Genomic DNA, 171574 nt, shown 5'->3' on the forward strand with positions numbered 1-171574 from the left:
AGATAAAGCTATGTTGAAATATGAAGAGAAGAGCATGATTAAGAAAAAGCCAGTGGTGACCCCTAAAATAAAATTCAACGTCTTCTTATAGCCTACTCGACTTGCATTTGCCATGGACATAATATTGTTGGGACCGGGAGTAAACGTAACCACGATTACATAGGATAAAAAAGCACTTAAATTGAACATGATAAACCTCCTTTATAAAATGATGGATGCACAACTGATGAATACAAATCAATTAAAGTATGTGAGAAAAATTATAAATAATTTGAAAGCGTGCTATGAATTTGATAGTATTATATAATAAGACTACCCCTGTAAAAAGGGGTGATTTCTCGTTTTTTATAGGGGGAGATTTATGGAAATATACATAGAGTTACAGAGAAATAGCCGAGTGCCTCTTTATATTCAGATCTATGAAGCTTTTCGAAAGGCAATACTCAGTGGTGAGATGGAACCTTATTCAAAGCTGATGTCTGTTATGCAACTCAAACGGTTACTCTGCGTCAGCCGAAATACGGTAGAGATTGCCTATCTACAATTGTTATCGGAGGGGTTTATCTTCAGTAAAAAGGGCAGTGGTTATTTTGTATGTGCACTTGATAATATGATGTCGTTTGATGACTTGTCAGATATAGCTTGTGAGGATAAGGCTGAGGTCCCCCCAATTAAAAGTTTACATTTAATTAGAAACGATGTAGCATATGACTTTAAACCCGGCTCAGTTGATCAAAGCCAATTTCCCTTTAAAAAATGGCATGAGATTGCGCGCAATATCATGAATTCAGACAACCCAGAAATTCTAATGTATTCTGATCCTCGTGGAGAGCGCGCGCTTCGAATGGAAATTGCAAAGTATTTAAAACATTCAAGGGGGGTACTCTGTGACCCGGACCAGATTATTATAGGTGCGGGGACTCAAACTCTGATCAGCTTGCTCTGTCTCTTGTTAAAAGAGGGGCCTGATTTAACCGTTGCTGTTGAGAATCCAGGATTTACAGCGGTCAGAAAGGCTTTTGAGTGGCATGGATGTGAGATTATACCCGTGAGCTTGAATAACAATGCACTGGATATATCAGCGGTAAAAGGCGTTGAGGCGAACTTATCGGCAATCTACTTAACGCCTTCAAACCAACACCCTATGGGTGGCCTTTTAAATGTTTCAGAAAGGCTTAGTCTTCTGAACTGGGCAAAAGATAAGGCGACTTATATCATTGAAGATGATTATGACAGTGAGTTTCGATATGATATCCACCCTGTACCGACGCTGTTTGGTTTAGATCAATATGATCAAGTCATTTATATGGGAACCTTTTCAAAGACATTATTTCCTGGGATGCATGTGGGCTACACGGTTTTGCCTTTAAATTTAGCAACCCGATTTTCTGAGATCGGACAATATTATAATCAAACGGCGTCAAAAATTCACCAGCTCACCATAGCAGAATTTATGAAACAGGGACTTTTTGAAAAACATATTAGGAAGATGAGAACTGTATATGGCAAAAAACATCAAAAAATGGTCACGACAATCCAAGAAACTTTTGGAGACCGTGTATGTGTCATTGGAGATCACGCAGGTGTAAACTTGGCACTTCGTGTGAAATTGCCTTACTCGGAAAAGGCACTTATCAAACGAGCAGAGCATGTAGGCATAGCGGTATATCCCATTTCCTTTTACTATTCAGCCTCAATTCAGCCGGTAGAATATAATGATGTCTTTTTAGGTTATGGACACATGACTCTTGATGAAATTGGAGAAGCCATCGCACTTTTAGGTGAAGTATGGACGGCAGTCTTTTAAATACGTTTTCTATTCTAGAGATCGATTCATAGAAGCGGTAGGAGCCACCTTCAAACACTGTAAACAGAATGATGCAGGGGCTATAAATTATAGTTTATGGCTAAACATAAGTAATATATATTACAAATTCGGATGAGATGGGCATATGCTAAATGTATAGAGAAATCGAGCAAATAATTTTATCGAGGAGGATAATATGACTAAATTTAGTGAAAAAGCAGAGGCGATTCAAGAAAAAATAGTTGCTCATAGGAGGCATCTACATCAAAATCCAGAGATCGGAATGGATTTACCGCTGACGGTGGCGTATGTACAAGATACTTTGAAGGCCCTTGGATACGAACCTGAATTATGTGGTGGTGGTATTGTTGCAACTTGTGGCACTGGAGAAACGGGTAAAACATTTTTGGTGAGAGCAGATATGGATGCGCTGCCTATAAGAGAAGAATCCGGTGAATCCTTTGGCTCAGTTAATGGGAATATGCATGCATGTGGCCACGACTTGCACACTTCGATGCTGCTGGGGTGTGCAGAACTTTTAAAGATGCATGAAAACCAGATCAAAGGGACTGTTAAATTAATGTTTCAGCCTGCAGAAGAACTTGCAATAGGCGCTAAATCGATGCTTGAAGCGGGTGTTTTAAAGAATCCCGATGTAGATGCGGCTATGATGATCCATGTTTTTTCTGGCTTGCCAAGTGATAAAGATGGGCAATTCGTGGTTTTATCCGATGGTCCTGCAAGTGCGAATATCGATGTTTTTAGGATCAATGTAAAAGGGGTGGGCGGCCACGGTGCAAGACCACATGAGACGGTGGACCCAATAAATGTATGTGCTCACATCCACTCAGCGCTTCAAGTGTTAAATGCAAGAGAGGTTGAGGCAAGCGAAACGTTTATTCTCACAATAGGTGAACTGAAATGTGGCGATACATTTAATGTTATCCCAGACAGTGGTTATATGCGAGGGACCATTAGAAGTTACGGCAAAGAGGTTCGCAGCTTTTTAAGAAAACGTCTAGTGGAAATTTCAGAATCTGTTGCAAAGACATATCGTGCTGAGGCTGAGGTTATATTTGAATTCGAAGCACCAAGTGTTATCAATGACCTTAAACTAAGAAATGATTTCATGAAATATATAGATGAAATAATGACCGATAATGTTGAAGATGCAAAAGAAGCGTATGGTGGCAAATTCGCAAGACTTACTGGGTCTGAAGACTTCGGATTTTTAAGCGATGATGTACCGACACTTATGGTGGGATTATTGGCGGGAACAGTAGCAGATGGCTATCATTATCCACTGCATCACCCTAAAGTGAAATTTAATGAGAAAGTGCTCTGGAAAGGGGCAGCTGCATATGCCTATGTTGCAATGACATGGCTCAATGAAAATTAGAATATCTTTACCTCAAATGGCTTATAATCTGATTGGTGATTATAAGCCATTTTTTATTAAAACAACGAAAAGCGTTTTGAGGCATCGAGAGATAGCTCAAATGTTGCTCGATGTTTTGAGCCGAAAGATTTGAGCCGAAGCATCCGTCGGGAAAATCGTCAGCAAAATGAGGCAAAGTCGTGCTATAATGACATATGGGAACAACTGAGGATAAATATATTTTGAGATAAGTATATTTAGATGAGGGGATTAATTTTATGAAAAAGATGAATCGAGTTGCTAGGCTTTATTATCTATACATAATTATAGTAATCGCAATGGTTTTTCTCCTCACGGATTTTTTATTTCAGTACTATTTAGACGCGCATTATAAAGCGCATTTGGAAGAGCTTGATAGTCATGCTCAGAAGAGTGCTCAACTCATACAAGAGAGTATTATGCGCAAAATATATGTTGTGGACACATTGAGAATCATTTTAGAATTAACGGATTATGATGTATCTAAATTTCAAGAATGGGCGCCGTATATCTTTGAATCTGAACAGGGCATTGCATGCATACAACTTGCACCTTCGGGCATCATCAGTAATATCTATCCATTAGAGGGCAATGAAGAAGCCATCGGATACCATTTGATTGAGGATGAAAATCCAAGCGATGCAAAATGGGCGATTGAACCACAGGCATTAACTTTTAGGGGGCCTACTACTTTGGTTCAGCATGACAAGAAATCCATCGTCAGCACAGGGCCTATTTTTATTGAGAAAAACCTCGAAAAGGCATTTTGGGGATTTTCCATAGTTGTCTTCGATATGGAAGACGTTGGTTTTAGTCATTTTATCGATGATGAAGTGTACAATTATAGAATTTTAAACCAGAGTCAAGACCAAGAAAATACATCTGTTATTTATGAAAGCGACAACTATTCGGATGAGCTCCAAGCTGAAAGCAATATATTAGTACCTGGTGGTCAATGGACGATTCAAATGTCATTTAAAAAAATGGATAATTTTAAGCTGATTCGTGCTACTTTTTACTCACTTGGTTTATTGAGCGCAGGATTGTTTATTGTTATAAGCATTAAAAAGCGCAACCAAGCATTGGAAATTCAAAAGCTGAATGAAGAACTTAAGAGAATTAGTTTGGAGGATGAATTGACGGGTTGTCACAATCGAAGGTATTTTGAATCTATAGCAATGAGAGAACAAAAAAGAGTAACGCGCTATAATGCACGAACATCGGCAATTATGCTAGATATTGATTTTTTTAAAGATGTAAATGATCAATACGGGCATCATGTTGGTGATTTGGTTTTAAAGGAACTTGCAAAAATAATGATGGAGAACATTAGGACCTCAGATGATTTAGCCCGTTGGGGTGGAGAAGAGTTCATTATTTTATTGCCGAATACAGGTGGGGAAGAGGCTGTGAAAGTTGCGGAGAAGTTGAGAGAGAAAATAGAAAAAAAGTTGTTTGAACGTGAATTGAAAATAACGGCAAGTTTTGGGGTTACAGAATACATCCCCTCTGAAAGCTATGACAGTCTTTTTAAGAGAGTTGACAGTGCCGTCTACATGGCTAAAGAAAGAGGCAGAAATCAAGTGGTTTTAAAGTAAAATAGAGTGCATGAAGTATGTGATGCATTGCAACATTTTGGGTTAAAACTTTGTTGCTTAAAATAAAATGCCCTCAGTTTATTGAACTGAGGGCATTTAGTTTAATTATGTTTAATGAAGCATTTCTAGTAAATGCTTTGAATAAATCTTTTTAAGTTTTCATCTTGTGGATTTTCAAAGATTTCTTCCGGTGTACCCATCTCTGCAATTTGACCTTCGTTCACAAAGATCACGCGGTCGGACACTTCACGTGCAAATCCCATCTCATGAGTTACAATGAGCATGGTCATCCCCTCTTTGGCAAGGGTTTGAATAACTTGTAAAACTTCGCCGACCAATTCTGGATCAAGTGCAGACGTAGGTTCGTCAAATAACATAATATCAGGTTTCATCGCCAGTGCACGTGCAATGGCAACACGTTGTTTCTGCCCACCAGACAGCATGGCTGGATAGACTTCTGCTTTATCTTCAAGGCCCACTTTTTCAAGCAGTTTGAGAGCTTGTTCATTGGATTCAACTTTAGAAACATTTTGAACAACTCGAGGGCCTAATGTAATATTATCAATAATTTTTTTATGAGGGAATAAATAAAAATGTTGAAACACCATTCCAATGCGTTCACGGAGTTTTATAAATTCCTTCTGACCATGTTTAACGTTTTTACCATTAAAGATAATATCTCCTTTGTTACGTTTTTCAAGGCCGTTAATACAGCGTAACATGGTACTTTTTCCGGAGCCACTGCCACCGATAATGCTAATGACTTCACCTTCATAAACTTCAAGATCGATGCCTTTTAGAACTTCAAGGTCACCAAAATACTTGTGAAGATTTTTGATTTCTAAAATGACTTTATCTCTCATTGACACTTAACCTCCTTTCAACAACTTTAAGAATAGAACTGAGGAGTGTAATGATTGCATAATAGTAACAACCTGCTACAAATAAAATTGGAAAAGGATCATAGGTTGCTGCAACAAATTGTCTTGCAATGAGCATAGTTTCTGTAATGGTAATGACGCTGGCAAGTGAAGAATCTTTAACCGCTATGATAAATTGGTTACCCAGTGCAGGGATAGCTTGCTTGACGGCCTGGGGTAAAGTAATATAATAAAAGACTTGCAGTCTATTCATGCCGATTGCCTTGCCCGCTTCTACTTGACCATAATGAACGCCGTTGATCGCACCTCTAAAAATTTCGCTGATATAAGCGCCACTGTGAAAGGCGAGACCTATACAAGCAGAAGTGAAACCGCTAAATTTTAGGCCCATCATAGGCAGACCATAAAAGATGAAGTAAAGTTGCAAGAGCAAAGGTGTCCCTCTCACAATGGAGATATAAAGATTGGTTATTTTCTCTAATATTTTAAGACGTGTGAGCTTTAACAGCATCACAAGTAATCCGAAAATTGTACCTAAAAATATCGAAAAAACAGAGAGCTCCAACGTTAACCCAACTGCAGGTAAAAATTTAGGTGCAAATTTTAAAGCGACTTCAAAAAATGAAACCACATTTAAGTAAAAGAGATTTAAATGTTCTAAAAGTGTTGTCATTGGAATCACCTATTGCTCTAAGATGTTGACGCCAAACCATTTTTCACTGATTTCTTGGTAGGTGCCATTTTCAACGATTGTACCAAGCGCTTCATTGAGTTTTTCAAGCAACATTTCATCTTCTTTTCTAACTGCAATCCCAATCTTTTCTGAATAGAGCAGGTTGCCAGCAGGTTTAATGTCAACACCATATTTTTCAGGTGCTTGCAAGCCGACAAATTTACCAGTTACTAATCCATCCATACGTTCCTGTCCAAGAGCCATGAAGTTGTCGACATCACTCTCGAATTGCATAATATCAGATATATTATCCTTTTCTTTTAGCATATCGTGAAAAGTTGTGCCAGTGACAACGCCAACAGTACCGTCTTGTAATGCATCTAAGTTTTCAATATCAGAGTTGCCCGGTACGAAAAATTGTGCACCGTCATAGTAGTACGGATCTGTGAAATTCACTTTTTTTAAACGTTCTTCTGTAATTGCCATACTGCCGATGATGGTATCGAATCGTTTACTGGTTAATCCACCGATAATGCCATCCCAAGCGGTTGTAATCGGCACAGCTTTAACACCTAATTGCTCAGCGAGAGCATTGGCAATATCGATGTCAAAACCCGTTAGATTGCCGTCATCATCAATAAAGTTAAAAGGGGGATAAGCACCCGTCATGGCAAAAGTCATCTCTTTTGAAGATAAGATTTTGTCATAGGTAGTTTCCTCTTTAGATTGACATCCGAAAAGTGTCAGGATAAGCATACTCATAAGCAACCCCAAAGTCACTCTTTTTAAAATGTGTTTTCTGTGTAATTCTGTTTTCATTGCTTTCATTTTTTCCTCCTTGAAATATCAATATTATTGCTTTTAGAAAACTGGAAATTAAATTGTAAAAAAAAACACTCTAACCCTATTTTTCAATAGAGTTAGAGTGTCTAAATTTCGCGATAAGCTCATTTTATGCCACATAAGTGTAGCAAAGGTCATGACGTTGCCGTCCTAACCAGACCCCAGTTCTAATAATTGTTTTTCTGCTAAAATTTCATTTACCGAAAAGCTTACATCAATCCACTCAAGGCGTATTCATGCTCGAAATTCAATTACTCAATTAGCTTACTTCACATTACTTTGATTGTACTATTCCTTAAAACTCTATCATAATAATCTATTGCTGTCAAATTTGATGTAGCTGTGCGCTCTATTTATAGACCTTTAGAGCTTGGTTGCTTAGAATAGATATTGAAGTTAAAATAGAAGTAATAAAACCATGTTATGATAGCAAATACAATAATGGCGCATATCATTTTGGATAAAAATGTAATATTAAAAAGGGGGGCATATGGATAAAGAATATTTTGAGCGTTTACTCATTCAATTTATGAAAAAGTTCACAGATATGGATGAGGCTTCTTTAAAAGAATTGGCCAAAGATGTTCCTATAGTTGTTGCTGAAAAGGGCACAGTGTTACTTGAACAAGGAGAGGCGCCACATCATTGTATTTTTGTACTAAAGGGCTGTATTCGTCAATACAGAGTGGATGAACAGGGGAATGAGCTGACGAGCGATTTTTATACGGAAGAACAATGGGTTACTATTTTTTATGAGCGTGATCGGGATCATGTTTCAAAGTTTTCTTTGAGTTGTGTTGAAGAATGTACTTTAGTGATGGGGCCTGCGGATCTTAAAGAGGCTATGTTTGACCAATACAGCGCTCTTAAAGATATGACCTATAAAATGTTAGAGGAAAAAATTGGCGAGATCAAAGGCAATCTTTCAGGATTTATGTCGTCAACACCTGAGGCGAGGGTCAAAGCACTCCAACAAAATAGACCTGACCTGTTCCAAAGAGTCCCCCAACATCAATTGGCAAGTTATCTTGGTCTGACGCCAGAATCACTGAGTCGAATAAAGAAAAGAATCGAGAAGGGAGACAAATAAATATAGAGGGGTCCTTTGTAAAGTGGATTTTTCAAATTTTGACTCTTGGTACGCTCATTAAGCATTTCGCAATTATAGTCTCTTGCTTCTGCTTAACGGGTAGATTTATAGTGATCGCAAGGGTATAATAGTGACTTATAAAGAGGACATGATTGCATGTCATTTGAAAGAGGAGAAAATTAATGCAGAATTATAAAATGTGCATTGCATATGACGGTAGAAAATATAAAGGTTTTAACACGATAAAAGGTGATACAGAAAAGAGTATTCAAGGTAAACTTGAGGCCATTCTATTAAAGCTCTACGAAAGGGAAGTTGAAGTTGTCGGTGCTGTTAATACAGATGCCGGCGTGCATGCGACAGGTCAAGTTGTCAATTTTAAAGCGGTTGATGAACGCCTCAGTGACAGCGAAATTTTAACTTATTTTGAGAAATATTTAACAGACGATATCATTGTGTTATCCATAGAAGCAGTGGACGAAAGATTTCATAGCCGATATCTCTCTAAAAAAGTGACCTATGAGTATCACTTATGGAAGAAAGATGCACCGAATAGACCTTTATTCGAGAGATACTATGTAAATCTTATGAATCAATTATTAGATGTCTCTAAGATTGAGAAGGCTTCAAAGGCCTTTTTAGGCACGCATGATTTTTCGGCATTTACCACGAACAAGAAGGTAAAGCACCCTTTGAAGGAAGTCTTTGAGCTCGATGTAGAAGACACGGCACATGAAATTATTATCACGATTACGGCGAATGGATTCTTACTCAATATGGAAAGATTGATGGTGGGGACACTTGTTCAAGTGGGACTTGGTCAATTGCCCATAAATGCAGTAGAACAAGCTTTAAAAAGCCAAGACACCAAATTTGTTGGCCACAAAGCGAGCTCGGATGCTTTAACTCTAGTAGATGTGGAGTATTAGATCAAAGCTTTTTCTGAGGTGGTTGTCGAAAAAAATACCATCAAAATGGGTTTGAAACATCTAAGAAAATTTCAATTGTTATGGAGGATGTATGAAGTATTCCATTGGAGAGTTTTCGGACTTATTGGGGATTACAATTGACACAATAAGACTGTATGAAACTTATGGCATTATAAGCCCAAATAAGGATCAAAAGAGTCACTATAGGTACTTCGATGATTTAGATGCACGTAATCTTTTAATGAGCAGATGGTACAGGAGTCTTAATTTTTCACTTAAAGTCTCTGCAAAGTTCACCTTGGAGTCAGACTATGAAGAGATTTATCAACAGATTGTGAAGAAACAAAAAGCGCTTGAATCCGAATTAGAAGAAAAGCAATATTTACTGAATCGAATGAACGCAATTGAAGCAGAACTTAAAAATTTAAAATGTGATTTGGGTCAATATAAAATTGTCAAAAAGTCGAAAATATATAGAGTTAAGCAGACAATTCAAGACGAACTCATCGATGAAGGTCAATCTAAAAAGCTGATTAAATCACTCATGGCGGCATTACCGCATACATTTTACTCTGTGACCGTCGATACAAAAATATTTTCTAATAGAAATGGAATGGTTGAGCCTAATGAAGAAGTGGATGAATACAATTGGGGGCTTGCAATATACGAACCAGATTTGGATCGCTTAGGTTTTAAAGACAAATCTGACTTTGACAGCTTTGAAGCAAATGAGTACTTAGCGAGCACTATTTGTATAGAATATGATCACAAGTTCCAAAGATGCTTATTTGAGCCGCTTTATAACGAATGTATTAAGTTGGGATTTCGCGTTGCAGGGAATCTCATTGGCAGGTTAATTGTGATTGAAAAAGTGGGTGAAAAACGATTTTCTTATATTGAAATAGCCATACCCATTGAGAGATAGAATCGTACAGACTTTAGAGAACCTTTGAAATCGTGTATTTTCAAATTAAAAAGAGCATCTTCTTAGATATATTTATTGACTCTGGTGTTGCACAAGACTTTAAAATAAGATTGATAAATAATTGTCTAGGAGATGAAAATATGAAATTTAGAGTTAAACAGTATTTTGCTTTAAGCTTAATTTTGACGTTATTGTTGACGACATTGGCTGGGTGTTCAGATCAGTCTCAAAGTACACCTAAAGCAGAGGTAGAGCCTTCTGAACCAGTAGCTGAGAGCACGGCTACCTCAGAAAATAAGCTGTATACGCCAGGCACTTACAAAGGTGAAGCTAAGGGCAAAGAGGGCACAATTGAAGTAGAGGTTACTTTCGATGAAACGTCTATAAAAAAGATTGAGGTCATCAATCAAAGTGAAACAGAGGGAATTGGTGCAGAAGCATTAGAAACTTTACAAGAGCAGATTGTGAAGACGCAATCGCTTGGGCTTGACGCTATATCGGGTGCGTCTGAGACGAGCTATGGGATGCTTGAAGCAGTTGCATCAGCTGTAGAAAAGGCTGGTGGTAATGTAGAGGCCTTAAAAGCCGTTAAAGTTGAAAAGGAAAATAAGGATGTCACTCAAAACCTTTCGGCAGATGTTGTGGTGATCGGTGCAGGGGCATCGGGCACTTCTGCAGCTGTTTCTGCTGCTGATGCAGGTGCAAAAGTTATCCTTATTGAGAAGACGGCAACAATTGGCGGTGCCAGCAATTTATCTTGGGCAGGTAAATTTTATAATTCCAGTGTATCCGTAGAAAATGGATTGAACATTGCCATTGAAGATGAGATTGCCAATTGGATTGTGAATAATCACTGGCGTGTGGATGCAAGTGCTATAAGACAATACGTTACAAAATCTGGCGAGACATACGATTGGCTCGCAGAAAAAGGTTACCAAACTAAATTTCTCAACTTTGCCGGAGAACCTCTTCATATGTTACCGGCTTATGAAGAGAGACAAGGGCTCCTCAGAAAAATGCTTGCAGATTCCGTTGAAGCCAATGGCGGACAAGTATTGACTGAAACCACTGGGAAGTCATTGATGACAGATGAAAGTGGCAATGTTGTAGGCGTTGTTGCAGAAAAGGCTGATGGCACAGTTTTAGAGATTAGTGCTCAGTCCGTGGTCATTGCAACTGGCGGTTATGCAGCAAATTCAAAAATGGTGAAAGAACTCTTTGGTTTTGAAGGTATCAACGGTGGACTTGGCCAAAATATAGGTGAAGGTCTCGAAATGGCATGGTCAGTAGGCGCAAAAGTACCTGATAATGTCGGTGGACAAATGCTTCATCAAACTCTTGCAAAATCTACAAAGGCATTAAAAGAGACTTATGAACCGTTTAAAGCAAGCTATCCATTGATGTTGACATATTTGCCTTCATTTATGAACGTGGCACCAGCGGGTAACCGATTTAGAGATGAGACCGCAACTTTGACAGCTGTGGCTGCTGCAAATACCAGTGCATTCAATGGTGCGTACCATTTGGTAATCGTATCTGAATCACAACTTGAAGCCCTTGAATCCAATGGTATGGCTGGTGTAGGTGCAAAGAAACTACCAGGGATGCCACCAGAATTCTATATACCCTATAAAGATCAATACAAATTGGATACACCTTGGGTTGACGTAAAAGAGGTCTTTGAAAAAATGGTTGCAAACGGTGATGGTTTTAAAGGCAATTCCCCTGAAGAGCTTGCACAAAATGCAGGCATGGATGTGGATTATTTTATGGAAGCCTTTAACAACTACCAGAAAGCAATTGAGACAGGTGTGGATAACGACTTTGGAAAATCTTCTGAATACCTTGTACCCATGGGAGAATCCGGCCCATATTATGCAATTATCGCAGAGATCAATAATTTGGGATCAGTAGGCGGCCTTTTAGTCAACAAGGACTTCCAGGTTTTAAATGATAAAAGAGTGCCAATTAAAGGCCTATATGCAGTTGGACTGGAATCAGAAGGGGTTCTCTTTAATGACACTTATGTTGGCAACGGTGTTGGCATTGGTTATTCATTTACTTCTGGTCGCATTGGTGGCAATAACGCCGCATTGGATGCATTAGAGCAGTAAAAAAGAAAACGTTAAAACTGAAAAATCAGGAAAGTGGTGACGAACAGAGTCGCCACTTTTTCTTTTTAAAACAACAAGATTTGAGCCGAAAGCTGTGCTGAGGCATGTTCACCCTCAAACAGCGTCAGCGAAAATCGTTTTGAGTCATCGGAGATGACACAAATGTTGTTGTATGCAAGATTTGAGCCGAAAGCTGTGCTGAGGCATGTTCACCCTCAAGCAGCGTCAGCGAAAATCGTTTTGGGGCATCGGAGATGACACAAATGTTGTTGTATACATTGCATTACTGAATCCACACGACGAAGCTGCTATAAGCTAAAAAAATTGGGTATATTAAGGGTGTAGAACCTATTCTAAAAAAGGGGGATGTGCTATGTTTAAGGAAGAAAGAGACGAATCCATATTTGAATGGGGCATGCTTGGTGATGTTAAGCTGGGGAGACCTCACCTTGGGGAGCATGTACCTGTGGATGTATATCGATTAATGCAGTTTACGTTAAGAGATGAAATGATTCGCATACTAGGTGTGGAACAGACAAACCAAATTTTTTTCGCTGCGGGGAAAAAAGCGGGTGTGGAATTCGTAAGAAACGTCGTTGGAAAACAAGCTGACATGAATGTGTTCATAGAAAAACTACAGATGTTTTTAAAAAAACTGCAAATAGGTATTTTGCGTGTTGAAAAGGCAGACTTAGAACATGGACTTTTGACGTTGACAGTGGCAGAAGATTTGGATTGTTCTGGACTCCCTGTGACAGGTGAAGAGATTTGCGTCTATGATGAAGGCTTTATAGCAGGATTGCTTTTGGAGCAGACGGGGAAGGATTTTAACGTCAAGGAAATCGATTGTTGGTGCTCTGGTGATCGCGTTTGCCGATTTGCAATTGAACCCAACGGGATAGAGGTGAAAGGCTGATGTTGACCATTGAAGAGCAGTATATTGATCAATTGACAGAAGCCATTTATCTACTGGTGAGTGGGAAGCAGACGCAGACCATTGCCATACCAGAAGATTTGCCGGACAATGAGATCCGGCAGCTCTACGAATATTTTAATAAAATGATTGTAGAACTGGATAAGGCATCCGATTTCAGCTATTCTCTTTCACGAGGAGAACTGGATTATGAGGCTCCTAAAGGCAAAATGGTTTTGCTTCAATCATATAAAAATCTACAAGCCAGTCTGAAACATCTAACTTGGGTTACACAGCAGATTGCAGGTGGGGATTTCAGTCATAAAGTAGATTTTATGGGTGATTTCTCAAACGCATTTAATGAAATGACAAGGCAATTGAAAGAAGCCTTTGAGACAATCCAGCAACAAAACAAAAAACTTGAAGATGCCAACGCCACCATACGAGCAGATAAAGAACGCATTCAGACGCTTTTAAATAGTATTTTACCGGTTAAGGTGATTGATGAACTCAATGAACACGGCTACAGTGCGCCGCGCTATTTTGAGAATGTTACTGTATTCTTTTCAGATTTTGTCGGATTTACCAAGCAGTCTTCAGATATAGATCCTGTGACGCTCATCGATGAGCTCAACAGTATTTTTAAAGAGTTTGATCACATTGTCACCGAAATGGATGGCGAGAGGATTAAGACCATCGGAGATGCATTTCTAGCAGTTTGGGGGATGCATTTGCCACTTGAAGATCATGCGGAAAGGGCAATTGAAGCGGCACTGCGCATGAGGCAATTTCTCCATAAACGCAACGAAAATTGGATGTTGAAATGGGAAGTGCGCATAGGTTTACACACAGGGAATCTTGTGGGTGGCATCGTTGGTGAGACGAAATTTATTTATGATGTCTTCGGGGACACGGTCAATATTGCTTCGAGAATGGAGAGCAATTCAGAGCCTATGAAAATTAATATTTCGGATGAGGTTTATGCACTGGTTAAAGACAAGTTTATGACCACTCAAAGAGGGTCTATTTTCGTCAAAGGAAAGGGTGAATGTGGTATGCACTTTGTTGAAGGCAGACTTTAGGGGTCGTAACTTATAAGTGATACAATTTAGTGGGCATGAGACTCATATTTGAAGGAGCTGTGGTTCGTCTAATCACTTAGATTTGACCAGCTCCTTTTTTAGTGTTTGTCTAAAGAGATCAGAACGCTGAAGTGTTTTGACTTATAAAAGTACAGATTTATAGCTCGCTTGTGCTATCGCGATTTATAATTTGAAATCCGAGTATATACTTTCTTATGATGGAGGGCTCTTGGATGTTTTCAATAACAAATTGAGCGGCAACTTCACCAGAATGAAAGTAATCGAATTTAATGGAAGTGATCGAAGGATTGAAAAAGACGGAGATTTCGAGATCGTCAAACCCTGCAACAGAGACATCTTCTGGTATGGATAACCCCTGACTTTGGAGATAATTGATTGCGCCAATGGCCAAGTAGTCTGTCGCTGCAAAAACAGCAGTAGGTTTTATTACAGACTTTGAAAAGACATGTTTTGCACCTTCAAATCCCGATTGAAGCTCAAAAGAGCCCTCGTAAATATAATCGATGTTCAATGGCAAATCATGTGTTCTGAGTGCATCTGTGTAACCCAGTTTACGTTCTTGTCCTACTGGGGAACGTTCCTTGTCAATGCCAATAAAGGCAATTTGTTTATGACCTTGACGAATAAAGTGCTCCACAATTGCTTTGGAAGACTTATACTCATCGTATGAGACCACACTTCTCTTAATCAAAGGATCGTCTAAACCAAGAATGATCAACGGTGTGGGTAGTGTATTGATAAGCTTTCTGAGAGCAAGAGTCATGTTGCCCGGAAAGAAGATGATACCATCTACTTGTTTTTTTTGTAAGAATTCAAAATGACTGATTTCTATAGCTTCATCTGCTTTTGAACAGAGTAAAATCACGTTATAGCCATTTTCTGATAAGCGCAGTGTGATGCCTTCTACAATATCGGCAAAAACATTTGTATTAATACGTGGAACGATGACGCCGATCAACCGCGTCTCTTTTATAACCAGTTCTTTTGCCAGAGCATTAGGTCGGTAACCGGTTTCTCTAACCACTTCTAATACGCGTTGACGCATTTCAGCATTTACACGCTCTGGATTATTTAGAACTCTTGAAACAGTGGATTTAGAAACCTTAGCGAGCTTTGCAACATCTTTGATGTTCATAAATGCCTCCTGATGATTAATCTTTAAATAGAGTTAGAGTGTCAAAGGTCATTTTCTCACAAACCCGATGCCCATGTTGCATGGTGTACTCTTCGTAAACGACGTTATAGGAAAGAGCGTCGATTAACTTTTGACTTTTAATACTTTGACTAAATATGACTTTACGGAAATATATTGAGATGCTATAATCATATCATAGAAACCGTTCCCTCAAAAAGAAGAAAAATGTTGTTTCTTGAAGAACATGAGTTAAAACAGAGTGTAACCATTGTAAAATAATGATTTATATACAAAATTACAAATTCAGATATTTGAATTCAGAAATAAAACACGAACTATTAGGGACCGTTTTCTCAAAAATAAGGAGTTTTATAATGAAAGAATTGCTAGTGAGCACCATTGAAAAACATAAAGCAGAGATTATTGATATAGGCAATACTATTTTTAAAAATCCAGAGCTGGGTTTTAAAGAATTTAGAACCGCTGAAAAAATGACGACCTATTTGGAGCGTTTGGGGATAGAGGTAGAAAACAATATAGCGATAACGGGGTTAAGAGGCATGCTTGGAAAAGAGGGCATCAATATATGCTTAATTGCAGAGATGGATGCCATTCCAACTTTTGGTCATCCCTTTGCATCAGAAGATCAACATGCGGCCCATGCTTGTGCGCATTCCAATCAAGTTGCGATTATGCTTGGTGTGATGCAGGCAATTTATGAAACGGGTATGCTTGAAAAAACAGGTGGGAGAGTTACGCTTGTGGGAACACCTGCTGAGGAATTTACAGATTTGGAATATCGAAAAGAGCTTGTTAAGGCAGGGCAAGTTTCATACTATTCAGGTAAACAGGATATGATTTCAAAAGGTATATTTGATGATGTAGATCTTGTGATCTCTTGCCATAGCATGGGTGGTGTAGCAGGACAGAAAGCAGATGTGAATGCCACTTTAAACGGTTTCATTTCAAAACAAATTATTTATCATGGGCAAACAGCACATGCAGGTGCTGAACCTCACCTTGGGGTAAATGCTTTAAATGCGGCGACCATTGGACTCAGTGCAGTGAATGCACAGCGAGAGACTTTTCATGAATCTTATAAAATCAGGGTCCATGCGATTATTAAAGAAGGCGGAGAAACAGTAAACAGTGTCCCAGGTAAAGTGGTTTTAGAAGCCATGGTAAGAGGGAATTCATTAGATGCTCTGGTGGAGGCAAATAAGAAGGTGAATCGTGCTTTTGATGCTGGGGCCTATGCCGTAGGTGCCACATGTGAAATCATTGATGCGGTTGGTTTTTTACCCTTCCATCAATGTGCAGACTTGTCTGCAGTTGTGAAGCAAAATCTGGGCACTTTAATTGGAGATGAAAACATTATCGATGGGTTTGAATCCACAGCATCTGGAGATATTGGCGATTTAAGTGCGATCTTACCTACGATTCAATTTGGTTTTAGTGGTTTTAGCGGCAATATTCATGGGCCGAACTTTTGCATTGTAGATGAGGAAATGGCTTATATCACACCGGCAAAAGCCATTGCAATGACACTTTATGATTTGCTTTGTGACGATGCGGTACTGGCAAAAAAAATTATTAAAGAGAATCCACCTTCTGATACAAAGGCAGGCTATGTGGAGCGATGGTTAAAAAATGGATTGCTCGACGTGCAATTGAAGTCGAGCTCAAAATAGAAGAAAGCTTACAAATAGAAAAATGATTATATTGGTGTCCTAGACTAAGGATACTTTATAATATTAGAGAATGTATAAAATGTAGGAGGGAAACAAGACAATGAAAAAGATTTTAAGTATGATACTTGTGCTTGCACTGGCAACGGTTATGGTTGCCTGTGGCTCTAAATCAGCTGCACCAGCACCAGAGGCAACACCTGCAGAAACCTCTTCAGAGGCAACAGCACCAGAAACGGCTCCAGCAGAAGTGACTAAAATAGTACTTTTGGTTTCGGGTTCACTTGGTGATAAATCGTTTCACGATTCATCACAAGCAGGCATGGACATGATTAAAGAAAAATATGGCGACAAAGTAGAGCTTAAGACGATTGAAATGGGTTCTGATAAAACAAAATTCATTCCAACGCTAGAAGACGTTTCAGATGAAGATTGGGATATCATTGTAACAGGGACTTTTCACATGAAAGAACCTGTGGAAGAAGTTGCACCGCTTTATCCAGACAAGACGTATGTGTTATTTGATACTGCAGTGGACTATGAAGGTATCGAAGGGCTCGACAATGTTTATTCAATTACGTATAAACAAAATGAAGCTGGGTTTTTAGCAGGTGCTTTTGCAGCACAAATGACAACGATGACTGATATTGATAATATCAATCCAGATAAGAAAATTGGCTTTTTAGGTGCAATGGATATCCCTGTTGTCAACGACTTCTTAGTGGGGTATATCGAAGGCGCGAAGTATATTGATGAAGACATGAAAGTGGATATCTCATATATTGACTCTTATAGTGATGCGGCAAAGGGCAAAGAGCTTGCACTGATTCAATATCAAAATCAAGGCGTGGATATTGGCTTCAATGTTGCTGGTAGAGCAGGTCTAGGTCAAATTGAAGCAGCTAATGAAGCAAATTGCTATGCAATTGGCGTCGATTCAGATCAAGCCGCACTTTTCGCAGATAGTCCGGAAAAAGCAGCTAGAATTTTCACATCAGCACTTAAGCGTGTAGATAACTCACTTTTAAGAACGGCAGATATGTATTTTGAAGGCACACTTCCACTTGGCAAGGCTGAAGAAATTGGTCTTGAGAATAATGGGGTTGGTCTTGCGCCTTATGATCCATCCACAAGCGTTGTACCTCAGGCGGTTGTAGACAAAGTAGAAGATCTAAAGCAACAAGTTATTGACGGTACAATTGTCGTACCATCTGCAATTGGCATGGACTCTGATACACTTAGTGCCATTAAAGCATCAGTACAATAACAATTCGTATATCCTCTTCATAAAGAAGCTTGCAACTTTGCAAGCTTCTTTATTGAATAGAGCGTCAGAAGTTAGTTTTAAACAAAATCCGATGATAAATTGAGAATCGGGTAATTGTTCTTAGTGAGTTTAAAGGGGTATAGGTAATGATAATATTGATTCGAAAGGGTGTGAATGCAAGGTGACTGAAATCATTAAAATGGATAAAATCACTAAAATTTACCCAGGTGGGGTAGTTGCAAATTACCAAGTCGATTTTTCACTCAAAGAAGGAGAAATACACGCACTTGTGGGCGAAAATGGTGCGGGTAAATCAACTTTGATGAAAATGCTCTTTGGGATGCAAAGACCAACTGAAGGCGCAATATATTTAAAGGGAAATCCCATCGTGATGAAATCCTCTCAAGATGCCTTGAATTATGGTATTGGCATGGTGCATCAACATTTTATGTTAGTGCCAAGTTTAACTGTGGCTGAAAACATTGTTCTTGGCAGTGAAATAAAAGGCAAATTTTTCTTAGATCAGAAAAAAGCGATTGAAGCAACCAAAGCACTTGCTAAAAAGTATAAATTGTCAATTGACGCAAATGTAAAAGTGCGAGACATCTCTGTATCCCAAAAGCAAAAAGTCGAAATTTTAAAAGCGCTCTATCGAGGGGCTAAAATTATTATCTTGGATGAACCCACGGCAGTTTTGACGCCACAAGAAATTGTGGAACTCTTTGAACAGCTTAAATTATTAAAGCAATCAGGACATACGATTGTCTTTATCTCTCATAAATTGCATGAAATCAAAAAACTTTGTGATCGCATGACGATTATGAGGGATGGGCGTTCTGTAGGCGTCTATGAGGTGGATAAAGTAACCGAACAGGAAATTTCAAGGCTCATGGTGGGGCGTGATGTGAAGCTAGATATTGATAAGCCTGAAAAGCATGTGGGTGAGACCTTCTTAGATGTCAAGGACGTCACTTATGTGGACGAACTTGGCAAAACAGCAGTCAACAAAGTTTCCTTTAGTATCAGAAAAGGTGAAATATTAGGGATTGCAGGCATTGAAGGCAATGGACAGTCTGAATTGATTGAACTGGTCACTGGGATGAAGAAACCTACAATGGGTGAGATCTACGTAAATCAACACCCCATCACTCAATTGGGGATTAAAAAAATTCGTCAACTGGGTGTTGCACATATTCCTGAAGATCGTATGGAAACGGGTATTGCGCCTAAAATGGATGTTGCATCCAATTTTATTGCAGATAAATATGATAATGCACCGTTTGTCAAAAATAAATTCTTACTTGATTATAAGAAAATCGCAGTGTTTGCTAAGGATTTAATTGCATCGTTTAATGTTAAGACAGAAGGTGAAAAGACTTTGGTGAGCGGTCTATCCGGTGGTAATATTCAAAAAGTCGTCGTTGGCCGTGAGTTCAGCTCGGACAGTGAACTCTTGGTGATCAATCAGCCGACACGAGGCATTGACGTCGGGGCGATTGAATTTATTCGTAAAAAAATAATAGAGAGAAGAAGCAATGGCAATGCTGTTTTGCTCGCTTCTGCGGATTTAAATGAGATTTTATCTCTAAGTGATGCGTTGATTGTTATGAATTCAGGTCATATTGTAGGGTACTTTCCAGAGGCCAGTGAGATTACAGAGGAGGAGATGGGACTCTATATGTTAGGTGTGAAAACACAAACTGCCGAAGAGATAAGGAGGGCATGTCATGCGTAAGTGGAAGCATAGTGTCGATTTATTTGAACTTTTGCGAATTTTGCTCGCGCTTGTTATTGCAATTGGCGTTTCGGCATTACTCATTTTAATCACAAGTGAAACACCACTTTACAGTTTGAGTGTTTTCCTATTCGCACCCTTTGAAAAGTTAAAATACTTTTCAAATGTACTGGAAATGATGATTCCCTTAACCTTCACAGGGCTTTCACTTTGTATCGTGTATCAGTCTAAAAACTTTAGTTTGATTGCAGATGGTTGTTTTTATATGGGTGCCGTAGTGGCTTCATTTGTTGCGATTAAATTTGTATTGCCTGTGGGTTTACACCCTTTTGTGGCAATGGTGATTGCAGGTATAGTAGGGGGTATCATCGGTGTTTTGCCGGGGATTATCAAAATCAAATGGCAGGCCAATGAACTGGTTTCATCGCTGATGATGAACTATATTTTTTACTTTTTAGGTCTTTATATTATCAATTATTTTTTAAGGGATCCGCAGGCGAGCGTATTTGCATCTTATAAATTCAACCCTACATTTGCGTTGCCGAGAATTCTTGAGGGCACAAGATTGCATGTGGGATTCTTAATTGCAATGGCTTCGGTGGTGTTAGTCTACTTCTATATTTATAAGACCAAATGGGGTTATGAGCTACGAGTCGTGGGCGATAATCTGAATTTTGCCAAGTATTCAGGCATCAATACAGCTAAAGTCCTAATCGTATCACAATTTATCGCAGGGACACTTGCAGGTGTCGGTGGTGCCATTGAAATGTCGGGTATGTACAAGCGCTTTATTTGGGATTCGCCAGCGTCGTATGCATGGGATGGTGTGATCATCGCGCTTTTGACTAAAAATAATCCTAAATATGTACCGTTTGCAGCGTTTTTCCTTTCCTATCTTAGGATCGGAGCAGATTTAATGTCCAGAAGAAGTGATGTGGACAATCAGATCATAGCCATCATTCAAGCAGTGATCATATTACTCATTGCAGCAGAGCATTTCTTGGCGAAGTGGCGCTTAAAATCAGAGAATAAAACAGCAAAAGATAAATATATTACAGCAAACTTGGAGGGGTAGAGAAGATGGATATGATTATGCATATGATTTGGAATGATGCCTTTTGGTTCGCTGTGATTCGTGTGACCACACCGATTTTATACGCGACTCTAGGGGCTGTAATTGCCAGTAGGGCAGGTGCAATCAATATTGGTATTGAAGGGACGATGTTGACAGGTGCTTTGATGGGTGTGCTTTTTAGTGCACTTACTCAAAACGCTTGGATGGGTCTATTGGCCGCCATGTTATCGGGTGCTTTACTGGGGGCAATGCTTGCTTATTTTGCACTGAAAATGAAGAGCAACATCGTTTTAACTGGGATTGCGATTAATATCTTAAGTGCTGGTGGAACGATCTTTTTACTCACCACAATCACAGGGGATAAAGGCATTTCGACCTCTTTAAACAGTAAGGTGCTTCCGAATATCGATATGCCTTTTATCGCGGATTTGCCAGTGATTGGTCCGATTTTATCAGGGCATAACGTATTGACGTATTTAGTACTTGTTTGTATTGTGATGGTCCACATTCTATTTAACCATACAGCACTGGGGTTGAGAATTCGCGCAGTGGGAGAAGCACCTGAATCGGCCGATTCTGTAGGCATTAATGTATTCAAAATAAAAATTATTGCACTTGTCTTAAGTGGCATCTTGGCGGGCATGGGCGGCGCCTTTTTATCCATGGGTTATATGTCATGGTTCTCAGCTGGTATGACAGCTGGACGTGGCTATATTGCACTTGCGGCAAGAGCGATTGCAGGGAATTCTTCTGTGGGTGCGCTCTTTGCATCGCTATTATTTGGATTTGCAGATACGTTATCAAATTACCTTCAATCGGTCCAAATTCCCGTTGAATTTATACACATGATTCCCTATGTCATTACGATTTTAGGTTTTATTGTGATTTCAGTTGTCAATAATAAAAGAGAAGTCATGCGAAAAAAAAGACAGCTTGGATAATTCGATTTCCTAGGGGTTAGAACTGTAATTATAGGAAGGCGGTAATCAGAATTGAGTTACAAATGTATTTATAATGGTGTGATTTTAACTATGAACGCATCAGACGAAATTATAGAAAAGGGTGTAGTTGTGATAGAAGGCGCTCGCATTGTGGCTGTGGGTCATGATGCTTTAATGAGTGATTATGAATTCGAAGAAATGATAGATGCGCATGGCGGCATCATCATGCCTGGGTTTATAAACGGTCATGGGCATGTATCCATGTCTATTTTTAGAACGCTTGGAGAGGATATTCCCAATCGGTTGCAGCGGTTTCTCTTTCCGCTTGAAGACCGTTTGATCTGTGAAGAATATGTTCGAAAGGGTGCTATGCTTGGCATTGCTGAGATGATTTTGGGTGGTGTAACCACTTTTGTGGATATGTATTATTTTGAGGACGAAGTGGCCAAAGCGGCTAAGGAAATGGGTATACGCGCGATTGTAGGAGAAACAATTATAGATCGAATTGCACCGGATGCACAGTTGCCTTACGAAGGAATGATACATGCCAAAAGACTCATCGAAAAATGGCGTGGAGACGAATGGATTACGCCGGCGCTTGCACCTCATGCGACCTATTCTAATGATGAAGCACATCTAAAAGAAATCTGTGAAATTTCAAAAGAACTGGATGTGCCCGTACTGATGCATGTTTCTGAAATGACTTATGAAATTTCTAAATTTAGAGAGGCGTATCAAATGTCGCCAGTGCAATACTTGGATCATATTGGCGTGTTAAATGATAAACTGATTGCAGCACATGTGGTCTATGCTGATGAGGCTGATCTTGAGCTTTTGGCGAAACATGATGTAGGCGTGGTTCACTGTGTGGCTGCAAATGCCAAGAGTGGGCGCCCTGTGTCACCAGTGGATGAAATGCTTAAGCACGGTGTGATGACTGGTATTGGCACAGACGGTCCCATGAGTGGGAACACCCTTGATGTCATTGGCCTTTTGGATCAAGTCACTAAGGTTCAAAAGATTAATGCTCAGGATAATACGGTTCTTACAGCACGGGAAGTGGTGGAGATGGGTACGATCTTAGGGGCAAAAGCAATTCACATGGCGGATCAAATAGGTTCGCTGGAAGTGGGAAAAATGGCAGATGTCATTATTATAGATACGAGCAGACCGCACTTACAACCCATCTATGATTATTACTCAGCACTTGTCTATGGCGCATATCCTCAGGATGTGGTCTTTTCCATGATTCACGGACAGATAGTGATGAAGGATCGAAAACTCTTAACGGGTGATCTCGCGCAAATCATCAAAGCGGTTCAAAAGATTTCAGGGAAGATTAAAGCTGAAATGGTAGAAATGTAATGATAGAGAAGTAATAACAGAGCTGAAATATGATCACAGAAATGAAGTGTGGCGAAAGAGCTGATATGTACAAAAGTGAATAGGCTTATTACATGAGTGACGCGCTATCCGATAAACCTTTGGATAGCGCGTTTTGAGTGTAGTAGGTTTGAATTTTACTCTTCGGATGGGAAATGTGTACTTCCAGAGTATAAAAACAATCTAACCTCCTTGTACCAATCGATTGAATCGCTTTTTTCAAGTAAAGTAGAGAGTTCATTATCGAGTTTGGTGTAATATCTTCTTAGAATTTCATCCGTAGCGTCTTTATATCTGTTCTTTTCATACTCAAAATCATAGTAGCGATCATTCATCTCACTACTTTGAAGACTTCTTTTAAAGCCATTATATTGTTCATTGAGTTTTGGCATTAATTGATCCAAAGACTCCATGTTTTGAAATATCACGATGGTAAAAGATTGGTTGTCTATCATGGTGAGATAATCTTTTTCGGATAAATAACCCTCTTTATCAAATTTATCAAGATAGCTTAAGTTGCTATTAACTAAAACTTTAGCAGCTTCAAGATACAATTTTAAACTTTGATTAAAAGCGATTTTGAATTGATTTATTTCCTGATGTTGATATAGGATGATTATCAAAAAAATAAAGGGTGCTAAGTATTTTAGATATTTTTTCATTATAAGACCTCATTTTTATATTTGGGTTCTTGGTATTCTTACTCACAACAACTAAGTGCTTAGAATCGAAAGACCACTCTTTTGGCGGTACTAATTTATTTCCACTAGTCTATTTCCAGAATCTAAAAATACTTTAACCTCTTCATCCCACTTGGAAGATGTTTTTTTCTCAATCAATAGTGAAAGCGTATCTTTAAGTTGAGTGTAATAGCTTCTCAAATATTCATCTGAATCATCTTCCGAATTGCTATTTTCATATACAAATCTCTGCAAATAATCCTTCATATAAAAGCATTGATCGCTTCTTTTAGTGGGTCTAGATTCTTTTGAGTCATCCAAAAATAAATCAAAGGCTTCAATCGTTTGAAATGCAACAAAAATCTGTGTATGATTGTATCTGATCTTTTGATAGTCATCAAGTGATAATAATTCTTCGCGCTTATATTGATCAAGATAATTTAAATTTGCATCTGCTAATTTTATAACATATTCAAAATGCATAATTAGACTTTGATTTAATGAAGCTTTATAGGTTTCCAATGCCATCCCCTTCATGTAACCGTATATTGAAAGTCCCAAAATGATGAATATCACTAAGAATTTTAAATGTTTATGCATTATTTGATTTTTTTTCATGATGTCACTCCTTTGTGATGTTTTTCCTTTGTGATGGCTTTAATGTGAATATATGTCATGGGGGGGTTATGGTTCGTCTCAACCTCGTTTGCTTAAATATAAAGTGCTTCCAGAAAAGAGTAATAAACTCAACATAAAGTACTCTGGAAACCAGAAGTATATAGGGATGTCAATGATTCTAAAAGATAAAAGACCATAAATTAAAAGTGCAATAATGATTGTGGACACAAGTGTAAAAAATGCACCTAAAGAGATGTCCGAAAACTGTTTCTCATCATACCAATCCGAAGGATTTTCTTTTCTCTTTGTAAAGAGCCAGTAACCAGCAGCCAAACCATAAGGCAGTAGAAAAACGACGCATAGCAGGAAATACAAGCCGCTTAAATACTTCTGAGGAAGACCTGACAAATTGAGTAGTAATAAACTGTTTAATCCCAAGATAGAAGATACGATGCCCATTTGATTAACGGTTAAGAAAAGTGCTTCATCCTTAATGATGGTTGTCCGTACTGGATTTTTTGAAATGAGTTTGTTTGCTGTAATGCCTTGAAAAAGCAGAAGCACAGCAAAGGCCGCATGAATAGCGTGTCCTGCAAATACGATGCGCCACTCATCTGAAGTATCATAGCCGGCTATATATTCGTGTCCAATGTCGCTCAACATCATGATATCCACAGCCAGAAGAAATAGTGAGAAAAAGCATACAACGAAAGTGGTGGCTCTTAATAGACTGTCATTTCTTAAATGCCAAAAGAGTTTGATAGAATTCAGTATCGCAAATAGATGTGACAATCCAATTACAATTAGAAAAATAGCAAGGGTTTTGCCCATCCAATCTTGGACATCTGAACCCGTAAATATTGCAGTTTTAAGGTTTGACAGCAATAGAATATTGCCTGCAATTAGACAGAGCATTATAATGCTCAGTAGGATTGAAAGTCGATTTATAAATTTCATATCGCGATACCTCCTAATCTTCATCTTCAATAATATAAAAAATTTCTTCAACGCTTTTTCCGAAAAACTTAGCGAGTTTAATAGCAAGGAGTGTTGATGGCATGAATTTGCCAGTCTCTATGGAGTGTATGGTTAGCCTTGTGACGTTTACTTCATTGGCGAGTTCCTGCTGAGTTAATTCACCTTGCTCAAAGCGATATTTTCGGACGTTATTGCCAAGTTTCATAGTTTTAACCACCTCCAATATAGGATTTAAGATATTTATGCAAATTATGTATAGCGCTTTAGGATGCGCAAAGGTGAATCACTTTGTTTAGTGAAGTATATTAAACTATACTTAGTGTATATAAAACTATATATTTTGTCAATCCCATTTTTTATAGATGCCACTTCGTTGCAATTCGACCATATGAGAAATAACAATTATCATAGATGGCCTATTTGGAACAAAAACTGTCTTAATTGGAGTCTAAATGAATACACGATAAAACAAAAATTAACAATGCCCTCAAAACACGCGGTGGTGAGCCGATTGTGTTTGAGGGCATTGTGCTTCATAGATTAAAGGAGATGTAATTTATAATTCGCCGCATTTTTTAAGGAGTTGATCCCATTTGCGATCTACTTCTTCTTGGATATCTTTGATCATATATTCATTACCAGGTTTGAAAATGTGTTTGAAACGACCTTGAGGTCTTAAGAAATCTTCAATAGGTAATTTGTTTTTTGGTTTGTAAGAAAGTTTCCACTCGCCATTGATAACTTCAAAAAGTGGCCAGTAGCAAGTTTCTACTGCTAATCGACAAATTTCCATGAGTTCTGATTCGTCATATCTCCAGCCACGTGGACATGGAGCGAGTACGTTTAAAAATGCTGCACCTTCTGTATAGATGGCTTTTTCAGATTTTTCATGAAGATCCTTGAAGTTCTTTAAGAAAGTTGTCTGTCCCACATATGGGATATTGTGCGCTGCCATAATATCTGCTAAATCTTTTCTATTTTGTGATTTACCAGGAATCTCAGTACCAGCTGGACTTGTTGTTGTATCTGCGAACTTAGGTGTTGCAGAAGAACGTTGAATCCCTGTATTCATATAGGCACCATTATCATAGCAGACATAAACCATGTCATGGCCTCTTTCCATAGCACCAGAAAGAGATTGGAAACCAATATCATAAGTACCGCCATCTCCACCAAATGCGATGAATTTATAAGTGTCGTCTAATTTGCCTCTTTTTTTCTTTGCATTATAAGCCGCTTCAACACCGCTTATAGTTGCGCCGGCATTTTCGAAAGCACTGTGAATATATGAATCCTTCCAAGCTGTGTAAGGATACATAAAAGTTGAAACTTCAAGGCAACCTGTAGCATTGCCAATAACAGCTTGGTCTCCCTCTTTAAGTGCTCTTAAAACACCTCTGACTGCCACTGGCGCACCACAGCCAGCACACATTCTGTGTCCACCTGTCAAACGCTCGGGTTTACACATTTCATTTTTAAAATTATAAGCCATAAGCTTGACCTCCTATTCTCTGACACCAAGGTATCTGTATGTGTCGCCTGCTTTACCTGATTCTACAATTACATCTAAATCTGAATAAACACTTTCGATATCAGTTGTTTTTACATCACGACCACCTAGACCATAGATGTAATTTACTGTCATTGGTTTTTCATTTAAATCATAAAGAGCAGAGCGTACTTCTGCGAAGAGTGGACCGCCTGCAGCTGAAAAACCTTCGCATTTATCCATAACAGCAATTGCTTTAACATGTTTTAGTGCTTCAGCAATTTCTTCTTTTGGGAAAGGTCTAAACAGTCTAATTTTAAGCAGACCAACTTTTTTACCTTCTGCTCGGAGTGTGTCGATGGCATCTTTAGCTGTACCTGCAGATGAATTGATAATAACAAGAGCTGTATCGGCATCTTCCAATTTATACGTTTCGAATAGACCGTACTTTCTGCCTGTCATTTTTTCAAATTCAGCAGCAACTTCAAGTGCAACAGCTTTAACGTTGACCATAGCTTCAGCTTGTTGTTTTTTGTGCTCAATATAAAAATTAGCTGTGTCGTAAGGACCAATGGCAATTGAACTATCTGATTTTAATAAAAACTCTTCTGGTTCATATTCACCTACGAATGCCTTTACTTTTTCGTCTTCAATCAGTTCTATATTTTCAACAGCGTGGCTTGTGATGAAACCATCTTGGCAAACCATCGCAGGTAACATAACATCTTTGTGTTCTGCAATTCTAACTGCTTGGATAAAGTTATCATATGCTTCTTGATTATTTTCACTATAGATTTGAATCCAACCCGCATCTCTTGATCCCATGGAGTCACTGTGGTCATTGTTGATATTGATTGGACCTGTAAGTGCTCTGTTAACACATGCTAGTGTAATTGGAAGTCTAGACGATGAAGCCACATAAAGCATCTCGTGCATTAAAGCAAGACCACATGATGATGTTGCTGTAAAAGTACGCGCACCAGCACCTTCTGATCCAATACATGCTGACATTGCACTGTGCTCAGATTCCACAGGAATGAACACAGTATCCACTTCGCCATTCGCAACGTACTGTGAGAAGTATTGTGGAATTTCTGTTGAAGGTGTGATTGGAAATGCAGGCATTACATCGGGATTGATTTGCTTCATAGCAATTGCAACTGCTTCATTTCCAGATAATCTATCTCTTATAGTCATGATTTTCCTCCTATTTTTCTTCTTTTGCGAAATCTATGGCACCAAAAGGACAAACTTTGAAACAGATACCACAGCCTTTGCAGTGATCAAAGTCAAAATCAAGGCGTTTGCCATCTTGTACTGGGATGGAACTATCAGGACAAACGGGTGCGCAGAGTAGACATTGCTTACAGTTTTCAGGTTTATAAGTAGGGACCATTGTTCTCCAGTCGCCAGTTTTAAAATGATGAGCAGACCCGCCTTCGTAAACCGTACCACCAGGCGTGATTTCTTTCCATGAAATTTCAGGTGTAATTAATTGACCTGCTTTATTTTTCATATGCCTTTTACCTCCTGCATTGCCATTTTTAATGCTGCAACGTTACCTTCAATAACTTGGGGTTTTGTTGCAAATTTGTGTGCAAACGACGCTTTCATATCTTCTATAAATTGTACTTCATCCATAACGCCACTCACTTTAACAACAGCACCTAACATTGGTGTGTTGGGGAAATTTTTGCCAAGTGTTTTTTCAGAAACAGTGGCAGCATCAATCGTACAGACAGATCCTTTATATCCCTTGAGGTATTTGCGTACTTCATCTGGTGATTTTGGCGTGTTAATGATGATGGCACCAGATTCTTTTAATCCTGCAGTGACGTCAATAGAAGCGAGAAGTGTCTCGTCTACAACAACTACAAAATCGGGTTCGTAGATATTTGAGTGAACTCTAATTTTGGTATCACTAATACGATTATATGCTGTAATAGGTGCGCCCATTCTCTCTGGACCGTACTCCGGAAATCCTTGAACATACTGGCCTGTATTGAATGCAGCATCTGCTAAAAGTAATGATGCTGTTTTGGCACCTTGCCCACCACGACCGTGCCATCTTATCTCAGTTAGTTTTGACATGTTTCAGCCTCCTTCATTTGGAAAGGTTTTTGTGTGTTATAGCATACAATAGAGCAATTACTGTGCCAAATTTGAAAAACGGCTATTTTCAACAAAATTCTTTTTTATAGAACCAGAAAGTGTTATAATAACTGTTAGACTAACGTTATAATTTGTTAAAAAGGAGTGTGGAAGATGCCAATTTCAAGAAAAGATCTATTTCAAAATGAATTGATTGTTGAAGTGATGGATAGTGCAAACGATGGCATCAATATTGTCGACTTAAAAGGTCATATTCTCTATACGAATAAAGTATCTGCTGATTATGCCAACTCCACAAAAGAGTATATGGTGGGCAAGCATATTTCAGAATTTTATAAAGAGGCTGTTTTGTTGCAAGTGCTTAAGAGTCAAAAGCCGGTTTTGGATCAGAAAATTCATTATGTTAGTAACAAGAAATATGTTGTCAATTCCTATCCCCTTTTCAAATCCGGTGAGTTTGTAGGAGCATACTCTATTTTTAAGGATATTCATGATATTGAAGAGCTCAATAAACGCATTTCCTTTTTAGAGCTTCATCTGGAACTCAATAGAACCAGTGAAAACAACTTAGAAATCATAGGGAATAAAGGGAGTCTTGAAAGCGTATTAACGAAGGCAAAGCGGACCGTGGGATCTCTTGGTGGACCAAGACATTCTATTATAACGGGCCAATCTGGAACGGGAAAGACGATGCTTGCGAATCTCATTTTTGATTATGCAAAACAGATTGGCGTCATTGATGTGAATGCCCCTCTTATAGAGGTTAACTGTGCCCAGTTTACAAATCCAGATATCGCGGCTGTTGAAATCTTTGGAAGTGAAGTGGGTGCTTATACGGGGTCTAAGGAAAAACGTGGTCTCTTTGAACAAGCGAATGGTGGGATTCTCTTCTTAGATGAGGCACACGCGCTGGATCACTATCAAAATTTATTGCTCAAAGTCATTGAGTCGGGCAAGATCCGACGAATCGGTGGCGTTAAAGAATTCAGAGTGGATGTCATCATTATTGCAGCTTCAACACGTGATCTTAAAACTGAGCTTTTACCAGAACTTTATCAGAGATTGGCCCAATACGAAATATATGTGCCTTCTTTGGACGAGCGAAGTTATGAGGAAAAGCGTCTTTTACTGAAACATTTTATAGGAAATTACGAGAAGGCAGTTGAGAAGGTTCACAAGATCAAATATTGTGTGTACTTTTCAAATGAAGCTGTGGATCTTTTGCTAAAGGCGAAATACCCACGCAACATCAGACAATTTAGAGATATTATCAACTTCAGCATTGATGCTGCAGCGCCTCTGATTGATGATATCAAAGGGAGGGCTCAAATTGATACGTACGTTGAAGTGAAGCACATTCCCTTTGAAATCTTAGATGAAAATGAACCTTATAAAGAAGGCGAAAGCAATGAAGTGAAGGATGCCATAGAAGGGGATTTGAAGATTTATATTGAACAATTGCATTTGGAAGGCCTTGGCCCTAGGAAAATTTCAAGAATACTAAAAGAAAAGGGCTATATGATTGAATATTATCAAGTTGCCTATTTTTTAAAAAAGAATCAAACTTCAAATTAGAGAAAAATCAAACTTTAAAACCCTAGCATAGTTCTAGAGTTTTTGAAAGCGATTTACTGTAAAATTGCAAAAAAATGAAAAAGCCATCGGATCGTATTTGAAAGTGATGATGGCTTTAAATCTGTTTTAAGGGGTGAGTTTAAACGATGAATTTAAACGATGCGCTTACATACGTCATACCTGTTTGGATGGATAAAAAAGCTGAAGTTCATAGATTGCGTTATAGTATTCGTGAAGATGATCTTCGTATTCCATGGCAAGAACAATAGAAGGTCTTTGCTCTTTTTTTCTGTTGACATATGCCATAAGAGGAGCAATGTCAAAGTCCTCATTGAGAATATGCGTGCAGAAGCAGACATAGTCCCCTTCAGGTAAGACAATGAGATCCTCTGGATTGACCTTGTTCGGGTTGTTGAGTAAAACGCTTGTACAGAGCGGCTTAAAGGTATTTTGCATTAAGGCGTCAAAGTCCAATATATAGCTGAACTGTCGCATGAAACTGATCTCTTTGTTCTTTTCGGCAAACAACTTGCGGTGTAAACTGATATCCATGTTTTCAATGGAGGTTTGATTTCGATCAGAGATAAATAAATAGCGCTGAGGGAACGTTTTTTTGTAAATGAGATTAAGCGTGTCATCTACTTCGTTAAAAGAGTAGTAGTCTGTTATAAAGTCAATTTTTGCGAAGAGTTCTTGAATAGCAAGAAGTTCTTTTTGTTTTTGCGCTTTAATCTCAGCTAATATCTGCTTTAAATCTTCAGATTTTCCCGTGTCAAAAACATGCTTAATCTGTTCCAATGAGAGCCCAATAGATCTCAAATATTTGAAGCGACTGATAAACTGGAACTGATCAAAAGTATAGTATCTGTAACCCGTTTCTTCATTGATAAGACTCGGTACAATGAGTCCAATTTTATGATAGTGACGCAGTGAATGAACAGAGATATTAAAAATTCTAGAGACTTCACCAATTGAAAACTGATCTTTCATACGAGAGCCCTTTCTAAACGGATTCTGACGATATAACTCTATTATAATGTTTTCTGATAACTCAATCAAATGTAAAAAAAGGATATTGACTTTCATATAGTTCTAGGCTTTATGATTAAATTGACAACAGGAAACGGGAGGGTGAAAATTTATGGAAGAAAAATTTATGACACAATTGACCCATTTGGGTGCATACAAAAGAATTCCAATGACATCAAAACCGAAAGTGATGCCCATATATATGAGTTCTGCTTATAGTTTTGAGGATTCAGATATCTGTAATGATATTTGCTATCATAGAGAAGATGGTTATCTATATGGCAGCTATGGCAACCCAACAGCAGATGCTTTGAAAGAAATATTGGTAAATATTGAAGGTGCTGAGGCATGTGATGTTTATGCATCGGGTATGGCAGCTATCACTTTGGCGATTCTTTCGCAAGTTAAATCGGGAGATCATATTATAGCCAACAATGTGATTTATGGTAATGTCTTTAAATTCTTAAAGACTGAGCTTGGAGAAAATCTTGGTGTTGAGGTTACTTTTGTTGATTTCAAGAAAGAAGATCTAGCGCCATATTTTAAACCTAATACGAAAATGGTATACATGGAGACGATTAGCAACCCCATGATCGAAGTTATAGATATTGCCAAAGTTGCAGAAATAACACATCAACATGGTGCAAGATTGATGATAGATAATACTTTTGCCACACCTATTGTCTGCCAACCTATAAAATATGGTGCAGATATTGTGGTCTATAGTGCCACTAAATTTATGAATGGTCATAGCGATATCATGGCAGGCATTGTTTTAGGTAGTAAAGAAGTTCTTGACAGAGTGGTTGATTTATCACATACTTTTGGGCCTACCATAAGCCCATTTGATGTATGGTTACTCATGAGAAGTATGAGAACGCTGGACATTCGTGTGGAACGTCACAGCCATAATGCCATGAAACTTGCAGAATTTTTAGACCAACATCCGAAGACGGGCAAAGTGTACTATCCAGGATTGCCTTCGTTTCCAGACCATGAAGCGGCGAAAAAGTATTTTAATAAAGGTCTTTACGGTGGCATGTTGGCAGTGGACATGGGCAGCTATGAAAATATAGCAAAGTTTGTTGAAAAGGCTCAACTCTCAGAAATTGTTGCAAGTCTTGGGACTTATACCACAAGTCTTTGTGATACAACAATTACACATAGTGGTATGACAGCTGCTGAGCGTAAGGAAGCGGGACTTCCAGAAGGACTTTTGAGAATTTCGACCGGGCTTGAAAATATAGATGATATCATTGGTGAATTTGAACGCATTCTTGAAGAATTATAAGTATCGTTTCAAGGGGAGAGATCCTGAGATACTTTAATTATAAAAAAAGGGGAAAAAACAAGAATTGGAGGTATCAAGTGGAAGGTAAGAAGATGGAAAAAGTGAAAAAAGAGAAGAAGGAAGCGACGCTATTGATCGCAATGATTCCTGTCTTATTTCTGGCAGTAAGTCTTATACTCACATTGGTGGTTTATAAGTTAGGGGAACCGCATATTCCTTTAATTACTTCGGCAATGGTTGCAGCTGCGGTTGCAATGTACTTTCTGAATTACTCGTGGGAAGAGATAGAAGAAGGGATTGTCGAAACGATCAAAATGTCCATGGGGGCAATCATTATCATTCTGATTATCGGTATTCTTGTGGGTATTTGGATCAAGGCGGGGATCATACCAACAATGGTTTATTATGGTCTTCAAGTGTTATCACCTCAATATTTCTTAGTTGCAGCATTTATTATCTGTGCAGTTGTCTCTGTTGCAACGGGAAGTTCTTGGTCAACAGTTGCAACGGTAGGGATTGCACTTATGAGTATTGGAACAGCCCTTGGCATTTCGGTTCCGATCATTGGCGGGGCAATTATTTCAGGGTCATATCTTGGAGATAAAATCTCTCCGTTATCGGATACCACTAACTTAGCACCGGCAATGGCAGGTGCAAATCTATTCGATCACATAAGACACATGCTCTATACAACGCTTCCGAGTGCAGTTATTTCTATCATTTTATTTTGGATTATCGGTATGCGTTATGCTGGTGGGGAATTAGATACAGTTGCAATTAATAATCTTTTAGATACAATGAAAGACATGTTCTACATCAGTCCAATTCTACTTTTAGTACCATGTATGGTTATCGGTATGGTTATTTTCCGTATACCAGCAATTCCGGGTCTCTTTTTTGCCAGTGTGGTGGGGTTATTTTTCGCAGTGATCTTCCAAGGTGCTGGTTTAAAAGATCTGATTGATATTGCAAACAATGGTTTTACAAGTTTTACTGGCGACCCTGCAATTGATGAATTGCTAACGGGTGGTGGCATGCAAAGTATGATGTGGACGACGTCGTTGACACTCTGTGCCATGATCTTCGGTGGCGTTATGGAGAAAACTGGAATGCTCAATGTGATTGCATGTCGCATATTAGAACGTGCAAAAACAGATGGTCAGTTGATTCTCGCAACGTTGATTTCATGTTATGGCATTGTCTTTATTGCAGGGGACCAATATTTATCTATCGTAATTCCTGGTAGAATGTATAAAGATGCCTATGCACAAAGACGACTACATCCTAAAAATCTCTCAAGGGCTTTAGAGGATGCGGGTACTTTAGCTTCGCCTTTGGTACCGTGGAGTTCTTGTGGTGCGTACATGATGATTACGCTTGGGTTAGCACCTTGGGCTTACGTGCCGTACTGCTTCCTAAACTACATTAATCCAATCATCTCAGCAATCTATGGCTTTACTGGATTCAGTATTGAAAAGTTGCCTGAAGATACAAATGCGTTTGAATCGAGTGACTCTGTGGGAGAGTTAGTGGGCTAATCTCATGAATTGAAAACACATGATAAATATGTACTCATAAGATGTAATAAGAAATAAAGTTGTCTAAAAAGTAGAGAAGCCTCAATCAAATTGTCATAAAAGACGATTTTGTTGAGGCTTCTTACTATTGACGTGATTTCATCGATATAATATAGACTATCAAGTTTGAGTTTTATATTTTGAAAGCCTATTTGGAGTTAGAGTGCTTATTTGGAACACCTTTTGACAAAATCGGTAAAAATTTTTAAGTAATAGGGGTGTTCTCTGGTCATCATCTCAGGATGCCACTGGATGCCTACAACATATCTCTCAGGGGGCATCTCAATGGCTTCCACAGTGTTGTCATCTGCAGACATTGTAACTTTAAAGCCCTTTCCCAACTGATCGATTGCCTGATGGTGAAAACTGTTAACGCGGATCTGATCTGTGTTGAAAATATCGTAGATCAGTGAATGGGTATCTACTTGAGCGTTATGGATGGGATAATGTTTAGGTGAATTTGTACAGGCGTGATTAAATAAAGTGGACTTTTGATATTGCATATCTTGAAACAAAGTGCCTCCGGTGGCTACCGTCAATAGCTGACAGCCTCTACAAATCCCTAAGACCGGTATATTGGATTCAGAAAGTACTATTTTAGCAAGTTCTATTTCAAAGCGATCTCTTTCAGGTATCAGTAGTCCCAATGCCTTCGTAGGATATTGACCGTAGTAATTAGGATCGATGTCTTTGCCCCCAGTGAAGATGATGCCATCAAGGTGCTTGATCAGATCGCTGAGTTGATCTAAATCTTTAAGAACAGGTAAGATGACAGGAGTTCCTCCTGCCGCTTCTATTGAGTAGACGTAGTCATCTGCAAGCAATTGCCATTCTTGTTTTATGGCACCGATGCCTTCAGAGATGCCAAAACTATCGTTTGTGGAGTAGTTAGCCGTAATGCCGATTATGGGTCTCATCTTGTATGCGCCTCCTTAAATAAAATGAGTATACACAATTTTTGTGTGGTCGTAAAGAGAGGCGCTTGTATTTTTTAATTGCATTTTGTGCGATTAAATCTTGGTAGAGAGCTCGGTGAGATCAATTGAAAGTGTTTTGAGTTCGTAAATGTTTTTAACGATTTCTTCTGTCTGTGTGGCTTGCATTTCGCTAATCAAAGCATATCCTTTGGCAATTTCTCTGATCTCGCTCATATCCCCGGCAATGCGCTTTAGGGTCTCATTGATTTCGCCAGAAGATGATTTGCTGTTCTCTGCAAGTTTTCGAATTTCCCCTGCAACAATGGAAAAACCTCTGCCGTGCTCACCAGCCCTCGCCGCTTCTATAGAAGCGTTCAGCCCGAGCAGATTAGTGGTATTTGCAATGGACTTGATGTATTCTATAACGACATCAAGCCTTTCGAACTCTTTGTTTATGTAGTCAATTTTACTATTGATTATTTGGGCATTTGCGGCTATTTCTTCCATACTACCAGACAATTCTTCCGAGGAAGTAGAGAGCGCTTCTGAAAAAGCATGCAATTTTTTTGACATTGACATAACATTTTCTTCATTTTCTCTGGAAATGCCTATAGTAAGCACGCCCACGACGTTATCAGTTGAGGAATTGATAAGCGGGATACTGGTAATTGTAACCGGAACACCGTACTTTTCTCTTGGATAAATGACGCTTTGTTTCTTCTTTTCTTTTATGGCACGTTTAACCGCACCGCCTTCTGGCGGGATGGCACCTTCCTTTATATTGAGTTGAAAATCCGTGGCGTTTTTGACGAATAAATGTTTTTCAAGATCGTCTAATATAACTGTTGCATTTGGAAAGCCCAGCGCGTATGAGTCAAATGTTGCTCGTATTGAATTGAAATAGTCTTCGTCATAAATGGACATACTTAAAGCCTCCTGTGGGGTATAAACGATTGAGTATAAACGAATGGATATAAAAACAAATTTTATGGTATTCATATCGCAATTGTGGTGCCAAAAATTTATTTTTTAGATAATCCGCGGATGATGTTGAGATCATAGGCATCCATTACAAAAGAGCACAATAGAAGCAAAATCAAAAATTCTAAAAAATTGGAATTATTTTTTATCTGAAAAATAAGTTTTATAGAAGAACGCTGTGGTATAAACGTATTTATACAGTTCTAATAGATTAGAATCCGTAAGGTGCTTTTTTCTCATATTTTAGAAGCGGTTCGGTGAATGCGCATGCTAATTTTTAAGGAAAAGCGGTAATGTGGTAAAACACTTGCGGATAAATGTGAAAAAATGCTACTATTATATTGGGTGGTGTGGAATATTTATTAGGATGACCTCAAACACAGAATTTCGGTCATGAGGATACTTTCGTGTAGATTTCAGTAATTTAAGGGGGAACAATTATGTTGAAACGAATTTTTGTTTTTTTACTTGTATTCACACTTTTTCAAGCAAACACGATTACATATGCCAACAATATGCAAGACATGTTGGATATGCTGAATCAATTACAAGAGATGACGAATTCATCTGAGGGGCGGACTTTACCAGAGGGCATAACTTTGCCAGAAGGCTTTAGTCTACCCGAAGGATTTGAATTCCCAGAGGGGTTTAGTATGCCAGAGGGCATGACGCTTCCAGAGGGGTTTAGTATGCCAGAGGGTGTGACGCTTCCAGAGGGCTTTGACATGCCAGAAGGCGTGATGCTCCCAGAGGGTTTTGACATGCCAGAAGGTGTGATGCTTCCAGAGGGCGTTGAGCAGTTTTTAAATAAGACCAATAAAGAACCGCTTGATAGTACGCCGCTTACACAAGTGGATCCTAAAATCGTTGGAATTAACGCTGAGATGTTAAAAAACATGGAGACCTATATTTCAAACAATCCTAAATATGCCAATCTAGATGCTGTTTTAATTGCAAAGGACGGAAAGTTTTGCTACAGCTACTATGCGAGTCCTAAAAACAAAATGAAACCTTCACCCGTATATTCCGTAACTAAGTCAGTGACTTCTATGCTCATTGGAATAGCTGAGGATGAAGGCTTCTTGAGCACAGAGGATCCAGTCGTAAAATACTTTGATACAACGACTTTGGATAACATGACTGAGGATAAAAAGAATATTCTTGTCAAACACCTTATGACGATGCAGTCTGGATTGACTTGGGGTGAAGAAGAAGACATGAGTGTCTTCATCGATTTATATACGCAATCTCTAAACCCGTTTGAGAAAGTCAATATCCCTCAAACAATGATGAGCCTACCAATGAAAACAGTTCCTGGTACATTATTTGACTATAACACGATGCATGGCAATGTTTTAGATCATGTGCTCTACGAGGCCAGTTCAATGCACTTAAAGGAATTCGCAGATCAGTACCTCTTCGGTCCTTTGGGGATTCATGCTTATAATTTCGAAAAATCAAATAGTGATGGTTCATATTTTGGTGGAAAAGGGCTCGCTTTGACGGGAGAAGATATGCTGAAAATTGGTATTCTGATCGATAATGGCGGTAAGATCGATGATCAGCAAATCATTTCTCAATCCTACTTGGACAAGGCTTCAAAAGCTGTTGTGTCGAGAAGTAACAGCGGCACTCCAAACTATGGATATAGCTTTAACACGGATGAAGGTGCCATTCGTTTTGCAGGAAGTGGTGGACAGCGCATTGATATCTATGACAGCAAGGACCTTGTCGTTGTCTATAAAGTTAAAACAGACTTATATGGTGCCAGCACAGAAACAATGGAAGCAGATATCTCTTATTTGACCACTCAATTTATTATGAAAAGTTTAAACGAGGATGTTCAATAAAACACCCAGAAGAAATCATTTAAACCTTACAATCGCATAGATTTATAGAGTTCAAAGGTGCAGCTGGCATGGACGATTATTCCAAGCAAGTTGTGCCTTTTTTACGCTCTGTGCGATAAAAATACATTGAGCTTTTAACGATTATGTAAGCATATGCTTTTATCGGCAATTTCGGAACCCATTGGACACGGAGAAGATTTTTTTTACATTTAACCTTTTAAAATAGACCGCAATGACACGGATGCTGATATAATAAGGAAACGGAAGACAGGTATGAAATCAATAAGATGGCTGGGAGAAGAAATTCGTTTTTAAGATGATATAGGAGGCATTTGTTCAATGAAATATAAGTGTTTAGTGTTAGATCATGATGATACGGTGGTTAAGAGTACGCCAACTATTCATTATCCTTCATTTATTGAAGCGATGAAGGTATTGCGTCCTGAATTAACCCCTTACACACTCGAAGAATTTGTGAATTATTGTTTTGATCCAGGTTTTGATGACTTGTGTAGGGTTATTCTAAAATATACAGATGATGAATCATCAAGACAGCAGGAGATATGGCGACGTTATACAGGAAGTGTCATCCCACAGTTTTATAAAGGCTTTTCAGAGTTAATTTCAAATTTTAGAGCGTCTGGAGGCTATATTTGCGTCGTATCTCACTCTGAAAAAAATCGGATTTTAAGGGATTATAAAAAGACTTTAAATATAGAGCCTGATATGATTTTCGGCTGGGAAGGCGAAGCACATCAAAGAAAACCCAATCCTTACCCACTTGAGGCAATCATGAGACAGTTCAATCTTAAGCGAAGTGAACTGCTCATGGTGGATGATTTAAAACCCGGACTTGATATGGCGAGAAGCTGCGGAATAGATTTTGCGTGTGCAGGTTGGTCGCATATGATACCTAGTATTGTGGCTTATATGCGTCAGAATTCAGATTACTATTTTGAAGATGTAAATGCGTTAGCGACACTCGTCTTAGAAAGACAATGAGGTGTGTAAAGTCGCCACAGGCTCGTGAGTACAGGGTATTTTTAAGAAAAGCAAAGGATGGACATAATATTACAAGAAAGTCGCAAGAAAATGTATTGTTATTTGTTAAATATTTCTCTATAATTAAGTAGAGTTAGAGTGCCAAAATAGAGGTTGCACAACTATTGGATTTTGACACTTTAACCTAATCGCAAATTTAATATTTTGAATAGGTGCTGTTGATTATAAAATCAACTATTAAAAGGAAAGAGAGTGTAAATCTCTCACGGTCCCGCCGCTGTAAAAGAAGAATCTTTTCCAAAATACCACTGGGAAACCGGGAAGGTGGAAAAGGTGATGACGCTTGAGTCAGAAAGCCTGCCTATTCTGTATCATCAATGACTCTACGGAAGATGGAGGGGATGTCTATAAGTGTAGCTTTATATTTTTATGGTTACAAAACCTCTTAGCGTTTGATTGAGAGGTTTTATTTTTTGTCGGGATTTCAGAGAAGGGAGGCGTATACGAATGAAGCGAATTAAACACAACCACGGCGAAGGCGTTAGAATTGATTACTATGCGTATGCTTCTCACATCAAGCACTGGAATGCCACTTTTAAAGTTTTTTTTTCACTGGTGATCATGGTAATTTGCATTGCCTTTAACAATCCCTATGTCTCTACAGTGGTGATTGTGGCAATGGCCTACATCACAATAGTTAAAGGGCAATTGCCCTTGAGCGAGTATTTAAGAGTGCTTGCAATTCCGACTACTTTTATTTTGCTCAGTGTTGTGGCCATTATTTTCGATTTTTCAAAAGAGCCCATGGGGTTATACCATTTTCCCGTTGGTCTTGGCTATTTCTATACTTCAAAGGCAATGCTAAAAACGGGATTATATCTAACATTAAAAGTTTTTGCAGCGATCAGTGCGCTTCAGATGATGACGCTTTCAACACCATTTTCTGAAATCATTTCTGTAATGCGAAAAGCACATGTGCCAAAGCTTGTGATTGAGCTCATGAATATGATTTATCGCTATATTTTTATCTTATTAGAAGTGTCGACTAAGATGAAAAATGCGGCAGATTCAAGGTTGGGCAACTGCGATTTTAAGACGTCTTGTTCAACTTTTGGGAGCATAGGCGCCAATTTGCTCGTGATTTCCATGAGAAAGGCAAATGCTTACTACGATGCAATGGAATCAAGATGTTATGATGGTGATTTTCTATTTTATGAAGAAGATAGAGCCGTGGATAAAAATTTAATTATGAAAGCAGCCCTATTTATTGTGATTTTGATTATCATTGGGTGCTATACAAGGCTGTAAGGAGTTGTAGATGAAGAAAACGATATTAAAGGTGGAAAATTTGCACTATGCCTACTGGAACGGAAAAGTCGCATTGAATGATGTCAGTGTGGACATACGTGAAGGTGAAAAGATTGCAGTTATGGGTTCTAATGGATCTGGAAAGTCCACTTTTTTCCTCAATATAAATGGGGTCTTTGCACCTGAGCGTGGTAAAATCACCTACAGGGAAACGCTTGTCACTAAAAAAAATCTAAAAGAACTTCGCAAAAATATTGGCATTGTTTTTCAAGATGCGGATAATCAGATCGTCGCTTCCACAGTTAGGGCTGAAGTGGGATTTGGGCCAATGAATTTAAAGTTGCCTATGCAAGAAGTGCATGAACGCGTGGAAGAATCCCTTGCCTATATGAATATTACAGATTTTAAAGATCGACCGCCACATTACCTTAGTGGTGGTGAAAAGAAACGCGTGAGCATCGCCAGTATTTTAGCGATGAGACCAGAAATGATTATTTTTGATGAACCCACAGCGGCACTTGATCCCTTAAATGCTACAATGCTAGAGGATGTACTCGCCAAGCTTGGCAACGTGGGGAAGACGATATTACTTTCCACACATGATGTGGATTTGGCATATCGTTGGGCGGAACGTGTTCTCGTGTTTAGCGCAGGAGAAATTATAGCGGATGGGACGCCGTTGGATATTTTTAGAGATCAGCAGATCTTAGAAAAGGCAAACTTAAAAAAACCCATGATGCTTGAGGTTTATGAAATGCTCGTTAAAAAAAAGCTGTTAGAAGACTCTGCGGAGTATCCTAAAACGACACAAGCATTTAACAAATTACTTGATGATCACGTGGTTTTTCTAGGCGATTTAGCTTAGAAAAACATAAAACGTCAGAAGAGGAGGAAATCGAATGAATTTTAGACAGAAGATCATTTTCACAAGTTCGATTGCAATTGCATTTATTTTTGGTATAACGCCTGTGACCAATGCAATGCATATTATGGAGGGCTATTTATCGCCGATGTATTGTATCCTTTGGGGTGCTATTTGTATGCCATTTTTAGTGTGGGGTTATTTTTCGATTAAGAAAACAGTGGCCAAAGATCGGAAATCCATAACACTCATTGCAATGTCAGGTGCTTTTATTTTTGTGGTTTCATCGCTGAAAATTCCATCGGTGACAGGAAGTTGCTCTCATATGACTGGTACAGGATTAGGGGCAATTTTAATAGGAGCGAGTTCTGTGAGTATATTGGGACTTATTGTGCTCATCTTTCAAGCTGTTTTACTGGCACATGGTGGTTTAACCACTCTTGGTGCGAATACATTTTCTATGGCAATTGCAGGACCACTTGTCTCTTTTGGAATTTATAAATTATGTATAAAATTAAAAGTGAATAAATACGTAAGTGTTTTCTTGGCGGCCTCGATAGGCGATTTATTCACATATTGTGTCACCAGTTTACAACTTGCACTTGCGTATCCTTCAGAGATGGGCGGTATACAAGTGTCAGCTGCCAAGTTCCTTGCAGTATTTGCACCAACACAATTACCGCTTGCAATTATAGAAGGTATTTTGAGTGTTCTCGTTATTATTGGTCTTGAAACGTACGCACAGTCAGAATTAAGAGGTATTGGCTTTTTAAAGGTAGGTGAAAAATAATGAAGAACAAAAAATGGACAGTTGTGGTTTTATTAATTGTTGCATTATTGATTGCCATTGTACCGTTATTTGTATTAAAAGGTGCTGAATTTGGCGGTTCGGATGATGCTGGAAGTGTTGCAATTTCTGAGATTACAGGGCAAGAATATGAACCTTGGTTTACGCCTGTTATGGAAACTTGGATTCATGGTGAATTGCCTGGCGAAGTTGAAAGCTTGTTATTCTGCGTTCAAACGGGCATTGGTGTAGGTATTATGGCCTTTCTTATGGGGAGATTTGTCGAACGGACTAAGCAAGAAAAGCTACGTAAAGTACAATAATTAGTGATATAGAAAAAATAGATAGAGTATAAATTGCAATGTAAAACGCCCCCTTAAAGCGAGATTAAAAAATCTAGCTTTAAGGGGGCGTTTTTTCAGAGATATGAATTCAATTTTAGAGCAAACTCTTTAAGAGAGCGCTTATTGATTGCTCATATTTCTACCGAATCTTCGGTTGCCTTTTCTGCCGCAACCTCTGCCTCTGCCTTGATTTAGGCCGCCATTTCTACCACCCATGCAATTTCTACCACGGCCGATGCCTTTTGCTGGTTTGTCGAAAGATTGATTCTCAGTGTTAAAAGCTCTGTCTTCACCATTATCACAATGGCCTAAACCTCTTCCTGTCAATGTACCTTCGCCCATTGGTCCTGTTCCATCTCTTCTTGGCATAATATCACCTCCTTAAGTTATTGACATATGTCATTTATAAAACTATTCTACACTATATTTGACATATGTCAATAACTATTTGCAATTTTTTTCAATATTTAAAATATCTTATTGGAAAGGTTTCGAATTAGATTATTGACATATGTCTATAATGAGGTATAATGAGATTGTAAATGGCATATGCCTAAAATAATAGGAGGCAATATATGAAAATAGCAATTCCAGTAGATGAAAAAAATTTAGAATCCACCGTGTGCATTTCTTTTGGCAGAACACCTTATTTCTTGATTTATGATACAGAAAAAGAAGCGCATACATTTCTAGACAACAGTGCTGCAGCGAGTCAAGGCGGTGCAGGTATAAAAGCTGCACAAGCAGTAGTAGATCAAAATGTCCACGCTTTATTGACACCAAGATGCGGTGAGAATGCTTCTGAAGTGCTCAGCGAAGCAGGTGTGAAAATCTATAAGACCAATGGGACATCAATAAAAGAGAACATAGAGTCATTTAATCAAAATGGATTGTCCATGCTGACAGAGATTCATGCAGGATTACATCAGCATAAATAGTAGAACGGGAGGATCCATATGAAAATTGCAGTGCTTAGTGGAAAAGGTGGCACAGGAAAGACACTAGTTTCTGTCAATCTGGCATCTGCTTTTGAGGAGGCCATCTACATAGATTGTGATGTTGAAGAACCGAATGGACATCTTTTTTTCAAACCTGATGATGTGGTCGAAAAGGAGATCTTAGTTAAAACGCCTGTGGTAGATCATGATAAATGCAGTGGCTGTAGAACTTGTGTTGAGTTTTGTAAATTCAATGCACTTGCATTTATCAATCAAAAAGTAAAAGTCTTTGACTCAATTTGTCATTCTTGCGGCGGATGCAGTTTGATTTGTCCAGAACATGCAATTAAAGAGAAAGATAAAGCAATCGGCGTTATCGAATCTGGACAGTCCCAAAATGTAAAAGTGATCACGGGTCGTTTGAACACCGGCGAAGAAACTGGAGTGCCAATCATTAAGGAATTGCTTCATCTCAATAGAGAAGAGGTATTAAATACTGTGATTGACTGTCCACCTGGAAGTTCTTGTATGGTGATGGAGAGTATAAAGGATGCGGACTACTGTGTGCTCATAGCTGAACCAACTCTATTTGGACGCCATAACCTCAATATGGTGTATGATCTTGTAAAGCTCTTTGATAAACCCTTTGGATGTGTCCTCAATAAATGTATCCAAGGTGAAAATCCGTCTGAATCATTTTGTGTGGATGAGAATATACCCATTATTGGGCGGATTCCGTTTGATAAAAATTTGGGTGCAATCAACTCAAATGGTACGATTATAACCAGAGTGAGTATGGCGTACGATGCGTTATTTAAGGCTATTCTAAATAGAATTGAAGAAGAGGTGTCCAGATGAAGCAATTACTGATTTTAAGTGGTAAGGGTGGCACTGGCAAGACCACAGTGGCATCTGCATTTATCCAGATTTCAAATGCGAAAGCCTTTGCGGATTGTGATGTGGATGCCCCTAATCTACACCTTATTAAAAGAGATTTTGACCAACAAGATCACTGGGATTACTTTGGAATGGACAAAGCGGTGATCAACCCAAGCGTTTGCACGGATTGTGGGTTGTGTCAGACCCACTGCAGATTTGATGCCATTAGTCATAAAATAAACTATGTTGTGGATACAATGGCCTGCGAAGGGTGTGGTGTCTGTGAGCGCATGTGCCCAGCAAATGCGATTGAAATGCAAAGGGCAAAAGCAGGTGATTTACAGGTTTTTAAGGGAATGACCACCTTTTCGACGGCGAAGTTAAAAATGGGCAGTGGGACCAGTGGCATGCTGGTGACAGAAGTGAAGAAAAAGTTAAAAGCAGCTACAGAAGGGGTTGAAGATGTCGATTTTGCCATTATAGATGGTTCACCTGGCATTGGATGTCCGGTGATTTCATCGATTAGCGGTGTGGACATGGTTTTGATTGTCGCAGAGCCTTCGGTTTCTGGGATCAGTGATATGAAGCGCATTGTGGAGACCGCTCAAATTTTTCAACCTCGAATAGCGGTATGCATCAATAAATATGATACGAACGTAGGCTTATCCGAAAAAATTGAAGCTTATTGTGAAGAAAAGGCACTTGATTTTGTAGGCAAAATACCATTTGATTCAAAGGTTGTAAAAGCAGTGAACGCAGGTCTGAGTATAGCGGAAGTGGATTGTGCTGCAAGAACAGCTGTTGAGATAGTCTATAGAGCCTCTATGAAAATATTTTTAGCAGAGGATAATACTTTATTTAAAATCAATAGGGGGTAGCGTTATGTCATATAGCAAGTCTTTAGGCAGTGCACTTACAAACACACATATGAGAACACCTAATCATTTGACTTCACCTTCAGGCATGTGTTCGGTATGCACGTCAAATTGCATGGGGCCGTGTGAAATTGGACTCTCTGCAATAAGGGGGTCAGAGGCCATTTATCCTTTTGCAACGGATGTTTATCAGTTTGCTTCTGAAAAGATATATCCATTGGATTTTTCACACTTTAATATCAACGGTAGAGTATTTGGTGCTTGGGGATGCGAGGCGGATTCAGATCAGGCAACTTTTCCGAAAGCAGATACAGAGATTACATTTGGAAGGAAGAAAAAAATACGCTTAAAGGCGCCAATTATATTGCCTGCAATGGCTAAGCTCAATTGGCGTGATTATTTTGCAGGGGCAGCACTTGCCGGCGTATTGGTGGTTATTGGCGAAGATGTTGTGGCAAAGGATACTAATCTAGAATTGGAAGATGGCAAAGTGGTTGGATCACCTCTTTTAGAAGAGATGGTTCAGTCTTTTAGAAGACATGATCATGGCTATGGGGATATTATTCTTCAAGCTAATGTGGATGACGAAAACCTCGGCGTACTTGAATATGCCATAACACAACTGGGGGTAAAATCCGTTGAATTGAAATTTGGTCAAGCGGCAAAAGGGATTCAAGGCATGGGCCGTTTGAAATCTATAGAAGAAGCGTTGCATTATCAATCCATGGGATATCTTATTTATCCCGATCCCTCAGATGAAAATATTGCAGAGAATTATAAAAAAGGTATTGGCCAACCCTTTGAAAAGATTGGTAAACTCCCCATGTGGACAGAAACGTCTCTTAAAAAGCGCGTTTTAGAACTGAGGCGCTTAGGGGCAGAACAGGTTTGTTTTAAAACAGGACCTTACGACCCTAAAGACTTAATAACTATATTGAAAGTGGCATCTCTTTCAGAGGTAGATCTGGTCACTTTTGATGGCGCAAGTGGCGGTACGGGGAACAGTCCCGTTAAAATGATGAACGAATGGGGTGCGCCAACAGTGTCGTTGGAAAGCATGGTCTACGATATCTTGAAACAGATGGAGATGAAGGGGTATTACTTGCCTCAAGTTGCAATTACAGGTGGCTTTTCAACTGAAGATCATGTCTTCAAAGGCCTAGCGCTGGGGGCACCCTATATTCAATTTGTAGGTATTGGTCGAGCTGCTATGGCGGCAGCAACGGTTGGAAAGCTGGTTGGTGAGTCGATTTTAGCGGGCGATGTGCCAAAAGCGTATGAACGTTATGGCAGGGATATCGAAAGCATCTTTGGAGACGTTAAAAAGCTCAAAGAAGTTGTGGGTGAATCGGCAGTTGACTTGCCCCCAGGTTCAATTGGCCTCTATTCTTATATAGAACGCGTCACAACAGGACTTCAACAATTGATGGCTCTCAACCGAAAATTTTCGCTGAAACACATTGGGCGTGATGATATCGTTGCATTAACCGAACATGCATCCAATGTCACAGACATAATGACATATAGTCAACGTATAAAATTAGGAATTAAAGGAGGCATTTTATGAAAATTGCTGTAGCAAGTAATGGTGAAGTTGTAACAGGACATTTTGGACATTGTGAGTCATTTCGTATTTATCACACGGAAAATGAAAAAATCGTCAAAAGTGAGGTCGTTCCAAATCCGGGGCATAGACCTGGATTTTTACCAAACTATCTCAATGATTTAGGTGTCAACGTGATTATTTCTGGTGGCATGGGGGGTGGCGCCATTGATATTTTCAATGAAAAAAACATTGAAGTCATAGTGGGTGCTCAAGGTGCATCTGATGAAGCTGCAAAATCTTACTTAGCTGGAAATTTAAAATCCACAGGATCTGTTTGTCACGAACATCAACATCATGATACATGTGGTCATTAAAAAGAATTGGATAGATGTGATTAGAATTTGATTATGATTATGATGAAGCATCATAGAGAAGGAAACTATTGAGTAATTGAAATGAATCTGTAGGAAAAAGCCATCCAGATATAAGTATAATTATTGATATATGTTTGAAATCCTTTATAATTTAAGATGAATAGAATGTTTGCGGATGACTTAGAGGAGGTAAAGTGGATGGCCAGACCCAGAAAATGGCGGAAAGTATGTCGTCTTCCAGAAAGTAACGAGTACGGGCCTTTAAATGTGTTGATGGATGAAGAATTTGTTATTATGATGACAGTTGATGAATATGAAACGATTCGGTTGATCGATTTAGAGGGTCTTACACAAGAGGCGTGCGCAGCCCAGATGAATGTTGCGCGGACCACTGTTCAAGGCATATATGTTGAAGCCAGAAGAAAAATAGCAGAGTCTATTGTGAACGGGAAGACCCTTAGAATTGAGGGTGGCGATTATAAGCTCTGTGATGGACAAGAAACAGGCTGTGGCAGGGGAAGCTGCAACAGACGCAGAGGTGGCATGAATCCATCAAAAGAATAGATATTTACTCTGACATTGACATCACATCTGATTGAAGGATTAGATGTGATGTTTTTTTGTCAGGTTTTGTCGGTATAGTATATTCTTTTGAGTGATGCAAAAGAACGTTTTCGTAAAAAAGCCCTTATTTACGTCAGATAATGAGTAGATAAGGGCTTTTTATTAGGTTGTTATTATTTTGAGAAAAGGATATCATTCAGTGATTTCTACAAAATCACTTGAATTCGCAGAAACACATTCGTCTGGAGAAGCTTCTAAGCACCAAAGATGTCTGTCCCGTATAAAAAATAGACAGACGCCAATTCCTGCAAACGCTAGAAATAAGAACAGAAACGCGGCACCAGACCCCTTACCTTTTCCAAACAGGGCATTTAAGATCCATGAATCTTGATATTTCATAAAGGGCTCGAAGACTTGATCTACCAAAACACCACCGAGAAAATAACCTATTGGGATCGTAAAAAATTGTAATGTGTTTCTTGCAGCATAAACCCTGCCCTGCATTTCAACGGGAATATGGGTTCTAAAGAGCACATCCATATTTGCGCCCATCATGGGAATAAAAAGCCATCCCAAAACAGCTCCAATGGACCATAGGGGGACAGAGTTTCCAAATGCTAAAAAGAAATTTTCTGTGCTCATTGAGAATAAAAGTGTATTGCAAATTACCCTTACTCTGCTTTTAGGTGCTGGTAATATGGAAACCATCACGCTACCCACTAAGGTTGCAATGCCCGTGCAAGCGTTCACAATACCGAGGCCGATCTCTCCTCCATTATCTTTCGAAAGAATCATGGCAGGTAGTGCGGCATTATACATAGAAGCAATCAGATTTATACCTGCTAAGAACAGAATTAAATCTAGAATCCCTCGGTTTTCCATTAAGTACTTTAGGCCTGCCTTTGTAGATTTCAGCAAAGTTTCTCTTGTTTCATCTGAGTACTTGATTTCTGGAATCTTTATAAAGAGCACAAGACATAGGAACGCGGTGACAAATGAGAAAAGATCAAACCAAATGACCGCATGCATTCCCACTAAGGACAATAAAGCAGTTGCCAAAACAGGTGTGAGCACACCCGTCAAAGCGTTTGAAAAAGCTCTCATACCACTTACTTTTTGATAATACTCTTTTGGTGTCAGTAAACTGATGGTAACATCCGCTGAGGGTTTTTGAACGGTATTCATCAAACCGTTTAGGGCATTCAACACATAAATATGCCAAATCTCTAATTTGCCCATTTGTAGTAGCAGGAGAACGCAAACCGTACAAAGTGCTGCAAAACTGTCACATGCCAGCATCGTTATTTTTTTGTTCCAGCGATCACTTAGTGCGCCTGCGAATATGCTCATGAGCACATAGGGTGCATATGAACATATTACAATGAGTGCAGTGGTCAATGCAGACCCATATTGCTCATATGACCAGATGACCAGTGCAAAATTCGTCATGGCACTGCCTAAAGCTGAAAAAGATTGTGATAACCATAAGATGATAAAATATTTTAAGTCAACAAGACTTGTTTTTAATGAATTCATTTTGACTTTGCTCCTTTTAATATATTGGACACTCAACTGAGTGCGTTAAAATATTTAAAATGCAAAGTCTCAATAGGACCTAATTGATCTCCATGCGTCCGATCCTACTTGACCTTGCATGGAGCAAAAGCAATACAGAGATTCATTTTTAGCCTCCTTATAATGATATGTATGGATGATTAGGGCATAGATGGTGATGATGACACTTTGACCTTCTAGTTAGATGAGGCGCAAAGTGCATATATACTATAGAATACACGAATGAAGTTCAATTTAACAGGATAAAGTTTTTTTATAGGCGTTTTTTAAACTGTGGTATTACAGCATATAAATTATAGATACAATAATCCAGAAGAATTGATTATTAGGGCTAATAAAGTTATAATTAGAGTGAAATTTAGACAAATTTGATAGGATTTAATCATGTCTTAGAAGGATTGGTGATTTTTTGTTGGACAATTTAAAAGAGATTCGATGGCGATAAAGATTTGAAAATTATTCAAAAACTTACAAATTGCTCGAACGTTATGTGGATCAGCAAATAGAATCAGAAATTGAAAAGGCCGGTATGATTCAGTTCTTTGAGATGGCTTTTGAATTGGCGTGGAAAGTTATGAAAGATTATTTGGAAAGTGAAGCTTATGAAATTAAAAGTCCAAGAGAAGCGATTAAACAGTCGTTTCAAATAGGGCTCATAGATAACAGACACGTTTGGATAGAAGGCCTGACAGTTCGCAATCTCACCGTTCACACTTATGATGAACAATTGGCTGATAAAATGATTGACGATATCAAGACAATTTTCTTTCCTGAACTCAAAAAGTTTTATGATCATTTGATAAAGGAGCTTTAAATGTTTGGTCTTAAAGAATTAGATATGGAAATCATTAGAAGTGCTCTTGTAAAACATCCAGAGATTAAAAAGGCAGCTATTTTTGGGAGTAGAGCAGTGGGCAACTATAAAAAAGGTTCTGATATTGACCTTGTAATATTTGGTGAGAATATAACGCGTACAATTTTACATGATGTATTAGATGAGCTCAATGAAGTATCACCACTACCGTATTTTTTTGATATCCTTGATTATAAAGCGATATCTAATGTGGCATTAAAGGAACACATTGATCACGTAGGGAAGTTGATTTATGAAAAAGAAAAGAGTCTGTAGATTTGAACCGACCACAATAAGTTAGATCACATGATCTTGCTTATTGTGGTCGGTTTTTTTGAAGGCATTGCTTGCTACGCTTTGTCATTTAGTTCATAGATATTACCTTTAAACAGGACGTCATTATCCGTCATATGGTTCAAAAAGCGCTCTCTAAATTGGTCTGCACTCAGATCTTCGCAGATAGTAATGCATCCTGACAAGTCAGCATTAGGCATCAGAGTTTTCATACCCCCACCAAATTCCCAAGCGTTTGACTCTATAAAATCCATAAACTTATGATAAATACGGTCATAAAACGCATCACAAATTTCAAATACAAAGAAATCATCTGTCATATTTATAGGGTCTATATAGCCTTCAATTTTAAATGTTTTCATAATCAAATACCTTTCGAAACATATTGTCATCTAACTTTTTTCCAAACTGAATTTAGGATATCTGACCTGCTCTCCAATTTCATCGCATCTAATCCAATTTTAACATCTCTTGCAGGTTTCGAATTATCAGAGCCATAGGGTTCATTTTTTATTTTTAGTGGACGTCTGTTGAGAGATATAGCAATAACTGCCCCATGAACATCAGTAAAAAAACATGTAGTGGATAGTAAATATAAAAGAAGTACTTCATTGGCTTACCTTTTTGACCATTATACAGAAAGATAAAGGGCAGAAAGAGTACCATCCAAAATTGTATGTTATTAAAGAAGTCGAAGAACACCCATGAAGAAAGGCTACTCACAACTAGATTGCCTCCGAATGATAAGAATGAAAAAATAAGCAAGACACCTGCTTTTTTTGGTTTAGTTTTTGAAAAGTACCAACAGATGCCCATGAGTACAAATAAAGGGGAATAAGGTATGGTTAAAATATTGGGGAAAAGAATACTACACAGAACCTCGTCTTGTAAAAACAACAATAGGATGATGGGCAAAATAATACTTACAACACCCAATAAAATATATGAACCCATACGTAAAAAATCCTTTTTTTTCCTAGAAATAATGATGTTTTCGAATGTATAAATATAAAAAACAACATATGCAAATGTAGATAATACACTGAATTGATCATAGCTTCCGAAAAATGCTGGTTCTACTTTTCCGAGAAATAAAGTTAGAAAACCAATTATGACATGCGTGATATACAGTCTCAAAACGAATTTCAATTTACTTCGAGTGTGCTCTGCGCTTACAGTTATCAAATACAGGAATAGTGGTGCTGCAATTCTGCCAATCATATTGAAAATATGATTGCCCATATTTAGCATAATCGTGTACTTGGCAACATGGTCAAGTGTCATGAAAAGCAGCCCTATGAGTTTGAGTTGAAAACTATTTATGCCTCTTTGAGTTAAAGAATTTGCTTCCACTATGTTTACCTCCGAATATCAATGCATAAAGTTTTTCTTTCAGATGTCTCAGGTTATATGTATTTAAGCATACCATAAAGATATCTTTAGCGAATATAGGTTCAATTAACTACATAAGACAACTACCGGAATATTGATTAAGCAGTATTCTGATAGTTGTCCTATATTTGTTCTAAGAAGCAATGGCTCATAGCGCAGGTGTTATATTATTGCTCATGATGTTGCTTTTATAGAGTTTGTTTTTGATATACTAGTCTACTCTACAAGCCAAAAGAGCCAGATACTGAGTATGAATTACCAATAGGGCTTGAGTTGAACCTAAAATAGTACTTATCACTATCAGCAAAATCGTTGAGATCAGAAGATTTAATGGTCACACTTTTACTTGTACCAGCATCAATTGTCCAAGTGCTGACAACCTCTTGTACTATAAATCCTTTATGCACTAAATCTACAACGAGTCTATTTGAATAGCCAGCAGTCAAATCAAATGTTTTTCCTGTAACATTTTTAAAATAGTAGTTTGTATATAATGTAGAGCTACTTGAACTACCACTTATACTATATGAGCTTCCATTATTTGTCCAACTCCACAGTGTACTTGGAGTTGAGGTGCTTCTCTGAATTGGTGCATTTGCATCAAAGATAAACTTGTCATAATCATTAAGTTCAGTATAAGCTATAGTTGGAATTGTATCGTTAATAATAACTTCAGCTGATGAGTTAAGAACAAATTTTGAATTATTGTTCATATCTGATTTTTCACTGGTTGCCGCATATGTTGCAGTTGAGCTCGCTAGAATGAATGCAAGTGTCATAGCAATGGTCAAAGTACGAGTTAGGCTTCTGCTTTCATCTCTAAAAGTGAAACAGGGTTTTTATTTGGTAGTCTATGACGTGCCAAATTACGTTTTAAAGTAGCTCTAAATATGCCTCTTTTCATTATTAATCATTGATATTATGACGTTTTTGGTACAGTAAAATTCACAAAAACGATCAATGTTGTGCTTAGTTAAATAATGCTAAGGTTTAACAAGTGTCAAATCGTATGTAAAGTATCTTTAATCCAACTTTATCTTTACATTATAACATTTTGACATGTACATGTATGGATAGAGGACTAATTGGAACGAAATGTGGCATAATTGGATTAAATTTTATATGCATGCTCATGTGAAAATTGGAAAAAATCTATCTAATGATTTAATCTCGTCTAATTCGGAATAATTTTTTTGCTACTGAAACATCACTTTTAAGAATTTTACCATCTGGTGCAGTTCGGCGGGATTTCGGACATACTAATTTTCTTCGTGATTCTTCTTCTAAAATAATCTTGAGGTGTTCTGTTATCGTAGTTCTACTTTTTTCAAATAGATCTGAAGCAAGTTTTATGTCATCCATATGTTTTCATCTGTAACCATTGCTTCAATCAAATCATGTTTCTTCCGACCGAAAAAAATCAAAAATTAAGTTGTACTATTCTTGATCTGATATTTATGGTTCACATTTTTCACCTCAATTTTATTAATATCATAACCGTCATAACGATTAGGTGGTTATCGTCAAAATTAGAGGCTCAACTTCTCTTGTAGAATCTGTAATTTTAGAAGTAACAATTGGATAAATAACGCTCATTAAACTATAATTTAAGCATGAGATCTAAAATATTATTGATAATAAACGAATTGACGCTTCGCATCTTTGGCAAGAAGATGACTTAGATAAAAAAAGGTATGCCCATGTTGTAATAGTCTTAAGGGTGAAGCGTTGTTTGATGTTTCGATTTATGATATTAAGGATTCAGATAAATACTTGAGATTTATAATATATCCTAATAACGATGAGTTTATGTCGTCTATTGATAATTTTGAAATTAAACTGGATTACTCACAGGAATTTGAGCACAATGTAGAACATTTGGCTTTGAAGTCACTCTATGGAACGCATAAAGATTATGTGCTAGAGATCATGAAAAAGAAAGAGATTTATACGAAGGCTCTAATCGGAGAAATATATGAAAATAATGAAGGGCTTTTCAGTTCAAAAGAAGAGATGCTGATTGCTCTGTACGGAAACTATATTGAAGAAGTAGACATTCATAAAAGACCTTTAGCAAAACTCACAAAAGATAGTTATAGTGATCTTGGCATATTTTGAAGTAAAATGGTATAGTGACGATCTCGAGTTTTTTATAAATTAGAAATCCATTCAGACTATAGGTGGTGATAAACTTGATTCAAAAAATATTAAATATCATCAAGCAAGTTGAAGATCGCGTAAGTTTAATACTTGAATATTGTAAAGAACCTAGAACAAGAGATGAAATGCAAAAAAAATTAGGATTGAAAGATCGTGAATATTTTAGAAGCACAATACTAAAACCACTTCTCGAAGAGGGGAAGCTTATATTAACAATTCCAGATAAGCCAAACAGTTCGAAGCAAAAATATGTAAGTAAAAGCATAGGCATAAACGATTGATAGATGACTTGAAATCAATAAGACTTCATCGCTCAAAAGGAGCAACCCAAATGAAAACCATAAACTGGAGCATCATCGGATGCGCCAAAGTAACAAAAGTCAAAAGCGGTGATGGATCAGATTGTAAAACAATATAAGGGTTATCGTAAAAAAGGCGCTTTATAAACAATGGCCTTTATAAATAAGCGAAAGAAGTTTATAATAATAAAAAATAGTTAGCGTGTCAAAAGTCAAAAGTTGAGCAACCCTCTACCCTATGATGTCGTTTACGGGGAGTACGCGATACAGCATAGGGTAGAGAGTTTATGCGAAACTGACTTTTGACACGCTAACCAAAAAAATTATAAACCTAAGGCTTACAGCCCGTAAATTTCAAGTCAGAAAGGATTAAGACAATGGCAGATATAAAATACGAAATCACAGAAACAATTGGAGCGATCTCAGAAAACAACAAGGGTTGGTCCAAAGAATTAAATCTCATCAGCTGGAACGACAGAGCACCTAAGTACGACCTCAGAGATTGGTCGCCAGAACATGAAAAAATGGGTAAAGGCATAACGCTTTCAAAGGAAGAATTGATCAAGTTAAAAGAATTGCTTAATGGCCTAGATTTATAAATATATGAAGTCATGATAAAAGGATAGCATAATCGGTATCCATGTACTCAAAGTGATCATATGATGAAGATATGTGGAGGAACGATATGAAGTTAGATTTAACAAGTCTTGAAAAAGCCTTAAAATATCATGAGCTTAGAAATACAACATCTTACACATACAATTATGAGATTGCAGAAGAAATTTATGAGATTGCGGGTGCATTTTTTATAGATGCCAAACATTTGTATCAGATGATTGAGGCTAAAAATGAGTAAAGCAATCCACCTCACACAAGGAGAAATAGTAGAGCTAAAAAGGATGCTTTCAAAGCATTTAAAAGATGAAATGGTAATACTGTTTGGTTCTAGAATCAATGGGAAGTTTCATACACATTCAGATTTAGACCTTGCAATTAAAGCGACTGATAAATTGCCGTGGTCAAAAATGAGTGATTTGCGAGAAACATTTGAAGAGGCTTCTTTTCCATTTCGAATTGATTTCTTAGATTATCATAGAATTTCGACTGAATTTTAAAAGATCATAGATGAAACAGGCATTTTATTTAATTACCAAATCTAATGAGATAAAAAATAAATATTAAAATGAGATAGGTGATTCAATGACTGAAATTTTTAGGAAAATACAAAATAAGCGAGCAGACTATGAATAATAAAGTGGGATTAAAAACATTTGAGGGTGTCTATACCCCGACACTATTGACCATTTTAGGAGTTATACTCTATTTAAGGTTGGGGTGGGTCGTTGGTAATGTGGGACTGATTGCCACAATCGTCATTATCATTTTAGCACATATCATTACGCTTGCCACAGCACTGTCTATGTCCTCCATGTTAACCAATATAAAAATTGGTGCTGGAGGGGCATATGCTATTATTATGAGGTCACTTGGACCTGAGATGGGTGGTGCCATTGGTATTCCCCTTTACTTGTCGCAAACCTTTTCGATTGCCTTTTATATAACGGGCTTTAGTGAACTCTGGATTACTTTTTTCCCAAGCCATTCACAAGTGGCTGTGGGCATAGGTACTTGGATTGTCTTATCCGCAATTTCGATGAAAAGTGCAAAATTGGCTTTTCGAATACAATATGGCATATTGGTGGCGGTGGCCTTATCTCTCGTTTCTTTTTTTATAGGGCCAAATTTAAATGGTGGTTCGCTTGTCTTAAAAGGGACTTTCGAAATGGGGGGCTTTTGGACGACGTTTGCCATCTTTTTTCCTGCTGTAACAGGGGTGTTGACTGGGGCAACCATGTCTGGCGACTTAGAAAATCCACGAGATAGCATCATCAAAGGGACACTTGCTGCTATTTTTACCGGATTTGTGGTCTATGTGTTTGTTGCGTTTTGGTTCGCACGTCAAGCTTCACAAGAAATGTTGCTCATGGACCCTTCTATTATTTTCAAATTAGCTGGTGTTAAAGTGCTTGTCATTGCAGGCGTAATGGGAGCCGTACTCTCTTCGGCACTTTCGACCTTAGTAAGTGCGCCAAGAACCTTATCTGCACTTGCGGAAAATAGAGTTGTGCCCTTCAGCAATGTATTGGGGAAGCAAACAGCCAACGGTGAACCCCTTAATGCCATTGTGCTCTCGTCCATTATTTCTCTAGTCATCATCGTGGCTGGGAATCTCAACAGCTTGGCTGAGCTGCTTACGATGTTCTTTTTGACGACGTATGGCATGATCAATCTCGTGGTGTTTTTAGAGCAGATTACAGGAATTATTAGCTATAGACCCAGTTTTAAAATGACTATTTTCGTGCCAATTACGGGTGCGGTGGGATGTCTATGGGTAATGGTGTTGATCAATCCGATCTTTACAGTGGTCACTTTTGTGACAATCGGTCTTATTTATTCGTATTTAAAAACAAAAAATTTGGTGTCTCCTTGGGGTGATGTTCGAGGTGGCGTCTTCATATCTGTTGCGGAATGGGCCGCTCAAAAAGTGTCTAACAGTCAGTATCATCCAAGGTTGTGGAAACCCTCAATTGCAATTCCTGTGGAAAAACCGGATGATTTTAAGCGGCTTTCAAAAATAACTTACAACTTAGTGTATCCTTCTGGCCGTGTCTATTATCTCACGTCTACCAAAACTAAAGTGTTGGATAGAGCAACTGAAAAAGAGATTGAAATGGTCTTAAAGCCTTTAAAGGAAGAGCGCATCTTCGTTCAAGAGACGATTATTACTGCTTCGGACTTTGAATCCACCATTGCACCAACACTGCAATGTATGAAAAGTTCATTCTTGCCGCCTAATATTGTTCTATTTACAGTGAGTGATAATGAGGTGAAAAGAGCTAAGCTCAAACAGATTATAGCCTCCATTCAATTTTTAAAATTGTCCTATTGCTGTCTATGGCTACACCCTAAATATGGACTGGGCATGGAAAATAAAATTAATCTTTGGCTGAGAAGTAAGAGCCCAAATAATGATCTAGCAGTTCTATGCGCGCTACAGCTTTCCAGGAATCTTGGTGCAGAACTCAACTTATGTAGAGTTGTTAGAAATGAAGATGAACAAAAGAAAACCGAAAAAGAGTTACTTACCTTTGTTGAAGATGCGAGATTGCCAGTAAACACGAATGTCTGCGTTCTTTTAGGGTCTTTTCATGAAAATATAGCAACAATGCACGCCGATCTCAATATAATTGGTATGCCAGTGAGCTATGAGTCTATGATCGAAACGATAGATATCATACCGACCAGTGCGCTGTTTGTATCTTCGGTAGGACATGAAGATGCAATGGTCTAAAGGTATTATGAGGTGGAGAAGAAGTCGAAAAGGCTTCTTTTTGATCTTTGGGTAACATAGTTAGGATCTGTTGTTCAATAAATAGTATGTGAATAACACCATACAGACAAAGTTATATAAAAAATGCTATTTCAGCGGAGCGATACTCGCAAAATATTTAGGAGGCATGTCTATAATGAAATCACATATATTCATAAAGAAGTCGTACAGAATAAAAAGCAAAATAAAAATGGCCATTCTATGGGGTGCAGTGATAACAACTCTATTGTTCACTGGATGTGGAAAAGTGGATGACAAGAGCAAAACATCTGAAAAGGATAAAGATTTAGAATTTGCTGCGGAAGCCAGCATATCTACCTTAGACGTTAGTGAGGGCGAAACTGAACCTAAAAACGACACAGAAACGGAGCAAATGCCCAAAGTGGAGAACATCTCTGAAAGTGAAAATGGACTTATTGATGAAGGGTTTAATGAAGAAGAGGCATATAATGGGGATGAGGGGCTTAAAATTGAACAGGTCTTTGGAGAGGCAAGCTATATTTTAAGCATGCCCAATGATGATTTTAACTTTAAAATCTATTATAAAACAGATACGGATGAAAGGATCATTTATGATTTTTCTGAGGATAATCGGCTTCGAAATTTGGAAGATTTTAGATTTTTAAGCGAAATGTATGTTCAGGATGAGAATCAAGATGGTTTGGAAGAGGTCTATTTGTTTTTTGAAGATAGTGCAATAGAGACGCCTATGGTTATGGTTTTAGATTACCCTCATTTCAAATTGGATGTTCAAAAGGGACTCCAAGTCACCTATTGGAGTTATGGCTATGACATTTTTACTTATGAAGATTTAAATGGCGATAATTTAAAAGAATTGATTGCACCTTATCCATACGGTGGGGTTGTAACAACTTGGGAAGGCCTAGATCTGGTGAATGCCTATAATCCAGATTCTGAGATGTATGCATTTTCCTATGAGTTGACACGCCTAAAATATGAAGGGAATAAAGCGGAATGGAAATCTGCTCTTCAAAATTATTTTTCAACAGAGAACTGGGAAGGCTTGCTCAATAGTTACGCGGATTTGGGCGATGTTAAGGCGTGTCAAGACCTGATTGAGAGAGGTCGGGCACTTGAAGAACTCAATATACACCCTGATTGGCATGGTCCATATGATACCTATTTTGAATACACTTTAAATCGTGCAAGCTATTATGAAAGCATTTGGGAGGAATTAAAGCCTAAATGATGTAAAGCGCATCAGTATAATGATGCTTTTTTACAACACTGTCTACATAAAATAATTTAAAAGCCAATATGAAGTGTTCTACATCGATATCCAATGGATAATAGAACCTTAATGTTGGCTTTTTTTGTACTTTAGCGGTCATCAAGTATCCTGCTAGGGGAAACAACTCTTTTGCTACCGCTAGATATATTAAGGAAAAGTTATTTTGAGTTACAAAATAGTTGAAAAAATATTGACAAATTGTAAACTCAAGTCTATTATGGGATTAAGTTAATGAGAGGATGATGTCAGTGTTAATTGAAAAGAAATTAGATGAACTGGGCATTATATTGCCATCAAAAGCTGTTGTCGGTGCGCTTTATGTGCCTGTAAAGCAAACAGGCAATTTGTTGTTCATCTCTGGACAAGTTCCGATGAAAGATGGTATTCCCGTGTTCACAGGTAAGATTGGGCATGAAAGAAGTATCAGTTACGGTCAAGATGCAGCAGTACTTTGTATTATAAATATACTTGGGGCAGTTAAAGAATACTTAGGGGATTTAGATCAAGTTAAAGAAGTTGTCAAACTGCAAGGTTTCGTCAATAGCGAGACAGGATTTGACAAGCAACATGTTGTTATAAATGCAGCCAGTCAACTATTACATGATATTTTCGGTGAGAGCGGGCGCCATGCAAGGACGGCTCTAGGGACAAATCAACTGCCCATGGATGTGTCTGTGGAGATTGAAGCCATATTTGAAGTGAGGAAGGGTGTGTAAATTTGAATTATGATTTTGACTCGCGTGTTAATCGTAAGCATATGGGCAATCTAAAAGAGACACTTTGTCCCCCACACATTAAAGCACTAGACCTCCTTGGCTATTCAGGTGCTGAGATGGAATTCAAGACGGCACCTTCCGTGATAAAGGCAATGACAGATTGCGTTCAGAATGGATTGATGGGGTTTACTTTATGTGATGATCAGTACAGGAATGCTGTTTGTTGGTGGATGGCAACACAACGTGATTTTCATGTTGAAAAGGAATGGGTTGTGCCAACAAACGGCACTATTTTTTCTGTGGCCACTGTCATACGCATGTTGACAGATATAGGGGAAGGTATTATCGTATCACCGCCTATCTACTATAGATATGAGCAGGCAGCAACGCGGCTTGGTAGAAAAACACATTACAACGCCTTGATTGAAAGTGAAGGCAAATACTCAATAGATTTTGATGATTTGGAACAAAAAATGGCTGATCCCAAGAATAAGCTCTATATTCTCTGCAATCCGCACAACCCAACAGGAAAAGTGTGGGATAAAAGAGCATTGGAGCAATTGTCGACATTAGCCAATAAATACAACGTCGTCGTGTATAGTGACGAGATCTTCGGAGAAATAACCTTCGACGATCATAGATGTATTCCCTATTCTGAAATCAAAGGGGCGAGGAGACATGCAATTGTAGCCACTTCGCTTGGGAAAACTTTTAATTTTACAGGTGTAAATCATGCCAATATGATCATTTTAGATGAGCAACTCAGGGCAAATTTTATTAAACAGCGTGACGCAGATCATTTTGGCAGCATTGATCCTGTACTCTATGCGGCATTATTGGGTGCCTATAGTGAAGAGGGTGCTGACTGGAAAAATGCCATGGTTGCACACTTGAAAGCATGTGGCGAAATGATTTTTACTTTTTTTAACAAGTATTTGCCACAGGTGAAGATCAGTCCGTTAGAGGGGAGCTTTGTAATCTGGATAGATTGGAGAGGTCTCAATTTAGGGGATGAAGATTTAAATCAATTTTTAGTGAATGAGGCGTACTTGGAATTAGATCAGGGAAGCGATTATGGGCAATATTATTGTGGATTTACAAGAATGAGTATTGCCGTTCCCAAAAAAGATCTAAAAAAATCGCTGGATTTGTTACTCAAAGCGGCTGAAAAAAGAGGCTTTATCCCAGAAGGGATTGAGGAGGCATGTGATGATTGATAAACGTGAGATTCAACTTGTTCTCGAAGCGGCACTTTCAAGAGGTGGTGATTTCGCAGAAATCTATTTTGAAGAAAAAGATGAATTCAGCATCAAACATTCAGCCAATGGCGTAAATGGGATTACAGGTGTCAGTGTTTTAGGTGCTGGGGTCTACTTGTTATCAGGCATGAGAAGTGTCTATGTCTATACGAATGACACTTGTTTTCATAGTTTGATGGAGACTGCGAAAAGAGCTGCTTTTATGCTGAACGAGCACAAAACACGGGACAAAAAAGACTTTGTATTTCAAATGAAACACTATAAAAGTCCTAATAGAGTTCAGTATTTTCCAAAAGATATTCATGTAAGAGATAAAATAGAGGTCATAAAGAGAGCGGACATCAGTGCACGCCAATCCGATCGCGCACTTAAAAGTCTCAATGTAGATTATTTTGATTATGATCAAAGAAAGACGATTGCCAACAGCGAAGGGCTTTATGTATCCGATAGGAGAGTCACCAGTAGATTGAGATTTTCAGCAGTTGTTGAACGCAATGGACTCATGCTCTCAGAGTGGGGGGATTATACAAAGCCATCTGGGTTTGAAGCTTTTACTGAAACCGATGCCTATTTAGACTTTGCAAAAGAATTTGTCATCGATTTATCAAGTGCTCTTGATGGCGTGGCCGTACCTTCAAGCACAGTCCCTGTGGTTTTAGAAGCCGGTTCTTGTGGGACATTATGGCATGAAGCTTGTGGGCATATGCTTGAAGCTTCTGCGATTACTGAAAACAGAAGTGATTTTTGCGATAAATTAGGTCAGCAAGTAGCCTCTGAAAAAGTTACATTAGTGGACGACGGAACTCTAGAAGGGCTATATGGGTCATCCGCTATTGACGATGAGGGCTTTAAAACACAGAAAAATGTGCTGATCGAATCGGGTATTCTAAAAGGTTATTTATGTGACCGAATGGGTGCGAGGCGATTGAAAATGGCACCGACTGCCAGTGGACGCAGACAGGGCTATGCCTATGCGCCAACCTCTAGAATGACCAATACCTATTTGGCTGAGGGGCATGATGACGACGACGAAATTATAAGTTCAGTGGAAAATGGACTGTATGTCAAACGTCTTGGCGGCGGTAACAGTGGCAGATCTTTTTCAATAGCGGTGACAGAGGGATATCTGATTAAAAAGGGTAAGATTTCGGATCGAGTTAAGGGACTCAGTATCAACGGTCGAGGCATCGATATTATCAAGAATGTAGATCGAGTGGGCAAGAAGCTCATTACAGATAGCGGTGGATTTTGTGGTGCGTCTTCTGGCCTTTGTCAAGTGACCTCCTTTCAACCGAGAATAAGAATTGCCAATATGACTGTTGGCAGCGAATGAGGAAAGGAGAGGTATAGATATGATTCCTTTAAAATCTTATGAAGAGGCCTTGTTAAACTTACCTGTAGAGATTAAAGAAGCTGAAATAAATGCTGAGGAACATGAACAGGTTGCCTATAAATCCAAATGGGGTTCTATTACGAGTACAAATTCATCTGAGTTAACGGCACTGTACGTCAGAGCAACTGGAGAAAAAACGGGGTATGCCTATACAGAAAACCTCAACGAATCAGGTGAAACTGTCATAGAAAGAGCTTATAAAAATGGCATCTATATTGAGACTCCCAGTGTGGATTTATTGAATGATCAAACGACGGCCTATTTCAAATCCGATGTTGCGACAAAGGGCAAAACTGGTTTGAATATAGGCGAGCTGCCTAAAATGGATTTAGAAATCATTAAAGCGCAAGTATTAAGGTTCGATCGTTGTGCACATAAATTGCCAAATCTAGTAGACTATTCTGTAACCTTGTGCGTGGATCAGTTCAAATCAAGAGTTATCAATTCGAAGGGTGTTGATATCAGTAGTGCTTATCAGGTGTGGCATTATGAAGTAGAAGTGACTTGTGAGTATGAAGACAAAAGATACGATGGCAGTTACAGCGGTAATGTGAGTTCATTTGAACTTATGGACTTTAATGAAGCCGTCATGAAAGCACATGAAATGATACTCAATCAGTATGCTGAAGGACAAATGGTTTCTGGCACATATCCAGTACTCTTAGACAGTAGGGTGGTCATCAATATACTGACCACAGCATGGCAACTTTTTAGTGGTCCAAAGTATTTTGAAGGCTCGTCGGCATTGAGTGATAAGCTGGGACAGCATATAGGGGCATCTGTTCTTTCCATTGAGGATGCCAATCGGCATCCGTTGACAGGCTATAAGTATGCATTTGATAGTGAAGGGACACCTTGTCAAGTGCACCGTATTGTTGAACAGGGCAAATTTATAGGTCTTTTACACAATCTGAGATCTGCAGCATCTATGGGAACGCAATCCACTGGAAATGCAGGAAGAGTTGCTCTTTTAACGGGTTCAATTCCCACAGATATCATTGTTACACCCAGAATCATTTATGTAGTGCCAAGTCAGAAATCCAAAGAGACATTATTAGAAGAAATGATATCTGGTGTTTACATCACAGATTCATCAGATATATTCCATTCTATAAACATAGGCTCAGGTGATTTTTCCATACCTTGTTCTGGCATGGTCGTCAAAGGGGGCTTAGCGGCTCAGTCCGTTAGATCACTCACACTAAATGGCAATCTATTGGATTTATTTCGGCACATTAAAAGTGTTGGAAATGATTTGAAAATAGAACCGTTTTTACTAAAGTCTTATTGTATTGGTGCACCATCTGTCTTGGTGGACAGATTAAATATAAGTTGTAAATAATTTTTTAAGTGAAATATGAAGCGTGAAAGGGGAACTTTTATGAAAAAAATTGTATCACTATTAATGATGATCTTTTTAATGATCGGGCTTTTTACAGGTTGTACAGCGAGCTCAGAAGAGAAACCGGCTGCAACAAGCGAGGTAGACAACGGCGCATCATCTTCTAATGAAGTCGTAGATGATGGAACACCACTTGCAGCATTGCAAGAATTTACTTTTGCTGCTGCAAACGATATGATGACACTGGATGTCAGTAAGATGAACGATGAAATGTCTGCACTTATTATGTATGCAGCGAATGAACCTCTAGTGAGATATTATAATGGGGCAGTAACCATGGGATTAGCAGAAAACTATGAAGTGCTTGATGAAGGCACTAAACTTGTATTTCACTTAAGAGATGTCAAGTGGTCAGATGGTGAACCTGTAACAGCAGGTGATTTTGAGTATGCATTTAAACGCCTTTTGAATCCTGAGACAGGATCGTCACAATGCGATACTTTTGATAGAATAGCAGGCGCTATTGCTTATTATTCAGGCGAGAATTCGGATGCTGATTCAGTGGGCATTAAAGCGACAGATGATCATACTTTAGAGATGACATTGACACAAGCCGATCCTTTCTTTATTGAGCATATTGCTCAGGGCATAAACTTTTATCCACTTCGTCAAGACTATGTCGAAAAGTACGCCGAAGGCTACGGCTCAAGTGTTGAATCCTTTATCGGCTGTGGTCCCTTTGTTCTAACGGAATGGGTTCAAGGAGCATCTATTACGCTTGAAAAAAATGCAAATTATTGGGATGCTGATAAGATCAAATTGACAAAAGTAACGGAACTCATCGTAGGTGATGAAAACACACGCGTTGGCATGTACGATTTAGGAGATGTAGATGAGCTCTACAATATTTCAAAAACACTGACGCTTAACTATCCAGATTATGGCACGAAATCCGGCGGTACACTTCAGCATTTAGTTTATAAGTCAAGTGATGATGCGCTTTTAGCAAATAAAAATTTACGTTTGGCACTCAGTTACAGTATTGATAGACAAGCCATCGTTTCTGCGCTTTCAGCACCTGGAACAGAAGTTGCGGATCGTATGATGGATCCCACAAACACACTTAACGGAGAATCTATTGCAGAAAAATATCCAGCTTCAACAGGTATTCCAGCAAATGGTGACATTGAAAAAGCAAAGGCTTACTTAAGTGATGCTTTAGCGGAACTCAATTTAGGGAGTGCTTCGGAATTGCCTGCAATAAACTATGTTTGTTTGGATTCAGCTTCACATAAAGCTTATGCTGAAGCTTTACAAGCAAGATGGGCTGATACGTTGGGTGTCAATGTTGAAATCAACATTATGCCAGTGCCACAGGCAATAGGTGCATTGTTGTCAGGACAGTTTGATATCTTTTTAAATGGTATGGGCACAGGTGTAAATCCAGATGAACTGCTTTCCAGTTACACCGTGGATGGTGCGAATAACTATGCCAAATGGAATAATCAGGCCTATACAGATTTGATAGAAGCTCAATTCAATGAGACCGATATCGACAAACGTCTGGCAACACTTCAAAAAGCAGAACAGCTTTTCTTAGATGAAAGCCCTGCGACACCACTCTGGTTACCAGGAACAGCTTACATTTGTAAAGATTACGTCCAAGGGTTGACTTATGGTCGTCAAACGGGTTCAATTGAATTTATTTATGCTTCAATCTTAGAGCATTAAAATATTTTGTAATAAAGTTGTGAAAGCGAAAGGAAGCAATTATTATGAAGAAATATATTTTACAGAGGCTGGTGATTTCCGTAATAACAATATTCGTACTGGCGACAGTATCGTTCTTTTTACTGAGGTCTTTGCCAGGAAGTCCATTTCAGACCGAAACATTACTCTCAGTGGAAACTGAGGCGAGAATGATGGCATACTATGGTCTTGATAAACCTTTGTTGGAACAGTACTTGACTTACATGGGGAATCTGTTGCATGGTGATTTGGGCTACTCGTTAAAATACACGAATCGAACAGTTAACAGCATGATTGCTTCTGCTTTTCCAATTTCCGCCACTCTGGGACTGATCTCCTTAGCTGTGGCGGTGCCCATAGGGCTCTTTCTAGGGGTTGTATCCGCACGAAAACGTGGTAAAACAGTAGATTACTTATGCGTTTTTATCTCAGTCATCGGCGTATCTATTCCAAGCTTTATCATGGGGTCTTTTCTACAGTATATTTTTGCGGTTAAATTTCAGCTATTGCCGATTGCGCAATGGAAAAGTTTAAAGCATATGGTTTTACCCACAGTTGCGCTTTCGCTTTCTTTGCTTGCAAGTTTAACGAGAGTTATGCGCGCTTCTATGCTTGAAGTGATCAACCAAGATTATGTTAAAACAGCCAGAGCGAAAGGTGTCCCAGAAGATAAAGTGGTTACACGTCATGAAATCAGAAATGCAATGGTCCCTATTGTAACGATGTTGGGGCCAATGGTAGCGAGCGTGCTCATGGGCACTTTTGTCATCGAAAAAATATTTGCAATTCCGGGTTTAGGACAACATTTTGTCAACTCAATTACTGGGCTTGATTACACGATGACACTTGGACTTACAATTTTTTATGGCAGTTTTCTAGTCCTTGCAAATTTTATTGTAGATATTGCCTATGGCATAATTGATCCGAGAATTCGGATTGAGAAATAGGGAGGAAGAGATGAACAAGACCACAAATATTCTTCTACCGAATGCGTTCGAATTTGTTGAAGATCCTCAGTTGGACAGTGATTCAATCACGCGTCCCAGTGTTACATTTTGGAAGGATGTATGGCGTAGACTTTTTAAAAACAAAGTGGCAATGCTAGGGTTATTTATCATTACTATCATTACCATACTTGCCATCTGTGTCCCTCTATTTTCGGAGTATACTTATAAAGGTCAAGACCTTGTAAATGCAAATGCACTGCCTTCATCCACCCATATTTTTGGAACAGATAACTTGGGTCGCGACATGTGGGTTAGAGTATGGGTAGGTGCACGTGTTTCTTTGGCTGTGGGTGTCTTTGGTTCAGTGATACCAAGCCTTATTGGCATTGTCATAGGAGGTATTTCAGGCTATTTTGGCGGCAAATTAGATATGTTGATTATGCGTTTTATAGATGTGGCAATGTGCGTACCGAGTATGATTTATATTATTTTGATTATGTTGTTTATTGGTTCAGGTCCGATTTCCATCATTATTGCCTTTGCACTCACAGGTTGGATGGGTTCTGCGAGATCTGTTAGAGGTATGATTTTACAACTCAAAGAGATGGAGTATGTATTGGCTTCTAAAGCTCTAGGGGCATCGTCCGCTTCTCTGATTTTCAATCATTTAATTCCCAATACACTTGGCATCGTGGTAGTGAGTATGACCATGGGGATTCCAAGTGCCATCTTCTATGAAGCTTATTTAAGCTTTATTGGACTTGGCGTTGCACCGCCTACGCCGAGTTGGGGGCAGTTATCTAATGCCGGTATTGCAGTGTTTAGAGTATACCCATCTCAATTGATGATTCCATCCGCATTGATTTCTTTGACGATGCTTTCATTCAATTTATTTGGTGACGGGTTGCGAGATGCGCTTGACCCAAAACTTAGAAGTTAGGAGGAGAAGTACATGTCTAAAAGGATTTTAGAAGTTAAAAATATGCATTTCTCCTTCTATACTTATGCAGGTGAAGTCCATGCTGTCAATGGTGTTTCTTTTCATGTGGATCAAGGTGAGACGTTGGCAATTGTTGGAGAGTCAGGCTGTGGCAAATCGGTTACAGTACAATCCATCATGAAGTTAACCCCTACACCGCCTGGAAAACTAAAACAGGGCAAGATCGAGTACATGGGAGAAGATATTACACATTATACTCAAAAAGAGATTTCCAGTATGCGCGGCAAAGAAATGTCTATGATCTTTCAAGACCCAATGACCAGTTTAAATCCGACGATGCGCATTGGACATCAAATCGCAGAGGGTATTTTAAGTCACGAAAATATTTCTAAGGAAAAAGCAAAACAAAAGGCCATTGAAATGCTGATCAAAGTGGGGTTACCCAATCCAGAAAAGAACTTTATGAGTTATCCACATCAGTTCTCTGGCGGCATGAGGCAGAGGGTGATGATTGCCATTGCACTGGTTTGCAATCCTAAAATACTCTTTGCAGATGAGCCAACCACAGCACTTGATGTAACCGTTCAAGCGCAGATTTTGGAGCTGATGAATACTTTGAAACGGGAATTTAAGGCCTCGGTGGTCTTGATTACACATGATTTGGGTGTTGTTGCAAAAACGGCTCAGAGAATTGCAGTCATGTACGCTGGCAAAATCATTGAGACAGGCACTGCAAGAGATGTGTTTTACGATCCAAAGCATCCTTATACATGGGGCCTTTTAGACAGTGTTCCAAGTACCGGTGTTCAGTCAACGAAGACGCTTCTTTCCATAGAGGGGTCGCCACCCGATTTATTTGATCTGCCCAAGGGTTGTAGCTTTGCGGCAAGGTGCAAATACTGCATGAATATCTGTAGAGAGATGCCGCCTGAGGAAACGGTTATGGCAAATGGTCATAAAGCGTCGTGTTGGCTTTTGGATTGTAGAGCGCCTTCAGTGCCTTCACAGAAGCGTGTAAGCCGAGTCTCGAAACTGAATGTAAAGGAGGCGGCTTATGTCGAATGATACTTTGATTGAAGTTAAGGGTTTGAAGAAATATTTTAAAGTGGGTAAAAATCAATTGCTCAAAGCCGTTGATGATGTGAGTTTCAGCATTAAAAGAGGGGAAACCCTCGGTATGGTAGGTGAGTCTGGTTGTGGTAAAACGACGGTTGGCCGTACTATTTTAGGGCTATACGATGTGGATGGCGGGTCTGTTCTATTCGATGGTGTTGAAGTACATGCGCAAAAAGGCAAAGAGTATAAGGCGCTTACTAAGCAAATGCAGATGATTTTTCAAGATCCATATGCGAGCCTCAATCCCAGAAAGACTGTGAGTGCAATTGTGGGTGAGGGCTTGGATATTCATAAAATGTACAAGACAAAGGCAGAGAGAATGGAGAAAATCTATAATTTGCTCGAGTTAGTGGGCTTAAATCGGGAACATGCCAATCGGTTTCCGCATGAATTTTCAGGGGGTCAACGTCAACGGATTGGCATTGCAAGAGCACTTGCGGTGGAACCCAAATTCATCGTCTGCGACGAAGCCATTTCAGCATTAGATGTGTCGATACAAGCACAGATTATCAACTTGTTGATGAAACTTCAATCACAATATGAGTTCACTTATCTCTTCATTGCACATGATCTGACAATGGTACAGCATATATCGGATTCTACAGCAGTGATGTATCTGGGAACACTTGTTGAAACAGGTCGAACTGAAGATATTTTTTCTAAGCCACTGCATCCTTACACCAAGGGACTTCTGGCAGCGGCACCTGAAGCCGATCCCGATTATGAAATGAGTAAACCCAGTCCAATTTTGACTGGAGAAGTCCCGAGTCCAATCAATCCCAAACCGGGATGTAGATTCTTTGGCAGATGCAATGTTGCCATAGAAATTTGCTCTAAGGAGAGACCTGCACTAGTGCCTGTGGATGAACATCATTTGGTGGCTTGTCATGTGGTGAATACGCTGAAAAGTGAGGTATAAATGATATGAAATCTTATAAATTAGAGGGCAGAGTCATCAATGGGCTTGATGATCATGTCATTGAAAAGGGTTGTGTACTCGTTGAACAAGATAAGATTGTCTTTGTAGGTACAGTGGAAGAATGTCCTAACTTAATCCCAGAATTGGTGGAAACGATCCAAATACCGAATGCAACGATAATGCCCGGATTTATAGACTGCCATGCACATGTGGTCGGCGCAGATTCGCAGGATTATGATGAGTGCACAGCATCACATATGGATTTAATTCTAAATGCGGCACATGACTTGGGTCAATTATTGGATTCAGGGTTTACGTCTATTCGAGATATGGGTCTCTTTGGACCATCGCTGAGCAGAGCAGTGGACCTGGGGCTTGTTAGAGGACCAAAGATTATGCCGAGCGGCCGTATTATCAGTGTCACAGCAGGTCATGGTGATCATGGATATCAATTTTCGAAGGCTTACTTAAATGAACATTCACCTTTATCTGTATTAGCTGATGGTGTGCCTGAGTGTCTTGAGGCGGTGAGAACACAATTTAGAAATGGTGCCAAGTTCATTAAAGTGATGGCAACGGGTGGCGTTTCATCACCTATTGATAAGATAACAGACGTTCAATTCTCTGAAACGGAACTCAAAGCGATTGTGGCAGAGGCAGAGCGACGAGGGACCTATGTTGCGGCACATTGCACGGGAACCGAGGGTACATTAAACGCCCTAAAAGCGGGTGTAAAGAGTATTGAACACGGGGTCATGCTAGATGAATCATGTATTCAAATCATGGTAGAGAACGATTGTACTTTGGTATCGACTTTGGCCATTTCATTGGGTATTCCCAAGATGAAGGCGGTATTGCCTGCGCATATTTATGAAAAAGGCAAAGTCTGTGCAGAGAAAAACTTGAAATCTATTGAAATGGCAAGAGCTGCAGGTATTCGAATTGCCTTTGGGACGGATTATACGAATTCTAAAAATACACGTTACTCAGATATTGGTAAAGAGTTCGAGGCAATGATCGAAGCAGGATTAACACCAATGGAAGCGATTCAATCCGCCACGAAAAATGCGGCTTATTTGCTCAAGCAGAGCGATGAGGTAGGAACCATTGAAGTGGGGAAGACAGCAGATCTGGTCATGGTATCTGGCAATCCTTTAGAAGATATTTCAGTATTGCGCGGTTCGGAAAAGATTAAGATAATTCTCCAGAATGGTGTTTTAGTCAAGAGAAGTGAATAACCTAAAGAGTGGTCTTTTGCAATTTGAGAATTGATATGCTAAAATCAGTAATTGAAGACGCTTGATTTGGAGGGAAACATCGTGGAAAATGATAAAGAACGTGTATTTGATTTTTTAAATAGAACGATAGAGGGCATTGCAAAGATGTTTGGCTCATCTTGTGAAACGCTTATTCACGATATGTCTAAACCAGGACATCCTGTACTCGCCATTTATAATGGGCATGTGAGTGGGCGGCAGGTTGGATCTACTGCTGATATCTATGGCCTGAATGACGGCAATGATGAAGTGTTCTTTACAAATCGCGACTATGTGGATCACTTAGTGGTAACGTCAGCAGGGCGCCATGTTAAGAGTTCAACTTTTAACTATATTGGTGAAGACTATCATTATGCGTTGGGCATAAACTTTGATTATACTGCGATCGTTTCTGCGTCTAACTTGCTGATGGAACTCAGCCATGCGGGTTCTGATCTCCAAAGCGCCATTAAAGATGATAAAGTGACTTATATCAATGATCTGTTTGATGCATGTCTGGCTTCAATTGGAAAGCCTATAGACCGTATGAAAAAAGCAGATCGCTATAGACTTGTGTCACTTTTATACCAGAAGAAAGCTTTTAATTATCAAAAATCAGTCTTATTCGTAGCTGAAAAATTAAAGGTATCGCGCTATACTATTTATAAATACATTAATGAAATTAAAGAGAATGAACAAATTTAAATCATAAAGACGACGCCCAAGATGGGCGTCGTTTTCCAGTGTATATTACTTATGCATATGCATATACATATACTTGTACTTCTACTGTATGTCTATACAGTAGACTTATAGAGATTTCGCACGAATAACTCACAGCCTCACTGTTGATCATCAATAAACGCCTTGCATAAATACATTTTGCATAAAAAACAAGCTGATGTAGGCGAGAATCATGGAAAGCATTGGCGTTAACAACCACCCAAAAGAGATGTTACGCAGCTTCTTCAAATTGATGTTTTTATCCCCTCTTGCAAGACCAATCCCGATAATTGATCCTACAATCGCCTGAGAACTCGATACAGGCACAAGTGGGATCGTAGGCAGATGTAGGGAAATGAGCAAATGTTGAAGGGAAACCGAACCAAATAAAAACAGGACAAAAGAGCTGGATAAGACCACAATAAGAGCGCTGGAAGGTGAGATCTTATAAATACTGTTGCCTACAGTTGCCATGACGTTATGCGAGTAAGTGAATATGCCGACTGAAATTGCCACAGCGCCTAAGAAGAACAAGATTTCTGTCTGATTGATCGTAAAGAAATAAAGATCTAATGGCGGGAGTGTGATCGAATTAGTGAAAACGCCCATGACATTTGCAATGTTATTTGCACCTAGAGAATATGAACCAAAGGCGCCGACGACAATGAGTCCAGTGCGAATATAATAATGTCTCATGAAAATGTTGAGTTTGAGTTTTCTGGTTTTTCGGATAAAGAGTTTATAAAAGATAATAGAGAATATCGCAGCAAGCACAGGGCATAAAACCCAAGTCAGTACAATCTTAGTGAGCACTGCAATACTGGTTGGATTAGAAGAAAAGAGATTCCAACCGATAATGGCGCCGACGATGGATTGAGAAGTTGATACAGGCAGTCCATATCGAGTCATGATGAAAACTGTGAAAGCAGAAGCAAGCGCAACAACAAAAGCCCCTGGAAGAGACGTAATAGCACCGAGCTTACCAAGTGTATGACTGGCACCTGAGCCACTGCTGACAGCGCCGATTATAACAAAGATGCTCATGATGATGGCTGCTGTTTTAAATTTGATGACTTTAGCGCCAACGGCAGTACCGAAAAGGTTTGCGGCATCATTTGCGCCTAAAGACCATCCGAGAAATAAACCGCTTGAAATATAAAATAGAGTCATATTCATAAAATCACCTAAATCTCTCTTTTTATGATGAAAATAGAAAGTTTGTCTCCAATTAATTCTGCTTCATCAGAGATGCCTGCAATCATGCTTGTGAATGCCTTAAGCTGTCTCTTTTCTGCAAGAGAAGAAACGATTTGATCGTTGAAAAGTGCATAATTTATTTTTTCTTCTAAAATATCCGTTTCGTGCTCGTAAAATTTTATTTTGCTGATATGTGAGGATGCCATGTATAATTCGCTTAAGAAAGCTCTGGCTGCAGACAGTAAAAATTCAGCAGCTTTTATGGTGCTGGCAACAAGTGCAAGAATATCCTTATCTAGAACATCTGGAAAGACAGGTTTTTGAATGTGGAATTCTTTTGAGATTTCTTCAGTGGCGTCGATGATATTATCAAGGCTTTTTACAAGTGAGAGCACGTCGGCACGTGTATCTGGGAGCAACATAAACTTGTAAAGAGACGTTTTGATTTCCAGTTCTAGATTGTCTGCTTCGGTTTCTAAAGTGCGTATACGGCCAAAGGTTTCTTCAAATGCTTCATAATCTTCTGAAAGATGAGCTGCAATGGCTTTCTCAAGGAGTAAAAGACTTTGTGAAATGGTGTCTAAGAATTTTTCGATTTTCATGTTGAGTTCGATAGATTTTTTAAATATAGAATTCATAAGCAATGCCCCCCTTATACATAATTGATACCTCAATATAAGTATTGTCAAACTAAAATCTGACGCATAATCTAGAAAATAACGATGAAATTGTCCAGTGGGTGTGATACGATGTTAACTATAAATATTCTGAAAAATACTTAAGGAGTGTTCAATATGAATCCAATAGAGTCTATTTTAAAAGATTATCCAATGATGGTACTGGATGGTGCCTTCTCAACGGAGTTAGAGCAAAAAGGATGTGATCTTAACGATCCGCTATGGTCTGCTAAAATACTCATCGAAAACCCAGATTTGATTGCAGCAGTACATGAGGATTACTATAAGGCCGGTGCAGATTGCGTGATTACAGCAAGTTATCAAGCCACTTATGAAGGTTTTATGAAAAGAGGTGTCAGTGAAGCCGAAGCAGGTAGGTTGATTGCATCATCTGTTGAAATTGCAAAAGGCGTAAGAGATCGATTTTGGTCCAATGCAGAAAATCAAAAGGGGAGACCTAAACCGCTTGTTGCGGCATCAGTAGGACCTTATGGGGCTTACCTTGCCGATGGATCAGAATACCGTGGCAATTATGGACTCGATAAAAAGGCACTTTCAGAATTTCACAAGAGACGTATGCAGACGCTTGTTGGCGCTGGTCCGGACATTCTGGCGTGTGAGACGATTCCTTGTCTCGTGGAGGCACAGGCAATTGTCGATGTGCTTGGTGAATATCCTGAGATGTACGCTTGGATTAGTTTTAGTGCAAAAGATGGACAACACATCAACAGTGGTGAGCGCATAGAGGACTGTGCAAAATGGTTGAATGACAAATCTCAGGTTGCCGCTATAGGTGTGAATTGTACAGCACCGGAATATATGGAAGCTCTAATTGAAGCCATCAGAAGGGGTACAGATAAACCTATTATTGTATATCCAAACTCTGGGGAACACTATGATGCAATAGAAAAGTCTTGGCATGGGTGTTCCAAATCAGAACATTATGCAATGGATGCAATGAAATGGCATCAGAAAGGTGCCCAGATTATCGGTGGGTGCTGTAGAACAACGCCTCTGCATATTCATGAGATTGTGGCACTCGCACAGCGCAACTTGTAAAATCGAATAGTGATGGCTGTAGTACTAGGTTCGACTGGGTAAAATACAATTGCGTTTCGTTAATTTAATTAGAAACATGTTTGGCATAAAAACATCATTTCTATGCATGATTATACATTTGTGTGAAATATCATTTGTGTATAAATGGCGGAGAAAAGGTGTTTTTTTATGTATATTCAAAAAAAATACAAAAAACACTTGATATTTAAGCAATATGCGAGTATATTAATTGAAAGAGTTGAATAAATATGCTTAAATATGTATTTAAATTAACTAAGGGGGATACGATGAAAAAGATATTAGCAGTAATTATGGTTATGATGCTTGCAATTGGACTTGCAGGTTGTGCACCTAAAGAAAAAGAAGCAAATGCAGCAGCGCCGGCGCCAGAATCAACTAATGAAGCCGCAGCACCTGCGCCAGAAGCAGCACCAGAGAAATTGGTGATCAAGGTTGGAACGGACGATGCGTATCCACCTTTTGAGTATCATGAAGAAGCAACCAATGAGCTGATCGGTTTCGATGTGGATTTTGCCAAAGCACTTGCAGAGGAAATGGGTGTTGAAATTGAGTATGTACCTACTGCATGGGATGGTATTTTCAACGGCGTGAATACGGGACAATACGATATGATCATATCTTGTGTAAGTATTACACCAGATCGTATCGAAGGTTTTGGGATGACAAATCCATACCTTTCAAATGGAATTGTCATCGTATCAGCGGCAGATGGTGAGCAGGCAACTTCAATTGACCAACTCGATGGCAAGAAGGTCGGCGTTCAGCTTGAGACAACAGCGGATATCGCTGCCAAAAAATTCATTGCAGATGGCACAGATATTTCACTATCTCAATTTGATTCAGTAATGGAGGCGTTTGCAGCACTTAAGGGTGGTTCGATTGAATACATTTTAGTGGATAGTTCAGTGGGTGGCTTCTATATCTCAACAGATCCTGAGTCTTTCAATATCACATCGGGTCTTTTATCTAATGAACCAATAGGGATTTGTATGGCAAAAGAGAATACAGAGTTACTTGAAAAAGTCAACGCAGGGATAAAAGCGCTTCAAGATAGTGGGAAGATGACAGAGATCTCTCAAAAGTGGTTCTCAGCAGATTTTGCAACTAATATTGATGCTGAAATTAAAGTAATCGAATAGAGCACATATTCTGATAGATGTAATCTAGAGAGCGCGTAAAATGAATAGATGTAAAATTATGACCTGTCACTCCCGGTGGCAGGTCATCTTAATAATATTCGGAGTATAAAAGGTAGGGGAGTTAAAATGTTAAACGAAGTGCAAATTCAAGCAATTATAAAGGGGACAGGCTATACGATCATTATTGCGATTGTCGCGGTTATAATCGGTACTGTTTGCGGCATGCTAGTAGCTTTGGGCCGTATATCCCACAACAGGATACTCAATAAGATTTCATGGCTTTATGTGTGGTTCTTTAGAGGCACACCGTTATTACTACAGTTGTTCATGATTTATTACGCGATGCCTTTGATCATTAAAGATTTAACAGGACATCCTTTTCCGATAAATCCATTGATGGCGTGTTTTGTCGCTTTTGGTCTCAATTCAACGGCTTATATGGCAGAATTTTTCAGAGCGGGTATAGAATCCATTGATAAAGGGCAATTAGAAGCATCAAAGGCTTTGGGCATGAGCTATAATCAAGCCATGTTTAAGATCATTATTCCTCAATCCTATAAGAGATTGTTGCCTTCTGTGGGCAATGAATTCATCATGTTAATTAAAGATACCTCACTTGCTTCAACCGTGGCGATTTCAGATCTGCTCAGAACCACTAAAACGATGAGTAGTTCATCAGGCAATTGGATTTATTATGTCTATGCAGCATGTGTTTATTTGCTGATGACTTCTATTATTCAGTTTGGATTCGATAAGCTTGAGAAGAAGGTGGGTGCTTATGAGTAAAGAGATGATACAAGTGGTTGATGTGCATAAATCATTTGGAAAATTAGAAGTTTTAAAAGGCATTAATTTCTCAGTCAATGAGAATGAGGTCGTCTGTATTTTAGGTGCCAGTGGCTCTGGTAAGTCAACCATGCTCAGATGTATGAATCATTTAGAGCGCATCACATCTGGTGAAATATATATTGATGGTGAACTTGCGGATAAAAGAGAAAATGATAAAGATATGATTAAGATTAGCCCAGAACATGCACAGGAACTCTGTATGGAGCTGGGTATGGTATTTCAACGGTTTAATCTATTTCCACATTTGACGGCACTTGAAAATGTTATGAAGGCACCTATGCTCGTTAAAAAAGTGGATGAAGCCACAGCACTTAAGGATGCAGAAGAATTGCTCAAATCCGTTGGTCTTTATGATAAGAAGGATGAATACCCTTCTAGACTTTCAGGAGGCCAACAACAAAGGGTCGCCATTGCCAGAGCACTTGCGATGAAACCTAAGATTATGCTCTTTGACGAACCCACTTCAGCACTTGACCCAGAACTCGTTGGAGAGGTTCTTGAAGTTATGAAGGACCTTGCTAAAAAAGGAATGACCATGATCGTGGTAACACATGAAGTCGGCTTTGCAAAAGAAGTGGGAGATCGCGTGATTTTCATGGATGGCGGTGTAATCTGCGAAGAAGGTACACCAGAAGATGTGATTGATCATCCGAAAGAAGAGCGAACAAAAGCGTTCTTTAGTAAGATCCTATAAGTCATAAAGTTTAATGATATGAAGTTTAATGATTGAAGTTTAATTAGATGTATTAAAAGCGTCTCGTATTTGTCTTGAGTATTCAATATGAGGCGCTATTTTTATGATTTTTAAAGAATTGGAGATGAAAGGCGTTAGTGAAAGTTGGACAGAAATTGTGACACGATCTTCAAAATTGAAGAATAAAGTATATTATGGTAAAATAAAGGAAGTTATCAATAATTAAATAGGGAGGAAATCGGGTGAGTTTTTTAATACATAATTTGGCAGAATTTTTAATTACTTTTATTGACATTTACATCACGGTTTTAGGGAACATATTTTCGATTTATTTTTTTCTAATGACGGTCTTGGCTCTATGTTTATGGTATATCAAGAAAAAGGAAATTTGGGAAGATACATATTCGTTTGAGCACGGATTAGCCATTTTAAATGGCACAGGGTTTGTCGTATTTTGTATATCCATTTACGATGCGATCGTTGAAGCAGGGCCAATGGGTGTGGCATATTCCTTCTTTTTGCCCGTGAGTTTGGTATTTGCAGGGATATCTATAGTGATGTTATTAGAGCTGATTACATTTAAGTCAAAGTATAGAAAAGCACATCAAAAAGTCTTTGTACGTACTTTAGTGTCGACCACGATAATTCTGATTATTTGTGTGGTCCTGTTTCAATTTCTAAAAAGTATGTATCGTTAGGGTGTTGTCCAATTTTTGACTTTTGACACCCTAGCCATGTATGTCTAAATAAAAGGAGCCTTTACATTGAATGAGATTAAACAGAAGAGAATAAAAAAAATAATCACACTAGTAGTGCTATTTGCGATTGTACTCCATTTAATACCGATTCCATTTCATAAAACTTATGAGGCCATTGAAATCAAGCTAGATGATCCTAATTATCTTGAATATACTAAAGTTCACATTGATGGACTATATAAAATTAATATAGGTGATGATGCGTTTGATGGTCATATTGGTGTAGAGGGTTACGATGTAACAGAAGGTGAAGTGATATGGGATATAAAAATAAGTACACATTTAAATTTAAGTGGTCTATCATATCAATTGGACACAGATAGAGATCCGATGTATAGTTTCGGTAATATCATTTCTGAACCTTTCTTTAAACATTTTGCATTAGTCGTTTGGGATAATATTGCAGAAAACAAAAAGGATGTTTTTAGAATTCCAGATCATGGACATTGGAGTGGGACTGATGGGTACTGTATTGTACCCAATGTCACAACACGAGAAGAAGCGCTTAAAGCATTGAAAGCACTTAATATGATTAAGGAGTAATGGTAATTGACCACTTGGTTATCTATGATGTGGCGCCATCTAATATTCAAGTTACAGTATTCAATAATACCTCTAAAGGGATTGATACATTATACAAATCATTAAATTATTACTCAAAAGTTGGTCAATTTACATGCGCTCTACAATTTCAGGGGTTATTTTTAGGAGTTGCTCACATTAGTCTTTATACATTTCTGAATGGACTTTCGAATAGACAATCACCTGAAAGGCAACCACAGCAATCCAACCGATGCCAGTTGCAAGTGCAACTGCAGCTAAAGCGCATTTCGATACCAATACATAAGATAAAATAACGCGGATGGTAATATGCAGGGTTGTTCCTAAAAAGGGAATTTTAACTTGTCCACTGCCTCGAAAGTAGCCCACAAAGGCACTGCCGATAAAGCATAAAAAGTAGAAACAGCAGATGATTTGGATGTAACGGATGCCAAGTGCAATTGCTTCTTCGTTGGCGTTGGATATAAACAATTTTAATAAGAGTCGTGCGTTAAAAAGCATCATGATTGAGATGAATAAGCCCAAAGCGGTTAGCAAGAAGAGCCCTTTTTTAAAGCCACTGATAGAACGTGCTCTATTGCCTGCACCTGTGTTTTGTGCCACAAATACTGAAATGGATTCTGCGCCACTGTTGCCAAAAGCTTGCGCGATGCCTTCAATTCGGGTCGTTGCTGTATATGCTGAAATGGCAGCAAAACCAATACTGTTTACAGCACCTTGTACCAGTAGTTTTCCAATATAAAGACTGGATTGATGCAGTGCAGATATGAATGCAAATTGAGCTGTTTTATGGATGAGACTTGAATCAAAGCGCATATCTTCTGGTCGGATCTTTAAAAAGGGAAGTTGCTTTAGTATATAAAGTTGACATAGCCCTGCACATAAAAGCTGAGAAATCACAGTTGCCCATGCAGCGCCTGCAATGCCAAAGTTTAATTTGGCTACCAGTAATAAATCTAAAAATATATTAAGGAGCATGGCAAAAATTAAAAAAAAGAGTGCTATTTGAGTGTTGCCAATTGCTCTCATGGTGGCCGATAAAAGATTGTATATAAAGGTAGCTAGTAATCCTATAAAGATGATATTCAGGTATTGTCTTGTGTAGGCTGTTATTTCTAAAGGGGTATGAATAACCTTTAACAAAATAGGCATAAAAGTGATTGCTACAATGCTCAAGCTCAGAGTACAAGCGATTCCAAGTACTATAGATAGAAAAAGCTCGCGTCTTAGAGTATTATAATCGCCTTTTCCATACAAAGTGGCAACAATAAGAGCAACACCAGTACATCCACCAGCAATGACAAATATGAAGAGATTCATAACCGTACCGGCAACACCTAATGCAGCAAATGCATTTTCACCAACATATCGGCCAACAATGATCGTATCTACCGTATTGTAGAGCTGTTGGATAATATTGCCGATGAGTAGTGGCAGTGCTAATTTGATGAGTTGTGATTGAATAGGTCCCTCTGTGAGGTTAACTTTTTTTCCCATAAATGAATCTCCTGAGGGAATGTGATGGATTATTCTGATGCACTCCCATTATAATTTTAAGAAATTTAATTGTAAAATGCTTATTTATTCAATATAATATGCACTATACTTAATATTATAATCAAACGATTGCATTTGAAGGAGGTTGTTTATGACACATCTTGAAATTGATGCTTTTCTTGCAGTTATTCAATACGGAAGCATCACAAAAGCGGCTGAGGCCCTGTTTGTCACACAACCTGCATTGAGCAGAAGGATAAAGGTTTTAGAAAAAGAACTTGGATATGAACTTTTTTTGAGGCAAAAGGGCATTAGAAGTGTTGAAATAACAGATTCAGGACGTCACTTTATCCCAATTGCAGAGCAGTGGAAGCACCTTTGGATGGAGAGCCTCAATGTGCCTATTAAAGACAATAGTATTATTTTAAACGTGTCATCATTAGACAGTGTGAGTACATATATTATGCCATGGGTTTGCCAGTCTTTTTTGAGGAATGCTCCAGGGATGAACTTGACGATTCGCACGTTGCATTCATTTGAAGCCTATGAACAGCTGGAAAATGGGCTCATAGATTTGGCTTTCATTTCAGATCAAATGTTTTCAAGACATATTGAAACCATTCCCGCGTATGAGGAAGAAATGTTATTTGTTTGTTCAGAAAGTGCGGCTTATCCACAGGTGGTACATCCTTCGGATTTAGATGCGAGTAAGCAAATAAAGTTACCGTGGAATCCGGAATATGAGATGTGGCATGAGTACTGGTTTGGGAGTGCTGTAAAACCGCGTGTATTTCTGGATAAAATGTCGCTCATGGAGCATTTTTTGATACTAGAAGAAAGTTGGGCTATTGTGCCTGCCTCTGCGGCGACTCAACTCAGTTTGAGTGAGAAAATAAAAATACACCAAATCAAGGATGGTCCAACAGATAAACGCATTTACTATTTACTTGGCAGAAAACGTAAAATGGATGCAACTCATAAATTTTTAGAGGCACTAGACGCCTACATTGCAACTCAAAGTGGCATTCAACCTCTGTTGAAATTAAAGTAAAATCAATTTTGTACAATCCGCATGAATCCATTTCTGATAGACTATTTCTAATGATAGTGGGATAGTTTCTTTTTATTCCGAGTGGCTATTACAATTGAAGGAGGTCTATTATGATTAAAGGTTACACATTACCAAGAACGCCAAAGGGCAAGGCAAGTCTGGTACCACATCCGCCTTGGCATTACGTGGGCGACGTTGTTGCGATTGAATACACTGCGGATCGTGCCCTAATTGAAGCATACTTACCAGAACCATTGACACTGGAATCCACAAAATGCTGTATCTACTTTGTGGATTGGCAATATGCGTCTGAAGATGGCAAGGAATATCTTGATCCGGTTGAAAGTCAATACAAAGAGACGATTATTTTAATGTCAGCTTCATATAAAGGAGAGTCTATGGCATATTGTCCTTATATTTGGGTGAGCCAAGACAAGGCTTTTTTAAGGGGGCTTATTCAAGGGTGGCCAAAGCAAATGGGAGAAACGCACATTTCTAAAGCATTTGCACTGGAATCCAAAGCGGCACCCACAGGACATTTTGGCGCCACGTTAACAGTAAATGGGAAACGTTATATTGAGAGCCAGATTCTTTTAGATGAAGAAAATGCGGAAATGCCTTCGCCTACATTTGCAGGTTCTGCACTGTTGAGATATTTTCCTAACCTTGTGGGCGATAAACACGACGAACCGCTTGTCAATGAGCTCGTTCAGTTAAAATCAAGAGATGTAAAAGTATCCACGGTGTCTAAAGGTGACGCGCAACTGAACTTTGTGGTGTCTTCTGAACACGAACTCAGCGATTTTGCGCCTGTTAAAGTGCTCGGTGGCTATCGATTCCAAGTGGCTTTAACGGTGGACGATTTAAAGGTACTTGAAAAACTGTAAATGAGCGAAACTTACGGAACGCCTTATGTGAAAATAGAGTATATCTGTATGAATATGGGTATAGACTATGTGACTATCAGATGTGTTGCAAACACTGATAGAATACAAATACATAAGGAGCGTAACCATGAAGAAAATGGATAAAGCGTTGTGGCCAATACTGATCGTTTCAGATCAAATTGGCATGAAAAACGATTCGGGCATCTGGTTAGATCGCATTGCGGAGAAATTGATTAAGGATCAAGATTGCAGTATAATCTATTCATCATCCTACACGGATGCCTGTGATATCGTCAGATCAAGAGAAGATTTAGGAACTGTCTTAATGGATTGGGATTTGAAAGAAGCGCGTGAAAAAACGAGTCTAAAGAACGGCGTTTGGCTGGATCAAATGGCTATGAGATATGGTGAAAACCATAAGTTCTCCGATAGAATGCATGCAAGCGCTCTGGTCGAGTTGATTCGGCAAATTAATAAAAATATACCGATTCTGTTGATGACATCCCACGGTTCGGTGGCAGAAATACCAAGTGAAATTTTTAGTCAAATTAACGGCACGGTTTGGAAATTTACTGATACGCCTGAGTTCTTATCGGGCCGAATAGAGCGCAATGTTCTGGATTATACCGCTGCGACATTGCCACCTTTTTTTTCTGAACTTGTGAGGTATGTGAATGAATACAAGTATGCGTGGCATACACCGGGGCATATGGGTGGACAGGGTTTTTTAAGAAGTCCTTCAGGAACGGCATTTCATAAGTTCTTTGGTGAAGAAGTTCTCAGGGCTGATTTGTCAATTTCAGTGCCCGAACTGGGTTCGCTATTAGATCATAGCGGACTCACGGGTGATGCTGAGAAGTATTCCGCAAGCGTCTTTGGCGCAAGTGAAACGTACTATGTTCTCAACGGCACTTCCACAGTAAATCAGATTATCTGGAGGAGTGAAGTGTCCGCAAATGAAAATACACTGGTGGATCGGAATTGCCATAAATCTTTGAATTATGCCATGGTGATCACAGATGCAAAACCAGATTACATGGTGCCACTTAGAAATAAGATGGGGATTATTGGACCGGTCGAATTTGATTTGATCCCCAATAAAAGTGAGGATTATTATAAAATGTCTGCACTTACAAACTCGACATATGATGGTGTGTGTTATGATGTGACCAAGGTGATTTCTAAGTTAAACTGTGCTCAAAATTGGCATTTTGATGAGGCTTGGTATGCTTATGCTAAGTTTCACCCGATCTATAAAGATCACTTTTCCATGGATGTGAAGCCTCAAGAGGATAAACTTATTTTTGCATCGCATTCAACGCATAAACTTTTAACCGCTTTTTCACAAGCATCCATGCTTCATATTAAATTGCCAAACGATATTGCTTGCGATGCTGAGAAGACAGAATTGTATAAGACGAGATTTAATGAGTCTTATATGATGCACGGTTCAACCTCTCCACAATATAATATGGTAGCTTCACTTGAAGTGGCATCAAAAATGATGCATGATAATGGTGAGGTTGTATTTGATAACATCATTCGTGAGGCTATTGAGCTGAGACGCAAGATTGTCAGTATTAAAAAAGAACAGTCCTTTAACACAGATGAAACGAAAAAGTGGTTCTTCGATTTATGGCAACCACCAGAAATTGGAGAAGCTGATACGATTGAAACGCTTCTTGACCAACAAAATTGGCTGATAGGTCCGAATAACAAAGCTTGGCATGGGTTTGATATAAAGACAGATTATGCAATGCTTGACCCCACAAAGATAACGTTTACTTGTCCTGGTTTCAATTCGGTGGAAGGTGTAAAAGCGACAGAACAAGGGATTCCAGCAGCAGTTGTAACGAATTATTTAATAGATAAGGGCATCGTCTGTGAAAAATCGGATTACTACTCATGGCTATTGCTCAATTCAATTGGAACGACTAAGGGTAAGCAGGGCACATTAATCTCAGAGCTTTTAAAATTTAAAGCCTTGTATGATTCAAATGCCTTGTTATCAGATGTTTTTCCAACACTGGTCCATAAATACCCGAAACAATATGAGCATAAAACACTCAAAGCACACTGCGATGAGATGCATCAAGCCATTTGCCAGTTGAAATTGCTTGAAAAAATGGAGGCTGCCTTTAAGTCTCTTCCAAAACAAGTGGTCAAGCCAAGGGCTGCTTATGATGGTGTTGTAAAAGGGCTGGTGTCTTATAAAACTTTAAATGAGATCAAAGCAAGTGATCAAGAGTATACAGCAGGTGTCATGGTGGTGCCATATCCTCCGGGAATTCCAATGATCATGGGTGGAGAATCTTTTATGTACACTTATAAAGATTATGAAAATAAAGCCAAAGGTGAATTTGTTAAAAATTCATCTGTACTGGATTACTTGCTCATGCGTCAGGATTTTGAGAATGCTTTCCCAGGATATGAAGGCGATATTCATGGGATTGAACGCACAACAGATGCAGAGGGCAAGGTACTGTTCATGACTTTGGTGCCTAAAACGAATTTATAGAGTAAAGCTATTTTAAACCAGCACAGTGGATGTGAATCTGAGAAAGAAGGTAACCTTATGGGAAAAAGCAAATTTGAAACCACACGCTTTTATGACATGATTGAAGTGAAAGTCAACGATTCGCATCCTCACGCTTACAAACCACATTTGCATTCAGAACTCGCCATTGGTATCATCGAAAAAGGTGAGACGATTTTGACCATCAACGAAGCAGATTATGAATTTGGTGCTGGTGATGCAGTGATCATCATGCCTTATGTCGTCCATAATTGTCAGCCTAGAGATATTCATAATTGGGCATTTACGATGATTTATCTAGAGGACAGTTTTCGGGATGCCCTCATGGACTCTTTAAGTCCTGACTTAAAAATTGGAATTGCTAAATTGGGACAACCAGAATACAATAAAATCAAAGAACTCACGGGTATTTTAAAATCAGAGCAAGATGCTTTTCTAAAAGAAGTTGAAATCATAGACTGTATCAACATGATTGTGGATGCTATTGATGTGAGAGTTTCTAAAGAGAAAGATCTCGTGATGGAACGCATTAGAATTTATATAGAAGCACACTTTTTAGACAGTTTAAGTCTAGATGAAATTGCAACTGAATTCGATTTTAATAAATTTAGTCTCATAAGACGTTTTAAAAAGCTTTATAATGTGACGCCCAGTGCTTATCAGTTACAGCTTAAAGTCAATTACGCAAAGCATTTATTGAAGGGTGAAAATGATCTTGCAAAAGTTGCCCTAGAAGCCGGTTTTTACGATCAAGCTCATTTTTCAAGAGAGTTTAAAAAAGCCACAGGGTTGACACCTTTTCAGTACATAAAATCAAATTAAAAGGGGGATGCTGTGAGAAGAAGACTTGGCATAGTAACATCGAGTAGAGAAGTTGGCCTAGAGTATGTCAGGCAGATTAGAAGTGCGCTTGGTGATGGCTTTGACATGATTTCTTACTCTTTTGAAGCCAATAATATCAACACGATTTCTAAAATAGATGCTTTGGTGTTTAGTACCATATCCCAATATGAAATACTAAAAAAGCATTTGTCAGATGACATTGAAATCATCATATGCAAACTGACTATCTCTAAAGAAGGCTATGAACTCATTAAGAGGACACCAATATTAGGGAGCGCTATGCTGGTGAACTTGAGCTTTGAAATGTGTATTGAAACCATAGCAACACTTCAGCAATTAGGGGTAGAAGGTATTGAGTTAGTGCCTGTATATCCTAACATGAATTCGATTCCAGACCTTAAAGTAGCCGTAACCACTGGCGAAAAAGGCTTGGTACCACCCGGGGTGGAGCAGATTATTGATCTTGGGCATCGAAAAATCGATAAAAACACAATCCTAGAAATTGCTGTGGCAATGCAAATGGAGAATGTGCTCTCTGGTACACGTGTCGCTGATTATTTTGAGCATTTAGCCTCTTATAATCACGGCGTTGAATTTCTGATCAGCAAATCTAACCATATCATCAGACATTTTAAAACGTTGCTTTCCATCATGGATAAAGGTGTTCTCAGCATAAATGGCAAAGGTATTATCGAGAATTGCAATCAAGTGGCAAGAAGCATGGTGGGCGAGAACAAATCCCTTTTAGGGATTAAAGCAGAAGATCTTTTTCCGCAGATGGATATAAACCGGTACTTAAGTTCTCCAAAACCCGTATTAAATCAGTTGATTAATGTAAATGGCAACATGCTTACAGTTTCATTCGTCCCAGTGAAAGGATTAGAGGATTTTGAAGTAGATGCACTTGATGGTGTTTATATGCTCCTTGAAAGCTTTGAATCTGAAGAAGATAAACAGAATATGCTCAGGTTGCAATTGGCCAATAGAGGTCATATTGCTAAATATAATGTAGATCATATTATTGGTAAAAGTAAAGCTGTGGAAGATGTTCGAAAACTAATTATACGCATGGGCAATTCACAATCAGCTGTACTGATCACAGGTGAAAGTGGCACTGGAAAAGAACTCACAGCTCAGGCGATCCACAATGCCTCTCCCTTTAAAGACAAGCAATTTGTGGCAATAAATTGTGCTGCGATTTCATCAAATCTTCTTGAAAGTGAATTGTTTGGCTATGAAGCGGGTGCTTTCACGGGTGCTTCTAAAGGTGGTAAGTCGGGGATTTTAGAACTTGCGCATAATGGTACTTTATTTTTAGATGAAATTGGCGAGATGCCGTTAGAGTTACAGGCAAAATTGCTTCGCGTTATTCAAGAGAAAGAAGTGATGCGTGTCGGTGGCAATAAGATTATCAAAGTCAATTTTAGAGTGATTGCAGCAACGAATAAGAATCTGCTTAAAGAAGTTGAAAGAGGTACTTTTAGACAGGATCTTTTCTACAGACTCAATGTTTTGCCACTTCACATACCAGCTCTAAGAGAACGCGTAGAAGATATAACCGTTTTGATTGAGTCCATAAAGAGTAAAGAGGGTTACCACTTTTTATTATCTGATGAGGTCATTGCTTTTTTTAAGGCCTATGATTGGAAAGGCAATATTAGAGAACTCAAAAATTGCATTGAGTTTTTTGACAATATAGGCAAAGCAATTATTTCAATGGAAGATTTGCCACACTACATGGATGATGTGCAGGGATCGTATTATATACCAATGCAAAGGCCTGTTGAGGGTGAGCTCAATGATAAATGCCGTGAAGATGGCAATGATGAAATTGTCGATGCATTGACTGATCATGAATCATTTGTACTGACACTGTTATATGACAGTTTTCTAAGGCGAAAGCGGCTTGGAAGGAGGAGTATCTCTGAAAAAGCTTTTGAAGTGGGGCTCTATTTAAGCGAATATGATATTCGTGCCATTATGAACACACTTAAGGATAAAGCACTGATTTCTGTCAGTTCAGGAAGAGGTGGCAGTACCATTTCACCAAAGGGAATAGAATGGATTAGAGCGTGCCAGTAAAGATAAAGATAATTTAATTAAAAGGGTTAAAGGGCGATCCAAAACGCCCTTTAACCCTTTTAATATATATGAACCCTTGCAATATTTTGGTGAGAAGTGGGTATTTAGAGGTGTATGACGATTTCTTATCATTTGGCATCAGAATTGCACTAAGTATAGGTGCGTCGACGCCGATGAAGAAACTTTAAAATGGGGAGGTTCACATGTCTGAGATTATTTCAAAGCGTTCTATTTTTAAATCGTATCAATCGATGATATTACTATTAATAGGTATCATTACGGGGTGTATCGTTGGTGCGGTCATGGGGGAAAAGGCTCAAATGTTCAAGCCTTTTGGTCAAATATTTTTGAACTTAATGTTTACAGCAGTGGTGCCATTGGTATTTTTTAGTCTTTCGAGCTCAGTTGCAAAGATGACCAATATGAAAAGACTTGGTAAAATTTTAAAAAATGCATTATTAATATTCTTCATTACGGGTATTATAGCTTCTATTTTTATTATTGCAGTTGTGACAGTTGTTCCACCCGCACAAGGCGTTAGTATTGAAATGGGTACGTATGATGAAGCAAGTCAAATGAACATGATGGATCAAGTGGTTAAGGCGCTTACGGTTAGCGATTTCAACTTGATTCTCTCTAGAAATGCAATGTTGCCATTGATCATATTCGCCATTGCATTTGGTTACTGTGTGAGTTTTGTTTCTAAAGAAAGGGGCCTCATTAATAATCCTGTGACGGACTTTTTAGATATTTGTTCTGAAGCCTTTATGAAAATGATCAATCTCATCATGCTTTATGCGCCAATTGGTTTGGGGGCTTATTTTGCTTCACTAGTCGGGACTTATGGTTCAGAGCTCATCAATGCCTATGCAAGAGCCGTCATTATGTTTTTCCCAATTTGTATTGTCTATTTTTTAGTGTGTTTTACGGCTTATGCGTATTATGCAGGTGGTGTACGTGGGATCAAAGCATATTATGCTAATATTTTACCAGCAGTCGTGACTTCTCTTGCGACTCAGAGTTCAATCGCAACATTGCCAACGAATCTTACAGGCACAAAGCGTATGGGCGTTCCAGAGGACATATCCGATATCGTACTGCCACTAGGCGCTACGATTCATATGGATGGGACCGCGCTGACAACACTTATGAAGATTGCTTTCTTATTTGGTCTTTTCAATATGCCATTTACAGGGCTAAACACTTGGATAACAGCTATTGCAATTTCTGTTATGAGTGGTGTGGTTATTAGTGGTATTCCAGGCGGCGGCATGATGGGTTCGCTGATTATTGTAGGTTTCTATGGTTTTAATCCAGATGTGATTCCAATTATCGTCACAATAGGTATGTTGACAGATGCCATAGCAACCATGGTAAATGCCACAGGAGATGCCGTGGCGGCAATGATGGTGACAAGACGCGTTGAAGGCAGAGATTGGATGGATAAAACGTCTGATCAAACCTATGCACCCTTAGAAGACGTTAAAGCGAGTTAAGAAGCAGAAGATAAAGAAAGGGAAGCTAATCCATGTATAAATTTGATGAAAAAGTAAATCGAAGTAACACCAGTTCTGTTAAGTATGAAGAAATGAATTTAAAGTTTGGACGTTCAGACTTAATGCCCTTTTGGGTTGCCGATATGGATTTTAAATCGCCACAGTTTATGTTAGATGCCTTAAAAGAGAGAGTAGATCATGGGATTTTCGGTTACACGAAGCGGATGCCTGAATATTATGACGCTGTGGCAAGTTGGCTAGACAAAAGACACGGTGTCGTGATTCAAAAGAGTGATATTGAGTATGGACCAGGTGTTGTTTTCTTACTCAACATGATGATCCGTTTATTTACAAAACCGGGTGAAAAGATTTTGATTCAGTCCCCAGTTTACTATCCTTTTAAAGCGATTATCGAAAAAAATAAACGTATTGTAACCGATAATGTGTTGGTTTTAAATGAATCGCATTATGAAATCGATTTTGAGGATTTAAGTCAAAAAGCACAGGACCCTGATTGCACAATGATGCTACTCTGTAATCCACATAATCCCATAGGACGTGTTTGGAAAGAAGCAGAGCTTTTAAAAATTGCACACATTTGCAAAGAAAACAAAGTTCTGTTGATATCGGATGAAATTCATTTTGATCTCGTTTATAAGCCAGCGGTGCATTATTCACTGGGTAAATTAGGCACTGAATTTGACGATCATATCATCGTCTGCACAGCGCCAAGTAAAACCTTTAATATTGCAGGGCTTCACAGTGCTTACTGCCTAATTAAAAATAGCGATATGATGAATCTGTATCGAGAAGAGTTAGGGTTATTAGACCTAAATAGGTCCAATGTTTTCAGCAGAGAACTGACACAAGTTGTCTATGAAAAAGGGGCAACTTACGTAGATGAACTCGTGGCGTATATTGAAAGCAATATTGTTTTCGCAAAGGATTACATCGAAAAACATATCCCCGAAATCAAACCCATGCCAATGGAAGCGACTTACTTGATGTGGCTTGATTGTAAAGCACTGAGGCTTTCAAATGAGGCACTAGACGATCTTTTTATAAACAAAGCAAAATTGGCCTTGGACAGTGGTTATTGGTTTGGAGATTCAGGTCAAGGCTTTATGAGACTTAACTTAGCCTGTCCCAAATCCATGTTAGAAGAAGGCCTGATGCAGTTAAGCAATGCTGTAAAAAGTATCCAATAAGTTGATTAAAGTGAAAAAGACATAAGGAGATAGAGTCATGAAATTTAATACGAAAGCAATACACTATGGGGCAATTCACGATAAACAATTTGGTGCTCACGTGAGTCCACTGTATCAAACCTCAACATTTGTCTTTGATGATTGCGCTCAAGGTGGAGATCGTTTTGCAGGGCGAGATAGTGGTTATAAGTATACGCGTTTAGGCAATCCAAACACAAATGAAGTGGCAGCAAGAGTGGCAGCACTAGATGAGACTGATGCTGGGCTTTACACGAGTACTGGCATGTCGGCAGTATCCACAGCACTTCTTGGACTCTTAAAGGCAGGAGATCACTTTATTGCATCGGATTGTCTTTACGGGGGTACTGTGGCAGTGATCAATAAAGTCATCACTCAATACGGCATTGAAATGGAATACGTTAAAGTTAACGACGAGGATGCTTTTAGAAATGCCTTTAGACCTAATACGAAAGTCGTTTATATTGAAACACCGGCGAACCCGACATTGGAACTGATTGATATTGAAATGGCTGCAAAAATAGCACACGAACACGGGGCTGCTCTAATCGTTGACAATACGTTTATGACGCCTTATCTACAAAAGCCAATATGTTTGGGTGCAGATGTTGCGGTTTACAGTGTTACTAAGTACATCAACGGTCATGGTGATGTTGTGGGCGGCATTATCACGGGTAAACAAGCTTTTATAGATAAAATCAACAATCCACATCTTTTAAATTTAGGCGGAACGGGATCGCCATTTGATGCATGGCTTGTGGCAAGAGGTTTAAAGACACTTGGTCTTCGCATGGAAAAACACTGTGAAAATGCCATGAGCGTTGCCCGATATTTAGAGAAACATCCTAAAGTGGATAGAGTCTATTTTCCAGGTCTAGAATCATTTCCGCAATATGCACTTGCTCAGAAGCAGATGAAATTGTTTGGGGGTATGATTGCCTTTGAATTAAAAGGAGGATATGAAGCTGGCGAGAAACTGTTGAATCATTTAGAACTCATCTCTTTGGCTGTGAGCTTAGGTGGCGTGGATTCTCTAATTCAACATCCGGCATCGATGACGCATGCCGCTGTGCCGCCAGAGGAAAAAGTCAAGGCGGGGATCACGGATGGTTTGGTTCGTATTTCAGTAGGAATAGAAGATATAGAAGACTTAATAGCAGATTTGGACAATGGCTTTAAGTATGTTTAGTCCGAGCATCAAAAGTCAAAATTTGAATACCTCTTCTACCCTGTGGTGACGTTTATGAGAAGGACATACAGCATAGGGGAACGGCTTATGCGAAACTGCCCTTTAACTATGAACAAACTTATAATTTAGAACAAAGAAGGCCTTAAGTCATCTCGATGATGAGATTGTTTAAGGCTTTTCTATTTGTGCAAGAAAGGATAAAGAGAAAAAATCTCTTTATCTTTGACACGGGAATCATATGGGTTTATAATAATGATGAAGAGAAAAAATCTCTTCAGGAGGTATAGATTATGCTTATAAGATTTAGCGTTGAAAATTTCAAATCCTTTGACGATAGACAAACGCTTGTGATGATTCCAGCTAAAAAGCTTAAGACTAACAAAGAACATGTGATTCCTTTGAACAAGGTGTCTGTTCTCCGTAATGCGACTATATATGGAGCAAATGCTTCAGGCAAAACGAATATTATAGATGCAATCCGGTTTGCAAAGTATGTGATTACAAAGAAAATCCCTATAGAAGCTAGCAAAATGTACTGTAGAGTTTTCTCTGAAAATCAAGAAATGGAAAGTAAATTTGATTTTGAAATCTACAAGAACGGCAAATTCTATGCCTATGGTTTTAGTTTATTAATGAGAGATCAGATCATAAAATCTGAGTGGCTTTATGAACTATTGCCGGGAAAAAACACTCAGACTATGCTGTTTGAAAGAGAGACCGATACCAACAAACTTGAGCTTGGCGAAAATTTGATGCTCGACGAGATTGATACCATGCGTTTTAAAACCTATAAATTGGACTTTGAAGATAACAATACAGGGCTATTTATTAGAGAAATGAACCGCAATAAAAAGATGAATGAGGAATCAAAACTCACTTTTTTCAGAGATGTTTTTGAATGGTTTGATGAGGATTTGGTAACGATTTTTCCTGATCAACCCATTACAGATTTTGAATACTTCTATGGTGATGGTGGCAATGATAAAATCAATGAAATCATTGAATTGTTTGATACAGGAATCTCAAAAGTCAAAATTGAGGAAATATCTGTTGCAGATTTAAAAAATAAAATACCTACTAAAATAGCGGATGATATTCTACAATCCTTTAAAAACAAAGTTGAAGACTCTGCGGATAATATGAAGACTATGATGTCGTTAAGAACAAATAATGCTTTCTATAATATAAAGGGTGCTAAGAGGGAAGAACCAGTCATTTCGACTATTATGCTTGAGCATGGCAATGCATTTAGCGACTTTGAATTCTCAGAAGAGTCCGATGGCACAAGAAGATTATTTGACCTACTGGACATTTTAATCAGCAATGAAAAGAACAAAATTTACGTGATCGATGAATTGGAGCGAAGCCTTCACCCAAAGCTGACCTATAAGTTCTTAGAACTTTTTTTCGACCATCTCAAAGAGAATGATACGCAACTTATTTTTACAACACATGAATCAACTATTATGGATCAGGAATTATTAAGAAGAGATGAAATTTGGTTTGTAGAGAGAAATAAGAATAACATTTCACATTTATATTCGCTAGATCGTTTTAAGGAGCGTTATGATAAAAAAATAAGCAAGGCATACCTTGAGGGTAGATATGGAGCAGTGCCTGTACTGAAAAACTTTTCAGACAAGGTGGGTGAAGAAGAATGAGCCCTCTGAGAGAATTCCGGTCACTTACAACTAGATTTGAAGAAGACGTTAAAATAGATCTATTAAGAAGATACTATTTGATATTTGAAGGTGCCAATACAGAAAGGAAATACTTTCAAGGTGTTGCTAATAATAGAAAAGAGCTGGATATCAATAGTCAAATTGAACTTGTGATTCTTCATAAGGAAGGTGATATCGGCAGTTTCAGCCATCCAATTAAATTACTGGAGTTGATTGAGGAAAAGAAAAAATACTTAAAGCGTAATGGCAAATTTGATAGAACAATTGATAGATTTGTAATTGTCTTTGATCGTGACAGCTATGAAGCGACAAAGGATTATGTTGAATTTATAGATAAAGCAAGTGTAGATAATATTCTGATAGTGACTAGTCCATGTTTTGAACTGTGGTTGATTTTGCATTATCAAAATGCTATTGAAAAACATATTATACCTAATAAGAAGAGATTGTTTGATAATGAGAAAGTGAGTAGTTCACATACCTTTGCGAGTCGATTATTTTCTGAAATCTCAGGAACTAATCCTAAATCGGGAACATTTTTCAATAAATTAAAGAGCAGGATTGATCTTGCGATTGAGCAAGAGAAGTCATTAGAGCGGGATATTTTTAAAATGGATACAGAAATCGGATCAAATGTTGGGGTTTTGATTGAACAGATGAGAGAAGATCCAAGGGATATGCTTAATAAAGATTAGTAGTTGAAATGAAAAGTATTGATCCTTTTCAAAATTTTAGTGTTTTAGAAGTAATTAAAATGAGCATATATTTTTGTACAGAATACATTAAAATTCTAAGGAGTAAAAATGTGGAAATAAATGAGAACCCGTTTGAATATCATGAAAATGTTGAATATGTAGCATGCGTTGGCAACAACGGTGGAACAGATAATTATGATATTCTAATAGGCTTTAGAAAATCTGTTGAAGTTCTAATTAATGCTGTCAAGCAAGGTGCTTCTGAGGATACTCTAATTTATCCGATTCTGTACAATGCGAGACATAGTGTTGAATTAAGTCTGAAATTGATTATTGAGAGAATTTTTAAAATTTATGATATTAAAAAGAAAGCGATTGATCCAACGGATAAAAGAACATTTACTCATGATATTAAGATATTAGATTCAGTTATTCTTAAATATTTTGGAGTTGATAAACGAATTTATGAACTATATAATAAAGCAAATACTTTTTTAGTGGATTACTTTTTTGATGTAGATGGTGATGCTTTTAAATATGATACGGATCATAGTGGCAATTATCATATGATTAAACATGGTATCTCGTCAATTAGTATTGATATCCTCGAAGTTAAGTTTAATGAGCTTATGCAATTGCTTGATGAATTAATTTACAATCTTAATCTTATGTGTGATGAATATAAAGTCGGGACTTTCACAAAAAGTCTTTCAAGAGAAGATATCAAAAATATCGCTCATTCACTTCCTAAACGTGAGCAGTGGGTAAATGAAGTGTTTAAGGATAAAAAGAATAAAATTAGATCGGAATACGGCATTGGCTCTCATGAATTATCGGAAGTAATTAATCTGATTCAGAAACATAGAGAATTTTGTGTCCTGATCAATTTGGAGATCCTGATTGGGGATATTCCGATCAATGAACTCAGAGATTACGCCAATTTAGTTTTGAAAATTGAAAAGTACAGTATTGAAAATGAACAACATCCATTCTCCAAGGAGTTGCTATTTAAAATCCAAGAAAAGGAAAGATTAAGGAAAAGATTATCTGAAGGCATTTCTGATAGCACCATAACTTTCTTGATGACATTTAGAGAGTTCGGACGTTGCATGGAATGCTACTCAGAGATGTTTGATGAGATTCATGCTTACTTTAAGAGCTTAAATTTAAATAGGAGAGATTCTCTTAATAAACTCAGTAAGTTAAGCACTTGTAAGTGTGTTTTAGTTGGAATGGAAAGATGTGGCCAAAAAACATATAAGAATGTTATCGAAAGTATAATGAATTTTTAGTATATGAGATTTCAAGGCCCTTTGTATTCAAAATACGGACGAAAATCAATATTTTTTCCTTTACTTATTAAAAGATCCATCCCTTATACGACCACGCACATGGCCACAACGCCTAAAAAGGTTAAGAGAACACCGCCGATCTTAGCGTAATCTTTGGATTCAGAGAGCAAGTTTATCCCCAAAATACTGCTGAAGATAATGCTGAGCTGTCTGATTGGTGCGATTATGCTCACAGGTAACGTTTTCATGGCAAAGAGTACAAGTACATAAGTTAATGGCGATAAAACGGCAATGATGAGGGCTTCTTTAAAATGATTTTGAAATAAGTGTTTTGCCTTATGAGGCGATTTGATCACGAGAGGTGTCAAAATAACGGTGCGACCTAGGTTGTTTAAAAAATCCAGTATCAGAGGTGAGATCAGCAATACAGACATCGTATATTTATCACTCAAAGTATAGATTGTGACCATTAAACCACAGAGCAGAGCGAATCCAATGGAAATCGGGCTTCTCTTTAGGTTTTTTATTTGTAATCCAGACAGGGTCATAGTTCCCATCAGGATCATGGCAATACCAATAAACTGAATACCTTGAAGGGATTCACCTAAGAAAAATATTGCGAATAAAACGGTAAAAACAGGAGACACACCTCTTGTTACAGGATAGATAATGGACAAATCCCCAATCCTATAGGCCTGATCCAAAAAGACAAAATAGAAAATATGCGCGAGGACACTCAATGTACAAAAGAAAATGCCTAAAGGTGTTAGAGTAAAAGGATATCTTATTAGTATTAAAGCAATTACTGGCACGTATAGAATACAGGCCATCAAGGTGAACAGCCAAACAAAGAGAATGCCGCCTTGCACTTTTTTTAATACATAGTTCCAATAGGCATGCATTATAGTGGATAAAATAACAAATAGGAATGCAATTAAACTCATAAAATACCTCCGTAAAAAAAATCTATGTACTCATCATAATTTATTATATAATATTTAACAAACGGATATAATAGATAATAAATATTTAAATTTCAGATATTTAAATTATAGATAAATAGATAATAAACACTGGAGCTTAACAGATAGACATATGGAGGTATGAATGTATTTCATAGGCATAGAGGCATTTTTAGCCATAGTAGAAAGCGGTAGCATTTCAAAGGCTGCAGATCTTTTACATATTTCTCAATCTTCGGTGAGCTATCGACTAAAGACTCTGGAAAACGAACTTGGCTTTCAACTTTTAGAGAGGCATCAAGGCGTAAGGGGTATTACACTCACCAGTCAGGGCCATAGTTACCTAAATGTGGCTGAAAAGCTCATGATTTTAAAAAATGATACAGATCATATCAGAAAAATGGATTATAAGATAAATGTTAGAATAGGTGTGGCCGACAGCATCAGTTTATTTTTGCTCCCAGAGCTTTACAAGTCGGTTATTGATGAATTTGAAGAAATCAGACCTTTTATCATGACTCAACACACTATTGAAACTTATGAAACTATAAAGTCGAAAGAAATGGACATCGGATTTGTGAAAAGTGAATTTAACATGCCCAATGTTTTTGTCAAGAAAATTATAGATGAAGAAATGGTACTTGTGAGGTATGGCAGTTCTTCAAAGTATACTCAGCCAATAGCGCCAAGTGAACTTGAAAGTAAAGATGAAATCTTTATGGATTGGGGGTACGCTTATCAAATTTGGCATGACAATTGGTGGAAGCCCGACGACTATTTAATCCGTGTGGATGCAGCACATCTGGTGTTTAATATGCTGGATCATGAAGACAAATGGACTATTGTGCCAAGGTCAATTTATAATGCATTTGCCGACAAAGGCGTATTTATTGAACAGAAGTTAACTTCAAGTCCACCCAATCGTTCCTGTTTTATGATTTACCATAAATATGCAGACAAGCTGAAGCAACCCTTTATTTCATATGTTGAACAATATCTTAGAGATATTTACAAAATCTAAAGGTGTCGCTTAAAAATTGAGCAGGTGAGTACATGAAAAGGTGAGTACATGATCCGGTGAACACATGTGGGGATGATCGGATGAATACGTGATTATAGAAAAAACCTCCATAAAAATCATCTGTTGAACAGGTTTTTATGGAGGTTTTTTATGTGTTATTTTATGACAACCGCAGTTCCAGCAGCAGTAACCATGAGCATATTGTTCGAAGTGCCCAATACTTCATAGTCAATATCTACACCGATCACTGCATTTGCACCCATCTGTTTTGCACGTGCTTCCATCTCTTTTAGAGCAGCGGATCGTGCATCAACGAGTTCACCTTCATACGAATTAGAGCGTCCTCCAAAAAAATTGGTAAGGCCTGCCGCAAAATCTTTTACAAAATCCACACCATTAATCACTTCTCCAAAGACGATGCCCTTGTATTCAATAACTTCTCTACCTTCAATTTGATTTGTTGTTGTAACAATCATATTATACCTCCTTATAAAATAAATGTAACGATATCATTTCTTTTTATATTTTTCTGGCCTCTTTAGGATATAATAACAAAAAAGCATTAAAAAAGTGTTAAAGAAATCAAAAAGGTCTCGTAAATTGATAATAAAATAATATGTTCATATGACTGTATTTAGGGTATAAAGAATAGACAATCATAGTTGATAGAAAGCTAAAAAAGGGGAGAATTATGAAGAGCATATTAAAGTTGGGCACATTAATGGTCTTTATGTTGGTGATGGGAATGCTTTTTGGGTGCAGCCATCTGATGGAGAAAAGTAGCTTGTTGGACCCCAATAAACCTATTACGGTAACAGTTTGGCATTACTACAATGGTAATATTAAGGAGTCTTTTGATGACTTGGTATCGGCATTTAATGAAACGGTTGGCATGGAAAAGGGCATTGTGGTTGAGGCTAAGAGCCAAGGAGATGTCAATCAGTTGGCGACGGCAGTATTTGACGCTGCAAATGGCTCTATTGGTTCTTCACCGATGCCAGACATATTTGCATCCTATCCGGATAACGCTTACAGAGTGAGCCAAATTATAGATTTGGTAAGTTTGGAAACTTACTTTTCTGAATCGGAAATCAATGCCTATAGACGTGAGTTTTTAGAAGAAGGTCAATTCTTATCAAATGGCCAATTGTTTATTGTGCCTATTGCCAAGTCAACGGAGAACTTGTTTGTCAATAAAGATTATTGGGACAAATTTGCTTCTGAAAATGGTTTTACCGATGAAGACTTAAGCACATGGGAAGGTCTTTACAATGTCTCAAAAGTCTATTATGAAACCACAGGCAGGGGGTTCTTTGGAATAGACGCCAGCGCTAATTTTATGCTCTTGGTGTCCATGCAGCTTGGGACAGAACTGTTTGATTATTCGGGGGATAAGGTCGCTTTTAATTTGACGCCTGAAGTTGCAAAACACATATGGGATTATTATTATACGCCTTATGTAAAAGGGTACTTTTCAAAAACAGGTCGATTCTGTTCTGACGATGCTAAGACGGGCACTGTACTTGCTTATACGGGTTCCACTGCAGGTGCGGCATATTTTCCAACTGAAGTGACTTTTAGTCAACAAGATGTACATTCAATTGAACCGCTCGTATTACCATATCCTTACTTTAAATCGGGAAAACCTTACGCGATTCAGCAAGGTGCAGGCATGTGTATTTCAAAAAGTGACGCGGCACATGAATACGCGGCGACACTTTTCTTGAAGTGGTTTACAGAAGCAAATCAAAATCTAAAATTTGCAGTATCCACAGGTTACCTTCCTGTAAAAAATGAAGCTCTGGAAGAGACAAAATTACTTGGGGCCTTGGAAGGGACAGAACCAACGAATCCGGCGATAAAAGCGTCCATTATGACAACTACAAAAATGTTTGAAAGATACGAATTTTACAATAACAAGCCATTTTTAGGCAGTTATGAAATTAGAGTTTTGCTTGAAAAAAATATGTATGAAAAAACAGTGAGAGATTTAGAACAAATTAAGGAACGTGTGGACAACGGAGAAGATCGTGAACTTGTTATTGAAACCTTAATTTCACAAGAGGCATTTGGAAAATGGTATGAGCAAATATTACATGAAGCCAATTTGATATTAAAGAAATAGAAAGGCTATTCGTATGGCAAAGATAAGATGGCATAAAAAGTCCATAGTCACAAGGCTCACATTCTTTGTAGTTATTATCATCGTGATTCAAACTGTCATTTTGGTGGGCAGTTTAATTACCGGTGGGGTTTTAAATCAAGCAGAGAAGAATGCCTATCAAGCTTTTTATGAAAAAGTGAACAACAGAAGAGATTTCGTACAGCGCGAAATGAAAAATCGTTGGACGAACTTAGAGCCGTATTTATTACCGATATCCAAGATGATTTCTAAAGAAGGTGTTTCTACAGATGCTGTTTTTGGTGAGGTGGTCACAGAGTTAATTGCCATGCTCAGAACAACGCAAGTGTCTGGTGTCTATATGATCCTTGATCCAAATGATATAACCATGGATAAATATCCTGCTTTGTATTTAAGAGATTATGATCCCGTTACAAATTTGGATACCAATGATGATATTTATATGATCTGCGGCCCCTCAGACCTTGCGAAGCGTATGAAAATCCCACTGGATCAAACTTGGCAATACAATCTAAAATTGACCGAGGAGAACAGCGATTTTTACTTTAAACCCTATAAAAATGCGCCGTTGACAACAAAGGCCAGCTACTTAGGTTATTGGAGCAAGCCCTTCAGACTCTCCAAAGGAGATTTGCCAGTGCTCACTTATTCGATGCCGCTATTTGACATAAATGGAGTGCTCAAAGGTGTTATTGGTGTGGAAATAACCTTAAACTATTTGACACAGTTTTTTCCAGCATCTGAATTGCAGCCTCAGGATTCCTTGGGCTATATGATTGCCTATAAGGACCATTTAAATGAATTCCTAACGCCTATTTTTATGGAAGGGGCTTTGCAAAAGCGTATGATTTCCAGTACGAGTCCCTTGGATTTGAGTGTTGTGGATGAAAATAGAAATATCTATATGCTCAACAAGCATGAAGGCGTTGAAAATATCTATGCAAGTGTTGAAAAGATAGGTCTTTATCAATTTAATACACCATTTGAAGATGAACAGTGGTATATTGTTGGCTTCATGAGAGAAGATTACCTTCTAAATTATGTTAACAGGATTAAACATATTCTCTGGATGTCGCTTTGGATTTCTGCCATCGTGGGTATTTTTGGAGGTATTTTAGTCAGCTATCAAGTATCTAAACCCATTATCAACCTCGCCAATCAAGTGAGAGAGAGCGATAAAAGTAAAATAATGCGATTGAAACCCACGGGCCTTTTGGAGCTTGATGAACTCTCCAGTACTATGGAATTTACGAATAAGTTGATGCTTGCGTCTGCTTCTAGACTTTCTAGGATCAGTGAGATGTTTGATGTTCCCATAGGCGCTTTTGAGATTAATTTAACCACAGAGCGTGTCTTTGTAACAGACTATTTTTTTTCAATTTTAGAAGTTGAAGCACACAAAAAAGCAAATTTAGAGACTAAAGTGGGCTTTATTAAGCTAATTGATGAAATATTAGATAATCCAGAACCTGATGAAAGTGATGTCTATCGATTGAGAGAGGATCCACCTCGATGGGTAAAAATAAAAATGATTGAAGATGTAGACTTGATGTACGGCATTATTATGGACGTTACAGAAGAAATTCGAGAGAAAAATCAAATAAAATTGGATCGAGATTTAGATCCGTTGACAAAACTGCTCAATAGAAAGGGCTTTCAATGGCAATTTGAGTCATGGAACAAAAAAGACCATTTTGGAGAAGCGGCTCTATTGATGTTCGATTTAGATAATTTAAAAATCATCAACGATTCTTATGGCCATAAATGGGGAGATCAATATATTATTCACGCAGTTGAAGGCTTGGAGACGATTACAGATAACGATCATAAATTGTTAGGCAGGAGATCGGGAGATGAATTTGTCATGCTGCTCTATGGCTTTGAAAGCAAGGCAGCCATTCGCAAATGTATTTTGAATTTTTATGAAAAAATGGGCAGGCAGTTCATTGAGTTACCAGATGGAACACAAAAAACCGTTGCCATTTCAGCTGGCATTATGTGGATGGATCATCCGGAACTCAGTTATGACGAACTCTTGCATTATGCAGATGAGGCTCTATATGAGTCTAAAAGGCACAATAAGGGCCGTTTTACAGAAAGCCAGTATTAGAAGTATTAGAGAGCCAAATACCAAAAGCGCAAAACAGCGCGCAAACTGATGATTAGTGTGCGAATAGCAGATAGATGGCATATGGCGGCAATAGATTTTGAAGATTCAAAAATTACTTGCCGCCTTTAATCCATAGCCAGATGCCGAAACCTAATTCACCAACGATCATTGGAAGACTTAATAGGGTTTCTAGAGTTGTAGTGAAAGCGTGAAAATCAGGGAAAAAACGGTACAGGATATGGATGAGCGCGTAACTTAGCCCTGCAATCAATAGGAGAAGGCCAATGAAATTGGGCACTTGATGATCTTTGGATGCAAGAAAACCAATGCATATCAAGTGAAATCCAAAGAGAATTAAGCCGAGAGACCAAAAGTAATCAAATTGTTGAAATAGGATCATAATATGTCCTGGATCAATGGAATCACTGACCATGTTGGCACTTGAAGCTATTCTTGAAATTTGGACTAAATTGATAACGGCTGTGATGAGCAGGGCAACATAACTTAATCTAAAAATAGCGCCCAATGTGGAAATTTTACGATTTGTTTTTAAAAAAAAGACATAGAAACCCCATGAAACTAAAACATCTGTAACGATGATTAAAAGCCAGCCCAGAAGTCCTGCTTTAAATAAGCCAGAGGCTTCTTTAAGGTTTGAAAGGGTTAAAAGCGGATCGGTATTCACAAAAATTTGATTGTTAACAAATCCATATGAAAAAGCCGCTGCAAGTGTCATAATGAATAATGAAATGCTTGAAAAAAGCGCTGCTAAGCGGAGTGAGTTGATTTTGGGATGATTTGTCATAAAAGACCTCCTAGAAATTTATTAAAATTAAAATACAATTTTTAAGATGCATATGAGATGTTCAGTGAACAGGTAACCTATTAAGTTATAGGTTACCTGTATTATAAGCTTTAAGGATGAAGAACGCATTGACTTAAGTCAATGCCAGTGTGTATACGGTTGGATCATTTTAATTTAAAGTGTAACGGCGGGACCCATTATAAAAAAGAAATGTCAAAGTAAAAAAGAAATGTCAAAATAAATACGAAGGGAAAAAATGAGATGAAAATAGTTGTACTTGATGGTTATACTTTAAACCCGGGGGATTTGTCATGGGAAGCACTGGAAGCTTATGGTGATTTAAAGGTGTATGATCGAACCGATGAAGACCAAATTGTTGAAAGAATCGCGAATTGTGAAATTGTGTTCACCAACAAGACGCCGATTACGGAATCGGTCCTGAAAGCATGTCCGAATATCAAATTCATATGTGTTTTGGCCACTGGATACAATGTCGTGAATGTTCAAATGGCTAGAGATCTAAAAATCCCAGTATGTAATATTCCCACATATGGAACGGATGCCGTTGCACAGTATGTGTTTGCTCTATTACTTGCCCTGTGCCACAGAGTAGAAGCGCATTCTGAGTCTGTTTTTGAAGGTGAATGGTCCAAAAGTTTAGACTTCTGTTATTGGCAATCACCGCTTATGGAACTGGTGGGCAAGACCATGGGCATTATCGGTTTTGGACGCATTGGGAAGAGAACTGCTGAGATTGCAAATGCCTTTGGCATGAAAGTCATGGCCTATGCCAGACATCCCGATCTTGCGCTTGCGAGTGATCAACTTTGCTATGGCACATTGGAGGAAATCTATGAGCACTCTGATGTTATTTCGCTCCATTTGCCGCTGGTTGAGGAAACACAAGGTATGATTGATGAAGTTGCCATTTCGAAGATGAAAACAGGCGTTATTCTCATCAATACTTCAAGGGGTCCCTTGATTGTAGAATCCGATCTTGTGGCCGCATTGAAAGCAGGCAAAATTAGATCTGCCGCACTGGATGTTGTCTCTGTTGAACCTATTGAAGAGACGAGTATCCTTTTAGAGGCCCCCAATCTGATCATTACGCCCCACATCGCTTGGGCACCCAAGGAAGCGCGTGAGAGATTGCTCCATATTGCTGTGGACAATTTGAAATTGTTTTTAGAGGGCACGCCTATCAACGTTGTAAACGAATGATGCTGTAAAGGATCTCTACGAGTAAAAAACTCAGCCATTATAACAGGTATATCGTGTACAAGTTATGATGACTGGGTTTTTAAAGTTGTTTTTGGGGATTATTTATAGTGTAAATAGCTGTTGTTTTAAAGTGCTAGAACTTATATTGTCCAACCAGTTTATGATGATCTGGCAAGGTATAGTCTGATTTGAGTGCATCTATATGCCAGCTGCCTCTGATACCTGAATCGTGTAGGCCCACTTCAAAATAGAACATGGCGATACCGGCATCAATACCTTGAATAAATGGTGAAAGATCATCCGAATGATCCATGATGAGATCTATATGATCATTGCAAATCACAAAGTACCAAGGCTGACGGTTACCATATGAGGGTGCAAGGCGCATATAAAAAAGTGCTTCATGGAAACCTCTGATTTCGAGTTCTTCTATTTCTGGAATGTTGCCCCACTCGTTTAAAAAAGCGAGTTCTGTTATGGATTTTCTCGAACTTACAGGACCTTTGCTATGATTGGGATTGATATTGGGATAGCCCAAATCTGTCAGTGAAGAGAGACTGTTGTTCTGGGATGCTGCATAGATTTCGCCACCTTGAAATTCTTTTTTGGCATAACCCACAGCAATTAATGCCACTGCTTTTTTAGGTGTATCTATGGACAGAATTTGCTTGAGTTGATTGCTATCTCTCACTTCAAGCCAACATGAGCCAATGTCTTTTTTAAGAGCGTTGAGAATAAACCACTCGCCAACATACCCTGCCATGTTGAGGCTGAAATCATCTGGATGGCTAAAAATTGCGTAATAATGAGGTGCCACGATCATCTTGCCATAATAGCCAGAGACCGTTTCAAGCTGTGGTGCCAAGTCGAAACCATTTTCCACAAATCTAATTTCAAGGCTTGATGCGTTTGAAATAGAGGGTTTCTCTAGCAGCAAATTGCTCAAATATTGCAGTAATTCATTGGATAAATTTTTATGCTTATATTCTCTAACGGAATATCTTTTTTCAGCGAGTTTTAAAGATTTCATCTTTTTGCCTCCTATCAATCAATTCAATAAAAATGGAACTAGTGTATTACACATTTACCCTAATTGTGAAACCCTCAATCGAAAGAGTTGTGAAATAGAGCTTATGAATTTTTTGAACGCAACAAAGTTTCGTAGAAATATTGAGAATGAACCGGTCCTATTGGGGTATAAAAGGCTTATATTGCGGTAAAGGGAGAATAGCATATGAAGAGAAAAGTATTTGTTTTCATGTTGGTACTAATAGTACTTTTAAGTCAAAATAATGTATTTTTCACAGATACTTTTTTTGAAGAAGATAGGATGCCTAACTTTGAAGGGATCGGAAGAGATCAAGGCTTAAAGGATTTATCTGTGTCCAGTATTGTTCAGGATAAAAACGGATTTATTTGGTTTGGGACGCAGGGTGGCCTTTTTAGGTATAATGGGAAGGATTCCGTTGGCTATCGGAATAATCCGTTTGATACGAAAGGGCTTATTCACAACCTAATCCAAACGATGTTTTATGATGAAGTAAAACATGAGATTTGGCTGGGAACGTATCAGGGCATTTCAAAATTAGATATCGAAAACAAAGAATTTACAAATTATACCGTTGAAGACCATGGCTTGTCGAATAATGTGGTGGTGGCAATTGGAAAAGATAAAGATGATGTCTTTTGGTTTGGTACCATGGATGGGCTCAATAAATTCGATTCAGAAACGGGGAAGTTTATTACCTATCCGGTGGCAGGCAAAGTGGTTAGAAGCATTTTTTTGGATTCTAGAGATCGGCTTTTGGTGGGCACTTACGAAGGCCTTTTTTATTATGATGAAGTAAAAGATCAATTGACTAAAGCTGAAATGAGTTATCCTTCCAGCTATGTCATGAGCATTAAAGAGTTCGACCAAGGGACGCTTTCATTAGGACTATGGGATGGTGGCGTATTAGAGGTGGATTTAGATTTTAACTTTATAAGACATCATAATTTTCAAGACAACCGCGTCTATGCGATAGAAAAGACAGAGGATCAAACCCTTTGGGTAGGCACTTGGGGCGGGGGCTTGTTCAGTGAGAAAGACGATCGGATTTATCATTTCCCTGGAACAGGCAAACAAGGTGATATTGGACATTCTGTGGTCTATGCCATGACTCAAGATCAATCGGGCATCCTCTGGATAGGCACCAACGGTAACGGTGTGTATAAGACCAACCCCAGAAAGATCAATTATCTTGAATTTTCAAATGATCCAGATGATCCGACGACATTAGATGCTGGTAAGATCAACACGATTTATAAGGATTCAAAGGATCGATTGTGGATTGCAGTTTACAATAAAGGCCTTAATCTGTATGATGAAACTACGGCTAGCATGATCAAGTATAATAGTTTTAATACAGATTCAAGGCGGCTAGAAAACGATCAAATTATGAAAATAATTGAGTACAATGGGGCACTTTTAGTTGCATCGGGAACGGGCATTGAGCGCTATAATGCAGAAATAGATAGCTTTATTGAGACCAGTATAGTGCCTAAGGGAACGATTACGTATGCGCTTAATGTAGATGCGCAAAATCATTTATGGGTGGGCACCTATTTAGATGGCGTCTATGAGTATGATCAAGATTTCAATGAAATCAATCATTTTAATGTGGACAGCACCTCGAATAAATTAACCGATAATTTAGTCTATAGTATTGTAAATGATAAAAAGGGACATATTTGGATTGGAACAAATAATGGGCTAAATGTTTATAATCCTAAAGAAAATGTGATGAAGTACTATTTTAAAAAGGAGGGTGATCACTCGGCACTTGCAAGTAATACCGTGCGAGCCATTTTTGAAGATACAGTAGGAAATATTTGGATTGGAATGGTTGGCGGCGGCATCTCTAGATATCTAGAAGAGACGGATACCTTTAAAAGTTTTACAGAGATGAATGGCCTTATTGACAATACAGCGATAAGCATAAAAGCGTCTAATGATGGACGCATTTGGATCGCAACACATAATGGCATTTCTATAATGGATTCGAAAACCGAAAAGATCATTAATTTATCTCTGGCAGATGGTATTGGCGGTTATATGTTTACTGGAGACGGTTTTGTTGATCGTGCGGGGTATCTCTATTTCGGAGGAACGCATGGCATTACAAAGTTTTCGCCAGTAACTGAAATTGTAAGCGATAAGATGCCTCCTGTTTACATTACGAATATTTCCATTTACAATACACCTATAGATGAATCTATAGAAATTTTCAATAACCACAATTATGTGTTAAAATCAAACGAAAACTACATCAGTTTTGATTTTAACGCATTAGATTATGAAACGTTATCGCAAATTCAGTACAGTTATAAATTATCTGGTGTGGATGAAGATTGGGTTGAAAGCGGTGACCGGAGCTATGCTTCGTATTCTAATTTAAAATTTGGAAATTATCAATTTTCTGTGAGGGTAAAAACGATTCAAGGGGAGTATACAGAACCGGAAATTGTGACTTTTACAATAGAGCGGCCGTGGTATAATACCCTATATGCTTATATACTCTATACAGCCATGTTCCTATTTTTATTGTTTAGCATTTATAAAATTAAAGAAAATCAAATGATTTCAGTTCGCAATATGGAACTTGCGAGACTTAATGATAAACTTGAAGAAGCAAATAGCGAACTTGAAAAAGTGTCCATAAAGGATGCGTTAACGGGTATTTACAATAGACGATACTTTAACATGGTTTTGAAAGATTATTTGGAACTTGCAAAGAGGAGTAATAATTACATCTCTCTTTTGATGATTGATGTGGATGATTTTAAAAAAATTAATGATGAATACGGTCATATCTTTGGGGACTATTTTTTAATGGCATTTGCAAAGCAAATCCAAGAGATTATACCGAGGAGTACAGATTTTTGTGCAAGATTTGGTGGAGATGAGTTTGCCGTGGTTTTAAATGATACGGATCAGGAAGGCGCAAAAATCGTTGCGGATAAACTTTTTGAATCGGTTCATAGAATCAACGTAGAATTTCAAGGTAAAACAGTTGTTGTAAAACCGCTTGTCTGTATAGGTGTGTACTCGCTAAAGCCAGAAGAGTATGTCAGCATGGATGCGTTTATATCAAGTGCTGATGAAGCACTTTATGAAGCTAAAAGAACGGGTAAAAATAAGATTGTAATAAAGGTCTAAGATCAAAAAATAGAAATGGAGCACAAGTGTTAAGACGTGATCAAGTAAAAACTCAAATCGATTATCAAGCGATATTTAACAGGGCATATCAGCTTATGAATGAACCCATAATAGAAGGCAACTGTGGTGAACTTTGCGGGTATCACTGTTGCAGGCGTCAAGAAAGAACAGGTGAGAGGCTTGGCATGTACCTTTTACCGCTTGAATTTGAGTACATGCAAAGAGGCAAGGCCGTGGATTATGAAGTTCACAGCTGTCAAATCTATGATATGCCACCTAAAATAAAGAAGTTGTATTATATTTTTTGTCACGAGTCAGAAGGTTGTCTTAGAGATTTAAGACCGGTGCAGTGCAGAACTTATCCTTTTGAGCCTCATCTAGACGAGAATGGATTCTCGCTTGTTATTGAGAAGGACCAAATTCACGCATGCCCACTATTAAATCGGATTCCAGAGTGGCGTCAGGCGTTTATAGAGGGCGTATATAAGGGCTGGTTAGAACTGATGAAGATTCCAATTATCAAATACCATATCTTATATTTTTCCCTTGAAAGAAATGAAATGGAGAATATCAACAGACGCTATACGGATAGAGGATGGGAATAGTTAAAGAGCAAGTAGACCTGTGAGAAAAGGGTCGCTTGCTCTTTAAATTTGTGTTTTATTTAAAGTGTAGTATAATTATCAGCAAAACAAATTATCAGCGAAACAGCAATGTATTCGTTTTCAATGCGTCTATAAGCCAAATTTATTGCAACATCTATTTGAGGGGGATTACATGGATTCGAGAGATTGGCAAATACTCAAATTAATTGATGAAGAAAAAAGTCTTTCTAAGACAGCTCAAAGGTTGTATATATCCCAACCTGCGCTGACTTATAGGCTCAATAAATTAGAAAAAGAATTTAATACGCCATTGCTCAATAGGTATTCAAACGGGGTTACTTTCACACCGCAAGGTGAAATCATTCTAAAGTATGCTATAGAAATGACAGTGCGGATGGATCAGCTCAAAAAAGAGGTACTAAAAGTTTCAGAGACGATTTCAGGAAGTGTTCGAATCGGTGTGAGTACTGTATATGCAAAGTATAGACTTGCGCACATTTTAAAGGAATACACGGAACACTTTCCAGACGTGGAGGTCGTTTTAAAAACAGGATCAAGCACTTTAGAGCTACCCAATATGTTGAAGCAGGGTGAAGTTGATCTCATTGTCAAGCGCGGTGACCTGGACTGGTCGGAATGCAAACATGTGATCTTTGAAGAACCCAAAGGCATTATAACGTCTAAGCTCATTTGTTTTGAAACACTTTTATCAGAGCCTTGGATTCAAGATCGTTCTTCTGCTATTACGGAATCAGATAAATTATTATTTGAATGGTGGATGGAAAAATACCATGTGGTGCCAAATCCAAAAGTGATCGAGGTGAATTCGATAGAGGCCTGCATGGAATTAATATCTCAAGGATTGGGGTGGACATTTTTACCTAAAATACACGTGAAAAATAGAAAAAATCTGTTCTTCTATCCTTTGGTTTGGGAAAGTGGCGTGCCCATTATACAGCCTACTATACTCTTGTACAAAGAAGAGGCGATTGAGAACTTAGCAGTTAAGAAATTTATAGAATATATATTAATGGATTGTGATGAGCTATAAATAATTTTTATCGCTAAGGTATAGAATATTAGTATTTCTCCCTTGAAAAATGAAGTGCTAGAATACAGACAAAGCGTTAAGCTTTATAAAAAAGGGGGAATCCATATGAGTCCGAAAGGATCGGAGAAAAAGAAAATTTTTAAAGTACCACATACCTTTGTCATCATTTTATTCATCATCTTATTTGCGGTTGTATTGACGTGGGTTGTACCAGCAGGAGAATTTGAACGATTTAAGAACGATCAAGGCATCAATGTCATTAATCCAGAGACATTTAGTTTTTCAGAAAAAACGCCTGTAAGCCTCTTTAGAATTCCAACTTTTATCGTGGAAGGCCTTTCTAAATCTGTGAATTTGTTTTTCCTGATTATTCTATCAGGAGGCGCATTTAATGTTATTGTAACAAGTGGTGCTTTACAAGGTGCCATCGGCAAGATTGCGCGTAAATTTTCACATAAAGAGTCTATTTTTATCCCCATACTCACTTTGACTTTTGGGCTGATCTGTACGACTCAAGGGGTCAATATGTTTATTGGATTTGCACCTGTAATGGTTATGATTGCAAGGGCCATGGGATTTGATTCCATCGTGGGGGTCGCCATCATTTTGCTTGGTGGCGCAGTTGGATTTTCAACTGGAACATTGAACCCCAGTACGACGATTGTAGCTCAAAAAATTGGTGAATTACCACTGTATTCAGGCATAGAGTATAGAGCTTTTTCGTTTGTGATCTATATGATCGTAACAAATCTCTTTTTAATTCGATATGCAAAATCCGTTCGTAAAACGCCTACTTTAAGTCCGATGTATGAACTCGATCAAAGTGACAGTTTATCCGACAACATGAATTTGGATAATATGGGGCATATGGATACAAGAAAGTGGCTTGTAATCCTATCGTTAGTAGGTGCATTAGCTGTGATTGTATATGGTGGCATCCGACTCGATTGGGGACTCACAGAGAGTTCCGCTGCGTTCTTGTGGTTGGGCATCATTGCTGGGATTGCCGCTGGATATGGACCGAGTAAGATCGCAAATTGCTTTGTTGATGGCGCAAAAAAAATGGTGTCGGCGGCACTTATCATAGGGATGGCAAAAACAGTTTCTGGTGTTTTAAGTGCAGGACATATCATCGATACAATCGTATTTGGGTTGGGCAATGCCTTAAATATGGTCCCGGCATTTATGCAGGGCGCCGCGATGTATATTGCGAACAATTTTATCAATGCCTTTGTAACATCGGGTAGTGGCCAAGCGGCAGCAACAATGCCGATTATCATGCCCTTAGCGGATATGGTGGGCATCACGAGACAGACGGCAGTGTTAGCTTTCAACTTTGGAGATGGTTTTAGTAACTATGTACTGCCAACCTCCACAGCACTAATGGGGATTTTAAGTGCGGCTAATATTCCGTATGATCGCTGGATGAAATTTATGTGGAAGATGTTTTTAGTTTGGGTTGCAACAGGTTGTGTGCTCGTATTTGTTGCTCAAATGATCAATTTAGGACCTATGTGAATAAAGTAAATGGAGACAGCTAATGAATAACAGTGATAAAGAAAAATTATTTACATCAATCGACTCTATATCCGATGAATTGTTGACGATGGCGGATTACATCTTTGACCATCCTGAATTGGCCTTTGAAGAATACAAGGCAATGACTCTACTGACGGATTATTTAGAAAAAGAAGGCTTTCATGTGGAGAGAGGATTGGGCTCGCTTGATACGGCTTTTAGAGCGACTTACGGGAAAGCGATTGAAGGCAAGCGTATTGGACTACTCTGTGAATATGACGCACTTGCAGGTATGGGGCACGGTTGTGCTCATCATATGCAAGGTCCTAGCATCGTAGGAGCGGCAAAAGCTATAAAAGAATATATTTTAGATGCAGATACCTATCAACTTGTGATTTATGGCACACCTGGAGAAGAAGGTGGCGGAGGAAAAATCACCATGCTAGAGGAAGGTTGTTTTAAGGATATAGATGTGGCCTTGATGATGCATGGTGGACCTGCAACTCAAACGGATATAAGATCTCTTGCGGCTGCCAGTGTCAAAGTGACTTACCATGGGAAAAGTGCACATGCTGCTCTTAAGCCAGAGACTGGCAGAAGTGCACTGGATGCATTGCTACTCACATTTCATGGTGTTGAATTTCTAAGGGAACACGTACTTGAAGATACGCGCATGCATTATACAGTGGCAGATGCAGGTGGGCCCAACAATGTAGTGCCTGCAAAAGCCGTTGGGACTTTTAGCCTGCGGTCTTATAATTCTTTTTATCTAAGCGATCTTTTAGAGCGGTTTAAGAGAATTGTTCAAGGTGCATCTCTTATGACGGACACACAGTATGAAATCGAACTTGAAAAAAATTTAGAGAGCAAAATTCCTGTACTTACACTTAATGATTGTCTCATGTCCAACGCAGAACTTTCAAAAGCGCCATGTATTAGAGGTGCAAGAGAAAAAACGGGTTCTACAGATTTTGGCAATGTGATGTATCAAATACCTGGCGCTTGTATTAGAGTCGCTTTTGTGGATGAAAATGTCTCTTCGCATTCAAAAGAATTTTTGGATGATGGTAAAACAGAGCGTGGTCATAATGCTGTGGTGCAGGCGACGAAGATCATTGCAGGAACGGCTTACGACCTAATTACTTCTGAGACCCTCATTTCAGATATAAAGCAAGAATTTAAAATTCAAAAATCCAAAATGGCATCTTATTAAAAGAGATCTGAAAAAACCAGCCCTTTATTCAATGAAGGTGCTGGTTTTTTAGGAATTACGGCATGCGTGCTGAAGTCCCATAATTAAAGTCCCATAAAAGAATTTAGGATGTTTGAAATGTAAGAGTACATGAGAAGATAGTGGGTATTAATCGAATACACGTTACATAGATTAGAGGTGCTCATAATGAAAAAAATCCATTTATTATACAGGACTGTAAGTGTTTTATTGCTGGTAATCTCATTTGTAGTTTTCAAGCTTTCCCCATATATGTATTATGGCGTTTTCTTGGATGTTTTCATTCCAATTGCGCTTATTGTACTCAGTGTCTATGAACTTATCTTAATACAGGATAGAAGATTAAATTTGTCAAAAATTTTACAGCTTATGATGCTCTTTACTCTACTCTTTTCAAGTTTTCAGCATATTCAAAAGCATTTCTTTTACATAGGCATTTCAGATGTGGCAGATTCAACGTTTTTGATAGGTGAATTTATCATTATGGTTCTCATCTTAATCTTTGATAACGAGGAATCTGTGAAAATTACGCCTGAAAGGATGATCCTTTTCTGTGTTGCAGTGACACTTGTATTTGTTTTTGATTTCTGGACGGATTTCCAGATTAATTTGAATCATTCATCTGGGGTATTGATTATTGTCTCAAAAGAATTAGAAGTGTTTGCTTTTACTGCTCTTTTTGTCTTTTCGCTCTATAGAGGTTTTAAGCATAAAGGCAAGAACTATATATTGGAACGCGGTCTTATATCCGCTATGCTGCTGTCGGCAGTGTTGATGCTCTACTCACCTATTTTTGAGAACAACTTAGACATTAAAAACCTACTCTTTTTTATGAAATGGATAGCCTATCTTTTGATTATTGATCTGGTGCTCTCCAATTTAAAGAAGGACTTGAGACTTGCCAATGAATCTTATATGTTGGACTACTTTAAGGCCTTTATGAAGAATATTAACGCCTTCATCCTTGTTCAAAAAAACGAAAACGGGCAATATGTTATCAAAAATTTGAATTCCAAGGCCCAAAGGTTATTACAGTTAAAAAGGGAAGGCATCGAAAATTTTGTCTTTGAAGACTTTATCCATATGGATACTCAAATTGCCAGTGAGTTAAATGAGGCAGGGACTTATTTACTCTTAGATCAAAGCGTGAAACGCGTGGATCAATCTGTATTCTATGCAGATATTCAAATTCAAACTATTGTCAAGTATGAAATCATGTTCAGCATTGTAGATATACGTGATATTACCAAACGAAAAGAAATTTTTAAAAACATTGCCATAAGAGAATCTGTATTTAGCAATGCAGTGGAAGCCATTATGATTGTAGATGATCATGGTTTGATCATTGATGTCAATCCGAGTTTTGAAAAGACTTATGGTTATACTCGGTTTGAATGTATAGGCAATAGACCTAATTTTATTAAGTCAGGGATTTTAGATCCTAAATTTTATGATCAGATGCAATTTGAAATTCAAAATAAGGGATATTATCAAGGCGAGTTTATTAATAGAACTAAATCGGGCGAACTTGTGACAATTCGACAGAGTATATCCAGACTGTATTTAGAAGAAACAAATGAAATATACTACGTGTCCATTGCCACTGACATTAGTGAAAAGAAGAGAGCGGATGAGACGATTTTTGATCTTGCCTATAAGGATAATGTAAGTAAGATTTTTAATCGGATGTATTTGCTTCAAAACGAACATCTATATTCGTATCAAGTGGCGATGCTGGTGACGATAACGGATTATAAACTGCTCATGGGCTACTTTGATAAAGAATTCTTAGATTTGCTGATGAGTATCATTGTGAGGAAGCTTGAATCGCTTGTGGAAGAAGGCAATTTATTCCAATGGAGCGAAAATCAAATTGTCATTTTAATTCGAACGGCGAAAACAACACAATCGGATTTCAAAAAAAATACAATTGATCCTCTGTATCAAGAACTGATCAAAAATGTCACTGTTCAAAGTCATCAAATTCATCCAGATATTACAGTAACATGGATTCGCTCAAAGGTAACTAATCAAGATATGCAGAAAGACTTGCACTACTTGGATGCAACTTTGACTTATGCAATTAAGAAAAAGGTGAAGTTGTTAGAGTATAGTGAAGCCCTTGAAGGTGAGTTTGAAAGAACAAAACAGATTGAAATCTTGCTTAAGGATGCAATATTAAATAACGAATTATTTGTATTATATCAACCCATTGTTGATATTCATGAGAATTGCATCAAAGGTTTTGAAGCTTTAGTCAGATGGCAGAGTCCAACTCTGGGCATTGTGCATCCAGCTGAATTTATTGGTATCGCAGAAGGCAATCAAGCCATATTAAATGTAGGGTTCTTTGTGGCTAATAAAGCTATAAAATTGTTGTCTGAGATTCAAGAGGCAATGCCTGATGTTTTTATGGCGATTAATGTTTCCGTAGTTCAGCTGATGAATCAACATTTTTTCGAGCAAATCAACAATTTGCTCAATCGGCACAATATATCTCCTAATCAGGTATCTATTGAAATTACAGAATCACAAGATTTTTATAATCTTTTTAATGTCCACAGTAACTTGACGCAATTTAGAGAGGCTGGCTATTTGATTTCCATAGACGATTTTGGAACAGGTTTTTCGTCATTATCTCGAATTAACAATATAAATCCAAATTATATAAAAATGGACAAAGCTTTTTTTGACGATATTGGGACTTCTATACAGTCGACTCTTTTAACGAATGGCATCATTGCCTTTACAGATCAAATTGGATTAAATGTCATAGCAGAAGGTATTGAGACTGTAGAACAACTCATCTATTTAAAAAATAAAAATATCAGATATATACAAGGCTTCTTGTTTAGTTATCCCATCAGTGATATTCAAGTAAAAGCACTTACTGAATCTCCACTTGAAATTGAAAGCTTGTTCTCAGAAGAATTCAACGAAGATTTAAAATTGCTTCAGAAATTTGATAACAATATCGTCAACGATCACATGAAGTTAAAAGATTTGAGTTTTATAGAATTTGACGATACACTTAAGATACTGAGTTGTAGCCGATCCTTTATGGAGCTTGTGGGATATGATTTTGAGCAGATTGTCAATCAACCGATAACGAAGTTTTTTACATTAAACGATAGAGATGAATGGGAGGATTTATTCACCAGAACAACTCATGCTTTTATGTGCCATGTTGAGACCTCGCTTGGAAAAGAAATCAGTGTCATGGTGAACAGTAGAGTTGAATTTGATGAGGCGTGTGATGACGTTAAGATTTACTGTTTGTTAAAGGATCTTTCAGATCAAGCCAATGTGATTCAACAGTTTTTACTTGAGCAGGAATCGTTTATAAAGTTCTTTGAGTATTCGCCGCTTCCAAGTATTGTTTGGGAAGAGGATTTTAAAATAATTGTGGCAAATGAGCAAGCCTATGATTTCTTTAAAAGTCCAGAAAAGACAAAGGAAAGCCTCGATTTGAAAAATGTTTTAAATGAAGATACCTTTAAGGATTTCAGCTATTATTACAATCGATTGTTTGCAGGATATGCTCAAGAATTTATGATATCGGTTGTCGATGATAATGATATACTGCGTGAAACGTTATGGCATAGTGCACCTTTGTTTGACAACAACGGAGAGGTCAAACAAGTGCTCACAATTATACAAGATTTAACAGAACTGAATAGACAAACTGAAATTTCTAGAATATTGAGCGACGCGGCAGATTTATCAGATCGTTTAATTATTTATACAAATGATGTCTATGAAATTCTCTATGCAAATCAAAAGACGATTGAGTTGTTTGGTCTGTTAGAGTATGGTTACAACGTTTACTCTTTGAGGGAGATGGACATTAAGCTGATCGATCAGAAAAGCGCCAGCATTGATATGGATTCATTGGGTCACGAGTCATGGTCGGGTATCGCTCAACTCAAGGATATTAACGGCAATATTCGCATTTATGATGCTTTGAGAGATGGTTCTTATTACAACGATCCTAAGCTTGTCAAAGGCTATCTGTTTACTTTTAAGGATAAACAGGAAGATTTTAAGGACCATCAAGAAGTAGAACAGCTCAGAAGAGCCCTCCAAGAGCAAGATCGTCTGGTATCTGTTGGCAAACTCATCGCAGGTATTGCTCATGAAATCAACAATCCATTAAGCTATTTATTGAGTAATACTCAGTTTCTTCTTGAAACCGAAGAACTTTTAGAGAAGGCACTTGGGAGTGACTCTGATCTATTTGAAGATCTTAAAGACGTTTTTAACAGCTACAGAGAAGGGTTAAACGTGATTAGAACCATCGTTTCTGATCTCAAGAGCTATTCGCGCAAAGAAGATGAGACGGAAAAATTGGATTGTGATATTAACGCATTAATCAGTCAGACACTTCGAATTGCGCATAATGAAATTAAGTATACCAGTTTGGCGAAGCTGAATTTGGATGAGCAACTGCCTTTTGTAAAGGGAAATGATTCAAAGCTTCAACAAGTGTTTTTAAATTTGATCATCAATGCAAACCATGCAATTGTTGCACGCTATGAAAATGGTATGGGTGAGATCTGTATTGAAACGAGATCGACTGACTCTGAGGTAATCTGCACAATTGAAGACAACGGTATTGGTATGAATGATGAAGTCAAAGCACACATATTTGAAGCCTTCTATACAACCAAGGAGAAGGGCATTGGAACGGGGCTAGGACTCTCTGTTTCCAAGGAAATCGTAGAAGAATTCCATAAGGGTGAATTAAGTGTGGAAAGTACCGTTGGCGTGGGCACCAAATTTACAATCAAACTGCCAATCGCAAAATTAGATTCAACAGAGACCTTATAGATTAAGAGTAGACGTTTATATTGATGTATGATAATCTTTAGATATTGGAGAAATTTCTGATCATATTTTAAGGCGAGTTTTCATGATCATGATAAACTCGCCTTAGTATTGCAAACAGGATTGGATCGAGAGCAATGAATTCAAAAGCGGGGCCGATAAACGGCTTTATTGGGAGCGCGTTCAGATGTTGCTATGGATCATCAGTCAATGACTCTATATGAGCAGATGATAAAGTTGAGAAAAGGAAGGCAATTTGGAAAATCAATTTAGTAATTTAGGGATAAAGGAACCGATTGTAAAGGCGTTAGAGAACATGGAATTCATTACGCCAACAGACGTGCAAGGAAAAGCAATTCCACGTATTTTAAATTCTGAAGATCTGATTGTGATGTCGAAAACGGGAAGCGGTAAGACCGGTGCGTTTGGGATACCAGTGTTGCAGTCTGTTGACAACGCTGATCAAGGACCACAAGCGCTTATTTTGACACCCACTAGAGAATTGGCGGTTCAAGTAGACAATGATCTTACGCGGATGTCCAAATATTTAAAAATCAACACAACGGCTGTGTATGGACAGCACAATATGGATACAGAAATTAGTAAGATCAAAAGCGGTGTGGCAATTATCACAGGGACACCAGGACGTGTATATGATCACATTAGTAAAAAAACAATTTCTACAAAGACGATTCGATATCTTGTTCTAGATGAGGCGGATCGAATGCTAGACATGGGTTTTATAGATCAGGTGGTTAAAATCATTAAAACGTTGCCGAAGAACCGAGTCACAATGTTGTTCTCTGCAACGATGCCAAATGAAATTCAAAAAATTTGTAGAGAATATATGAAAGATCCTGTGACGATAGAACTTGAATCCGATACTAAAACGGTGGATACGATCAAACAGATCTATTATCGCGTTAAACCAGATGAAAAGAGAACTCAGTTGGATCGACTTTTAAAATTGGAGCAGCCAGATAGCTGTATGGTATTTTGTAATACGCGGCATGTGGTGGATCGCGTCAATGATTTTCTGCTCAGAAAAGGGTATGTTGTGGATTCTCTTCATGGTGCAAACACACAGACGCGTAGATCCAAAACGATACAAAAATTTAAGAAGGGTGGATTACAAGTACTTGTAGCCACTGATGTTGCAGCCCGTGGCATCCACATCGATGATTTGACTTTGGTTATTAATTATGATGTGCCCTCAGAAAAAGACAGTTACGTTCATAGAATTGGGAGAACAGGACGTGCTGGAAATGGCGGTAAAGCCATTACACTTGTGACAACTTCTGAAATCAGGAATCTTTATGAGATTGAAGAGCATACAGGCGTATTGATAGATGAAGAGGAATTGCCAACAGATGAAGCTGTCAGAGAAGCAGTTAAAAATGCATCTGGGAAATGGGTGGGGATTGCACCAACGCCTCCTAGAGCGAGAACGCCACATTCCCAATCGCATCGTTCTAAGCCCAAACATGTGGACGGCGGTACGAATAGAACTGCTCGATCTAAGAATTCAACTGCTAAGGGATCGACAGCTAAAAGATCTTCTTCAAATAGTGGACAGCGTCTTGAATCAACTCGTAAAGAGTTTAATTCGAGACAGACAAATCAAGGCAAATATGAGTATACGAGCAAACCGGTGTCCAATTCAAAACAATCAGATGTAAAAAAGAAAGCAGTTGTGACCATATCCAAACCCGTTATCATTTCTTCAAAGCCAAAGTCAGACTCAAAGTCACCTGTTGAAATAGCACCACCGAAAAAAACATTTTTTCAAAAAATGGTTGATCGCATAAAGAAAGTGAAATAGAGTAAGTGAGTCTAAAAATTTAATAAAAGGGGCTGTTGCAAATCTAAGAAATTAGATGAGCAACGGCCCTTTTTATAATCAAATCATAAGAATCTAGTTTTTACTGAAAGCTTTGGGACTTAATTTACACCCTTCTTCTGAGCTCAAAGGTTTTGAATAATAGTAGCCTTGTAGATAATCAATATTTAAAAGTACTGCGATTTCAGCCATTTCTATGGTTTCAATGCCCTCGGCGACAATGGTGATATTATTTTTATGACAGAGATCAACGATAGATTTTAAAAAGCTTATGACAGAGGTGTTGTTGAGCGTTTGTGCCATGATTTCTCTATCTATTTTAAGTTCTGTAAGTGGAATCTGTATCAAGTTGTTGAGTGAAGCGTAGCCAGTACCGAAGTCATCCAGAGCAATACCGATACCTTGTGCCTTTAAATCTTTCAAGTTGTGCATGATGCAATCGGATTTTTCAAACATGATGGATTCTGTGATCTCTAATATGAGTTGATTGGGTGCAAGTGCAAATTGATGAACAAGCTCTTTTATTCGGTCAGAAAAGGATGGGTCTAAGAGTTGAATGATGGAAACGTTGACGGCAATTTTAACTTCTGTTTTGTGTTTAAAGTTATAAGCTGCAATGAAAGCACAAGACCGTTCAAGCACAAAGTTTCCCAGTGCAATGATTTCTTGATTTGCTTCGGATACAGGTATAAACTCATCCGGCATGATAAGGTCGAACGCGCTGGAATGCCACCTTAAAAGTGCTTCAAAACAGGCAATTTCTTTTTCTTGAAGCTCCAAGATGGGCTGATAGACAATATAAAATTCGTTATGATGCAAGCCTTGCATCATATGTGTTTCGATATGGAGATTTCTGAGAATACATGCCTTTGTTTGAGCACTATAAAAAGATATGATGCCGGAGCCCTTGCGTTGAGAATCCATGAGTGTCATATAAGCTCTAGTGAGAACTTCCTCGGCTGTTAGGGGATCATTTTCAATGGGATAATTTAGGGCGCTCATATTAAACTTAGAAGCACTTAAAAATTTTATTTTTTCTGAATAGCTCAATATGGACTTTTGAAGTTGAGTAAATAAGTTCATAACAGCAGATCTCTCAACGATATCTTTTGAGAGTAGTGCAAACTCACTATTGGATATTCGATAGGCTTGATATTGATCCTTAGAGAGCATCTTGATCACTTTTGAACCCAGCTCGAGAATTTCCTTGGAGAAAGAGTGACCATAAATCTTAACCAAATGGTAAATGGGATCAAAATCAAGAAGTACAATTGTAAATGGATGCGCTGCTCTAATGTATATTGTGATGTCTTCTTCAAGTTTTTTACGATTAAAAAAACGGGTCTGTTCATCTAAGTATGCCATTTGGTAAAGCTTTTCATTGTAATTTTTTTGAAGTGTTATATCCGTGTGCGAACCTACCATAAAAATGAGTTTGCCTGATTCATCGAAGTTTGCAATGCCCTGAGCTTCAATCCAAACTATTTCTCCACTTCTATTGTAAACTCTGTATTCAGATTTGAAACTTTCTATTCTTGAATGCACATGAGTTTCAATGCCTTTTTCAAATTGTGATTGATCTTCGGGATGAATATTGGCAATCCATTGATCTAATGTTGAATTTTCAAGGGATACGTTAAATGATTTATAAAAATTCGCATTGAAAAAATGAACCGTATTATCAGGAAACATTTCCCATAAACCAATATTAGAGGCATCAAATAACTTGATGAGCTTGTCTAGTGATGGTTTTTTAGTGTTTATGAAATGCATGGACTCACCTCGATTTTAAATGGAATAAACAGATAAGCTAAATTGCTATTTAATAATTTATATAAATTGTAACACAATTAGTTTATGGAATCACATTAAAATTACTTGATCATTTTTAGGAAGAAAAAAAGAAGACGATTGGTATATAATAAGAAGTATAAAGGATAAGAAGTATAAAAGCTATAAGCGACGGGACGTATACGAGATTTAAGAGACGAACCTTTTAAAAAGGGTAACAGGAGGTGTCTTTATGCAGTTGACACATGCAGAAATGTGGCAGGCATTTATAAAAAAAGATTCCAAATTTGATGGTGTTTTTTATACAGCAGTGAAGACGACAGGTATATTTTGCAAACCATCTTGTCGTGCGCGGAAACCATTAGAAAAAAATGTGATTTTCTATAATTCAGCTGATGAAGCGAAACAAGATGGCTTCAGACCTTGTAAAATTTGTGAACCTGAAGGTAAAAGCGCAGGGCATTTGGAAGATATCGTTGTAATGTTGAAAGTCTATGTGGATCGTCATTACGCTAAACAAATAAACTTTCTCGAATTTGCAAATCAAAATGGGTTGAGTCAAAATCATTTGACACGCGCTTTTAAAAAGGCGTGCAATATGACACCTAAAGCATATCTCGCTAAAGTCCGAATTGATCATGCAAGAGTGCTTTTAAAGGAAACTCATGAGGAGATCTTGAAAATAACCTATGATGTTGGTTTTTTAAGCATATCCAGCTTTTATAAACATTTTAAAATGGCAACGGGCACATCTCCTAAAAAATTTCGAGAGTGCCCAGAAAGGACCTCTATTCATGGATGAGATTATTTTAGAAACGCCAGAAGACTTTAATTTTTCCGAGTGTCTCGTCTATCTCAACAGATCGGAATTGGAGTGCCTTCACAGAGTTGTAGAGGGGACTCTTATCAAACTTATTCCATGCTTGGGGCAATATTATTTAATTCAAATTATCCCCATGAAAGATAATCAAGCGTTAAAAATCACACTGCTCACTGGTGTGATAAGAGATTATTTGCAAGTTGAAGCCATAAAAAATTATGTTAGAACATGGTTTGATTTAGAAACCTCGTTGACCTCATTTTATGAACTCGGCAAGCGAGATTCGATTGTAAGATATGTCACTGAAAGGTATAGAGGCCTTAGGATTGTCAAAATTATGGACTTGTTTGAAGGCTTTTGCTGGTCTGTTATTGGACAGCAAATCAATTTGAAGTTCGCCTATACACTAAAAAAACGACTGATTGAAACCTACGGCGAGTCCATCACTTTCCAAGGTGAGCGCTATTATTTATTTCCCACGCCAGAAAGAATCGCTTGCTTGAGGACAGATGATTTAAAAGATTTGCAATTTTCAGGACGCAAAGCAGAATATGTGACTGGCATTGCAAATCTTTTTTGTCAAGGGGCTTTGGATGAAACTCAGATTAAGCATATGGAGTCATACGAGATGATTAAAGAAAAACTTTTGAAAGTGAGAGGCATTGGGCATTGGACTGCGGATTATATTATGCTCAAATGTCTTGATGTAAAAGAAGCCTTTCCAATTGCGGATGTGGGGATTCACAACGCAATTAAAGGTATTATGAATCTAGAACAGAAACCGACGATAGCGGAAATTGAATTGCTGTCAAAATTTTGGAAAGGGCATGAGGCATACGTGACTTTTTACTTATGGAGGTATTTATATGACTAATGTATATCGAGATGAATTCGTCGCTCCCTTTGGCATTTTAGAAATTATGGCCGATGAGTCTCATTTGATGAAGCTTGATTTGCTTAAAAGCGAACATGCAGATCGAAGGATAAATCCAAATCCAATTACGGATAGGACTAAAGATCAGTTAAGAGATTATTTTGAAGGTAAGAGAATGGTTTTTGACCTGCCGATTTTGCCGCAAGGTACTGAGTATCAAAAAAAAGTATGGCAACATCTGTTGAATATTCCCTATGGTGAAACCATCTCTTATAAAACATTGGCAATTTGGACTGGAAATGACAAGGCATCAAGAGCAGTGGGACATGCAAATAGTAAAAATACGATTATGATTGTCATACCTTGTCATAGGGTAATTGGAAAAAATGGTGAGCTCACAGGTTATGCTGGCGGACTTGATGTGAAAAGATGGCTTATTGAACATGAACAAAAATTTGCCAACACCAAGGGGTTATGATAATATAAAAGCCGTTGCTTATCATTAAATGAGAATGGAGATTTTATATGCTTATATTACCGAATTGCCCAAAGTGCAACTGCGAATACACCTATGAGATGGGGGCGCTTTATATCTGTCCAGAGTGTGCACATGAGTGGGCGATTAAATCACCGGAACGCGCGAACACAGAGGAGAAGATTATCAAAGATGCCAACGGCAATGTGTTATCAGATGGAGATTCTGTTACGATCATAAAAGATTTAAAAGTCAAAGGGAGTTCATCTGTACTTAAAATAGGTACAAAGGTTAAAAACATTCGATTAGTAGAAGGTGATCATGATATCGATTGTAAAATTGAAGGTTTTGGTGCTATGAAACTGAAATCGGAATTTGTTAAAAAAGTATAGTTTCGTGAATGCTTATTTCACTTTTATAGAAATAAGAGAAAAAGACGCGCGCTATTTTTTTAATCCCAAGAATTCGTAAGTGATGTCGCTCGTAGGAAAAGTTCTGCAAGCCAGCGTAATGCCAGAGTCAAAATCTGCCTTGGAGATGTGCTCGCGACTCATTAGACCAACCGTATATGTGCCGGATAACACTTTTATTCGGCAATAGCCACAACCTCCTTGTCTGCAGCCTACCATGAAATTAGCATTATGGTTGGCTTCAAGAGATTCTAGGAGGTTTTGATTTTCTCTGCAAGTATAAGTGATGTTCTTGTTAACAATGGTAATCTTATTTTTTTCCATATAAATCCTCCTCGTTGCATAGGGTTAGATCATTGAGAAATCCTAAAGGTAGAAATCTCAATGCTCAATCGTTCGATAATATCAAACTGCATTTGACTATACAAAATTTTTCAACAAAATCTCTTTACAGAGATCATGTGATGTGATAATATTGTATCAAGATCAGTACGAAATTGCCAATGATTTGAAATGAATCGAGAATAATTAAGTGAGGTCATTTAATTGAGTAGTAATAAAATTGTACAGTCTGTTGACAGAGCGATGCGCATTTTAAAATGTTTTTCAGAAGAGACGCCGGAGCTTAAATTATCCGAAATATCTGATCATTTAGATTTGAATAAGAGTACAGTACATGGGATTGTGAGCACCTTGAAAGCACATGGACTGTTAGAACAAAATGAAGAAAATCAAAAATACAAATTGGGATTGAAATTGATGGAATTAGGAGATGTTGTTGCCCATTCTATTGATATTCTAAAAATTGCACCACCTCTTTTAACGGAACTTGGCAAAATATTAAATGAGACCATCCATATTGGCATACTGGATGGAATGGAAGTCTCTTATATTTATAAGCAAGAATCTAGTCAGTCTATGAGAATACATACGACAATTGGTGCTAGGAATCCCGCCCATTGCACTGGGCTTGGAAAAGTGCTTCTTGCTTATGTAGATCCAGAGGTTTTAGATAGTACCATGCCTGAAATATTGGAACAGAGAACTCCGAATACCATTGTGGATCGAGAGAAGCTCTATGTGGAACTGGATACCATTAGAAAAAAGGGTTATGCAATAGATCATGAAGAAATTGCCGAAGGCTTGACATGTGTGGCCACGCCTTTGTTTGATCAGAATGGTGCTGTGAAATATGCCATGAGCACGTCTGGTCCGACTTTCAGAATGACCGAAGAAAAAATAGATGAAACCATTCAAAATATGAAAGAGGTTGCCAAGACACTTTCATTAAAATTAGGCTATAAAGGATTGTAGGTATTCTACAGCCTAATTTTTTAACATTATATGAGAATGCGGTTTGATAATATCAAACGAACTGTAGTGGATGAAAATCGCGATGAGTAAATGAATAAGGAAATTGGATATGTGTGAACAATCTGAATAAAAGGAGGGTGTATCTGTTGGAAAAGATAAAAGTTGCAATCATAGGACCAGGCAATATTGGTTTGGATCTGCTGTACAAGATTGAACGCAGTCCATATTTAGAATTAGCATACATGATTGGGATTCAGGATTCTCTTGGTATTGAAACAGCTAAAGGGAAAGGTGTCAAGACGACGACAGAGGGGATTGATGGTTTTTTGCCTGAATCAGATGATGTGAGTATTGTATTCGACTGTACCAGTGCAAAAGCCCATTTGTACAATGGACCAAAACTCAAGGAAAAAGGAATTTTCACGATTGATTTGACACCGGCGGCTATTGGGCCAATGCTCATTCCAGCGGTTAATTTAACGGATCAAATGTTGGAACTGGATAACGTCAACATGGTAACCTGTGCTGGACAAGCCACAACACCGATTGTGGCGGCGATTAATGCAGTGGCAGATGTCTCTTATGCGGAAGTGGTCTCTTCTATAAGCAGCAAGAGTGCTGGACCTGGCACAAGAGCCAATATCGATGAATTTACAGTGACGACGCAGAAAGCATTAAAAGAAGTTGGTGGTGCCGATGAGTCCAAAGTCATCATTGTATTAAATCCAGCTGAGCCACCAATTTACATGAGAAATACCATTTATACGAGAGTAAAGCATACAGATTTAGAAATCATAAAAAAAGCAGTTGAAGAAATGGTTTTGAAAATTAAGGCGTATGTTCCGGGCTATAAACTCATGTTGGAACCAATTATTCAAGATGATGTTGTAACGACAATTATACAAGTTGCTGGTCTTGGAGATTATTTGCCTGTTTATTCAGGTAACTTAGATATTATTACCTCTGCAGCTGTGAATATTGCAGAAAAATATGCGCAAAGAAGGGCAGGTGATGGCAAAGATGTCTAAAATAATATTGACAGATACAACTCTTAGGGATGGCAATCATACGGTATCTCACCAGTTCTCGCCTGATGATGTGGCAAAGGTTGCTTTGGGCTTGCAGGGGGCAGGAATCGATCTTATTGAAATTGGTCACGGAGATGGTTTAACAGGTTCATCTATCAATTATGGATTTTCGAAATATGATGACTTTTCAACGATAAAAGCAGCAGCAGAAGTTTTGACAACTTCAAAGCTTACGGTTTTATTATTACCGGGGATCGGTACGGTGAAAGCACTTGAACAAGCACATAAATATGGTGCCAAAGCCGTTCGAGTGGCAACGCATGTTACCGAAGCCGATGTGTCTGCGCAGCATATTAAAGCAGCTAAAGAAATGGGCCTTTTTACAGTGGGATTTTTAATGATGTCACACATGACAGATGTGGACCGACTTGTTGAAGAAGCGCTTAAGATGGAGTCTTACGGGGCAGATGTCGTCTATGTTACAGATTCAGCAGGCGCCATGGTTCCCAGCCAAGTTGCGGAAAAAGTTGCTGCATTAAAGAACAACTTAAAAGTGCCTATTGGTCATCATGCGCATAATAATTTAGGCTGTGCGATTGCCAATAATCTTGCAGCGATTGATGCTGGTGCCACTTATGTGGACTCCTCTCTAATGGGACTTGGTGCTGGCGCAGGAAATACTTCAACTGAAACTCTGATAGCAGTACTGAATAAGATGAAACATGACCATAGGGGGGATTTGTATAAGGCAATGGATGTTTCAAAAGATATTTTGGTGCCAATATTAGAGTCAAAGGGCTTACATTTGTCAACGAATCATGATTCAATGATGTTAGGGTACGCTGGTGTTTATTCAAGTTTTTTACTGCATTCAAGACGTGCTTCTGAAAGATTCGATGTGGATGTGAGAGATATATTGCTAGAGTTAGGTAAACGAAAAGTTGTCGGGGGGCAAGAAGATTGGATTATCGATATTGCTCATGGATTATCAACAAGATAATGCGCACATGCATTAGTCAAATCAGAATGGAGGTTTTAAGATGGCATTAAAGGGAGTACTTAGGACAGGTTTGGTTCAACTTAGAGTTTTGGATTTAGACAAATCACTTGACCATTACAGAAAACACATTGGTTTAACAGAAGTGGGGCGTACGGAAGATGGTAGAGTTATGCTTAAGGGCAACGATGAATTTGATCATCATTCAGTTGTGCTTCGATTGGCAGAAACGCCAGGCCTTGATTACATTGGTTTAAAAGTGGACACAAAAGAAAATTTGGAGCGATTTGAGGCCGAAACAAAAGCCTTTGGATTTGAAATCGAAGAAATTGCACCGAATAGCGATCAACCGGGATTTGGACGTCGTATTGCAGTGAAGCTGCCAACTGGACACCGTATAGATCTATATTCTGAAGTTGAACTTGCTGAGAAACATCCTGGCATAAAAAATCCTAAATTGTGGATTGAAGAGCCAAAGGGAATGGATGTAAGCTGTTTTGATCATGCTTTACTGTATGGACCTAATGCAAAAGAAGCAACACAATGGTTTGTAGAAGTCCTTGAAATGTCAATTGTTGAAGTGGTTAAAAAGGAAGACGGCGTGGAAAATTTAGCAGTTTGGCTCAGTGCTTCCAACCGTGGACATGATCTTGCAATATTGGATTATGACAAACCGGGTAAACTCCATCATATCTCTTTCCATTTAGAAGACTGGAATGCAATTGGTCATGCGGCAGATATCATGGGGCAATATAATATCTCTATAGATGTTGGACCAACGCGTCATGGTGTTACTAGAGGTCAAACCATCTACTTCTTTGATCCATCAGGGAATCGAAATGAAGTTTTCTGTGGAGGTTATTTCTACTATCCAGATATGCCATTGCGTGTTTGGGATATAGAACATGTGGGAGAAGGTATTTTCTATTATGATAAAGTACTCAACGAGCGCTTCTTAAGTGTGGTATCTTAAATAAAAAAATCAAATTTCATGCATTCATTTAATGATGAGTGCATGAAATTTGATATGATATGATTAAAGGAGGTAAATACTTATGTCAAATAAAAACCCAAGTATTGGAAAAACAATAAAAGCAGGTAAGTACATGGTGAATTATCACGATGTGGGTGAGGGTGATGTCGTCTTTTTGATTCATGGTTCCGGCCCTGGTGTAACCGCTTATGCAAACTGGGGTAAGGTCATGCCGTTGCTCAAAGAGAATAAACGCGTTATTGCACCAGATATGTTGGGATTTGGTTATTCAGAGAGACCGGAAGGCATCAAATATACGATGGATCTCTGGGTTCAACAAATGGTTGACTTAATGGATGCGCTCGATGTGGATCAAGCGGACATCGTTGGCAATAGCTTTGGCGGTGCTCTGGCATTATCACTTGCCATTAAATATCCAGAGAGAGTCAGAAAAATTGTACTCATGGGTAGTATGGGCATTGAATTTAATCTGACTTATGGCCTGGACAGAGTGTGGGGTTATGAGGCAAGCGTTGAATTTATGAGAAGTGTTTTAGACTTATTTACTTACAATAAAGAAATGATCACAGATGAACTTGCAAAAATCCGATATGAGGCAAGTGTAGAACCTGGATTTCAAGAATCATTTTCTTCGATGTTTCCTTATCCAAGACAAAGTTCTGTTACAATGATGGCATCAGATGAAGAAGATATTAAAAAGATCAAGGCGCCAGCACTAATCGTTCACGGTAGAGACGACTTAGTCATTCCTGTTTCTAATGCGTATAAACTCTTTGATCTACTCGAAGATTCACAACTGCATATTTTCGGGAAATGTGGGCACTGGACACAAATCGAACATACAGGTGATTTTTGTCGCTTGCTCGATGGTTTTTTAGCGGAGTGATATAACAGGAGGTACATTATGGGTAACAGATTATATAGCAATGCAGATCTTGCGCATATGCTGATGGAAGCGGATCGAAACAAACGCCCTATTGAAGCTCTGACTGCTTTGCAAGAAGGCCTTACTTTAGATGATGCCTATGAGATTCAAATGATTAATGTCCAGAAAATGTTGGCGTCTGGTGAGGTCATCAGCGGCAAGAAAATTGGACTGACTTCATTGGGAATGCAAAAATTGCTGGGTGTGGATGAACCTGATTATGGTCATTTATATGAGAGTATGAACCTAACTACCGGTAATGTACCTAAAGATTTTGTACTTCAACCCAAAGTAGAAGCTGAAATTGCATTCGTTTTAAAAGAGGACTTAATTGGACCGAATGTGACCGTGGAAGATGTGTATAGGGCAACAGATTACATCGTTGCAGCCTTTGAAATTGTGGGCAGTCGCATTAAAAATTGGAAAATTAAGCTGGTAGATACCATATCGGACAACGCGTCGTCAGGGTGTTATGTGCTCAGTGAAAAGAGATATAATTTAAATGATTTTGATTTAAAAACTGAAAAGATGAAATTCTATAAAAATGGCGAATTGGCGAATGAAGGCACTGGCGCAGAAGTTATGGGTGATCCGGTTTATTCGGTGGCGTGGCTTGCAAATAAAATGTCAGAGTATGGTGTTGAACTCAAAAAAGGTGAAATCATTTTGTCAGGTGCTTTAACAGCAGCACTTACTGCAGAAGACGGTGATGAGTTCGAAGCGGTTTTCGAAAACTTTGGCAGTGTAAAAATTGCGTTCTGATAAAATTTAATGTAAAAAAGCACATTGGAGGCTGTTGCAGATCTAAGAATCTAGATTTGCAACAGCTCTTTTAATTTGACATTGGGATTGGTATACTGATAGTTTGTTTTAGGTTTCATATGTTTAAATCGAATGGCCTCTTCAGGACAATGATGCAGACAAGCAAAGCACATCTCGCAGTTGTGATTCATTTGTGGATATGTGGCAGATGTCGCAATGTTATTCACAGGACATATTTTTGAGCATAATCCACAGTTGGTACATTTGTCTTCGCTGATTTTAAGTGCATTAAATCCAAGATAATCTGTACTATATTTTAGCATGAGCTTACTCACAAGGTGTGCCCCAAGTTTTTTGGATGGCAAATCACTTTGCTCTTGGTTTTGTAAAGCATGAATGGCTTTTTCGATTTCGTGATCTGCTTTTTCGAGCATTGGCGTCATCTTTTCTTCTGGTGTTGGGAAAATAATGCTGTTATCAGGCAGTGTAAATGACATTGTAGTTGAAACCTCTATATGACGTGATTTTAAGATGGTAACACAATTGGCAAGTGCATTACCAGCACCGCCACCATAATTGGCAATGAGAAATACGTAGGGGTTATTTGAAAGCTCAATTTTTTCAAGAAAACGCTTTACAATTTTAGGTGCATCATAAAAATAAACAGGGAATAAAATGCCAATATTTTGAGCATCCGTTTTTATGGGCAGTTCCAAATCTAACGAACCTATGGCGATTAACTTTGAATCTGGAAAAGAATTTGCAATTTTTTTCGCAATGTAATAAGTGTTCCCAGTGCCTGAGAAATAATAAAGTTCTGTATGCATATAGCCTCCTTGTGCATTTAAATGCACATATTAATTAAAAATAAAAGCGATTATATCGCTTATTAGTACAATCTTAACAGGGTAATCATAATAGTGTCATATAAAATTCAATCCTTCTGGTCTTCTAAATAATCTTTATAAGTCAGGTGATGTTCATATAAATAACTATAAGTGTCCTCACAGGTGTTTTCTAGAATCACTTTTATATCTGAAACGACGGCTTCCATCTTATAGAGAAAAGCCATCCCGTCCAATTGATAGTAATGATGCCTTGAGGCCACTGTGAGGATTAAAAGACCTTCTTCCTTCATCATTTTAAGATGCTTTGAAATCACAGAGCGATCCTGTGGAAAGTGCTCTGAAATGCTGCTGATGTCAGCAGGTCCATTTAAAGCCAGAAATTTAATAATTTCCATTCGTATATTTTCACCAAGAATTTTGAAGATATCTTGTTGAAAAAGCATATTCATTTGTTCAGGCGTTAGCGCATTTTTTTCGCAAGTTTCTCTTTTCATGAATGTATTATATATGCATTTACATGCACGTGTCAAGGGCTTATTTTGTTGAACAAGGTGAAATTGCTCAAACGCTCGGAATGCTGAGAGATCAAGTAAAAGAAATTAAAAGCGTAATCAAATGTAGCATCATAGAGAAAGATTATAGCTTTATCCGTATATTAAGCAGCAGAGTCAAAGGTCACCCAAAATCAAAAAAATATTTATGTTGGATTTAAATCGTTTTATTTTCGATCATCAAATAAATGATCGTGATCGTGAAGCATCCAGGTTTCCCTTTCACTCTTTTTAAGTTTGCTGTTGACCATTTTTAAAAATTCATCGGCTCGTTTTTTTTTGTCCTTTTTTTCAGCATCTTCAGTTTTAGCAATGTCAGCGGCAGGCAATTTTTTAGGATCAGATTCAGTCATGTGATCACATCCCTTCTACTTCATGGATACCCCAAAAGACTTTTTTTAAAAGGGTATTACATGTTTATAATTTGTTATAATAAGAAGGGTGTAATAACTTGATGAGGCAGAAAGATACATGATGAGGCATAAAGATGAAAGTAGAAAGACTATTAAATATACTGATGTATTTAATCAACCATGATAAAGTCTCGGCGAATGCCTTGGCGAAGCATTTTGATGTTTCCAAACGGACGATTCAAAGGGATATAGATCACTTGACACTTGCGGGTATACCCATTTACTCAGAGATCGGAAGAAGTGGTGGCTATCAATTAATGGATCATTTTAAAATGGATAAAAACTATCTGAATGCATCTGAATCAAATCTTTTATACACTTTCTTATCAGATATAGAAAGAACGACGCCAAGTGATGAAATTCAAACCACATGTAATAAACTCATGGCACTTTTTCCTCAAGAGACAGACAATGATAGGCTCATTATCCAAATGATGCCTCAGTTCATTCAAGAGAATTTTAGTGCTGTGTTCAATCAATTGACGAGAGCGAGAGATGAACACTTAAAAGTGATAGTCATTTACATAGATGCTGAGCTCAACGAAACAAAGCGCATCATTCACCCTTACAGATTAGTCTTAATGGGGAATACATGGTACGTTTATGGCTTCTGTGAATTGCGTGATGCCTTTAGACTATTTAAAATCAGTCGAATGATAAGATGTGATTGCAGTGAAAAAACGTTTACGGTGCGAGACCTGCCTGATAAATTGCCGTGGCATAATCAGATGGATTCAGACCGGAAAAGTGAAAAAATAGTGCTCGAATTAGATCGATGCTTATTGGGGCGTCTATCAGATTACTTTGACTATCATAATTGTGACGTACAGGAGGATAAGATCATTGCGACACTGAACTTCCCCATAGACGAGTGGCTGTTGACACTTCTATGTCAGTTGATTCCCTATGTTAAAATCATAGAACCCCTTTCATTGAAAAAGAAGTTTAATGATCGATTGCAAAAAGCAATTCAAAATAACATTTGAGCTATTTTTCGAGATCTCAAATTATAAAGAGTGACATACTGTTGTCGCCTTTTATGATTTAAAATGAGCTCAGAAGTATAGAGCAATGAATTTATTATTTTGAAAGGAGAAGAATCATGAAAATATGTCAAAGCTGTGGAATGCCAATGATGAATGCAGAGGATTTTGGCAATAATAAAGACGGTTCAAAAAGTGAAACATATTGCAAGTACTGTTTTCCAAAAGGCGTCTTTAATAATCCAAATGAAACTTTTGAAGAAATGGTTGAAAGCTGTATGCCCTTTGAAGTTCAAAGAGGTGTCAGTGAAGAAGTTGCTAGAGAAAAGCTTACACAGACACTGAGTACGTTAAAAAGATGGCGTTAAGAAGTGAAGGTAAAGGTTTAATATTTTGGAGGTGAACGATATGTTTGAATCAAGATGTGGTGTGCGCTGTGATATTTGTGAGCGCAAGGCACAAGTAAACTGTAAAGGGTGCATTCAAATGTCTGCGCCATTTTGGGGTGGAAAGTGCGGTGTAAAATCGTGCTGTGAAGAAAAGGGCTATAATCATTGTGGAGAATGTGATGGATTTCCGTGCGATATGCTCAGTCACATGGGCGTGGACCAAGGGTTTGATCCATTACCTAAGATTGAACAGTGTAAAAAATGGAAACGTGAATGTTGAATACCGTTTATTGAGCTTTTTTGAATAATGCCAGACAGTTTAGGCCAATAGGGTATCTGTCTGGTTTTTATTTGATATAATGAAGAAAAAACAATAGGATTAGGACATAAAATAGGAGTGGTACCATGACAAAAAAGGCAAAAGAAATTAAGATTAATGCACCTCAAATACCGAATAGTCTTCAAACGGTCAGTGTAGATGAAATTGTATTTGAATCGGAAGAACTGATTGAAGCCATCGATTGTTTTGAAGGCCAGTTAGAAAATCAAGAAAAGGAATGTGTCTACATTCGAAAATCCGTCTTTAAAGACACTTCATTCAAAGGCTCTCGTTTTCATAGGCTAGACCTTCAAGATGTGATCTTCGAGAACTGTGATTTTTCAAATGTGGATTTTACAGATAGCATTATTCATAAAACGGTTTTTAAAGGCTGTAAGATTACAGGTGCCAATTTTAGCAATACGACATGGATGCATGTTAAATTAGAAAATTGCAATGGCAAATACGCTAATTTTAGGTTTTCGCAGATAAAAAAATCGGCATTTGAAAATACAAATCTGGATTTGTCAGATTGTCAAAATGCCGTATTTGAAGACGTTCAATTGGAAAAAACCAGTTTTAGAGAGAGTCAATGCTCAGGTGCAAAACTTGAAGGCCTTGATTTTAGAACTTGTGATATAGAAGGCCTAGGTGCTCGAATAGAAGACTTAAAAGGGATTGTTATCACATCGATTCAAGCGGTTTCTATCGCTAGAATTTTAGGTGTGGTGATTGAAGATTAAATAAGTTGCTGGAATAGCGGCGTTATTTTTTCTCGCAAAGGAAAAAGAAGAAGTCTTGATCTAAAATGGTATCCAGTCTAAAATGATTTGCTTCACATAACTGAACGAGTGTATCATCCGAAGGTATTGGGTCATGAGATATTGAATAGTTGATTTTTTGATGATGTTCTTTTAAACCCTGTCTTGTACGTGCATGGACAATGGCGAACATGCCTTCGGGTTTCAAATGGTTATAAGCATTTTTGAAAACCATCTCTAAATTTTCGAAATGTGGGATGCTGTTAAAGATAATGCAGAGATCAAAAGATTGATTTAGGTGAATGTTATCGTCAAAGTTGCCACAGAGCGTTTTTGCATCTGGAAAAACGGTCCTAAAAGCGGAGAGCATATTTTCTGAAATGTCTAAGCCAAGGTATTGAGATATGCCGCGCTCTATCATGGCATCGTATAAAACACCTGTGCCACAACCCACATCTAATACAGCATCTGTGGTGCGGACTTTTAAAAGTGTTAACGTCTGTGAAATGATTTTTCTTTTCTCATCGGTTAATTCTTTTTGCCAAGACTGATAAGTTGCATTGAAATAAGTTTTAGGATCTTTGATGGTCATTTGTGACTCCTTTAGATAAAGCATAAATAGTTAGAGTGTCAAAAGTCAAAAGTTGAGCAACCCACTGTCATAGGATGCACTTATATGTGGATGAGTTCACCGTCAGCTGGGATTATAAAAGAGCCCTCGGAATGTGCGAGCAGATGCTCTTTGAGATTTCCTCTCGTGGTAAGGCAGTGATTAATGGCTTCAAGATGTGTGCAAATAATGGTGGCTTTTGGCGCTTTAAGGCGAATCGATTGAACATCTTCTGGCGTCAAGGTGATGGGATCGCCCACCTTAAAACGTGCGCCGCCAGTGAAGGCGAGAATGATTTCAGGTTTGTATTCGTCCAGTGTTTGGGCAATTGCATCGTAGTAAATGGTATCGCCTGTGAGGTACAAAGTGGGTTGATGGGCTGTTTTTAAAATATAACCAGAACTGGTGCCCATGAGCTTTGCGATTTCACCAGTGCCATGCTGACCGGGAACTCTTACGATTTCAACGCTACCGATCACTATAGAAGTTTCTACAGGATAGAGATTGTTGAACCCCATGTCTCTAAACTTAGAAGCATCTTGAGTTTGACAAATTAAGCCAATATCTTTTGGGAGCAAGTTCCTTGCATAGTCATCGAAGTGATCTAAATGGAGATGTGTCACCAAGCAAAAATTTGGGTATTCAATTTGATCGAGCTGAATGGGGAAGTCCACTCTTGGATTGCGATTATCATTAGAGCTGTTTTGAATAGGTGGTTTATCTTCTTTCGGGGCCAGCATGGGATCTAGTAAAAAAGTAAAGTCGCCGTAGGTCAATAGGCTGGTGGCGTGTCTGAAATGTTTATAAATCATTTGATTCCTCCTAAATCGTTGTAAAAGTCTTTTGATTTGATAAAATAAGAGTATTACATAGGTTTATTTTATTGTATTATATGATTTTCTTTTGATAAAGAGGCCTGTGAAAAAGATGTTATTTATTTGTTTTCAGAATGAAAGAATCGTTAGAGTGTCAATGATATATAAAGGATATAAAAATGATATTGGATACCGTAGATGAAAAATTGATTGCGCTTTTAAGAGAAAATGCCAAGTTGAGCTACAAAATATTGGGTGAAAAGGTCCACATGACTGGTCAAGCTGTGGGGCTTCGTGTGAAGCGCCTTGAAGACGAGGGCATCATAAAGCGTTATACAATAGATACCAGTACTAAAGAAATGGGCACGATGATTGCCTATGTTACCTTGACTATGAAAACTCAGGAACACCAGAAGGTTAAAGCCTTTGTGATGCAACATCCGGAAATTTTAGAAGCCTCTCGAATCAGTGGAGAGGGATGCTATTTTTTAAAGTGTGAGTTTAAAAATCATGAGGCGCTTAATTTATTTTGTGATGGCGTTCTTCAATTTGCCAACTATAGGGTCAATATTGCCACAGATAGGATCAAATGAGTCGAGAAAGCGGTAGAAGTGCACGTGCATAAAATAGATGGAGATTAAACTTTTCAAGATTGAGATTTTAAAATCAAAATTTCAAGATCAAAATTTCAAGATCAAAGTGATAAGATGTAAAAAAACAATATGAGGACATTTAAAATGAAGAAGAGGAGGTAGCCAGATGCAAGTATTGAAAGTAGGTATTATAGGATATGGTCTTTCAGGTAGAGTTTTTCACGGTGCTGTTATAAAAGGTGTAGAGGGCTTTGAAGTCACCAAGATTGTCACTTCTGATCCAGTTAAAAAAGCGCAAGCACTCTCTGATTTTCAAGGGGTTGAGGTTGTGGCGTCGCCTCAGGCTGTTATGGATGATCCTCAGATCGATTTAGTGATTGTGTGTACTCCAAATACAAGCCATAAACCTTTGGCTGAAGAGGCGCTTCGCAAAGGTAAACATGTGGTGATTGAAAAGCCGTTTACGGTGACGCTTGAAGAGGCCGTTGAGCTCATAGTGGTCGCACAAGAAATGAATAAGTGCCTATCTGTTTATCAAAATCGGAGATTTGACAGCGATTTTAAAACATTAAAGCGCATTATAGAAGAAGATAAAATAGGACGAATCGTGGAATTTGAATCCCATTTTGACCGATTTAGAAATCAATTTAAGGGCAATGCTTGGAGAGAAGAAGCACATCCGGGTTCAGGAACTTTGTATGATTTAGGGTCGCATTTAATAGATCAAGCACTTTGCCTCTTTGGGTTGCCCAACGAAGTTTATGGCGACATCAGAGCACAAAGACGTGGCGCAGTAGATGACCAGTTCGAAGTGATTTTATATTATGATGAACTCAAAGTGACCTTAAAAGCAGGTAATTTGGTCAAAGAACCTTGGCCGCGCTATATGCTCATGGGCACTGAAGGTACTTTTGTCAAGTATGGTCTAGACGTACAAGAATCCATTTTAAGAGCAGGTCAAATTTCTTATAATGACCAGTGGGGACAGGAACCCGAAAAGCTTTATGGCATTTTAAATACATTGTCATCTAGAGAGGTCGTTATCAGTGAAAAAGGCGATTATAGAGAGTACTATGAAGCCATTTATGAAGCTATTGTAAATGGTGCGCCTCTTCCAGTAACTGCTGAAGAGGGCGCAAATGTCATCAAAATTATACATGCTGCAATTGAGAGTAATCGTGAAAAGAGACGTGTGGAGTTATAGAAAAAAGACAAGCTCGTGTGAGGGCTTGTCTTTTTTCAAGGGAGAGAGTAGAATAGGTCTATTCATTAAAAACTAAAAATCAATTTTCACGACATTACTTGTTTTCTTGTACCCCTCACAGAGATAGGTAATGGCAATATAGTAAGTTTTGCCCTTTTCAAATTTGGTAAAATCACCATTGCCGTATGAGTCATCTTTGTTGATGGTAATGCTGTTATCGTCACGATCTGTAATGTATTTGAAATAGCCATTGTCGGGATACATTGGCGTGGTATCCGTTTGAGATGCCACCACTTTATAGCCTTGAAAACAGTCTGCTTGAGCAATCGTCCATTTGAGTTCAATAGAATCGCCTTTATTTTCTGCTTGTAAAGTTAAAGCGTTATCTTGATAATTGGTATTGTTACTTGTACTTGGTGAGTTTGGAATTGTGACCGTGATTACATTACCGGGTACTTTTTTATCTTTATAGACTGCAGTGATACTAAAATAATAAGTCTTACCCGCTTCAAACTTGGAAAATTCGCTGCCATTATATGAAGAACCTGCTTTGATCAACGCAGTGGTTTTATTTTTATCTGTGATCCATAGAGCGTAGCCATTTTCAGGGTAAACAGGGGTTTGATCTGTCAGGGAAGCGACTACTTTATAGCCTTCAAAATCTGGATGTGTAATTTTCTGCCATTTTAAAACAACAGCGCTATTGGCATTGCTGTTACCGTAAGCATTGCCGTTACCGTTGTTTCCTGCACGGTCAAGCTCAGCAGAAAGCGTAGTGGCGCCATAAGGTGTATTTGAATCAGAATCAGTATCCGTATTGCCATTTACATCAAAAGTGACTTTTTCTTCACCGTTAAAAATGATTTTTTCTTCTCGAATGACATTCATAAGAAGTGAAGCTGCTTCAGCTCGTGTCAACGATCTTTGAGGATAGAAGTATCTCTGAGTGCCAATGGTTTCACCAATCATTAAATTATTGTTGATTGCAGCAGCGACAAATGCCCTGAGGTTGTTTGAAATGCCATTTTGATCAGCATAAAGAGATAAAACTGTTTCCGTATCCGTATTTTTGCCCAGCGCTTTAATAAGTGCCACGGCCATATCTTCTCGAACGGAAGCTTGATGGGGTTTGAAGGTGTAACCTGTAGCAGTTGTATACCCTGTTAAAAAGTTTTTTGCAGCTTCCACATAGGGGATTGCCCATGTTTCTGTGTTCATGTCTGAAAACGAAGAGGTTGCATTTAGATTGATCTGAAGTTTTAAAGCTTTTACCATCATCGTTGCAAATTCCACTCGGGTTACCGTGTTATTCGGTCTAAAAGTGCCATCTGGATAACCGTTGATGATGCCATAGGTTTTCATCGTTTTAATTGCGTTATAAGCATAGTGCGTTGAATCGATATCTGAAAAAATGATTTCATCCGTGTTGGTTGTGGCGAAAGCTGGGATGCACATAGAAATGACCAACACCAAAACGAGTGCTGATTTAAAAATAGTTTTCATGTTTCTCCTCCTTAAATATGGCCAAGTCAAAAGTACTTGGCGGTAATAGATGTTTATGAATATATTATAGCAGTGTCCATCTCGATAAAGTGAAAAGTCATCGTATCGTAATCATCGTTTAACACATCTGACACGAATTGTGGGCCTTCTGAAACCGTTGCACTAAGTGGATTTGGGCTTTTAGAACTAGTGAGTGTCTCAAGTACTAAATCGTGTATTTTATCGCAAGAATTGTCCTATGTAGTATGGCATTTTCGTTTATAATTAACTTGACCGGTCAATAAATACAGGGGGTTTCAAGATGAAATTTTATCTTCAAAAAGCAGTGGACTTCATAGATGATCATATCTGCATGCCGCTCAGTTTGGATATGATCGCGGATCATATTGGATTTTCAAAATTTTATTTAAATCACATGTTCAGTGTATACACTGGGCTTTCCATTATGGCGTACGTCAGAAAAAAGAAGCTTGAATATGCACTGGATGAACTCAAAACAGATAAGCGCATTATTGATATTGCACTTGAGATCGGTTATTCTTCTGAACGTGCTTTTTCAAGGGCGATTTTAAATGCTTATGGACATTCGCCAAATTATTTTAGAGAAAAAGAGGTCTTAAAGACGAGACGTCTCGTGATTCATGATCTGAGTCTAACGGCTGATGAAGCGCAAATACTTGCAAACTTTCCCTCGAATTTTGAAGCAGTAACACAAAATATGACGGTGAAGAGGATTAGAGATATGAAAAAATATTTAAGCGATGTAAGTTATGAAATTATGGATAAAATGACGGTTTTGAGCGGTTCAATGGTGGGTGATGAACCAGAAGATGCGATTATAGAACTTATGAATCGATTGGCAGAGGCTTACGATATAAAACCTAATAGAGCTTTTGGCTTTGATATTCCCGTTGAAGGCAATGAAGATGTGACTCGGTTGAGGGGTTACGAATATTGGCTGGTTATTGATGAACCCATGTGCTGTAAACTCTCCGATTCAGGTGCTTCAGAATTTGAATTTGAAGGAATGAACATTAAAATCAAACATATACCAGCTTATCGTTATGCGACTTTAAGAATTGAAGATCCAATGTCCGATCCATTTGAGCGCATTGGTACCGGTTGGCGATATCTCATGAGTTGGCTCGAAGCGCACGAGTTTAAATCATCCGATTTTGTCAGATGTGATCTGGCAAACTGTCTAGAAGAAGTCAAAATGGTGGATGGTACAATGGTAATGGATATCTTTGTCCCAGTAGATATAAAATAAAATGAGTGCTTATAAGTTCTATAAAATCAATCGCCACTTGTAAAATGCAAGTGGCGATTTTAAATCCATAGATGTAATTGTCTTTGACACAAGCATTACAAATCAAAGTCAGCAATCAGTTTCTTGGTGTATTCATGTGTGGCATGACTAAATATTTTTTGTGTTTCATCGAGTTCAACGATTTCACCATTTTTCATAACGGCGATTCGATGACACATCAACCTGACGATGTTGAGATCATGGCTGATCAAGATATAGGTAAGGTTCATTTTTTGATGTAGGTCTAAGAGCAGATTGATGATTTGTCCCTGTACAGAGACGTCCAGTGCTGAAACGGGTTCGTCTAAAATAAGTACTTTGGGTTTCACTGCAAGTGCTCTGGCGATACAAATGCGCTGTAATTGTCCACCACTAAAGGTATTGACCTTCTTTTGACGGTCCATAGGATTGATGCCCACTGAGAGGAGTAGCCGTTCTACCTCCAAGAGCTGCTCTTTTTTGGTTAACTTTTGATGAAGTTTGATGGCTTCAAGTAACAATTTTTCAACACTCATAAATGGATCAAAGACTTCTTTGGATTGTTGCATCACAATTTGAACTTCCTTTCGAAAGTGCGTCTCATCGAAATCAAATCGAATTTCTCCACTTGTGGGGGTGTTGAGTTTTACAATGAGCTCACCGGTAGTGGTTTTACCAGAACCAGACTCTCCGATGATGCCTAGAATTTCATTTGCATAGACATCTAGTGAGATGTGGTTCACAGCATGGACGATGCTGCGTTTTCTAAAGAGACTGTTTTTAATATAGTATTTTTTCGTCAGTTGTTTGATCTCTATGATCGGCTTTTTATTTTGCACTGAAACCTCCCTCTAAAATGGGATTGCAGCATCTATAGTAGCCCCCTGCAAATGATTCTGCTTTTGGAATTACTGTTTCGCAAATGGAACTCTTATAAGCACATCTTTCAGCAAAGGGGCAACCCGCTGTAAATGCCAATGGACTCTTTGGGTATCCTTCCAGTTGATAAATCTCGTGTGCTTCACCTTTGAGGGCGTTGGCGCACTTTATAAGGCCAAGTGTATAAGGGTGAACTGCCTTGCTAAAGAGATCATTTGTATCGCCATAAGACATGACGATTCCACCATACATTACGGCAGTTTGATGTGTAATGCGCTTAATGACATCAAAATCATGTGTGACTAAGATCATGCTGGTGTTGTATTTAGTATTGATCTTACTCAGTAATTCAAGGATCTTTAATTTCAAAGAAGCGTCAATGGCACTAGTGGGCTCATCTGCAATGATGAGTTTGGGATTTAGAACCACAGCCAGTGCAATGGCAATCCTCTGCCCCATCCCGCCGCTGAGCTGATAGGGGTACATGTTGAGCACGGCTGTTATGTTTTGAATACCAACATCTTTGAGGACTTCGTGAACTTTTTCAATTTTATAATCCAGACCGTGAATCCTAAAGACCTCTTTAAAATGCCAAGAAACTGTTTTAAAGGGTGAAAGTGTTTGGGTAGGATTTTGGAAAATGAAAGCGATTTCTTTTCCCAAAAGAGCCGTTCTTTCAGCTAGGGTGAGATCTAAAAGGGATAGGCCGTCAAAGAGCACTTCGCCAGATGTGATGTTATAACTGGATGCTTTCATGAGTCCTAAAAAAGTTTTAAGCAGGACAGATTTGCCGCTTCCAGATTCACCTAAAATACCGAGTATTTCACCTCTATTAACACTGAGATCAACACCTCGAATAACAGGAGTCATCATCTCTTGAATCCAAAGTGATACATGGTAATCGCGTATATCGAGGATGGGTTTAGATTTCATTTTAACCTCCAAGGGGTACTAGTAGAGTTCGAATACAATGGATTCCATCATTAGATTCCCAACGGCGTTAGCCAGTTCAGGTGTTAAGTAGTCGGAACTCATATAGAGTGTTGGAATCCCCCACTTATAGTAGAAAGGTTCCTTAGTGTAGCTGGCTAATATCTTTTCAGTATAGGGGAACGTCATATTATCCTTCATCAAATTGGTGAAATTGGAGGCAATCGGTTTGGCGCTAGATATTAAATGTGTATCTAGTGAAATGGATGTGTTGTAAACCGAAGGCATGTCGTTAAATTTGAGATTTGTGAGCTCCAAGTAAAATTCAGAATGCTTGATAGGGTACATATAGTGCTCCTGATAGTATGACTTTCCAGAAATTTCGCCTAATGAGGTCCCGTCCCAAAAGACGATCATGATGCTCTTGGTCAATTGATCTTCAGTTGCTTTAAGTTGTTTTAAGAGATTGAAAATGAATTGAAAGCGGCGTTCGCCTTCACGTTCATCTTGAAAGTTGAGATCAAAGCCCATAATAATACATTTGGGATCATTTTCATCTGGGTGACCTTTAATGATGCCGGCGATATTGCTTAAAGTACCTTGTTGTTGTTCGCTTTTAACGGCAACTGCAAGGGGTGAGGTCAAAAGTGCCTCTTCGTAGATTTTGGGAATAGAGGCGATCAGGCCCTTTTCTATATTTGTTCCCATTCGATTTAGGGGCGTAATCTCGTCAGAGAGTACAAGGACGCCTTTGGCTTCTGTCTTTTCTAAAATCTTATGAGCAAAATTCAACCAACCATTGGCTCTGAACAATGAGGGTTCAATGAGTACATAGTGATCCTTCAAGAGATCAATCGTTTTAGAATCCAGAGCAATGAGGTCAAGCGCTCGTCCGTCTATAACTGTGGCTGTGGCTTCATGTGATTGAAAGGTATATAGATGGACATCGAGTAGATCGAGATCATCGCATTTAAAAGAAATTTCTTCAACCCATTGGTACTGGACATCTTGATAGGGTATGGTATAATCTTTGTCTTCTAGGGGTTGGATTCCGAGTTCTTTTAAACGGTTGATGATGTAATTGCTTTGAGCTTTATCAGCTACAAGTGCATGCGTGGCATCAAAGTTTACGGGTTCACTTTTGCTCAGATCAAAGCGGTTGTATTTAAAGGCTGAAAAAACAATGGGACTGGTGATGAGCGTTGCTGTGAGCACCAAAGCAATCACACCTCGCAAAGCATTTTTTGGACTCATTTGTGAGATGGACATTTTTTTGAGCTGGATTCTCAAACCTTCGCCTACGAGATTAAAGCCTAAAACCACAGTAAAGAATGCAAATGCACTTGAAAATACAATCCATGGCGCGGTTCTGATATAGTTCTTAGCAGAACCAAGCATGCTGGACCACTCTGGTTCAAAGCTGGTGGCTTTGCCGACGACACTGCCACCATCTGTAGAGGCCACAATTCGGAGGTTCCCAATGAAGACATTAAATATGCCCAGTTGCATGAGTAGAGCTAAGACTCTGGCGATCTCCATAAAGAAAAGTACGAAGAGTTCTGGCAACAAATGCGGTATGATATTGGCAAAAATAACATGAAGAGAGCTCTTGCCGATAATGATTTCACTTTTTATAAAATCCTTTTGACGTAATTCTGCAACGCGTTCGCTGATAACATCTCCTATTTTAGCCCACTCCACCAACGTTAATACAAAGATGAAAACACCGGTGGAACCGGTTTTGTTCAATGTCTTCAAATAGGGGATATTTAAAATAAGAATGCAGATCAAAATGGGCGGCACGGCATTGAAGACGTTGTTAAACTGCTCAATGAGCACTTTGGGCATCACATGATCGTAACCAGAGGCAATGCCGACAATCAATGCAATTAAAAATCTTAAAAAGGTGACCATCAGTGCAACGGCAATGGTGAGCTGGGTGCCGTATATGATGAAACTGAGTACATCGCGTCCAGAATCGTCTGTCCCTAACTTGTAAAAGGCATCTGGTGAAAAAGGTGCTGTTTTGAGCTGGAATTGCCCTTGATCGTCCGTATAGCTGTCCAATACATTTGTGGCATAAGGATTTTTATCGGTAAACAGAGAGGGGGTTATAATTACAAGCATCAAAATCAACAAAATAAGACCGCCGGTTATAAGATAGCCATTTAGATATTGTTTCATAGCGCCCTCCTCTGTAACGGATTAATCATAAAAGCAATCGCTTTGAAAGATAAATTTGTAACAAAATACATCAGACCTAAACAGATAGAAATTAAAAGTACATAGGTTGGATCGGCCCTTTTGGTAATGAGATAAGTGCCAATGCCCACACATGAAAACAAGTACTCTACAATGAGCAAGTTTACAAGAATGATTCTGAGAATAGAAGTCATGGTTGAAAACAATGAAGCTAAAGCCATAGGTAGCAGATGTGATATAATCACCTTGCCAAAGGGCACACCTCTCGACAAAGCACCATAAACAAAAGGCTGTTCGAGGAGATCTGAACAATTGAGTTGAACCATCTTTGAAATGTAAATTGTGGGCACGATACTCATAATAATTGTGGGCACAATGTACAGTCTAAGTTGTTCTGCGGTGAAAGGACCAAGTGCATCGTATTTGAACAGCCAGATGATGATCTGAAGGCCTAGAAGACAGAGTAAGACATCTGGGATAGAGTACAAAATCATTTGCAATAAAGTCGTTATCTTTCGAGGTTTTATGGACGTATAGATGCCGATGCATACGCCGAGTACAAGTGAAATCAAAATGCTCAACGAAAACAGACGGACGGAGTTTTTAAAACTAATCCATAGAGTTGCTCTGAAGCTCTTGGGAATAACGGTGTCAAAGTGAGTCGTGATTTGAGTCAAATAATGGACGACGCGTTCGGCATGCAAATGAAATACATAATTCGTATAGCCGCCGTTGTAATCCGTTTTAGTGATGTAGTTTGGAATGAGCAGTATGAATAGCATAATGATTAACATCAATACCGTCGGTATGAGCGCTTTGAGCATTTTAGTCAACAGCATGTAAGGCGTGGATAAGTAGAGTTCGTATCCAAACCACTTATATTCTGGATTCATCTTGAAGACAGCTCTAATGAGAAGCATTATTACAATTATGGCGTAAGTGATCAATGCCGCAACCCTAATTGCAAAAGGGATAAAAGTATAGTCGGTGTCCTTGTAATAGGCCTTGGAAACCATCTTTGCAATTTGATCCGTACCTGCTTTCAATGACGTCATATCTACGGGAATCTCTTGCCCCACATAGGCATCTGTGTTGGGGGCTTGAGAGATTTTAATGGTTGGCACATGATGAGACAGAGTCTGCAAAGTGCTGTCGTGAGCATCGAGCTGAGTTTCGGTAACTGGAATCCCTAAAGCTTCAAAATACTGATAGAGTCTGAGTAACAAAACCGCAGAATTGGTGTTGCTATCGCCGCCGAAAGAACTGTTGTCAGGGGCTCTTGAGCTCACAAAGAGACCCCCATCGGCAGAAGTGCCAAAAATACCTAAGTTGATCATTTCACCACCAGAAGGTAATTGTGCCATGAGTGCTTCAGCACCTTGATTGCCTAGAGCACCAGCATCCGTGAAAGCAAAGTAAATGGTTTTTTGAGGTTTTTCTGATAAATCTGAGCAATAGGACATGAGGTTCATGAGCACTTCAACGCCTGAGAGATGGACGAGAGCGCTGTTATAAATCTGTTCTCCATAGGCGCCAATGCCATCATAAGCAGTATAAAAACAGACATACTGGTCGGATTGACCTTCAACCTTACCAATAATATTTTGACCATTGCCCACAGGATATTGGTCTTTTATAGAAAGCTTTGCATTGGGAATGATGCCTGAAATGGGATCGTTAGGGTGATTTTCATCGTAATGATAGCCTTCAAAGAGGTGATTTTTTGCAATTTGTCTCAATTGCACATAAGCATTGGTCGATATGCGTCCTATGTAGAGGCTGTCCATTTGATGCTTGCCATAATAGGGATCGAGTTTGATGTCCGTTCGATTATAGCTATCTTCAAGAATCAGTAGACCTTTGATCTTATGGTCGTAGGCATAATTCAAGACTTCGCTTGTGAGTCGATTAAAAGTGGAAACGACGATTTTGCCTTCAAGCACAGTGGGGTCAATATTGAAATAATTGCGCTCTAGAAAAATGATATCCCCTTGATAATCGATGGGACCAGTGATGGGGCTGTAGAGCGTCATAAAATCCTTGTTGATTTCAAAGGCGATTTGGTCGTCAATTGAAAAGACGCTCTTGGGATCAAATCGAATCTGATTCATGGCAAAATCATGCTTGTAATCATCCTCAAGAGGTGCGATTTGGAGTGCTTTAAAATGAGAAACGAGCATTTCTTCAAAGCGCTCATGACCATCAGAACCCACTGCTCTGCCATTATAAGATTTATCGGCAATCTCATTAAAATGTGATTCTGAAAAAGTGGAAATAAAGGGTGAAGGCGAATTGAATAGCATCCGAAACCCCAATATTCCAATTATAAGAGCGCCTATAAGGTAGATGTAAAGGATAAGATGCTGTCGTTTAATCATAAGATAGTCCTTTCAAAAATAAAATCAGGATAAAACAAAGACGATAATAGCACAGTAAATCCATCTGAATTGTCAGAAAATAATGATTAATTTATTATATCAAAAAATTGAGAGGGCAAATCATTTTTTTCAAAGGTGTGATCCCTTGGGGTGGATTGCCAGCTTTATGCGTCTCCTGTATAATGACACTAGTTATAGGTGAGGATTACTTTTGAGATATTGGGAAATAAACATTTAATCTTATAATACATATATTGTAAAGCATACATAAAAAGAAAAGAGGGCATATGAAAGATAAATTTTTGATCGGCGAACTTGCAAAGATGTTTAACATCAGCACAGATACTCTAAGACATTATGATCGTATTGGACTGCTAAAGCCAGAATGTGATCCCAATAATGACTACAGATATTATGATATTAGGAGTTTCTTTAAACTCAGCAGGATTCTTTTTTTTAAGAATTTAGATATTTCTCTAGAAGAGATCAATCGTTATATGAAGCATAAGAATACGAGCAATCTGGTGAGCCTTTTAAAGAGGAAGGAAGAAGAAATAGATCATAAGATCAATCGACTCATGAATCTAAAAAATAAGATTCAAACAAAACTTGAATTGCTCGAGAATATTGACAATGAGCTTGATGAGATTAAGATTAAGCGCATTCCTGCAAGAAGAGGCATTTTTTTAGATATGAATGATGTGGCAAGCGACTATGAAATCAAGAAAGCTTTTAAGGCTAATGAACAGTATTTAAAAACCAGTTCGTGGCTGATTGAAGGTCAGATTTATACGTCTTTATCCAAGGAAAACATGGATCAGGGTATTTTTACAAGGTTCAGATATTTTATTGAGGTCGTTTCAGTGGATTCGGAACAATTTTCACAAACCGTTGAAATTCCAGAGCAGGATTGTGCTTGTATCACTTTTGAAGGGCCTTATTGTGAGATGCCAAAGTATTATGAAGTCCTTACGTGCTGGATTCGTGAAAATGGTTATGTCATAGCAGGTGATTCTATAGAAAAGAACATCGTGGATTATGACTTTTCAGATTCGGAATATGAATATGTTTCGGAGATTCAGATTCCCATAGAACGAGCATCTCAAGTGTAAAAGTATAAATATATTTTCAAAATGTGCGTGGAATCACATCTTTAATAATCGAACCGTCTTATAATGAAAGAAAAAATGGAGGTTGCTATGACAAATTATAAGACGTTTAAACCAGGCAATTGGTCAGAAAATATAGATGTGAAAAATTTTATTAATCTAAACTATACACCTTATGAAGGTGATGATCAGTTCCTTGTTGGAAAGAGTGATAAGACAAAGACCGTATGGCGTGAAGCTGAAGCGTTGATCCAAGAAGAAATCGAGAAGGGTATCCTTGGCATTGAAACAAAATTGTTTTCAGGGATTAATCAGTACAAAGCGGGTTATTTGGACCGTGATAATGAAGTGATTGTGGGCTTTCAAACCGATGAACCTTTAAAGCGTATTATGAATCCTTATGGGGGTTTTAGGATGTTGGAATCGTCGCTTGAAGCCTATGGTTATGAAATGCCAAGTGACATGTCAAAGCATTTTCAATCTTATAGAAAGACTCATAATCAAGGCGTATTTGACGCTTACACAAGTGACATGAAACTCGCAAGAACGGTGGGGCTTTTAACAGGGCTTCCAGATGCCTACGGTCGCGGCCGTATCATCGGTGATTACAGAAGAATAGCGCTTTATGGTATAGATGCACTCATAGCGGATAAACAGAAGGATTTTAAAGCACTGGAAACAGAAATGGCAACTGAGAAAGTCATTTTGTTGAGAGAAGAAATCACGGAACAAATCAGAGCCTTAAAGGATATTAAGGGCATGGCAAGTGAATATGGGGTGGACATTTCAAAACCAGCTCAAAATGCTCAGGAAGCAGTCCAATTTTTATACTTTGGATACCTTGCTGCAATAAAAGAAAACAACGGTGCGGCTATGTCGCTGGGCAGAAATACAACATTCCTTGACATTTATATTGAACGCGACATCGAGTTGGGATTACTTGATGAAGTAGGTGCTCAAGAGTTGATCGATCAATTGGTGATTAAACTTAGAATGGCGAGACATCTCAGAACGCCGGATTACAATACGCTCTTTGCTGGAGACCCAACTTGGGTGACAGAGTCTATCGGGGGTATGGGTGAAGATGGCAGAACGCTTGTCACTAAAACGGCCTTTCGATTTTTAAACACGCTTACAAATCTTGATCCGGCCCCAGAACCTAACATGACGGTACTTTGGTCAAAGGCATTGCCAGAAACTTTTAAGACGTATTGTGCGAAAATGTCTATCCAAACAGGTGCGATCCAGTATGAAAACGATGATCTCATGAGACCGATCTATGGGGATGATTATGGTATTGCATGTTGTGTATCACCAATGAGAATTGGTAAAGAAATGCAGTTCTTTGGTGCTAGAGCTAACTTGGGGAAAGCCTTGTTATACAGTATCAATCAAGGTTATGATGAACTCAAAAGAGACAAATCAGATAGGCCAATCAAAGTGATTGAAGGGATTGAGCCAATGAAAGAGGCCGTTCTAAACTATGATGAGGTCTATGCTTCTTATAAAACAGTGCTCGCAAAGCTGGCGAAACTCTATGTCAACACGATGAATACCATTCACTTTATGCATGACAAATATGCATACGAGAAAGGACAAATGGCGCTTCATGATACAAATGTAAGTCGATATATGGCATTTGGCGTGGCGGGTATTTCGCTCGTGGCGGATTCACTGAGCGCGATTAAACATGCGAAGGTCACTGCAATTAGAGATGAAAATGGCATTACAACTGGATTTGACATTCAAGGGGATTACCCAATGTACGGTAATGATGACGATCGTGTCGATCTGATTGCTAAAGATGTTGTCACTTTCTTTAGCAGTGAAATTCAAAAACATGAGACCTACAGAGCATCTTCACAGACGATGTCTATTTTGACGATTACCTCAAATGTAGTCTATGGTAAAAAAACGGGTGCAACACCAGATGGAAGACTGAAAGGTGAACCTTTTGCACCAGGTGCGAATCCAATGCACGGCAGAGATCATATGGGTGCGCTTGCTTCTCTCAATACAGTGGCCAAATTGCCTTTTGAGAACATTTGTCAAGACGGGATCTCGAACACATTTTCCATCGTTCCTGCCGCTCTTGGCAGAACAGAAGAAGTGAAATATAAAAATTTGTACAGCATCTTAGATGGCTATTTTACAAAAGGTGCATTTCACCTTAATGTCAATGTTTTATCCAGAGATTTACTCATCGATGCCATGAATAACCCAAGCAAGTACCCAACTTTGACGATTAGAGTTTCGGGATATGCTGTACACTTTAACCGATTGACTAAGGAACAAAAAGAAGAAGTTATCAACAGAACGTTCCATGAACACATCTAATATCAACAGAGGAGGTAACCTATGAAACCCACAAGAGAAGGCTTGCAAATTGAATTGAATATGAACAACAATTGCAATAGAGAGGCCTGTGATACAGAAATCAGAGGGAACCTCCATTCTATTGAAACCATGGGCCTTGTAGATGGCCCCGGTATCAGGACAATTTTCTTCCTTCAAGGCTGTCCTCTTAAGTGCCAGTACTGTCATAATCCAGATTCGCAACACTTTATGGGCGAACAACATATCTCTGTAAAAGAGGTTGTGGACATGGCAAATCGGTACCGTGAATACTATGAAGCTTCTGGTGGTGGTGTGACTTTTTCAGGAGGAGAACCTCTGATGCAAGGCGCTTTTTTAGTCAAGGCTTTAGAGGCCTTAAAAGCACAAGGCATTTCCACATGCGTGGACACTTCGGGACATGGCGTAAAAAGGTTTTATTCAAAGATTTTAAAGCTCACAGATACCCTTTTGTTGGATATTAAGCATGTGGATCACGCACGGCACACCAAACTGACTGGCAGGGATATGACAGGTATTTTGAGTTTCATAGAAACCCTCAAAAACCAAAATTATAAGGGAACGATTATCATAAGACATGTGATGGTTCCAGGAGAGACAGATCAATTAAAAAGTATGCAACGCCTTCTTGAAATAATTGCGCCCATTGAGAAAAGCGTTGAAAAAATAGAAATTTTGCCGTATCATAAAAGTGGGATTGAAAAATATTCTCAATTAGGACGGACATATGAACTTGAAAATGTCCCAGCGATGGATTCGGCAGTGGCAAGTGAATTTGAGACATGGATTAATCAAAGGCTAAAGTCACAGAAACTCAAAAAGGCCGTTTCCTAATGAAACTTATGATCAAGATAGGATGAATATGGAAAAATTAATTCGATGTAATCGTGTCAATTGTATAAAATGTGGAAAGATGCTCTGCATCAACAATATCCCCTTGTTGTCGTCTCTGACGGATGAAGAAGCGCGACTTATTTCACAAGGGGTTTCCAGTGATGCCTATAAAAAAGGTGATGTGATTTTTGCACAAGGACAAAAGGCCAACAAACTGTATATCATCTGTTCGGGTAAAATGAAGATTTTCAAGAATTCTCTCGAGGGTAAAGAACAGATTTTATACATTTTGTCCGCAGGAGATTTTATTGGAGCTTTTAACTTACTCAAAGAAGATGAATTCGATTTCAACGCAGTGGCAATTGAAGACACTCAAATCAGTACACTTGAAAAGGTAGAATTTGATAAAATCGTCATTACAAATCCTCAAATTACACTTAAAATATTTGAAAAGGCATATGAGCGGATTATTAAGGCAGAAGCCTTAGTAGAGAGACTTTCAAGCAAGAGCCCAGATGCTAAAATTGCGGGCCTGCTCATCGACTTGGTGGAGGACTTTGGCCATAAAACTGAAAATGGCATTTTATTGGAGTTGTCCATAAGCCGTGAAGAAATGGGAAGTTATGCAGGCATCACACGTGAAACCATGTCGAGAAAACTTCAGCTCTTTCAAGAATTGGGTTTGATCCAACTGGAAGGGGTCAAGAAAATTTTGATTTACGATGTAAACAAACTTAAGGCAATGATTTGATTGTCTAAAAAAAAATTGGGTACTAGTTTCTCAAGGAGGATATAGCAATGGATCAAGTTTTTTTGAAAATAAGTCCTTTGGGTTTTGTCTGGGAAACTCAGGACCCTTTTTTATATTGTGTACATCATAGAGATGACTATCCAGAAGGCAATGAAGTACTTGGACCTAAAGAAACACTTGAAGGAAGGCTTTTGGGTGAGGACTTTGATGAAAGAAATGCATGGAAGATGTATCACGGTAAAACCGTACCAGGTTTCCCTGAACATCCTCACCGTGGCTTTGAAACAGTCACAGTTGTTTTAGAGGGCTATATAGACCACTTTGACTCAGCAGGTGCATCGGGAAGGTATGGAGATGGCGACGTTCAATGGATGACAGCAGGCAGTGGGCTCCAACACGCAGAAATGTTTCCACTGATTAAGGCGAATGAAAGAAATCCATTGCACTTATTTCAAATATGGCTCAATTTGCCGAAAAAAAATAAATTTGTGGCACCGCATTATAAGATGCTTTGGAATGAAGAAATTCCTAAAATAAAAAAGAAGGACGAATTTGGAAAGATTTCTGAGATTATTTTAATTGCTGGAGAGTTTGAAGGTGAAATGAGTGCGGCGCCAGCGCCGGATTCATGGGCATCAGAGCCAGAACACAAACTCTCTATTTGGGTTGTTAAAATGGAAGCCCATGCGAAACTCACGATTGAAAATACTTCTGCAACGCTCAATCGAAGCTTATATCTTTATAAAGGGTCTGAACTCATGGTGAATGCATCTGTGCTCAAAGTGAACCACAGTGGTCAGTTAAAACCTTTAGAGCGCATCGACATCCAAAATGGTTCAGAAGCATCTGAATGGTTACTTCTTCAAGGTGAACCCATCAATGAGCCCGTAGTTCAATATGGCCCTTTTGTCATGAATACTGAGCAAGAGATTCACGAAGCCTATAGTGATTATCACAAGACGAGGTTTGGAGGATGGCCGTGGGAAAGGCCTGATCCCGTGCATTCAAGAGAAACCCCTCGGTTTGCAAAATATGCTAATGGCGTGAAACATTTTCCCAAGTAGATTTTAATGGATCAATCCCATGTTTAAAGACATCGTATTAGAAATGTGTTTAGACATGGGATAAATTTTACCCACAATTACTGTGGACAAATTGTGAGTAAGTTGTGGATTGTCAAAAAATCAGAATGTTACAGAGGGTATACTTGAAATTTATTTCAAGTGATTAGGCTGTTAACAAAAATGTTTCAAAGCTGAAATAGCATTTAAAAAAACAAGTGCTATAATAATTTTTATAAATTGGCGTTTAAATTCATATTAATAAAACGAAAGGATGTTGAAGATGAGACAAGATGAAAGCAAAAAATATTTTATGATCAAGAAATCTTTGGTTATGTTCTTGGTTTTTATGTTGCCCTTATCGGCCTTTTTAGGCGGAATTGCAGGTGCCAGTTTTGTTGTAAAATCAGAACCTCAACCGGAAGTGGTTGCAAGTGATTTGAATTTGACCCCTTTAAAGGTGAGCAATATTGCATCAGAAGGTGATATTCCTTCAGTGGTGAGAACGGCCATGCCCTCTGTTGTCGGCGTTACAACGACTTCAATCCAACAGGATTGGTATTATGGCACCTATAAAGGTGAAAGCGTTGGAACGGGTGTTATTGTGGATGAAAGAGGGTACATTCTTACGAACTCACACGTGGTGAATGATGGCAATGCAGAGACGGTTAAAGTACAGCTCTATGATGGGACTTCCAAAGAGGCAAAAATTCTTTGGAATGATGCTGTTTTAGATTTAGCGGTTCTAAAGGTTGAAGGTGTAGGCTTGCCAGTTGCAACTCTGGGTAATTCAGATGACATTGTCGTGGGAGAAACAGCCATCGCCATAGGGAATCCACTTGGGTTGACTTTTGAGCGAAGTGTCACGGCGGGGATCATCAGTGGGCTCGAGCGTACGATACCTGTGAATGATAATTATAATATAGAGGGCTTACTGCAGACAGATGCCTCCATTAATCCTGGAAATAGTGGTGGACCGTTGCTCAACATCAAAGGAGAGGTCATGGGCATTAATACTGCCAAGGTACAATCTGGAGAGGGGCTTGGCTTTGCAATTCCAATTAACATTGCAAAACCCATTGTAGACGAGTTTATCATGAAAGGTGAATTTACCAAAGTTTATCTGGGTATTAAAGGTGTAAACGTGTATCAGTATATAAGAACTTACGGCAATGATTTGGGAACGGATGCCGGTGTTTATGTCTATGATGTTATGAAGGCTTCTCCAGCGAACTACAGCGGGATTATTTCTGGAGATGTCATCGTGAGCATCAATGGTGTGAAGATCAATACGATCACGAAATTGACAAGACAGCTTTACAGTTATAGACCTGGAGATGTGGTCGATGTAACTGTGATTAGAAGAGGCAAACCAATCGCTCTGAAGGTAACGTTACAGGGCGAAACACGTTGAGCAGGCGGAGGCATAAAATGAACACGAAAAAAATAACTGCAATAATAACCGTTTTTTTAATTGTTGTTTTAGTGTTTTCAGGGTGTACGGATTCAGCTCGTACTTCAGAGGATACTTCTGAACAAATAGAAGCTCTCAACGAATCCAAGTCCAATTCAGAATCCGAATCCCTTTCTGAGTCTGAATCAGATACCGAATCTGGTGAAGTGATCTATGAAAGAATAGCACCTGAAGATGCAAAGCAAATGCTTGATGAGGGCACTGTATTTTTAGTTGATGTGCGAACAAAAGAAGAATATGCAGAAGGGCATATCGCTGGGAGTGTGAACATTCCTGTGGATGTGATTGAATCGGAAATTTCAAATCATGTATCCGATGAAACTCAACCGATTATGGTCTACTGTAGAAGTGGCAGTCGAAGTGCAATGGCAGCAGATGCTTTAAATAAGTTGGGCTATAAAGTCGTTTACGACTTGGGTGGGATTCAAAGCTGGCCGTATGATATAGAAAAGTAAGAATCCTAAAAACAAATCATTCACTAAAGTATAAAGAGTCAGTCTCTCACCAGCCATCTGTCATATTGCGTGTTTTCCGAAAATGCATCATGATGAAAGGGGGGCTCAACTTTTTGACAATCTAACAATCGCTTTAAATTAAGCAAATATGAAAGGTGTTATTTTAAGGCTCAGGGTACTCCGCTGAACTTTGATAACACCTTTTCTTGCGGATGATATTTATGAGTTATTCACTATCCAGATTGAACTGCCAGCTTATTCCGAATTTATCCACAAGATTACCGTATAATTTGCTCCAAAATGTTTCTTGAAGAGGCATTTGAACTTGACCATCAACAGAAAGCTTACTAAAGTAGGCCCTAATGCGTTCTGGATCTTTAATTGAAATCAGCAGACTGATATTATTTCCCATAGTAAATGGCATTCCTGGAGGGACATCTGAAAACATGATCGTATTATTATCAAATTTGATTTCAGTATGCATAACGAGAGATTTAACTTCTCCAGTCATTGGAAAATTAGGATCTGGTGGCATATCACCAAAGAACATGAATTTGGGTTTTTCAGAACCAAAGATCTCGGCATAGTATGTAGAAGCATCTTTGGATTTGCCTTGAAAATTTAAATATGCAATTATGGCCATTTTTTATCTCCTTTCAAATTGAAAACATCGATAGAATATGCTTGCAGGACACCTTCGGAAGAGTCCGTTAATTTTATACCAGAAACTTTAAGTTTCAAACGATAGTATTCAAAAATGAAAGTTGTGGATGATTGTATTGCAAAATACAATTATTCAATCCTGTATGGTGTTTTAACATAGACGATGAGTTGAATAATGCTGTTTTGAAATGTATCAAGTATTTTCAACCTGTTTAATACTTAACAAAGATTTTGAAATTGTCCGCAACTGAGAAACATAATCAAAAAAATGAAAAAAAATAGATTTATTTGATTAATTATGTGCAAAAAATGTATTGATATTTGCAAGGAAACGATATATAATATTCAAAATTATTGAAATTTTTAGAAAATAGCGTATGGTATTCAAAGTAATTTCATCTGTTACTTTTGAGGAGAGTGAAGAGGTCTCTAATTTTTGAACCTTTTTTAATTGTATACTGTATACAAATTACATCTAGATTTAAGGGGGAATATTTATGAAATCAGTGGGGTTACCTGACCAACAGGGCTTGTATCGTCCAGAGTTTGAAAAAGACAATTGCGGTGTCGGATTTGTGGCAAATATCAATGGTGATAAAAGCCATACCATTGTCAAAAAAGGTGTAGAGGTACTTGTTAACATGACACACAGAGGTGCGTCGGGATCGGATCCCAATACAGGGGATGGCGCGGGCATCATGTTTCAAATACCACATGAATTCTTTGAAGGTGTTTGTGAAAACAAAGGTATTGAGCTTCCAGGCAGAGGCCTTTACGCAGTGGGGATGGTCTTTTTACCAAAGTCTCCAGCAATTAGATATCAATGCGAAGGTATATTGGAACGTATCGTTATAGAGGAAGGTGCTGAGGTCCTTGGGTGGAGAACAGTTCCCACAGACAATAGGATGATCGGTGAAACAGCTCGAGGAACAGAGCCTAATATTAGACAGGTTTTTATAGGTCTTGGTGAGCTTGAAAGCTTGGAAATTTTTAAGCAAAAGCTGTATATGATTAGAAAGCGAACTGAAAACGAAGTCAAATCACTTGTAAAAAGGGGCACGGAATATTTTTATATTTGCAGTATGTCAAGTGACACTATTGTCTATAAAGGGTTGTTGCTCCCGGACCAGATCGGGCCCTACTTTATAGATTTGCAAGATGTGAATTTTAAAAGTGCCATTGCACTTGTACATTCAAGGTTTAGTACGAATACGTTTCCAACGTGGGATTTGGCACATCCTTATAGATATGTGGCACATAATGGTGAAATTAACACCATCAGAGGAAATCGAAATTGGATGAATGCTCGAGAAGGGGTTTTAAAATCTAATGTCTACGGCACCGATTTTTCGAAGATATTTCCGATTGTTACGCCAAATGGAAGTGACTCAGCCTCTCTTGACAATGTATTTGAACTGCTCGTAAAACATGGGAATTGTAATGCGAAAGCCATGATGACGCTTATACCAGAAGCATGGGAAAACGATCAGACTATGAATTCTGAACTCAAAGCCTTTTATGAGACCAATGGCTCTCTAATTGAGCCATGGGATGGTCCAGCAGCAGTTTTCTTTAGCGATGGGATACAGGTAGGTGCAACACTTGACCGCAACGGTCTCAGACCTGCTAAATATGTCATTACAAAAAGTGGCCTAATGGTTATGGCTTCAGAGCTTGGCGTCCTAAAATTTAGCCCGGAAGATGTGCTGGAAAAGGGGCGATTAGAGCCAGGTAAAATGATGATTGTGGACACTGAAAAAGGCAAGCTCTTAAGGAACGATGAGATCAAATCATCCGTTTTCTCAAAGTATCCCTATGAAGAGGAATTGGCTAAGTCAAAAGTTTGCTTAAAAGATCTTCCTGAGAATGAAGAGAACTACGTGCTTAGAGATGAGAACTTATTGGAAAAACAGGCCGCTTTTGCCTATACGCTTGAAGATGTTAATCACGTCATTAAGGCCATGGCAGAGACTGGAAAAGAGGCGCTTGGCTCCATGGGGAATGATGCACCACTTGCAGTGTTATCCAATCAAACTCAGACCTTTTTTTCTTACTTTAGACAGTTATTTGCACAGGTGACCAATCCGCCGATTGATCCAATTAGAGAAAAAATCGTGATGTCGCTTATGAATTATATGGGGACACAGTCTAGCTTTTTAGATGAAAAGCCCAATTTTATGCCGTTTATCAGCTTAAAGACACCTGTTTTGTCCAATGCTGAGACTCGGAAGATCAAGGCATTGAGAAATGCACATTTTAATGCCACCAAGATACCGATTACATTCAAAGTCGATGAAGGCGTAGAGGGTTTTAAAAAGGCACTGACTCTAATTTGTGAACGCGCTTCAAAACGCGTTAATGAGGGCTACAACTTATTGATTTTAAGCGATAAAAAAATAGATGGTTATGAAGCCGCAATACCGAGTCTTTTAGCGGTATCTGCTGTGCACCATCACCTAATTGACAACAAGACCAGAACGAAGGTTTCCATTATTGTGGAGGCAGGCGATGTGAGAGAAACCACGCATGTGGCACTGCTTATGGGTTATGGTGCCAGTGCCGTAAACCCATATCTGGCAATAGAGACCGCTAAAAACTTAGTCAATCAGGGCTTAGTCAAAAACGTAACAGCAGAAGAAGCCGGTTATAATTTGATCAATGCACTTTCTACGGGACTGCTTAAGATCTTATCCAAGATGGGTATATGCACCGTTCAATCTTACCAAGGCGCACAGATCTTTGAAGCCTTAGGGTTAGGCGACGCGTTTGTAAATCGATACTTCCCAGGGACACCTACCAATATCGGCGGTTTAGGAATAGAAGAAATAGCGCGTGAAACACTTGAAACGCATGCAAAAGCTTTCAATAGACTCAGAAGACCAAGTTATGAACTCGAAATAGGTGGGCAATATGTATGGCGTAGAGGCGGTGAGAGACATCTGTTTAACCCAGAGACGATCTATCTTTTACAGCAGTCTACTCGATCTGATGACTATGATCTATACAAGCAATATGCCGCTAAAATAAATGATCAATCCAAAGGATTATTCACTTTAAGAGGATTATTCGAACTCAAGGGCACTAGACCCTCTGTTTCACTTGAAGAGGTTGAACCGATCAGTGAGATTATTAAACGCTTCTGCACAGGCGCTATGTCGTTTGGATCGCTGAGTCAAGAAGTCCATGAAACGATTGCCATCGCCATGAATCGACTGGGTGCAAAGAGCAACAGTGGTGAAGGCGGTGAGGACGATGCACGCTATGAAGTGGATTCAAATGGCAATGATAAGAGAAGCGCCACTAAACAAATCGCTTCAGCTCGATTTGGTGTCAATACCAATTACATCATGCATGCCGACGAACTTCAGATCAAGGTGGCACAAGGCGCAAAACCAGGTGAAGGCGGTCACTTACCAGGCAGTAAAGTCACGGTTCATATTGCAAAAGTGAGACATTCCACACCGGGAATTGATTTAATATCACCACCGCCACATCATGATATTTACTCCATAGAGGATTTGGCACAACTTATTTATGACTTAAAATCGACCAATCCTAAAGCGCGAATCAGTGTTAAATTGGTCTCTGAAGTGGGGATTGGCACCATTGCAGCAGGTGTGGCTAAAGCACATGCGGACATGATTCTCATCAGCGGGCATGATGGGGGGACTGGTGCATCACCACTGTCTTCAATTAAGACAGCTGGGACACCATGGGAGATTGGTCTTTCAGAAACACATCAAGTGCTCTTACTCAACAATTTGAGAAGTCGTGTGAGACTTCAGACGGATGGACAACTCAAGACTGGACGTGATGTGGTAGTCGCAGCATTACTTGGTGCTGAGGAATTTGGATTTGCAACGACGGCACTTGTGATCATGGGTTGTACAATGCTCAGACATTGTAATAAGAATAATTGCGACCTCGGCGTTGCAACTCAAGATCCAGAACTCAGAAAGCATTTTTCAGGCAAACCAGAATATTTGATGAATTTTATGCGATTTATAGCACGTGAGACGCGTGAAATTATGGCCGAACTGGGCTTTAGAAGTGTCGATGAGATGGTAGGACACATCGATGCCATTCACGTGAATAAAGAGATCGATCACTGGAAAGCGAAACATCTCAACTTTGATAAAATTTTGTACAAACCGGATATGCCACTTAGAATGAAGCCATACTGTGTGAAGGCACAGGAACATGGTATTGAAAACAGTTTTGATCATAAGCTCATAGAGATTTCAAAGAGTGCTATTAAATATAAGCGAGCTGTGAAAGGCGCTTTTGAAATCAAGAATACGCATCGTTCTGTGGGTGCAATGCTGTCTGGCAAGATCGTCAATGCGCATGGTGCTGCAGGTCTTGAAGAAGATCTGATCCATTTGACATTCTATGGATCAGCAGGACAGAGTTTTGGGGCATTTGGCGCCAAAGGACTCACGATGATTCTTGAAGGTGAAGCCAATGATTATGTGGGCAAAGGTTTATCAGGGGCTAAAATTATTGTGAAGCCACCTAAAAACTCATCATTTGATGCAGGAAACACTTATATTGCTGGTAATACGCTTTTATATGGTGCAACGGATGGTGAAGTTTACATCAACGGATGTGTAGGCGAGCGCTTTGCAGTTAGAAATAGTGGCGCAACGGCCATTGTTGAAGGCGTTGGAAATCATGGCTGTGAATATATGACAGGCGGAACCGTATTGATTCTAGGCAACACAGGTAAAAACTTTGCTGCTGGGATGTCAGGTGGAGAGGCTTTTGTCTATGACCCTGAGAATGCATTAAAGACAAAATGCAATCTTGAAATGGTCAAAATCTATGACCTTGGAGAGGTTGAGCGAGAAAGAGTAAAACAATTGATCAGCAAGCATTATCTCTATACGGATTCAAAACGCGCACTGGAAGTGTTGAATAACTGGAATGAGTGCGTAAAAGATTTTAAACAGGTGATTTCACCGACTTATAAAAAAATTCTTGAAAATCAAAGTAAACTAAACGATGAAATTGACCAAGCTTCAGAAGAAGCTAAGACACCTACACTCGAAGCCATTTCTTAAAGGAGGAGGGACCAATGAAAGATATCATGCTTTTTAATGAAGAAAATCGTAAAAATTTCAAATTGAGACCTGTCTCTCAAAGATTAAAGGATAATAGAAGTGTTTATAAGCCGTTAGATGAGGCGATTATGGCAGTGCAAGCAGGCAGATGTATGACTTGTGGAACGACGTTTTGTAGCTTTGGATGTCCACTTGGCAATCTGATTTCATATTGGAATGAGATGACGGAAGATCTAGACTGGAAGCATGCTTATAATATGCTCAGCAGAACTAGCAATTTTCCTGAATTTACGTCGCGGGTGTGTCCTGCGCTCTGTGAAGCATCTTGTAATTTAGGCGTTAACCATGAACCGGTTTCCATAAGAGAGGTGGAATATACCATCATTGAACATGCTTTTAAAGCGGGTTGGGTGGTGCCTAGAATTCCAAAAATGAAAACGGGTAAGAAGATTGCCATTATTGGTTCAGGACCGGCAGGACTTGCCGCTGCTGATGAACTCACTGCAGTGGGGCATGATTGTGTGGTATTTGAACGCAACGCTGAACCGGGGGGACTCATGCGTTACGGCATTCCTAATTTCAAACTTGAAAAAGAGGTAATTGATCGCAGAATTGATGTGATGAAGGCGGCAGGCGTTTCCTTTCAAATGAATACTTGTGTCGGGGAAGATGTGTTGCCCGAAGCGTTGTTAAAAGACTTTGATGTATTGGTTCTCACAGGTGGCTCAACGATTCCGAGAGACTTGAGGGTTGAAGGTAGAGATTTAGAGGGCATATACTACGCTGTGGACTATCTTGAGAACCACACGAAGAGACTGAATAACGTGGATACAAATGGCGTGGTTATCGATGCTAAAGACAAAAATGTCTTGGTGATCGGTGGTGGTGACACGGGTTCTGACTGCATTGGCACGGCGAATAGACAAGGTGCCAAAACCGTATATCAGATCGAAATCATGCCTAAACCGCCAAAAGAAAGAGATGCGTCAACACCTTGGCCACTTTATCCAAGGCTTTATAAAGAAACCTCTTCACACAAAGAGGGTTGCATTCAAAATTGGGAAATCAACACGAAGCGAATCTTAGGGGATACCTGTGTAGAAAAAGTAGTTTTGGAAAGAATCCAGTGGATAAATGAAAATGGTCGTATGGTTATGAAACCCATTGAAGACAGTGAGTTCACTTTGGAAGTGGACATCATATTACTTGCCATGGGATTTGTTTCACCGCAATATGAAGGGATGGTGGAATCGCTTGGACTGAAGCTAGATCCAAGAGGCAACCTTTTGACAGATGAGAAATATCAAACTTCAGTGGCAGGCGTATTCACTGCTGGTGATATGCGCAGTGGTCAATCTTTGGTAGTAAGAGCTATAAAAGAAGGTCGAGAAGTTGCAAAACATGTGGATGAATATCTCATGGGGGAAACGTTTATTAAGTAGGGGTACAAAATAGAACTGTAAAAAACAAACAGCCGATATGCTATGGGGGTAGTGTATCGGTTGTTTCTCTTTTTTGAAACTCTAACCAAGTATAATGGATATAATTTAAGTATTAATATATTAAACGATTGCTAGGAGGTCAAAGCAAACACGCTAAGTGAGATTATGAAATGCCTTTGGGAGAATCTAGTGGAAATCACACGACAATTTCATGTTGAAAATAAGTTATCGTCACTTAAACAAGCTGTTATGCAATTGCAAGGTAGAAATAGTTTGATTAAAAATGAGAGAAGAACATAAAGTGAATATGGAAACCTCAAAAATCTGTAACGTATATGTTACAGATTTTTTTATTTGATACAGTATCGATGTAGGCTCTATTTTTAAGTATAATGCCTATATTTCAACGCTTATTTATCTTTCGAACATGCGCAAAAACTTGGCATTGTCCTTGCAATTATAAAAAGTACCTGACATTTAAAAAAGGAGTTGGGAATTTACAGGAGGGCGTTATGGAGATAGGTAAGAACAGAACCGGTATTGTTTTGACAATCACTGTCCTTTGGGTCTTGATTACGATTTGTGGTTGGACTGGGCGATGGTTTGAGGGGTTACTCATGGGTGTTTTATTGATGTTATTGCACATGATAATGGGGGCAGCGCAAAATGGCAAGCTTGATAAGAAACTTTTTATGTATCCATTGTTAACATGGTTTGTGGTTTGGATTGCAGGTTTCTTCTTTGCAAAGTATTATTCAGATCTATTTTTAAACATGGCACCGACTTTTAAAATTTTGGGCTTTCATCCCTCATTTGCAGCGATTATTTTGGCTTACTGGATCGGTGGTGTATTGACACTGACATTAGGGCTCGTGAAATTTGATTCGCTCTGGCTTTCGGATGAAAACTGGGATGCTTTTAAGCAAAAGATGGATCAATTAAATCAAAAGGAGGGTGCACATGAGTAGTAGTGTAAGATGGTTGGTGATTCTTTTCTCATTTGGAATGATTTTAGTATCGTTTTTAATCGGATGGGCTGCGAAGAAAAAAGCTTCAGATGCACAGTCTTTCTTTGGCGGCACTGCTCTTTTTGGTCCTGTAACGGTTGGTCTATCCACTGTGGCGGCAGTGGCAAGCGCCTTTGCAGTAGTGGGGGTACCAGGGATTGTGTACTCATTTGGAAATACGATGAATTTGTGGATGCTCTCATCCTGTGCTTTTGCAATGGCATATCTCGCCATTGGTAAGAAAATAAGAGCCATGGCGGAAGTGGGTCCAATAGCAAGTTTAGGTGATATTGCCGACCTTAGATACAACTATCATCGAGGTATTAAAGCACTGCTCTCTTTAGTGCTGTTCATAGGGGCAATTGCTTATTTAGCTTCGCAAATCAGTGCTTGTTCAGCCCTATTTGGTCATTTACTTGGTCTGGATCCTTATGTGGCTGGATTTATCATCTTCGGCATATTGACGCTCTATACTACCATTTCAGGTGAAGTGGGCGGCGTATTAACACAAGCATTTCAAGGGTTTATCATGGTGCTTGCAGGCCTAATTATGATCGTGGCATTTTTTGTGATGACAGGCGGTTTTAGCGCTGTGGTTGATGTGGTGTCCATGACGCCAAGTGCAACAGCTGTGGTTGACGGTGCAGAAGTTGTGAAGAATTTCTCGCCAAATGCCATGAATGGCTGGGGGGCACTCCCAGGTTCGATTGCCATGGCTTGGATGATTATTCCGATTATTGGCACCATGGGACAACCACAAGTTTTAACAAGGATGTACGCGCTTAAAAATCCGAAAGATATGCCGAAACTTGGCCTTTATGCGGCACTTGGTCACATGGTCGTGGGATTCTTTGCAGTGACAATGGGTTATGCAGCACTTTACCTCGTCGGAAAGGGACTGATACCACCAATTGCCAAAGCGGATAATGCGATCTTTGCGGTGGCTGACTATGTGGGCGTGTATGCACAACTCTTTGTCTATGCAGCAATATTGGCAGCTTCTATGTCTACAGCAAGTATGTTCTTGACACTTTCTGCGAATATTCTTTCCAGAGACTTACCGAGTGCATTTGGTTTAAAGCTCGAACATAAAAAGCAAATGAATCTCTCAAGAGGTGTTATGGCGATTATAGGGATCATGTCGATCGTCTTTGCACTTTCCAGTGGAGAAGCGGTTGCCATACTCGGTACATTTGGATGGGGTACGCTCATGTCGGCTACTTTTCCAACGTTTATCATAGGTTTAACCTGGAAGGGTGCAAGCAGTGAAGGGGTCTTTGCAGGGCTTATAACGGCCTTTATCACGAATATTGGGGCGCTACTCATGGACAATAATGGTTTTAAATGGCCAGGTGGCATGCCGTGGTATGTAAATGTCATCACACTATCAATCGTGGTAACCGTGGTGGTATCGTTATTTACAAAGTCTTGTAAGGATGAAAATTTAGACAAACGTGTGGATGCGGTGATCGAATTATAATGGAGGCATAAATGAAAGTTATTGGCATATGTGGTAGTCCTCGCGAGGGAAATACGGAGTATTACATTAAGACGGTTTTAGAAAGTCTTAATAGTAAGGGACATGAAACGCTTTATATTCCCTTGAGAAGTATGAAGATAGAGCAGTGTGAAGGTTGTTATGGCTGTGTAAAAGCACATCAATGTGTGGTGGAGGATGATTTTCAGGCGGTGTTTAAACACCTCATTGAGGCAGATGCCATCGTTGTGGGAAGTCCTGTTTATAACGGTTCAATCACCCCTAGGTTGAAAGCGTTATTAGATCGAGCAGGGTTTTCCGCAAGATGGATGAAAAATGAGCTCAACACACAAAATGGAAAGTATGATTGGGGCCAAATGGTGTTTTCTCGAAAACTCTTTGCACCCATTACGGTGGCAAGAAAGACGGGTCAAACCTTTGCCTTATCTCAATTGACGCTTTGGGCACAGGTTAATGATCTCATCACAGTGGGGTCTAATTACTGGAATGTAGGTACTGCTGGCACTTCGGGCAGTGTCAACGCCAGTGAGGATGCAGAGGGCATCAGTATCATGGCACATTTGGCTGAGAATATTGATTTTCTGCTGACTAAAATGAATGCATCATAAACGCAAGAAATCGTAAAAGAAAATAACACTTTAATGTGACGTAAAATCCCTAAATTTTAACGTTATGAATTAAAAGACGCTCGTCAGTAAGAAATAGATGAGCGTCTTTTGACACTCTAACTAAACATACAGAGCCCCTAAAATGTTGAATTTTTAGGGGCTTTCATTTTTAATTAATAAGCAAGCTTGTGTCTATTCATCGTGGATTAATTGTATTAAACACCTATCATGCCACTATTTTTTAATCTTTCTATAGAGCGTCATCCTCTGAATGCCTAAAACATCAGCGGTTTTGGACTTGTTGTTGTCACAGAGCTTCAAAGTATCTTCTATGATTTGGAGCTCTATCTCCTTCATGATGTTGGTGAGGGTGCTCTTGTTTTCCAAGATGTCATTTGGATCATAGTGATCCACGTAGAAGTGATACCGAGCTTCAAGGATATCTTGTGGAATGAGGTCGAATCCAATTTCAGGGCCTTCTGCAATGACCATGAGCCTGTAGACGATATTTTTCAGTTCTCGAATATTGCCAGGCCAGGTGTAACCACTTAAGATTTTGAGGGCTTCCTTTGAAAAGGTTTTATAGATGCCGTTCTTCTGATAAAAGAGTGATTTAAAATGTTCAATCAAAAGTGGAATATCCTCAGAGCGTTCCCTAAGAGATGGAATGTTGAGGTTGAGGACATTCAGACGGTAGTAGAGATCAGACCTAAAAACTTTGTTTTCTATTTTATCAAGCAGGTCCACGTTGGTGGCTGCAATGACCCGGACGTCTATTTCTTTAGATTCACTGCTGCCTATTTTTTCGATTTGATTTTCCTGTAAAACACGCAAGAGCTTGGATTGCATAATCGGCGGCAAATCCCCAATTTCATCTAAAAAGATCGTACCCCCGTTTGCAATTTCAAACTTGCCCTGCTTGCCGTTTTTATGAGCGCCTGTAAACGAACCGGGTTCGTATCCAAAGAGTTCGGACTCAAGGAGTGTGTCTGGAATGGCCGCACAATTGATACAGACAAAGGGTCTATTCGCTCTTTGACTTGCGCTGTGAATGGCATGTGCAAAGAGTTCTTTACCCACACCGCTTTCTCCAGTGATGAGCACAGGCAGTTCGGTTTTAGAAAATGATTTGGCACGCTGCTTAAAGTGTTGGATGAGTTTGGATTTAGCGATGATGTCATCGAAGGTGTATTTGGGTATGAGGCTAGACGAATCGGTTTCAAGGCGTGTTTTATAGTCCGGTCTGATTTTATTGATGATGAGATGCCGAATTTTCCATTCGATACTATCAGGTGACAAATGAGAAGGTACAATGATCCCTGCACAGCCGATGATTCGGTCGCCATCATAGATTGGAATTCGATCCACAATGGCTTCTTTGCCAGATTTAAAGCGATGACGTTTACCAATTTCGGGAATACCTGTCTGTAGGACAATAGGAAAACGTGTGGTATTGTCGATGTCAACGAGATTTTGGCCTACGACGTCCTTTAGCGGTAGTTCAAGGAACTCTAAAAAGGCCTTATTCATTACCAAAATCGTGCAGTTGTGATCGACAAAATTAATAGGCAAAGAGAGTTCATTGAATAGACTTTCTGGAATGTTTTCCATGAATTTATCGAGTTTCTGATTGTGAGGGTATGTCATCGTTTAATCACCTTCCCGTCATTTTTCTTCATTATATCATTGTAATACGTTCTTGAGAACTGTAACAAATATGTTATATGTATCAATCTGAGAACATTCTGTAACCGAGTATTATTATGGATTTCAGCGGTTTTCATGTAAATTGGAGCCTATTTTATTTGGCAACAAAATTGCAATATATAAAGTCAGATAAGGAGGTAGTATATATGAATCAAACTCAAATTGGCATTGTAGACTTCGAAGTTTATTTGCCAGAAGAAAAGATTACAGCCGAAGCCCTCAGTCCTCTTGTGAACATACCCGCTGAAATTCTAAGGACAAAAATGGGCATAAATGCAAAACATGTGGGTGGTCCAGAGGATCATGCGGCCATGATGGCGACAAAAGCTTCTCAAAAACTGCTTGAAAAGACAAACACCAATGCGAAAGACTTAGACATGATTTTATTTGCAGGGGAAACGTATTGTGAATATGTCTGCTGGACAGCAGCGATAAAGATACAAAATGTCTTAGGTGCAGACAATGCTTATGCTTGGGATATGGGCTTTAGATGCGCAGCAACGCCACTTGCACTCAAGGTGGTTAAAGATATGATGATTGCAGATGAATCGCTTAAAACGGTCCTTATAGCGGGTGGAAACACCAATGCGTATCTCATCGACTATAAGGATCGAAATCAATCGTTTATGTTCGATATGTCACCAGCAGGTATTGCTGTCTTACTCAAGAGAGATCATGATGAAAATATCATTTTGGAAACAGGCGTCATCACTGACTCTGTATTTTGTGATGATGTCATCGGCAAGTGGGGTGGGTCACTTCATCCAATTGATGAAGAAATCGCTGCTGATCCCGAAAAACTCAGAAAGGCTAAACTCATTCATATGTCCGATCCAGAAGGCATGAAAAAAAGACTTGGTGAACGTTCCATGCCAGGATTTTTAGGCGCTGTCAACCTTGCCAAGTCAAAGTCTAAACTAGACAGACCTATTGATTTTATTGGTATAACGCACATCAATCCCAAAGCACATGATGCTATTTTAGAGGGGCTCTCTCTTGAAAAATCTCAAAGCGTCTATTTATCAGATGATGGTCACTGCGGTCATGTGGATCAGTTTTTAGCACTGAAATATGGTCTAGAGCAAAATAAGGTCAAGGATGGGAGCATCGTGGCCATGTTAGGGGCGGGTACTGGCTATGCCTTTGCTTGTTCACTGATCAAGTGGGGGAAATGAGTATGGAAAAATTAGCGCAATTATACCGTGAGAAGGTAAGCTCTTTAGAATCCTTTTTAGATCATTTCAAAGACCAAGATTTTATCGTAGTGGGTTTAGGCGGTAGTGAGCCCATGCCTTTAATGAACGAACTGCATAAATTATATGATAAAGGCATAAGAGGGTGCCAACTCTCTAACACCTTGCCAATGGGCGATTACCCACTTTTTAACGACCCTAAATACAGTGAAAGTGTGCGTGTGAATGGTTGGTTTTACACAGGACCACTTAGAAAAAATCATCCTAAAGGACACCTTTCTTTTCAGCCTCAACATTTGCACCGCGCACTGGATAAAAGATTAGTGGCCATGGCAGGGAGAAGAAAAGTCTTAATGACTACGGCTGCAAGTATGGACGAACACGGTTATTTTAGCCTTTCTATTGGGAACACTTATGAGATGCAATTGATTAGAACGGGTGAGGTCGAAGTGGTTTTAGAGGTATCGCCGCATTTTCCACGGACCTTTGGAGATAACCAAGTTCATGTGTCCGATGTGGCGGTGATCGTGGAGACGGATCGCATGCCGCCGCTTCTACCCGTTGCGGATTGCTCAGAAAAGGATGAAGCGATAGGTCAATATATCAGTGAGCTCATTGAAGATGGGTCCACAATTCAACTGGGTATTGGCGGGATTCCAAATGCTGTTGCCAAAGCACTTGTCGGTAAAAAAAATCTGGGGATTCATACGGAGATGTTCACAGATGGCATGATTGATTTGCTGGAATCAGGTGCAGTAAATAATAAACATAAAACGCTTTATCCCGATAAGACCATCTGCACTTTTGCGCTTGGTACTGAGAGACTCTATCAATACCTTCACAACAACCCGAGTGTCTGGTTTATGCCGGGCAGATGGACGAATGACCCCTATGTGATTGGTCAAAATGATAACATGGTCTCCATCAATACGACCATAGAAATTGATCTTACAGGTCAGTGTTGCTCAGAGAGTATGGGCTATCATCAGTTTTCGGGTACGGGAGGACAAGCAGACACCGCCATAGGGGCGCAATACTCGAAAAATGGCAAGTCTTTTATAACGCTCTATTCTACTGCAATGGTGAAACAACCCGATGGCTCAAGAAAGTGTGTGAGTAAGATCGTGCCCACGTTAAAGGACGGTGCTGTGGTGACGCTTTCGAGAAACGATGTGGACTATGTGGTCACAGAGTTTGGCGTGGCCGCATTAAGAGGGCAGACCATAGGTGAACGTGCGAAGCGACTTATAGCAATTGCACATCCCGATTTTAGAGCTGAATTAGAACGATCAATTGAAGCCTATCAATTTTATTAAAAGTGCATTCATCAAAACAAATTACGATTGCATCAACTTTTTTGATGAATGTTCTATTTCTTTATAAAAAATTAATGAAGGGAAGACTATCAAGTTGAAATAATGAATTAAAGTAAGAGAGAGCAATAGAGTGCCGTAATTTTTTTACGGCACTCTATTGTTCTTTTTATAGCACTTTAGTATAATGATAGTATCAATAATAAAATATGAAAAATAAGAGAGGTGATTTCTATTATGTTGAAAAAATTTGAATTAAGGAATTACAAAAATTTTGAAGAACCGATTATCATTGATTTTGGGAAAGTTGGCGGGTATCAGTTTAATGAAGATTGTATTTCTAATCAGCTAATAAGTAAAATGATCATATACGGAAGAAATGCAACTGGAAAAACAAATCTAGGTGTAGCTCTTAGGGATATCACATATAATCTATCAACAGTAGGTTTTTTTAGAAGACAAGAAGGCAATTATTTAAATGCCGATTCAAAAGAACCTTTTGCCGAGTTTATATATACTTTTAGATTTGGTCAGGATGAACTCATCTATAAGTACAGGAAAATTTCTGAAGTTAAAATACATGACGAAGAATTATTATTGAATGATATAAGATGTTTTTATTATAATTTTGCTTCAAAAGCATCTAGTTTTGAAAATCTGAAAGTTTTAGAAGCAGATACCATTGTAATAGAACGTTTTTTAAGTTCCATGGATACCAATGAAGATGATGAATCTGTGGAGCAAACTTTATCTTTTTTACGATGGCTTATAAGTAATACGGCATTATCGGCAAATTCAATTTTATTAAAGTTGGATAACTACATTAATCGAATGGCTTTTGTTACAGTAAGCAACACGATGATGCCGAAAATACCAAGGATGTATGATTCATTTACTAATATGCTTGCGGATAAAGAAGCGCTAATCGATTTTGAAGATTTTTTAAATATTATGGGAATTGAATGTAATTTAGCTTTGGAGCTATTGCCAGAAGGGCAGAATCAACTGTATTTTAAACATAATAAGTTAGTGCCATTTTTTGAAAATGCATCAAGTGGTACTTTGGCATTAACGAATTTATATCGGCGTTTTGAAATGGGTAAGACGGCATCTCTTATGTATCTTGATGAATTTGATGCTTTTTATCACTATGAAATGGCAGAAAAAATAATTCAATTTTTTAAGCATAAATATCCGAATTGCCAAATTATTTTAACAACACATAATACAAATTTAATGACAAATAGGTTGATGCGCCCAGATTGTCTGTTTATCTTGTCACAACAAGGCAATTTAACTTCATTATGTGATGCGACTGCTCGAGAATTAAGAGAGGGTCATAATTTAGAGAAAATGTATATAAGCGGAGAGTTTGAAAGATATGAATAACTATAATTGGCTTACCCCTAGGCGCCGTCGTCGTCAATTGTTTATCGTCGAGGGAGACCATGAAAAATACGAATTAATGCAGTTGCTTTTGAAATGTTATCCTGAACTTGAAGTCAATTTGGATGATATTATAGTTTATAAAACGAATATTTATATGTTTTATAAAGATATTGAAAAGAAATATTCTGATGGTTGGGATGAAGATCAAATTGATTTACCTTGGATTATAAGCAAAAATATGGATTGGGAACCACTTTATAAAAAGGACTTTACGAATATTTTATTAATATTCGATTATGAGCGTCATGACCCTAATTTTTCAGAAGAAAAGATAATGATAATGCAACAGTATTTTAATGATGTAACAAATGTCGGACAGTTGTATTTAAATTATCCGATGGTTGAATCTTATCAACATCTTTTACAAATTCCCGATAGAGAGTATATCCATAGAACGATACCAGTGGGATTACAGCCAGGACAAAAATACAAAAGCCTGATAAAAGATACAATGATCGCAAAGAGCGTGAATTTGCCTATAAAGATAAAAGAAATTTTATCACAACGTTTTCAATTATCTGATCATGAAGCGTGTAACAGCTGTGTGGAACAACTATTACAAATCAATGATACAAAAGATTTGAAAGAACAAATTGAAGAAGTTTTGTCAGATGTACTGGGAATAAATGATTTGAAAACGGCAAAACATCAGCTTGCAGATACATTAATGAGGATTGGTTATCTTGATTCAGGTGTTACATATTACGGGTATATGAGAAAATTATTTAATCATATAATAGGCCACAATATTTGGAAGGCACATCGAATACAAAGTGGGGAATTTGAATTTAGTGATAGTATGATTAAAGAATGGTTCCGGAATTTGAAATTAGACATAATTCTGAGTGTGCAGAATCATGTCAGCCGAGATACAGAAAACGGATTTATATGGATATTAAATACCTGTGTTTTTTTGATACCAGATTATAATTTTGATCTAGTAGAAGTAGAAAAGATACTAGAAAAATAAGTTGAATTTTTTGATTGAGTAAGAAATAGCATTAGTATTTATTGCATTTCTAATAAATATTTTTATAATAGAAACACTTCAAGTTTGTACAATTTAAATTTGAAGTGTTTTTTATCTTCAGAACAGAGTTGATTTTTATCTAATATACAACGAATTTGAAAAGCATAGTTAATGCTATAAATGCTAAAAAATTATCGGAATGGGCTAGCTTTATTGGCATAACCTGTACCTTTATAAGAGGATTAATATACGGTGTTTAATAATATCAAAATTTTGTTCACAAATTGTTAATGAGAATTATTATCATTTACTATTGACATTACCTCTATTTGTAACTATAATGATTACAAATAGAGGTGATAAAACATGTACTCAACTAAATTCTCTGTAAGCATACACATTTTGAGCTTAATTGCACTCAATGAGGGCGAAGCGTTAACTTCGGATTATATTGCACGAAGTATTAATACAAATCCAGCCTTTGTAAGGCGATTGATGAGTCTTCTCAAAAAAGCAGGACTGATTTATACACAGACCAAAGTGGGTACGACAGGTTTGGCAAAGCCATGTGATCGCATATCGATGAAGGATATTTTTAAAGCAGTGGAGAGAGAAGGTCCTATTTTTCCAACTCATGAAGATCCCAATGAGGATTGCCCAATAGGCGCAAGAATAGGAAAAGTTGTAGAGCATGTTAATAATCAAGTGAAATCTAAATTTGAAGAGGAACTTGATTCAATCTATCTTGTAGATATTTTAAACGGTCTTGAGGACCCAAAATAGAAGTAACAAACGAAAATAAAATGGAGGTCATAGCGTGAAAAATAAAGTAGCTCAAAGTAAAAAAGGGCATACTTAATAAAGGTCTTTTAGGCCCTACAAAAATGAAGCTTTAGTCTAAGCCACGGAAATATCAGTTTCTTTTATTAGACCA

General features: G+C 38.5%; 154 protein-coding genes, 1 pseudogene and 1 riboswitch (1 of these 156 only partly in view). Of the genes and pseudogenes, 112 read left to right on the forward strand and 43 right to left on the reverse strand.

Annotated features, from left to right (window positions below):
- Positions 1 to 189, reverse strand: partial view of a LysE family translocator gene (locus tag ISU02_RS09600; RefSeq protein ID WP_194701611.1) — the 5' portion only. Its footprint begins 426 nt before the window's first position; 189 of the gene's 615 nt are visible here — the first part of the coding sequence; it begins with the start codon at positions 187 to 189; its stop codon lies beyond the left edge, outside the window.
- A gap of 172 nt (positions 190 to 361) precedes the next feature.
- Between ISU02_RS09600 and pdxR the strand changes: the two genes are divergently transcribed.
- From pdxR to ISU02_RS09615, 3 genes are all read left to right on the forward strand, one after another.
- Positions 362 to 1807 carry a MocR-like pyridoxine biosynthesis transcription factor PdxR gene (gene pdxR / locus ISU02_RS09605; RefSeq protein WP_194701612.1) on the forward strand — a complete coding sequence of 482 codons (1446 nt, stop codon included), beginning with the start codon at positions 362 to 364 and terminating at the stop codon, positions 1805 to 1807.
- Positions 1808 to 2003: 196 nt separating this feature from the next.
- Complete coding sequence (locus ISU02_RS09610; protein WP_194701613.1) at positions 2004 to 3206, forward strand: M20 metallopeptidase family protein; 1203 nt, start codon at positions 2004 to 2006, stop codon at positions 3204 to 3206.
- Positions 3207 to 3463: 257 nt separating this feature from the next.
- Positions 3464 to 4822, forward strand: a complete 1359-nt coding sequence (locus ISU02_RS09615; protein ID WP_194701614.1) for a sensor domain-containing diguanylate cyclase — start codon at positions 3464 to 3466, stop codon at positions 4820 to 4822.
- A gap of 125 nt (positions 4823 to 4947) precedes the next feature.
- Here the strand turns inward: ISU02_RS09615 and ISU02_RS09620 are convergent, their stop codons facing one another.
- Genes ISU02_RS09620 through ISU02_RS09630 form a run of 3 tightly spaced genes read right to left on the reverse strand, consistent with a single transcriptional unit; the run spans position 4948 to position 7204 of the window.
- A complete protein-coding gene (locus ISU02_RS09620) occupies positions 4948 to 5685 on the reverse strand; it encodes an amino acid ABC transporter ATP-binding protein (protein ID WP_207736249.1) in 738 nt (245 codons plus the stop codon).
- Positions 5675 to 6376, reverse strand: a complete 702-nt coding sequence (locus tag ISU02_RS09625) for an amino acid ABC transporter permease (RefSeq protein ID WP_194701615.1) — start codon at positions 6374 to 6376, stop codon at positions 5675 to 5677. Before ISU02_RS09625 ends, ISU02_RS09620 begins: the two co-directional genes overlap by 11 nt.
- A 9-nt stretch (positions 6377 to 6385) precedes the next feature.
- Entirely contained in the window at positions 6386 to 7204 is an 819-nt protein-coding gene (locus ISU02_RS09630; protein WP_228727778.1) for a transporter substrate-binding domain-containing protein, read from the reverse strand.
- A 505-nt stretch (positions 7205 to 7709) separates the two neighbouring features.
- On the opposite strand from ISU02_RS09630, the gene ISU02_RS09635 reads away from it, so the two are divergent.
- The 6 genes from ISU02_RS09635 to ISU02_RS09660 all read left to right on the forward strand — a co-directional run bounded on the left by ISU02_RS09635 (position 7710) and on the right by ISU02_RS09660 (position 14272).
- Positions 7710 to 8309, forward strand: a complete 600-nt coding sequence (locus ISU02_RS09635; RefSeq protein WP_194701616.1) for a Crp/Fnr family transcriptional regulator — start codon at positions 7710 to 7712, stop codon at positions 8307 to 8309.
- Positions 8310 to 8491: 182 nt separating this feature from the next.
- On the forward strand, positions 8492 to 9238 hold the full coding sequence (gene truA / locus ISU02_RS09640; protein WP_194701617.1) for a tRNA pseudouridine(38-40) synthase TruA: 747 nt from the start codon (positions 8492 to 8494) through the stop codon (positions 9236 to 9238).
- 91 nt (positions 9239 to 9329) lie between these two features.
- On the forward strand, positions 9330 to 10163 hold the full coding sequence (locus ISU02_RS09645; RefSeq protein ID WP_194701618.1) for a MerR family transcriptional regulator: 834 nt from the start codon (positions 9330 to 9332) through the stop codon (positions 10161 to 10163).
- Positions 10164 to 10303: 140 nt separating this feature from the next.
- Positions 10304 to 12277, forward strand: coding sequence for an FAD-dependent oxidoreductase (locus ISU02_RS09650; RefSeq protein ID WP_194701619.1), 1974 nt, complete (start codon positions 10304 to 10306; stop codon positions 12275 to 12277).
- A 373-nt stretch (positions 12278 to 12650) separates the two neighbouring features.
- Positions 12651 to 13193: a V4R domain-containing protein gene (locus tag ISU02_RS09655; protein WP_194701620.1), complete on the forward strand. Its 543-nt coding sequence runs from the start codon at positions 12651 to 12653 to the stop codon at positions 13191 to 13193.
- A complete protein-coding gene (locus ISU02_RS09660; protein WP_194701621.1) occupies positions 13193 to 14272 on the forward strand; it encodes an adenylate/guanylate cyclase domain-containing protein in 1080 nt (359 codons plus the stop codon). Before ISU02_RS09655 ends, ISU02_RS09660 begins: the two co-directional genes overlap by 1 nt.
- 157 nt (positions 14273 to 14429) lie before the next feature.
- On the opposite strand, the gene ISU02_RS09665 is transcribed toward ISU02_RS09660, so the two are convergent.
- The gene (locus tag ISU02_RS09665) at positions 14430 to 15428 is read right to left on the reverse strand and encodes a LacI family DNA-binding transcriptional regulator (protein WP_194701622.1); all 999 of its coding nucleotides are present in this window, start codon (positions 15426 to 15428) and stop codon (positions 14430 to 14432) included.
- 374 nt (positions 15429 to 15802) lie between these two features.
- Between ISU02_RS09665 and ISU02_RS09670 the strand changes: the two genes are divergently transcribed.
- The 6 genes from ISU02_RS09670 to ISU02_RS09695 all read left to right on the forward strand — a co-directional run bounded on the left by ISU02_RS09670 (position 15803) and on the right by ISU02_RS09695 (position 23499).
- Entirely contained in the window at positions 15803 to 17119 is a 1317-nt protein-coding gene (locus ISU02_RS09670) for an amidohydrolase (protein WP_194701623.1), read from the forward strand.
- Positions 17120 to 17219: 100 nt separating this feature from the next.
- Complete coding sequence (locus tag ISU02_RS09675) at positions 17220 to 18383, forward strand: BMP family ABC transporter substrate-binding protein (RefSeq protein ID WP_194701624.1); 1164 nt, start codon at positions 17220 to 17222, stop codon at positions 18381 to 18383.
- 181 nt (positions 18384 to 18564) lie between these two features.
- Positions 18565 to 20118: an ABC transporter ATP-binding protein gene (locus ISU02_RS09680; RefSeq protein ID WP_407646431.1), complete on the forward strand. Its 1554-nt coding sequence runs from the start codon at positions 18565 to 18567 to the stop codon at positions 20116 to 20118.
- Positions 20111 to 21193 carry an ABC transporter permease gene (locus ISU02_RS09685; RefSeq protein ID WP_194701626.1) on the forward strand — a complete coding sequence of 361 codons (1083 nt, stop codon included), beginning with the start codon at positions 20111 to 20113 and terminating at the stop codon, positions 21191 to 21193. The genes ISU02_RS09680 and ISU02_RS09685 overlap by 8 nt, the downstream gene beginning before the upstream one ends.
- Positions 21194 to 21198: 5 nt before the next feature.
- Entirely contained in the window at positions 21199 to 22134 is a 936-nt protein-coding gene (locus ISU02_RS09690; protein WP_207736250.1) for an ABC transporter permease, read from the forward strand.
- Positions 22135 to 22185: 51 nt separating this feature from the next.
- The gene (locus ISU02_RS09695; protein ID WP_194701627.1) at positions 22186 to 23499 is read left to right on the forward strand and encodes an amidohydrolase; all 1314 of its coding nucleotides are present in this window, start codon (positions 22186 to 22188) and stop codon (positions 23497 to 23499) included.
- Between the two features lie 155 nt (positions 23500 to 23654).
- On the opposite strand, the gene ISU02_RS09700 is transcribed toward ISU02_RS09695, so the two are convergent.
- From ISU02_RS09700 to ISU02_RS09735, 8 genes are all read right to left on the reverse strand, one after another.
- On the reverse strand, positions 23655 to 24179 hold the full coding sequence (locus ISU02_RS09700; RefSeq protein WP_194701628.1) for a hypothetical protein: 525 nt from the start codon (positions 24177 to 24179) through the stop codon (positions 23655 to 23657).
- A gap of 90 nt (positions 24180 to 24269) precedes the next feature.
- A complete protein-coding gene (locus tag ISU02_RS09705; protein ID WP_194701629.1) occupies positions 24270 to 24815 on the reverse strand; it encodes a hypothetical protein in 546 nt (181 codons plus the stop codon).
- A 78-nt stretch (positions 24816 to 24893) separates the two neighbouring features.
- Positions 24894 to 25772: a hypothetical protein gene (locus tag ISU02_RS09710; protein ID WP_194701630.1), complete on the reverse strand. Its 879-nt coding sequence runs from the start codon at positions 25770 to 25772 to the stop codon at positions 24894 to 24896.
- A 13-nt stretch (positions 25773 to 25785) separates the two neighbouring features.
- Positions 25786 to 25998, reverse strand: a complete 213-nt coding sequence (locus tag ISU02_RS09715; RefSeq protein ID WP_194701631.1) for a helix-turn-helix transcriptional regulator — start codon at positions 25996 to 25998, stop codon at positions 25786 to 25788.
- 351 nt (positions 25999 to 26349) lie between these two features.
- On the reverse strand, positions 26350 to 27285 hold the full coding sequence (locus ISU02_RS09720; protein ID WP_194701632.1) for a thiamine pyrophosphate-dependent enzyme: 936 nt from the start codon (positions 27283 to 27285) through the stop codon (positions 26350 to 26352).
- A 12-nt stretch (positions 27286 to 27297) separates the two neighbouring features.
- Positions 27298 to 28479, reverse strand: coding sequence for a pyruvate ferredoxin oxidoreductase (porA, locus tag ISU02_RS09725; protein ID WP_194701633.1), 1182 nt, complete (start codon positions 28477 to 28479; stop codon positions 27298 to 27300).
- A 10-nt stretch (positions 28480 to 28489) separates the two neighbouring features.
- Positions 28490 to 28798 carry a 4Fe-4S binding protein gene (locus ISU02_RS09730; protein WP_194701634.1) on the reverse strand — a complete coding sequence of 103 codons (309 nt, stop codon included), beginning with the start codon at positions 28796 to 28798 and terminating at the stop codon, positions 28490 to 28492.
- Positions 28795 to 29373 (reverse strand): 2-oxoacid:acceptor oxidoreductase family protein, encoded by a 579-nt coding sequence (locus ISU02_RS09735; protein ID WP_194701635.1) that lies wholly within the window; start codon positions 29371 to 29373, stop codon positions 28795 to 28797. Before ISU02_RS09735 ends, ISU02_RS09730 begins: the two co-directional genes overlap by 4 nt.
- Before the next feature lie 174 nt (positions 29374 to 29547).
- Between ISU02_RS09735 and ISU02_RS09740 the strand changes: the two genes are divergently transcribed.
- Positions 29548 to 30969: a sigma 54-interacting transcriptional regulator gene (locus ISU02_RS09740; RefSeq protein ID WP_194701636.1), complete on the forward strand. Its 1422-nt coding sequence runs from the start codon at positions 29548 to 29550 to the stop codon at positions 30967 to 30969.
- 174 nt (positions 30970 to 31143) lie between these two features.
- Here the strand turns inward: ISU02_RS09740 and ISU02_RS09745 are convergent, their stop codons facing one another.
- Positions 31144 to 31959 carry a MerR family transcriptional regulator gene (locus ISU02_RS09745; RefSeq protein ID WP_194701637.1) on the reverse strand — a complete coding sequence of 272 codons (816 nt, stop codon included), beginning with the start codon at positions 31957 to 31959 and terminating at the stop codon, positions 31144 to 31146.
- Positions 31960 to 32110: 151 nt separating this feature from the next.
- Here ISU02_RS09745 and ISU02_RS09750 point away from each other — a divergent pair, with 151 nt between their 5' ends.
- Both ISU02_RS09750 and nhaC read left to right on the forward strand, forming a co-directional pair.
- Positions 32111 to 33289, forward strand: coding sequence for a trans-sulfuration enzyme family protein (locus ISU02_RS09750; RefSeq protein ID WP_194701638.1), 1179 nt, complete (start codon positions 32111 to 32113; stop codon positions 33287 to 33289).
- 77 nt (positions 33290 to 33366) lie between these two features.
- Positions 33367 to 34827 carry a Na+/H+ antiporter NhaC gene (nhaC, locus tag ISU02_RS09755; protein ID WP_323985031.1) on the forward strand — a complete coding sequence of 487 codons (1461 nt, stop codon included), beginning with the start codon at positions 33367 to 33369 and terminating at the stop codon, positions 34825 to 34827.
- Between the two features lie 206 nt (positions 34828 to 35033).
- Here nhaC and ISU02_RS09760 read toward each other — a convergent pair whose 3' ends face one another.
- Positions 35034 to 35783: a gamma-glutamyl-gamma-aminobutyrate hydrolase family protein gene (locus tag ISU02_RS09760; protein WP_194701639.1), complete on the reverse strand. Its 750-nt coding sequence runs from the start codon at positions 35781 to 35783 to the stop codon at positions 35034 to 35036.
- Positions 35784 to 35876: 93 nt separating this feature from the next.
- Complete coding sequence (locus ISU02_RS24305) at positions 35877 to 36707, reverse strand: methyl-accepting chemotaxis protein (protein ID WP_323985032.1); 831 nt, start codon at positions 36705 to 36707, stop codon at positions 35877 to 35879.
- Between the two features lie 497 nt (positions 36708 to 37204).
- Between ISU02_RS24305 and ISU02_RS09770 the strand changes: the two genes are divergently transcribed.
- The 6 genes from ISU02_RS09770 to ISU02_RS09795 all read left to right on the forward strand — a co-directional run bounded on the left by ISU02_RS09770 (position 37205) and on the right by ISU02_RS09795 (position 42896).
- On the forward strand, positions 37205 to 38614 hold the full coding sequence (locus tag ISU02_RS09770) for a serine hydrolase domain-containing protein (protein ID WP_194701641.1): 1410 nt from the start codon (positions 37205 to 37207) through the stop codon (positions 38612 to 38614).
- 339 nt (positions 38615 to 38953) lie between these two features.
- Complete coding sequence (locus ISU02_RS09775; RefSeq protein WP_194701642.1) at positions 38954 to 39616, forward strand: HAD family hydrolase; 663 nt, start codon at positions 38954 to 38956, stop codon at positions 39614 to 39616.
- A gap of 193 nt (positions 39617 to 39809) precedes the next feature.
- Positions 39810 to 39995: riboswitch (cobalamin riboswitch) on the forward strand.
- A 128-nt stretch (positions 39996 to 40123) separates the two neighbouring features.
- Positions 40124 to 40924 carry a cobalt ECF transporter T component CbiQ gene (cbiQ, locus tag ISU02_RS09780; protein ID WP_194701643.1) on the forward strand — a complete coding sequence of 267 codons (801 nt, stop codon included), beginning with the start codon at positions 40124 to 40126 and terminating at the stop codon, positions 40922 to 40924.
- A gap of 10 nt (positions 40925 to 40934) precedes the next feature.
- Positions 40935 to 41789, forward strand: coding sequence for an energy-coupling factor ABC transporter ATP-binding protein (locus ISU02_RS09785; RefSeq protein WP_194701644.1), 855 nt, complete (start codon positions 40935 to 40937; stop codon positions 41787 to 41789).
- Between the two features lie 34 nt (positions 41790 to 41823).
- Positions 41824 to 42576: an energy-coupling factor ABC transporter permease gene (locus ISU02_RS09790; RefSeq protein ID WP_194701645.1), complete on the forward strand. Its 753-nt coding sequence runs from the start codon at positions 41824 to 41826 to the stop codon at positions 42574 to 42576.
- A complete protein-coding gene (locus ISU02_RS09795) occupies positions 42576 to 42896 on the forward strand; it encodes an energy-coupling factor ABC transporter substrate-binding protein (protein WP_194701646.1) in 321 nt (106 codons plus the stop codon). Before ISU02_RS09790 ends, ISU02_RS09795 begins: the two co-directional genes overlap by 1 nt.
- A gap of 141 nt (positions 42897 to 43037) precedes the next feature.
- Here the strand turns inward: ISU02_RS09795 and ISU02_RS09800 are convergent, their stop codons facing one another.
- Positions 43038 to 43286, reverse strand: a complete 249-nt coding sequence (locus ISU02_RS09800) for a DUF5320 domain-containing protein (RefSeq protein WP_194701647.1) — start codon at positions 43284 to 43286, stop codon at positions 43038 to 43040.
- 206 nt (positions 43287 to 43492) lie between these two features.
- Between ISU02_RS09800 and ISU02_RS09805 the strand changes: the two genes are divergently transcribed.
- The 6 genes from ISU02_RS09805 (at position 43493) to ISU02_RS09830 (ending at position 48093) form a co-directional block, all read left to right on the forward strand.
- Positions 43493 to 43855 (forward strand): NifB/NifX family molybdenum-iron cluster-binding protein, encoded by a 363-nt coding sequence (locus ISU02_RS09805; protein WP_194701648.1) that lies wholly within the window; start codon positions 43493 to 43495, stop codon positions 43853 to 43855.
- Between the two features lie 18 nt (positions 43856 to 43873).
- Positions 43874 to 44713, forward strand: coding sequence for an ATP-binding protein (locus ISU02_RS09810; RefSeq protein ID WP_194701649.1), 840 nt, complete (start codon positions 43874 to 43876; stop codon positions 44711 to 44713).
- A complete protein-coding gene (locus ISU02_RS09815; RefSeq protein ID WP_194701650.1) occupies positions 44710 to 45612 on the forward strand; it encodes a nucleotide-binding protein in 903 nt (300 codons plus the stop codon). Before ISU02_RS09810 ends, ISU02_RS09815 begins: the two co-directional genes overlap by 4 nt.
- A 4-nt stretch (positions 45613 to 45616) precedes the next feature.
- Positions 45617 to 47176 (forward strand): glutamate synthase-related protein, encoded by a 1560-nt coding sequence (locus ISU02_RS09820; protein WP_194701651.1) that lies wholly within the window; start codon positions 45617 to 45619, stop codon positions 47174 to 47176.
- Positions 47173 to 47529 (forward strand): NifB/NifX family molybdenum-iron cluster-binding protein, encoded by a 357-nt coding sequence (locus ISU02_RS09825; protein WP_194701652.1) that lies wholly within the window; start codon positions 47173 to 47175, stop codon positions 47527 to 47529. The genes ISU02_RS09820 and ISU02_RS09825 overlap by 4 nt, the downstream gene beginning before the upstream one ends.
- A gap of 198 nt (positions 47530 to 47727) precedes the next feature.
- A complete protein-coding gene (locus ISU02_RS09830) occupies positions 47728 to 48093 on the forward strand; it encodes a DUF134 domain-containing protein (protein WP_194701653.1) in 366 nt (121 codons plus the stop codon).
- A gap of 192 nt (positions 48094 to 48285) precedes the next feature.
- Here ISU02_RS09830 and ISU02_RS09835 read toward each other — a convergent pair whose 3' ends face one another.
- Positions 48286 to 49629 (reverse strand): MFS transporter, encoded by a 1344-nt coding sequence (locus ISU02_RS09835; protein WP_194701654.1) that lies wholly within the window; start codon positions 49627 to 49629, stop codon positions 48286 to 48288.
- A gap of 496 nt (positions 49630 to 50125) precedes the next feature.
- On the opposite strand from ISU02_RS09835, the pseudogene ISU02_RS09840 reads away from it, so the two are divergent.
- Both ISU02_RS09840 and ISU02_RS09845 read left to right on the forward strand, forming a co-directional pair.
- A pseudogene (locus ISU02_RS09840) lies at positions 50126 to 50482 on the forward strand (nucleotidyltransferase substrate binding protein); the annotation flags it as partial.
- Positions 50483 to 50797 carry a nucleotidyltransferase domain-containing protein gene (locus ISU02_RS09845; RefSeq protein WP_194701655.1) on the forward strand — a complete coding sequence of 105 codons (315 nt, stop codon included), beginning with the start codon at positions 50483 to 50485 and terminating at the stop codon, positions 50795 to 50797.
- Positions 50798 to 50871: 74 nt separating this feature from the next.
- Here the strand turns inward: ISU02_RS09845 and ISU02_RS09850 are convergent, their stop codons facing one another.
- The 3 genes from ISU02_RS09850 to ISU02_RS09860 all read right to left on the reverse strand — a co-directional run bounded on the left by ISU02_RS09850 (position 50872) and on the right by ISU02_RS09860 (position 52998).
- Positions 50872 to 51177 (reverse strand): hypothetical protein, encoded by a 306-nt coding sequence (locus ISU02_RS09850; protein ID WP_194701656.1) that lies wholly within the window; start codon positions 51175 to 51177, stop codon positions 50872 to 50874.
- Between the two features lie 154 nt (positions 51178 to 51331).
- A complete protein-coding gene (locus tag ISU02_RS09855; protein ID WP_323985033.1) occupies positions 51332 to 52168 on the reverse strand; it encodes a TraX family protein in 837 nt (278 codons plus the stop codon).
- Between the two features lie 260 nt (positions 52169 to 52428).
- Positions 52429 to 52998 (reverse strand): hypothetical protein, encoded by a 570-nt coding sequence (locus tag ISU02_RS09860; protein ID WP_207736251.1) that lies wholly within the window; start codon positions 52996 to 52998, stop codon positions 52429 to 52431.
- Positions 52999 to 53935: 937 nt separating this feature from the next.
- On the opposite strand from ISU02_RS09860, the gene ISU02_RS09870 reads away from it, so the two are divergent.
- The 7 genes from ISU02_RS09870 to ISU02_RS09900 all read left to right on the forward strand — a co-directional run bounded on the left by ISU02_RS09870 (position 53936) and on the right by ISU02_RS09900 (position 59267).
- Positions 53936 to 54325: a hypothetical protein gene (locus tag ISU02_RS09870; RefSeq protein ID WP_194701658.1), complete on the forward strand. Its 390-nt coding sequence runs from the start codon at positions 53936 to 53938 to the stop codon at positions 54323 to 54325.
- A 74-nt stretch (positions 54326 to 54399) separates the two neighbouring features.
- On the forward strand, positions 54400 to 54648 hold the full coding sequence (locus ISU02_RS09875) for a Fic family protein (RefSeq protein ID WP_194701659.1): 249 nt from the start codon (positions 54400 to 54402) through the stop codon (positions 54646 to 54648).
- A gap of 395 nt (positions 54649 to 55043) precedes the next feature.
- Positions 55044 to 55265 carry a YdbC family protein gene (locus ISU02_RS09880; protein ID WP_194701660.1) on the forward strand — a complete coding sequence of 74 codons (222 nt, stop codon included), beginning with the start codon at positions 55044 to 55046 and terminating at the stop codon, positions 55263 to 55265.
- An 86-nt stretch (positions 55266 to 55351) separates the two neighbouring features.
- Complete coding sequence (locus ISU02_RS09885; protein WP_194701661.1) at positions 55352 to 55522, forward strand: nucleotidyltransferase substrate binding protein; 171 nt, start codon at positions 55352 to 55354, stop codon at positions 55520 to 55522.
- A complete protein-coding gene (locus ISU02_RS09890) occupies positions 55515 to 55781 on the forward strand; it encodes a nucleotidyltransferase family protein (RefSeq protein WP_194701662.1) in 267 nt (88 codons plus the stop codon). Before ISU02_RS09885 ends, ISU02_RS09890 begins: the two co-directional genes overlap by 8 nt.
- Positions 55782 to 55909: 128 nt before the next feature.
- Entirely contained in the window at positions 55910 to 58018 is a 2109-nt protein-coding gene (locus ISU02_RS09895; RefSeq protein ID WP_194701663.1) for an amino acid permease, read from the forward strand.
- Positions 58019 to 58193: 175 nt separating this feature from the next.
- On the forward strand, positions 58194 to 59267 hold the full coding sequence (locus ISU02_RS09900; protein WP_194701664.1) for a hypothetical protein: 1074 nt from the start codon (positions 58194 to 58196) through the stop codon (positions 59265 to 59267).
- On the opposite strand, the gene ISU02_RS09905 is transcribed toward ISU02_RS09900, so the two are convergent.
- On the reverse strand, positions 59260 to 59409 hold the full coding sequence (locus ISU02_RS09905) for a hypothetical protein (RefSeq protein WP_194701665.1): 150 nt from the start codon (positions 59407 to 59409) through the stop codon (positions 59260 to 59262). The two genes, ISU02_RS09900 and ISU02_RS09905, sit on opposite strands and share 8 nt — an antisense overlap.
- Positions 59410 to 59557: 148 nt before the next feature.
- On the opposite strand from ISU02_RS09905, the gene ISU02_RS09910 reads away from it, so the two are divergent.
- The 11 genes from ISU02_RS09910 to ISU02_RS09960 all read left to right on the forward strand — a co-directional run bounded on the left by ISU02_RS09910 (position 59558) and on the right by ISU02_RS09960 (position 71651).
- A complete protein-coding gene (locus ISU02_RS09910) occupies positions 59558 to 60025 on the forward strand; it encodes a RidA family protein (protein ID WP_194701666.1) in 468 nt (155 codons plus the stop codon).
- A 2-nt stretch (positions 60026 to 60027) separates the two neighbouring features.
- Positions 60028 to 61242 (forward strand): MalY/PatB family protein, encoded by a 1215-nt coding sequence (locus ISU02_RS09915; RefSeq protein WP_194701667.1) that lies wholly within the window; start codon positions 60028 to 60030, stop codon positions 61240 to 61242.
- Complete coding sequence (locus ISU02_RS09920) at positions 61235 to 62617, forward strand: TldD/PmbA family protein (protein WP_194701668.1); 1383 nt, start codon at positions 61235 to 61237, stop codon at positions 62615 to 62617. The genes ISU02_RS09915 and ISU02_RS09920 overlap by 8 nt, the downstream gene beginning before the upstream one ends.
- A gap of 19 nt (positions 62618 to 62636) precedes the next feature.
- Entirely contained in the window at positions 62637 to 64019 is a 1383-nt protein-coding gene (locus tag ISU02_RS09925) for a TldD/PmbA family protein (RefSeq protein WP_194701669.1), read from the forward strand.
- A 39-nt stretch (positions 64020 to 64058) separates the two neighbouring features.
- Positions 64059 to 65750, forward strand: coding sequence for a peptide ABC transporter substrate-binding protein (locus tag ISU02_RS09930; RefSeq protein ID WP_194701670.1), 1692 nt, complete (start codon positions 64059 to 64061; stop codon positions 65748 to 65750).
- A 44-nt stretch (positions 65751 to 65794) separates the two neighbouring features.
- Complete coding sequence (locus ISU02_RS09935; RefSeq protein WP_194701671.1) at positions 65795 to 66715, forward strand: ABC transporter permease; 921 nt, start codon at positions 65795 to 65797, stop codon at positions 66713 to 66715.
- 10 nt (positions 66716 to 66725) lie between these two features.
- Positions 66726 to 67655, forward strand: a complete 930-nt coding sequence (locus ISU02_RS09940; protein WP_194701672.1) for an ABC transporter permease — start codon at positions 66726 to 66728, stop codon at positions 67653 to 67655.
- Positions 67656 to 67667: 12 nt separating this feature from the next.
- The gene (locus tag ISU02_RS09945; RefSeq protein ID WP_194701673.1) at positions 67668 to 68720 is read left to right on the forward strand and encodes an ABC transporter ATP-binding protein; all 1053 of its coding nucleotides are present in this window, start codon (positions 67668 to 67670) and stop codon (positions 68718 to 68720) included.
- Positions 68710 to 69690: an ABC transporter ATP-binding protein gene (locus ISU02_RS09950; protein WP_194701674.1), complete on the forward strand. Its 981-nt coding sequence runs from the start codon at positions 68710 to 68712 to the stop codon at positions 69688 to 69690. Before ISU02_RS09945 ends, ISU02_RS09950 begins: the two co-directional genes overlap by 11 nt.
- Before the next feature lie 5 nt (positions 69691 to 69695).
- A complete protein-coding gene (locus ISU02_RS09955; RefSeq protein WP_194701675.1) occupies positions 69696 to 70928 on the forward strand; it encodes a metal-dependent hydrolase family protein in 1233 nt (410 codons plus the stop codon).
- An 81-nt stretch (positions 70929 to 71009) separates the two neighbouring features.
- Positions 71010 to 71651 carry a helix-turn-helix transcriptional regulator gene (locus tag ISU02_RS09960; protein WP_323985034.1) on the forward strand — a complete coding sequence of 214 codons (642 nt, stop codon included), beginning with the start codon at positions 71010 to 71012 and terminating at the stop codon, positions 71649 to 71651.
- Positions 71652 to 71801: 150 nt separating this feature from the next.
- Here ISU02_RS09960 and ISU02_RS09965 read toward each other — a convergent pair whose 3' ends face one another.
- Together ISU02_RS09965 and ISU02_RS09970 are read right to left on the reverse strand one after the other, a co-directional pair.
- The gene (locus tag ISU02_RS09965) at positions 71802 to 72845 is read right to left on the reverse strand and encodes an inorganic phosphate transporter (RefSeq protein ID WP_194701676.1); all 1044 of its coding nucleotides are present in this window, start codon (positions 72843 to 72845) and stop codon (positions 71802 to 71804) included.
- Between the two features lie 8 nt (positions 72846 to 72853).
- Entirely contained in the window at positions 72854 to 73504 is a 651-nt protein-coding gene (locus ISU02_RS09970) for a DUF47 domain-containing protein (protein ID WP_194701677.1), read from the reverse strand.
- 156 nt (positions 73505 to 73660) lie between these two features.
- Here ISU02_RS09970 and mmuM point away from each other — a divergent pair, with 156 nt between their 5' ends.
- From mmuM to ISU02_RS10000, 6 genes are all read left to right on the forward strand, one after another.
- Positions 73661 to 74602, forward strand: coding sequence for a homocysteine S-methyltransferase (mmuM, locus tag ISU02_RS09975; RefSeq protein ID WP_194701678.1), 942 nt, complete (start codon positions 73661 to 73663; stop codon positions 74600 to 74602).
- 287 nt (positions 74603 to 74889) lie between these two features.
- The gene (locus ISU02_RS09980; protein ID WP_194701679.1) at positions 74890 to 75762 is read left to right on the forward strand and encodes a substrate-binding periplasmic protein; all 873 of its coding nucleotides are present in this window, start codon (positions 74890 to 74892) and stop codon (positions 75760 to 75762) included.
- A gap of 126 nt (positions 75763 to 75888) precedes the next feature.
- A complete protein-coding gene (locus ISU02_RS09985) occupies positions 75889 to 76548 on the forward strand; it encodes an amino acid ABC transporter permease (RefSeq protein ID WP_194701680.1) in 660 nt (219 codons plus the stop codon).
- Complete coding sequence (locus tag ISU02_RS09990; protein ID WP_323985035.1) at positions 76541 to 77305, forward strand: amino acid ABC transporter ATP-binding protein; 765 nt, start codon at positions 76541 to 76543, stop codon at positions 77303 to 77305. The genes ISU02_RS09985 and ISU02_RS09990 overlap by 8 nt, the downstream gene beginning before the upstream one ends.
- A gap of 242 nt (positions 77306 to 77547) precedes the next feature.
- On the forward strand, positions 77548 to 78003 hold the full coding sequence (locus tag ISU02_RS09995) for a hypothetical protein (RefSeq protein ID WP_194701681.1): 456 nt from the start codon (positions 77548 to 77550) through the stop codon (positions 78001 to 78003).
- Positions 78004 to 78069: 66 nt separating this feature from the next.
- Positions 78070 to 78606: a hypothetical protein gene (locus ISU02_RS10000; RefSeq protein ID WP_194701682.1), complete on the forward strand. Its 537-nt coding sequence runs from the start codon at positions 78070 to 78072 to the stop codon at positions 78604 to 78606.
- A 177-nt stretch (positions 78607 to 78783) separates the two neighbouring features.
- Here the strand turns inward: ISU02_RS10000 and ISU02_RS10005 are convergent, their stop codons facing one another.
- Positions 78784 to 80121 carry an MATE family efflux transporter gene (locus tag ISU02_RS10005; RefSeq protein WP_194701683.1) on the reverse strand — a complete coding sequence of 446 codons (1338 nt, stop codon included), beginning with the start codon at positions 80119 to 80121 and terminating at the stop codon, positions 78784 to 78786.
- 151 nt (positions 80122 to 80272) lie between these two features.
- On the opposite strand from ISU02_RS10005, the gene ISU02_RS10010 reads away from it, so the two are divergent.
- The 11 genes from ISU02_RS10010 to ISU02_RS10060 all read left to right on the forward strand — a co-directional run bounded on the left by ISU02_RS10010 (position 80273) and on the right by ISU02_RS10060 (position 95100).
- Positions 80273 to 81172 carry a LysR family transcriptional regulator gene (locus tag ISU02_RS10010; RefSeq protein ID WP_194701684.1) on the forward strand — a complete coding sequence of 300 codons (900 nt, stop codon included), beginning with the start codon at positions 80273 to 80275 and terminating at the stop codon, positions 81170 to 81172.
- A gap of 110 nt (positions 81173 to 81282) precedes the next feature.
- The gene (locus ISU02_RS10015) at positions 81283 to 82059 is read left to right on the forward strand and encodes an acetoacetate decarboxylase family protein (RefSeq protein WP_194701685.1); all 777 of its coding nucleotides are present in this window, start codon (positions 81283 to 81285) and stop codon (positions 82057 to 82059) included.
- A gap of 127 nt (positions 82060 to 82186) precedes the next feature.
- Positions 82187 to 84577 carry an Orn/Lys/Arg family decarboxylase gene (locus ISU02_RS10020; RefSeq protein ID WP_194701686.1) on the forward strand — a complete coding sequence of 797 codons (2391 nt, stop codon included), beginning with the start codon at positions 82187 to 82189 and terminating at the stop codon, positions 84575 to 84577.
- A 57-nt stretch (positions 84578 to 84634) separates the two neighbouring features.
- A complete protein-coding gene (locus ISU02_RS10025) occupies positions 84635 to 85417 on the forward strand; it encodes a helix-turn-helix domain-containing protein (RefSeq protein WP_194701687.1) in 783 nt (260 codons plus the stop codon).
- A gap of 12 nt (positions 85418 to 85429) precedes the next feature.
- Positions 85430 to 87520, forward strand: a complete 2091-nt coding sequence (locus tag ISU02_RS24310; protein ID WP_194701688.1) for a sigma-54 interaction domain-containing protein — start codon at positions 85430 to 85432, stop codon at positions 87518 to 87520.
- Between the two features lie 203 nt (positions 87521 to 87723).
- Positions 87724 to 89016 carry a dicarboxylate/amino acid:cation symporter gene (locus ISU02_RS10035; RefSeq protein WP_194701689.1) on the forward strand — a complete coding sequence of 431 codons (1293 nt, stop codon included), beginning with the start codon at positions 87724 to 87726 and terminating at the stop codon, positions 89014 to 89016.
- A 32-nt stretch (positions 89017 to 89048) separates the two neighbouring features.
- Complete coding sequence (locus ISU02_RS10040; RefSeq protein ID WP_194701690.1) at positions 89049 to 90224, forward strand: MalY/PatB family protein; 1176 nt, start codon at positions 89049 to 89051, stop codon at positions 90222 to 90224.
- A 37-nt stretch (positions 90225 to 90261) separates the two neighbouring features.
- Entirely contained in the window at positions 90262 to 91431 is a 1170-nt protein-coding gene (locus tag ISU02_RS10045) for a trans-sulfuration enzyme family protein (RefSeq protein ID WP_194701691.1), read from the forward strand.
- Positions 91432 to 91721: 290 nt separating this feature from the next.
- Positions 91722 to 93092, forward strand: coding sequence for an AAA family ATPase (locus ISU02_RS10050; protein ID WP_194701692.1), 1371 nt, complete (start codon positions 91722 to 91724; stop codon positions 93090 to 93092).
- A complete protein-coding gene (locus ISU02_RS10055) occupies positions 93089 to 93808 on the forward strand; it encodes an RloB family protein (RefSeq protein ID WP_194701693.1) in 720 nt (239 codons plus the stop codon). The genes ISU02_RS10050 and ISU02_RS10055 overlap by 4 nt, the downstream gene beginning before the upstream one ends.
- Before the next feature lie 110 nt (positions 93809 to 93918).
- Positions 93919 to 95100, forward strand: a complete 1182-nt coding sequence (locus ISU02_RS10060; protein ID WP_194701694.1) for a hypothetical protein — start codon at positions 93919 to 93921, stop codon at positions 95098 to 95100.
- 83 nt (positions 95101 to 95183) lie between these two features.
- On the opposite strand, the gene ISU02_RS10065 is transcribed toward ISU02_RS10060, so the two are convergent.
- Positions 95184 to 96044, reverse strand: coding sequence for a DMT family transporter (locus ISU02_RS10065; RefSeq protein WP_194701695.1), 861 nt, complete (start codon positions 96042 to 96044; stop codon positions 95184 to 95186).
- 163 nt (positions 96045 to 96207) lie between these two features.
- On the opposite strand from ISU02_RS10065, the gene ISU02_RS10070 reads away from it, so the two are divergent.
- Complete coding sequence (locus ISU02_RS10070) at positions 96208 to 97083, forward strand: LysR family transcriptional regulator (RefSeq protein WP_194701696.1); 876 nt, start codon at positions 96208 to 96210, stop codon at positions 97081 to 97083.
- Between the two features lie 155 nt (positions 97084 to 97238).
- Here the strand turns inward: ISU02_RS10070 and ISU02_RS10075 are convergent, their stop codons facing one another.
- A complete protein-coding gene (locus ISU02_RS10075; protein WP_194701697.1) occupies positions 97239 to 97559 on the reverse strand; it encodes a putative heavy metal-binding protein in 321 nt (106 codons plus the stop codon).
- A 215-nt stretch (positions 97560 to 97774) separates the two neighbouring features.
- Here ISU02_RS10075 and ISU02_RS10080 point away from each other — a divergent pair, with 215 nt between their 5' ends.
- A complete protein-coding gene (locus ISU02_RS10080) occupies positions 97775 to 99208 on the forward strand; it encodes an extracellular solute-binding protein (protein WP_194701698.1) in 1434 nt (477 codons plus the stop codon).
- Positions 99209 to 99221: 13 nt separating this feature from the next.
- Positions 99222 to 101336, forward strand: a complete 2115-nt coding sequence (locus ISU02_RS10085; protein ID WP_194701699.1) for a sensor domain-containing diguanylate cyclase — start codon at positions 99222 to 99224, stop codon at positions 101334 to 101336.
- 112 nt (positions 101337 to 101448) lie between these two features.
- Here the strand turns inward: ISU02_RS10085 and ISU02_RS10090 are convergent, their stop codons facing one another.
- On the reverse strand, positions 101449 to 102141 hold the full coding sequence (locus tag ISU02_RS10090; protein WP_194701700.1) for a DUF4386 domain-containing protein: 693 nt from the start codon (positions 102139 to 102141) through the stop codon (positions 101449 to 101451).
- A gap of 261 nt (positions 102142 to 102402) precedes the next feature.
- Here ISU02_RS10090 and ISU02_RS10095 point away from each other — a divergent pair, with 261 nt between their 5' ends.
- Positions 102403 to 103362 carry a D-2-hydroxyacid dehydrogenase gene (locus ISU02_RS10095; RefSeq protein ID WP_194701701.1) on the forward strand — a complete coding sequence of 320 codons (960 nt, stop codon included), beginning with the start codon at positions 102403 to 102405 and terminating at the stop codon, positions 103360 to 103362.
- A gap of 133 nt (positions 103363 to 103495) precedes the next feature.
- On the opposite strand, the gene ISU02_RS10100 is transcribed toward ISU02_RS10095, so the two are convergent.
- Complete coding sequence (locus ISU02_RS10100) at positions 103496 to 104392, reverse strand: nitroreductase family protein (RefSeq protein WP_194701702.1); 897 nt, start codon at positions 104390 to 104392, stop codon at positions 103496 to 103498.
- Positions 104393 to 104596: 204 nt separating this feature from the next.
- On the opposite strand from ISU02_RS10100, the gene ISU02_RS10105 reads away from it, so the two are divergent.
- From ISU02_RS10105 to ISU02_RS10135, 7 genes are all read left to right on the forward strand, one after another.
- On the forward strand, positions 104597 to 107560 hold the full coding sequence (locus ISU02_RS10105) for a ligand-binding sensor domain-containing protein (RefSeq protein ID WP_194701703.1): 2964 nt from the start codon (positions 104597 to 104599) through the stop codon (positions 107558 to 107560).
- Between the two features lie 26 nt (positions 107561 to 107586).
- Complete coding sequence (locus ISU02_RS10110) at positions 107587 to 108165, forward strand: hypothetical protein (protein ID WP_194701704.1); 579 nt, start codon at positions 107587 to 107589, stop codon at positions 108163 to 108165.
- 172 nt (positions 108166 to 108337) lie between these two features.
- Positions 108338 to 109216 (forward strand): LysR family transcriptional regulator, encoded by an 879-nt coding sequence (locus tag ISU02_RS10115; protein WP_194701705.1) that lies wholly within the window; start codon positions 108338 to 108340, stop codon positions 109214 to 109216.
- Between the two features lie 105 nt (positions 109217 to 109321).
- Complete coding sequence (locus ISU02_RS10120; RefSeq protein WP_194701706.1) at positions 109322 to 110734, forward strand: YfcC family protein; 1413 nt, start codon at positions 109322 to 109324, stop codon at positions 110732 to 110734.
- A 22-nt stretch (positions 110735 to 110756) separates the two neighbouring features.
- On the forward strand, positions 110757 to 111947 hold the full coding sequence (locus tag ISU02_RS10125; protein ID WP_194701707.1) for an amidohydrolase: 1191 nt from the start codon (positions 110757 to 110759) through the stop codon (positions 111945 to 111947).
- Positions 111948 to 112133: 186 nt separating this feature from the next.
- A complete protein-coding gene (locus ISU02_RS10130) occupies positions 112134 to 116795 on the forward strand; it encodes an EAL domain-containing protein (protein ID WP_207736253.1) in 4662 nt (1553 codons plus the stop codon).
- 253 nt (positions 116796 to 117048) lie between these two features.
- On the forward strand, positions 117049 to 118614 hold the full coding sequence (locus tag ISU02_RS10135; RefSeq protein WP_194701709.1) for a DEAD/DEAH box helicase: 1566 nt from the start codon (positions 117049 to 117051) through the stop codon (positions 118612 to 118614).
- 93 nt (positions 118615 to 118707) lie between these two features.
- Here ISU02_RS10135 and ISU02_RS10140 read toward each other — a convergent pair whose 3' ends face one another.
- Entirely contained in the window at positions 118708 to 120405 is a 1698-nt protein-coding gene (locus tag ISU02_RS10140) for a putative bifunctional diguanylate cyclase/phosphodiesterase (RefSeq protein WP_194701710.1), read from the reverse strand.
- A gap of 250 nt (positions 120406 to 120655) precedes the next feature.
- Between ISU02_RS10140 and ISU02_RS10145 the strand changes: the two genes are divergently transcribed.
- The 4 genes from ISU02_RS10145 to ISU02_RS10160 are packed head-to-tail and all read left to right on the forward strand — an operon-like array spanning position 120656 to position 122984.
- Positions 120656 to 121225 (forward strand): bifunctional transcriptional activator/DNA repair enzyme AdaA, encoded by a 570-nt coding sequence (locus tag ISU02_RS10145; RefSeq protein ID WP_194701711.1) that lies wholly within the window; start codon positions 120656 to 120658, stop codon positions 121223 to 121225.
- On the forward strand, positions 121218 to 122117 hold the full coding sequence (locus ISU02_RS10150; RefSeq protein WP_194701712.1) for a DNA-3-methyladenine glycosylase family protein: 900 nt from the start codon (positions 121218 to 121220) through the stop codon (positions 122115 to 122117). Before ISU02_RS10145 ends, ISU02_RS10150 begins: the two co-directional genes overlap by 8 nt.
- Complete coding sequence (locus ISU02_RS10155; protein ID WP_194701713.1) at positions 122110 to 122595, forward strand: methylated-DNA--[protein]-cysteine S-methyltransferase; 486 nt, start codon at positions 122110 to 122112, stop codon at positions 122593 to 122595. The genes ISU02_RS10150 and ISU02_RS10155 overlap by 8 nt, the downstream gene beginning before the upstream one ends.
- Before the next feature lie 47 nt (positions 122596 to 122642).
- Positions 122643 to 122984: a zinc ribbon domain-containing protein YjdM gene (locus tag ISU02_RS10160; RefSeq protein WP_194701714.1), complete on the forward strand. Its 342-nt coding sequence runs from the start codon at positions 122643 to 122645 to the stop codon at positions 122982 to 122984.
- Between the two features lie 51 nt (positions 122985 to 123035).
- On the opposite strand, the gene ISU02_RS10165 is transcribed toward ISU02_RS10160, so the two are convergent.
- On the reverse strand, positions 123036 to 123326 hold the full coding sequence (locus ISU02_RS10165) for a 2Fe-2S iron-sulfur cluster-binding protein (RefSeq protein WP_194701715.1): 291 nt from the start codon (positions 123324 to 123326) through the stop codon (positions 123036 to 123038).
- A gap of 222 nt (positions 123327 to 123548) precedes the next feature.
- Between ISU02_RS10165 and ISU02_RS10170 the strand changes: the two genes are divergently transcribed.
- From ISU02_RS10170 to ISU02_RS10195, 6 genes are all read left to right on the forward strand, one after another.
- Positions 123549 to 124316: an IclR family transcriptional regulator gene (locus tag ISU02_RS10170; RefSeq protein WP_194701716.1), complete on the forward strand. Its 768-nt coding sequence runs from the start codon at positions 123549 to 123551 to the stop codon at positions 124314 to 124316.
- Positions 124317 to 124462: 146 nt separating this feature from the next.
- Positions 124463 to 125344, forward strand: coding sequence for an acetaldehyde dehydrogenase (acetylating) (locus ISU02_RS10175; RefSeq protein ID WP_194701717.1), 882 nt, complete (start codon positions 124463 to 124465; stop codon positions 125342 to 125344).
- Positions 125328 to 126344 carry a 4-hydroxy-2-oxovalerate aldolase gene (gene dmpG / locus ISU02_RS10180; RefSeq protein WP_194701718.1) on the forward strand — a complete coding sequence of 339 codons (1017 nt, stop codon included), beginning with the start codon at positions 125328 to 125330 and terminating at the stop codon, positions 126342 to 126344. The genes ISU02_RS10175 and dmpG overlap by 17 nt, the downstream gene beginning before the upstream one ends.
- Positions 126345 to 126384: 40 nt before the next feature.
- On the forward strand, positions 126385 to 127314 hold the full coding sequence (locus ISU02_RS10185) for a catechol 2,3-dioxygenase (RefSeq protein ID WP_194701719.1): 930 nt from the start codon (positions 126385 to 126387) through the stop codon (positions 127312 to 127314).
- A gap of 82 nt (positions 127315 to 127396) precedes the next feature.
- On the forward strand, positions 127397 to 128221 hold the full coding sequence (locus ISU02_RS10190) for an alpha/beta fold hydrolase (protein ID WP_194701720.1): 825 nt from the start codon (positions 127397 to 127399) through the stop codon (positions 128219 to 128221).
- Between the two features lie 18 nt (positions 128222 to 128239).
- Entirely contained in the window at positions 128240 to 129022 is a 783-nt protein-coding gene (locus ISU02_RS10195; RefSeq protein WP_194701721.1) for a 2-keto-4-pentenoate hydratase, read from the forward strand.
- Between the two features lie 50 nt (positions 129023 to 129072).
- On the opposite strand, the gene ISU02_RS10200 is transcribed toward ISU02_RS10195, so the two are convergent.
- The 3 genes from ISU02_RS10200 to ISU02_RS10210 all read right to left on the reverse strand — a co-directional run bounded on the left by ISU02_RS10200 (position 129073) and on the right by ISU02_RS10210 (position 130774).
- Complete coding sequence (locus ISU02_RS10200; RefSeq protein ID WP_194701722.1) at positions 129073 to 129849, reverse strand: EFR1 family ferrodoxin; 777 nt, start codon at positions 129847 to 129849, stop codon at positions 129073 to 129075.
- Between the two features lie 107 nt (positions 129850 to 129956).
- Positions 129957 to 130265 (reverse strand): ArsR/SmtB family transcription factor, encoded by a 309-nt coding sequence (locus ISU02_RS10205; RefSeq protein WP_207736254.1) that lies wholly within the window; start codon positions 130263 to 130265, stop codon positions 129957 to 129959.
- Positions 130266 to 130588: 323 nt separating this feature from the next.
- Complete coding sequence (locus tag ISU02_RS10210; RefSeq protein ID WP_194701724.1) at positions 130589 to 130774, reverse strand: hypothetical protein; 186 nt, start codon at positions 130772 to 130774, stop codon at positions 130589 to 130591.
- Between the two features lie 134 nt (positions 130775 to 130908).
- On the opposite strand from ISU02_RS10210, the gene ISU02_RS10215 reads away from it, so the two are divergent.
- From ISU02_RS10215 to ISU02_RS10230, 4 genes are all read left to right on the forward strand, one after another.
- Complete coding sequence (locus ISU02_RS10215) at positions 130909 to 131820, forward strand: helix-turn-helix transcriptional regulator (RefSeq protein WP_194701725.1); 912 nt, start codon at positions 130909 to 130911, stop codon at positions 131818 to 131820.
- A 116-nt stretch (positions 131821 to 131936) separates the two neighbouring features.
- Positions 131937 to 132185, forward strand: a complete 249-nt coding sequence (locus tag ISU02_RS10220) for a zinc ribbon domain-containing protein (protein WP_194701726.1) — start codon at positions 131937 to 131939, stop codon at positions 132183 to 132185.
- A 40-nt stretch (positions 132186 to 132225) separates the two neighbouring features.
- Complete coding sequence (locus ISU02_RS10225; RefSeq protein ID WP_194701727.1) at positions 132226 to 132486, forward strand: DUF3795 domain-containing protein; 261 nt, start codon at positions 132226 to 132228, stop codon at positions 132484 to 132486.
- A gap of 125 nt (positions 132487 to 132611) precedes the next feature.
- Entirely contained in the window at positions 132612 to 133268 is a 657-nt protein-coding gene (locus tag ISU02_RS10230; RefSeq protein WP_194701728.1) for a pentapeptide repeat-containing protein, read from the forward strand.
- A gap of 22 nt (positions 133269 to 133290) precedes the next feature.
- Here ISU02_RS10230 and ISU02_RS10235 read toward each other — a convergent pair whose 3' ends face one another.
- Entirely contained in the window at positions 133291 to 133878 is a 588-nt protein-coding gene (locus tag ISU02_RS10235) for a class I SAM-dependent DNA methyltransferase (RefSeq protein WP_194701729.1), read from the reverse strand.
- Between the two features lie 80 nt (positions 133879 to 133958).
- Positions 133959 to 134708 carry an MBL fold metallo-hydrolase gene (locus ISU02_RS10240; protein ID WP_194701730.1) on the reverse strand — a complete coding sequence of 250 codons (750 nt, stop codon included), beginning with the start codon at positions 134706 to 134708 and terminating at the stop codon, positions 133959 to 133961.
- 182 nt (positions 134709 to 134890) lie between these two features.
- Here ISU02_RS10240 and ISU02_RS10245 point away from each other — a divergent pair, with 182 nt between their 5' ends.
- Together ISU02_RS10245 and ISU02_RS10250 are read left to right on the forward strand one after the other, a co-directional pair.
- On the forward strand, positions 134891 to 135304 hold the full coding sequence (locus ISU02_RS10245) for an Lrp/AsnC family transcriptional regulator (protein ID WP_194701731.1): 414 nt from the start codon (positions 134891 to 134893) through the stop codon (positions 135302 to 135304).
- Between the two features lie 166 nt (positions 135305 to 135470).
- Positions 135471 to 136508, forward strand: a complete 1038-nt coding sequence (locus ISU02_RS10250) for a Gfo/Idh/MocA family oxidoreductase (RefSeq protein WP_194701732.1) — start codon at positions 135471 to 135473, stop codon at positions 136506 to 136508.
- A 72-nt stretch (positions 136509 to 136580) separates the two neighbouring features.
- On the opposite strand, the gene ISU02_RS10255 is transcribed toward ISU02_RS10250, so the two are convergent.
- A complete protein-coding gene (locus tag ISU02_RS10255; RefSeq protein WP_194701733.1) occupies positions 136581 to 138011 on the reverse strand; it encodes an S-layer homology domain-containing protein in 1431 nt (476 codons plus the stop codon).
- Between the two features lie 301 nt (positions 138012 to 138312).
- On the opposite strand from ISU02_RS10255, the gene ISU02_RS10260 reads away from it, so the two are divergent.
- The gene (locus ISU02_RS10260) at positions 138313 to 139281 is read left to right on the forward strand and encodes an AraC family transcriptional regulator (protein ID WP_194701734.1); all 969 of its coding nucleotides are present in this window, start codon (positions 138313 to 138315) and stop codon (positions 139279 to 139281) included.
- 95 nt (positions 139282 to 139376) lie between these two features.
- On the opposite strand, the gene ISU02_RS10265 is transcribed toward ISU02_RS10260, so the two are convergent.
- Genes ISU02_RS10265 through ISU02_RS10280 form a run of 4 tightly spaced genes read right to left on the reverse strand, consistent with a single transcriptional unit; the run spans position 139377 to position 145613 of the window.
- The gene (locus tag ISU02_RS10265; RefSeq protein ID WP_194701735.1) at positions 139377 to 140138 is read right to left on the reverse strand and encodes an ABC transporter ATP-binding protein; all 762 of its coding nucleotides are present in this window, start codon (positions 140136 to 140138) and stop codon (positions 139377 to 139379) included.
- Positions 140128 to 141111, reverse strand: a complete 984-nt coding sequence (locus tag ISU02_RS10270; RefSeq protein WP_194701736.1) for an ABC transporter ATP-binding protein — start codon at positions 141109 to 141111, stop codon at positions 140128 to 140130. Before ISU02_RS10270 ends, ISU02_RS10265 begins: the two co-directional genes overlap by 11 nt.
- Before the next feature lie 18 nt (positions 141112 to 141129).
- Positions 141130 to 143292, reverse strand: coding sequence for an ABC transporter permease (locus ISU02_RS10275; RefSeq protein WP_194701737.1), 2163 nt, complete (start codon positions 143290 to 143292; stop codon positions 141130 to 141132).
- Positions 143289 to 145613, reverse strand: coding sequence for an ABC transporter permease subunit (locus tag ISU02_RS10280; RefSeq protein ID WP_194701738.1), 2325 nt, complete (start codon positions 145611 to 145613; stop codon positions 143289 to 143291). Before ISU02_RS10280 ends, ISU02_RS10275 begins: the two co-directional genes overlap by 4 nt.
- A gap of 362 nt (positions 145614 to 145975) precedes the next feature.
- Here ISU02_RS10280 and ISU02_RS10285 point away from each other — a divergent pair, with 362 nt between their 5' ends.
- From ISU02_RS10285 to ISU02_RS10315, 7 genes are all read left to right on the forward strand, one after another.
- Positions 145976 to 146800 carry a MerR family transcriptional regulator gene (locus ISU02_RS10285; protein WP_194701739.1) on the forward strand — a complete coding sequence of 275 codons (825 nt, stop codon included), beginning with the start codon at positions 145976 to 145978 and terminating at the stop codon, positions 146798 to 146800.
- Between the two features lie 87 nt (positions 146801 to 146887).
- Positions 146888 to 149134 (forward strand): formate C-acetyltransferase, encoded by a 2247-nt coding sequence (gene pflB, locus ISU02_RS10290; RefSeq protein WP_194701740.1) that lies wholly within the window; start codon positions 146888 to 146890, stop codon positions 149132 to 149134.
- A gap of 21 nt (positions 149135 to 149155) precedes the next feature.
- A complete protein-coding gene (gene pflA, locus ISU02_RS10295) occupies positions 149156 to 149986 on the forward strand; it encodes a pyruvate formate-lyase-activating protein (protein WP_228727780.1) in 831 nt (276 codons plus the stop codon).
- Between the two features lie 28 nt (positions 149987 to 150014).
- Positions 150015 to 150737: a Crp/Fnr family transcriptional regulator gene (locus ISU02_RS10300; protein WP_194701741.1), complete on the forward strand. Its 723-nt coding sequence runs from the start codon at positions 150015 to 150017 to the stop codon at positions 150735 to 150737.
- 47 nt (positions 150738 to 150784) lie between these two features.
- A complete protein-coding gene (locus ISU02_RS10305) occupies positions 150785 to 151801 on the forward strand; it encodes a pirin family protein (protein ID WP_194701742.1) in 1017 nt (338 codons plus the stop codon).
- Positions 151802 to 152081: 280 nt separating this feature from the next.
- Complete coding sequence (htrA, locus tag ISU02_RS10310; RefSeq protein ID WP_228727781.1) at positions 152082 to 153212, forward strand: serine protease HtrA; 1131 nt, start codon at positions 152082 to 152084, stop codon at positions 153210 to 153212.
- Between the two features lie 17 nt (positions 153213 to 153229).
- Positions 153230 to 153727: a rhodanese-like domain-containing protein gene (locus ISU02_RS10315; protein ID WP_194701744.1), complete on the forward strand. Its 498-nt coding sequence runs from the start codon at positions 153230 to 153232 to the stop codon at positions 153725 to 153727.
- Positions 153728 to 153953: 226 nt separating this feature from the next.
- On the opposite strand, the gene ISU02_RS10320 is transcribed toward ISU02_RS10315, so the two are convergent.
- The gene (locus ISU02_RS10320) at positions 153954 to 154370 is read right to left on the reverse strand and encodes a VOC family protein (RefSeq protein ID WP_194701745.1); all 417 of its coding nucleotides are present in this window, start codon (positions 154368 to 154370) and stop codon (positions 153954 to 153956) included.
- Positions 154371 to 154887: 517 nt separating this feature from the next.
- On the opposite strand from ISU02_RS10320, the gene gltB reads away from it, so the two are divergent.
- The 5 genes from gltB (at position 154888) to ISU02_RS10345 (ending at position 164008) form a co-directional block, all read left to right on the forward strand.
- Positions 154888 to 159453 carry a glutamate synthase large subunit gene (gltB, locus tag ISU02_RS10325; RefSeq protein ID WP_194701746.1) on the forward strand — a complete coding sequence of 1522 codons (4566 nt, stop codon included), beginning with the start codon at positions 154888 to 154890 and terminating at the stop codon, positions 159451 to 159453.
- Positions 159454 to 159467: 14 nt separating this feature from the next.
- Entirely contained in the window at positions 159468 to 160895 is a 1428-nt protein-coding gene (locus ISU02_RS10330) for a glutamate synthase subunit beta (protein ID WP_194701747.1), read from the forward strand.
- A 512-nt stretch (positions 160896 to 161407) separates the two neighbouring features.
- On the forward strand, positions 161408 to 161863 hold the full coding sequence (locus ISU02_RS10335; protein ID WP_194701748.1) for a hypothetical protein: 456 nt from the start codon (positions 161408 to 161410) through the stop codon (positions 161861 to 161863).
- Entirely contained in the window at positions 161856 to 163382 is a 1527-nt protein-coding gene (locus ISU02_RS10340) for a sodium:solute symporter family transporter (protein WP_194701749.1), read from the forward strand. Before ISU02_RS10335 ends, ISU02_RS10340 begins: the two co-directional genes overlap by 8 nt.
- An 11-nt stretch (positions 163383 to 163393) precedes the next feature.
- Positions 163394 to 164008 carry a flavodoxin family protein gene (locus tag ISU02_RS10345; RefSeq protein ID WP_194701750.1) on the forward strand — a complete coding sequence of 205 codons (615 nt, stop codon included), beginning with the start codon at positions 163394 to 163396 and terminating at the stop codon, positions 164006 to 164008.
- A 234-nt stretch (positions 164009 to 164242) separates the two neighbouring features.
- Here the strand turns inward: ISU02_RS10345 and ISU02_RS10350 are convergent, their stop codons facing one another.
- On the reverse strand, positions 164243 to 165655 hold the full coding sequence (locus tag ISU02_RS10350) for a sigma-54 interaction domain-containing protein (protein WP_194701751.1): 1413 nt from the start codon (positions 165653 to 165655) through the stop codon (positions 164243 to 164245).
- Between the two features lie 206 nt (positions 165656 to 165861).
- Here ISU02_RS10350 and ISU02_RS10355 point away from each other — a divergent pair, with 206 nt between their 5' ends.
- The 5 genes from ISU02_RS10355 to ISU02_RS10375 all read left to right on the forward strand — a co-directional run bounded on the left by ISU02_RS10355 (position 165862) and on the right by ISU02_RS10375 (position 171423).
- Complete coding sequence (locus ISU02_RS10355) at positions 165862 to 166890, forward strand: 3-oxoacyl-ACP synthase (protein ID WP_194701752.1); 1029 nt, start codon at positions 165862 to 165864, stop codon at positions 166888 to 166890.
- A gap of 2 nt (positions 166891 to 166892) precedes the next feature.
- Complete coding sequence (locus ISU02_RS10360) at positions 166893 to 168224, forward strand: acetyl-CoA hydrolase/transferase family protein (RefSeq protein WP_194701753.1); 1332 nt, start codon at positions 166893 to 166895, stop codon at positions 168222 to 168224.
- 234 nt (positions 168225 to 168458) lie between these two features.
- Entirely contained in the window at positions 168459 to 169610 is a 1152-nt protein-coding gene (locus ISU02_RS10365) for an AAA family ATPase (protein WP_194701754.1), read from the forward strand.
- Positions 169603 to 170640: a hypothetical protein gene (locus tag ISU02_RS10370; RefSeq protein ID WP_194701755.1), complete on the forward strand. Its 1038-nt coding sequence runs from the start codon at positions 169603 to 169605 to the stop codon at positions 170638 to 170640. The genes ISU02_RS10365 and ISU02_RS10370 overlap by 8 nt, the downstream gene beginning before the upstream one ends.
- A gap of 366 nt (positions 170641 to 171006) precedes the next feature.
- Positions 171007 to 171423, forward strand: coding sequence for an Rrf2 family transcriptional regulator (locus tag ISU02_RS10375; RefSeq protein WP_194701756.1), 417 nt, complete (start codon positions 171007 to 171009; stop codon positions 171421 to 171423).
- The last annotated feature ends 151 nt before the right edge of the window (positions 171424 to 171574 follow it).

Origin of the sequence: Fusibacter ferrireducens, assembly GCF_015352425.1 — a bacterium.
Lineage (GTDB): Bacteria > Bacillota > Clostridia > Peptostreptococcales > Acidaminobacteraceae > Fusibacter_A > Fusibacter_A ferrireducens.

Bases quoted from the DNA above. Each gene is read 5' to 3' on its own strand.
- pdxR (WP_194701612.1), top strand. From the start codon at position 362: ATGGAAATATACATAGAGTTACAGAGAAATAGCCGAGTGCCTCTTTAT.
- ISU02_RS09610 (WP_194701613.1), top strand. From the start codon at position 2,004: ATGACTAAATTTAGTGAAAAAGCAGAGGCGATTCAAGAAAAAATAGTT.
- ISU02_RS09615 (WP_194701614.1), top strand. From the start codon at position 3,464: ATGAAAAAGATGAATCGAGTTGCTAGGCTTTATTATCTATACATAATT.
- ISU02_RS09620 (WP_207736249.1), bottom strand. From the start codon at position 5,685: ATGAGAGATAAAGTCATTTTAGAAATCAAAAATCTTCACAAGTATTTT.
- ISU02_RS09625 (WP_194701615.1), bottom strand. From the start codon at position 6,376: ATGACAACACTTTTAGAACATTTAAATCTCTTTTACTTAAATGTGGTT.
- ISU02_RS09630 (WP_228727778.1), bottom strand. From the start codon at position 7,204: ATGAAAGCAATGAAAACAGAATTACACAGAAAACACATTTTAAAAAGA.
- ISU02_RS09635 (WP_194701616.1), top strand. From the start codon at position 7,710: ATGGATAAAGAATATTTTGAGCGTTTACTCATTCAATTTATGAAAAAG.
- truA (WP_194701617.1), top strand. From the start codon at position 8,492: ATGCAGAATTATAAAATGTGCATTGCATATGACGGTAGAAAATATAAA.
- ISU02_RS09645 (WP_194701618.1), top strand. From the start codon at position 9,330: ATGAAGTATTCCATTGGAGAGTTTTCGGACTTATTGGGGATTACAATT.
- ISU02_RS09650 (WP_194701619.1), top strand. From the start codon at position 10,304: ATGAAATTTAGAGTTAAACAGTATTTTGCTTTAAGCTTAATTTTGACG.
- ISU02_RS09655 (WP_194701620.1), top strand. From the start codon at position 12,651: ATGTTTAAGGAAGAAAGAGACGAATCCATATTTGAATGGGGCATGCTT.
- ISU02_RS09660 (WP_194701621.1), top strand. From the start codon at position 13,193: ATGTTGACCATTGAAGAGCAGTATATTGATCAATTGACAGAAGCCATT.
- ISU02_RS09665 (WP_194701622.1), bottom strand. From the start codon at position 15,428: ATGAACATCAAAGATGTTGCAAAGCTCGCTAAGGTTTCTAAATCCACT.
- ISU02_RS09670 (WP_194701623.1), top strand. From the start codon at position 15,803: ATGAAAGAATTGCTAGTGAGCACCATTGAAAAACATAAAGCAGAGATT.
- ISU02_RS09675 (WP_194701624.1), top strand. From the start codon at position 17,220: ATGAAAAAGATTTTAAGTATGATACTTGTGCTTGCACTGGCAACGGTT.
- ISU02_RS09685 (WP_194701626.1), top strand. From the start codon at position 20,111: ATGCGTAAGTGGAAGCATAGTGTCGATTTATTTGAACTTTTGCGAATT.
- ISU02_RS09690 (WP_207736250.1), top strand. From the start codon at position 21,199: ATGGATATGATTATGCATATGATTTGGAATGATGCCTTTTGGTTCGCT.
- ISU02_RS09700 (WP_194701628.1), bottom strand. From the start codon at position 24,179: ATGAAAAAATATCTAAAATACTTAGCACCCTTTATTTTTTTGATAATC.
- ISU02_RS09705 (WP_194701629.1), bottom strand. From the start codon at position 24,815: ATGAAAAAAAATCAAATAATGCATAAACATTTAAAATTCTTAGTGATA.
- ISU02_RS09710 (WP_194701630.1), bottom strand. From the start codon at position 25,772: ATGAAATTTATAAATCGACTTTCAATCCTACTGAGCATTATAATGCTC.
- ISU02_RS09715 (WP_194701631.1), bottom strand. From the start codon at position 25,998: ATGAAACTTGGCAATAACGTCCGAAAATATCGCTTTGAGCAAGGTGAA.
- ISU02_RS09720 (WP_194701632.1), bottom strand. From the start codon at position 27,285: ATGGCTTATAATTTTAAAAATGAAATGTGTAAACCCGAGCGTTTGACA.
- porA (WP_194701633.1), bottom strand. From the start codon at position 28,479: ATGACTATAAGAGATAGATTATCTGGAAATGAAGCAGTTGCAATTGCT.
- ISU02_RS09730 (WP_194701634.1), bottom strand. From the start codon at position 28,798: ATGAAAAATAAAGCAGGTCAATTAATTACACCTGAAATTTCATGGAAA.
- ISU02_RS09735 (WP_194701635.1), bottom strand. From the start codon at position 29,373: ATGTCAAAACTAACTGAGATAAGATGGCACGGTCGTGGTGGGCAAGGT.
- ISU02_RS09740 (WP_194701636.1), top strand. From the start codon at position 29,548: ATGCCAATTTCAAGAAAAGATCTATTTCAAAATGAATTGATTGTTGAA.
- ISU02_RS09745 (WP_194701637.1), bottom strand. From the start codon at position 31,959: ATGAAAGATCAGTTTTCAATTGGTGAAGTCTCTAGAATTTTTAATATC.
- ISU02_RS09750 (WP_194701638.1), top strand. From the start codon at position 32,111: ATGGAAGAAAAATTTATGACACAATTGACCCATTTGGGTGCATACAAA.
- ISU02_RS09760 (WP_194701639.1), bottom strand. From the start codon at position 35,783: ATGAGACCCATAATCGGCATTACGGCTAACTACTCCACAAACGATAGT.
- ISU02_RS24305 (WP_323985032.1), bottom strand. From the start codon at position 36,707: ATGTCCATTTATGACGAAGACTATTTCAATTCAATACGAGCAACATTT.
- ISU02_RS09770 (WP_194701641.1), top strand. From the start codon at position 37,205: ATGTTGAAACGAATTTTTGTTTTTTTACTTGTATTCACACTTTTTCAA.
- ISU02_RS09775 (WP_194701642.1), top strand. From the start codon at position 38,954: ATGAAATATAAGTGTTTAGTGTTAGATCATGATGATACGGTGGTTAAG.
- cbiQ (WP_194701643.1), top strand. From the start codon at position 40,124: ATGAAGCGAATTAAACACAACCACGGCGAAGGCGTTAGAATTGATTAC.
- ISU02_RS09785 (WP_194701644.1), top strand. From the start codon at position 40,935: ATGAAGAAAACGATATTAAAGGTGGAAAATTTGCACTATGCCTACTGG.
- ISU02_RS09790 (WP_194701645.1), top strand. From the start codon at position 41,824: ATGAATTTTAGACAGAAGATCATTTTCACAAGTTCGATTGCAATTGCA.
- ISU02_RS09795 (WP_194701646.1), top strand. From the start codon at position 42,576: ATGAAGAACAAAAAATGGACAGTTGTGGTTTTATTAATTGTTGCATTA.
- ISU02_RS09800 (WP_194701647.1), bottom strand. From the start codon at position 43,286: ATGCCAAGAAGAGATGGAACAGGACCAATGGGCGAAGGTACATTGACA.
- ISU02_RS09805 (WP_194701648.1), top strand. From the start codon at position 43,493: ATGAAAATAGCAATTCCAGTAGATGAAAAAAATTTAGAATCCACCGTG.
- ISU02_RS09810 (WP_194701649.1), top strand. From the start codon at position 43,874: ATGAAAATTGCAGTGCTTAGTGGAAAAGGTGGCACAGGAAAGACACTA.
- ISU02_RS09815 (WP_194701650.1), top strand. From the start codon at position 44,710: ATGAAGCAATTACTGATTTTAAGTGGTAAGGGTGGCACTGGCAAGACC.
- ISU02_RS09820 (WP_194701651.1), top strand. From the start codon at position 45,617: ATGTCATATAGCAAGTCTTTAGGCAGTGCACTTACAAACACACATATG.
- ISU02_RS09825 (WP_194701652.1), top strand. From the start codon at position 47,173: ATGAAAATTGCTGTAGCAAGTAATGGTGAAGTTGTAACAGGACATTTT.
- ISU02_RS09830 (WP_194701653.1), top strand. From the start codon at position 47,728: ATGGCCAGACCCAGAAAATGGCGGAAAGTATGTCGTCTTCCAGAAAGT.
- ISU02_RS09835 (WP_194701654.1), bottom strand. From the start codon at position 49,629: ATGAATTCATTAAAAACAAGTCTTGTTGACTTAAAATATTTTATCATC.
- ISU02_RS09845 (WP_194701655.1), top strand. From the start codon at position 50,483: ATGTTTGGTCTTAAAGAATTAGATATGGAAATCATTAGAAGTGCTCTT.
- ISU02_RS09850 (WP_194701656.1), bottom strand. From the start codon at position 51,177: ATGAAAACATTTAAAATTGAAGGCTATATAGACCCTATAAATATGACA.
- ISU02_RS09880 (WP_194701660.1), top strand. From the start codon at position 55,044: ATGGCAGATATAAAATACGAAATCACAGAAACAATTGGAGCGATCTCA.
- ISU02_RS09885 (WP_194701661.1), top strand. From the start codon at position 55,352: ATGAAGTTAGATTTAACAAGTCTTGAAAAAGCCTTAAAATATCATGAG.
- ISU02_RS09890 (WP_194701662.1), top strand. From the start codon at position 55,515: ATGAGTAAAGCAATCCACCTCACACAAGGAGAAATAGTAGAGCTAAAA.
- ISU02_RS09895 (WP_194701663.1), top strand. From the start codon at position 55,910: ATGAATAATAAAGTGGGATTAAAAACATTTGAGGGTGTCTATACCCCG.
- ISU02_RS09900 (WP_194701664.1), top strand. From the start codon at position 58,194: ATGAAATCACATATATTCATAAAGAAGTCGTACAGAATAAAAAGCAAA.
- ISU02_RS09905 (WP_194701665.1), bottom strand. From the start codon at position 59,409: ATGACCGCTAAAGTACAAAAAAAGCCAACATTAAGGTTCTATTATCCA.
- ISU02_RS09920 (WP_194701668.1), top strand. From the start codon at position 61,235: ATGATTGATAAACGTGAGATTCAACTTGTTCTCGAAGCGGCACTTTCA.
- ISU02_RS09925 (WP_194701669.1), top strand. From the start codon at position 62,637: ATGATTCCTTTAAAATCTTATGAAGAGGCCTTGTTAAACTTACCTGTA.
- ISU02_RS09930 (WP_194701670.1), top strand. From the start codon at position 64,059: ATGAAAAAAATTGTATCACTATTAATGATGATCTTTTTAATGATCGGG.
- ISU02_RS09935 (WP_194701671.1), top strand. From the start codon at position 65,795: ATGAAGAAATATATTTTACAGAGGCTGGTGATTTCCGTAATAACAATA.
- ISU02_RS09940 (WP_194701672.1), top strand. From the start codon at position 66,726: ATGAACAAGACCACAAATATTCTTCTACCGAATGCGTTCGAATTTGTT.
- ISU02_RS09945 (WP_194701673.1), top strand. From the start codon at position 67,668: ATGTCTAAAAGGATTTTAGAAGTTAAAAATATGCATTTCTCCTTCTAT.
- ISU02_RS09950 (WP_194701674.1), top strand. From the start codon at position 68,710: ATGTCGAATGATACTTTGATTGAAGTTAAGGGTTTGAAGAAATATTTT.
- ISU02_RS09955 (WP_194701675.1), top strand. From the start codon at position 69,696: ATGAAATCTTATAAATTAGAGGGCAGAGTCATCAATGGGCTTGATGAT.
- ISU02_RS09965 (WP_194701676.1), bottom strand. From the start codon at position 72,845: ATGAATATGACTCTATTTTATATTTCAAGCGGTTTATTTCTCGGATGG.
- ISU02_RS09970 (WP_194701677.1), bottom strand. From the start codon at position 73,504: ATGAATTCTATATTTAAAAAATCTATCGAACTCAACATGAAAATCGAA.
- mmuM (WP_194701678.1), top strand. From the start codon at position 73,661: ATGAATCCAATAGAGTCTATTTTAAAAGATTATCCAATGATGGTACTG.
- ISU02_RS09980 (WP_194701679.1), top strand. From the start codon at position 74,890: ATGAAAAAGATATTAGCAGTAATTATGGTTATGATGCTTGCAATTGGA.
- ISU02_RS09985 (WP_194701680.1), top strand. From the start codon at position 75,889: ATGTTAAACGAAGTGCAAATTCAAGCAATTATAAAGGGGACAGGCTAT.
- ISU02_RS09990 (WP_323985035.1), top strand. From the start codon at position 76,541: ATGAGTAAAGAGATGATACAAGTGGTTGATGTGCATAAATCATTTGGA.
- ISU02_RS10005 (WP_194701683.1), bottom strand. From the start codon at position 80,121: ATGGGAAAAAAAGTTAACCTCACAGAGGGACCTATTCAATCACAACTC.
- ISU02_RS10010 (WP_194701684.1), top strand. From the start codon at position 80,273: ATGACACATCTTGAAATTGATGCTTTTCTTGCAGTTATTCAATACGGA.
- ISU02_RS10015 (WP_194701685.1), top strand. From the start codon at position 81,283: ATGATTAAAGGTTACACATTACCAAGAACGCCAAAGGGCAAGGCAAGT.
- ISU02_RS10020 (WP_194701686.1), top strand. From the start codon at position 82,187: ATGAAGAAAATGGATAAAGCGTTGTGGCCAATACTGATCGTTTCAGAT.
- ISU02_RS10025 (WP_194701687.1), top strand. From the start codon at position 84,635: ATGGGAAAAAGCAAATTTGAAACCACACGCTTTTATGACATGATTGAA.
- ISU02_RS10035 (WP_194701689.1), top strand. From the start codon at position 87,724: ATGTCTGAGATTATTTCAAAGCGTTCTATTTTTAAATCGTATCAATCG.
- ISU02_RS10040 (WP_194701690.1), top strand. From the start codon at position 89,049: ATGTATAAATTTGATGAAAAAGTAAATCGAAGTAACACCAGTTCTGTT.
- ISU02_RS10045 (WP_194701691.1), top strand. From the start codon at position 90,262: ATGAAATTTAATACGAAAGCAATACACTATGGGGCAATTCACGATAAA.
- ISU02_RS10050 (WP_194701692.1), top strand. From the start codon at position 91,722: ATGCTTATAAGATTTAGCGTTGAAAATTTCAAATCCTTTGACGATAGA.
- ISU02_RS10055 (WP_194701693.1), top strand. From the start codon at position 93,089: ATGAGCCCTCTGAGAGAATTCCGGTCACTTACAACTAGATTTGAAGAA.
- ISU02_RS10065 (WP_194701695.1), bottom strand. From the start codon at position 96,044: ATGAGTTTAATTGCATTCCTATTTGTTATTTTATCCACTATAATGCAT.
- ISU02_RS10070 (WP_194701696.1), top strand. From the start codon at position 96,208: ATGTATTTCATAGGCATAGAGGCATTTTTAGCCATAGTAGAAAGCGGT.
- ISU02_RS10075 (WP_194701697.1), bottom strand. From the start codon at position 97,559: ATGATTGTTACAACAACAAATCAAATTGAAGGTAGAGAAGTTATTGAA.
- ISU02_RS10080 (WP_194701698.1), top strand. From the start codon at position 97,775: ATGAAGAGCATATTAAAGTTGGGCACATTAATGGTCTTTATGTTGGTG.
- ISU02_RS10085 (WP_194701699.1), top strand. From the start codon at position 99,222: ATGGCAAAGATAAGATGGCATAAAAAGTCCATAGTCACAAGGCTCACA.
- ISU02_RS10090 (WP_194701700.1), bottom strand. From the start codon at position 102,141: ATGACAAATCATCCCAAAATCAACTCACTCCGCTTAGCAGCGCTTTTT.
- ISU02_RS10095 (WP_194701701.1), top strand. From the start codon at position 102,403: ATGAAAATAGTTGTACTTGATGGTTATACTTTAAACCCGGGGGATTTG.
- ISU02_RS10100 (WP_194701702.1), bottom strand. From the start codon at position 104,392: ATGAAATCTTTAAAACTCGCTGAAAAAAGATATTCCGTTAGAGAATAT.
- ISU02_RS10105 (WP_194701703.1), top strand. From the start codon at position 104,597: ATGAAGAGAAAAGTATTTGTTTTCATGTTGGTACTAATAGTACTTTTA.
- ISU02_RS10115 (WP_194701705.1), top strand. From the start codon at position 108,338: ATGGATTCGAGAGATTGGCAAATACTCAAATTAATTGATGAAGAAAAA.
- ISU02_RS10120 (WP_194701706.1), top strand. From the start codon at position 109,322: ATGAGTCCGAAAGGATCGGAGAAAAAGAAAATTTTTAAAGTACCACAT.
- ISU02_RS10125 (WP_194701707.1), top strand. From the start codon at position 110,757: ATGAATAACAGTGATAAAGAAAAATTATTTACATCAATCGACTCTATA.
- ISU02_RS10130 (WP_207736253.1), top strand. From the start codon at position 112,134: ATGAAAAAAATCCATTTATTATACAGGACTGTAAGTGTTTTATTGCTG.
- ISU02_RS10140 (WP_194701710.1), bottom strand. From the start codon at position 120,405: ATGCATTTCATAAACACTAAAAAACCATCACTAGACAAGCTCATCAAG.
- ISU02_RS10145 (WP_194701711.1), top strand. From the start codon at position 120,656: ATGCAGTTGACACATGCAGAAATGTGGCAGGCATTTATAAAAAAAGAT.
- ISU02_RS10150 (WP_194701712.1), top strand. From the start codon at position 121,218: ATGGATGAGATTATTTTAGAAACGCCAGAAGACTTTAATTTTTCCGAG.
- ISU02_RS10155 (WP_194701713.1), top strand. From the start codon at position 122,110: ATGACTAATGTATATCGAGATGAATTCGTCGCTCCCTTTGGCATTTTA.
- ISU02_RS10160 (WP_194701714.1), top strand. From the start codon at position 122,643: ATGCTTATATTACCGAATTGCCCAAAGTGCAACTGCGAATACACCTAT.
- ISU02_RS10165 (WP_194701715.1), bottom strand. From the start codon at position 123,326: ATGGAAAAAAATAAGATTACCATTGTTAACAAGAACATCACTTATACT.
- dmpG (WP_194701718.1), top strand. From the start codon at position 125,328: ATGGCAAAGATGTCTAAAATAATATTGACAGATACAACTCTTAGGGAT.
- ISU02_RS10185 (WP_194701719.1), top strand. From the start codon at position 126,385: ATGGCATTAAAGGGAGTACTTAGGACAGGTTTGGTTCAACTTAGAGTT.
- ISU02_RS10190 (WP_194701720.1), top strand. From the start codon at position 127,397: ATGTCAAATAAAAACCCAAGTATTGGAAAAACAATAAAAGCAGGTAAG.
- ISU02_RS10195 (WP_194701721.1), top strand. From the start codon at position 128,240: ATGGGTAACAGATTATATAGCAATGCAGATCTTGCGCATATGCTGATG.
- ISU02_RS10200 (WP_194701722.1), bottom strand. From the start codon at position 129,849: ATGCATACAGAACTTTATTATTTCTCAGGCACTGGGAACACTTATTAC.
- ISU02_RS10205 (WP_207736254.1), bottom strand. From the start codon at position 130,265: ATGGAAATTATTAAATTTCTGGCTTTAAATGGACCTGCTGACATCAGC.
- ISU02_RS10210 (WP_194701724.1), bottom strand. From the start codon at position 130,774: ATGACTGAATCTGATCCTAAAAAATTGCCTGCCGCTGACATTGCTAAA.
- ISU02_RS10215 (WP_194701725.1), top strand. From the start codon at position 130,909: ATGAAAGTAGAAAGACTATTAAATATACTGATGTATTTAATCAACCAT.
- ISU02_RS10220 (WP_194701726.1), top strand. From the start codon at position 131,937: ATGAAAATATGTCAAAGCTGTGGAATGCCAATGATGAATGCAGAGGAT.
- ISU02_RS10225 (WP_194701727.1), top strand. From the start codon at position 132,226: ATGTTTGAATCAAGATGTGGTGTGCGCTGTGATATTTGTGAGCGCAAG.
- ISU02_RS10230 (WP_194701728.1), top strand. From the start codon at position 132,612: ATGACAAAAAAGGCAAAAGAAATTAAGATTAATGCACCTCAAATACCG.
- ISU02_RS10235 (WP_194701729.1), bottom strand. From the start codon at position 133,878: ATGACCATCAAAGATCCTAAAACTTATTTCAATGCAACTTATCAGTCT.
- ISU02_RS10240 (WP_194701730.1), bottom strand. From the start codon at position 134,708: ATGATTTATAAACATTTCAGACACGCCACCAGCCTATTGACCTACGGC.
- ISU02_RS10245 (WP_194701731.1), top strand. From the start codon at position 134,891: ATGATATTGGATACCGTAGATGAAAAATTGATTGCGCTTTTAAGAGAA.
- ISU02_RS10250 (WP_194701732.1), top strand. From the start codon at position 135,471: ATGCAAGTATTGAAAGTAGGTATTATAGGATATGGTCTTTCAGGTAGA.
- ISU02_RS10255 (WP_194701733.1), bottom strand. From the start codon at position 138,011: ATGAAAACTATTTTTAAATCAGCACTCGTTTTGGTGTTGGTCATTTCT.
- ISU02_RS10260 (WP_194701734.1), top strand. From the start codon at position 138,313: ATGAAATTTTATCTTCAAAAAGCAGTGGACTTCATAGATGATCATATC.
- ISU02_RS10270 (WP_194701736.1), bottom strand. From the start codon at position 141,111: ATGAAATCTAAACCCATCCTCGATATACGCGATTACCATGTATCACTT.
- ISU02_RS10275 (WP_194701737.1), bottom strand. From the start codon at position 143,292: ATGAAACAATATCTAAATGGCTATCTTATAACCGGCGGTCTTATTTTG.
- ISU02_RS10280 (WP_194701738.1), bottom strand. From the start codon at position 145,613: ATGCTATTCAATTCGCCTTCACCCTTTATTTCCACTTTTTCAGAATCA.
- ISU02_RS10285 (WP_194701739.1), top strand. From the start codon at position 145,976: ATGAAAGATAAATTTTTGATCGGCGAACTTGCAAAGATGTTTAACATC.
- pflB (WP_194701740.1), top strand. From the start codon at position 146,888: ATGACAAATTATAAGACGTTTAAACCAGGCAATTGGTCAGAAAATATA.
- pflA (WP_228727780.1), top strand. From the start codon at position 149,156: ATGAAACCCACAAGAGAAGGCTTGCAAATTGAATTGAATATGAACAAC.
- ISU02_RS10300 (WP_194701741.1), top strand. From the start codon at position 150,015: ATGGAAAAATTAATTCGATGTAATCGTGTCAATTGTATAAAATGTGGA.
- ISU02_RS10305 (WP_194701742.1), top strand. From the start codon at position 150,785: ATGGATCAAGTTTTTTTGAAAATAAGTCCTTTGGGTTTTGTCTGGGAA.
- htrA (WP_228727781.1), top strand. From the start codon at position 152,082: ATGAGACAAGATGAAAGCAAAAAATATTTTATGATCAAGAAATCTTTG.
- ISU02_RS10315 (WP_194701744.1), top strand. From the start codon at position 153,230: ATGAACACGAAAAAAATAACTGCAATAATAACCGTTTTTTTAATTGTT.
- ISU02_RS10320 (WP_194701745.1), bottom strand. From the start codon at position 154,370: ATGGCCATAATTGCATATTTAAATTTTCAAGGCAAATCCAAAGATGCT.
- gltB (WP_194701746.1), top strand. From the start codon at position 154,888: ATGAAATCAGTGGGGTTACCTGACCAACAGGGCTTGTATCGTCCAGAG.
- ISU02_RS10330 (WP_194701747.1), top strand. From the start codon at position 159,468: ATGAAAGATATCATGCTTTTTAATGAAGAAAATCGTAAAAATTTCAAA.
- ISU02_RS10335 (WP_194701748.1), top strand. From the start codon at position 161,408: ATGGAGATAGGTAAGAACAGAACCGGTATTGTTTTGACAATCACTGTC.
- ISU02_RS10340 (WP_194701749.1), top strand. From the start codon at position 161,856: ATGAGTAGTAGTGTAAGATGGTTGGTGATTCTTTTCTCATTTGGAATG.
- ISU02_RS10345 (WP_194701750.1), top strand. From the start codon at position 163,394: ATGAAAGTTATTGGCATATGTGGTAGTCCTCGCGAGGGAAATACGGAG.
- ISU02_RS10350 (WP_194701751.1), bottom strand. From the start codon at position 165,655: ATGACATACCCTCACAATCAGAAACTCGATAAATTCATGGAAAACATT.
- ISU02_RS10355 (WP_194701752.1), top strand. From the start codon at position 165,862: ATGAATCAAACTCAAATTGGCATTGTAGACTTCGAAGTTTATTTGCCA.
- ISU02_RS10360 (WP_194701753.1), top strand. From the start codon at position 166,893: ATGGAAAAATTAGCGCAATTATACCGTGAGAAGGTAAGCTCTTTAGAA.
- ISU02_RS10365 (WP_194701754.1), top strand. From the start codon at position 168,459: ATGTTGAAAAAATTTGAATTAAGGAATTACAAAAATTTTGAAGAACCG.
- ISU02_RS10370 (WP_194701755.1), top strand. From the start codon at position 169,603: ATGAATAACTATAATTGGCTTACCCCTAGGCGCCGTCGTCGTCAATTG.
- ISU02_RS10375 (WP_194701756.1), top strand. From the start codon at position 171,007: ATGTACTCAACTAAATTCTCTGTAAGCATACACATTTTGAGCTTAATT.